We start from the raw sequence: 223,298 nt of genomic DNA, 5'->3' as shown, positions 1-223,298 counted from the left end.
GCTTCGGCCGGGCCAGTGCGGACAGATCCATGAAACCCTCAAGGGATCGGCACCGCCAAGCTCTGCAATTACAGATCCTGAGCCTAGGGCCGAAGATCAGGGTCTGCATCCGTCGCCAGATCGTCGATCGGTGTGACACCCGCATGAAGTCCATGTGACAGCCGTATGAAGATTTCGTCACGCGACTGTCGCCGAGACGCGGTAGCGATGCAAGATCGCATTGGATAACCGCCGGAAAAATGTCCACGATGACAAGTACCGCCTTCCTTCCCGCACTGCTCGCTTCGGGCGGAGACAGCCGGATTTCGGTTCCACGAGGCGCGAACGTCAACCGTTACGGCGCTTCGCCCTTTCCGCGCGCGACTCTCGGCTATGCCTCCTCCACCGCCAACGACATCTCGCTCGACGCTTTCCGGCACCTCGAACGCGTCGCCGCCGCGCTGCCCGCCGGCGCGCTTCAGGACGCCGATCACTATGCCGCCGCGCTCGAGGGCCTGCGCGCGAGATTGCGCGCGCAATGGGCGCTCGACCCGGCCACCGATATGGTCTTCGCGCCCTCGGGCACCGATCTCGAATATGTCGCGCTGGCGCTGGCGGCGGCGCATTCGGCCCGGCCCGTTACCAATCTCCTGCTCGGCGCGGACGAAGTCGGCAGCGGCTGCATCCTCTCGGCGGCGGGGCGTCACTTCGCGAACGAGAACGCGCTCGGCCTGCCGATCGTCAAGGGCGATCCGGTCGAAGGGCTGGGCGACACCCGGCTTGCCGGCATCCCCGTGCGCGAGGCGGGCGAGGCGCTCACGTGTTCCGCGGTGCGCGACGCGATCGACGCCGCCGCGCGCGAGGCGAAGGCGCAAGGCCGGCACTTGCTGGCGCATGTCGTCCACGGCTCGAAGACCGGTCTCGTCCTGCCCGATCTCGGCGCGATCGACGAACTGCTCGACCGCCACGGTCCGGATCTTTCGTTCGTGGTCGACGCCTGCCAGGCGCGGCTCGAAGGGAGCGAACTCCAGGCCTATCTCGACAGGGGCTGCGTGGTGCTCGTCACCGGATCGAAGTTCATGGGCGGCCCGCCCTTCTCGGGCTTCGCGCTCGTTCCACCCGCGCTTGCGCCGCGCGCGCCGCTGCCCGAGGGCCTTGCGCGCGTCTTCCGGCGCGGCGAGTGGCCCGTGGGCTGGCGCGCCTGCACGGCGCTGCCGGTCGACGCCAATCCCGGCCTGCTCTTGCGGCTAGAGGCCTCATTGTTCGAGCTCGAGGCTTTCAACGCCGTTGCCGCCGATGCGCGCGCGCGGGTGATCGGCGCATTCGGCGCGGCGGTGCGGGCGCTCGGCGAGCGGCTCGGCGCGCGGCTTGTGCCGCCGTCGCTGGGCGGCGCCGGACTGCATCTCGCAACGCTCGCCACGCTGGACCTTTCCGCGCTTGCGGGCTCGCCCGACATCGTCGTCGCGCAGCGCTGGCACCGGGTGCTCGCCGCGCGCGGCCTGCGACTGGGCCAGCCGGTCAAGTGCGTGGCGCGCGCGGATGGCGGCTGGGCGGGTACCTTGCGCATCAGCCTGTCGATGCCGCTGATCCGCGAGTTCGCCGCGCTCGCCGCGGACGCCCTTCCCGCGCGCCTCGCCAGCGACATGCGCCGCGTTGCCGAGGTGATCGAGGCAGCGCAGCGCCCCGTCGTCGCTTGAGCGGGCCGGAGCCGAGGTCTATTCGCGCCTGGATGCCCCGGCTTTTTCGCAATATCGGGTGGCTGCTCGGCTCGCGCGGGGTCAACGCGCTGTTCAGCCTCGTCTACCTCGCGCTCGCGACGCGCACGCTCGGGCTCGACGACTTCGGCCGCTTCTCGCTGATCGTTGTGCTCGCGCAGGCGGTGACCGGCTTCGCCACGTTCCAGACCTGGCAGGCGGTGGTGCGCTGGGGCACCGCCGAACGCGAGGTCGACGACGCCCTCGGCTTCGCACTCGCGCTCGATGCGCTGAGCGTGGTCTGCGGCACCGTGATCGCCGCCCTCGTATGCTGGAGCGCGCCGCTCTGGCTGCCGCTCCCGCCCGACCTGCGGCTGCCGGCCTTCGCGCTGTGCCTCGCCGCCCTCCTCGCCATCCGCTCGACGCCGACCGGATTGCTGCGGCTCCACGACCGCTACGGCAAGGCAGCGCTCGCCGAGACCGCGCTGCCCGCCACGCGCGCGGCGGGCGCGGGGATCGCGGCGCTTTTCGCGCCGGGCATCGCCGGCTTCGTCGCGGTCTGGGCACTCGCCGAGATCGCCTGCGCCGCGGCCTTCTGGATCATCGCGCTGCGCGTCCACGGCAAACGGGTGCCGCTGCCGAGCCTGACGCGCCTGCCCGCCCGCCATGCCGACGCCTGGCGCTTCGTGTGGGCGACCAACCTCTCGCGCAGCCTCGCGGTCACCGCCAAGCAAGTGCTGCTGCTGCTCGTCGGGGCGCTGGGCGGCGCGGCGCTCGCGGGCGGCTACCGGGTCGCCTCGCAGCTCGGGCAGGCGCTCGTCCAGCTCGCCGAAGCGGTGGGGCGCGCGCTCTATCCCGAACTCGTGCGCGCGGGCGGCGAGGCGGCGGCGATCACGGCGCGAATGGCGCGGCTGAGCCTTCTGACCGGCGCGCTCGCCGTCGGGTTCGCGTGGCTGCTCGGCGGTGTCGCGCTCGTCTGGCTGGCGGGACCGGGATTCGGCTTCGCGCACGGCGCGATGGTGATTCTCGCGCTCGCCGGCGCGGCCGAGCTCTTCGCCGCGAACTGGGATGCGCTGCTCGTCTCGCAGGCGCGTGCCGGGCTTGCCTTCGCGATTCGTGCGGTGCCGCTGGGACTGGCGCTGGCGGCGATGCCGGGGGCCATGGCGGCCTGGGGGCTCGAAGGCGTGGCGCTCTGCGTGCTGGCCGCGAGCGCGCTGACCGCGGCGGGCTTCGCCTATGTCGTCGGCGCTCGCCCCGGCATGCGCGGCGCGATGCGGTAGCGCACGGTGTACCCCATGTGATCGGAGAGCATTGTACCGTCGGGTTCGGTGCCGAAGGGAATCTGCACGCCGACGGGCCGCACCTTCAGCGTTTCCCCGTCGAGAGCATATTGCAGGTCGCGCCCCCGCTTGCGAATCCAGGCCGCGTCGCGCGACCGGACATGGCCCGAAGCATCGTTTGCCACGCTCTGCGTCAGCGCATCTCGCGGCGCGTCATGCCCCCCCAGGGTACCAAGGGCGCGCGACAGCATCGCGATCCGCGCCGGGCGGTCGCCCCGGTTGAAATCGCCCGCCAGGACCAGCGGCATGCCGCTTTCGCGCACCCGGGCGAGATAGTCGGCGAGGAAGCGCGACTGTCGGGCATAGGCATCGGCGGTGCGCGAGCGCGGCGCGGCCGAGGCGCCGCGGCTGTTGAAATGCGTCGTCGCCACCGCGAGGGTCCTGCCGCCGGGCAGCTCGAGTTCTACGACGAGCACGCCCTTCGCGGCCAGGCAATCGTAGCCCGCGCAGGCGGCGGCGGGGAACGCCGCGCGCGAGACCCGGCGCACCGGGTAGTCGGACAGGACGATCAGCCCGCTGTCGAGCATCGCCGGGACGGTCTCGCCCAGCCGCCAGCTCCGCCCGGCCATCTCGCCATCCCCGGGCGCGCCGCGCACATAGGCACCTTCGACGACGTAACGATATCCCGCCAGCCGGCCGATTGCCTTGGCTTCGGGCGTGAACGCCTCCTGCAGCAGCACGACTTGCGGCTGGCGCCGCTCGGCTCGCATGCGTGCGAGACGGCCGGCGATCGCGCCGAGCGCCGCCGGGCGTCCCTGCGCCAGGGGCCAGGGCATGCCCTTGACGTTGTAGGTGAGCACGTCGAATTCGCCGGACGCGCGCGGAGCGCCTTTGCCGAGCGCCACCGTCAGGTTCGGCGCGGTCGGCTGCGCCACCAGCGCGCCGCCCATCAGCACGCTGAGCCCCATCAGATAGCGCAGACGCGGCCGGCGAGGCCGAGCCGCGACAACTGCTGTCCCTTGTCGCATGCGCCCCCGAAGCCTGGCGATCAAACGGTAGGTTCGCGGCTAGCCGCGAACTGCGACACCGCGATGATGGAACCGCGTCAGTCCTGTGAAATCGACGCGACCGCGACCTCGGGGAGACGGCTGCGCACGACGTCGCGGGTCTTGCGCTCGATCGACCAGAGCACGTCCGGCTCGTCCTGATCGATCGCGATCGCTTGTCCGCCCGTCGGCGTCGCGATCGTGGCGACGTGCTCGAGCACCTTGCCGTTTTCGGGCACGCGCATCGCGTAAAGTTCGCGGGCATCGTGACCGCTGACGTAGAGCAGCCCGTCCGCGCCCCACGAGCCGCCCGAGGAACTCCTCGGCGCAAAGCGCGCGAGCACCGTGTCGGGGAAGGTCCAGATGCCCGTCTCGCGCAAGTGATCGTCCATCCGGACCAGCGTCGTGGCGCGATGATCGCGGCCCTTTTCGCCGCCCTTGCCGTCGTAGTTCGCATAGCAGGCCCACGAGGCGCCGTCGTGGCGCGCGAACCAGGTGAGCGAGCCGTGACCGTGTCCCAGCGGGTCGATCCGCTCGAGCGTCAGCGTCGCCGCATCGAACCAGACGAGTTCGCTCGCCATCGGCGTCGCCGGATAGTTCGAGGAGGCGCAAACCAGCTTCTCGCCCGCCAGCTCGCAGCTATTGAGGTGCGGGAAGCGCTCGGGATCGCCCTGCCAGTGCGCGAGGCGCTCGCCGGTCCGGGCATCGTACTTGCCGATCTCCTGATTGCCGATCGCCCAGAACACGCGCTCGCCGCTCGCGACGCCCTGGTTGGCTTCCTCGGCGGGAAAGCGCGCCTCTTCCTCCGCCGTGAGCTGCAACGGTGCGGCGGCCAGGAGCAGCGGAGCGACAAGAGCGAGCGGGAGGCGCGAGGCGCGAAGACGGGAAGCCATGCGCGCGCCCTGCATCGCGAGTATGACATCCGTGCGACGCAGAAGGCGAAGCCTCAACCGGCCATTTCGGTCTCGCACTCGACCACGGTCGCCATGCGCATGGTCGCGCGGTCGAACAGGTTCGCTTCGTCGGCCACGATCTCGTCGGGCATGACATTGTTGGCGATGTAATCGACCGTGCCGCGCCAGGTCGCCTCGTCATCGAACCACAATTCGGTGACGACGTCGTAGGGAAGTTCCTCGCAAGTCCCGCTTTCGGCGTGCCGCTGGGGTTCCAGATAGCGGCGCAAGTAGCGTGAAACCCCTCGCGAATACTTGAGCGCGAGCGGAACGTGCCTGTTCTCGTAGTAGTCGCGAAAAGCCGCGACGCTCATGCCCGGCTTGCGCTTCATGAACAGCAGGATCTTGTAGACAGGCATCGGCTTCTCCCGGTTGGCGTCACCCCACCTTTTCATGGGTCTTCGACCAGGGCAGCAGCAGGAACAGCAAGCTGCCCACGGCGATCGAAGCGGCGACGAAGTAGAGATAGGGCGAGAAGCTGTCGAACAGCGCCAGCGAGCGGCTGATCCCCAGCGCCCCCAGCGCCGAGGCAAGGAAGGAAACGCAGTACACGAGGCCGAGCGTCGAATTGTAGATCCGCAGCTTGAAATAGCGCGCCACGAGGTAGGAGATGAGATCGCTCTCGGCCCCGACCGAAAGGCCGACGAGGAACATCGCGAAGCTGATCACCGCGACGGTATCGAGATCCGATCCCAAGAGGAAAAACCCCAGTGAAGGCAATACCATGGAGAGCGTCGTCACGATCGGCGTGGCGAAGCGGTCCAGTGCGAGCCCGCAGGCGATCCGCCCGACCACCGTGCCGGCGGCATAGAGCGTGACGATGTTGGCGGCGGTCTGTGCGCTGATCCGCTGGTCGACCAGCATCAGGTTCATCTGCGAGGCATGGAGCGGGGTCTGCAACAGGCACAGGAACATGCCGAGAAACACGATCCAGAACACCCCGCTGGTCAGGATCGCGCGATAGTCCTCACGTGCGGGGCGGTGGACTTCGGCTGTCGCGGGATAATCCGGCACGTTCGCGCCCGGTTCGGGCTCGTGCCCCGCGCCCGACCCCGCCGGGATCAGCGCGATGGCGACGATCCCCGCGATCAGCGTGAGCAGGCCAAGGCCGAGATAGGCCGGCCGCCAGCCGTAGTGCTCGATGAACCAGTTCGTCGCGGGGACCAGCAGGATCGCCAGCACCGCCGGAACGCAATTGACGATGGTCAGCGCCAGTCCCGTCGCCCGTTCGAAATTCTCGGCGATGAGGCGGGTGTAGACCAGAGGGCTGGTCAGGCTTCCGACCGCCAGCACCAGTGTCGAAACGGTGGCGAAGAACGCGAAAGCGCCGGTCTGGAACGCGTATCCGACAAAGCAGAGCGGCACCAGGATCGTGCCGAGGATCGCGATGCGCCGCACGCCGAACTTGTCGGTGAAGCGGCCGATGAAGGGCAGCACCAGCAACGTCGAGAGCATCGTCAGCCCGATCAGCGCGAACTGCGAGCGCGACCAGCCGAACTCGGCGACGAGGTGCGGCGCGAAAACCGAATTCGTATAGGCGAACAGCGGCAGGCTGGTGCCCGCCCCGATGCTCGCCGCCGCCAGGGGACGGGCGTTGCGGCGTAATTCGCCGATATAGCTCACGCGGCTTTCTCCCTCTTGCAGCCGCGCATTTTCGCCGCTTGCCCCAGACGCCTACCACTGACCGGCGCGAACCGCCTTGTCGATATCCGACTTGCGCGGCTTTTTCTAAAGTTTGTCGAGCACGCCGATGCGGCCCGCCTCGCCCTCGCCCCGGATCGAAACGAGATCGAGCTGGAACGCGATGTCGTCCATCGGCGTCTGCACTTTCGGGTTGCCGGTCCAGAACACCACGCGGCACACGCGCTTGGCGATACGCCAGCCCGCATCCGTGCGCACCCAGGTATCGTCATACGTACCGCTGCCGTCCCACACCGGCGGATTGCCCGCCGCATGGCGGATCAGCCGCCACATGCCGTAAGTATGCGAGTTCGCGCGGTCGCCCTCGACCGCGACAAGGTGGTTGGTCATCACGTGCTGGGTCGCGTCGAACAGCTCGTGAAAGCTGCCGAAGTCGCGCTTGAAGCTGGCGCGATCGGTCCAGTGCGACGTGGCGCCGTAGTCCACGTCGCAATCCGCGGTGAAGACGCGATCGAACAGGTCCCAGCGCCGCGTATCCATCGCGAGGCCATAGAGATTGATCCGCTCGATGATGTCCTCGCGGTCGGCCATGTCCTGCTCCCGTTCCGTCCGGCCGGTCAGCGCGGCAGCGAGACTTGCGCCGTCCCCTTGAGGATGGTCGAACCCTCCTGCGTCGTCATCTTGGTCTGCACCGTGACGACGGGCATGCCGTATGGCGAGGTCTCCTGCTTGTCGATCACCTCGCCGTCGATGTAGGTCACGTCACCCTCGAACGCGGGCGAGCGGAACTGCGTCTTGGAATGCCAGATGTAGCCCTCGTGCCCGGCCCAGTAGGCGACCGTATCGAGGTGCCAGGCGTTCATCGACGAGCCGTAACCGTAGACACCGCCCATGCCGACCTTCTCACCCTTCTCGGCATTGATATGGCCCGAACTCGGCCCATGGAACAGGCCGTCGCCGTGGCGCGGGTCGATCTTGCGCGCCTCGAAGTCGTAGCTCATGTCCGAACCGAAACCCGCGTCCTCGGTCGCCGGATCATGGATGCCCTCGGGCGGATTCCAGCGCCAGGTGCCCCAGATGTTCTGCTTGTGCGCCCGGCATTCGAGCGCGAAGGTCACGCGGCTGTGCGGGCCGATCACGCGGGTCGGCAGCGTATCGCCGACCTTCACGTCGGCAAAGCGCGGCGAAATCCCGTCGCGGTTCGACTTGATCCACTGGAGGCGCAACGCGTTCACTTCCTCCAGCTCGGCGCGGGTCCACAGCTTGGGCGGCGCGTTGCCCTTGTCGTAGACCTTGCGCTTGGCGGCTTCTTCCACGAGGTAGCGGATCGAGGTCGCCCGCTCCTTGGCGACGAGCGCGCCGTGCTGATTGCGGTGGACGGTATCGCCGTCCGCGAACATCGTCGGGCCGGCAAAGGCCGTGTCGGTGACCTTGTAGCCGGCGAACATGCGTTCCTGCGTCAGCTTGTCGCCGGGGCGGATCGGATTGCCGTAGAACCACCACTCCTCGCCCGCAAAGATCAGGTGCGAGCCCGGAATCTTGCCGACGCACGAAGGATGGCAGCCGTGCCCGTAGTCCATCGCCACGGTGAAGCTCTGCGGCGCGACGATCCCGCCGAACTTCGAATCGCGGGCGAAGACCTCATCCCAGTGGAGCGGATTGGCGTAGTCCATCGCCTGGACCCAGCGGCGGATGTCGGTGGCGCTGCAAGGGTCCCAGAACTCGGCGAATACGATCGGCTTGCCGATCCACTTGTCGACATCGCTGGTATCGAGGGTGACGTCGCCTTCAGCCATTGCAGTTCTCTCCCGGTCATCGGATGACCATGCCATTGTCGAAAGCCATCCAAGGCGCTCTCGTCCGGATGCGCAAGGCGCTCGGCAGGAGGTGCAAGCCCGATTGCGCGTGCAGTACAGCAGTCCGCTCGGGCGATACTTGCATGGCGCGGACCACCAGCGTTTCGACATGCAGGGCCGGTTTGGCTAGCCAGACCCGGCAAACGCGAATCGCGAAATGGCCGGAGGATGCCCATGAAGATCGACAACACCATCGCAGCCGTCGTGACCGGCGGCGCCTCGGGCCTCGGCCGCGCCAGCGCAAAGGCGCTCGCCGACGCGGGCGTCAAGGTCGCCATCTTCGATATCAGCGAGGAGGCCGGAGAGGCCTTCGCCAAGGAAATCGGCGGCGTCTTCTGCAACGTCAACATCCTCGACGAGGAAAGCTGCGAGGCCGGCTTCGCCAAGGCGCGCGAGGCGCATGGACAGGAACGCATCGTCGTTCACTGCGCGGTGGTCGCGGGCGGCGGCAAGACCGTCTCGTTCGATAAGAAGACCGGCGCCTACAAGCGCACCGCGACCGAGCAGATCGCGCGTTCGGCCGAAGGCATCTTCACCGCCAGCTATCGCATCGCCTCGATCGCCGCGCTCGGCATGGCGAATGCCGATCCGCTCAACGAGGACGGCGAGCGCGGTTGCATCATCTTCACTTCCTCGGCCGCCTCGCAGGACGGCCAGATCGGGCAGGTCGCCTACGGCGGCGGCAAGGGCGCGGTGAACGCCATGGTCCTGCCGATGGCGCGCGACCTCATGGACCTCGGCATCCGCGTCAACGCGATCCTGCCGGGCACTTTCGCGACACCGCCGATGCTCAAGGTCAAGGAAATGAACGAGGCCGTGTTCGAGGGTCTGGGCAAGGCCGTGCCCTTCCCCAAGCGCCTCGGCAATCCCGAGGAATTCGCCTCGCTGGTCATGGAGCTGTCGCGCAACACCTATTTCAACGGCCAGTGCATCCGCCTAGACGGTGCGATCCGGATGCCGCCGAAATAGTTTTTCAAAACCCGATGGAACCGCTGGAGGGCCGTACCGCGAGGTGCGGCCCTTTTCGCGTCCGATCACGCCGCCTCAGGTGACGGTGAAGCCACCGTCGACGCAAAGCGCCTGGTTGGTCACCAGCCGCGCGGCAGGACTGGCGAAATAGAGCACGGCGCCGGCAATGTCGCGCGGCGTGCAATAGCCGAGCGGCGGCTTGCGGTTTCCCGGCCCCTCGGGCGGCGGTCCATTCGCGCCGATCGCGCCCGGCGTGCCGACCCCGCCCGGCAGCACGGTGTTGACCGTGATGCCGTGCGCGGCCAGCTCGAAGGCGGCGGCCGTGGTCATCGCCGCGAGCCCACCCTTGCTCGCCATATAGGCGGTGAGCCCGCCGACGAACTGTCCGGCAAGGCTCGAGGAGGCGCAGTTGACGATGCGCCCGCCCTGGCCGCCCTCGACCATGGCCCGTCCAATCTCGCGCATCGTGAGGAACGGCCCGCGCGCGTTGACCGCGGCGATCCGATCCCAGTGCGCGACGGTGCCTTCGAGCAACATCTCGCGGTCCTGCAACCCGGCGTTGTTGACCAGCAGCCAGGGTACGCCATGGCGCGCGACCGCCTGCGCGCAGGCCGAGACGACCGACGCCTCGTCGGCGAGGTCCATGGCGACGAAGTCGTGAGCGGCCCCCGCCTCGATCCGCGCGCGCGCGCCGCCCTCGTCGCGGTCGGCGATGACGACTTTCGCGCCCGCCTCGCTCAACACCTCGCAGATGCCCGCGCCGATACCGCTCGCACCGCCGGTCACCAGCGCGACGCGGCCCGCGAGATCGAACGCATCGCTCATGGCCGTGCCCGCGCGATGCTGCCGTCCGTGTCCATGTCCGCCTCGCTCCCCGCCAAGTCCTCTCGTTCGGGACATCGCGGCCGAGGCGCGCGGCGGTCAAGCGATCAGGGCGTGATCGCCGTCTCTATCGCCCGGGCGAGGACGACCATGAAGCGATTGTCGCGATCGCTGTAGAAATGGGTCGGCTCCCAGCCGCCGGCGAGGAGCAGCGTGCGGGCGCCCGCCTCATCGTACTTGTGGCTGTTCTCTGTATGGATCGTCTCGCCCGCGAGCAGGGTGAAATAGCGCGCGCAGACATGGAAACTGATGTCGCGCGTGGCTTCAAGGTGCATTTCGATCCGCGCCCGATCCTCGTTCCACACCGCGCGATGAACGAGCGCGTCGAGCGGAATCGTCCCGTCGAGTTCGTCGTTGATCCGCCGCGCGAGGTTGAGGTTGAACCGAGCGGTGACCCCGGCGGCGTCGTCGTAGGCGGCCAGCAGCGTTCCGGGCGCCTTGATCCGGTCCATGCCGATCAGCAGCAGGCTGCCGTCGCCGAGCGTCGCGCGCATTTCGCGCAGGAGATCGACCGCGGCGCGCGGTTCGAGGTTGCCGATGGTCGATCCCGGAAAGAAGCCGAGGCGCTCGTGGCCGAGCAGTTCGGACGGGATCGGCGTCGCGCGGGTAAAATCCGCCTCGATCGGAAAGATCGGCAGATCGGGATAGCTCTCTGCCAGCGCGGCGCAGGATTGCCGCAGGAACTCGCCCGCGATGTCGATCGGAACATAGGCGCTGGGGGCGATGCGATCGAGCAGTAGCGGCGTCTTGGTGGCGCTTCCCGCGCCGAACTCGACGACGATCCGATCCGGCCCGATCGCCTCGCCCAGTTCACCGCCGTGCTGTTCGAGCGTCGCCACTTCGGCGCGCGTGGGATAGTACTCGGGAAGCTGCGTGATCTCCTCGAAAATCTCGCTGCCGCGCGTGTCGTAGAACCAGCGCGCCGGGATCGCCTTGCGCTCCTGCCCGAGCCCGGCGAGCACGTCGTCGCGGAAGCGGCATTCGAGGCTGTTCGCGCGAAATTCGAAATCGCGGCGGCTTGCGGCCGTGGCCATGATCAAAGATCCCTTGCGAGCCGCAGGCCGGTGAACTGCCAGCGCTGTTGCGGATAGAAGAAGTTGCGATACGACGCGCGCGAGTGGCCGCGCGGCGTGGCGCAGCTCGCGCCCTTGAGCACCGACTGGCCGCTCATGAACTTGCCGTTGTATTCGCCGACCGCGCCGTCGGCCGCGCGAAAGCGCGGGTACGGCAGGTACGCTGAGCGGGTCCATTGCCAGCAATCGCCGAACAGTCCGGCAGAGCCGCGCGGATGCGCGAAGCTGTCCGCCTCTTCGGGATCGTCGAGCTGGCACCCCTCGTCGGCATCTTCGCCCTGCGCCATCACCTCCCACTCGTGCTCGGTGGGCAGGCGATACCCGGCCCAGGTCGCGTAGGCATCGGCCTCGTAGTACGAGATGTGGGTCACGGGCGCGTCATCGTCGCGGCTGCGCCAGCCGCCCAGCGTGAATTCCTCGTCATCGCGCCAGTATAGCGGCGCTTCGCGAGAGTCCTGCTTGACCCAGCTCCATCCGTCCGAAAGCCACAACGATGCAGCCCGATATCCGCCGTCCTCGACGAAGTCGGCCCATTCGCGATTGGTCACGAGTCGGTCGGCGAGCGCGAAGGGTTCGAACAGCACGCGGTGGCGCGGGCCTTCGTTGTCGAAAGCGAAGCCGTTGCCGCCGTGGCCGACCTGCGCGATCCCGCCCGGATGCTCGCGCCAGCCGATCCCGTCGGCGGAAGGGGCCGCGCCGCCCCCGGCCTCGCGATAGGCCGGGCCCAGCGGATTGCGCGAGAAGGCGTGCTTGATGTCCGTGAGCAGCAGCTCCTGGTGCTGCTGTTCGTGATTGAGGCCCAGTTCGATCAGGCCGACGAGTTCGGGTCTGCCGAACAGCGGTTCCATCGCCGCGTCGACGCGGGCGCGATAGTCGCGCACTTCGTCCAGCGAGGGCCGCGAGAGCATGCCGCGCTCGGGCCGCGCATGGCGCGGTCCCTCGGCCTCGTAATAGGAATTGAACAGAAACGGCCAGTCATCACTAAACAATTGATAATCGTCGCGATGATCACGCAACAAAAATGTCTCGAAAAACCAGGTCGTATGCGCGAGGTGCCACTTGGCGGGCGAAGCATCGGTCATTGACTGGATTGTCGCATCGGCATCGGAAAGGGGCGCAACAAGCGCCTCGCTTAGCCTTCGGACTTCGTGGAACTGCTCCCGCAAGCCCGCCCCCACCACCGGTTCGATACGCATTGTCGCCAAGTTCATGCGCAGGGTAACGCATGGCCCGCGGCAATGCTCCCCCCGAAATGCGACTTATGCCCGAATATGCCCCGAGAGGCATATTCGGGAGATCGGCGCAGGCAACCGCGTCAGGCCGCCTGCTTGTGCCGCTGAGTCGCTTCCAGGTTGAGCATGTCGGCAATCAGGAACGCCAGCTCGATCGACTGCGCCGCGTTGAGACGCGGGTCGCAGTGCGTATGATAGCGGTCCGCGAGCGCCTCGTCGGTAATGGCGATGGCGCCGCCGGTGCATTCGGTCACGTCCTGGCCGGTCATCTCGAGATGGATGCCGCCCGCGTGCGTGCCTTCCGCCCGGTGCACCGCGAAGAAGCCCTCGATCTCGGCGCGGATACGGTCGAACGGACGCGTCTTGAGGCCGCTTTCGGTCTTGATGACGTTGCCATGCATCGGATCGCACGACCAGACCACCGGGTGCCCCTCGCGCTTCACCGCGCGAACCAGCTTGGGCAAGCCCTCCTCGACCTTCTCATGGCCGAAGCGGCTGATCAGCGTCATCCGCCCCGCCTCGCGGCGCGGATTGAGCGTATCGAGCAGGCGCAGCAGCGCATCGGGCTCGAGGCTCGGACCGCACTTCATCCCGATCGGGTTCTCGACTCCGCGCAGGAACTCGACGTGCGCCGATCCGTCGAAGCGGGTGCGGTCGCCGATCCACAGCATGTGCGCCGAGCAGTCGTACCAGTCGCCGGTGAGCGAATCGCGGCGGGTGAGCGCCTGCTCGTAGGGCAGCAGCAGCGCCTCGTGGCTGGTGTAGAAATCGGTGCCCTCGAGCTGGGGCACGGTCTCGGGATCGATCCCGCAGGCGGCCATGAAGTCGAGCGCCTCGCTGATCCGGTCGGCCAGCACGGAGAACTTCTCGCCCCAGGGGCTCTTGCCGATGTGGTCGAGCGTCCACTGGTGCACCTGGCGCAGGTTGGCATAGCCGCCGCCCGCGAAGGCGCGCAGCAGGTTGAGCGTCGCCGAAGACTGGGTGTAGGCGCGCACCATCCGCTCGGGATCGTTGCGCCGCGTCTCGGGCTCGAACTCGATACCGTTGATGATGTCGCCGAAGTAGCTCGGCAGTTCCATGCCCTGCGCGCTCTCGGTCGGCGCCGAGCGCGGCTTGGCGAACTGGCCGGCCATGCGCCCGACCTTCACCACCGGCTGCTTGCTGGCGAAAGTGAGGACCACGGCCATCTGCAGCAGCACGCGGAAGGTATCGCGAATGTTGTCCGCGCTGAATTCGGCGAAGCTCTCGGCGCAGTCGCCGCCCTGGAGCAGAAAGCCGCGCCCCTCGGCGACGTCGCCCAGCGTCTTCTTGAGATCGCGCGCCTCGCCGGCAAACACCAGCGGCGGGAACTTCGCGAGCGTGACCTCAACCTCGCTCAGCTTCGCCGCATCGCCATAGGAGGGCAGGTGCCGCGCTTCATGCGTCTTCCAGCTCTCCGGTGTCCAGTTCGTCGCCACGTTCATTCACTCCAAAGCGCGCGCCTCTTTGATCCGCCGGCGCGCAAAGCAAGGCGCGCCCCTTACCGCCCCGGAGCAAGAATTGCAAAGCCGCTGGGGTGATGAGTGTAATCGGGCGCGGCTCCCCGGCGAGCCGAGGCCTATTCCCTTCGCCATCCGGGGCCGGGTCCGGGCCGGGATGACCTGGACCTATCTTCCTCCGCCGCAAGGCTCAGCGCAGCGAAACCTTCGACGCCTTCTGGCTGTCCGACGCCGCCGCCTCGCGCGTCTCTTCCGGCAGGACTTCCAGCCGCCAGGAGTTGTCCTTGCCGAGATAGCGCGCCGCGAGAGCCTGCATCTTCTCGGGCGTGGTCTCGGTGTAGTCGATCAGCACCGAGCGCACCGAGGCGATGCGCGCCGGATCGTAGGTGGCGCCCTCGATCTGGCCCATGAAGAAGGCGGAGCTCGAGGCGGCGCGCGTCACCTGCTGGCGCAGCGGTTCGGTCACGAGCGCGAGTTCGTCGGCGGTCGGAGGGTTGGTGATGAGGTCCTGCGCGATCTCGTCGGCGGTCTGGAAGAAGACTTTCACGCTCTTGGGATCGACCTGGGCCATCGCGGTGATCGCGCCGCCCGCCTGCAGGTCCACCGGCCAGGTCGAATAGACATAGGGCGCGTAGCTCACGCCCAGCTTCTCGCGCACCGCATCAAGCAGCCGGTTGGTGAAGAGTTGGGTCAGGATCTCGAGCTGGCGCGATTCGGTGATACCCATCGACCCGCCGCCGGTCGGCCACGAGATGATGGCCGCCGCCTGGTCCGGATCGCCGCGATGGCGCAGCACGACAGGCGAATCCGAGGGCTTGGGCTGGCTGATCTCGGCAAGCTGCGTCGGCGTCACGCCAGGCTGGCGCGGCGCGAGCGCGCCGAAGGTCTTCTGCAGCGCCGCGACCGTCGAGGGCAAGTCGAAGTCGCCGAAGATCTGCACTTCCACAGGGCCGCTCGAAAGCGCCTTTTCCCACACCCGCTTGAAGCCTTCGGGCGTGGTCTTCTCGATCTCGGCCGGAGTCGGCGTCTCGAAGCGCGGGTCCCTGCCGCGCTGGTAGTATTGCAGGTCGCGATTGAGCACGCCCTGCGGCGACGTGGAATAGGCCTCGTACTGGATCTTGGCCGCCGCCTTGGCCCGCAGGAACGGGTTCTCGTCCCAGCGCGGCAAGGCGAGCTTGGCGGCGAAGAGGTAGAGCTGGTCGGCCAGATCGGCCGGGCGCGTCTCCGCAGAGAACTGGAACGCGGCATCCTCGACGTCGAACTTGAAGCCCATCTTCCGGCCGGTCGAAATCCGGTCGAGATCTTCCTGGCCGAGCGTGGCGACGCCCGAGCTGACCAGCGCCATCTCGCCGAGCGTGACGTAAGGCGCATCCTTGGGATCGATCGAGCGATAGCCGCCGCCGAAGCGGACCTTCACGGTCACGCGGCCCGGTTCTTCCTGGACCGGCCAGAGCAGCGCCTTGACGCCGTTGGCAAACTCGATCTGCTGGATGTCGAGCAGGCCGGTGGGCGTCGCGGCGAGAACTTGCCCCGGCGCGCCGACCGCGGGAAGATTATCGAACGAGACCGGCTCGGACGAAGCGAGGCGCACCGAATCGTCGGGCGCGACGGGTTCGATCAACGCCGTGCGCAACGCCGCGTCGCTGGCGACGCCTTGCTGCGGCGTGACGAAGACCGCGCGCGTCACCGTGCCTTCGAACAGGCCGCGGGTATGCTGAAGGATCGCCTCGGGCGTGAACAGCGGAATCGACTCGCGGAAAATGCGCAGCACCGCGTCGGGAGCGGCGACCGTCTCGCGAATGTCGAGCGCATTGACGAGATCGTCGGCGAGCTTCGAGCCGGGCAGCAGTCGCCGCTGCTCGACCGGAACCTGGAAGGCGACATCGAGTTCGGCCACCTCGCGGTCGATCTCGGCCTGCGTCGGCGGGTTGGCGAGCGCGTCGGCGATCACCGCGCGGACATGTTCGAGCGCGGATTGCCAGTCGTCGGTCAGCGGCGTGACCTGCACGAAGGTGGCGTCGGCCGAGCGCGCGACGTCGTCCTGGTTGACTTGCGCGGTAAGGAAGCTGCCGCCCATCCGCGCCTTCGATTCGAGCCGGCGGTTGATGATCGCCTGCGCGAGCGCGTCCGTCATGAGCCCCTGGTTGTAGACGATCGTATCGTCCACCTGCCGCCAGGGCCGCAGGATCGCGTAAGTGACCGAAGCGGGAAGATCGGGCTCGACCAGAACCTTGGTCTCGCCGACGGGGGTCTGGGCAAAGGCGTTGGCCGCACCATCGTCCGTCGTTGCGGCGGCGACTTCATCGGGCGCGACGGGATCGCCGAAGCTCGGGGCGGGGACCGGCTCGCCCGGCGGCGACCACTCGCCGAACCACTTCGCGACTTCGGCTTCGAGGAATGCGGGCTCGGCGTCGCCGGCGACGATGATCACCACGTTCTGCGGGCGATACCAGCGGTTGTAGAAGGCGCGGACAGACTCCGGCGTCGCCGCGTCTAGCGTCTCGATCGTCCCGATCGGCGAACGCACCGCGAGCGGCTGTCCCGCGTAGAACGTCGATTGCATCGCATCCTGCACGCGCTTGGCCGCGCCGCCGCGCTCGCGCATTTCGGAAAGCACGATGGGCAAGTCGGACTTGAGGTTGGCCGCGCTCAGCTTGGGCGCGGTGATCATGCCCGAAACGAGCTTCATCACCTCGTCGACCGACTGCGGCGTCGCATCGGGAAGGTCGAGCTTGAACACCGTCTGCGTCGTCGTCGTCTCGGCGTTGGTGTCGCTGCCGAAGGACGCACCGAGCCGCTGGAAGGTGGCGATCGCGGCACCTTCGGGGATGTACTTCGACTGGCGGAACACGAGGTGCTCGAGGAAGTGCGCGTAGCCCCGCTCGGCGTCCTTTTCGTAGAGCGATCCGGCATCCACGCGGATGCGGATCGAGACCTGCCCGGGGGGCACGCCGTTCTTGCGAACCGCATAGCGCAATCCGTTGTCCAGCTCGCCGAACTGCCATTCGCGGTCGGGCGGAACGTCGCTGTTGCGGTAGAGCCAGGGTACCTCGGCGCTGTCATCCGGGCCGGTAGCGACCGGGACGGCGGAAGGTACGGGACTGGACTCGACAACGGGATCGATACCCCGGTCCGAATCCTGCGCATGCGCAGGAACCGAGAGGGCGAGGATCGTGGCAAGCGCTACGGCGACGCGCGGATACTTCGACATCGGGCGTCTATAAGGTGCCCACGCCTTAAGGACCAGTGAATAGCTTTGTTATCAGCCGTGCAAGACGTTCTGGCCCTTGACCCCAAGGGGTTCGCGCCTAAATCGCGCCTATGTTCATAGAAACCGAAACGACGCCCAATCCCGCGACGTTCAAATTCCTGCCCGGTCGCGAAGTCATGGCATCGGGCACTCGCGAATTCGCGTCTCCCGAGAGCGCCGAGGCATCGCCGCTGGCCGATACCCTTTTCAGTCTGGGCGACGTGACCGGCGTCTTCTTCGGACGCGACTTCGTTTCGGTTACCGCCGGGCCCGGCGCCGACTGGGCCGCGCTGAAGCCGCAAGTCGTGGCCGTGCTGCTCGACCATTTCGTCAGTGACGCGCCGCTGTTCGCGGGCGCCGACGCCGCCGCGATCGCCGTCCCGGCGGAAGAAGAGCTGGCCGGGGACGATCCGGCCGACGCCGACGTCGTCGCGCAGATCAAGGACCTGATCGAAACGCGCGTGCGCCCCGCGGTCGCCAACGACGGCGGCGACATCATCTATCGCGGCTACCGCGAAGGCGTGGTCTATCTCGCGATGCAGGGCGCCTGTTCGGGCTGCCCGTCCTCGACGGCGACGCTGAAACAAGGGATCGAGGGCCTGCTGAAGCACTACGTCCCCGAAGTCACCGAAGTCCGCGCGGCCTGACGGCGCTGCTGTCGAGGGGCTGATGCGGACACTGGTGATCGACAGCGCGAGCGAGGCCTGTTCGGTTGCCTTGTTCGAAGACCGCACACTGATCGCCGGAGAGTGTCTCGTTCTGGGACGCGGCCATGCCGAACGGCTGGTGCCGATGATCGCCGCCCTGCCCGATCGCGGCAGGGCCGGGCGCATCGCGGTATCGCTCGGCCCCGGAAGCTTCACCGGCCTGCGGGTCGGGCTTGCCGCGGCGCAGGCACTCGCGCTTGCCTGGCAGGCCGAGGTTCTGGGCTTTCCGACGCTGGCGCTCGTCGCCGCCGCAGCCCGCCAGGATGCCGGCGCGCAACCGATCGGTGTCGCCATGACCGGCGGCCACGGCGAGTGGTTCGTCGCCGGGTTCGGCGCCGATGGCGCGCCGTCGCGGCCGCTCGCCTCGATGCGACCGGACGCCGCCGCCGCCGACACGACCGAAGCGCTCGTCGCGGGCTCACAGGCCGAGGCGCTGGTCGCCGCGCGCGGCTCGGGCCGAGCCTTGCCGCTCCTGCCCGACGCGCGCCGCTTCGCATTGCTCGACGAGGCGTTCCTGACAGCCACGCTTGCCCCCATCTACGGCCGCGCGCCCGATGCGCGCCTGCCTGCCGCGGCGCAATGATCGTCCCGTTTCATCCGGTCCCCGAAGACGTCGACCGAATCATGCTGGTCATGACCGAAGCCTTCGATCCGCAGTTCGGAGAAGCCTGGAATCGCCGACAAGTCGAAGATGCCTTGCGGATAGGCAATTGCCACTATCTGTTGAGCGAAGTCGAGGGCGACTGTTCCGGTTTCGCGCTATCGCGGCATGCATTCGACGAGGAGGAACTTCTCCTCTTCGCAGTTCGCCCTAAGTATAGGCTAAGGGGAATCGGTCGAGATCTTCTTGGATCGTTCATAGAATCCGCGTCGCGACGTAAAGTTAACCGTGTTTTTCTGGAGATGCGCAAAGGAAACCCTGCTTCGCGGCTATACGAGTCGAGCGGCTTCACGATAGTCGGCCAGCGCCGAGATTATTATCGAATGTTCACCGGCGAGCGGATAGACGCGGTTACCTATGCGCGTGAAATCAGAGGCGATTTCTAAGTACTCTATCTTCATGAATTTGGGCATAACCCGGGCAGTTCTTCCCGATTAGCTATTAGACGCTTGAAATCAGTGCGTGATGGCGTAAAGGATGCACCCCATGCATCGCCCCCCCCCGCGATTCATAAAGACGGTCGCATCAAAAACGATACACCAAGATAAGGTCGAAAAATGGAAAACATCGCCCCCGACATGAGTGAAACCCTGATCACACTGACTTCGGACATTGTCGCAGCCCATGTCAGCAACAACAGCGTTACGGTCGAGGATCTCCCCTCGCTCATCACGAACGTGTACGGCGCGCTCTCCGGTCTCGGCAGTCCCGAAGCCGTCGAACAGCCCAAGCCGGAGCCTGCGGTTTCGATCCGCGCCTCGGTGAAGCCGGATTACATCGTGTGTCTTGAGGACGGCAAGAAGCTCAAGATGCTCAAGCGCCACCTGATGACGCATTACAACATGACGCCCGAAGAGTATCGCCAGCGCTGGAACCTTCCCGCCGACTATCCCATGGTCGCTCCCAACTACGCCGAAAAGCGTCGTGAGCTGGCCAAGAAGATCGGCCTTGGCCGCAAGCCCAACGCGCGCCGCGGCCGCAAGCCCAAGTCGGCCTCGTCGGCGGCCTGAGCCGCCGCGAAACGAGCCAAGAGCTTGTAGAAAATGCCGTGTCTGCCTAATTGGCGGGCGCGGCAATTTCTTCTATGAGTACCGACGTGCATCAGTCCATTGATATAGAGGCGCTCTGCGCCGAGCGCGGTCTTCGGATCACCGAACAACGCCGCGTGATCGCGCGGGTTCTGTCCGAAAGCGACGATCACCCCGACGTCGAGAAACTGCATGAGCGCGCGGCGGCGATCGATCCGGGCATCTCGATCGCGACGGTCTATCGCACGGTCCGCCTCTTCGAGGAGGCGGGTATCCTCGACCGTCACGACTTCGGTGACGGTCGCGCGCGCTACGAAGCCGCGCCCGAAGCGCACCACGATCACATGATCGACGTGGAAACCGGCAATGTCATCGAGTTCGTCGATCCCGAACTGGAAGCGCTCCAGCGGCAGATCGCGGAAAGGCTCGGATTCCGGCTTGTCGACCATCGCATGGAACTGTTCGGCGTTCGCCTCGAGAAGAAGGGCGAAGCGGGCAGCGAGTGAACGCGAATCGCAGCGCGCGGGGAATTTCGCCGGAGCGCTGGCCGATCGTCGCGTTTCGTATCGCGCTATTCCTCATCTGGCTGTCGCTGGCGCTGGCGGCCTATTTCGCCTTGCGGCCTTTCACGCGCCCCAACCCCGTCCCCTCGCGCTTTCTCGGCGGAACGGCGCGGATTGCCGGGGCGCGGGTGAAGACGACCGGCACGCTGCCTGCGGGACCGGCGTTCTTCATCGCCAATCACGTAAGCTGGATCGACATCCTCGCGATCGCCGGCGCGACCGGATCGGCCTTCGTCGCGCACGACGGACTGGCCGCGTTCGGTCCGCTGCGCTGGCTTTGCCGGATGAACGACACCGTGTTCGTCTCCCGCCATGACCGCCGCGGCGTTTCGGGCCAGATCGACGACGTGCGGGCAGCGCTCGCCGACACGGGTGCGCTCACGCTGTTTCCCGAAGGGACGACGGGTCCGGGCGAGCCGCTGCTCCCGTTCAAGTCGTCGCTGGTCTCGGCGCTCACTCCGCTGCCCGAAGGCGTGAGCGTCGTGCCGCTGTGGATCGACTATGGCACGGAACGGGCCGACATCGCCTGGGTCGGCGAGGAGCCGGGTCTCGCGAACGTCCTGCGGATTCTGGCGCGCCGTCGGCGTCTCGACGTCACCTTGCATGTGCTCCCGCCGATCGCGCCCGAGGCGCTGGCGACGCGCAAGTCGATCACGATCGCCGCGCGGCAAGCCATAGAGGCCGCGCAATCCGCCTCGGAGCGACCCTAGCGCGTGGCGTTGTACGTGAGCTGCGCGTCGTCGAGCTGGAAGCCGACCAGAACTTCGAAAGACGCCCGCGCCACGGCGGCCTTCACTTCCGGGTCGGCCAGCGGATCGATGGCGGCGTCGAAATCGCCCGCCCTGCGACGGCGGGTAATGCGGTCGCGCACGTCATCGGGCAGCGTCGCCGCGTTCCGGTCGATATAGGCTCCGCCCTCGCCGCGCGCCTGCGCGCGAACCGCGCCGTCGGCGAAGTCGAGCGTGATCGAGCCGACGCGCTTGCTGACCACCGACGTGCCGCCCTGAAGCACCGTCACGAAGTAGGGCAGCGTCACCTGGCGGGCGCCGCTCGGATCGGTGCGCCGCGCCAGAACGTCGAAACTGACGTTGGCGAAGACCTTGTCCGAATCCTCGGAACAGGTCGAACGCACATTGGTCATCGCGGCGACGACGTCGATGTTGCCGGCGGTCTTTTCGGCCCCACGGAACAACGTGACGTCGCCGGTATAGTCCGGGATGCCGACCGCCGGGCAACGCGACCGCACGGCGGTGATGCCCACGCCCTGATCGACGACGATGTCGCCCTTGGAGCGGCAGCCGCCGAGCGTGGCCAGCCCGGCAGCGGCGCAAAGGGCGGTTGCGGCAAGGCGGCGGCGTGCATTCATCATGAGATCCTCGGCAATTCCTCGGCCCGCCCTAGCGAGGCGGGCGGCAAAGCGCTAGATGCCTCGACATGAATGCGCCCTTTCCCGCCCGTTCGCGCCCGCTGCGGCTGCTGATCGCCGCGCCGCGCGGCTTCTGCGCCGGCGTCGACCGCGCCATCGAAATCGTCGAGCGCGCGCTCGAGCGCTACGGCGCGCCCGTCTACGTGCGGCACGAGATCGTCCACAACCGCTATGTGGTGGAGGGTCTGCGCGCCAAGGGCGCCGTCTTCGTCGAGGAGCTGAACGAGGTTCCCGACGGAGTGCCCGTGATCTTCTCGGCGCACGGCGTGCCCAAGTCGGTGCCCGCGGAGGCGACCGGGCGCGGGCTCGACTGGCTCGATGCGACTTGTCCGCTGGTGAGCAAGGTCCACCGCCAGGCCGAGCGCCAGATCGAGGCGGGGCGGCATATCCTGTTCATCGGACACAAGGGCCATCCCGAGGTTATCGGCACCTTCGGCCAGGTCCCCGAGGGCACGATGACGCTGGTCGAGACGGTCGACGACGTCGCCCGGCTGGACTTTCCGGCCGACGCTCTTCTCGCCTATCTCTCGCAGACCACGCTTTCGGTCGACGACACCGCCGCGATCATCGAGGCGATCCGCGCGCGCTTTCCCAATGTCACCGCGCCGAAGGCCGAGGACATCTGCTATGCGACGTCCAACCGGCAGGCGGCGATCAAGGAGATCGCGCCGCAGTGCCAGCTCGTCCTCGTGATCGGCGCGCCGAACAGTTCGAACTCGCTGCGGCTGGTCGAAGTTGCCGAACGCTCGGGGGCGACGGCGAAGATGATCCAGCGCGCCACGGATATCGATTCCGCCTGGCTCGACGGCGTGGAAACGCTCGGCATCACCGCCGGCGCCTCGGCGCCCGAGGCGCTGGTCGAGGAAGTCCTGGCGCGGCTGCGCGAGGTGCGCGAGGTGCGGGCGGAGGAAGTGGTGACCGCCCGCGAACGAATCACCTTCAAGCTGCCCCGCCAGCTCGTCGACTGACCGACCGCGAATGGCCGTCTATACCAAGCTTGGCGCCGAGGCTCTCGCGGCGATCATCGGCGCCTTCGACGTGGGCGCCCTGCTGTCCGCGAAGGGCATCGCCGAGGGTGTTTCGAACAGCAACTGGCTGGTCGAGACCGCCGGCGAGAACGGCGCGACGCGGCGGTTCATCCTCACGATCTACGAAGACCGCACCGACGTTTCCGACCTGCCGTTCTTCCTCGGCCTGCTCGACCATCTCGCCGCGCGCGAGTGCCCGGTGCCGCGCACGATCCACGACCGGCAGGACCGCAAGTTCCGCGAGCACGAAGGCAAGATGCTCGCCCTGATCGAGTTTCTCCCCGGCGTTTCGGTTAGCGCGCCCACGCCCGCTCAGGCGCGCGCGGTCGGCGCGGCGCTGGCGCGGGTTCACCGTGCGGTCGCCGATTTCCCGATGGAGCGCGAGAACTCGATGGGCCTCGCCACCTGGCGCAAGCTGCTGTCGGCCTGCGGGCGCGAGGGGCTCGAAACGATCCATCCCGAACTCGCGGGGCTGGTCGAGCGCGAGCTCGCCGTGCTCGAGCGGCACTGGCCCGCGGAACTGCCGCGCTCCGTGATCCATGCCGACTTGTTCCCCGACAACGTGCTCATGCTCGGCAATGAAGTTTCCGGGCTGATCGACTTCTACTTCGCCTGCACCGATCTCACCGCGTTCGATGTCGCGGTCACGCACGCGGCATGGTGCTTCACCGACGAGGGCAGCCGCTTCGAGCCGGAGATCTCGCGCGCGCTGCTCGAGGGCTACGAAGCTGTGCGGCCGCTCTCGGACGCCGAGCGTGCGGCGCTGCCGCTGCTCGGGCGCGCGGCGGCAATGCGCTTTCTCGCCACCCGCGCCTACGACTGGATGAACACGCCCGCCGACGCACTGGTCACGCCCAAGGACCCGATGACCTTCGCGCGCAGGCTTGAGTTCTATGCCGAGCCCGGCCATGCGGACGTCTTCAGGGTCTGAGCGGCCGCTGCGGGGCGAAGCATTGAAGAAAGTAGACATTTTCACTGACGGCGCATGCAAGGGCAATCCCGGCCCCGGCGGCTGGGGCGTGCTGTTGCGGATGGGCCAGCACGAGAAGGAACTCTCGGGCTCGGAACCCGATACCACCAACAACCGCATGGAAATGACCGCGGTGGTCAAGGCGCTGCGCGCGCTGATCGAGCCGTGCGAGGTGACCATCCACACCGACAGCAAGTATGTGATCGACGGCATGACCAAGTGGATTCACGGCTGGCAGAAGAAGGGCTGGGTCAACGCCAGCAAGCAGCCGGTGCGCAACGCGGACCTGTGGCACGACCTGATCGAGGCGGTGAAGCGCCATGAGGTCCACTGGCAATGGGTCCGCGGCCACGACGGCCACGTCGAAAACGAACGCGTCGACAAACTGGCGAGCGACGCGGCCGACGCGGCGAGATCCTGACACCCCCGCGACACTGACACCCCCAGGGCGCTGATCCGCGCTTCCTGCCCGGGATTCCGGGCGGGACGGCGAAGCCGTGCCCTCGCGCACCGATCCGCTGCCTGCCGCGGCATGGCCCGGGATAGGGGGATATTAAGGATATAAACCTAGATGCCCGTGAACCTATTCTCAACTTTGCCGAAGGGCCGCGAGCGCGGCGCCGGAGCAGTCGAACGCGGAGCGCCATGCCAGTCGCGCAGATCCAGACCGTCGGCGAGCGGCATCAGACCGCGTGGCGCTGGCGTCCCGAAAAGTCGCTGCTGACGGGCGACGCATCGCTCGTGGCGACCTGGACCGCGCTGGTCCTGCTGATCTACCTGCGCCCGGTTTCGGACTCCGACATCTTCTGGCAGCTCAGACTGGGTGAATTGATCGTGTCGCGCGGCGGACTCGTCGATCGTGAGCCCTTCTCCCAGCTTCACCTCGGCGAGCCGCTCTCGCACGTGGCCTGGGGGGGCCAGGTGATCATGGCAAGCGTACGCGGCCTGTTCGGATGGAGCGGCCTCAAGCTGTTCGACGCGCTGTGCTGGACGGGCGGCTTCGCGGCCGTCGGCCTTGCCTGTCGGCGGCTCGGGGCACCTGCGCCGTCAATCGCCTTCGCCTGGCTTGCGGGCATGGTCGCGGCGCTGCCGATGGCGATGCTGCGGCCGCAGAGCCTGGCCGCGCTGTGCTTCGGCCTGCTGCTCGCGCTGCGAATGCTGCCGCTGCGCACCGGGCCGAAAATCACGCTCGGGTGCCTGCTCCTCGCCATCTGGCAGAACCTGCATCCCTCGGTGGCGGTCGCCGCCATCGCGATGGGGGCGGCTGCGGCGACGGGGTGGCTCGTCTTCTGGCGCGACCGGACGCGGGCGGCTCCGTTGGCGGAAACCGCATTCGCGCTGTTCGCCGCCGCCAGTGTCCTGCTTACGCCGGACGGCCTCGCGATCTTCGCGACCTCGGCGAAAAACGCCGAGCTGGCGGTGATGGTCGGCGTGAGCGAGTGGCTGCCCGCGATCGCTCCGTTGAACCGCCTGGTCGCGGTGCCCGTTCTGCTGATCACGGCGCTCGCCGCGCGGCTGCTGTGGCCACGGCGACGGGCGCTCGATCTCACCTCGCTCGCGATCGCCGCCGCGCTTCTGCTGATGACGGTCGCCGCTTATCGCTTCGTGCTCTTCTACGCGATCGCGCTGGTCCCGCCGCTGGCGGCGACGCGGCTTTTCGCCGAACAGCCCGCCGCCGGGCCCGAGGCCGCCACGCAACCGCGCGACAAGCGCGCCGTCGCTCTGGCGGGTATCGCATGCGCCATCGTCGCGGCCCTCGCCGTCGCCCTCTTTCCGCCCTCCTTCTCGAACCACATCCCCTTCAAGGCGATGGAGAAGCTGCGCGAGACGGGCGCCAGCGGCACGATCTTCGCCGATTCCGCGCAGGGCGGCGCGCTGATCGACACCGGCTATCCCGAATGGCGCGTCGCCATGGACGGCCGCTTCTACCGCTACTCGCGCGCGGAGTGGAAGGACATGATGGCGATCCGCGCCGGCCGGCTTGGCCTCGCCTATGTCGAGCAGCGCTATCGTCCTTCGGCGCTGGTGCTGTGGCGCGCCCGTCAGGCGCCGCTTATCGCGGAGATCAGCCGCAAGCCCGGCCACTGGCGGCAGATCTGGTCAGACGCGGGCTTCGTGGTCTTCGCGCGCGAACAGGATCGCGAGCAGCAGGGCGACCACCGGAAACACGATCGCGTAGCCCAGGATGCCGACGTTGCGCAGGTCCATGTCGCCGCGCGCGACGCCGGCAAGGCCCGCAAGCGACAGCAGCCCGCTCGCGATCATCCCTGACCGGATCGCGCGTGGCGGTCCCCCGCCCTCGAAGGTGAACGCGGCAAACAGCATGGCGAGCGCGAAGAACAGATCCCAGGCCAGCACGTCGAGCACGTAGACCAACGATGGCCAGCGAAACGAGAGCAGCACCGACGACCACGGCGCCTCGGCGATCTGCGGCGAACGGCCGAGCACGAGGATCGCCATGTGCACGGCGCTGGTCAGCGCCGCGACGATGCCAATGAAGACCAGCGCGCAAAGGCTGAGAACCCGCCTCGCCTCGCGCGCCCTCACGTGCACCGCCGCCATCAGCACGACCATGGTCGGCGCCAGCGCCAGGATCAGCAGTTCGAGCAGCGTGAACCACGGATCGCCGATCGGCTGACCGGGCTCATCGAGCGAGAGGAGACCCGCCGCGAGCACCACGGCATAGCTCGCACTCAGGATGAACGCGGCGACCGCCGATATCGTCCCGATTCGCCGCGCCATGTCAGGGCCGCGTCAACGGGTCAGTCCGTGGTGTCGACGACCTGCGCTTCGGGACCGTTCTTGCGGATCGATTCGATCGCGTTCTTGGCGTTGGCCTTGGTGGTGTAGCCCTCGGTCCAGAACATCGTCTCGGCGTTGTAGCAGAAATAGGCGACGTACTCGCCCTTCTTGTTCTGACGAATCTCGAAACGATGGGCCATCGCTGTTCCCCTTGAGCGTGGTTAAGGATCGCCTGCCTTGCTAACGCCCGGCCCGGCGCAAGGGAACCGGCAATGTGCGAAAGTGCACTTGCGCGGCGCGCATCAGGCGAAGCGCGCCGGATCGTACGGCGCGGGATCGACCGCCCCTGCGGGCTCGCCCAGCAGCAGGCGCGCGGCAAGATCGGCTCCGGCCGGCGCCGTCTGGATGCCGAATCCGCCCTGCCCCGCGCACCAGAAGAAGCGCGGCTCGGCCGGATCGAAGCCGTAGACCGGCAGCCGGTCGGGCGCGAAGCTGCGCAAGCCCGCCCAGCGATGCTCGACACGCCGCACCGACCAGTCGACCACTTGCTCGAGCCGGTCGATCGCGAGGGCCACGTCCATTTCCTCGGGCGCGGCGTCGCAGGGGGGGCTCGGCGTCTCGTCGTGCGGGCTGAGCCAGAGGCGGCCGCGCTCGGGCTTGAAGTAGAACTTCTCGGACACGTCGAGCACCAGCGGCAGATCCGCGGGCGCCGCCGGCGCGACCTCGAGCTGCGCGACCGTGCGGCGAAAGGGCGTGATCCCGACCGGCCGCACCCCGGCGATCCCGGCGACCGGATCGGCCCACGCGCCCGCGGCATTGACCAGCACCTCGCACGACAGTGCCGATCCGTCGGCGAGATCGAGCCGCCAGCCACCGCCTTCGCGCCGGGCCGCGCGCAGGCCCGCGCGGCAGCGCACATGCGCGCCCGCCTTGCGCGCCGCGACGAGGTAGTGCTGGTGGAGCGCGGCGACATCGATGTCGCAGCAACTCGGTTCGAAAGCACCAAGCGTCCATTCGCCGCGCAGTCCGGGGATATGATCGGCGAGCCGCGCATGGTCGAGCAATTCGACCACGACGCCGAGATCGGCGAACTTGCGCGCGAAGTCCGCCACCTCGCGTTCCTGTCCGCTGCGCCCGATGGTCAGCGCCGCGCGCGCGCTCAGCATGCCGAGGTCGCGCAGCGCCGGGCCCGAAGCGCTGGTCAGCGGCTGGACGCCCGGACCGCCATAGCTCTCGGTCCAGAACGCGGCGGAGCGGCCGGTGGCGTGGTAGCCCGGAGCCTCCTCGCTCTCGATCAGCACCACGCGCGCGCGGCCCTCCAGCGCGGCGGCAAGCGACGCGCCCGCCATGCCGGCGCCGACAATCGCGATATCGCAGGCCTGGGTCATGGAGTCAGTCGATCACCGGCGCAAAGCGTTCGAGAAATTCGTCGATCCGCCCCAGAGCGGCATCGCGCACCGGATCGGCCTCGCGCAGGATCTCGTGACGCGCCTCGCCGCCGTAATTGACGAGTTCGGCGCGCGGGATGCGCCGCGCCGCGCGCGCGATCGCGGGATAGGAGACCAGCCGGTCCTCGGTGGTTGCCAGGATCAGCACCGGCGTGTCGATCTCTTCGAGCACGCCCGGCTTCTCCAACTCGCGGATCGAAGCGAGCGCGGCCACGATCCAGCCCCAGCTTGCCGGACCCATCGCGAGTTCGGGTCGATGTTCGCGCCACCACAGTTCGTCAGCATAGCGATCCTCGTCCCACGTCAGCAACCCGTCGCGCTCGGCGGGAAGCGCACCGGGCTTCTCGCTCGACTTCCAGGCCGGACGGCGGGGATCGCCGAAGCGCGCGATGATGCGCGCCGCCAGATGCAGCAACCAGGCGGGAATACCCGAGGGCTGGACGCCGAGCATCGGCGCCGAAAGCACCAGCGCGGCCGGATCGATCCGCTTCTCGGCGAGCGCGCGCAAGGCGAGATGGCCGCCCATCGAATGCGCGACCAGCACGTGCGGCCCCGGCGTGCCCGCCTTCCACTTCGCCCAGAACGCTTCGAGATCCGCGACCCACTGCGCGAAATCATCGATATGACCGGTGGTATCGTCGGTGCCGGCGCGGCCCGAGCCCGCTTGCCAGCGCCAGTCGATCGAGGTGACCCGCCAGCCCTGGCAATTCCACTGGTCGAGCGCCTCCAGGTACTTCTCGTAGCAATCGCCACGCCCGGGCAGGAACAGCAGCGAGCCCCGGCAGGCGCCCGAGGGCATGAGCCAGTCGATCCGGCGGATCGCATGACCGTCCGCCGCCTGCCAGCGCCCTTCGAGCGCGCCTTCCGGAATCGCCCGGCGATCGAACGCGCGCGGAACCGGGCTTAGGGCTTGATCCATTTGGCTAATCGCGGGCTCAAGGGCTTGGTTACTGTTTGGTAAGGCATAATCGCTAGATCGTCCCGGGTTCAAAGGGACTTTATTCGGACCATGCTCGGCGGCCTGATCTCGTACGCACTGCTTGCGGCCTTGGCAATGGCACTGGTCTTCGCGGCGTTCACCGACATCAAGCGGCGCGAGATCGACAACTGGCTCAATCTCGCCATCGCACTGGGCGCGCCGCTGTACTGGCTTGCGAGCGGCCTCGGCTGGGTCGAGATCGCCTTCCAGCTCGGCCTGGCCCTGGCGACCTTCGTGGTCGCCTGCGTGCTGTTCGCGACCCGCCAGATGGGCGGCGGCGACGTCAAGCTGATCACCGCGCTGGCGCTATGGTTCGTGCCGTCCAACTTTCTCCAGCTCGTGGTGCTGATGGCGATGATCGGCGGCGGTGCCTCGATCGCGATGGCGTTGTTCAACATGAAGCGGCGCCCGGGCGAGGCGATGCGCGATCTGACCGCGCTGGTCGCCGCGATCGCCTGGGTCGGCTTCGCGCTGGCCGTCACCTTCGGCCTCGCGACCGGCCGTCCGCTGCTCGGCGAAACCGCGACGCGATCCATCGCCGCCTGGCTTCCCGCGGGCTGGGGCCTCCTACTGGTGGCGCTCGCGCTGTCCGCGATCCTCGGGCTCGGCCTCACGCACATCATGCGGCGCCAGAAGTCGCGGTTGCCGATTCCCTACGGCGTCGCGATCGCGGCCGCGGGCCTCCTCGTCCTTACCGATCAGCATCTTGCCGCGGGAATATTGAGCACAACCGCAGGATGAACCCGATTTTAACCAATTTGTCCGATCTTCACCAAGATAACTCAGGGTTTTCAGGGGGCTTATTTTAGCCATGGATAGAAAGAAGCTGCTGCTGCTGGTCGTGGCGCTGCTCGTCGCAGCGGGGACCGCCTTCGCGGCGCGTACCTTGTTCCTCGGCGCCTCGGCGCCGAAGGCCGAGGCTGTACCGGTCGTGCCGCAGGGGCCGAAGGTCCTCGTGGCGCAAAGGGCGCTGCCGACCGGCACGATCATCACCGCCGATGCGATTTCTTTCCAGGACTGGCCCAAGGAACTCGTCAAGGACGCCTACTTCATCGACGGCGAAGCCGACATGAGCAAGCTGCTCGGCACCGTCGTGCGCTTCCCGATCACCGCGGGCCAGCCGATCACGCAGGGCGCGCTCGTCGCGCCGGGCGACCGCGGCTTCCTCGCCGCCGCGCTCGCGCCCGGCATGCGCGCCGTGACCATTCCGGTATCCGCCAAGACCGGCGTCGGCGGCTTCGTCTTCCCGGGCGACCACGTCGACCTCGTGCTGACCCAGGCGGTCAAGGGCACCGAGGGCGAGCCGCTCAAGGCCTCCGAAACGATCCTGCGCAACCTGCGCGTGCTCGCGACCGACCAGTCGACCGAGAGCGAGACGATCGACGGCAAGACCGTGGTGCGCGCCTTCCGCACCGTCACGCTCGAAGTGACGCCCCGAATCGCGGAGAAGGTCGCCGTGGCGCAGACGATCGGCACGCTCAGCCTGTCGCTGCGCTCGCTCGCCGACAATCAGGCCCAGTTCGAACGCATCCTTGCCAGCGGTGACGTCAAGGTCCCCGAGGGCGCCTCGCCCGAAGAGGAAGAGCGCCTGATGCGCGAGGCGATGAACCGCCCGATCGAGGGTTCGACGACTTATGTCACCGGCGGAGACGTCTCGCGCTTCCAGCGCTCGACCCGGCCGATGACGCAGGAAGAGAAGGTCAACCGCGCGATGACCGCGATGGCCTCGAGCGCCGGCGTCCCGATGCCCCGTGGCGGCGTGAACGGCCCGACGATCCCCACCGGCCCGGTCGTCAACGTGACTCGCGGCAAGGTCACCACCGCAGAACCGGCGGGCAAGTGACCATGGCCCGCATTTCCAGCATGCCTTCCAAGCCGACGAAGGGCACGACCATGAAGACCCGTCTCGCAAAATCCATGATGATCGGCGCCGCCTGCGCGATCGCCCCGCTCGCGGTGTTCTCGGCCGCGCCGGCCGCCGCGCAATCGGTGATCCGCCCGGCCTCCGACATCTCGCTGTCGATCGGCAACGGCCAGCTCGTCAACGTGCCCGGCACGATGTCCGACGTGTTCGTGGCCAACGACGCGATCGCCGACGTGCAGATCAAGTCGACGCGCCAGCTCTACGTCTTCGGCAAGGCCGGCGGCACGACGACGGTCTATGCCAGCAACGCCTCGGGCGACGTGATCTGGTCGGCCAACGTGCGCGTCGGCTCGAACCTCGACAGCGTCGATTCGATGCTGCGCCTCGCCATGCCCGAAGCGCAGATCAGCGTTTCGACGATGGGCAGCAACACCTTCCTGCTCACCGGCACGGTCAAGTCCCCCGAAGACGCCGCCGAAGCCGAGCGCCTCGTCGCGGCCTATGTCGGCGACGGCTCCAACGTGATCAGCCGCCTCCGCATGGCAACGCCGCTTCAGGTCAACCTGCAGGTGCGCTTCGCCGAGGTCAGCCGCTCGCTGGTCCGCGAGATCGGCTCCAATGTCCTGACGCGCGACACGACCGGCGGCTTCCAGTTCGGCTTCTCGCGCGGTCGCGAACTCGGTACGATCGGCAACATCGACACCTCGTCGCTGCCAAAGCTCGACGCGTCCTCGCTCTACGGCCTGCCCGCGGGCACGCTGTCGCTACCGTTCAATCCCGTGACCGGCCAGTTCGTCGTCGGCGGCACCCAGTACGCCTTCACGCCCGTGGAGGGGCAGTCGGTGCTCAACTTCGCGGGCAAGCTCGCCGGGCTCGACATCTCCTCGGCACTCGACCTTGCCGAGCGCGTCGGCCTCGTGACCACGATCTCGCAGCCGAACCTGACCGCGCTTTCGGGAGAAACCGCAGAGTTTCTAGCCGGCGGCGAGTTCCCGGTTCCGATCAGCCAGGGCCTGGGCGCGACGGCGGTCGAATACCGCAAGTACGGGGTCAGCCTCGCCTATACGCCGACCGTGCTCGCCAACGGGCGGATCTCGATCCGGGTGCGTCCCGAAGTGTCCGAACTCTCCAGCCAGGGCGCGGTGACGCTCGACGGCTTCCAGATCCCGGCGCTGACGATCCGGCGCGCCGAGACGACGGTCGAACTCGGTTCGGGCCAGAGCTTCATGATCGCGGGCCTGATGGGCAACAACTCGCAGAACCAGATCGACAAGACCCCGGGCGCCGGCGACCTTCCCATCCTCGGCTCGCTGTTCCGCTCGACGAGCTACCGGCGCGGCGAGACAGAGCTGGTCATCATCGTCACGCCCTATCTGGTGAACCCGGTCAACGCGAAGGACATCAGGCTTCCGACCGACGGCTTCAACGCGCCGAACGAACTGCAGCGCCTGCTCGGCAACATGGACTCGAGCAAGGGCGAGCCCGGGCGGCCCGGCCCGACCATCGCGCCCGAGCCCACCGCGCCGGCTCCCAGTGTGGGTGCCGCCGAGCCGACCGGCAAGTCCGACCGCAATTCCGGCGCCGCGGCGCCCGGCTTCAACCTGTAACGAGTGAGGTGACGATGTTTAACACCCGCAAGCCGGGCCTGTCGGTCCGCACCGCAGCCGCCGCCCTCGCCCTCTCGACCGGCCTCACGCTCGCGGGCTGCGGCGGGATGCCGAGCAACCGCTCGCTCTATTCGGTGCATCAGCCGGTGGTCGAGCGGGTCAACTACACGCTCGACGTCGCCAGCGGCTCGGGCGGCCTCTCCTATTCCGAGCAGCGCCGCCTCGACGGCTGGTTCGACGCGATGGACCTGAAATACGGCGACAAGGTCTACATCGACGATCCGCTCAATGCGGGTTCGACCCGCGACGCCGTGGAGACGCTCGCCTCGCGCCACGGCATCCTCGTCGAGAGCGGCCCCGCGCCGACCACGGCCGGCTACGTCGCAGCCGGAACCAGCCGCGTCGTCATCACCCGCCACAAGGCGAGCGTGCCGAGCTGCCCGGACTGGTCCGCCCGGTCCGACGTCAATCTCGGCAATGCGACCAGCTCGAACTACGGCTGCGCCAACAACAGCAATCTCGCGGCCATGGTCGCCAATCCCGAGCACCTCATCAACGGAGCCGAAGGAACCGGCGAGACGGTCGTCATGAGTTCGACCAAGGCAATCGACAGCTATCGCAAGCAAGCGCCCAGCGGCAGCGGCGGCCTGACGGCAAACAACACCGGCGGCGGAGGTAACTGATCCCATGAACGCACCCTGGAAGTCCGGATCGCAAGGCGGACGTGACCAGTTTGCCGCCTATCTGTGCGACGAGGCCTCGCTCGAAGTGCTGCGTCCGGTGGCGATCGAACTCGGCTGGCAGCCCGAGAAATGCAACAAGGGCGGCCTGCGCAACGCCGTCCAGTCGCTCTCGATCACCGCCAGCCCGAATATCCTGATGGTCGACCTGTCCGAGAGCGGCGATCCGCTCAACGACATCAACGCGCTTGCCGAAGTCTGCGAGCCCGGGACGATCGTCGTCGCGGTCGGGCAGGTCAACGACGTGCGCCTCTATCGCGACCTGATCGCGAGCGGCATCCATGACTACTTGCTCAAGCCGCTCTCGCCCGGCCAGCTACGCGAAGCGCTGCAGCAGGCACAAGCTGTCTTCGCCTCGCCCAAGAACACCGACGGAAGCCTCGCCAAGACGCACGTCTCGACCGCAGTGATCGGTACGCGCGGCGGCGTCGGCGCGTCCACCATCGCATCGTCGCTGGCTTGGCTGTTCAGCTCCGACAGCAAGCTGCCGACCGCGCTGCTCGACCTCGACATCCACTTCGGCACCGGCGCCCTTTCGCTCGATCTCGAGCCGGGGCGCGGCCTGACCGACGCGATCGAGAACCCGAGCCGCATCGACGGCCTGTTCATCGAGCGCGCCATGATCCGGGCGAACGACAACCTCGCGATCCTTTCGGCAGAAGCGCCGATCAACTCGCCGCTTATGACCGATGGCGCGGCGTTCATGCAGCTCGAGGAAGAGTTCCGCCAGGCGTTCGAGATGACCGTCATCGACATGCCGCGCAACATGCTGATCAATTTCCCGCAGCTTCTCGCCGACGTGAACGTGGTGGTGCTCGTCACCGAACTGACGCTCGCTTCGGCGCGCGACACGATCCGGCTGGTCTCCTGGCTCAAGGCCAACGCGCCGCACACCCAGATCATCGTCGCGGTGAACAAGCTCCAGCTCAACATGGCCGAGATCAGCAAGGCCGATTTCGAGGCCTCGATAGAGACCGCGATCGACGTCATGATCCCCTATGACATCAAGGCCGCGAGCAACGCCGCTAAGCTCGGCCAGACCTTCGCCGACGCCAACCGCTCGACCCGCGCCGCCGCGGCGATGCGCGACCTGGCGAGGTTGGTGCAGGGCTCGGGCGAAGCGAGCGCGCACGAAGGCGCGGGCCCTGCCAAGTCCTCGCTGCTCGGCAAGTTCGATCTCAAGTCGCTCATGGCCAAGAAGTCCAAGGCCGGGTCGAACGAAGTCCCGCAAGGCGCCGAATGAGCGAGCGGGCATTGACGGCGGCCGCGGCCTAGGCGCCACGGTCGGCAGAATACTGGGAAGGCAGACGGAAACGCGATGAATATTGTGCAGCTCCTGCTGGTGGCGATGGGCCTGATGGGCGCGATGGTCCTGGGTTACATGCTCCTGGCCGGCCCCTCGCCGGCCAAGGAATCGGCACGCCGCCTGCAAGCCGTCCGCTTCCGCCACTCGAACAGCACCAAGGACAAGGTCGAGGCGCAGATGCGCAAGGCCGTCGCCGCGCGCAAGCCGACGATCCGTTCGATCGCCGGATCGAGTTCGCGCGCCGAGGCGCTGATGCTGCGCCTTCACCGCACCGGCAAGGACTGGACCATCACCCAGTACCTCTATGCCTCGGCCGGGATCGGCGCGGTGCTCACCGTGATCGTCTATCTCAAGAGCGGCGCGCCGCTGCTCGCGCTTGGCGTCGGCATCGCCGGCGGCGCGGGCATTCCCCACTTCCTCGTCGGCTTCTTCATCTCCAAGCGCGCCAATGCCTTCACCGTGAAGTTTCCCGACGCGATCGAACTGCTCGTGCGCGGCCTGCGCTCGGGCCTGCCGGTCACCGAGACGCTGGGCGTGGTCGCGACCGAGGTTCCCGGTCCGGTGGGCGAGGAATTCAAGCTCGTCACCGAACGGATCAAGATCGGCAAGACCATGGAAGACGCGCTTCAGGAAACCGCCGATCGCCTGGCGATGCCCGAGTTCAACTTCTTCTGCATCACGCTGGCGATCCAGCGCGAGACCGGCGGCAACCTCGCCGAGACGCTCGCCAACCTCGCCGACGTGCTGCGCAAGCGCTCGCAGATGAAGCTCAAGATCAAGGCGATGAGTTCGGAATCGAAAGCGTCGGCCTATATCGTCGGCGCCCTGCCGTTCATCGTCTTCGCCATGATCTGGTGGATCAACCCCGGCTATCTCGAAGGCTTCTTCACCGACGACCGTCTCGTCGTGACCGGCCTCGCGGGCCTCACCTGGATGAGCATCGGCGCCTTCATCATGGCCAAGATGGTCAGCTTCGAGATCTGAGCGGGAAACGGCAGTCATCATGGATCAACCCACCGGCCCGACGCTTCTCGGCTTCGACGTCATCTTCGTCGGCACGATCCTGGTCGGCGTCGCCGCGCTCGCGGTGATGCTGGCGATCTATGCCGCGATCACCGTCAAGGACCCGATGGCCAAGCGCGTAAAGGCGCTCAACCAGCGCCGCGAGCAGCTCAAGGCGGGCATCAGCACGGGCGCGCGCAAGCGTGCCAGCCTGGTTCGCAAGAACGAGGCGACCGACAAGATGGGCGAGTGGCTCTCCGCCCTGAAAGTGCTGCAGGACAGCCAGATCAAGCAGATCGAGCAGAAGCTGGCGCAAGCCGGCATCCGCAAGAAGGAATGGGCCGTCGCCGTCGTGTTCGGCCGGCTCGTGCTGCCGATCATCCTCGGCGTCACCGCGCTCATCGTGATCTACGGCATCAACTTCTTCCCCGACTGGGGCTCGATGAAGAAGTTCGGCGCCTTCGCGCTGGCGCTCGGCATGGGCTACAAGCTGCCCGACATCTTCATCACCAACCTCATCTCCAAGCGCACCGACGCGATCCGCAAGGGGCTGCCCGACGCGCTCGACCTGCTGGTGATCTGCGCCGAGGCCGGCCTGACCGTCGATGCCGCCTTCGAGCGTGTCGCCAAGGAACTCGGCCGCGCCTATCCCGAACTGGGCGACGAATTCTCGCTCACCTCGATCGAACTGTCGTTCCTCACCGAGCGCCGCCTCGCCTTCGAGAACCTGGCCTGGCGCGTCGATCTCGATTCGGTGAAGGGCGTGGTCACGACGATGATCCAGACCGAGCGTTACGGCACGCCGCTCGCTTCCGCGCTGCGCGTGCTCTCGGCCGAATTCCGCAACGAACGCATGATGCGCGCCGAGGAAAAGGCCGCACGTCTTCCGGCGATCATGACCGTTCCGCTGATCCTGTTCATCCTGCCGGTGCTGTTCATCGTCATTCTCGGCCCGGCGGCCTGCTCGATCGCCGACGCCTTCTCGAGCGGCGGCCCGGTCAACAACTAGACCGCTTTTTTCCCGGACGAATCCTCGTCCATCACCAGAGAAAGGCCTCGTCCCTCAGGGGACGGGGCCTTTTTGGTTGCAGGCGATTGGCGCCAGGACCTGCGTCGCGAACCGTCGCGCGCACGCCTCAGTCCGCGCCCTCTTCCTTCGCATACAGGCGTCCGGCCACGGCATCGAGGCGGGCGAGGACCTTGGGATCGAGCACGTCGGGCGCGCTCATGATCGCGCCGTCGAGCGCGGTGTCGATCGGGCTCGGCTCGCGCCTGGCCGGCAGCAGGCCCGCCAGCGCGACCAGTCCCTCTCGCGCAGTCGCGGCGTTGGCGTGCATCACCGCGAGGATATCGGCGACGGCGACGCCCTCTTCCTCGTCGCGCCACGCATCGTAGTCGGTGACCATGCCGAGCAGCGCGTAGGGCAGCTCGGCCTCGCGCGCGAGGCGCGCTTCGGGCATCGCCGTCATGCCGATCACGTCGGCGCCCCATTGCCGGTACATCCGGCTTTCCGCCCGCGTCGAGAATTGCGGCCCTTCCATCGCGAGATAGCAGCCGCCCTTGTGCAGGGCGCCGCCGGCCCTGGTCACGGCATCTCCCACCAGAGCCGAAAGGCGAGGACATACCGGATCGGCCAGTGAGACGTGCGCCACGCAGCCCGTGCCGAAGAACGAGCCCTCGCGGCCCACTGTCCGGTCGATGAACTGATCGACCGCGACGAAGGTGCCGGGCGCAAGCTCTTCACGCAGCGATCCGATCGCCGAGACCGCGACGATGTCGGTCACGCCGCAGCGCTTGAGCACGTCGATGTTGGCGCGGTAGTTGATCGCGTGGGGCGGAATACGGTGGCCCGCGCCGTGGCGGGCGATGAAGGTGAAGCGCACCGGGCCGATCCGCCCCGTGGAGACCGGCCCCGAGGGCTCTCCGAACGCGCTCGCGACGGGAATTTCCTGCATGTCCTCGATCGCGATGCCTCCGGCGAGGCCGGAGCCGCCGATCACGCCGATGTGCCACTTCGCGGGTTTGTCAGCGTGCAAGGATGCCTGCCATGATGATGTCGATGGTGTGTTCGCGGTAACGGTCGCGCAGTTCCTCGGTGAGCGTGTCGGTGTCGAAGCAATACTTCATCACCAGCCGCGTCGAGAAGAAGCGGTCCACCGCGCCGGTAACGGTGAAGTAGAACAGTTGCGGGTCGATGTCGCGGAACACGCCGTCGCGCACGCCCTCGCCGATCAGTTCCTCGTAGGCGCGGTAGATCGGCGAGAGATAGCAGTCGGCGATGCGCCGCGCCTCGGCATCGTCGCTTTCGCGGACCATGCGCATCGTCAGGCGGTTGAGATAGGGCACCGCGTAGAAGGTATCGATCACCTTCGAGATGTGGCGCCGCAGCTTGGCCTCGGCGTCCCATTCGTCCTTGGCGACGAGCGCGTCGACGCTGGTGACGATCGCCTGCCAGTCGCGGTCGAGCAGCGCCTTGAGCAGCCCCGCCTTGTTGCCGAAGTAGTACTTCACCAGCGCCGAGTTGAGGCCCGAGCGAAGCGACAGTTCTGACAGCGAGATGTCGACGATGTCGCCGTCGCGCATGATCGCGCTGGCCGTCTCCAGCAGAAGGTCGCGGGCGCCCGGCGGCGCGCTCAGCTCGGCGACGGGCATCGTCTCGGCGCTCTCCCTATCGCGGCGGCATCCGGATCGCGCCGTCGAGGCGCACCGATTCACCGTTCATGTACGAAGTCTCAATCATGAAGAGCGCGAGCTTGGCGTATTCCTCCGCCTTGCCGAGCCGCTTGGGGAACGGCACCGAAGCGGCGAGCGCGTCCTGCACGTTTTGCGGCATGCCCGCCATCATCGGCGTCTCGAAAATGCCGGGCAGGATCGTGTTGACGCGGATACCCTCGCTCATCAGGTCGCGCGCGACCGGCAGCGTCATCGCCAGCACGCCGCCCTTCGAGGCGGCATAGGCGGCCTGGCCGATCTGCCCGTCCTGCGCCGCGACCGACGCGGTGTTGACGATCGCCCCGCGCTCACCGTTGTCGTCGAGCGGGTCGAGCGTGGCCATGCCCGCCGCCGACTTGGCAATGCAGCGGAAGGTGCCGACCAGATTGATCGCGATCGCCTTTTCGAAATAGGCCATGTCGTGCGGCTTGCGCGCACCCGTCTCGCGATCCTTGCCTACGGTCTTCATCGCCGGCGCGATTCCGGCGCAGTTTACCAGGATGCGCTCCTGCCCGTGCGCCTTGCGCGCCTTGGCGAAGCCGGCGTCGGTGCTGGCTTCGTCCGTCACGTTGACTTCGCAGAATACGCCGCCGATTTCCTTGGCGAGTGCCTCGCCCGCCTCGGCATTGAGGTCGAAGATCGCCACTTTCACTCCCGACGCGGCCAGCGCCTTCGCGGTGGCCGCGCCAAGGCCGGACGCGGCGCCGGTGACCACGGCGGCGATCGAACTGTCTAGCTTCATTCAGGAGTCCCTCTTCTCTCCGGCGCCCCGCGCCAACCCGATTTAAGCATCCGGTTAAATCGCACGCGCAGCCCGGTCAATCGCTCTATGTCCGTGCGATAGCCTGTGACGTGACCGCCGAGGCCTGTTGCAGTTTTACCACGAGCGCGAACAACTGCGGAACCGCGTGGCGTTCCCGCTTGCCAGTCCATGCCAAGAAGGAACATCTTAACTATCCCGGCGGAAAGGGAAGAACTGGCATTTCTTCGGGGCATGAACGGAACCGGCCAAACATGGCGGGTCCAGTTGTCACGTTTCGTACTGGGGAAAAGATGATGAGTAATCCTGAACTTCGGGCCGCGCTGCGCGGCCCAAGCCTGTTCGCATTGGCGGCTTTGCTCATGCCGGCCGCCGCATTCGCGCAGTCCGCGCCCGATGGTCAGGCGGCCGAAGCGGAGAACGCCGACGCCATCGTCGTCACCGGCACCCGACTGCGCCTGCCCAACCTCGAATCGCCGGTCCCGGTCACGACCGTCTCGGGCGAGGAATTCTTCCAGACCGGGCAGATCTCGGTGGGCGACGTGCTCAACGAACTGCCCCAATTGCGTTCGACCTTCTCACAGCAGAACTCGACGCGGGCGCTCGGCACCGGCGGGCTCAACCTGCTCGACCTGCGCGGACTCGGCACGGTGCGCACGCTGGTGCTGGTCAACGGCCGCCGCCACGTCGGCTCGGACGTTCTCGGCAACTCGACCCCGGTCGACGTCAACACCATCCCGACCGACCTGATCGAGCGAGTCGACGTCGTCACCGGCGGCAGCTCGGCGGTCTATGGTTCGGACGCAATTGCGGGCGTCGTCAACTTCGTGCTCAAGGACGACTTCGAAGGATTGCAGCTTCGCGCCCAGAACGGCATCAGCAAGTACGGCGACGCCAACAGCTATTACGTGAGCGGCCTTGCCGGCACCAACTTCGCCGACGGACGCGGCAACGTCGCGGTCAATGTCGAATACGCGCACTCCGACGCCTTCTATGCACCCTCGCGTCCGCACACGGCGAAGCTGAGCGGCTACATCGTGCAGGATCTCGACGAGGTCGACGCGCCCAATGGCAGCGACGGGGTTCCCGACCGCCTCTTCTTCGAGGACCTGCGCTACGGTTACTATTCGGACGGGGGCACGGTATTCGACTTCGGCCCCCAGGGCATCGTCCCCTACCTGTTCCAGCCCGATGGCAGTCTGGTGCTGCAAACGGGCCAGCGCGTTGACGACCCCACCTTTCCAGTTCCCTACTTCCTTGGCGGCAACGGCGACAACTTCCGCAGCGGCGAGCAATCGGGCCTGCGACCGGGTTACGACCGCTTCAGCGTCAACCTGATCGGCCACTTCGAGGTTTCGCCCGCCTTCGTGCCCTTCGTCGAGGCGACTTACGTTCGCACCAAGTCGCTGAGCAACAACGCCGGGCCCTTCTTCGTTCCCGCCTACGGGATCGAGACGTTCCGCACGGACAATCCCTATCTCAATCCCCAGGCCGAGTCACTGATCCGGCAGATCTACGGCCTGCCCGATCCGGGCCTTGATTTCGATTTCGACATGTACCGCTCTATCACCGATCTCGGGAACCGCGAGGAGGACGCCAAGCGCGAGACCTATCGCATCGTCGCCGGCGCGCGCGGCGCGATCTCGGACAACTGGGGCTACGAGGCTTCGGTCAATTACGGCGAGTTCCGCGAGAAGACCACGATCCTGGGCAACGTCAATTACCAGCGCTACCTGCTCTCGGCCGACGCGGTGACCGATCCGGCGACCGGGCAGATCGTGTGCCGCTCGCAGATCGATCCTTCGGCGGCCTTTCCCAACCCCTTCGCGATCGATCAGGACTTCGCCGCCGCCGCGCTGGCGGCCGACGTCGCCGCCTGCGTTCCGGGCAACTATTTCGGCGTGGGCGCGCTGTCCCAGGCGGCGCGCGACTACGTCGTTCAGGACACCGTCGCGACCGGCAAGATCACCCAGTTCGTCGCCAACGCGTTCCTGACCGGCAACACCGAGGGCTTCTTCGAGCTGCCCGGCGGCCCGGTCGGACTAGTGCTCGGCGCCGAGTACCGCCGCGAGACCGCGTTCTACGAGCAGGACCCGCTCGTCGTGGCGGGGCAGACGTTCTACAACTCGATTCCCACCTTCGATCCGCCGTCGTTCGAAGTGAAGGAGCTGTTCGGCGAGGTGCGCATCCCGGTGCTCGCCGACATGCCGCTGGCGCACGAGCTGACCGTCAACCTCGCGGGCCGCATGGCCGACTACAAGGGCGCGACCGGCACGGTCTACGCCTACAACGGCAGCATCCAGTACGCGCCGATCCCCGACGTCACGCTGCGCGCGAACTACTCGCGTGCGGTGCGCGCACCGAACGTCTCGGACCTCTACACGCCGCTCGGGACGAACTTCGCCTCGAATTTCGAGGACCCGTGCTCCCAAGTCTTCCTGGCACAAGGGTCGGCGAACCGCGTCGCCAACTGCCGCGCCGACGGCGTGCCCGAGGGCTACAACTATATCTACACATCGTCGCTCCAGTACCGCAGCGGCGGCAATACCGAACTGCGCGAAGAAACTTCGGACTCGATCACTGTCGGCGCGCTGCTGCGGCCGCGCTTCCTGCCCGGCCTCTCGCTTTCGGTGGACTACTTCGACATCGAGGTGGACGACGTGATCACCTCGCCGACCGCGCAGCAGATCGTCGACGCCTGCTATGACGCATCGGATCTCGACAACCAGTTCTGCGACCTGTTCCAGCGTCAGGGAGCGGGAACCGGACCGCAAGGCGAGATCGAGGGGCGAATCCTCGAAGGCAGCCTGCAGGCCTCGCTGCTCAATTACGCCCAGCTCAAGGTGCGCGGCATCGATGCCGACCTGCAGTATTCGCATCTCGTCGAATCGCTGAACACGACCTTCAGTGCACGTGTTTCGTACACGCACATGCTGCAAAACGACGAGTTCCTCGACCCGACCGATCCGGGCCGCGCGAACCAGTTGCTGCTCGAACTGAACTATCCCGAGGATGCGGTGAACCTGAACCTCGGGTTCGACACCGGCAAGTTCAGCTTCGGCTACCAGATGCGCTACATCGGCAAGGCCGTGCTCAACGAGTACGAGGACCTGTTCTCGAAGCAGGGCCGTCCGCCCGAGAACGCCGACTACGCCGAGGACCGGTACTACACCGACGTGTTCTATCACGACATCCGTCTGGCCTATGCGTTCAACGAGGACAGCAACTTCTACCTCGGCGTCGACAATGTCGGCAATCGCCTGCCCCCGCAGGGCCTTTCGGGCACCGGCGCGGGAAGCGGCATCTACGACGTCGTCGGCCGCTACTTCTACGCCGGCGTGAAAGTGAACTTCGCCGGGCTCGGGCTCTAGGCGGCGTCAGGCGTGGGCGGATTGGCCCGCGCCCGGCCGGGCCACCGGGTTTGAAAGCGCGGCGCGCGTCCTTCGGGACGTGCGCCGCCTTTCGGAAGATGCGAAAAAAGCGCGGCCCGGACATACGAAAGGCCCGCCCGGAGAGCCGGGCGGGCCAATCATGCTTTTACGTCTGGGAACGGATCAGAAGCTGACGGACAGCGTTCCGACCACCGCGCCATCGGTGAAGTCGTAGTCACCCGGCGCATAGTCGCCTTCGGCTTCGACGTACGACACGCCGACGGAGAGATTGTCGTTGACCGCGAATTCGGCGCCGACCGACCAGTCGAACGCGTCGCCCGAGTTGGTGTAGGTCAGGAACCCGTCGGTATAGCCGAGGTGCGCCGAGACCGAGACCGGGGTGTTCGGGATACCGACGCCGAGATCGGCGTAGAGGTAGAGGTTGTCATCGCCGCCCAGCGAGTCCTGCTCGAACGCATAAGCCACGCCGAGCGTGGTCTCCGCGGGGCCGACGGTGAAACCGACCGAGCCGTAGACCTCGAAATAGTCGAAGTCGCCCGGGCCCGCGTTGGGGTAGAGGTAGGCGATCACGCCGACGTCGGCGGACACACCGCTCGCCAAGTCACCCGACCAGCCGCCGTAGATATCGAGTTCGGTGTGACCGTAGCCCACCGTGTCCTCGTCGAGCGAGGAGCCCCAGGTGCCGACGTAGAAGCCGCTCGAGTGGCTGAGGTCGATCCCACCCTGGATGGCGATGTCGCCGCCCGAAAGGTCGACGCCGCGGAACCTGTATTCGGTGACCAGCGCCGCGTTGCCGGAAATCGAGATACCCGAATCGTCCTGGGCGAGCGCGGGCGTGGCCGCGAAAGCCGCTCCCGCAAGAAGACTGGCGGCGACGAGGCCGCGTACGGACGTAAGCATGTTATGTTCCCTCACTGTGTTTTTGCCTAGTCCCACCTGCACGACGGTTCGGCCTCTTTATTGCGGGTCCTGACGCCGTCGTGGAATGTTGCTGCCATGTTTCTGCCGCAACGCACAAGAAAAAAATCCCGTATAGGAGGGAGGCCCGCCACAGGTGTTGATTTTATGCCACGCGGGGCAAGCGCCTCCGCCCGTAACCTACGGGTTGTTGACTGCCGATCGCGGCCTTATCTTCTGCGTTGCACCAATTAGGCCCATGACCATACTCAACCTGTTCCGAAAAAGCCGTCCGTCATCGGATGTTTGCTCGTCTCCGACCCGTCCCGGGAGTATTCCGACCGGTGAGCGCGTCTATGCGATCGGCGATGTACACGGGCGCCTCGACCTCCTGCTCGAACTGTCCAAGGCGATCCAGGACGACGACTCCGCACGCGGGCCGGCGGCCACGACGGTCATCTTCCTCGGCGACCTGATCGACCGCGGACCGCACAGCGCCCATGTGATCGAGTTCGTGCGCGAATGGTCGAAGATGCGCGCGGTGCGTACGCTGATGGGCAACCACGAGGACATGCTTCTGGCGAGCTTCGACAATCTGGAGGTTTTCGCCAATTTCCTGCGTTACGGCGGACGCGAGACGATCCTGTCCTACCCGATCGACGCCGAGGCCTTCGCCGCTGCCGACCTGATCGAGGCGCAGGCGATGATGGACGCGGCGATCCCGCAGGCCGACCGCGACTTCATCGCCGGCTTCGAGAGTCGGATCGTAGTGGGCGACTATGCCTTCGTGCATGCCGGCGTGCGTCCGGATTGCCCGCTTCCGATGCAGCTCTCGCAGGACCTGCGCTGGATCCGCGAGCCGTTCCTCAGCTACAGCGGCACGTTCGACTACATCGTCGTGCACGGGCATACGATCACCAAGCAGCCCGACCACCGCCTCAGCCGGATCGGGATCGACACCGGCGCCTTCGCCACCGGCCGCCTCACAGCGCTCGGCCTCGAGGGCACCGATCGCTGGATCATCCAGGCGAACGTCGACGAGGATGACACGATCTCGGTGAGCCAGCGCGCAGCCTGAGCGCGAACGCGTTGCCTGGGCGCCCCATCGTCGCCATGGCAAGGGCGCGGACGCATCCGCGACGAGCGCACCGGACGGAAGGCATGCCGGGGAGCCTGTAAGCCGGGTTCTGTCAGGCGAGCGGTATCGCGATGCGACCGGCCCCGCCTGGGCAGCCATTCCTCTTACGCGGCGCATCGCTGCGCCGCTCCAGCGACCAACCCGGTCCGCCTCGGTCCGAAACAGACCTGCCTCGGAACATAAGTCCTCGGCGCGCGGACCCTATTCGGTCTTGCTCCGGGTGGGGTTTGCCGTGCCGCTCGCCGTTGCCGGGAGCGCGGTGCGCTCTTGCCGCACCCTTTCACCCTTGCCTGCCCGCGAACGGGCATCGGCGGTTTGCTTTCTGTGGCACTTTCCCTGAGCTTCGCGGACCTCGCGGCCCACTCGCCCGGCGGGCGTTACCCGCCACCCTCGTTTCGTGGAGCCCGGACTTTCCTCGGCATGCCTTGCGGCATGACGCGGCTGCCCGGCTCCCCGGCGAGGCGGCGCCTAGCACGAAATGACGGAATTGCGAACGTTTACCGCGCGCGGCCGGTGTCGCGTTCGAGCAACAGTTCGAACAGGATACCGCCGATCTCGCCGTCGATCTCGCCGTCGATGATCATCGGCCGGAAGCGGCGCTGAAAGGCACGCACCGCCGCGCGGCCGTCGGTGATGTCATAACCGAAGCGTTCGAGCGCGAGGTAGAACGCGCCCGGGTTGTCGTAAAACAGGTTCATTTTCGCCGGCGGCGCATCGAGCGCCAGGCCGAGCTGGGCGAGGCGGTGCCAGTCGAAGTATTCGCCGGGGTCCATCTTGCGCTGCGGCGCGACGTCCGAATGACCGACGACATTGGCGCGCGGGATGTCGTGGCGGTCCATGATGTCGCCGAGCAGCGGAAGCAGCGCGTCCATCTGCGGCTCGGGAAACGGCCGGTAGCCGAATTCGTGGCCAGGATTGGCAAGCTCGATGCCGATGCTGGCGGAGTTCACGTCGCTCTCTCCGCGCCAGTACGCCTTGCCCGCGTGCCAGGCGCGCTTTTCCTCGGGGACGAGGCTCGTAACAACGCCCTCCTCGTCGATCAGGTAGTGCGCAGAGACTTGCGCCTCGGGATCGCACAAGCGTTCGAGCGCCTCGGCCGCGCTGCGCATGCCGGTATAGTGGAGCACGATCATCGAGACCGGCGCCGCGCGCTCGTTGAAATTGGGAGATTCGACGATGCGGTTGACCAGCCAGCGGTTGACCACCCTCCTCGCCCTCCCGCCTCAGGCGTCCGGTAGCACGGCGCCGAGCACAAGCGCGTCGTCGGCCAGCGCGAATTGCAACTCGCCGCCGAGCACGCCCGCGAGTTCGGCGAGCATCGCGGCGGGCGCGGTGCGGCTCGAAAGCTCCGAGCGGTCGAGCTTGTTCGAAAGCGCGCGGCCGATATCGCCGTCGAAGGCGATGCGCGGCCCCGCGGCCCGCACCACGATCTCGCTGACGCGATCCCGCTGCTCGGCCGCGAGATCGAGCGTACCGCCACGCGGCAGCGCGTCGATGCCGATCAGCGCGAAGTTGAGCAGCGTCTTGATGGCATGCTTGGGCAGCGACGAACTGCCCAGCTCCCAGTTCAGCGTCAGCCGGTCGTTCTCGGCAACGAGCGCGTCGACCAGCAGCCGCGCTTCGGTTACCGGCACCAGATCGCCGAACCCGCCCGCCGCGCCGAACGCGAGCCGGAAGAACTTGAGCTTGTCGGCCGAGATCCGCGCGCTTTGCTCGAGCAGCTCGAAGCAGCGCTTGCGCATCTCGGGATCTTTCTCGTCCGCGAGCAGTTCCAGCCCGTTCGAGAGCGCGCCGACCGGGCTCAGCATGTCGTGGCAGAGCCGCGAGCACAGCAGGCTGGCTAGTTCGAGCGAACTCGTCGTGGTCATGGTCTTGACAGTTCCGTTCGTCATCGGGCCCTTCGGCTCAGTCTTGTGTGGCGCGAGCAGGCGCCGTTCCCCCACTGCGCGCCCGGCGGCGCGTTCAATCCCCGCTCGCGCGGCAATCGACAGGCTCGAATCCATTTACCGTATCGCGCCAGAAAGCAACCTGTCGTCCCGCGATGATTGCCCAAATCCGCAAATCACCAGTGGAATGTTCGCGATCGGTGGCGGACGGTGCCGGGTTCGCGGTGGGATGCGAATGATAATAGCCGATCACCTCGGGGCCGCCCGCGCGGGCTTCGCGATGCGCGGCGAGCAGCACCGCGGGTTCGACCTCGAAAGTCCGCCCGGGCTCGGCGGCGACATTGGCGGCCGGCCGCAGGGCGTCGATCCGCGCGCCCGTGCCGAGCAGCAGGCCGCAGCATTCCGCCGGGTGCGCGCGCGCGGCCTCGTCGAGCATGCGCTGAATCACCGCCAATTTGACCTCAATGCTTGAACCAGCCTTCGCCATGTCCGAAAGCCTAGCGATGAACGCGCGGCGCGAACAGGTCATCGAGGGGACGATCCGCGAGGACGGCCAGCGCCTCGACAAGGCGCTCGCCGACGCATCGGGGCTCTCGCGCGAGCGGATCAAGGCCTTGATATCGGAAGGGCGCGTTACCATATCCGGGGAGCGCGTAGCGCAACCCTCCTTGAAGCCGCCCGCCGGCGTCCCTTTTGCCATTGCCGTGCCCGAGGCCGCGCCCGCCGAGGCCGTCGCCCAGGACATACCGCTGGAGATCGTCCACGAAGACGAGCATCTCATCGTCGTCGACAAGCCTGCCGGGCTGGTCGTGCATCCCGCAGCGGGAAACCGCGACGGGACACTCGTCAATGCCCTGCTGCATCATTGCCGCGGGCAGCTTTCTGGGATCGGCGGCGTCGCGCGGCCGGGGATCGTTCACCGCATCGACAAGGACACCTCGGGGCTTCTCGTCGTCGCCAAGACCGACACCGCGCACGAAGGTCTCGCGCGACAGTTCGCAGACCATTCGATCGAGCGCGCCTATCGTGCGGTGGTGGCGGGAAGGCCGGTCCCGGCGGCGGGCACCGTCACCGGCGCGATCGCCCGTTCGAGCCACGATCGCAAGAAGATGGCGATCGTTGCCGATGGTCGCGGCAAGCATGCCGTCACCCATTACCGCACGCTCGAACCGCTGTCGGACGCGACCCTCGTCGAGTGCCGTCTGGAGACCGGAAGGACGCATCAGGTCCGCGTTCACATGTCGTCAATCGGCCATGTGCTATTGGGGGACCCTGTCTATGGACGCATGCCTCCCATATTGCGACCGGTCCTCAAACGACTCGAATTTCGTCGCCAGGCGCTTCACGCCGCGGAACTCGGCTTCGTCCATCCCGTTTATGAAGAAAGGGTCCGTTTTGTCAGCCCGATTCCGCACGATATGGCGGAACTGATTGGCGAATTGCGACACTGAAATCGGAAATATGTGCTACAATGGGCACGTGGCCACAAGCTAAGACGCCTAGGAAGGGTCTTCAACCGTCGGCCGACGAAGAAAGGATCAGGTACAGTGAGCGATATGCAACGCAAGCTTCCGGCGGTGCCTGCTCTCGGTGGAGAGCAGAGCCTCAACCGCTATCTCTCGGAAATCAAGAAGTTTCCCATTCTCACGCCCGAGCAGGAATACATGCTCGCGAAGCGTTATGCCGAGCATGAGGACCCGGCGGCGGCGGCCCAGCTCGTCACCAGCCACCTGCGACTCGTCGCGAAGATCGCGATGGGTTACCGCGGCTACGGCCTGCCCGTTTCGGAGCTGATCTCCGAAGGCAACATCGGCCTGATGCAGGGCGTGAAGAAGTTCGATCCCGATCGCGGCTTCCGCCTCGCGACTTATGCGATGTGGTGGATCAAGGCCTCGATCCAGGAGTTCATCCTGCGCTCGTGGAGCCTCGTGAAGATGGGCACCACCGCCGCGCAGAAGAAGCTTTTCTTCAACTTGCGCCGGATGAAGAAAAACCTCGACGCCTACGAGGATACCGACCTGCACCCCGAGGACGTCGCCAAGATCGCGACCCAGTTGGGTGTGTCGGAACTCGAGGTGGTCAACATGAACCGCCGCATGATGATGGGCGGCGACGCCTCGCTCAACGTCTCGCTGCGCGAGGAAGGCGAAGGCCAGTGGATGGACATCCTGCAGGACGACAATCCGCTGCAGGACGAGATCGTCGCCGAGGCCGAGGAAAAGACGGTGCGTCACGACATGCTCGTGGAAGCGATGGACTCGCTCAACGAGCGTGAACGCGACATCCTGACCGAACGCCGCCTGACCGAGGACCCCAAGACGCTCGAGGAACTGAGCCAGGTCTATCACGTCAGCCGCGAGCGCGTGCGCCAGATCGAGGTGCGCGCCTTCGAAAAGCTGCAGAAGGCGATGAACCGCATCGCGACCGACAAGAAGCTCATGCCCGCCGCGGCCTGACCGGCGCGCGCACCCCGTTGAACAGCGAAGCCGGGCCGTCCGCAAGGGCGGCCCGGCTTTCGTTTGCGCCGCTGCCCCGTCCGTGTCGCCGCGCAAGAAGGCCCATGGCCTTCGCCCGCCACGCGCGCTAGCCTTTCGCCATGGGCTTCGACTACAAGCCGCGGCGAACGAAAGTGGGGATCGGGGCGCGAATGATGCGGTTGATCGCAAGGGTGGTGATCTGGTTCGTGCTGCTGAGCGTGGGCTTCACCCTGCTCTACCGCTTCGTGCCGCCGCCGGTGACGCTGACGATGCTCACCGACGGCAACGGCATCACCAAGGACTGGACCCCGCTCTCGCGGATCGACCGCAACATGGTCTCGGCCGCGATCGCCGCCGAGGACAGCAAGTTCTGCAGCCATTCCGGCTTCGACGAGGACGCGATCCGCAACGCGATGCAACGCAACGCCGAGGGCGGGCGGTTGCGCGGCGGCTCGACGATCAGCCAGCAGACCGCCAAGAACGTGTTCCTCTGGCAGGGCGAAGGCTGGACCCGCTACGCGCGCAAGGGCTTCGAGGTCTGGTTCACCTTCCTGATCGAGACGCTGTGGGACAAGCGGCGGATCATGGAAGTCTACCTCAACGTCGCCGAGACCGGAATCGGCACTTACGGCGTGGAGGCGGGCGCGCAGCGCTATTTCGGCAAGTCGGCCGCCAGCCTCACCCGCACCGAGGCCGCGCGCATGGCCGCCGCCCTGCCCAGCCCGAAGACCCGCTCGGTGAAGAACCCCGGCGGCTTCACCCGCCGCTACGGCAACACCATCGCCGCGCGCATCGGTGTGGTCCGCCGCGACGGCCTCGACGCCTGCGTGTACGAATAAGGGGCGGGGTCGGGGTGCCGGCCCCCTTTCTCTCTCTTCAGCGCATGACAAAGGGGAGGAGGCCTGCGCCCCCTCCCCCGAGATTTCGTCGCGATTGCTCGTTCGATCAGAACGAGAAGCGCACACCCAGACGGACCTGGTAGAGCGACTGACGCGAATAGGTCGTCAGCGTCGGCTCGCGGACCGCCGAGTAGGAATACTGCGTGCAAGCCGGAGCATTGGCGCAGCGCACCTCGACAGTGGCCGACTGGTACGGGAAGCCGACCTGCTTGAGCACACCTTCGCCGTCGTCGATCAGGTTGAGGAAGTTCTCGATATCGGCGAACAGGGTGAACCGCGAAGAGCCGACGAAGGTCGGGATTTCCTGTTCGATGTGGATGTCGATCTTGGTGTAGTCGGGCGAGCGGCCGATGTTCTTCGGCGCGGTCTTGCCCTTGTACTTCTTCAGCTCCGAATTGTTGATAAGATCGCTGAGCGCCTCGAAGGTCGCCTGATCGGCATAGACCACATTGGGATCGCCGTTGAAGCCGGCATCGATGTTGGGCACGTAGAGCAGGTAGCGCGCGGCGTTACGCTGCACGCCGAAGATCTGCGAGACCGAACCGGTGCGATCGTTCATCACGTAGCTGTACGGACGTCCCGACCGCGCTTCGCCGAAGATCTGGATGCGGGTCTTGTAGTCGCCGAAGAAGGCGTGCTCGTAGCCCACGTAGCCCTTGATCTGCCACTTCACCTCGTCGTTGGCGGTGCCGTACGCCGGGTAGTTCGGATCGACGTAGAAGGCGTTGCCGTAGTTCGAGGTTGCGGTCGAGGAGGTGAGCGGGTTGAGCTCGGTCACGTCCTGGCCGGTGTAGCTGGCGCCGAACGACAAGCCGTTGTCGAACGCCTTGTCGAAGTGCGCGGTCCAGATCCAGCTACGACCCTTGGTGCCGTTGGTGAGGATGAGGTCGTAGTTGGTGTCGCTCGGCGACGTGACCGGCGCGTATTGCGGGCGCCCGTCGAGCGTGAAGGTGCCCGTCGGCTGGACGCGGCCATTGACCAGCAGGAACTGGTTGCGGACCTTGCTGTAGAGAATGTCCGCGCCGAGTTGCCAGCCGTCGCCGAGCGGGCCGAGATCGGCCTCGTAGCTCGCCGAGAGGCTCGCCTTCCACTGGCTGGGCAGCTTCAGGTCGGGATCGATCGCGTTGACCGGCGCGGTGGCGCCGACCGAGGCATTGGCGATCGCGTTGAGCACCGACTGCGGGATCGTGGTGCCGTTGACGCTTTCGAGACCATCGGCGGGACCGCCCGAAACCGTACCGTCGACAAGCCGGCGGATCGTGATCGCGTTGGTCGCGACGCCGGTGTTCGAATAGCTGTTCGAGATCCAGACGTCCGGCGAACCGCCCGAGAAGATGCCGCCGCCGCCGCGGATCGAGAGACGGTCGTTGACCTGCCAGTCGAAGCCGAGGCGAGGCTGAAACACCCCGCGGCCCTTGAGGTTGTAGTTGTTCGGGAAGCCCAGGCGATCGAGGAAATTCGTGTTGAGGACGATCCCCGTGTCCATGTCGTAGAAGTCATACCGCATGCCGTAGCTGACGGTCAGGTTCGGCATGATCTCCCAGTCGTCCTGGATGCCCGCCGTGAACATGGTGTACTTGAAGTTCGCCGCCGCGTCGTCGAGGTCGAGCGAGGGTGAGTTGCTGTACTGAAGCTGGCTCGCGATCCCGTTCTGGAAATCCTCGATCGAGTCGAAGTAGTAGCTGCCCAGCGCGTTCGGCACGAACGCGTTGAACGTCTTCACGTGCTCGAGACCGAACAGGGTACGGACCTGGTGGTTGTTGAGCGACAGGGTGCCAACGACCTGGCCCGAGAAGTTCTCGTTTTCCAGCGCATTGAACTGACGGAAGGTATCGGGTCCGAAGTTGAGGACGGGAACGCCGGTCGAGCAGGTGTAGGGCGACGACGCGGTTGCCGAGTCGACCTGCGAGGTGGGATCGGCGCAGACCGAGAACTGCGCGCTGTTACGGCCGAGCACGGGGTCCTGGCCGCGCTTGTACTTGCGATAGGACCCGCGAACTTCGGTCGAGAAGGTGTCCGACCAGTCGCTGTTGAGCTGGATCACGCCCGAATGAACGCGCTCGGTCAGCAGGTAGTTGTTCGACGCGAGGCCGTAGGACGGCGTCGTCGGACTGGTGCTCGACCCCGTCTGCGAGAAGTTCGAGCTGTCGTTGTAGATATAGGTAAGCGCGAGACGCTGCGTGTCGCTGATGTTCGCGTCGAGCTTGGCGACCAGCTTGTCGTCCTTCTCGGTGCTGCTCGAAAGGACGCCGCCGGCATCGATTCCGTAGACACCCTGCGCGATCGAACCGATCTGGTCGACCAGGCCCTGCGTCACGCCCGGAACCTCGTTGGTAAAGCCCAGACCCGACGGACCGAGATCGATCGGCGTGGTTTCACGGGTCCGCTCGCCGGCGACCATGAAGAACAGCTTGTCCTTGATGATCGGGCCGCGCAGCAGCGCGCCATAGATCTCGCTCTTGAAGTCGAGATCGATGTCCGAACCCTCAACGCTGTCGCCGGTCAGGCTGTCATTCGAATAGGAATAGAAGCCGGTGCCGTGGAACTCGTTGGTGCCCGAAAGGAGCACCACGTCGATCGCGCCGCCCTGAAGGTCGCCCGCGGTGATGTCATAAGGCGCCACCTTGACCGAAATCTGGCCGACGGCATCGAGCGGAACCGGGCCGCGCGCGGTCGGGAGGCCGCCGTTGTTCAGGCCGAAGTCGTCCGAGAACTGCACGCCGTCGACCGAGAAGCGGTTGAAGCGCGGGTTCTGTCCGGCGATCGAGATGGCGCGGCTGTTGGTAAGATCGATCGTCGCGAACGGATCGCGGCGGACGACGTCGCGAATGTCGCGGTTGATCGAGGCCGCGCCCTCGATGTCGTTGCGGCTGAACGCGCTCGACGGACCCTGGCTGTTCGAGCCTGCACCGCTGATCGACGCCGCGCTGACGATGATTGCGTTATCCTCGAGCGAGATCGGCAGGCGATACGATTCGCCGGCGGTCAGATAGATGTCGCTGACGGTGGCTTCGGGATAACCCTCGGCGTCGACGACGACTTCGAAGGGGCCGCCGATGCGCAGGCCGCTCGCGTTGAACGAACCATCGGAACTCGTGGTCGTGCGCGAGACGGTGCCGCTGGGTACGTGCCTGATCGTCACACTGGCCCCGGCGACCGGCTCATTCGGCGCGACGGTGACGGTGCCGCGCATGGCGGACGTGGTTTCCTGCGCGACGACAGGCGTCGAAAGCGCGCACGAGATGCTGAGCGATGCTGCCCCCGCGGCAAGCAGATACCGAAGATGCATGTCACAAACCCCCTTAACAAGCGGGAGCAAGGCTCCCCGCCGCTGATTGCTGCGGCTGCTAAGAGCAGCGATCTATGACAACTTCCTGACAAGCGGGACCCAAAAGCTTCGGACCTGGTGCGATTTTCCGTCACCAACGGTCAAGGTTTCGCCACTTAAGGATATTACCGTTTTAAATCAAAGTATTGGTCGGAAAAAGCCTGGCGCCTGTAGCGGCAAATTTGCAACGGTTGGCGCATTTTCGTGCGGGGCGCTGCGGTGAGAGCGCGATCTGACCCTTTCCTGTCATGTTATCCCATAGCTTGATCCCGCCTGCCGCACCTGCGAGACCATACGCCATGGGCGCCGGACACGATCACCACCACCATCACCACGCCCCGGAAGGCGGCGCCAATCGCAGCTTCGCGGTCGCGATCGGGCTGAATGTCATCTTCGTCATCGCCGAAGTCGCGGCGGGATTCGCCAGCGGCTCGATGGCGCTGCTCGCCGATGCCGGTCACAACTTGTCCGACGTGCTATCGCTGGTCCTGGCCTGGGGGGCGAGCGTGCTGGCCAAGCGCCCGCCCTCGCAGCGCTTCACCTACGGTTTCAAGAGTTCCTCGATTCTCGCCGCGATCGCCAACGCCGCGCTGCTGTGGGTGGCGATCGGGGCGATCTTGGTCGAGACCATCCGCCGCTTCAGCGATCCCGCGCCGGTCACGGGGGTGACGATGATCGTGGTCGCCGCAATCGGCATCGCGATCAACGCGCTTTCGGCGCTGCTTTTCGCCAAGGGCAGCAAGAGCGACCTCAACCTGCGCGCCGCTTTCGTCCACCTCATGGCCGACGCTGCGGTCTCTGCGGGCGTGGTGGTGGCCGGCCTCGTCATTCTCTGGACCGGCGCGACCGTGATCGACCCGCTGACGTCGCTGGTGATCACCGCGGTCATCGCCTGGTCGAGCTGGGGCCTGCTGCGCGACTCGCTCAGGATGGGCATGCTCGGCGTGCCCGAGACGATCGACATTGCCGAAGTGCGGCTCTTTCTCGAGTCGCAGCCGGGCATCATCGGCGTGCACGATCTTCACGTGTGGCCGATGAGCACCACCGAGACCGCGCTGACAGTTCATCTCGTCGCGCGCGGGAGTCATCCCGGAAACGCGTTCCTGCACGAGCTTGCGCACGAACTGCATCACCGCTTCGCGATCGGGCATCCGACGATGCAGGTCGAGACCGACACCAGCAGCGCCTGCGCGCTCGAAAGCGAAGCGATCGTCTAGAGTGCCTCGCTTCAGCCGGGCACGAATTCGTGCCGGGCGCCGAGGAAGTCCTCGGGTTCGATGGCGAAGCCCGCCGATGCGCAGTCGGCATCGGTGGTGCGCAGGTCGAGCTTGGCGAAATGGGCGCGCGCTCGATCGCGATCGGCGATCGTCCAGACAAGCGCGTAGATGCCGTTCTGCTCCTTGGCGAGGAACGCGCCGAGCGGCCCCGCCGTCGCATCGTCCGGCTGAAGGAAGGCGACCCGCGTGTCGCCGATGCGCACGAGCACGCGGCGCGCCGGCTGCGGCGTCGAGACGCGCGCATCGGCGATCACCTCGCCGTCGACCAACTCGGTGAAAAAGCGCAAGGCGGCCGCGATATCGGCGGTCACGCAGGCGATGTGATCGAGCCCGGTGACGGTGCACGCGTGCCCCACGCCGACCGACGGCGTCCAGTTGCCGCGATCGTAGGGGTCGTTGGGCATCGGTAGTTCGCAGACTTCGAGCAGGACGCCGCCGGTCGATTCGGGCTTCACTAAGAAGAACACGCCATAGTCGCTCGCGACCGTGCAGCCGGCATCGCGGAACGCCTGGCTCGCCGCCTTGCCGTCGGCGACTTTCAGCTCGAACGAATGGAACGCCTGTCCGATCTTGGCGGTCATGCGCGCGAAGGGCTTGGAAAGATCGTCCGGAGTGCGCGGCGCCATCGGCTCGACCATGTGGTCGGTGACATAGAGCAAGGCCGCGTCGCGATCCTCGGCCGGGAAATAGTTCTCCGCGAAGACCAGCCCGCCCAGCGCGTCCTGATAGAGCCGGCGGCACTGGTGTATGTCGGTGATCGCGTGGATCGTGTGAATGATCCGCGAAACGGGTATCCGGTTCGTCATCGCCTGCCCTCTCCCTCTTTTCGGCAAGCTAGGCACGCGGTCGCTTCGGGGGCAAACCGCGCGGGCGATCGTTTCGAGACCGCACCCCGCCCAGCATGACCATGAGCAGCGACAGGGCGCGACGCGGCAAACCATCGGCACGGGACACCGCTTCGCCGAGCAGGGGCCTGCCGCTCACACGCGGCCGGCCGACACACGAAGGCCGCCCGCTTCGCAGCGGACGGCCTCCGAATGCCTCTCGGCTAGTCTCAGTCAGGCCGCTTCTTCGGCCTTGTCGCCCTTGTGCACGCGAATCGGTTCCTTGCGTCCCTCGACGACGTCCTTATCGATCACGACTTCGGCGATGTCGCTTTCGGTCGGCAGGTCGAACATGGTGTCAAGCAGCAAGCCTTCCACGATCGAGCGGAGGCCGCGCGCGCCGGTCTTGCGCTCGATGGCCTTCTGCGCGATCGCCTCGAGCGCTTCCTCGGTGAAGGTCAGTTCGACGTCTTCCAGCTCGAACAGCTTGGAATATTGCTTGACCAGTGCGTTCTTGGGCTCGCGAAGGATCATGACCAGCGCGCCGATATCGAGATCCTCGAGCGTCGCGATCACCGGCAGGCGGCCGACGAACTCGGGGATCAGCCCGAACTTGAGCAGATCCTCGGGCTCGGCCTTCTGCAGCAGCTCGCCGACGCGGCGCTTGTCGGGATCGGCGACATGCGCACCGAAGCCGATCGAACGCTTCTGCAGGCGATCGGCGATGATCTTTTCCAGACCCGCGAAGGCGCCGCCGCAGATGAACAGGATATTGGTCGTATCGACCTGGAGGAATTCCTGCTGCGGATGCTTGCGGCCGCCCTGCGGCGGAACCGAAGCGGTGGTGCCTTCCATCAGCTTGAGCAGCGCCTGCTGCACACCCTCGCCCGAGACGTCGCGCGTGATCGAGGGATTCTCGGCCTTGCGGCTGATCTTGTCGATCTCGTCGATGTAGACGATGCCGTGCTGCGCCTTCTCCACGTTGTAGTCGGACGCCTGGAGCAGCTTGAGGATGATGTTCTCGACATCCTCGCCGACGTAGCCGGCTTCGGTCAGCGTCGTCGCATCGGCCATGGTGAACGGCACGTCGAAGGTCTTGGCGAGCGTCTGCGCGAGCAGCGTCTTGCCTGAACCGGTCGGCCCGACCAGGAGGATGTTCGACTTCGAAAGTTCGACGTCGCCCGCCTTGCCCGAGTGCTTCAGCCGCTTGTAGTGATTGTGAACGGCGACCGAGAGCACGCGCTTGGCGCGGTTCTGGCCGATCACGTAATCGTTCAGCGTCTCGCAGATTTCGAGCGGCGTGGGCACGCCGCCGTCTTTCTTGCCGGCAATCCCCGCCTTGGTCTCTTCACGGATGATGTCGTTGCACAGCTCTACGCACTCGTCGCATATGAAGACCGTCGGCCCGGCGATGAGCTTGCGTACCTCGTGCTGCGACTTGCCGCAGAAACTGCAGTACAGGGTGCTTTTGGAGTCAGATCCGCTCAATTTCGTCATTTTCCGTCACTATGCCTCAAGCGAGGCGACTCGCCGACCTTACTATCTCGTCGACCTGTTGATCAATCCTGCCACAACAAGCTTGCCCAAGACTGAAGGCGCACGTAGGTCCGTCATTCCTTGCCGTCCGCCTGCTTCTCGGCATCGGGCCTGCTCTCGAAGACCTTGTCGACCACGCCAAAGGCCAGGGCTTCGTCGGCTTCGAGGAAGGTGTCGCGGTCCATTGCCTTCTCGATCTCGTCGAGCGTCTTGCCCGTGTACTTCACGTACATATCGTTGAGGCGCTTGCGCATGCGAAGGATCTCGCGCGCTTGAATCTCGATGTCGGCCGCCATGCCGCGCGCACCGCCGGAAGGCTGGTGGACCATGATCCGCGCGTTCGGCAGCGCGATGCGCATGCCCGGCTCGCCGGAGGCAAGCAGGAAGCTGCCCATCGAGGCGGCCTGGCCTATGCACACGGTCGAAACGCGCGGGCGGATGTATTGCATGGTGTCGTGGATCGCCATGCCCGCCGTCACCACGCCGCCCGGCGAGTTGATGTACATCGAGATGTCCTTCGAGGGATTCTCGGATTCGAGGAACAGGAGCTGCGCGACGATCAGCGACGCCATCCCGTCCTCGACCTGACCGGTCACGAAGACGATGCGCTCGCGCAGGAGGCGCGAGAAGATGTCGAAGCTGCGCTCGCCGCGGCTGGTCTGTTCAACGACCATCGGGACCAGCGCCCCGGTCATCGGATCGGTGGTGAATTTACCCTGTGCACCGGCATTGCCGAAAAGGTCGATCATGGGGGTCCTCTTGTTCCTGGCTGGCATATGTCGCGTCCATCCAGCCGATGTTCAAGAGGATTAACCCATTATCGTGCAGGCGGCTGTGGACTTTGGCTCCGGGCCGGCCGGGTAAGTCGCTGATCGGGCGAGCATTGTCCCATACCGGGCCACCTGCCTCGCAGTCGGTAGCGAGCTTCGGACCCGCCTGTCCGGCGCGAAAGAGGGAGGCTCCGCTGTCCCGGACCGGGACGGCGGACGCGGTCTCCCGTCCGCTCCAATAAAGACGAGAGCCCGGCACGCATCCGCGCGGCGGGCTCTCGTCATTCGCATCGCATCCGGCGCGAGCGCGCCGCAAGCTGCTTATTCGCCGTCGGAGGCGGCCTTCTTCGCCGGAGCCTTCTTCGCGGCCGGCTTCTTGGCAGGTGCCTTCTTGGCCGGAGCCTCGCCCTCGTCGGCAACCTTGGCGGCAGGCTTCTTCGCTGCGGGCTTCTTGGCCGGAGCCTTCTTCGCGGCGGGCTTCGCCTCTGCCGCGTCCTCGGTCTTGGCCTCGGCGGCGGGCGCATCGTCCTTGTCGGCCGCCTTCTTCGCCGACGCCTTCTTCGCCGCCGGCTTCTTGGCGGCCGGCTTGGCCTCGGCCTTGTCCTCGCCCTCGTCGGTGTCCGCCTCGATCGCGGCCTGCAGTTCCTCGCGGCTGACCTCGCGTTCGGTCACCTCGGCCTTCTCGATGAGGAAATCGACGACCTTGTCCTCATAGAGCGGCGCGCGAAGCTGGGCGGCGGCCATGGGATCGTTGCGGACATATTCGACGAACCGCTCGCGATCCTCGGGGCGGTACTGCTGTGCCGCCTGCTGGATCAGCATCTGCATTTCCTGGCCCGAAACCTCGACGCCGTTGCCCTGGCCGATTTCCGAAAGCAGCAGGCCAAGGCGCACGCGGCGCTCGGCGATCTTGCGGTAATCGTCCTTCTCGTCCTCGATTTCCTTGAGGGCGGCTTCGGGATCTTCCTCGCCGCGCGCCTCGTTCTCGAGTTGCGACCAGATCTGCGCGAACTCGGCCTCGACCATCGAGGGCGGGACGTCGAAGTCATGCCCGGCGGCGAGCTGGTCGAGAAGCTGGCGCTTCATCTGCGTGCGGGTGAGACCGGCGGTCTCCTGCTCGAGCTGGCCCTTGAGCAGGTCGCGAAGCTGCTGCAGCCCTTCGAGACCGAGGCCCTTGGCGAACTCGTCGTCGATCTTGGTCTCGGCGGGGGCCTTCACTTCGTGGACCGTGATGTCGAAGGTCGTTTCCTTCCCCTTGAGGTTCTCGGCCGGATAGTCCTCGGGGAAGGTCACGGTGATCGTACGCTCCTCGCCAGCCTTGGCGCCGACGATCTGCTCCTCGAAGCCGGGGATGAGGCGTCCCGAACCGATGACGATCGCCTGGTTCTCGGCCTTGCCGCCCTCGAACTCGACGCCGTCGAGCTTGCCGACGAAGTCGCAGATCACCTGATCGCCGTCCTCGGCGGCGCGATCGACCGTCTCGTAGCTCTGCTGCTGGCTGGCGAAGCGCTCGATCGCCTCGTCGATCTGCGCGTCGGTGACGGGAACGGTCAGCTTCTCGAGCGCGAGGCCTTCGAGCGAGGGCGCCTCGATCGCGGGCAGCACTTCGAGGTTCACCGAAAGCTCGGCGTCCTTGCCCTGCGCGTAACCCTCACCCAGCGCGACCTGCGGCTGCATCGCCGGGCGCAGCGCCTTTTCCGAAACGAGCTGGTCCATCGCTTCGCGGATCGAGGTGTTCAGCGCATCCTGGTGGAGCGCGTCGCCGTGCATCTTCCTGATGAGGTTGGCCGGCACCTTACCGGGCCGGAAACCGGGCATGCGCACCTGCGGTGCGAGCCGCTCGACCTCGCCTTCGATACGAGCGGTGATGTCCTTCGCCGGTATCGTGACGGTGTAGGCGCGCTTCAGTCCCTCATTGGACGTTTCGACGATCTGCATGCTTCGAAGCCTTCCTGTTTTCCCTGTCGCCTTGCCCGGAGCGCGGGAAACTGGTGCGGGCGAAGGGACTCGAACCCCCACATCTTGCGATACTGGAACCTAAATCCAGCGCGTCTACCAATTCCGCCACGCCCGCTCGGACAAAGCCTGAAACTTAAGCGTGGAGCCCTTATAAGGCCAACGCGAAAAGGGCAAGCGCTGCTGCTTGCGCAGGCGCCACGCGATCCCCAAGTGCCCAAAAGTGCAACGCAAAGGTACCACCATGGCCACTCAGCCAGACCCGCCGCCCGACCGGGACTTTCCCGCCGCTCCGCCGGAAACGCCGCCGATGCCGCCCGAAACCGATCCCAGCGGCCCGCCGAGCGAGACGCCGCCGCTCTCGCCCGACACCGATTTTCCCGAAACCGGGCCCGACGAGCTGCCTAGCTCGCTTTGAGGCGCCCGGCGCGCTCGGTGAGATCGCGCAGCAGCCCCGATAGTCCGGTGGGCAGGTTCGAGACCCGTCCGCGTCCCGAAGGAACCTGCGGACACTCGATGCAATAGGCGCGGGCTCCGAACGAGGCGAAGACCTCGCCGAAACGGTTCACCGCGTCGAGCGCGGCTTGTTGGCGCTGCCACGCGAGCAGCGAAGCGAGATCGCCACCGGTCCCGTCCGCCGCCCCGCTCTCGGCATTGCGGAACTGCGTGAGCATGGCGCTCAGCGTATCCTCTTCTTCGCCGAGATACTGCGCGTGCCAGGGCTTGTTGCCCAGCCCGCCGGCCTTCGCGGCATAGGCGAGCGCCGCATCGAGGTCGCCGAATTCATCGACCAGCCCCAGCCGCTTGGCATCGCGTCCCGACCAAGGGCGCCCCTGCGCGACCGCGTCGATCTGCGCCGGCGTCCGCCCGCGCGCCTTGGCGACATGCCCGAGAAACTGCGCATAGGTATTCTCGACCGAGGCCTGGAACAGCTCGGAGACTTCGGGCGAGAGGCCGAACAGGATGTCGGGTTGCCCCGAAAGCGGCGTCGTCTTCACGCCGCCGCCGGTCACGCCGACATCGTTGAGCAGGTCCTCGAACGTGGCGAGCACCGCGAAGACGCCGATCGAGCCGGTCACCGTCGCCGGATCGGCGAAGATCCGCTGCGCCGGGGTCGAGACCCAGTAGCCGCCGCTGGCGGCGAGGTTGCCCATCGAGACGATGACGGGGATCTTCCTGTCGCGATAAGCCGCGATCGCGCGGCGGATGCGTTCGGAGGCCGTCGTCGAGCCACCGGGCGAATCGACCCTGACGACAAGCGCCGCCAGATCGTCGTCGATCGCCTTGTCGAGGATGCCCGCGATCCGCTCGCCGCCCGCCGTGCCGGGCCCCGCCTCGCCGTCGACGATCGTGCCCGCGATGGTCACCACCCCGATCGCCGCGCCCGAGGTGCTTTCCGGCGTGGCCGCGAGGTAGGTATCGTAATCGGTCGCGGCGAAGGCGCCGCGGCCGGTCTCGGTGGTCGAGGCGCCCGCGATCCCGGCAAGACGCTCGCCGAACTCGGTCTTGCTGCCGATCTTGTCGACCAGCCCCGCCGATTTCGCCGCCTGCGCCGTGTTCCCCCCCGCGCCGCGCACCCATTCGGCGGGTGTCCGGGTGACAAGATCGAAGCGGATCTTCGGACGCGCCTTCAGCACGTCGGCGCGATAGGCATCGAACAGGCCGTCATAGACCGCCGAGACGGCTTCGGTGGCGGCGGGCGAAGGGCCCTCGCGAAAATAGGGCTCGACCGCGCTCTTGTAGGTGCCGACGCGGAAGATTCGCGCCTTGACGCCATACTTCTCGAACAGCTTGCCGAAATAGAGCCCGTTGCCGCCGGGGCCCGCGATCACCGCACCGCCCATCGGGTCGACCCAGGCCTCGCTGGCATGCGCGGCGAGCTGGACCCCGTCGTCGGTATAGGCGACCGCGAAGGTCAGCACGGGCTTTCCGGCCGCGCGCACTTCGTCCATCGCTTCGCCGATCTCGCGCATGTGGACAAAGCCGCCGCCGAGGAACCGCGAGAGGTCGAGCGCCACCGCCTTGATCCGCTGGTCCTTCGCCGCCGCCCGGATCGCGCGCGCGACGTTGCGGGCGCGATACTCGCGCGTCGGCCCCTGCGTCGAGGTGAGCAGCGAGAAGGGATCGACGCGGCTCGGCTCCTCGACGACGACGCCGTCGAGCGCGATCAGCAGCGCGCCCTTGATCACCTTGCCCGGCGTCGGCCGGACGGAGAGCAGCGCATAGAGCGCCGCGAAGAACAGCAGCATGAAGACGAGCACGAGCCCGTCCTTTACCGCAACCAGCAGTTTCCAGACCTTGCCGGCGAATTCCATCGTGCAACCTGCCTTTCCGGCGACGTGCCTTAGAGGCTTCTCCCGGCGCTTGGAAGCCGCCAGCCGCGAGGGGCGGGAATGGACTTGAGCAGACCGGGCGGCTCGCCTAAGGCCCTGTTCCCGATGCCCTCACCCGCGTTCTCCTATCCCGAAGGCTCCGCGGCATTCCCGCACCGCGGCCTCGTCGGCATCGCCGGCCTCGAACCGCATGAAATCATGTTCCTGCTCGACGAGGCGGAGCAGTGGGTGGACCTCAACCGCCATGCCCAGAAGCACCGCGACCTGCTGTCGGGCCTCACCATCATCAATGCCTTCTTCGAGAACTCGACGCGCACGCTGCTGAGCTTCGAGATCGCCGGCAAGCGGCTCGGCGCCGATGTCGTCAACATGCACGCCGCGCAATCGAGCGTGAAGAAGGGCGAGACGCTGATCGACACCGCGACCACGCTCAACGCGATGCGCGCCGACGCGATCGTGATCCGCCATGCGAGTTCGGGCGCGGTTCAGCTCATCGGCGACAAGGTCGATTGCCCGGTGCTCAACGCGGGCGACGGACAGCACGAGCACCCGACCCAGGCGCTGCTCGACGCGCTGACCATCCGCAACGCCAAGCGCGCCTTTTCGGGCCTGCGCGTCGCGATTTGCGGCGACATCCTGCACAGCCGGGTCGCCCGTTCGAACATCCTGTGCCTCAGCTCGCTAGGCGCCGAGATCCGCGTCTGTGCCCCGCCCGCGCTGATGCCCGCCGCGATCGAGGCGATGAACGTCGAGCCCTTCCACGATTTCGACGCCGCCATCGCGGGGGCCGACGTCGTCATGATGCTGCGCCTCCAGCTCGAGCGGATGCAAGGCCAGTACATCGCCTCGCCGCGCGAATACCGCCACTTCTACGGTCTCACACTCGAACGCCTGGCACGCGCGCAGCCCGATGCGCTGGTCATGCACCCGGGACCGATGAACCGGGGTATCGAGATCGACAGCAACGTCGCCGACATGGTGGAGCGTTCGCTGATCACCCGGCAGGTCGAGATGGGCGTCGCGATCCGCATGGCCTGCCTCGACGTGCTGACGCGGCGCGGACGCGGCGTGGAGGGCTGGGCATGAGCGTGGCCGCTCCGCTCGCGATCACCGGCGGCCGGTTGCTGCTGCCCGATGGCTCGCTCGTCACGGGCACGCTGCGCTGCGAGCGCGGACATATCGCGGCACTCGGGGCCGACGTCACGCCGCAACCGGGCGACGTGGTGCACGACGCGGGCGGGCAGATCGTCGCGCCGGGCCTCGTCGACATGGGCGTCTTCGCGGTCGACAAGCCCGCGTTCCACTATGGCGGCATCACCCGGGTCGCGCTGATGCCCGACCAGACGCCGCCGCTCGATGTGCCCTCGCGCGTGCGCTATGTCGCACTATCGGGAAAGCCGGACTTCTGGGTCCATCCGCTCGCCGCCGCGACGCAGGGCCTTGCGGGCGAGGCGCTCGCCGAACTCGGGCTGATGCGCGAGGCGGGCGCGCGCGGCATCGCCACCGGGCGGCGCTGGATCGCCGATTCGGGCATGATGATGCGAATCATGCAGTACGCGGCGATGCTCGATCTGGTGGTCTTCACCCACGCCGAGGACGCAGGGCTGGTCGGCAAGGCGGTGGCCACGGCGGGCGAGATGGCAACCCGGCTCGGCCTGCCGTCGGCGCCCTCCGAGGCCGAGGCGCTGGCGATCGCGCGCGACATCACGCTGGCCGAAGCGACGGGCGCGCGGCTACACCTGCGCAAGGTGACGACCGCGCGCGGGCTCGATCTGGTGCGCGCCGCCAAGGACAAGGGTCTCAAGGTTACGGCCGGGGTCAGCCCCGCCTACTTCATGCTCTCGGACAACGCGCTGGCCGACTACCGTTCGTTCATGCACCTCTCGCCCCCGCTACGTTCGGAAGACGACCGCAAGGCGGTGATCGCGGCGGTGAAGGACGGCACGATCGACACCGTCGTCTCGGGCCACGATCCGCGCGGGTCCGAGGACAAGCGGCTGCCCTTCGCCGATTCGGCCGCGGGGATGGCGGGCGCGGAAACGCTGCTCGCGCTCACGCTCAACCTGGTGCGCGACGAGGCGATCGGCCTGGGCCGCGCGTTCGAACTGCTCGCGGCCAATCCGGCGAGGCTGCTCGGCGCCGACGCGGGCCGGCTCGCGGTCGGGGCCGAGGCCGACATCGCGGTGATCGATCCCGACCGCCCGTGGATCGTCGATTCGGACCAGATGGCCGCGAGCGCGGGCAACACGCCGTTCGACAAGCAGCCCGTGCAGGGCCGCGTCCTCGCGCTATTCAAGGGCGGCACGCGTGTCGGCGTCAAGAAGAAGCCCGCCTGACGCGCAATCGTCCCGCTCCGTGCACCACGCGCGGCTCCGTCCAGAAAAAACCCCCGCCGCAAGCGACGGGGGTTGCAAGGATACGCAAAAGGGGATGCGTGAGGAAAAGGGGCGCTCAGTTGCGCGCGAGCATCGCTGACGAGCCCTTGCGGGCGGGCAGTGCGCCGGGCAGCGGGCGGCTCGCGGCATAGGCGATGCAGCCGTGGCTGCCACCGCCGACGCCGGAACACAGAGCCCGGGCCGAACCGAGGTCGAAGCCGGCGGCGGAGACGCGCCAATAATGCTTGCCGCGCACCACCGCCTCGGTGAGCACGAGCTTGTGATCGCGCAGCGCCGGATTGCGCTCGAGATAGATGTTCCAGGCCTGCCGCGCGCGCTCGGGCGACGAGAAGGAGCCGAGCTGGACGAGATGCGTCGCCTCGCCGGGACTCGGCTCGGCCACGGCGCGCGGTGCCGCAGCGGGCTCGCTGACGGCGCGCGCCAGCGGTCCTTCGTAGCGCGGCGTCGCCTGGACCAGCGGCTCCGAAACATAGCTGACCGCGCCCGCGATCTCGCGCGGCTGCGTCGTCGGTCGGAAATCATCGTCATGCGCGACAACCGGCTCGCTCTCGGCGGGGCGCATCGCGGCGACGGGCTTGCGATCGGTCGCGGGTCCCGCATCGGCGCCCCAGAAGCTCTCGCCGGTGCGGACCGGCGGCAGCTCGTCCTGCGGCGCCCGGCCGGGCTGCGGAAGCGTTTCATCCACCGGCACGGCATCGGCGGCGGCGAATTGCGGCGCCGCCTCACTTGCGGGCACGGCACTGTCGCCCAGCGCGAGCATCGCGGGCTGTCCGGGATCGGAGCGGACCGGCGCGCCGAGCAGGCTCGCGACGCGGCGGCTGTAGTCCTCCGGGCGTCCCTGACGGGCCCATTCGCTGATCCGCGCATCGAGCTGGTCGGCCGGAACGTCCTGCGCGGCCATGATCCGCGCCTCGCGCCAGCGTCCGTCGAGGGCATAGGCATAGGCGAGGTTCTGGCGCAGCTTCGGCGTGTCCTGGCCACCGCGCAGCGCATCGGAAAGTATGGAGACACCCTCACCCGTCGAACCGGCGAGCGCGAGCGCCAGGCCGAGATCGCCAGCGGGGATCGTATCGCGCCATTGGGTGAGCAGCGCGACCGCCTCGGACTGACGGCCCGAGCCGATGTAGGCGAGCGACATGCCAAGCGCGGCACGGCCCGAGACTTCGCCGAGCGCGATCGCGTCCTCGAAGGTGGTGGCAGCCGAAGCGAAGCGGCCGACCGAGAGATAGGTCTGAGCGAGCGTGACGCGCGCGGCGGCATCGTTCGGCGCCTTGAGGACCTGCTTTTCCGCCTGCGCCACCTGCTTTTCGGTGACGAGATCGGCGCGCGGGGATGCCGCGCCGCGGCCAGCGCTGGCGACGTGGCCGGTTCCGGCACAACCGCTCACGAGAGCCGCCGCGAGCGCCGTGCACAGCGCGAATCGAAGCGGCATCGTCGAGGTTCGGTCTTGCATCGTTGTCATCCCTCGTAGGAGCTAACTGCGCCCGCGGACCGTGCCGGCGAGCATGGCGATATCGGGCATCGCGGCGAGATGGCGGTCGAGCGCTTCGGTCACGATCGCCTGCGCACTCTCGCCCAGCAGCGTGCTGGCAAGCCGCAGCGCGAGATGCCGGTCGGGATCGAGGCGCAACGTAAAGGCAACACGGCGGTGCTGGTCGCACGCCGCGTCGTGTCGGGGCCCTCCGAGCTTGGCGACGATCGGTGAACGGGCGCGCAAGGCCTCGGGCGACAGCGGCTCGTCGTTCGCGGGCCGCTTGCCGGGCGTCCGCACGTCACATTTCACGATCCGCGCGATCGGCTCGGGGACGGCATCGGGCTCGCGGGGGTCGGTCCAGCCCATGTCGTTCCAGCCGAGATCATCCTCGGAGCCGCACAGCATGTTGCGCTGGAAAGGGTCGAGCGGAATGATCTGCGCGCGCATGGCCGGGCGAGCCGCCCCCTTGCGCGCGAGCAGAGTGGGCGAGAGCGACGAGAATCCGGCGTGATGGGCCATTTCGGTGCTTTCGCTCAGGAGCCGGCGATACGGCGGCCGAAACCTCCGACGGGACGGTTGACGCCCGCAGCCATCGGCTGGCTGGCCGATCCGGAAAAGATGGTCCGCCGGAAGTTCTTTTCGAGCCGGTCGGCAAGATAGTTCCACAGCGCGGTGACTTCCTGCGCCGAACGGCCCTGCGGATCGACTTCCATCACGGTGCGTCCGTCGATCATCGACGCCGCGAAATCGGTGCGGTGATGCATCGTGATCGGCGCAACCGTGCCATGCTGCGACAGCGCGACCGCGGCCTCGGCGGTGATCCGGGCCTTGGGCGTGGCGGCGTTGACGACGAAGATCAGCGGCTTGCCCGCGCGCTCGCACAGATCGACCGTGGCGCCCACCGCGCGCAGGTCATGCGGGCTGGGGCGGGTCGGCACGACGATCAGTTCGGCGACCGAAATGACGCTCTGGATCGCCATCGTGATCGCGGGCGGGGTGTCGATCACGGCGAGCTTGAAGCCCTGCTGGCGCAGGATCTGCAAGTCGCCCGCGAGCCGCGCCACGGTGGTCTGCGCGAAGGCCGGCAGTTCGGCTTCGCGCTCGTTCCACCAGTCGGCGAGCGAGCCTTGCGGGTCGATGTCGATCAGGACGACCGGCCCGGCACCCGCACGCTGCGCCTGCACGGCCAGGTGACCGGACAAGGTGGTCTTGCCGGAGCCACCCTTCTGTGATGCCAATGCCAGAACTCGCAATGTGTAGCCCCCTAACGATGCGAAAACCGATTAAAAATGCATGTCTTCGCAAAGGGGAATCGCAGATCGTTCCTAATTTAGAGTTAAGGCAACACGCGGCGATGGCAAAGGCTTCGACACTCCAAGGCGCAGAATTGGTTTGCTAACAGCTTCTTCACCATGTCAGTTTATCGAAAGATGGGCGTTGGGCCGTCATTCTGCCTTAGCCTGATATCCGGGGCAGCGGGCCTGCGGTAACCACGTCGGCGGGAACTAGGTATTTTTTCGTATGAAGCGATTCGAATCTGCGCTCTTCCCTATGCTCGCCGGATTGTTTGCCATGACGGTCGCGACGTCCGCCATGGCCGACGTCAAGCAAGGAGTCGATGCCTGGAGCGCGGGCGATTACCCGCGTGCGGTGAAGGAGTGGGAGCGGCCCGCGCGCGAAGGTGACGCCGATGCGATGTTCAATCTCGCCCAGGCCTACAAGCTCGGACGCGGGGTGCCGCGCGACCTGACCAAGGCGGAATCGCTCTATGAGCAGGCCGCGGCGAAGGGCCATCTCGGCGCGGCGGACAATTACGGATTGCTGCTCTTCCAGCGCGGCGAGCGCGCCAAGGCGATGCCGTTCATCATCGCCGCCGCCGATCGCGGCGATCCGCGCTCGCAGTATCTGCTCGGCCTCGCCTATTTCAACGGCGACAACGTGCCGCGCGACTGGGTGCGCGCCTACGCGCTGGTCAGCCTCGCGCAGCAGGCCGGGCTCGACCAGGCACGCGGCGCGCTCATCCAGATGGACGAGCACATCTCGCTGCAGGACCGGCAGTTGAGCGTGCCGCTCGCCGCCGAGCTCGCGGCGCGGGCCGAGGCCAACCGCGCCCGGCAAGTCGCCGCCGCCGATCTCGGCGGAGCCCCCTCCGCGTCCGCGGCCGCCGCGCCGCCGCCCGACAAGGGTCCGAGCATCGCCAGCGCAGAGCGCGCGGTCGCGCAGGCCGAACAGGTCGCCAGCGGCGCGAGCCCCGCCCAGGCGGGCGCAGACTATACCCGCACGCCGCAAACCACGACCATTCGCGAGCCCGCGCCCAAGCCCACCCAGTCGGTTCCGCGCGTCGCCTCGATCGTGGACGAGAACGCGAAACCTGCCGCGGCGGCGCCCAAACCCTCCGCGCAGCCGGCAGCCCCCGCCCGCACCGGCCCCTGGCGCGTCCAGCTCGGCGCCTTCGGCGTCGCGGGCAATGCCGAGAAGCTGTGGAGCAGGGTCCGCTCGCGCCCCGAACTGGCGGGTCACGAACGCCTGCTCGTCCCCGCCGGACGGCTGACCAAGCTGCAGGCGGGGGGCTTCGCCAGTTCCGCCGATGCCGAGGCCGCCTGTTCGCGGCTCAAGGCGGGCGGATTCACCTGTATCGCCACGCGGAACTAGGCCCTTGCCCGGCGGCGAGCGGGAGCGCATCGCCGCGCTGGACCTGATCCGGGGCGTCGCGGTTCTCGGCATCCTCGCGATCAACGTGATCGGCTTCGCGGGCCCCTCGCCCGCGACCTACGCGCTCGATATCATGCAACCCGCGACGCCATCCGACCGAGCGGTGTTCGCGCTCAACCTGCTGGTCTTCGACGGCAAGATGCGCGCCCTGTTCACCTTGCTGTTCGGCGCCAGCATGGCGCTGTTTCTCGAACAGAGGGAAGAGGCCCGAGGCGAGGGCGAGGCCCAGCAACTCCGCCGCCTCGCCTGGCTGATGGTCTTCGGCCAGCTCCACTATTTCCTGTTCTGGTGGGGCGACATCCTGTTCCTCTATGGCGCTTGCGGGCTGCTCCTGCTCGCGCTCAGCCCGCTGTCGCCGCGCGCGATGACGCTCACCGCGCTTGCCTGCTTCGCGCTCTGGCACGGCTGGGACGCGCTCGCCTCGTGGCCGGGCATCGAGGCCGAAGAAGCGTTCCGCCAGGGACGCGCGACCGCCGGGCAAGCCGCCGAATACAGGCGCCAGATCGACTGGATCGCCGACCAGACCGAGCGCGAGAACGCGCTCTATCGATCAGGTTACCTGGCAATCCTGCGCTACAAGCTGGCAGAGAGCCCGTTCTGGCTGTTCGCGATGCTTCGCCAGAATCTCGGCGAGACCTTGCCGCTGATGATGATCGGCATGGCGCTGGGACGTTCCGGATTTTTCCGCGGCGCATGGCCGAGGCGCAGGCTCTGGGCCTTCGCGATCGGCACCACGGCGGCGGGCCTCGCGGCGAGCGTGCCGGTGCTCGCCTGGCTGGCCGAGCGCGGCTTTCCGCCGATCGCGAACGGGGCAATGCTCGGGGGGCTGCTCGCGCCGACGCAGATGCTGATCGCGCTGGGTTACGCCGCGCTGCTGGTCCTGGCCGTGCCCGCCCTCGTGCGCACGAGGCCCGGACGGCGGCTCGTCGCGGCCGGGCGCATGGCCTTGAGCAACTACGTCGGCACCACCGTGGTCATGACCGCGATCTTCTACGGCTGGGGCCTCGGTCTGTTCGGTCGCTTCGGCAACCTCGAGCTATGGGCCTTCGTCCTGCTCGGATGGGCGCTGATGCTCGCCTGGAGCGAGCCGTGGCTGCGCCGATTCCGCCAGGGACCGCTCGAATGGGCCTGGCGCTCGCTCACGCTCGCGCGGTTCGTCGCAATGCGCTGACAAATGCTATTGCGATCCATTCGCAAAGCGCTATATTGCGAGTCGAGAGGAAACTCGCATGTACGTATGCATCTGTAACGCCATCAGAATCACCGAGCTTCGCGACGCCGCGCAGCGGTGCCATGGCGATGCGGAAGCCATCTACGCTTCGCTCGGTCGCCCGCCGCAATGCCGCCAATGCATCGAAGAGGCCGAAGACATCATCGAAGAGGAACGCATCGCCGCAAAACTGCCCGTCGCCCTATCCCATTGACTTGCCTCAGAGCGCTGGGGACCCCATAGTCGTCGTTGCGGCGATAAAGGAGTATGGGCGATGCAAGGTGACGCACAGGTCATCGATTTTCTCAACAAGGCGCTTTTGAACGAGCTGACGGCGGTCAACCAGTACTGGCTCCATTACCGGATGCTCGACAACTGGGGCGTGTCGCGCCTGGCCGCCTACGAGCGGCACGAATCGATCGACGAGATGAAACATGCCGATACGCTGGCCGAGCGCATCCTGTTCCTCGACGGTCTTCCCAATTTCCAGGCACTCGGCAAGCTCAAGATCGGCGAGGACGTCGAAGAGATCCTCAAGGCCGACCTCGCGCTCGAGCACGAGGCGTGCCCGCTGCTCAAGGAAGCGATCGCGCATTGCGAGCACGTGCGCGACTACGTCAGCCGCGAGATCTTCGAGCGCATTCTCGAAAGCGAGGAAGAGCACATCGACTTCCTCGAAAAGCAGTTCGATCTGATCAAGCGCATGGGCCTGCAGAACTACGTGCAGCTCCAGAGCAAGCCCGCCGAGGACTGATCGCGCCCGCGGGCCGAGGCCCCGGCGCTGCCGGGGCCCCTTTCCTCAATCCTCGCCGGGGCTCGCCGGTGCCGACTGCTTGTCGGTCCGGTACTTGTCGAACCACGCCAGAATCGCGGAGGCCTTGGCCGCCGATTGCGACGGTCGGGCAGCGATGCCGCCGTGGCTCGCGCCGGGGACCTTGACCAGCGCGGTCGGCACGCCGCGGATCTGCAGCGCGGTGTAGTACTGCTCGGATTCGCTCACCGGCGTGCGGTAGTCCTCGCTGCCGACGACGACCAGTGTGGGCGTCTTGACGTTGCCCACGAGGCTGAGCGGCGAGCGCTTCCAGTAGACCATCGGCTCTTCCCACACGGGCTTGTCGAACCAGTGGTCGTGATAGATCGCGGCGCCGTCCGAGGTCAGACTGAAGCTGCCCCAGCCGATGACCGGCTTTTGCGTGGCGGCGGCCTTGAAGCGGTCGGTCTTGCCCACGATCCAGGCCGTCAGCACGCCCCCGCCCGAACCGCCGGTGACGAACAGATTGTTCGGATCGGCCACGCCATCCGCGATCGCGGCGTCGACCGCGGCCATCAGGTCGTCGTAGTCGGGGCCGGGATAGTCCCGGTCGATCAGCCGCGCGAACTCCTCGCCGTACGAGGTCGAGCCGCGCGGATTGGTATAGAGCACCGCATAGCCGTGCGCGGCGTAGAGCTGATCGTCGGTCGAGAATGCCGGGCCGTAGGCGGCCATCGGCCCTCCATGGATCTCAAGAATCAGCGGCGCGCGCTGGTCGGGCTGAAGCCCCGGCGGCGTCACCAGCCAGGCGTCGATCGGCCTGCCGTCGGGTGCGGTGACCGCCAGCTTGCGCACCGGCGCCATCGCCTTGCCCGCCATCCAGGTGGCGTTGAGATCGGTGAGCCGGCGCCCGGTTCCGCCGGTGGTCACGTAGAGGTCCGCCGGCGCGCTCGTATCGCCGCCGGTATAGGCGACCTTGCCGCCTTTCGAGACGCTGAACTCGCCGCCAGTATAGGGCCGGTCGTAGTGCGATCCGGCGGTCAGGCCGTCGACGACGGTGCTGATCGACCCGCCCGTCGAGACTTTCGCCACGCGCTTCTTGCCGTGATCGTCATACGAGACGTAGATCGTGTTGCCCGCCCACTGCGCGGTGTCGATGCTGCGGTCGAGCCCGGCGGTCAGCGAGCGCGCGCCGCTGCCGTCGGCGTTCATCACGTAGAGCTCGGTGTTCTCGTAGCTCTTGTTGACATCGTCGAAGCCGAGAAAGGCGATCGAGCGGCCATCGGGCGAATAGACCGGCGCGTAGTCCGGCCCTGCGCGGCTCGTCAGGGCCGTGACCGCGCCGCTCGCGACATCGACCGAATAGATCTCGGAGTTATAGGCGTCGCGCTCCCAATCGGCGGTGCGATTGGCGCTGAACAGGATCTTGCGGCCATCGGCGCTCCAGCTCAGCGGCCCGCCATCGTCCCAGTCGCCGAATGTGAGCTGGCGCGGCGCGCCGCCGGTGGCGGAGACGACGAAGACGTGGTCGTATCCCGGCTTGCGGTAGCCGCCGCCGTCGAAGCGGTAGGTCACCTTGTCGATGATCTCCAGCGGCTCGGCCCAATTCGCGCCTTCGGGCTTGGCCGGCGCCTTGCCGAGACTCATGCCGGTGCCGGGAACGCGCATGGTATAGGCGATCTGCGAACCGTCGGGCGACCACGAGATCGCGCCCGGGCTGTCAGGCAGGCCGGTGATCCGGGCGCTCTCGCCGCTTTCGAGCCACAGTACGTAGAGCTGCGGGCCGCTCTCGCCGTCGGTCGAGACATAGGCGATTCGCCTGCCGTCCGGCGACCAGTGTGGCGAGAAATGCGCCCCCTTGCCCGCCACCAACGGGTACTCCCGCCCGGACGCGGCATCGACCAGCCAGAGCGAGGGGATCTCCTTGTCAGTCATGATGTCCGCGGTCTTGCGCACGTAGACGATCTTCGAACCGTCCGGGCTTATCTGCGGGTCTGTCGCGCCGGAAAGCTTGAACAGGTCTGCCCCGGTAAAGGCGCGCTCGGGCCCATCGGCGGCCTGCACGGGCACGATCGGAACGGCGAGCCAGACCGCCGCGGCAGCGGCGAGCAGAACGGGATGCGATTTACGCAAGGGACGGTCTCCACATGATGAGCTTGATCGTCTGATCTAGCAATATTTCGCCCGGCGAATCCAGTTGTGCAAAGAGGCTCGTCGATCGGTGATGGATCTGGTCGAAATGCTGGTATGAGGCTTGGCCATGGCAACCGAAGACAAGACGGGAATCAGGCTCGAGGACGGCGGCTTCCTGGCCGTGGTCCTCATCGTCACCATGCTGTTCGGGTGGCTCATCGCCCCCTTCTTCGGCGCCATCCTGTGGAGCCTGGTCGCCGCGATCCTGTTCGAGCCGCTGACGCGCCGGCTTTCCGTCCGGATCGGCAACCATCCCAACACGGCGGCGCTGCTGATGCTGCTGGCGCTGCTGGCGCTGATCATCGTTCCTGCCTTCCTGCTGGGCATAGCGCTGGTGAACGAGGCGGCGAACCTCTACCTGCGGCTGCGCGAGGGCCACCTCGATGTCGGGCAGATGATCAGCGACGTGCGCGAGGCACTGCCGACGCGTCTGCGGGTGCTCATCGACCAGTACGGCAACACCGATGTCGACACGCTGCGCGAAATGTTCGGTTCGGGCCTGGCGACGGGCCTGAAGGAAATCGCCTCGCGTGCGCTGCTCTTCGGGCAGGGCGCGCTCTCGCTCCTCGCGACGCTGGGCGTGATGCTGTACCTCACGTTCTTCCTGCTGCGCGACGGCCAGCGCATGGGCGACCTCATCAAGGCCGCCGTTCCGCTGCGTCCGAACTTGCGCGACGCGCTGATCCACCACTTCGTCATCGTCGTGCGCGCGACGATGAAGGGCACCGTCGCGGTCGCGCTGGCGCAAGGCACCATCGGCGGCCTCATCTTCTGGATGCTGGGGATCGAGGGCGCGCTGCTGTGGGGCGTGTTCATGGGCTTCTTCTCGCTGCTGCCCGCGATCGGCAGCGGCATCGTCTGGGTGCCGGTGGCGATCTATCTGTTCGTGACCGGCTCGATCCAACAGTCGGTGATCCTCGTCCTGTGCGGCGTGTTCGTGATCAGCGTGGTCGACAACATCCTGCGCCCGATCCTCGTCGGCCGCGACACGCGCATGCCGGATTTCGTGGTGCTGATCGCGACGCTGGCCGGCCTGCAACTGTTCGGCCTCAACGGCTTCATCGTCGGCCCGGTGATCGCCGCGCTGTTCATCGCGGTGTGGAAAATGGTCGCCGAATTGCGCGCGCCCCAGCCCGAGCCGGGCGCGGAACTCGCGCTGGAGGACCAGCCCCCGCGCGATCCGGCCTGACTATTTCCTGGCGAAAGGGTTTTTCGGACTGCGCAGGTTGAGCCGGATCGGCACCGCCTCGAAGCCCAGCTCGCGCCGGATGCCGTTGACCAGATAGCGCTTGTAGCTTTCGGGGAGTTCATCGAGCCGCGTGCCGAACAGCACGAAACCCGGCGGCCGGGTCTTGGCCTGCGTGATGTAGCGCAGCTTGATCCGCCTGCCGCCCGGCGCGGGCGGCGGATTGGCCGCGAGCGCATCGTCGAACCAGCGGTTGAGCGCCGAAGTCGGCACGCGCCGGCTCCACGCCTCGCGAATCCCGAAGGCGGCGCCGAGCAGCTCGTCGATGCCCTTTCCGGTCACCGCCGAGACCGCCAGCAGCGGCACCCCGCGCACTTGCGCGAGCCCTTCGTCGAGCGCGGCGCGGATGCCGTTGAACAGCTTGCTGGCGTCCTCGGCGATGTCCCACTTGTTGATCGCGATCATCAGCGCGCGGCCTTCCTCGAGCGCCATCGAGGCGATCTTGAGGTCCTGGTGCTCGAGCCCCTTGGTCGCGTCGAGCAGCAGCACCACGACTTCGGCGAAGTCGACCGCGTGGCGCGCGTCGGCCACGGCCATGCGCTCCAGCTTTTCGACCACGCGCGCCTTCTTGCGCATGCCGGCGGTGTCGATCAGCCGCACCTGGCGGGCCTCGCCCGATTTGGGATCGGTCCATTCCCAGTCGATCGCGATCGAGTCGCGCGTGATCCCCGCCTCGGGCCCGGTCAGCAGCCGGTTCTCGCCGAGGATGCGGTTGATCAGCGTCGACTTGCCCGCGTTGGGCCGGCCGACGATCGCGAGCTTGAGCGGTGCCTTGAGCAGCGCTTCCTCGTCGAATTCGCCTTCCTCGTCGGCTTCGGGCGGCTGCAGCGGTTCGAGATGCGGCAGCAACGCCTCGAACAGGTCGCCCATGCCCTCGCCGTGCTCGGCCGAGATCGCCACCGGATCGCCGAGGCCCAGCGCATAGGCTTCGAGCAGCCCGCCCTCGCCCGCGCGCCCCTCGGCCTTGTTGGCGAGCAGCACCACCGGCACCGGCGATCCGCGCAGCCAGCGCGCCACTTCCTCGTCGAGCGGCGTAAGCCCGGCGCGCGCGTCGATCACGAACAGCGCGACGTCCGCCGTGGCGAGCGAGGCCTCGGTCTGCGCGCGCATCCGGCCGGGCAGCGATTCGGCGTCCTCGTCTTCCCAGCCGGCGGTATCGACGATCTGGAACTTGAGCCCCAGCAGCTCGGCATCGCCGAAGCGCCGGTCGCGCGTGACGCCGGGCTGGTCGTCGACGAGCGCGAGCTTCTTGCCCACGAGCCGGTTGAACAGCGTGGACTTGCCCACGTTGGGCCGGCCGATGATGATGACCTGAGGGAGCATGATCCGCGCGGACTTGGGCGCAGCGCGTGGTCTTTGCAAGCAAAAGCCATTTTCTTGGCCGCGCGTTTACCATTTCCGGCAGGATCACCCTAACCGGACCCGGCCGATCATGGTTGCATGAGGGTTTACCAGAAACTTGCCGCGATCGCTTTGGGCGCGAGCCTGGCGATGCCGCTTCACGCCGCGACGAGCAGCGACGACGGCGCGGCCTCGAACACCATGCGCAACGTGCTGCAATGCGTGCCCTACGCGCGCAAACTCACCGGGATTTCGATCTTCGGCGATGCCTACACCTGGTGGCAGCAGGCGCAGGGCCGTTATGCGCGCGGCCACGAGCCGCGCGAGGGCGCGGTCCTGGCGATCAAGCCCTATCGCAATTCCAAGCTCGGCCATGTCGCGGCGGTGAGCCGGGTGGTCGATTCGCGCACGATCCTGATCAGCCACGCCAACTGGTCCGCGCCGGGCAAGATCGAGAACAACGTCACCGCGCTGGACGTGTCGCAAGCCAACGACTGGAGCGTAGTGCGCGTCTGGTACGGCCAGACGCAAAGGCTCGGCACGACGCACTGGCCGGTGGCGGGCTTCATCTACGCGGCGAAACCGGGCGAGACTCCGAAGCCCGGGCCCCGCAAGCGCGGCAGGCGCCACGAGGACCCGATCGGCGAGATCATCGCCGGGATCTACTGACAGCGCTCTCGCGGCAAGCGAACCGCGTCAACGGTCCGCCCATACGCAGGACCTCAGGCCTTCTTCGCGACCGGAGCGTCCGCGCCAAGGTCCTCGAACCAGGCTTCGACCGGGCCGGTGAGCTTGATCGTCAGCGGATTGCCCTTGCGGTCCATGGTCTTGCCCGCCTGCACGCGCACCCAGCCTTCGGAAATGCAGTATTCCTCTACATTGGTGCGCACCGTGCCCTTGAAGCGGATGCCGACGCCGCGCTGCAACGTATCGGCGTCGAAATGCGGGCTGCGCGGATTGATCGCGAGCCTATCGGGCGGAACGTCTGAGCCGCTGGCGATGGGAGTCTCTGGGCCGCTGCCCGGTTCGTCTGGCGTCTCTTCGGTCATGGCCAGCGGCTTTAGGCCGTGATGCCCGCTTGTCAATTCGCGCGGCTTCGCCTAAAGGGCGCGCCTTCCGCATCGATGCGGGCGCGTAGCTCAGTGGTAGAGCACACCCTTCACACGGGTGGGGTCGCAAGTTCAATCCTTGCCGCGCCCACCATTGTCTCCCTCAGCTTTGGAACAATGGCGCAGCAGGCGCGACGGCCGCCTTGCGCGCCCAACGGCGAGGCGGCATAGCGCGCGGGCCATGCATGACATACGCCTGATCCGGAACGATCCCGAAGCCTTCGACGCCGCGCTTGCCCGGCGCGGTGTGGAGCCCGTCGCGCGCGGGCTCATCGTCATCGACGAGGAGCGCCGCGCCGTCGCAACCAGGATGCAGGAACTGCAAAGCCGCCGCAACGAGGCTTCGAAGGCGATCGGCAAGGCCATGGGCCAGGGCGACACGGCCGCCGCCGAGGCGCTCAAGGCCGAAGTCGCCGAGATCAAGGAAACCCTGCCCACGCTGGAGGGGCAGGACCGCGATCTGGCCGCGCAACTCGAGGACGAGCTTTCGCGCCTGCCCAACCTGCCCGCCGACGACGTCCCCAACGGTCCCGACGAGGACTCCAACGTCGAGGTCTCGCGCTGGGGCAGCCCGCGCGAATTCGCCTTCGCGCCCAAGGAGCACGCCGACCTCGGCCCGGCGCTGGGGCTCGACTTCGAGACCGGCGCGGCGATCGCGGGCGCGCGCTTCACCTTCCTCAAGGGCACGATGGCGCGGCTCCACCGCGCGCTCGGCCAGTTCATGCTCGACCGCCAGACGGGCGAGAACGGCTATCTCGAATGCGCGCCGCCGCTGCTGGTGCGCGACGAGGCGGTCTACGGCACCGGCCAGTTGCCGAAGTTCGCCGAAGACCTGTTCCGCACCACCGACGGGCGCTGGCTGATCCCCACCGCCGAAGTCTCGCTCACCAACGCGGTGCGCGAGCAGATCCTCGAGCCTGCCGCCCTGCCGCTGCGCATGACCGCGCTGACCCCGTGCTTCCGCTCCGAGGCGGGCGCGGCGGGGCGCGACACGCGCGGCTTCATTCGCCAGCACCAGTTCGAGAAGGTCGAACTCGTCACGGTCTGCGCGCCCGAGCAGTCGGCGGCCGAGCACGAAAGGATGATCGCCGCGGCCGAATCGATCCTGCAGGCGCTGGAGCTGCCCTATCGCAAGATGCTGCTGTGCGCGGGCGACATGGGCGCGAGCGCGCGCAAGACCTTCGACCTCGAGGTCTGGCTGCCCGGACAAGGCGCCTACCGCGAGATCAGCTCGGTCTCGAACTGCGGCGATTTTCAGGCGCGGCGAATGAACGCGCGCTACAAGCCCGAGGGCGCGAAGAAGACCGAGTTCGTCCACACCCTCAACGGCTCGGGCCTCGCGGTGGGCCGCACGCTCGTCGCGGTGCTGGAGAACTACCAGCACGAGGACGGTACCGTCGCCGTGCCCGCCGCCCTCGCCCCCTACATGGACGGCATCGACAAGCTGGAGCCGATCGCCTGATGCGCATTCTTCTGACCAACGACGACGGCATCAACGCGCCCGGGCTCTATGTCCTAGAGAAGATAGCGGCCAAGCTTTCCGACGATATCTGGATCTGCGCGCCGGCCGAAGAACAGTCGGGCGCGGGCCACTCGCTCACGCTGACCCGGCCGGTGCGGCTGCGCGAACATGCACCGCGCCGCTTTTCGGTCTCGGGCACGCCGACCGACGCGGTCAACATGGCGCTCAAGAAGGTCCTGCCCGAGCCGCCGGACCTCATCCTCTCGGGCGTCAATCGCGGTGCCAACCTGGGTGACGACGTGACCTATTCGGGCACGGTCTCGGCGGCGATGGAAGGCGCGCTCGCGGGGGTGCGCTCGATCGCGCTGAGCCAGGTCTACGGCAAGGAAGGCGTCGGCAACGCGGTCTCCTTCGACGCCGCCGAAGCCTGGGGCGAAAAGGTGCTGCGCCCGCTTGTGGATATCGAATTTGCCTCGCGAAGCTTGGTTAATATAAACTTTCCCCCAATGGCAGGTGGGGACGTGAGGGGCATTCGCGTGGTTAGGCAGGGTTTTCATGACTATGCCCGCGGTTCGGTGGTGGAAAGCATCGACCCGCGTGGTTTCCCGTATTTCTGGTTCGGCCTTCACGGGATCGAGCATACGCCCGGTTCGGACACCGATCTCGAGGCGATCGCGGACGGCTATATCTCGGTCACGCCGCTCCATCTCGACCTGACGCACGGCGCCGAGCTGGAGCGCATGGCGGATCAATACCAGCCGTGAGGCGGCTGGTCTTCCTCGCCGCCGCCCCGCTCCTGATCCTGTCCGAAGCATCGGCCGCGACGCCCAGGGAAGAAAGCGAACACGTCGTCCTCGAAGGCGAGACGCTCAACGGGATCGCCAATCGCGCCGGAGTGCCGCGCGAGCGCATCATCGAGGCCAACGGGCTTGAGCCGCCCTATGTGGTGCGCATCGGCGAGACATTGGCGATCCCGCGCGGCGGCGGCGCCTCGCGCACCATCGCCGCACGCGGCCCGTCCAACCCGGACCTCTCGCAAGCGAGCAGCTACGTCGTGGCGCCAGGCGATTCGCTGGGCGGCGTCGCGCTGCGCGCCGGAGTGCCGCGCGTGCTGATCGCCGAGGCCAACGGCCTGGAACCGCCCTACGTCATCCGCATCGGCCAGACGCTGAAGATCCCGCGCACCGGCGCGCATACCGTCGCCGCGGGGGAGACCGGCTTCGCGATCGCCATGGCGCGCGGCGTGCCGTGGTCCGACATCGCGGTGGCCAATGGTCTCGATCCGGACGCGCCGCTGCGCCCCGGCGCGCGCCTGCTCATCCCCACAGTGGTCGATGCGCCGATGAAAGGCGCCTCCTCCCCGCTTCCCCCGGGCACGCCCGAGACCCGGTTCGCCTGGCCGCTTTCGGGCGACGTGCGACGCAGTTTCACGGAGCGCGGCACCTCGGCCTATCACGACGGGCTCGACATCCGGGCTGCGCGCGGTACTGCTGTGCGGGCCGCAGCGGCAGGCGAGGTCCTGTTCGCCGGCAAGGAAGAGAAGGACTTCGGCAACCTCGTGGTGATCGATCACGGCAACGGGTGGCACACCGCCTACGGCTTTCTCAGCCGCATCACCGTGAAGCAGGGCCACAAGGTCGCGCGCGGCGAACGGATCGGCCTCGTCGGCAGTTCCGGCCGCGCGAGGGGAGACGAGCTGCACTTCGAAGTGCGGCATGACGGCGCGCCCGTCGATCCCATGCCGGAGCTGCCCGAAACCCCGTGAAGCAGCGACGCGCGCAGGCCCTGTTCCGGCCCTTGCGGCGCGCCATCGCCGTCCCCGTCTGGGCCGATGCCGCACTGCGGCTGTTCGCCGCGCTGGGGCTCGTGTTCGTCGTCGTCATGGTTCACTGGGCCGACCGGGGCGGGCTCAAGGACGCGCACGACGGCCACGTCAGCTTTCTCGACGTCGTCTATTTCACCATGATTTCGATCACCACCACCGGCTTCGGCGACATCGCCCCGGTCAGCGACCGGGCGCGGCTCGTCGAGGCGGCGATCGTCACGCCGATCCGGCTGGCGGTGATCTATCTCTTTGTCGGCACCGCCTATAATTTCATCATCAAGCGCAGCTGGGAGAAGTGGCGCATGAAGCGCATTCAGGAACGGCTCGAGAACCACATCGTCGTGCTCGGCTATGGCGTGAGCGGTTCCGAAGCGGTCAACGAGCTTATCGAGCGCGGCACCGACCCGGCCTGCATCGTCGTCATCGACCAGGGCGAGGCGCGCCTCGCCCAGGCCGAGCGCGTCGGCTGCAACGTCATGGAAGGCGACGCCACCCGCGACGAGGTTCTCGCGGCGGTGCGCATCGCCAAATCGCGCGCGGTGCTCGTTTCGGCGGGGCGCGACGACACGACGATCCTGATCATCCTCACCGCGCGCCACCTAGCGCCCGGCGTGCCGATCACCGCCGTTGTGCGCGCCGACGACAACGAACTGCTCGCGCGCCAGGCGGGCGCGGACAACGTCATCAACCCGGTGCGCTTCACCGGGCTGCTGCTGGCGGGTTCGGCGGAGGGCAAGCACATCTCCGACTACCTCGCCGATCTCGCTTCGGTAACGGGCCGGGTCCAGCTCGTCGAGCGCAAGGTGCTCGCCTCCGAGGTCGGCAAGGGCATCGACGCGCTCGCCAGCGGCGGCAAGGGCCTGCGGGTCTATCGCGGCGGCGAGGCGATCGGGTTCTGGGAGGACGCCGCGCGCGAACTGCGGGCAGGCGACATCGTCGTCGAGATCACGCCGGTCTGCGAGAGCGAAGACTAACGCCGAGCGAAGTTCACCAAGACGCGAGCGGTCCGGGTCCGCGCTCCCTCAGGCCTTCAGCCGCTCTGCGTGCCACGCGATGTGCTCGGCCATGAAGGTCGAGATGAAGTAGTACGAGTGGTCGTACCCCTCCTGCATGCGGATCGTCGCCGGCTGGCCCGCCTTGTCGCACGCCTCGCGCAGCAGATGCGTCTTGAGCTGCTCTTCGAGGAAGCCATCGGCGGTGCCCTGATCGACGAGCAGGTCGGGCAGGCGCGCGCCGTCCTCGATCAGCGCGCAGGCGTCGTATTCGCGCCAGGCGGCACGATCGGGGCCGAGATAGCCGCCCAGCGCCTTATCGCCCCAAGGGCAGGCGAGCGGCGCGACGATCGGCGAAAAGGCGCTCACCGAACGGAAGCGGGCCGAATTGCGCAAGCCGATCGTCAGCGCGCCGTGGCCGCCCATGGAGTGGCCGGTGATGCCCTGGCGCTCCATGTCGACCGGGAACCGCTCGGCGACGAGCGCGGGCAATTCGCGCTCGATGTAGCTGCGCATGCGGTAGTTCTTCGCCCAGGGCTCCTGCGTCGCATCGACGTAGAAGCCCGCGCCCTTGCCGAAGTCGTAGCCCTCGTCATCGGGCACCTCGTCGCCGCGCGGACTGGTATCGGGCGCGATGAAGATCACCCCGTGCTCGGCGCAGGCAGCGCGGAACTCCCCCTTCTCGGTGACGTTGGCGTGGGTGCAGGTCAGGCCCGAGAGATACCAGAGCACCGGCAGCTTCGCGCCCGGGGCATGCTCGGGCACGAAGACCGAGATGGTCATTCCGGTCCCGGTTTCGCGCGACTGGTGGGTGTAGACGCCCTGCGTGCCGCCGTGGCTCTTGTTCGTTGAAACCGTCTCCATCAATAGACCACGACCGAGCGGATCGACTTGCCCTCGTGCATCAGGTCGAAGGCGGTGTTGATTTCCTCAAGGCCCATGACGTGGGTGATCATCGGGTCGATCTCGATCTTGCCGGTCATGTACATGTCGACGATCTTGGGCACGTCGGTGCGGCCCTTGGCGCCGCCGAAGGCGGTGCCGCGCCAGTTGCGTCCGGTCACGAGCTGGAACGGGCGCGTGGCGATTTCCTTGCCCGCCTCCGCCACGCCGATGATGATCGAGGTGCCCCAGCCGCGATGGCAGGCCTCGAGCGCGGTGCGCATGACTTCGGTGTTGCCGGTGGCGTCGAATGTGTAGTCGGCGCCGCCGTCGGTCATCAGCACGATCTTGGCGACCACGTCCTCGCGGCTCATGCCCTTGGTGTTGAGGAAGTCGGTCATGCCGAACTTGCGGCCCCATTCCTCGCGGTCGGGGTTGATGTCGACGCCGATGATCTTGTTCGCGCCGGCGAGCCGCGCGCCCTGGATCACGTTGAGGCCGATGCCGCCGAGGCCGAAGACGACGACGTTGTCGCCCACCTGCACCTTGGCCGTGTTCACCACCGCGCCGACGCCGGTGGTGACGCCGCAGCCGATGTAGCAGCTCGTCTTGAACGGCGCGTCCTCGCGGATCTTGGCGACGGCGATCTCGGGCAGGACGGTGAAGTTCGAGAAGGTCGAACAGCCCATGTAGTGAAAGATCGTCTCGCCCTTGTACGAGAAGCGGCTGGTGCCGTCGGGCATCAGCCCCTGCCCCTGCGTCGCGCGGATCGCGGTGCACAGGTTGGTCTTGCCCGAAAGGCACGACTTACACTGGCGGCACTCGGGCGTGTAGAGCGGGATGACGTGGTCGTCGGGCTTCACGCTGGTCACCCCCGGCCCCACCTCGCGCACGATGCCCGCGCCCTCGTGGCCGAGGATCGAGGGGAAGATGCCCTCCGAATCGAGCCCGTCGAGCGTGTAGGCGTCGGTATGGCAGATACCCGTCGCCTTGATCTCGACGAGAACCTCGCCCTGCTTGGGCCCTTCGAGATCGACCTCGACGATCTCGAGCGGCTTCTTGGCTTCGAAGGCGACGGCGGCACGGGTTTTCATCGATTCTGGTCTCGCTTGAAGGGATCGGAACGCAGGGCCTAGCATTGCCGCGCGTGGCGGATAAAGGGGCTTGGACGTAATGCTTTATTTCCGCAGAGGGACAATCCGCGCACCATGCCGCCATGGGAAGGCCTTGAAGAAGCCGTTGCGATCGCCGACGCCGGCTCGTTCGTGGGCGCCGCCGCCCTGCTCGACGTCTCGACCTCCCACGTCAGCCGGGTGGTCGCGCGGCTCGAGGACCGGGTTGGCGTCGCGCTGTTCAACCGCACGACGCGGCGCGTCAGCCCAACCGATGCCGGCCGCAACTTCATCGAGCACGCGCGCCGCCTGATCCAGGAGCGCGACGAACTGCTCGCGCTGACGCGCGGTGACGACGAGCCGCAAGGCGAGCTGCGCCTAACCTGCTCGATCGTGATGGGCGAGCGCTTCATTGCCCCGATCGTGGGCGACTATGCCGATCGCCATCCCCGCCTTTCGGTCTCGATCGACCTGACCAACCGCGTGACCGACATTCTCGCCGAGGGCTACGACCTCGCGATCCGCACCGGCGAGGGCGATGACCGGCGCCTCGTCAGCCGAGAGATCGCGCGCCGCCGCCTCGCCACCGTCGCCTCGCCCGCCTACCTGGAGAGAGCCGGAGCACCGCACTCGGTCGACGATCTCGCCCGCCACGAATGTCTCGTCGGCACCGCGGGCAACTGGCACTTTCTCGAAGGCGGGCGCCCGCGTGTCATCACGCCGCGCGGGCGCTGGCGCTGCAACAGCGGCGCCGCGGTGGTCGGCTTCGCGCTCGCCGGGCGCGGGATCTGCCAGTTGCCCGAGTTCTATGTGCGCCGCCCGATCGCCGAGGGGCTCCTCCTCCCGGTGCTCGAGCATTGCCTTGCGGAGCCCGAGAAGGTCTGGCTGGTCTCGCCGCAGCGCCGCCACCTGCTGCCCAAGGTGCGCCGGCTGATCCGTGAATTCGAGGAGCGGCTGCAACCCGCGCTCGACGCGGCGTGATCGCGGTTCAGGGCTTGTCCTGCTGCGCGTAGAGCGCGTTTTCGGCATTGATCAGGATCTCGGCGAGATACCAGTAGGCCTCGCCCCAGGCTTCGAGCAGTTCGTCGCTCGCCTCATCGCCCAGCACGTCTCGGATCGCGGGCAAGAGCGCTTGCGCGACGAGCGGATAGTGCTCGGCCCTGACACCGGCCTCCACGTGGCGTGCCGCCATGCGCTCGACCGCGCCGCCGAGGTTCTCGAGCTTGTCGGCGTTCTGCGCATAGGCGAGGATCGCCCCGGCGAGCCGGCGCGGCTGCTCGCCCGATTCTTGTGCCGCTCGGTCGAACATCGCCTCTATCTCGGGGTTGATGAAAAGCCGCTCGTACATGCGGGTGGTGATCGCGACGCCGTGCTGCTGGAGCGCGGGAGCGCTTGCCTTGATGGTTGCGATCGTTTTCGCGGAAAGCGGCTTGGCCATGCTTTGTCCTCGGCTGCTGCCCTGCCATCGACATGTCGGGCCGAGGGCAGGATAGCGCTGCTCGGGATGAACGACCCGAAAAATCCGCTCCGGATCGGGGTGTTACCATCGCCTCGGCTTCCCATATGAGTAGGAGGCAGAAGCGACTCGCCATGAAGCGAGCGCCCAGAACAGGAGAGAACACCATGGAAAACATCGGCAACGAAATTCCCTATCGACGCGCCCACGATCCGCAGCGCACCGGCTCGCTGGTGCTCGACCGGCATCGTGAGGAAGCGGTCAAGGAAATGCGCGAGGAAGAAGCGACCACCGCCGCCCGGCGTCGCCGCTGAGCGGTCAGGCTTGGCCGAGGTTCGCGGGGCCGAAGGCGTGGGGCAGCAGCGCCGAGAGGCGCGTCTCGAACACGCCCTCGCCCCCCGCGCACCAGATCACGGGATCGGTATCGCCGCTCTGCGCCAGTTCGTTGAGAACCTGGCGGCAGCGCCCGCAGGGCGTGACGGTTTCGCCGAATACGCCCCCGATCCCGCCGATCACCGCAACGGCGACAAGACCGCCGCGCCGTCCTGCGGCCATGGCTGCCGAAACCGCGACGGTCTCGGCGCAAAGCGACAAGCCGTAGCTCGCATTCTCGACATTGGCGCCGGTCACGACCGAACCGTCGGCGAAGAGCAGCGCCGCGCCGACATGGAAGCGCGAATAGGGCGCATAGGCTCCGGTCGCGGCCTCGCGTGCCATGCCGATGAGCCGGTCGCGCTCGGCGGAAGTCTGCACGGACGCGCTCACGGGCGGACCACCACCCAGCGCAAGTCGCCGTCGGCGATCTCGTTCGAAAGCCGCGTGTTGGCGGTCCACATCGTCCAGGGACGGCCCGCGTAGTCGGGCTCGAAGCGGTCGCGCACCAGCCACAGGTTGCGGTCGATCCGGGCTGCGATGCCGTATTCGGCCTCGAAGCGATCGCTCACCTTGAGGATCGTGGCGCGTCCGGTGTGCGTTTCGACCTGGTTGAGAAAGGTCATGAGTTCGCTTTCCACCTTCGCTTCGTTGACCCTCATCAGACAGTGCTCGGCCGTCATGTCGAGTTCGACGGCCGGCGGCAGCATATCGGCGTCGCGCGGCACCGTGGTGACGAAATTGGCTGCCTGCTTCTCCGCGGGCTGACACGGATCGTAGCGATGGACCGCGCCCACCTGCAAGCCGGCGAGCCGCGCGCCCTCGAGGTTGGTCACGAAGTTCGGATCGCGCGCCGAGGCACTGGCGCTCGCGTCGATATAGGCGAAGTCGGCGCCGATGCCTTTCACCGTGCTCCAGTCGAGCGCGCCGTCCTCCGCGCCGATCTCGACGCCCTGCACCGGGTAGTCCGCGCGCGGCGGCAGCCAGTGGTGGAGATGCCACCAGCCCCATGCGCCGCCGACCAGCGCCACAAGCGCCAAGGCGCCCAACAGGCGCAGCAAGGCGCGGCTGCTCCGCTTCCTGGCCATGTCAGCTTTGGTGCCCCCGAACCCTGATGCAACGCCCGGGCCGCCCCCGCGCCCGATTCTTCCTCAGGCCCTGATATGCAGCACGCAGATCAGGGTAAAGAGCCTGCGCGCGGTATCGAAGTCGGTCTCGACCTTTCCTTCGAGCCGCTCGATCAGCATTTCCGCCGCACCGTTGTGAACCCCGCGCCGGGCCATGTCGATCGTCTCGATTTCCTGCGCGGTGGCCTTGCGCACCGCCTGATAGTAGCTCTCGCAGATCGCGAAGTATTCGCGGATCGAGCGCCGGAAGCGGCCCATGCCGAGCCCAAGCGTCTCGAGGGCATTTCCCTGCTCGTCGGCGACGCTCATGATCAGCCGCCCGTCGCGCACCGATAGGTGCAGGCGATAAGGCCCGTGATGTCCCGCCTCGTAGGAGCGCACCGGCTTGAAGGTGTTGTCCTCGATCAGATCGAACATCGCCACACGCCGTTCCTGCTCGATATCGGCATTGCGCGAGAGGATCGTGGCCTCGTCGAGTTCGATGTGCGAGATGCGCGGATCGGGCATGCCCCATGCGCCTTACGCAATTGCAGCATGCCGGGGCAAGTCCGGAGCGCTCTTCCACACGCTGTGGATTACTTTCCATCGTTTGTCGGGTTGCCGGGACGCGGGGCCGGGAGCAAGGTGCCGCGCTTATGGCCGAGCCCGAACTCCTCTTCCGAAACGCGCCGCCCGAACCGCGCGCGCTGCCCTCCAACGTCGAGGCGGAAGCCGCGTTTCTCGGGGCGGTGCTGATCGACAACCGCGTGATCGAGGAACTGCAGACGCAGCTCGCGCCGACGCATTTCTACGAGCCGGTGCACGCGCGAATCTACGAACGAATCATCCAGTTGCTCGATCGCAAGGCGGTGGTCACGCCAGTAACGCTGCGGCCCTATTTCGAATCGGACGAGGCGCTCAAGGAGCTGGGCGGCGTCGCCTACCTCGCGCGGCTCACCGCCGACGGTCAGGGCCTGCTCGCCCCGCGCGAACTGGCCGAGCAGATCTACGACCTCGCCTTGCTGCGCGAACTCGTCTCGGTCGGGCGCGGGCTGGTCGAGGGGGCGATGGACACCTCCGAGGCGGTCGAGCCGATGGAGCAGATCCAGCAGGCCGAAGCCGCGCTCTACAAGGTCGCCGAAGGCGCGGGCAGCGCCAGCGAGGCGCAAAGCTTCGGGGTCGCCACGCGCACCGCGATCGCCGCGATCGAGAAGGCGTTCAATTCGGGCGGCCATATCTCGGGCAAGACCACGGGGCTCGATTCGGTCAATTCCAAGATCGGCGGCCTGCACGATTCCGACCTCATCATCCTCGCCGGGCGTCCCGGCATGGGCAAGACCTCGCTTGCGACCAACATCGCCTTCAACGCCGCCAACCGCCTCAAGCGCGACATCGAGGACGGCATCGCAGAGGACAAGTCGGTGGGTGCGGCGACCGCATTCTTCAGCCTCGAAATGAGCGCCGACCAGCTCGCCACGCGTATTCTCGCCGAACAGTCGGGGATCAGTTCCGAAGCGCTGCGCATGGGCAAGATCAGCCGCGAGGACTTCCAGCAGCTCGCCTTCGCCAGCCAGCGGCTCGCCGAACTGCCGCTCTACATCGATGACACCCCCGGCCTCACCATCGCCGCGCTGCGCGCGCGGGCGCGGCGGCTCAAGCGGCGCCACAACGTCGGCCTCATCGTGATCGACTACCTGCAGCTTCTCCAGGGCACGGGCCGCGCGCAGGACAACCGCGTGAACGAGATTTCCGAGATCAGCCGCGGCCTCAAGACGCTCGCCAAGGAACTCAACGTGCCGGTGATCGCGCTCTCGCAGCTCAGCCGCGCGGTCGAAAGCCGCGAGGACAAGCGCCCGATGCTCTCGGACCTGCGCGAATCGGGCTCGATCGAGCAGGACGCCGACATGGTCTGGTTCGTCTACCGCGAGGATTACTACCACAAGGCGACCGAGCCGAAGTTCCCGACCGACACCGATCCGCCCGAAGTCGTCGCCAAGTTCGAGGCCTGGCGCGAGAAGATGGAGCAGATCATGGGGCTGTCCGAACTGATCGTCGCCAAGCAGCGGCACGGCGCGACCGGCAAGGTGCGGCTCAAGTTCGAGGCGCGGATCACCAAGTTCTCCGACCTCGCGCCCGACGACATGCGCGCCGCGATGTACGACAGCGACTGATCGCGCCCGCGATTCCGCATCGATGAAACGCGTCATGCTCATCGCCGGAGGTAGCGGCTCGATCGGGTCCGCGATCGCGCGCGAGGCGGTGGCGTACGGCTGGACCGTGGCGATCCACGGGCGCAGCGAGGACAAGGTGCACGCGCTCGTCGCGGACTTGTCGGGCGAAGCCTCGGGCGAGGCGGAAGGCTTCGTCGTCGACGTCCGCTCGAGCGATGCGGCCGAACTGCTCGTCGCCGACGTGGCCGAGCAGTTCGGACGGCTCGACGCGGTGATCGATTGCACCGCGACCGGTCCCGCCGGAATCGTCGGGCCGTTTTCCGACACCGATCCCGACGCCTACGGCACCTTCCTCGATCTGTCGGTGGGCTGGCTGCAGCGACTCGCCCATGCGGCCTGGCCTTTCCTCGAGCAGGACGGCGGGACGCTGATCTCCTTCGTTTCGGACGCGGGCGTCTTCGCCGCGCCGCGCCAGGCCATGATCGGCGCCGCGCGCGCGGGCGCGATCGGCTTCATCCGCAACTTCGCCATGGAAGCGGCGCGCAGCGGCGTGCGCGCGCACTGCATCTCGCCGAGCTTCGTCGAGGATAGCGAGAGCGCGCGGCGGATGGGCTCGGCACGCATGGAGAAGGCGGCGCGCCGCGCCGGGCTCGGCCTGCCCACCGCGCGCGACATCGCCCCGCTCGCGGTCTTCCTGTGTTCGGACGACGCGGCCCGGATCACCGGACAAGTGATCAGCGTGAACGGTGGTCTGAACTGCTGAAGCAAGGAGACGGCGTCAATCGAACTCCGGGACGTGCGGCAAGGTCTCGACGACCGGCGTCTCCTTGTAATAGTCGAGATCGAGCCGGCGCGCCTCGCCCTGGCGCGAGAAGACCATGCTCTTCGCGTCGCGCAAGAGCACCTCGAGGCTCATCGCGAAGGCGAGCCGCTCGCGAACGCGGTGCCCTAACGCTTCCATGACGTCGATCGTGACCGGCAGGACGAACTCGCCCTTGTCCTTGTAGCCCGTCATCAACTCGCGATCGAAGAGGGTCTCGGACCAGTGCGAATAGATCGTGCCGGGACCGCCGCCGCGCTCGACCTCCATCGCCGAAAGACCCGCGACCTGCTCGACGGCGGGCTCCAGGAACTTGCCCGTATCGCGGTCGTAGAGCGTGTCCCAGACCTTCCAGCCGATGCCGAGGGTATGGCCGATCTCGTGAATGATGGTCCCGGCGATCTCCTCGTCCGAGTAGTCCATCAGGAACTTGGTGTTGAAGCGAACCTCGCCGTAGTGGACTCCGTCACCGTTGTCGTAGGGCTGCCTGGCATAGGCGATGGTATTGCTTTCCTCGGTGAACACGCCAAGCCGGATGACGATCGAATAGACCGGCTCGACGAAGCGGTTCCAGAAGTTGCAGGCGCTGCGTGCGCCCATCTTGAGCCGATCGCCGAGGTCGCTGATGATCTTGTAGGTCACCAGGTTGGCGGCGGGCTCGCCCTCGGCGGGCCTCGCCGGTTCGGCAGCGCCGGCGATCTCCTGCGCGCGCAATAGCCACGAGATCGTATGCTGGATCGTCTCGATCCGCACCCGCTCTTCCTCGGTGACCGCGCGCCCCTGCTGGCTGACTTGCGCGTTGATCGCGTCGGCCTCCGCCTTGAGGCTGTCGATCAGCCCGGCGATGGTCTCGGCATCGGGCTGCGCCTTGGCGGCGAGGCCGAAACCGGCGGCCCATTCGTCCTTCTTCGCCGCGATCGCGCGCATCAGGCGGCTTTGCGGCTGCGCGTCCTCCCGCGCCTGCTGGCCAAGCGCATAAGTCCGGCCCCAGGACGCGAAGAACCTGAGCCGCGTGCGCCGTTCTATCTCCTCCAGCGTCGCGGGATAGGCGTCGGGCGTCGAGCCGCGCGGCGCGGTCTGCGGGATCAGGAAACAGTCGATCCGCACCTTCGACGGGGTGTCGTAGGGATAGGTATGCGGATCGACGATGATCGCGAAATAGGTCTCGGGCACGGGCACGAGCTTGCCTCCGTCACGCGTCACGAACGCCGGTTCCTCGCCGAAGACCGGCCCGACGGTGGCCCAGACGTGGTCCTTGCCCGGCTCGTCCTCGATCGCGCGGATCGCATCCTCGAGCTTGAGCCAGACGCCGCTGTTGAGCGCGCCGTACTGCGGGCTCATGTTCGACATCAGGAAGGTCTCGAGCTGCGCGAGCCGCCCGAACTGACGGTTGATCACCTCGTTGGGCGTCATGTGCCCGACATTGAGCGGAATGCCGCCGAGCTTGCCGAAGGTCGCCTTGCTCAGCCGGTGCGCCTCGTCGAGCCGCAAGTCGGCGTAATAGTGCATCGGCCGCGCGTAATCGACGTGCGCGTCGGCATGCGCGACGCGATAGGCGGACCAGGCGGGCTGGAGCGTCGTGGGCGAGAAGCCGACGACGTAGCCCTGATTGACGAGGATCTGCACCGGCCTGTCGGGATCGAGGTTCTGCGGCGCCCCGCGCCAGAGATGCAGGTCGATATGATGCGCCTGGCTCGCCGAAAGCGGATGAACCGTCGTATAGTCCATGGTTGCCCCTCCCCGAGCTTGCCCGCGCCGTCACGGCAACGTCATCGCAAAGTTATCGGATCTCAAAGTAAACCTTGGAGTCAGCGCTTTACTTTTCGGTCGCCTTTTCCGAATCGCCGATTTTCGAATCCCTTTTCGAATGAATACGTCTAGATCGCAATTCTTACAACTTGAACACGATCCGAAATGCCAGCTTTGACTGCGCGCCGGATGCCCCTCGCCTTTCGCCTCCTGCATGCCGCTTGGCGCGGTTTGTCGAGAAGCGGCCCGGCCGCTGTCCTAGTCCGGGATGACAAGAAGGACCGCCCGGAGAGGAACGCCCATGTCCTACGAACTCAACCGCAGGCTCGCCGCGCGGCGCGATCCGCTGCCGACCTCGGTGAACATCGACCAGGTCACCGCCGACATCATTCGCGGCGCGTTCGAGACGGTGTGCTTCGAGTCCGCCACTTTCCTCGGCCGCGCTGCCTCGAGCCCGATCATCAACCAGTCGAACGAGCGCAACGCCGCGATCGTCGATGCCAACGGCCGACTGGCGATGGGCGCGGTCGGCACGCCGCATCTCACCTTCGTCAACCAGATGGAGACGCGTTGGGGGCTGATGAACCAGGAGCGCTACGACTGGGGCCCGGGCGACGTCTTTCTCGCCAACGACCCCGATCACGGCGGCGGCCACTTGCCCGACTACAACGTCTACGGCCCTGTCTATGACGAAAAGGGCGAACTGATCTGCATCCAGACGCTGCAGGCGCACCAGGGCGATACCGGCGGCAAGGACCCGGGGGGCTTTTCGCTCGACGCTACCGACGTGTTCACCGAAGGCGTGATCTACCCCTGCCTCAAGCTCGTCCACCGCGGCGAGCTGCGCAAGGACGTGTTCGATTTCGTGGTGCGCAACAACCGCTTCGCCACGTTCGCCGGCGACATCGCGGCGATGATCGGCGGCGTCCAGCACGCCAACCGCATGCTGGAAAAGCTGATCGCCAAGTGGGGCGCCGAAACGGTCAAGGCGGCGATCAACCAGTCGATCGAGCACACCGAGCGCCGCGTGCGCGAGGAAGTGGCCAAGTGGCCCGATGGCACGCACGAGGCGACCGTGCTGATCGACCACGACACCGCGGGCACCAAGGACATCAAGGTCCACGTCACCTGCACGATCAAGGGCGACCAGCTCACCGTCGATCTCACCGGCACCGACGACCGGCCCGAACTCGTCGGCGTGTGGAACACCTTCGCCAATTCGCGCAGCTACGTGATGACCCAGGTCGTCGCCGCGATGGACCCGACGATCGTCAAGAACGAGGGCTTCTTCAACGCGGTCGACATCGTCATTCCCGAAGGCTGCATCGCCCAGCCCCCGGCGAACAAGCCCGCCGCGCTCGGCTCGTTCCACCCGGCCTGCGAGATCACCGAGGCGGTCTGCCTCGCCCTGAGCGCGGTCGCGCCCGAGCGCAGTCAGCCGCAGCTCTACAAGATCGGCATGCCCAACATGGTGGTCGGCTTCGACGAGAACGGCATGATGTGGATGGACCAGGGCGTCGACTGCCGCTCGATGGACACCAGCGCGGTGCAGGGCATCGACGGCTGGGGCTCGTGCCCCAATGCGCTCGGCTCGCTGATCCTGTCCGAAGCCGAGGATGCCGAGAGCCGCTTCCCGATCCTCAACATCAGCCGCGAGATGACCACAGACGGCGGCGGCGCGGGGCAGTGGCGCGGCGCGCCGGGCTCGCTCAACGTCAAACAGGTGCTCAAGCCCACCTCGGCGGTGGCGTGGATGGTCTCTGCCGACCACCCCTTGCGCGGGATGTGCGGCGGCGAGGATGCGATTCCCTATTCGAACCACTTCGAGGTGGGCTCCGAGAACGAGCGCAAGATCGAGCACACCGCGCAGGACCTCCTGCCCGAAGAAGCGGTGATCGCCTACCAGCACGGCGGCGGCGCCGGGTTCGGCTTTCCGCTGCTGCGCGATCCGGAGGCGGTGAAGGACGACGTGCTCGACGAGTACGTCAGCGTGGAAGCCGCACGCGCCAAGTACGGCGTCGTCTTCACCGGGAGCCTCGAGGACTATACCCTCGCGGTGGATGTGGAGGCGACCGAAGCGCTGCGCACGAAGATGGGCCGCGACACGCTGCTGGAAGAGGCGGCCGAATAGGAACCGGCCTGCCGATGCGGTTCGTTTCATCCGATCATCCGGACAGCAAACGCGAGGCGGCGGTTCGGCGGGGTTCCGTCATGCCGATCGGATTTCGCGGCCATTGCGCCTCCCGGCGCGGTGGCGCGCAAGGAAACAGACCCTGAAACACTTTCAGGGCGACGAATGAGAGATGAGGGCGGCGGGCCAAGGCTTGCCGCGAGGGGGACTGGATATGACTTATCGCGTCGGCATCGACATCGGCGGCACCTTCACCGACTTCGCCTTGCTCAAGGGTGAGCAGGTGATACTGCACAAGAACCTCTCGACGCCCGAGGATCGGTCGGTCGGCGTGATGGAGGGCGTGGGCGTACTGGCCGAAAAGGAAGGCCTCTCGCTCGGCGACTTTCTCGGACAGTGCGAAGCGATCGTCCACGGCACGACGGTGGCCGACAATACCCTGATCGAGATGAACGGGGCACTCACCGGCCTCATCACCACCGAGGGCTTCCGCGACGAGATCGAGTACCGCCGCGGCTTCAAGGAAGACATCTGGGACGTCCGTCTTGCTCCCCCGCCGCAGATCACGCCGCGCCGCCGCCGCCTGACCGTGCCCGAGCGCATCCTGCACGACGGCAGCGTGCACAAGCCGCTCGACGAGGACGCGCTGCGCGAGGCCTGCCGCAAGCTGCGCCTCCAGAACGTGGAGGCCGTGGCGATCAGCTTCCTGTTCTCGTTCGTCAATCCCGAGCACGAGCGGCGCGCCAAGGAGATCGTCACGCAGGAGATCCAGAACGCCTATATCTCGGCGAGCCACGAAGTCCTGCCCCGCGCGCCCGAATACGACCGCACGTCGACGACGATCGTCAACGCCTACGTCGGCCCGCGCGTGATCGCCTATCTCGAGCGGCTCGTGCACAGTCTGGTCGAAGGCGGCTACAAGAACCAGCTCATGGTCATGCAGGCCTCCGGCGGGGTCATGACAAAGGAATACATCGACGGCGCACCGATCCGCGTGCTCGCCTCGGGGCCGGCGGGCGGCGTCATCGGCTCGGCGCACACCGGCACCGCCAAGGGCCATCCCAACCTGCTGTGCGTCGACATGGGCGGCACCAGCTACGACATGAGCCTCGTGGTCGACGGCGAGGCGCCGGCCGAAGCCGGCTGGAACATGCACCACCGCTACCTGATCGGCGTGCCGATGGTGAAGGTGGAAACGCTGGGCGCGGGCGGCGGCTCGATCTGCCACGTCAACGCGGGCGCGCTCGAGGTCGGCCCGCGCTCGGCGGGTTCGGAGCCGGGCCCGATCTGCTACGGCCGCGGCGGCACCGAGCCGACCGTGACCGACGCGCTCGTCATGCTCGGCATCCTTTCGACCGACGAGGGGTTCGCCGGCGGATCGTTCACGCTCACCAAGGCGGGCGTCACCGAGGCCTTCCAGGCGATCGGCGACGAGATGGGCTACGGCGCCGAGGATGCCGCGTTCGACTGCTGGCGCGTGGTCAACGCCAACATGAGCCAGGGCGTGCGCCGCACGACGGCGGGCAAGGGCATCGATCCCAAGGATCTCGTGATGCTGGCCTACGGCGGCAACGGCCCTGCCTTCGCCGCCATCCAGGCCGAGGATCTGGGCATCACAAAGGTGCTCGTGCCCAAGGCGAGCCCGACCTTTTCCGCGCTCGGCACGCTCGTCGCCGATCCCACGATCGACGAGGAGCGCAGCTACATCGCCTCGGCCCATGCGCTCGATCTCGAGCGAATCCGCCAGCTCTGGGGTGATCTGTCGACGCGCGCGCGCAAGTACTTCACCGATGCCCGCTTCGACGCCGACACGATCCGGGTGAACTATCAGCTCAACATGCGCTATCCGGGGCAGAACTTCTCGCTCTCGTTCGACTTCAAGTCCGAAGTGAAGCTGGGCGATCTTTCCTTCGTCGACGACGGCTTCGGCGAGAGGGCGATAGAGCTGTTCAACCAGCGTCACATGGCCGAATACAACCATATCCGCGAGCACGAGGTGCCCGAAATCTCGGGCGTGCGCCTCGCCGCGCACGTCGCCACTCCCTCGCCGAGCGTCGTCGCGGGCTTCTCCGCCTCGGGCGTGGAGCCGAAGCCCGCCAAGAGCCGCCGCGCGAACCTCGGCGACGGCTTCAAGGACACCCCCGTCTATCTCGGCAAGGACCTTGCACCCGGCATGGAAGTGATGAGCCCGGCGATCATCGAGGAGACCTTCACCACGATCGTCGTCTATCCCGGCTGGAAGGCACAGGTCGACGCGGCGGGCGACTACCAGCTAGTGAAGGCTTGAACGCCGCTCGAATCGGACGGCGCGAGAGGAGAGAGACGATGCCCCTTCCCGACGCCGTCCACGAGCAGGATCGCCTGCTCTCGGTGAACATTCACGACGAGCCGGGAATCGATTTCGGCGCCTATTTCCCGGGGATGATGCTCTGGCCGCTCTACATGGACGCGGGCGCCGGGGTCTGGGTGCTCTATGCGCGCTACGGCGGCGGAACGCGCCTGCCCCGCCATTTCCACACCGGCCAAGTGCATTTCTTCACCACCAAGGGCCGCTGGCACTACGCCGAGTATCCCGACGACGTGCAGCGTGAAGGCAGCTACCTCTACGAACCGCCCGGCTCGGTCCACGCGCTGGTCATTCCCGAAGGCGAGGAGGCGGTCGAGGGCTTCATGGTGGTGAGCGGGGTCAACATCAACTTCGACGACGAGGGCAACTACATCGACACCAGCCACGCCGGCTCGATGGAGGCGACGATCCTCGAGGTCGCGAAGGCGCAGGGTATCGCCATGCCGCGCTACATCCGCCCCTCCGGCCCCGCCGCGTTCACGCGCTGAGGCCATGGACGAGGACGTCAGGGCCCGGCTGGTCCCGCTCGAGGGCGGCATAAACTTTCGTGACATGGGCGGCTACGCGACGCGGGACGGTCGCCGGCTGAAGTGGCGGCACCTCTACCGCTCGGGCTCGATGGCGCGGCTGACGCAGGCCGACTACGATCACCTCGCGGCGCTCGGCATTCGCGCCGTGGTCGATTTCCGCTCGGCGCGCGAGCAGCGGCGCGATCCCAACGCATGGTGCCGCGTGGCCGGAATCACCTACTGGTGCCGCGACCACAACGAAGTCTTCGGGCGGCTGCACGAAATGGTCGAGCAGGGCATCGAAAGCGAGGCCCATGCCGAGGAAGTGATGGCCGGCGGCTTTCGCGAACTGCCTTTCCAGCAGGCGCCCGCCTATGTCCAGCTCGTCAAGATGATCGCTGCGGGCGAAGTGCCGATCGCGTTCAACTGCACGGCGGGCAAGGATCGCACCGGCGGCGCCGCCGCGCTCGTCCTGGCGGTACTGGGCGTGCCACGCGAGACGATCGTCGCCGATTTCACCATGACCGAGCGCGCCGTCGACCTCACCACCGCCTTCGGCGAGCGGCCGGGCGCCGCCTCGCCTTATGCGAAACTGTCGCCCGAGGTGATGAACGCGCTGCGCGCCGCGCGTGCGCCGTACATCTCGGCCTTCCTCGACAGCATCGAGGCGCGCTGCGGCTCGGCCGAAGGCTATCTCACCGAACGCGGCGTCGCGCCCGGCGAGATCGCGGCGTTGCGCGAGATCCTGCTCGAGCGCGCCTAGGCCTGCGGCCATTCGTCGCGGGGGCGGCCGAGCAGCAGCATGCCGGTCGCGCCCACGGCCATGACGCCCATCAGGATCATCAGCACGAGGTCGTAGTTGCCGGTCGTGTCGTAGAGCCCGCCCGCGACCACCGGCGCGAAGATGCCGCCCACCGCGCCCGCCATCAGCATCGCGCCGAGCAGCGCGCCGAAGTGGCGCAGTCCCATGTGGCGCGAGACGAGGTAGAAAACGACGTCGTACTCGGCCCCGATCGTCGCGCCGAACCCGGCGACCGCGAGGCCCAGCACCACCGGTCCGGGCGCATCGAGCAGCATCAGCGCCCCGCTCGCCACCGGCAGCAGGAAGATCGCGGTGGCGACGAGATGCGCGGGCAGGCGGTCGAGCAGGAAGCCGGCCGAAAGGCGCGCGACGAGGCTCACCACGCCGACGAGCGAGGCGGTCGCGGCGGCGGCCTCGAACGAAAGGCCCTTGGTGCCGAGCAGCGCGACGAGATTGGGGGCGATCGACATCGAATAGAACACGAAGGCGAGATTGCCGAAGGCGATGATCCAGAACGCGGGCAAGCGCAGGCTCTCGCGCACCGAGAGGCCGGGCAGCGCCGCCGCGGCCGGCTCGCCGCGCTCCGCCGTTGAGCGGCGCGCCGCGATTTCCTCTTCCTGACGCCCGCGAAACAGCGCGAGCACCACCGGCAAGGTCAGCGCCAGCCAGATCAGACCCAGCCCGGCGATGCCGAAGCGCCAGCCGCGATCGGCCATGAGCCACGAGGCGATCAGCGGCGCGAGGATCGCGCAGACCGAGGACCCGGCCAGCGTCACCGCGATGGCGAATCCGCGCCCCGCGTCGAACCGGCTCGCGACAGCGCTCGTCCAAGCGTTGGCCTGAACGAAGATCATGCCCACCGCGATGCCCAGCCACAGCAGCGTCCAGTTGAGCCGCGTCCCGGTCGCGGTCGAGAGCAGCGAGAACGCGCCGCACATCAGGATGACGCCGACAATGCCGACCCGGCGCGGGCCGAACCGGTCGATCGCCAGCCCCGCGAACACGCTGAACACGATCGCGAAAAGCGAGGTGACCGTAATGCCCGACATCGAAACGGCGCGCGACCAACCGAACTCCGCTTCAATCGCCGCCACGAAGGGGCCGAAGCCGTAGCTCATCAGCGAGGCGCAGGAATAGCCCATCGCTCCCGCCAGCGGCACCGTTCCATAGCGCCGCCATTCCGTCGCGGCTCCCGGCCGTGCCCCCATCGCTCTCTCCCGTGATTTTTTTCGCGCCAGGCAGGGCGCCGATTTTTGGCGTGGTCCGCCATCCGCCGCGAAAACCTTCGCGCGAGGGCCGGGCCCGATGCGCAGGCGACGTTTGCTAATGCCTGTGCTAACTTGCCATTCAGCCACCCGCGCCTACATATTCGGCAGCAATAGGACGGTTTAGCCACACGATGAACGACGATCAGCCGAACGGCAATCCCTGGATGAAGAGCCTGCTGGTGTGGGGAGGGATCTTCCTCGCCCTGCTCATGGTGGTTTCGATGTTCGGATCGCGCACCGACGCGGGCCAGTCGATCCGCTATTCCGACTTCCGCGACAAGGTTGCCGAAGGCAGCGTGCAGGAAGTGCAGATCGGCGAGGATCGCATCGTCGGCAAGTACAAGAACGGCGACACCTTCAGCACGGTGCCTATCCCCAACGACACCAGCCTGCCGCAACTGCTGCAGACCAACGGCGTCGACTATGCCGGCAAGCCCGCCGAGGAACCGAACTGGATCGCCTATGTGCTGATCCAGGCACTGCCGTTCATGCTGATCCTGGGCATCGCCTTCTTCGCGCTGCGCCAGGTCCAGAAGGGCGGCGGTTCGGGCGCGATGGGCTTCGGCAAGTCCAAGGCCAAGATGCTCACCGAGCGCCAGGGACGAGTCACGTTCGACGATGTCGCGGGCATCGACGAGGCGCGCGAGGAACTGCAGGAGATCGTCGAGTTCCTGCGCGATCCACAGCGCTTCTCCAAGCTCGGCGGCCAGATCCCCAAGGGCGCGCTGCTGGTCGGCTCGCCCGGCACCGGCAAGACCCTGCTCGCGCGCGCCATCGCCGGCGAGGCGGGCGTGCCGTTCTTCACCATCTCGGGTTCCGACTTCGTCGAGATGTTCGTCGGCGTCGGCGCGTCGCGCGTGCGCGACATGTTCGAGCAGGCCAAGAAGAACGCGCCGTGCATCGTCTTCATCGACGAGATCGACGCGGTCGGCCGCCATCGCGGCCACGGCCTCGGCAACTCGAACGACGAGCGCGAACAGACGCTCAACCAGCTTCTGGTCGAGATGGACGGCTTCGAGGCAAACGAAGGCATCATCATCATCGCCGCGACCAACCGGCCCGACGTGCTCGATCCGGCGCTGCTGCGCCCGGGCCGCTTCGACCGCCAGGTCGTCGTCCCCGTCCCCGACATCGACGGCCGGGAAAAGATCCTCGCGGTGCACATGAAGAAGGTGCCGCTCGCGCCGGACGTCAATCCGCGTGTCATCGCGCGCGGCACGCCGGGCTTCTCGGGCGCGGACCTGGCCAACCTCGTCAACGAAGCCGCCCTGCTCGCGGCACGGCGCAACAAGCGCCTCGTCGCGATGCAGGAGTTCGAGGACGCCAAGGACAAGGTGATGATGGGCGCCGAGCGCCGCTCGATGGTCATGACCGACGACGAGAAGAAGATGACCGCCTATCACGAGGCGGGCCACGCGATCGTCAGCCTCAACGAGGAAGCGTCCGACCCGATCCACAAGGCGACGATCATACCGCGCGGCCGCGCGCTGGGCATGGTCATGCGCCTGCCCGAGCGGGACAGCTATTCCTACCACCGCAACAAGATGCTTGCGAACCTCTCGGTGGCGATGGGCGGCCGGGTCGCCGAAGAGCTGATCTTCGGTCACGACAAGGTGTCCTCGGGCGCCTCGTCCGACATCCAGTACGCGACGAGCCTCGCGCGCAACATGGTCACCAAGTGGGGCATGTCCGACAAGCTCGGCCCGCTCCAGTACGAGGAGCAGCAGGAAGGCTACCTCGGCATGGGCGGCTCGCAGCGGCTGATGGCCTCGGACGAGACCAACAAGCTGATCGATTCTGAGATCCGCGTGCTGGTGGAAGACGCGCACCGCCGCGCGACCCAGATCCTCACCACGCAGAACGACAAGCTCGAGGCGCTCGCCAAGGCGCTGCTCGAATACGAGACGCTTACCGGCGATGAGATCAAGGCGCTGATGGACGGCGGCAAGATCGACCGCCCCGACGAGCCGAGCGGTCCGGCGCGACCCGCCGCGCAATCGGGCTCTTCGATCCCGAAAGCCGGCAAGCGCTTCTCCGGCGGTGGCGCGACGCCCCAGGGCGCCTGAGCGCCTCTCGCCGCGCACGTGACAAGAAGGGCCGTGGCTGGAATGCCGCGGCCCTTTTCGCATGGTCGAGGCGCGGTCGATGATCGGATGCCGCCTTGAAAATCTCCGCGGAGGGCCTGGGCAAGTTTACTACGTATTGATCCTTATTCCGCATGAGGGTCGCCAACTTTCGACCGGACGATCATGTTGCAATTCAAACTGGAAGACGAAGAAGGCCGGCAGGCGGCGCTCGAGCGCTATGATATCTCCGAGCCGCGCATCGAGCCCTTCGAGCGGATCACTTCGCTGGTGAAGGCCGTGCTCGGGGTTCCGATGTGTGCCGTCACCTTCATCGACGGGGATCGCCAGCGAATTCACACCCGTCAGGGCTTCGACGTCGCCGAGACACCGCGATCCGCTTCGTTCTGCCAGCATACCATCGCCTCGACCGGGCCGCTGGTCGTCCCCGACGCCAGGCGCGACCTGCGCTTCAGCGACAACCCGTTCGTGACGGAGGGCACCCTGTCGAGCTATCTCGGCGTGCCGCTGACCACGCCCGACGGCTATAATCTCGGCGCGCTCTGCGCGATGGACACCGTCGCGCGACAATTCGACCCCGCCGAGATCGAACTGCTCGCGCGCTTCGCCGCGCTGGTCGTCGAGGAACTCGAACTGCGCACCATCGCGCGCTACGACGCACTGACCGGCGCGGTCACCCGGCGCACCTTCGTCGAGGAATCGAAGCGCGTGATCGACCGTTTCGCGCGCTATGCCCGGCCCGGCGCGCTGCTGCTGTTTGATATCGACCACTTCAAGTCGATTAACGACACTTTCGGCCATCCGGCTGGCGACGACGTTCTGCGCCGGGTGGCACAAGTGGCCGAAGAGACGCTGCGTCCCTCCGACATGCTCGGCCGGATCGGCGGCGAGGAATTCGGGATTCTTTTGCCAGAGACCGAGCGCGCGGACGCCCGAGCCTGCGCCGAGCGCCTGCGGCAGGCGATCGCGTCGCTCCACATGCCCGAGCTATCCGGCCGCGGCATCTCGGCGAGCTTCGGCCTCTCGTGCCTTTCGGGCTTCGTTGGCAGCCCGGAGGGATGGATCGCGGAGGCCGACGCGGCGCTCTACATGGCCAAGCGGTCCGGCAGGAACCGTTGCGTCGATGCCGGAGCGCTCGACGAGGCGCCCGGCCCCGTAGCGCAGGAATTGTCCTGGGAAATCTGAGCGTTCCGTCGGCTCAGCCGACCAGTCCGAGCATGATCAGTGCGATCACGAAGATCAGCAGAATAAAGGTGGTGATCGCCATCATGAGATAGATGGTGCGCCACAGGGCCGAGAAATGCGAAAGTTCGTAAGTGCCCTTGAGGTGCCGGTAGATGTGCACGAAAGCGATGATCGAATAGGTCGACAGCACGTAGTTCGGATGCACTCCGAAGCTGCCGACGATCGTGGCCAGGATGCCCATCAGCGACATGAACGCGATCGAATAGGTCACGAACACCGCGTGGTCGTAGAAGCCGAAGCGCCGGCGCCACGCGAACACCAGCGCCACGAACGGCACCGATATCGGAATCAGCAACCAGGAAAACTTGTAGGCGTTCGTCTGTAGCTTGTAGAGCATTAGCCCTGGGTTGTGGCGCCACTTCTCGATGCCCTTGTCGAGCCGCTTCCAGCCCGAGTGCCAGCCCTGCGTTTCCCGTCCGGCGCCCTCCTGGAAAATGGGCAGCGTGCGCAGCGCCGCGATATCGGCGTCCAGTTTCTCCACCCTCTCGGCGATCCTCGCCCGCTCCTCGCCGGAAAGGTCCTGGTCCTCGAGTTCCTCGGCCAGGTCCTTGCGCTGATCGACAAGCTTCTTCTCGGCCTCCTGAACCTGCTCCGCGCCGGAGATGCTGGCCATGTTGCTCGTCGCCGAGATACCCATGATCTGGAACACCGCGAACATCACGAAGACCGAGAACAGGAACATGGCCATCGGCGAGACGAACTTCTGGCGTTCGCCGTCGATATAGCGCCGCGTCAGTTCTCCCGGCTTCCACGCGAGGATCGGCAGCGTGTTGAAGGTGCGTCCCTCGAAATGCAGCACGCCGTGCAGCAGGTCGTGGAAGATCGCGCCGATGCTGCGATGCAGGTGCGCCCCCTGGCCGCAGCGGTGGCAATAGGGGCCCGCCAGCGGCGTTCCGCAATTGAGGCAGGCCGTCTCGTGAGTGTGCCCCGCATCGCCGGCTCCGTCGCGCTCACGCTCGACCGCGCCGCCCAGAAGCGCCCCCTCGATGACCCCGCCGACTCCCTCACCGATATCGCTCATCGTGACAGCACGCTAGCGTCAAGCGACACCCCTGAACAGCCGCCTGAACGGCCATTGTGCGGCGCAATGTGAATTTACCGCCCCGCCCGGCGACGATCGCCTATTTCCCGAGTTGGGCGAGCTTGCGTTCGATCGCGCGCCACAGCGCGTTGAAACCGCCGGCCGCCGAACTGCGCGCGGCGATCTCGCCGACCGGCCGCTGCTGCGCGGCGCATTGCTCGACCGCGCTGGCATAGGGAATGGCGGGCCAGTCCGGATTCTGCGCGCGCGCTTCGCGGTGCAGACCACGCCGCAGGTCGAGCATCGAGAACACCGGCAGGATCGGCGGATGGCGCTTGCCGGTGCCCGCGACCTCGCGCACGACGATGTCGAACGCCCGCTTCGACAGCGGTGACGGCGGCAGAGGCACGATGATGAGATCGGCGGCGCGGATGACCTGCGAGCTCAGCTCGTTCATCACCGGCGGGCAATCGAGAATGATACGCGTATAGCGTTCGGCGAGCCCCTCGGTCAGCTTGGCCAGGCGCTTGCGCTTGCCGATCTGCATGAGCTGCGCGTCGAGCGCGCGGATCGATTCGTCGGCGGGCAGGATGTCGAGCATGTCATACGACGTCTCTCGGATCAGCGCCTCGGCCGGGCGCTCCTTGGAGAAGACATCCTCGGCCAGCTTCGATCCCTTGGGCTCAAGCCCGTAGAGGAACCCCGAACCTCCCGCGGCATCGAGATCCCACAGCAGCGTGGGATGTCCCGAAAGTTCGGCCGAGCACCATGCAAGGTTGGCTGCGATGGTCGTTTTGCCGACCCCGCCTTTCACGCTGTAGACAGCAATAGTCGCACTCGAGCCCGCTGCGCCGGCAGTGGACTTGGGTGTCTTGCGTCCTGCTATGCGAGGGAGCGTTCGGGCCTTTTTCGCCACGCCGGATCGCCCCGCGCCGGATCAGCCGTCGTAGTCGGCACCGATCGACGTGTTGCGGGTCGGGGCCGACGCGGTGATGCGCAGCGCCTCGGCCGACTGGCTGAGCGAACCGATCTCGTCCATCTCGTCGTCGTCCTCGGGAAGAACGCGCTGCATCGACGTGACCAGCGATTCCTTCAGCTCGGCGGGGACCACGGTCTGTTCGGCGATCTCGCGCAAGGCGACGACCGGGTTCTTGTCACGGTCGCGATCGATCGTGAGTTCGGCACCCCCCGAGATCTCACGCGCGCGCTGGGCGGCCAGCAGGACGAGATCGAAACGGTTGGGAACCTTGTCGACGCAATCTTCGACAGTAACGCGCGCCATGGGCACTCCGGTAAACTTGTGTTTTCGGGAAACCCGTCAACTAGCCGGACGTCCCTAGAAAGTCAAGGATTGCGGAGTCGCAGGGGCCGGCGATCCGCCGCGGGTTCGCCAAGACTAGCGCACCGCGCCGGCCTGGCGCAATGCGGCGATTTCGTCGGGCCCGTAGCCGACCGAGGCGAGCATGTCCTCGGTGTGCCGTCCCAGGGCCGGTGCTGCGCGGGGCGAGCCGTGGATCGCTTCGCCGTCGAACGCGGTGGGCGGGGCAACCACGCGCAGTGCGGTTCCCTCGACGTGGAGATCTTGCATCATCGCGTTGGCCTCGACCTGCGGGTCGGCTACGAGGTCCTCGATCGTCGCGATCGGCTCCCAGGGGATGTCGATCGCCTCGAGTTGCGGCTTCCACTCCGCGAAATCGCGCTGGGCGAAGGCCTGGGCGAACAGCGCGATGAGCGCGTCCGCGTTGGCATTGCGCGCATCGTCGGCGGCGAAGCGCGGATCGTCGATGATCGCCTCGAGCCCCAGGACGCGGCACAGCGCCTCCCAGCGCGGGGCCGGATTGAGGATCATGAGCTGGATGCGGCGCCCGTCGCGCGTCGCGTAAGTGTAAGTGAGGGGCCGGCGGACCGGCGTCGCGGGATGCGTCGCATAGCCGGGCATCTGCGTCATGGTGAGGTCGCCCGAGAGCACCCAGCAGGCGGTTGCGAGCAGCGAGTTCTCGACAACCGAGGGCTCGCCGGTCATCGCCCGCTTGTAGAGCGCGCCCGCCACCCCGTAAGCGAGCGCCAGCGAGCCGGTGTGATCGCCGAAGGCGGGCCTCGGGCTGGTCGGCTGTTCGCCGGGGCGGGTGAAGGCGTGGCACGCACCGCCGCGCGCCCAGAACGCCGAGGCATCATAGCCCGGACGGTCGGCCTCGGCGCCGCGAAAGCCCACGCCGTTGCCGCGCACGTAGATGATCGCGGGATTGCGCGCGCGAAGGTCCCCGACATCGAGCCCGAGCGCGCTGATCGCCTTGGGCCGCAGACTGGTGAGGAAAACGTCCGCCGTCTCGACGAGCCGCAGGAGCGCCTCTCGGCCTTCGCGGGACTTGAGATCGAGCGCGACGCTCTTCTTGTTGCGGTTGTTCTGCTCCATCGAGATGTTGATCCCGCCGAGTTCGCGTCTCATTCCGATCTTGAGCGAGCGATAGGGATCGCCTTCAAGCGTTTCGATCTTGATGACCTCGGCCCCCTGGTCCGCGAGCATCACCCCTGCCCCCGGCACGTAGACGTACTGCGCCAGTTCGATCACGCGCACGCCCGCGAAAACGCCTTTCGTGCTCATCCGCATCCTTCCCTATCGTTACGTTCGCGGCCTGCGCCACCACACTCGAAAGGCTAAGCGGCTACGCGCGCGGTGTCACCGCGGCGCGGGCGGGCGCGCGGACGATCTGGACGATCAGGCAAGCGCGGCGGTGCCGATGCATCCGGCCGCGGTTCGACGATCCGGACGGCCGCGATGCGCCATCGCTTGCACGCCATGACTACGCAACACTACTTAGTGAACCGATCCGATCGGAAGAGACCACGATGAGCAACACCCACCGCGCCGCGCTGGCCGCGCAGGAATTCGCGCGCCTCGCGCTCGACAGCCTCGACCATGGCCCCTCGCAGGAGCTCCTGATCTCGTATCTCGCCCTGCGCGATGCGCTCGCGGCCCTGCGGCTCGTCGAAAAGGCGCGGCTCGATGCGGTCGGCTTGCCGAGGTCCGAACTGTCCGACCTCGCGACATTCCAGATCGATCTCAACGAGGAATGACGCGGGCCGGGGGCCGCGCGAGGCGTCGTATCCGCCGAACCGGACCTATCCTCGTCATGAACCTCGCGGTCGGGGCGCAAGTGCTTCTCGAACATACAATATCGCCGCCATGGGGATGACGTCTGGCGGAGTATGGAAGTAGCGAAGCGGCGAGGCAGGCATAGATGCGCGAGGTGAAGCCCTGGTCCTGCGCACTCATATATTCGCCGGTCGCGGCAATCCTTCCGGCGGCGCCGAATCAGGCATTGGGAACTTTGCAACTACTGAGACTTGTCGCAGAATTTCGAATTGCTAGGATGGCCCCATCGGCGCCGCAGTTGCCACTCAGGCCACAAGGTTGGAAAGCATTCACCCGCTCATGCGCATCGCGGAAACTGACAAGGGGCCTGTGGTCGCGTTCGACGGAACTGTCTCCGTTTCTGAACGGTGCTCCCGGCAGGGTCGCGGTGCCGCATCGGCCTGGCCGGTTGTGACGGTGATCCGAATGACGGCTCCCCTGCGCTGGCGGCAAACGCAAGCGCTCGCCGTGTCATGACGGGAAAGCAGCCGCAGGACGGGCCCGGCGAGGAAGAGCGCAAGGCAGAAACCTCCCGCCCGCTGACGGCTGAGGACAGGCAGACTGCAGCGGAGGACAAGGACGCGACGCGGTTCTCGGCGCCGCCGAAAGCGGATGTCTCTCCCACCGATGCGCAGAGTCCGGCGCAAGATGGCAGGTCCGTGGCTGGCGGTTCCGAGACCTCAAGCGGTCCGGCGCCGCCGGACCGCACGGTATTTGCCGGGACGCAGGGCGGGCACTCCCTGCGTTCGACCGGCGATCCGGAGTCGAAGCCGAACCCTGACCGGACGGTCTTCGTGGATGCCGAGACGCCGGAGCAAGCGCCCGAATTCCCGGCGGTCGAGCCCCCCGCGGCGGATACGAAGCGAAGTTCCATCCAGCCGGGCGACGTGCTCAATCACATCTACGAAGTGAAGCGCCTGATCGCCCGGGGGGGGATGGGGGAAGTCTATGAAGGGCTCAACGCCAATCTCGACGAGCGCGTGGCCATCAAGGTCATCCTGCCGGAACTCGCCGCCGATCCTCTCGTGGTCGAGATGTTTCGCAAGGAAGCGCGCATCCTCACGGGACTGAACCACGAAGCGATCGTTCCCTATCGCGTGCTCGCCGTGGATCCCGAACTCAATGTCCTTTATTTCGTCACGGACTTCATCGATGGCGACAATCTCGGCGACGTGCTGCGCGCGATGCGGCCCAGCACCCGCGAAATCCTGGACTTCGCCCAGCGCCTCGCCGCCGGACTCGAGGTCGCCCATGACGGCGGCGCGATCCACCGCGACCTTACGCCGGACAATATCCTCCTTCCGGGCGGCCAGCTGCAGAAGGCCCGCATCATCGATTTCGGAATCGCCAAGGACATCAATCCGGGCGCCCGCACGATCGTCGGCGACGGCTTTGCCGGCAAGCTCGCCTACGTTTCGCCCGAGCAACTCGGCGAGTACGGCCGCAATGTCGGTCCATGGTCCGATGTCTACAGCCTGGGGCTTTGCCTGCTGGCGCTGGCTCGCGGCCGAAACGTGAATATGGGCGCCACGCCCGTCGAAGCCATTGAAATGCGCCGCCGGGTTCCGGATCTCGATGATCTGGCGCCCGCTCTTCAGTCGCTGCTGTTCCGCATGCTCCAGCCCGATCCGCAGGACAGACCGCGATCGATGGCCGCGGTGCTGGAGGCTATCGACGAGGCGCGCGGCATGGCAGGCGCCGCGACCACGCCGGATCCCGGCAAGGCAACGCCCACCCCGCCTCCGCCTCCCCTTCCCCCGGCATCCGGCCCCGTGGCGGTGGCGGCGCCGGCACCGGCGCAGATCACGCCGCCGCCTGCACCACCACCGCCGCCGACCTCACCGCCGCCACCGCCGGCGACGCCAACGCCCGAGCCCCCCGCCCCCCGGGTATCCGGCCATTCAAAAAATCGATCGGGGACGAGCGGACCGCGCGGCAAGGCGATTCCGGTTGCGCTGGGCGCAATCGTCCTGTTGGGCCTGGGCACTGCTGCCTGGTGGTATGCTTCGAACGGGTCGGAGGGGCCGGAGGTCGCATCCGCCGAACGAGCGCCTGCCTCATCCCCGGGCGCAGGCACGAAATCACTCGTCCAGAGAGCCGGTACGGCGGTCGAGGCCGCGCTTCCGGCAACACGATGCACATGGCTGTCGGTCGAGGACCTGCGCGAGCGATCGGGCGCCGTGTCGGTCGCCTTCACCGGCATTTCGGGCAAGCCGGCCGACGCCCAGGACGGCATAGCCCGACGTCTCGCCCAAGCCGGCATCGAGCGCGCCAACCTCAACTTTGAGGATGTCGCCCCGATCTCGCAGGCGGGGTGCACCGCGCTCGATACGTTCCGGCAAGTGCGCGACCGGGGCAGCCGCAGGCTGACCGTGCCGCAAAGGCAGTTCGAAATGAGAATCCAGCCTGAAGGATCGAATTTCGCCGGCAAGCTGGCCGCCAACGCGGTCGTGAATCTCAGTGCCGACCTGGGCGACAGGGATTTCGCGCTCCTGTCGATGGGGCCGACCGGCGAACTCATCATGCTGGCAAGGGACAAGGCGCAATTTCGCGAGATATTCGAGCAGAAGCTCGCCCTGATCGAGCAGGTCGGACCCGACCGATACCGGATGGGGATCGATCTTGATCGCGAAGGCTGGTCGGGACTGCTGCTGATCACGGGAGACGGACCCTTCCCCGAAGCCGTCGTGGCACCGCCGCTTGGCCAGCGCGGCGCCAAGTGGCAGGCCGAATTCGCCGCTCGCGCCGCGCGCAACGACTGGCAAACCCAGACCGTGTGGTTCAAGGCGGCGAAGGAACCCGCCGCTTCCGGCACGAATTCCGCGCCATCGGAATGATTTCGTCTTGCGTGTCCAGCGGACTTTTGTGTTCGGGTTTCCCCAATCGGGACTAAAACAGGTTTACCGGCAAAACGAATCCGGCCGGAAAGGAAGCAATGCGCGCCAGGATTTGTTAAGCCGGTCACGACTCCGCCAAGACAAGTCCGAGCGATGCCGTGAATCTGGAGGCGACCCCCATGAGCAGGCCCTGGCGTTTTCGAAATCTGATCTTGATCATGATCGTGACCCTGACCGGGACTCTGGCCCTGGGATTTGCATCGCCCCCGTCGGCGCTGGCGCAGATCTTTTCCCGCCCCAAAGTCGAGCCCAAGCAGACGCCCTCGAGGAGAGAGACGACGCAGAGGCGCGAAAGAAAGTCCAGTTCGCGAAAAGAGGCAGCCGCCAAGGAGCCGGAGCCGGCTCCAGTCCGCGCGAGCTTCGATAATCCGGTCGACTATTGCGCCTATTACCTCGACGTCGACGCACTCGACGACGCGTATGTCGGCGAGCCGACGCCGGAATGGATTCGCACAGCGATGCCGCCCATGTCGGAGGCGCAGCAGATATTCTGGCGTTGCGGTTCGGGACGGATCATGGCCTGCCAGGGTCCGATGGGCTCCGACAGCGAAGGCGGGCGTTGCGCGAAAGCGTCAGACCCCAAACTCGCCGATGCTCGCGGATACGTCGGCGCGAACTGGAACGACATTACCGGCTATGAGGCGCGCTTCAAGACCGGCGATGTGGCGGGCCAGTATCTCGGAGAGAGACAGAGCCTGGCCGAGGGCAAGGACTTTTCCGAGGACGATTACATCGTGTCGCTCAATATCACCGGCGGTGCGTTGAACGAGATCGTCGGCGAGGTGTCCTATGCGACTCCGTCCGAGGGCGGGGAGAACGGCGAGCGCGTCTGCACCAGCCGGTTACGGCTCGTCGCGGTGTCGGACACGGCGATCTCGCTGAATCAGGAAAGTGAAAGCCGCCGTAAGGACCCGTGTCGCGCGTCGCGGCAGTTGATCCTTCAAGCGGTGGGTTCGTCGGCCCGCCTCCAGTCTTTCGAGGTTCGCGGCTCGCGGCGCGAACGCAAGATGGAGGTCTGGTTTTACTAGCGACAGCCCGGCGCTATTTTCCGATGCCGCTTGTATCGCAATCGGTCTTTGATCAGAGTCAGGATCAGCGAAGAAGAAGAGCGTTAATTGATGACCTGAATAGGGGGATAAACCAATGATGAACATCGGCAACGCAGCGGCGGTCGGCAAAGTCCTGGCCGATCTGGCATTGACGGGGCCCGGCCCTGCCGCTCCCGCAAAGGGCGGCATACAGATTTCGCAGTCGGATCTCGCGAAACTGGCTCCGATGCTCCAGAAGGCGGCCTACATCCTCGCGCTGCACAATGCGATTGCCAAGGCGTCTTCGTCGCAGTCGTTCAACCTCGAAACGCAAAAGAACGACTTGTGGCTCAAGTTGAACAATCTCACGCCGCAGAAAATCCGGTCGGCCGATCTTAGCGAAATGATGAATCAGCAGCAGCAGATGATGACCATGCTAACCCAGGTGGTTCAGAAGATGAGCGAATCCAGCAAGGGCGTGATCCGCGCGATCGGCCGCTAGCTTTCGGCCGAAAAGTCATATTCGAACCCGTCACCGCCGGGGCGAACCTTGATCGCCGCGACATGCTCCCCGTCCATCTGGCGGCTGAGCAATTCGACTGACATCTCGGGCAACATGGTGTTGGTGAGAATCGCGTCGATCATGCGCCCCCCGCTGTCGACCTCGGTGCACCGCGAAACGATGAGGTCGATCACGTCTTCGGAATAGGAGAACGCGATCTCGTGGTTTTCGCGAATGCGGCGGCCGATGCGATCAAGCTGAATGCGCACGATCTGCGATAGCATGGTCGGCGTGAGCGGATAGTACGGCAACAGGATCAGACGCCCCAGCAGGGCCGGCGGAAAGACCTTGAGCAACTCGGGGCGCAGCGCTTCGGCCAGCGCGTCCGCCTCGGGTTTCAGTTCCTCGTCCTCCGCCATGGACATGATGAGGTCCGTGCCGACATTAGACGTGAGCAGGATCACGGTGTTCTTGAAATCGATCAGACGCCCTTCGCTGTCATTCATGAAGCCCTTGTCGAAAACCTGGAAGAACATCTCGTGTACGTCCGGGTGCGCCTTTTCGACCTCGTCGAGGAGCACCACCGAATAGGGTCGGCGCCGCACCGCCTCGGTCAGGACACCGCCTTGTCCGTATCCCACATAACCCGCGGGCGCGCCCTTCAGAGTGGAGACCGTATGGGCTTCCTGAAATTCGCTCATGTTGATGACGATCATCGAATCGTCCCCGGAGAACAGCAGCTCCGAAAGGGCATGCGCCGTTTCCGTCTTGCCGACGCCCGACGGGCCGCAAAGCATGAAGACGCCGACGGGCTTGTTCGGATTGTCCAGTTTGGCCCGCGTGGTCTGAATCCGCTTGGCGATCGCGTCCATGGCATGGTCCTGACCGATCACGCGCGTCTTGAGTGCATCGGCGATCGTCAGCACGCTTTCGATCTCGTTCTTGACCATCCGTCCGACGGGGATGCCGGTCCAGTCCCCGACCACGGCGGCGACCGCATCTTCATCGACGACGCCGAAGATCATCGGCTCGTCTCCCTGTGCTTCCTTCATCGCCTCAACGGCCGACGCAAGGTTTGCCTTCAGCTCTTCGAGCGAGGGCGCTGGCGCTTCGGTCGCGGGTTCAGGAACATCTGGCGTATCCCCTGCCTTGCCGTTGCTTGAAGCCTGCAGCTTGCGCAAGGCATCGCGGGCCTCGATGACCTTGGCGAAGAGGGCTTTTTCTTCCTCCCACCGCGCGTCGATGGCATCATACTCGCCGCTGACTTCCACCAGTTGGCGTTCGAGGTCCTCGAGCGCATCGGCTGAACGATACTCGTCGTTCACCTCGCGGCGGGCGATGTCGCGCTCCATCTCCAGCATCTGCTTGTTACGCAACTTCTCCTCGACACGGGCCGGCATGGCGTATTGCGATACGGCCACTCTGGCGCAGGCCGTATCGAGCAGGCTCACCGCCTTGTCGGGAAGCTGGCGCGCGGGAACATATCGCTGCGAGAGCGTGACCGCCGCGCGCACCGCCTCATCGAGCACGACGATGTTGTGATGCTCTTCCATCAGCGGCGCCACCGAGCGGATCATGGCGATGGCCTTGTCGGTTTCGGGCTCGCGCACGTCGACCGACTGGAAGCGGCGCGTGAGCGCGGGGTCCTTCTCGAAATACTGACGATATTCGGCATAAGTCGTGGCGGCGATGGTGCGCAGGCGTCCGCGTGCCAGCGCGGGCTTGAGCAGGTTCGCCGCGTCTCCCGTCCCGGCCTGCCCCCCCGCGCCGACGAGCGTATGCGCTTCGTCGATGAACAGGATGATCGGCTGCGGCGAGGACTCGACTTCGTCGATGACCGACCGCAGCCGCTTCTCGAACTCCCCCTTCACGCTGGCGCCGGCCTGCATGAGGCCGATGTCGAGCGAGCACAAACGGACCTTTTCTAACGCGGGCGGAACGTCTCCGTCCGCGAGCCGCCTGGCGAAGCCTTCGACGACGGCGGTCTTGCCCACCCCCGCTTCGCCGATGAGGATCGGGTTGTTCTGACGGCGGCGCAGCAGAATATCGACACATTGCCGGATTTCCCGGTCCCTGCCGACGATTGCATCGATCTCGCCGTCTCGGGCCTTCTGGGTGAGATCGACGGCGTATTTGGCAAGCGCGCTTTCGCCTCCCGGCGCAGGCACCTCGCCGGACCCAAGCTCGCCACCCGCGATGTTCGCCGGGGCGGCCGTGATTTCGCTCGTTTCCTGCGAGCCGGACACGATCTCCTCGAACCGGTCGCCAAGCGTGTCCGCGCTGACCTTGCGCCATTCGCCGCTCATGCCGACCAGCGCGTTCTCCAGCGTCGGCGTCTTGAGCATGGCGTAGAGCAGATGTCCCGTTCGCACGCGAGCAGCGGAAAACTGCAGGGAGGCGTAGAGCCAGCCTTTCTCGATCGCCTCTTCGATCTGCGGAGAGAAGTCGGAAATCGACGTCGCACCGCGCGGCAGCGAATCGAGCCGCGCCACGACGTCGCGCGACAGCCGCGCGTCGTCGAGCCCGAAGTGATTGCAAATCGCCGCGACGTCGTTTTGCGGGTCCTGAAGGAGAACATGGACCCAGTGAACCAGCTCGACATAGGGATTGCCGCGCATCTTGCAGAAGCTGGTTGCGGTCTCGATGGCCTTCAGCGCGATCTGGTCCAGCCGCCCGAACAGGCTGGTCCGGCTAATCTTGCTCATTGCTTGCCCTCCATCATCGCGATTCAGTGAGGCCGTTTGCCCTTGCGGCTGTGCGACTGGCCCTTTCGCAGTTTCACGTCCCGGCGGATTTCACCCGGACGGCCATCGCCCAGCCAGCTTGTCCAGCCGAGCTGTGCAGTGCCGTCCGCCCTCGCGTTGCCGACAAGCGCGCCCTCCAGTTCGACCACCAGCTCCCAGTTGAGGTGGCTGGGCGTAAAGGCGTTGAGCGCTTCGCGCGCCATGGCGAACCGTGGCCCCGAGGGCATGAGGCTGCGATAGTCGGAAAGCGACCCGGCGCGAATGATGACCTGGAACGCCTCGGACGAGGTGCGAATGCGTTGTCCAATCAGGGTATCCTGCCCGAGCGTGCAGAAGTTCGTGCCCAGGCGGCTCTGTTCCGATGGCTCGACCGGATACCAGGCTGACTGGTATTCCTCGATGGAAACATCCTGCTCGAGCAGATGCGACAGCGCATCCTCGATCGCCACCGCGCTTCGCGGCGATGCCAGCAGGGCGGCATATTGCAGCCTTGCCGCCGAAGGCAGCACCCCGCTTTCGTCCGACCCGTCGAGCGCGCCGCACAGACATGCGACGAACCAGGCGAAAGGATCGTCGCCCGGTCGATCGGCGCTGGCGGCAGGCTGGGTGTCGGCCCAGGCTCGATAGAAAAACTGAAGCATGCGGTTGGAAATGAGATCCAGCCAACTGCCGAAGGGCCGCTGCCCCGCATATCGCCGTTCATAGACCGCGAACTCGGTCAGATGCGTCGGCAAAGGCCCCATCGGTCCGAGCAGGCCCAGCCACAGGCCCTGGATGTCGGCCTTCCCGTCCTTGAATTCGATCGTCTCGATCGTCGGCGCAGGAAAGGCGAGACTGGGAAATTGGGAAAGCTTCAGGACATCGCGCGAAGGCCCGTTGGACGTGCCCACGCGCGGCAGATCCCTCGCCAGCGCTTCGGCGTTGCGAACCACCGGGAACAATCCGAAGCCGCGCACATCCTCGGCAATGGCGCGCAGATACGTCAGATGCTCTTGCGGCGACCGATCCTGGGAGGCCATGACGCGAACTTTCCTTCCAACGGACTTTCGAAATGGCACTCGGTGAAGGAATTGATGCTCGCGAATTCCGCGAGGAACCGTTCCAGCACCGAGGCGAACAGGAACATGCGGGAGTTGGCGAAGGCGGCATCGTCCAGCTTGATGCTGATCCGGTGCCCGCGCGCGATCGACATCGAGCGCGCGCCGGGCACGCGCCGGGTTATCGGTTCGGCCCGGACTTCCAGAAGACTGTCGATATGGCGTTGCGACGCGGCGTCGTCGCGGCGGCCGTACAAGGCGAGATGATCGCGCAGGGTCGACGGGTCGCCGTTCTCATCCTCCACCAGCGAAAGATAGTTGGGAGTAAGGTGGCCGATGATGCGCCAGGCGGCATCGCCGCGATAGCGTTCGACGAACGGATTGCCGCGCGACGGGCGTTGATCGAGCGTGCCGATGGCCATGGGGGGCCGCGGCGTGCTCGGAGAGCGAAGGATGCTGACTCGCCGGGCCGGGATGCCGGTGGCAACGAAATGATTGCTGCCGCTGAAGCGCAGCAAGGTAGGCAGCTCGCGGTTGGTGACCCAGCCCTTGACCGACAGTTCCGCGACTTCTTCCAGCAGGGCCGGATTACCCGGCGCCGTCAAGGTCATCCAGCATTCGGTGCCAATGTAGTCATTGCGGCGCCGCAGTCTTTGCTCCTTGGTCGAAAGTCGGCGCTGCTTGAACTGCACCTTGTGGTACAAGGCATCCTTCTGGTCGTAGAGTTGCGAACCGATCTCGAAAAGCGGCGTCACTTGCCGATGGAGTATGTTGTCCTTGGTGTAGGCATTCACTTCACCGATCCGAAAGACTTCGAAATCCAGCGGCTTGGCCCGATCGGGCACGACATGGAATTCATGCTGGCGGGTCGTGTACTGGAGCCGCCCAAGCTGCTTTTCGAACAGGTTGATGGCCGGCGTGGAAAACAGCCTGAAATTGGCCGGTTCCAGCGCATTGATGAGCGGCGTCGAGGAGCGGGAGAGCAATACGACGATATCGATGCTCTTGCCGCCGATCGCCGCAAGTTTGGCGAGCCCCGTCAGCCGGACGAACAGGAAGCGTTCGGGGCACGCGAAGAATTCGGAAAGGATGCGATACCCCCGAAAGCTGCGACGCTCGGCGGGCAGCAGGCTCTCCTCGTTGTCGAACCCGACCTGCTCGATCGCGCCCAGCCGGTGCCAGCCGCCGTCGCCGGAAGCGGAATCCGGCGAGCCGGCAAGCACCGCGATCTGGTCTCCGATCAACTGGCGATAGAGTTCGCCGGGCAAATGCTCGCTTCCCGCGAGATAGATGGGCAGCGCGTCGAGCGCGAGATCGGCGAAATCGACATCGCCTTGCGTTTCGATCCGTATCCTGAGCGCCGCCTCGGGCCGCTGCTTGGCGATCTGGCCGAAAGCGGCCGCCGAGGCCCTGCTGGACAGATACTCGACTTGCGCGACCTTGATCGGCCAGAGCGTTATGGCGTGCCCCGACCGAAAGCGGACCGGCGTATGTTCACCCTCGATCGCTTCGGCGACGAGTTCGGTCCCGGTGGGAACCGCAAAGCCCTGCTCGAGCGCGGGATCACCTTCCAGCGGCTCGAAACCGGCGATGCAGATCGATGGCATCGGCGCGAGATAGTGCGGCTGGATGGCCTGGAGCAGATGATGCGTGAACTCGGGAAACTGGTCTTCCATCTTGAGCTGCACGCGCGCGCCCAGATAGGCTACGCCTTCCAGCAGCCGTTCGACGTAAGGGTCGGGTTCCTGGGGCGATTTCAGTCCGAGGTAGCCCGCCGCGTTTTCGTATTCCTTGCCGAATTCGACGGCCGCATCGCGCAGATACGACAATTCGCGTTCGTAGAGACGCAACAGACGGGGATCGATCATGGCTACTCGCGGACCTCGACCGAAGCGATCTCGGCATCGACATCCGTCTTGTATTTCACCGGCAGCGCCTGCGACGCCGTCTCGACATCACCCGAGATGAGGAAGGTCACGGCGTGGATTCTCTCTACCGCATCAAGCGGCTCGACCCGCAAGGTCGATTCCTCGAGCCGAGGCTCGAAATCGAGGATCGATTGCCGCATTTCCCGGGCGCGGCGGCGGATCATGGTCTTGGTCATCGCCTGGCCCGACAGATCGGGCACTCCGTAGTTCAGGACCGAACTGCGGACCTGCGGATAGTCTTCGAGATCGATGCTGGAGGCGAGATTGGTCGTGTTGAGCAGCCATGAAAGCTCGCGCTTCACAGTCGCGCGCAAGGCCCTCTCGTTGAAGCGACGCAGGTCCGGGATTGCGAAGTTGACGAACTGCTCGCGCGAGAACTTGGCTTCCGCGGTTTCTTCCTGCCCGGTGAGCCCCGCGACCTTCAGGCCGCCCGCCAGCTTGTCGAAGATCGTTGGAGTGAAACGGTCCTGAACCATCGCTCTATCTATGTGAACACCAGTTCACGCACCGACAGCAGGCCGACGTCCTCGCCTCCCGATAGCGTCCACAAGCGTTGCCCCAGACCCTCCTGCCCCCAATCGCGATCGACCCAGTCGGTCGATCGGCACAGCCGCAGTGAATCGTCCTGTGCGCTGTCGGTGCCGGGGTAGCGGGCCGGAATGAACCCGGCGACCGACTGCCCGCTGCGCAGGGCGATCTCGACCGGATACCACAGCACGTCACGCAGATCGCCGGGCCCCTCGCTGGTGATGCTCGCCACGCTGTCGAAGGCGACGAGGCCGTATTGCCCGCGCATGATGACTTCGAAGGCCGGCCCGAAGCGGCTGTCGGCATCGGCAATCCATTCGAACGCCTGCCCGTCCAGCGACCCGGCGGTGTCCGGCGCCTGATCGAAGGCCTTGTCGCGACAGGCCTCTCCCTCGGCGGTCCGGCCCGCGATGAAATGATTGAGGGCGTCCACGAGGTCGCCCGCCCAGGCCGACGGCACGAGCAGGCTTGCCGGACATTCCCCGGCGAAGACCTTCGCGCGCTGCTCTTCCGCCTCGATCGCCTGGCCATAGGCAACCGCAAGCATCTGCGCCTCCGGCGAAAGCTGTGCCAGCATCTCGAGCTGCTTGCGCGCCTTCGCGCGCTCCCCGCACAGGGCGAGAAGCTGGAACAGGAACATGCGCGCGCGCGTGTCCGCAGGATTTTGCCGAACGACATCGACAAGGGCGGCGCGCGCCCCGTCGATGTCACCCTGGTCCAATAGCGCGTCCGCCTGGTCCATGGGACTCGGTCAGCCGCCCTCCTGCTTACGGAGATTGAACTGCGCGTCGACCATCGCGATGCGATTGCCGTCGTTGGAGCGACGCTCGAACTCGATCTTGAAGCTCGTGTAGCCGAAGGTGACGCTTTCGGGAATGAAGGCGCCCTGGCCGGCGCCGCCCGACGTCATGTAGGACGTGACGATCACATGCTCGAACACTACGTCGAAGATGATCCTGTTCTGCCCGTTGGCCATGGCCGTCTGGACCAGCCGGATCTTGTCGAAATGCGTGCCCGTCGCCATTTTCTCGATGATGATGCCGGTGGAGGCATCGACGAATTTCTCGACCGAGAGATCCTGGAAAGCGACCTTGCCTTCGGTGCCGGCGCGGCCGCCGGTCTGAAAGGACCCGGGCTGGCTGCCTCCCCAGGCGTAGGAGGTAAGCTCGATCCAGTCTTCGAAGCCAGCGATCTCGATCTCACCTTTGACGGCGCCGTCGTTGATTTTAAGCATGATATTCGGTTTTTCAGCAAACATAGCCATCTCGTACTCCTAAGTCTGACGTAGCCGCAGGCTACGTGATCCAATCAATGGCTTCTGATTCTTGCGATCACGATTTCGGCAAGCGCGACACCATGCTCAGTGAGACATCCATGCCTTCGAACTGGTAGTGCGGGCGGAGCATGAACTTGCCTTTGTAGTACCCGGGGTTTTCCTCGTCCGCGACGACCTCGATCTTGGCGCCCCGCAAGGGTCTTTTCGCTTTTGTCGTCTCGCTTGAGGAATCCGGGTTGCCGTCCACGAAAAGCGCGATCCAGTTGGAGAGATCGCTCTGCAACTGGGCCCGTTCGCGCGTTCCGCCGACCCAGTCGCGAACCATGCATTTGAGGTAGTGCGCGAAGCGGCAACTGGCGAAGATATACGGCAGCCGCGCCGACAGGTTCGCGTTGGCGGTTGCCGCGGGATCGTCGTACTTCTTGGGCCGATGCACGGTCTGCGCGCCAATGAACGTCGCCTGGTCGGTGTTCTTGCGATGGATGAGCGGCATCATTCCGGCGTTCGCGAGTTCCGCCTCGCGGCGATCCGAGATCGCGATCTCGGTGGGGCACTTCATGTCGATCCCGCCGTCATCGGTCGGGAAGGAGGATGTCGGAAGGTCTTCCAGCGTACCGCCGGATTCGACGCCGCGAATGCGGGTGCACCAGCCATAAGTGTTGAACGCCTCGGTGATGCGCGTGGCCATGCCGTAGGCGGCGTTCAGCCACAGGTGCTTGTCGTGATCGCCGCCGGTATCTTCCTCGAAATCGAACTCGTCGACGGGTTCGGTTTTCGCGCCGTATATGCGCCGGCCGAGGAAGCGCGGCATGGTGAGCGCCATGTAGCGGCTGTCTTCGGAATTGCGGAACGTGCGCCACGCCATGTATTCCTGCGCCTCGAAGATCTTGCCGAGATCGCGCGGATTGGAAAGCTCGGTCCAGCTTTCCATGCCGAACAGCGACGACTTGGCGGCGGCGATGACGGGGGCGTGCGCGGCGGCACCGATCTTCGAGAGGCCTTTCATGACCTCGAGGTCGGGACCGCTGTGATCGAAGTTGTAGTCGCAGACGAACGCGCCGTAGGGTTGCCCGCCCAGTTGGCCGAACTCGGATTCGTAGACTTTCTTGAAGAGCGGGCTCTGGTCCCAGGCGGCATCGCGGAACTGCCGGAACATCCGGCGGCATTCCTCCTTGCTGATGTTCATCACCCGGATCTTCATGTCCTTGCCGGTCGATGTGTTCATCACAAGGTAGTGCAGCCCACGCCAGGCCGATTCGAGCTGCTGAAACTCCGGGTGGTGAAGGATCAGGTTCATCTGATCGGACAGCTTGCGGTCGATCGCGGCCCGCATGGCGTCGATGGTCTCGTAGACGTCGTTGCCCAGTATGGTGGAATCGCTCAGCGCCTGCTGGGCCATGGTCTGGACGGCCTGCTGAATGCGATTGCTGCGCTCGTCCGAGGAAGGCTTGAATTCCTTCTTGATCAGCGACGCGAAATCATCGAGTTCAATGGCTTCGCTGGCTGGGGCCCCTTCGGCACCCTGCTCAAGTGACCGGTCCGCCATAAAAGTGGTATCTCCTAATCCAAGATCGAATCCCTCGGCGCGAAGGCCGCGATGTCAGCCCTCTTCGACTTCTCCCGAGCCCGAATCCTGATCGTCTTCTTCACTGGCCCGCCTTGCTGCCGACAGCGACTTGAGCAGGTCGGGATCCTTCAGGATCCTGTCGAGCAGATCCTGCGCGCCCGCCTTGCCGTCCACGAACGAAAGCAGATCGTTGAGTTCCTGCCGGGCCTCCAGCAGCTTCACCATGGCCGGTACGCGGCGGGCGATTTCGCCTGGGTCGAAATCCTTCATGCTCTTGAACGTCAGATCGACGCCGAGCTTCCCTTCTCCGGTCAGGGCATTGTCGACCATGAACGCGGCGCGCGGCGCGATCCGCTCCATGCGCTGGTCGAAGTTGTCCATGTCGATTTCCATGAAGTCACGATCGGGAAGAGCCTTTTTCTCGACCTCGCTCTTGCCCGAAAGGTCGGACAGCACGCCCATCACGAAAGGAAGTTCGACGGTCTGCTTCGCGCCGTAGGTCTCCACTTCATATTCGATGTGGACTCGTGGAGCGCGGTTTTCTCGGATAAAACGCTGGCCGCTCTTCGCCATTTCGCACCTCTTCGGCAGTTAACTGGCGCGGCTCGGGTACGATTCCTTTCCCCAGCCCCCGCGGCAGTCTACGTCTTGGCCATCGATTTACAACAATTAACCGTCGGCAAGACCAAAATCGGCCAGCGAAACACGTACCTAGCACCTTTAGTCATTTTGTTTTGACGCGAGCACAGCCCTGGCATCCTCGAGACTGCGCGGCACAATGTCCTCTATCAGCCTGAGGAAATCGAGATTGACCCAGCCGCGCACGCGCATCAGCGACACCGGTATCGGACTGCCCGGTTCATAGTTGCGGTAGTAATCTATGATCAGATCGAGCGCCTTGATGACTTCATCGCGATTGGCGATCTTTCCGGCCAGCCCCTGCCGGGGAGCGACGGCATCGCCGTTCGCCGTTGGAGCGGCCTCCTGCGCGGTCTCCGCGGGCGTTTCCTCTTCGACCCCGAGACCGGCAAAGTGCACCAGCGCCTTACGGGTCTCGCTCAGTTGCAGATAGAGCCTGTCGAATGCGGTACCCGATTCAGAGCTGCCGGCCCGTTCGACGAGGATCGCGTCCACCTGTTCTACGAGCTGGCGAAGACCATCGAGCCGCGCGACCAGTTCCTCGAAGTACGGCTTGCCCAGATCCTCCACGGCACTTCGGAATTGCCCGATGTCGGCCGCCCCGCCGCCGCTCTCGAGGAAGTTCTCGATATCCTCGGAACTGAAGGACCCCAGCCTTTCGTGCGTGACCAGCGGCATGCGTTTGAGGGGGAGCAGGAATTCCCGGTAGCCGACCAGAGAGTCGCACGGCGCCTTGCGCCCCTGGAATCCGTATTCCGCGATGGTGGGGTGAACGCTGTCCCAAAGGCTGTCGAGAAGCGCATGAAGTAGCTGCGCACCGAGCACGATATTCTCGAAATTGCCCTGCTGCGCGCTGGCGCGCATGAAGTAGACGGCCAGCCAGACATCCCGGGTCTTGCCGGCTTCGGCCTCGATCAAATTGATGATGTCGCGCCAGGCGACAGGTTCCGCGTTCTCGTCCGAGGCCGTATCGAACGCCTGCTCGATCAGCGCGCGTTCGGCACTGTAGCTCAGGTCCTCTCCGGCGGGGTTGTCTTCGGAAAGCGGAGCAGTGAGTGCGGCGATATCCAAGACAATCCCTTCCAGTTTCGGCCTGGCGCACGAAGGGTAAGGCCGGGCATGGGCACAGGTTTCCCGCGTGGCACCGCCGCTAAAGCGGAGTGCCCGCGTCGAGATACTATGCATATCGGCTTAAGCTAGCAAATATTCCGGGTTCGCGCAGTTGGAGTGCCGGGCAGTCGATTGCGATGGGGATTGCGCGCAATGGCAGAATTTGGTTGTCTGCCTTTACAGGGATTCCAGGAAGAGCGTCGTGATAGGCATTTCCCTGATGGCGTCCCGATCGCAACTCCTGCCGAACGGAGAGCTTCAGCATGGTAGAATCCAAGCAGCGCCAACTGCGCTTGAAGATCGACCTCGGCGGCGAGCAGGTGGATATCGTCAGGATCAGGGGGACCGAGGAAATCGCCCGGCCCTTTCACCTGACGGTCGAGATCGTCGCGCCTCTGGGCGAGGTCGACATGCTGCCCCATCTATCCAAGGCCGTCGTCGTGAGCTGCTACGAGGACGAGAAGTTTCTTCGGCATTTCCACGGACTTATGGTCGACGCGCGCATGACCAAGGAAACCGAGGCGGGCCACAACTATGCGCTCACTCTCGTTCCGTGGACGGCTCTTCTCGATCAGAACGTCGACTATGCGATCTATCAGGACAAGAGCGCCGTCGAGATCATCCGCGAAACGTTCGAGCGGGCCGGCATCTCGGACTTCGACCTCGACGGCCTGACCAAGACCTATGACAAGCGCGTCTATTGCGTCCAGTACGCGGAAAGCGATTTCGCTTTCGCTACGCGGCTGATGGAAGAAGAGGGAATCTACTACTACTTCGATCACCGCGAGGATCGTCACATAATGAAGCTGTGCGATTCCCAATCGACGCATCCCACGGCCGATCCAGAATATCTGGAATACAACCCTACGTCGGAATCCATCGTGTTGGTGACTTCGGACATGCGCGCGTCCGAGGGAATCGGCTATCATATGGTGACCAATTGGCACGAGCACGTGACCAGCAACCTGCGCAGCAAGGTGACGGTGCGCGACTATGATTTCGAAAAGGCCGACAGGCCCGTTGAGGCCCTTTCCAGCTCGGACGCGGACCATCCCAACGATGACCGCGAAGTCTACGTCTATCCCGGCAATCTCGTCGAGGAGGCGCGCGCCCGGCATCTGGGCGAGGTCCAGTTGGAAAGCCACCGCAAGGCGCGGCAGGTCTTCAGCGGCGAAAGCCAGTCGACCACATTGACCGTGGGCAGCCATGTCGAGGTGGGCAATCACCCCCACGCCCGGATGAACACCAAGTATCTCCTGACAAAGACCTATCACAGTCTCGTCGCAGAGACCTACCGTTCGTCATTGACGGAAAAGGACGAAGACCTCTTTCACGTCCGGTTCGAGGCGATTCCCGCCAGTCGGCCGTACCGGCCCGATCGCACCGTGCCTCGCCCGATCGTCCGCGGGCTGGAATCCGCTGTCGTCACCGGCCCGGAAGCCGAGGAAATCTTCACCGACGAATGGGGGCGGGTCAAGGTCCGCTTCCACTGGGACAGGTCCGGTTCTCCGGGCGAAACCTCGACATGCTGGATACGCGTTTCCCAGACGGGCGGCCTCGGCAACCTCATCCTGCCGCGCGTCTCGCACGAGGTTCTGGTCGATTTCATCAACGGCGATCCCGACCGGCCGATCGTGGTGGGGCGTGTCTTCAATAGCCAGCACAAGCCGATCTACCCATTGCCGGAACACAAGACCCGGGCGCTCTGGCGAACCAAGCGCTACGGCAATACCGGACAATATCCCGAGACCCGCGAGCTGGACACCGGAAAGCCCGGGGTCAACGAACTGCGCTTCGAGGACAAGGGCGGGAGCGAGGAGGTCTTCATCCACGCCGAGCGCGACATGAACACGCGCATCCGCTTCAACGAGACGCTCCATGTCGGACACGATCAGGAAATCATGGTCGGGCACGATCGCAAGCTGGAAGTCGGCAACGACGAGACGATCGATATCCAGAACGACCAGCAGCGGAAGGTCGCCAACGACCAGACGCTGGAGGTCGGACGGGACCAGAAGGAGGATATCGGCTCGACCCGGGAAGTCGGAGTGGGCCGATCCGATACGCTCGAGGTCGGCCAGGACCTTACGATCAAGGCGGGGACCACGATCAAGATGGAAGCCGGCACCTCGATCGAGTTCAAGGTCGGCATGACGACGATCAAGATCGACAACATGGGCATCCAGTTCAAGGGTCCCAAGCTGACCCTGAAAGCGGATGCAATGCTGTCCGCCTCGTCGATGATGACCGAAGTCAAAGGAAGCGCGATGCTGACCGAATCGGGCGGCATCGTCATGATCAACTGACGTGCCCGGCTCGGAATTCCGGACACCGCCCGTGTCGCGCTGGACAACCGTCCAATGGACCGAGAGCCGGCAGATTCTCGATCTGCTGGAATGGGATGCGCTCGAAGCCGGACTGGCGTCCGGTTCGGTCGAGGACGGCTTCGCGCAATTGCGGGAGCGGGGAAGCAGCAACGAGGCGGTCTTCTACCTTGCCGCGGCGCTCCCGCGCTTCGAGGCCGTGCGCTGGGGATGCCGTTTTCTCGACGAACTCTCGCGGACCGACCGTCTGTCGGCTCCCGACCAGCAGGCACTCGATTCCGTGCAGCGCTGGATCGGAGAACCCGTCGAGGAATTTCGCAGGGCCGCTCTGGCCGCTTCGCAACGGGCGAGCGAAGACAGTCCCGAGCGTCTCATCGCTCTGGCTGCGTTCTTTTCCGGAGGCAACGTATCCGCGCCCGACCTCCATCCCGTCGAGCCGCCCCACCATGCCGCCGGTCGCTTCGCCGGTGCGGCGATCCTGGGAGGCGTCTATCGCAACGGCCCCGATCCGGTACGGCTCCAGCGCGCCTTGCAGTTGGGCGAGGAACATGCACTATAGAGCCATCCTGCACCCGCCTGCGGCCCGGACGGCGCATTTGGCATGACGCTCACACTCAACATCCGGAACGTAGATCAGCTCAGCAACGGGCTGCCCGGCGAGTTCGTCCTGTCGCGGCGAGGCGCGAAGATCGGCCGCTCTCCGACGAGCGACTGGTGCCTGCCTGATCCCAACAAGTACATTTCCTCGACGCACTGCCAGCTTCATTTCGCGGACGGTTTCTACTGGCTTGAGGATCTGAGCACCAACGGGACCTTCCTCAATGGCGCGGCCACCCGGATGAATGGGCGCCGACGGCTGGAACACGGCGACCAGATCCTCATCGGTCAGTACGAGATAGAAGCCTTGCTGACGGGGGAAGCCGCCGCGGCATTCGACTCCGAGCAGGCCGAGCAGGTCGCCCGCGCCGAAAACGAGCGCTGGGGAGGATGGTCGAGCCTCTACGAGGAGACGCAATCCGCCGGCGGCCCAAGCGGCCCGCCGCCGGGCGGCGATCCGGGGCCAGCCATGCCCGGTTCGGTTTCCGCCCCGTCCTTCGGAGAAGACTGGACACCCTCGCAGCGCGCCCCGGACCCGCTGAAACAGTCGGTCTGGGCCGGTCAGGCGCCAGACCGCATGGCCGCGTCCGACTGGTCGGGCGAAGCCGGGGCATCGCGTGCCAGCCGTCCAAGCGACGCCTGGGGCGAACTGGCGGAAAGCTACGTGGTCGACTGGGCCCGGGGGGGCTTCAACCAGCCGAACACGCGAAACGCCGATCCGCTTGGCCTCGCCAAGCCCGATCCGGGCCGCGATCCGCTAAGCATCCCGCTTGGGCCGGCGCGGGACGAGGTGGGCAGGGCCGCACCCGCCCCCGATCCGCGCAGCTTCGGCATCGCCGAGCAATCGCCCGATACACCCGCTTCGCCGCCGCGGAACCACGTCCAATCCGCCACGCCCGAAACCCAGGACAAGCGCGTGGCCGAAGCCCTGCTCGGCGGGCTCGGACTCGACAGCGAGGCATTGGGTCTGGAGCCGGACGTTCTGGCGGAACGCGCAGGCATCCTGATGCATCGCATGGTCTCGGGCCTGAAGATGATGATCGAAGCCCGAGCCCGGGCCAAGCAGCAACTGGGCGCGGAGGGCACGAGCTTTTCCTACGACGACAACAATCCGTTGAAATTCGCGCGCAATGTCGAGGATGGCCTGGCCCAGTTGCTCAAGGACCCCGAGCGCGGTTTCATGGACGGCATGCGCGCCGTGGAAGACGCCTTCCAGGATCTCCAGGCCCACCAGATGGCGACGCTCAAGGCCATGCAAGGGGCCCTGGCAGCCACGCTGGAGCGGTTCTCTCCCGAAGCGATCCGCGAACGGGCAAGTGGAAGCGGCATCCTGCACAAACTCCCCGGAACGCGCGAGGCGGCGCTGTGGAAAGCCTACGAGCGCGAGTTCTCCGGGGTGGCGCACGGTTCCGACGAAGCCTTCATGGACGTGTTCGCCAAGGAATTCCGCAAGGCCTACATGGACAACAGCTAACGGCCTCGCGAGGTCAAAGTGAACGGCTCGGGCCGCTCAAGCCGCCCCGGGATCTTGCGCCGCGTCGGCTTCACCAAGAACACCATCGACTTCGGTGATCATGAGCTGCGTGGGCTCTCCCACATCGACGGCGACGATCGAGACATTGTCGGGCGCCCCGCGTTCGAGCACCTGTTCAAGCAGGGTCTCGACCGCCTTCCGGGTATCCTGACTTGCGAGGACGGCGGCGATTTCCTCGTCGGAAAGCTGGCCGGTGAGGCCGTCGCTGCACAGCAGGAAGACATCTTCGGGAAGAGCCTGATCGACCACGATGTCAACCTGCACGTCGTCCATCACGCCCACGGCCCGCGAAAGCATGTTGCGCATCTCGTGTCGCGCGGCCTCGGCCGGGTCGAGCGCGCCTCGCTCGATCATTTCCTGGACCAGCGAATGGTCGGTGGTGAGCCGAATGAGCTGTCCGTCGCGAAGAAGATAGGCGCGGCTGTCCCCGATCCAGAGAATGGCGAAACGATCGTCGGAGATATGCAGCGCCACGACCGTGCTGCCCATCTGCTCGCCGCGCTCGCGGGATTCCGTGAAGATCACGCGGTTCGCCTCATGGATGCTGTCCGCGAGGGCGTGGCAGGCCTGATCGAAATCATCGGGCACCGCGACGTCTGAAAGGAACTCGGAGATCTTGGCCGAAGCCCATTCACCCCGCGAATGGCCGCCCATGCCGTCGGCGACGGCCCAGATGTTCGCGAGGGGGCGTTCGCAGACCGCGTCCTCGTTGACCTGACGCACGTTCCCGCAGTGCGTGACGACGGCTCCTGCCAGCTTAAGTTGCTGCATCTTCGTCCTCGTCCTGTGTCAGCTCCAGCATCAGGGTGAAGAGTTCGGAAGGATGCCCTCCCTCTATCCGCTCGACAAGTGCGCCATCGACATCGACCACCCACCATTGCGGCGCATCGAGTTGCGCGGGCGCCTCGATCGCCGGAGCCAGGCCGGCATCGGGCCCCCGCTCGAGTTGCGCCATGAGTTCGTCCGATCCGTGCCCTTGCGCGATGGCGGAATAGAGGCATGACAGCACATGGACGGCGGCGGGCACGGCGCTCTCGCAAGTGGGCACGATGATCGAGGCGAAGACCGGGAACCGCCTGCCGGCCCGGTCGATCGACGGACTGATCGCCCCCGCCTCGAAGCCATCGGCCGCCGGTGCGACGAAATACCACGGCGCGGCCCGGTCGAACCGCTCGCTCCAGTCGGCGGGAAAGCGTTCCTGCGCCCGGGCGAGCGAGGATGCCATCCAGCCGTCGAGCAACGCCTTTCTGCTCGCGCTCATGCCCCGGGCGATGAAATCCCCGTGCGCGGGGAGCTTGCCGAACAGGCAAGCCGCGGTCACAGCGCGGTCGGGCAGCGGAACGACCACAGTCCGCCGCGGCTGAAGGGGTTGCTGGAACCGGGCAGCCCGACCGCGAACTTGGCCGATTGGCCCGCGCGCGTGAACGTGACGGTGATCGAGGTCTCGCCGGTGTTGGCCATTTCGCCCGCGTCCATCAGCCGGAACAAGGCCCAGGGACCTTCCGTCTCGATGCGCCCCACTTCCTCCGGTTCGGGACGCGGACTCTGCGCTTCGCCTCCCTCGCCCGAGGCCGGAGGCGCTGCGAAGAACGCCACATGCGCTTCCGGCAGGCTGCCCGCGCCGGCCCAGGCGACGTTGCGAGCGCCGCCGCCGGGCTGGGCGAAACGATAGGTGGTGCCGCCGGTCGAAAACTCCACCGCGCTGGTTTCGGGAGACTTGGAGACCAGGCTTATCTTGAGAGGGACCCCCGAGATGAGCAGATCGCGTATCTTCTCGGCCTTGGCGAAGCTCTGCGGGCTGGCAGGGTCCAGCGTCGCCGTGAGCGGGTCGTCGCGAACCCAGCGCCACACCGGACCTTCGCGGTCTATCAGGCGATCGAGCCGCTCGGTGACGAAGCCGTCGATCACGCCCCCGACGCCGAACACCCGCTGGATATCGGCGAGCGAGGCATCCTCGTCCGCCTTTCCGAAAAAGGGTATTTGTCCATGGCGACCTCCCGGCACGCCGGCATCACGGATTGGGTGTAGGCGTCCGTGATCGCGCCCGTGGCGGCGCTGATCCGCGCGGTGCTGCCGCGCTGCGTCGCTTGCTTTACGAATTCCTGAAGCTGCGGAGGCGCGCCTGCCGCCGCCGCCTGCACTTCGGCGATCGCCGTGGCTGCGTTTGCCTGGGTCGCGTCGGCGCCCCCTCCCCCGCCGATCGAACGCGCGGCGATGATGGCCTTGCCTGCGTCCTTGAGCGCGGCGACGAATTCATCGATTTCACCGCGACTCTCCCCGTCGCCCACATAGTCGTGGACCGGTTTGAAATAGTTGGTGATCTCGCTGGCGGCATCGAGGCCGCTGGGGCCGTCGCCTGCGACATCCTGCGCAAACCGTCCGATCCGCGTGCGGCTGAGATTCCTTTCCAGCACCCGCTCTCCGGCCTGCTGGACCCCGCCTTCGAAGGTCGTGTTCTTGCGCAGTTCGGACAAGACTTTCTTGAGTGGCGACGGGCTCTTCGTGATCGCCCCGAACGCCACCGGATCGCTGAAATAGCTACCCGGCTCGAGCACCGCGATCGCGTTGTCCCAGGCCGCGATATAATCGCTTGCATAGAGGTTGGCGATGCCCGGGCGAAGATCGCCAATCTCTGACAGGAGCCCTTCGTTGTTGGCGTCGGGACCGAACATCCACAAGTCATTGCGCAAGTCCGCCGCGACCGTCGCAAGACCGACCAGATAGGATCGCTGGTAGCCGGTACGCGTGAAGAAGAAGGGGATCTGTGTCGACATCACCCGTTCGGGGTCGGCGAAGGCCAGGGCATCACCCTGGGACAGGACATTCGCCATGCGCCACGGCGACTTTCCGGCATTCGCCTTCTGGCGCATCAGCGCATAACCGCGCTCCGCCGCCGACAGCGTGAGAATGCTGGCTCGCGAGGCGGCAACCAGTTCACCGTCGAGCGGCGCCTTGCGACCGGCCCACACGGTGGTGATGTTCGGGTCGGTCAACAAGGCCTTGAGATGCGCGTTGAGCTGCTGGCGTTCGCGCGCCCGGTCGGCCCCCGGGTAGACCTGGGTCGCCCAGTCGCGCGTCACCCAGGCTTCCACCGCGTCCTTGTCCATGGGGCCGCGCCCGCCGAGCATCAGGTACGCCTTGAGTGGTTCGTAAAGCGCGAGGGCATCCTGGCGATTGGTGCGCATGTAGTCCTCGAGGCGCAGCAGCAGGCGCGGCAGCACCACGCGGCGAAGGGCGTCGCGATAGCTTTCGGCCGCCTGGTCGGCGAGGCCCTGCTGGAAGAGCCCGAAACGCATGCTCCATGGCGGGCCGCCCTCGAGCTGGCGAGCATAGCCGTAGGGCAGGTTGCGCAGCGCATTGAGCAGCGGAAGCGTGTCGGCGAGATCGGCATCGCTTCCGCGGACCTGGCGCAAGTCTATGCTGCGTTCCGCCTTGATGGCCTCGGCGGCGGAAGCCTCGCGGACCAGATCGTCCTGAAACCCGCGATTGCCGAAAAAGCTGACGCCCCACGCCACCAGAATCAGCGCGCTCGCGAGACCGATCGCGCCGAGTATCGACGCCAGCACGGCGCGCTTGCGGGCCTGCGCCCTGGGATCGGTGACGACGAGGCCGGCCTCGGGAATCATCACCTCGCGCAGCAGGCGGCTCAGGAAGTAGGCGCGGCCCTGTTGCGGATTGGAGACGTTCTGATCGACATCGTAGACCTCGGCCATGCTCGACATGATGCGATCGAGCGGTGTCCCTTCCTGCACGCCGCTGGTGAAATAGAAACCACGCAACCTGCCGGTCTGGCTCTCGGGAGCGGACAGCACGGCGCCGTCGATGAACCGCATCACGCGGGCGCGGATCGACTGGAGCTGCGAGGGAAAGCCCAAAATGAGGCTCCGCCGGGCCTGATCGGGCTCTTCCAGCAGTCGCTTCGCCTGTCTGTCGACGGCGGCTTGCGTCATCTCGTCGAACGCGCGCGCGATCTGGTCGGCGCCATAGCGGCCGGCGGCATAGTCGAAGGTCGATCCCAGGACGGCGCGGCGACCCTCGACGTCGAGGTCGGCGAAGTATTCCGTCATGCCCGCGAGCAGGTCTGACTTGGTGATCATGACGTAGACCGGCGGAGCGACCTCCAGGGTGCGGCGCAACTCGGCCAGCCGGCGGCGTACCGCGGCGGCGTGGTAGTCGATGCGGGCGCAATCGGCGGCGACGAGTTCGTCGACGCCGATCGCCACGATGATACCGTTGACCGGCTGCAGCGGCCGATGCTTCCTCAGCAGCGAAAGAAAGCGCCCCCAGCCCCGCCGGTCGACTTCCTCGTCGGAGTCCTGGGAGGTGTACCGGCCCGCGGTGTCGACCAGCACCGCCTCGTCGGCGAACCAGAAATCGAGGTTGCGGGTCCCGCCCAGCCCCTTTGCCGATTGCTCGGCGAAGGGAAAGCGCAGCCCGGAGTTGAGCAGCGCCGTGGTCTTGCCAGCGCCCGGCGGCCCGATGATCACGTACCATGGGCGCGTGTAGAGATAATTGCGCCGCTTGCCCGTCGCCTCGCGCAAGGACGCGAGCGCCTTGCCCATGCGCTCGGCAAGCAGCTTTTCCTCCTCGTCGGCGGCGGACGGCGGATTGAGTTCCTCTTCCAGCGCCCGCGCCGCCTTGCGGGCCTTGCGCAAGCGCAGGAAGACGAAGATCAGCCAGACGAAGATCACCGCGCCCGACAGGCTCAGCCGGATCCATAGCGGCTGCATCCGGGCCACGACCATCGGCAGGCCCACCGACAGGACCAGGCACGAGATCACGACCAGGGTGATCGTGAGAACCCACCAGTTCCTGAATATCCGCCTGAAGAAAGAGCGGATCATTGAACGCCCTCGTTCGAACGGCGCGGGACGACCACTTCGACCCGGCGGTTGAGCGATTTGCCTTCCTCGGTGTCGTTCGACGCGACCGGACGCGACTCTCCGAAGCCCTTGGGCTCGATCCGCTGGGCGTCGGTGATTTCCTCGCGAAGAATGCGCGAGACCGTTTCCGCGCGGGCCTCGGACAGCGCCATGTTGTCCGGGAACGCAAGGTTGCCCGAGATCTTGTCGCTGTCGGAGTGGCCCTCCACCGTCACGAAGCCGCTCTTGTCGCGCTCGATGGCCTGGCCGATGCGCCGGAAAAGCGCCTCGCGCCCCGGTTCGAGCTGGTCCGACCCGGACCTGAACAACTGGCCCACGGTCGTGCGCACGCGAACCGTCTGGGCATCCTCCTCGACCGTCACCAGCCCCTGGTCGATTTCGGGCTTGAGGAAGCGGCGCAGCCCCTGCGCCTGCGCGCTCGGCCCTTCGTCGGGCAGCGCCGAGGCCTCGCGCGACATCGTCAGCGGAGCGCCTTCGTTGATGCCGGTGAGCCGGTCCCACGGGGCTTCGCCGGAAAGCAGCAGGATCAGCCGCAGGACGATATAGACAAACAGCAGCAGTCCGGCCGCCGCCGCCAGCGCGAGCAGCACGTAGTTCCAGAAATTGACCTGCGTGGCCGGCGCGTTCTCGCCACGCCAGCGCGGCGAAAGCTCGGACATCGAGATCGAGCGGACATGCTCGAGAGCGCCGTTCAGGCGCGTCATGATCTCCAGCAAGCGCTGGCGGCCGTCGGGCATGCGCCGGAAGCGGCCTTCGAACCCGGCCGCGATGCAGGCGTGAAACAGCTCGATCAGATCGTAGTTCTCGCGCGGACTGCGCAGCAGGTCGTCGACAAGCTGCCAGAACCGGTCGCCGCCGATGTTCTCGCGGAAGAACTGCACCACCATCGAACGGCGCGCCCATTCGCCGCCGTCGGTCTGCGAATAGGCAAGGTTCTGCGCGATATCGTCGATCGTGGCGCAGACCGCGTACTTGGCGCGCTGCTTCTGCTCCTCGGTGTGGCGGGGCGAAGCGAGGATCGCCCTTTCGAAACGGGCGATGGCGGCCGTCACCTCGCGATGGAACTGCTGCATCGGCGCCCGCACCCGCCCGGCGCGGATCGAAGCGGCGAGCGACAGCGCGGGAAGCGCTTCGTCGAGGATGAGGTTGCGAACCGCGCGCGGCTCATCAGGCAGGGGAACGTCATCGTCCGCGAGCCGCGATGGCGCCATTCCCGGCGGCGGGAGGTCGACGGGGCCGGAACGACCGCCAACGGTGGCCGGGCCCGGCGGCGCGTTCCAGGGATTCGTCTGCGGCGGCGCCTGCTGGCCGAAGCTCGCCGGATCGGGGCGCGCATCGAGCCCGGCCCGTTGCGAGCTGTTGCCCCATTTGTTGTCGGCCGGCGACGGCTGCGGCGCGCCCCATCCCCCGCCTTCGGCCGGCGGCGGGGGCGGAGCACCCCACGCGTTGCGCTCTGGCCCGGCCTGCGGCGTGGCCGGCGCCGGAGACGGGTTGCCCCAGCCGCCACGCCCCTGCCCGGGCTGCGGCGGAGGCGGTGCTTGCGGCGGTGCACCCCACCCGCCCGCGTCGGGGGGCGGCGGGGCAGGCTGGGGGCCGCGTGCGTTTTGCAGCGGCGATGGCCGGAAGACGGTCTTGTTCCGGTCGCCCTGCCCTTTATCGCCCTTGCCGTCGCTCATCGGTCACCACGGCCCTGCACCCAGCGGCGCAAGCGGCCGCTTCAGCTCCTTTCGCTTTTGACGCACCAAAGCTCGAGTTTGAGGTCGTGCCAGTCTCCCGCGACATGCATGCACAAGGCCGGGGTCGACTGAAACTCGTCCCATTCGGGCACGCCGCGATCCAGCTCGAAATAGACATACCCCGGTAGCACCCGGATCTGCGGCGGCGGCGTGGGTGTATGGCGGATGGGAACGCCGACGAGCGAGGAATCCACCATCGACTGGATCTTCTGCAGCGTCGCGATCTTGACCACCGAGGGAAAGGCGGCGCGGATTTCCTCGACGTTGGCGAGCGCTGAGACGGCCAGGAAAAAATAGCCGGTGCGAAACTGGCTGTGGTCAGTGATCGTGGCGGCGTAGGCACCCGGACCGACCTGCTTGAGCGGGAGTTGCACGGCCGAGCGCTCGAAGACCGCGGAGAGCATCGACTGCAACAGGCTGTAGACGACCGAGAAGCACGTTTCCGGGTTTTCATGATCGTAGCGCGGCAGCGCCGGCGGCTTGCGGTCGGACCGGATCAGCGTCGCCAGTTCGCCGGCGAAGGACCCCAGCGACTGGTAGAGCCGCTCGGGATGGATCATCGGCATGGCCTCGAGGTGCTGCAGGTGCGGTATCCATCGGTTGAGCGCCTGGAGCAGCAGAAAGCTCGCGAAGGTTTCCGCGCCGCCCTCGGTCGCCTCGACGGCGCGCAGGGCGAGTTCGCCGGCCCGCTGCTCGGCGCGGCCGATGATGTCGACGAGGCCGCCCTGCAGCGCATGCGACGAAGCGATGTCGAGCGTGGGCGGAATATAGCGGCCATCGAAGCGCACCGCCTTGTTCTCGACTTCGCGTATTCGGGCGAGGCCCAGCGTGATGCGACCGTAAAGCTGCTCTCTGGAAACGCCGAAGCGCAGATTGGGCCGCCCGAATTCGAGCTGCTCGACAATGCGCTCGTCGGCGAAGCTGTCGAGCACGTCATCCTCGTCGACCACGAAGCGGGCGTCGACGGCGCGGGGCTCGCGCGCCTCGCAGAATTCGAGCGCGCCGTCCTGCTGCGCGGGAATCGTCAGGCTGACCAGCGCGTCGCGAGCATCGGCGGGAATGTCGATCGGTTCGGGCGGGGGCATGGAGCCGGGGATGGAGAACGGCGTGCCGTCGGGCATGATGCCCGAGCAGCGCGAGACGGCGAACTTACCGATCGATGCCAGATCCTCGTCGATGACGAGTTCGGTCACGCCCCAGTTCCAGGGCTGCGCGGCGTTCAACCGCATGTTCAGTAACGCGGTGAAGTGCCGATCCTGGGCCTGAAAGTGATGCGGACGCAGGAACATGCCTTCCCGCCACGCAACTCGATTGCTTTGCGACAAACGTCCACCCCCAGTGTGGTCCTGCGCAAGGAGCATAGCACCTTCGACTGTATGCGAAAGTGCTGAATCCCACGAAGAATAAGCTTTACAAGGATTAGACTCGCCTGAATTCGATGGTAGTTGTCCCGCTCATGGTGAAGAGACCTGGCAACGACGGGAATTTCGATCCGCGTACCTGGCTGAAGCCGGGAAACGACGCTGACGAACTCCCGGCGAGACCTTCTTCCCTTTCCGACGAAAATTCGTTCGACCCCAGGACCTGGCATCCACGTCAGACCGGATCGAAATCCTCATTGGATCACGAGTCGCGAAGTGGCGAAGCGGACCCGCCGTCTCGCGGCAAGCGGGTGCTCACGAACCCTGTCCCGCTGGTCGCCGTCGCGGCCTTGGTTGGCGCTTGCCTGTGGTGGTGGACGGTATCGGGAGGGTCCCGCGCGGACCCGGCCCCGCCGTCAGCCGGCGATCCGGCGCTATCCGGCGAGACCCGCGCCCCGTCCCTGGCCGCGAACGACCAGGTTCCGGCGGGGCAAGGCAATCGCCGCAGGCTCAGGCTGCTTTCGCGATCGGACGTCGCCGCCTCGCTGACGCGAGCCGGCATCGACGGCGAGACCGCGGCGCGAGCGGCCGACCTCGTTTCGCGCACCATCCCCGGCGGCGAGGAGATCGATCTGACCATCTCGCTGGCGAATGCCGCGCCAGAGGACAAGCCGGCGCTCGAATGGCTCGAGGCGAGCGTAACCGATGGGTCGGGGGTGCGCATAGAGCCGGGACCGGACGGGCTGACCGCTGCGATGATCAAACCCTCGCTGACGCGAAAGGTGACGGCCGTGCGCGGCGAACTCGATACCGACAGCTTCTATACTTCGGCGGTTTCGGCCGGCGTCGTCGACAGCCTCATCAGCGATTTCGCGAATGCCTTCAGCTTCGACTTCAATCTCCAGTTCGAGGTGGAACCGGGCGACGTCTTCGAAGTGGCCTATGCCGAAACCGTCAATCCGCGCGGGGAACGCGTCGGCAAGCCCGGCCTGCTCTACGTCTCGCTCACCACGGCGGACAAATCGAAGGAACTCTACCGCTTCAAGCCTCCCGGCGAGAAGGAAGCGGGATGGTACGATGCGAACGGCACGAGCACGGTGAAGGCACTGATGCGCACGCCGGTCGACGGCGCGCGAATTTCATCCAAGTTCGGCTACCGCAAACATCCCATCCTGGGATACAACAAGCTCCACGGCGGGACCGATTTCGCCGCACCGAGCGGCACGCCCATTTTCGCGGCGGGCGACGGCGTCGTCGAGTTTGCCGCGATGAAGGGGGCGAACGGAAACCTCACGGTGCTGCGACACGATACGGGCTGGCGCACCTTGTACCTGCACCAGTCACGGTTCGCGCCCGGAATGGGACCCGGTATCCGGGTCAAGCAGGGCCAGGTGATCGGCTACGTCGGCACGACCGGACGATCGACGGGCCCGCACCTTCATTTCGAGGTGCACATCGACGGCAAAAAGGTCGATCCGATGAGCATCAATACGGGCAAGAGCAAGCGGCTCGACGGCGCGGCCCTAGCAGCGTTCCTGAAGACGCGCGACGAAATCGACAAGGCGCGCGCCGCCGCCGCGAGCTGACCGACCGGGACGCTCGCCCGGCCAGCCGACCTATCCTCCCGACATGCCGATCAGCACCGTCGGGTATCCGGTTATGATCGTCCCGCCCGCTCCGGTGAGGTCGGTGATCCGGGCTGCTGGCATCTTGCCGACGATCACGGTCCAGGCGCCAGTCACGATCGGATCGGTGCCCGCCGTGCAGGTGCACACATCGGTGATGCGCGCCTGCGGGAGCTTGCCGGTAAGGACCGTGAAGCACCCGGTGGCGATCGGCCCGGACGGGCAGATCGGGCATGCGTGCAGATCTGTTATGCGCGCGGCGGGCATGCCTACCATTGGCGGCGCCCGCGATCCGCGCCTGACAGACCGGCTTCAGCTTTTGTCTGCATCAGGCGGGCCCCTCTCGCTCTTGCGCACCGTCGCTGCCGGCACTGATACGCCACCAGAAGACCAGCGCAACATCGTTTTGCGACCGACACGGCCCAAGTCGCCGAAATCGACAGGTATATTACTCTCCTTTCCCCGAGAATAAAATGCGCGAGACACTCGCGCCGCGACAAGGCCGGACAATTACGACTTCGCAACTTCGATTCGATTTGATTGGGACTCCCTTTGGAGTATGCTTCTCTTTCGCGGGATGGATGGGATGGAGCAGGCCATGGATATTTATGGTTATATCACAGGCAAATACGCCATCGACGACGCGAAGGCCTTGAAGGCGGCCTGCGATCAGACCGTAGAGAAGATCGAAAAGGCGAAGTGGGTCTGGAATCAGGCTAACTCGGGGAACGACACGGTCGCCATTGCCACGTTGGAGAAGGCTTCAAAGGCACTGAAGGGAACTTCCAGCGCAATCGGCAAGGGAGAAAGCCTTTATGGCGCCTATGGGACGCTCAAGCGTATTCGGGCGGCCCACAAGGTCTTGAGCGACCCGCACGCGATCCGGTTCAATCGCGAGGCGGCCATTCCCGCGATGGCGACACTGATCAACGAATTCGGGATCGTCGCGAGCAACTTTCCTCCGCCGGCGAACCAGTATGGCAGGGCGCTGCAGGCAGTCGCCAAAGCCCTGGGACCCACGGTGAACATGCTGGTCCCGCAACTCCGCAAGAACCAGGCGCATATCTGGAGCCAGCTCGGCTTCAGTATTGCCGCCCAGTAGGAGCGGGTCTCCGGCCTGTCAGACGCATTTCGATATCGTGGCGCGCGCCGATATCCTATGCAATATCGAACCAGACGCAGGACTGCGCAAATGCCGTAGCGGCGCAAAGAGGCTCACGGTCCGGCAACAGGATGCGCGTCGTCGCCCACCATTGCGCCGGGACCCGCGCTTCCTCGCCGGCGACGAGCGCGGCACCGAGCCGGATTGCCACCGCGACGACGAGGCGTTCGTCTCCATGCCGGCGTTCGAACGCGAGGACATGGTCCGCGCGTTCGCCCTCGACTTCGAGCGGGCGGTAAACGCCCTCGGCAAACAGCGCCGGATGATCGCGCCTCAGGTTCAGAAGCCCGGCGATCAAGTGCAGTTTTTCCGTGCTTGCGACGTCCGCGCCGTTTTCGAGTGCGGCGCGGCGGCGCTCGTAATCGACCGCGCGGCGATTGTCGGGATCGACCAGGCTGTAGTCGAGCAATTCGCAACCTTGATAGGTGTCGGACACGCCGGGCGCGGTGAGTTGCAAGGCGACTTGCGCAAGGCCGTTGGCCCGCGCGGCGGGTTCGATCCGGCGGACGAACGCGGCGATGTCATCGCGCGTCGCGCGCAATTCCGGCGACGTCAGCAAGGCGGCGGCGAGATCCTTGCAGCGCGCTTCATAGTCCTCATCGGGCGCGACCCAGGAGGAACGCAGCTTCGCCTCGCGTAGCGCCTTCTCCTGCCAGGCGTGGATCCGCGCGCAGAAGCTCTCGGGGTCCGCTGGCGCGCTCTCGTCCCAGGCGCCGACCAGCGTTTGCAGCAGCATGGCGGCATCCCCCCGATCGATCTCCTCGGCAAGTCCGGCAAGGCTCGCCAGCCACCGCGTGCAGGTCGCGGTCCAGAGATCCGGGACCGCACTCAGCACCGCCAGCCGCGCGCGGGCATCCGGGCCGCGCTTGTGGTCGTGGGTCGCAAGCGAGAGCAGCGCGGCCGGCTCCACTCGCGCGCGCCGCTCCATCGCCGCGTGGAAGGCCTCGACGCTCATGACCGGGTGCGCGGGATCGGCCCCCACTTCGTTGAGCGAAAGCAGCGCGCCGTAGCGGTAGAACGCGGTATCCTCGACCGCCTTGGCGGCGATCGGCGCCGAGAGCTGCTGGAACCGGCGCACGGCGTCCGCTGCCCGCACCGGATCGCCCGGGCCGCGTCCCGCCAGCCAGTCGAGCACGAGATCGGTCACCGCCGCCTCGCCGGGGGGCGTAAGCGCACGCGCCGCCTCGCGCGCCGCCGCACGGATCGGGCCATCCTCGGGAGGTGCGTCGCTGCCCGTTCCATAAGTCCGGTAGACCGGAAATACCGATACGAGCCGCTCGATCGCCCGCGTCAGCATGCCGCGCGTCACCCAGCCCAGCGAGGGCGTGTCCGCGGCGAGAGTAACGAAACTGTCGGCGCAGGAGGCAAGCTGTCCCGAAAATTGCCAGGCGAGAAGCTGCGGCCTGGCAAGCGCCTCCTCGGCGGTAAAATCGCCCCATCTGCCGCTCAGGTCCTGCCAGAAGCGGCGGAGTGGGACGATCCCCGCCGGATCGTGGAGCACTCCGCCGGCCTGCGTCATGAAGTCGTAGCCGCTGGTGCCGGCGATGCCCCAATCACCGGGCAGCGTCTCGTCGGAGGCGAGAATCTTCTCGACGACGACATAGGGGGTACGCGTTGGATCGGCCTCGCGCATTGCAGCGTCGAGGCGGCGGCAATACCCGGCGGGGTCGGTCAGCCCGTCGATGTGGTCGATGCGCAGGCCGTCGATTAGGCCCTCGGCGTAAAGGCGCAGGATCAGGGCATGCGTAAGGGCGAAGACGGCCTCGTCCTCGACGCGCACGCCGGCAAGCTCGTTGATCGAGAAGAAGCGGCGCCAGTTGAGTTCGTCGTTCGCGGTGCGCCAGTGCGCAAGGCGATAGTGCTGGCGCGCCGCGAGCGCGGCAAGCGCCCTGCGGCCCTGCGCGCTTGCCGGATCGTGCGCGGCGATAGCCTCGCTTGGCTCGGACTGCCGGATCGGATCGTCCGGGCGGACGGGAAGCGGCGTCTCGCCATAGAGTTCGAGCGTCAAACCCGCGTCGGACGCGATCAGGCGCAACTGCTCGTGCGCGATAACTTGGTCGAGCCCATCGCCGAGGATGGGCAGCAGTATCGGCGCGCGCCAGTCGATATCGAAGACGCGGGCGTATTCGCTCTCCTCGCCCTTTTCGAGCACGTCCTGCCACCAGGGGTTCTGTCCAAGAGCGATCCCCATGTGGTTGGGGACGATATCGAGGATCAGGCCCATCCCCCGCGCGTGGAGCGAATTGACGAGCGAGCGCAGCCCCGCTTCTCCGCCGAGTTCGGGATTGACCCGGGTCGGGTCGACGACGTCGTAGCCGTGGCGCGAGCCGCGAACCGCGGTCGTGATCGGCGAGGCGTAGAGATGACTGATGCCCAGCGCGTCGAGGTAGGGAACGATCCGCTCGGCATCGGCGAACGTGAAGTCCTCGTGCAGTTGCACGCGGTAGGTGGCGCGGATGGTCATGGCTTTCGCTCCCGCCCGATCGCGGCGATACCATCGACGGCGGCACAAGCAGGTTCGCGAGCGATCACGGGTCCTGCCTCCATACCGTGATGCTGGCGGGCTCCCTCGGCGATCCCGAGGCGAAGATCGGCTGGCCCGGGGCACCCACGAACGAGGCAGGTCCGTCGCCGAAATTGATCGCGATTGTCAGGATGCTCGCATCGCCAAGCCGCCAGCGTGCCTCGACGGCGCCTGCCGCCACGACCCGCGCGCCAAGCGATACCGTCCCGGCAAGCCGGGGAACGACGTGCTCGAAACGCAGCGACAGCAGGCCCCGGACAAAGTCTTCCCAAGCATCGGCATCGGGTCCAGGCCGGGGCTGCGATGCAATGAAGGTCGCCTGTGCATTGGGATCGGGAATGGCGGTTCTAGCCGCTTCGTCGGCGAAATCCGCGAAGCCCGAGAACTCGCGGCGGCGGCCCTCGCGCACGGCCTCGGCCAGCTCGTCGTGAAAATCGGTGAAGAACAGGAACGGCGTGCGCGATCCCGATTCCTCGCCCATGAACAGCAGCGGGATCTGCGGTGACAGGAGCAGCAGTGCCATCGCGGCGCGCAGGGGCTCGGGCGCGACGAGCGTCGTCAGCCTTTCGCCGAAGGCACGGTTGCCGATCTGGTCATGGTTCTGAAGGAAATTGACGAACGCGCTGGGCGGCAAATGCGCGCTCGGCGTGCCACGGGGCGCGCCCACGCCGTTTCGGGTCGGCTCACCCTGATAGACGAATCCTTCGGCCAGCGAACGCGCCAGCCGCTCGGTCGTCTCCTGTGCGAAATCGGCGTAATAGGATTCGCGTTCGCCGGTCAGCAGCACGTGGAGCGTGTTATGGAAATCATCGTTCCACTGCGCATCGTAGAGGCCGGCGCAAAGGCGCGCCGCGTCGTTCGCCTCGTTTTCGAGGACCAAATGCACGTGCCGCTCGGGCGGAAGGGCTGCCCGCACGCGCTGCGCGAGTGTATCGAGGAAGCCGGGGTTGCCGATCGCGTGAACGGCATCGAGGCGCAGCCCGTCGAAGCCGTAGTGCTCGATCCACATGCGCGCATTCTCGCAGAAGAAGTCCGCGACCGCCGGCTCGTCGACCGCGACCGCCCCACCCCATGGGGTATCGATCTCGGAATGGAAGAACCGTGGCGCGTAAAGGCCGAGGTAGTTCCCGTCGGGGCCGAAGTGATTGTAGACCACATCGAGCAGCACCATCAGGCCGAGTGCATGCGCGCGGTCGATCAGGTGGACGAGTTCGCCCGGCGTCCCGTAGGCTTCGAGCGGTGCGAACGGAAGCACGCCGTCGTACCCCCATCCCCTTGAACCGGAAAACGCGGCGATCGGCATAAGCTCGATCGCCGTCACCCCGATGCGGGCGAGCCGTTCGAGTTCGGCCTCGACACCGGCGAAACCGCCCAGCGCGCCGACATGGACTTCCATGATCACCGTGTCCTCCCAGGGACGTCCGGCCCACGCCATGGGGGCGGGCCTCGCGGTTTCGGTGACCACGCTCCACCCGTGCACCCCGCCCGACTGCGCGCGCGAGGCGGGATCGGGAACCTCACGTCCGTCGGCCAGCGCGAAGCGATAGCGCGTGCCGGGCCCGGCGGGCGCCTCGATCGCATACCAGCCGTCACCCACGACCGGCATCGCGACAGGCGCGCGGTCCTCGACGAGGAGGGACACGCTCTCGGCACCCGGGGCCCAGAGCCGGAAACACCAGCGGTCCGGAGCGACGCGCTGCGGACCCCACCGCATCACGTCGGCACGGCCTTCATCCGCGAGCGCACCAGCGCCGCACTGTGCGCGGCGAGCGTGTAGCTGTCCTCCAACGGCGCGTCCTCCAAATCCGGCTGCGCGCTGTCGATGAGCAGCATGAGTTCATCGTAATCGCCCGGGAAACTGAACGCGATCTCGTCGTCGCTGGCGTTGAGCAGAAGGTTCACCGATTCGATGCTGCCGTCCTCAAGCGCGATGGTCCGGCGCATCAACAGCGCCCGGCCATGGGGATTGTCCCAGTCCTCGGGCGAAAGCGCCTGCTCGCGCTCGTCCCACCATTCGATGTCGTTGACGCCATGGCCGGGCGAATCCTGCCCGTAGAGAAAGACCGGCGCGCGCAGCACTTCATACTGCCGCCGCAGGGCAATGAGCCGCGCGGTGAAATCGAACAGCGAGGCTCCCGCGGCGCTGTCGAGCAGTGACCAGTCGATCCAGCTCAACTCGCTGTCCTGGCAATAGGCGTTGTTGTTGCCGTGCTGAGTGCGGCCGAATTCGTCTCCCGCCACCAGCATCGGCGTGCCGAGCGAGGCAAACAGGGTGAGCAGCATGGAGCGGCTGACGCGCGCGCGGGTTTCGAGGATGTCGGGATCGTCGGTCGGACCTTCGACGCCCCAGTTGCGCGACAGGTTGTTCTCGTGCCCGTCGCGATTGTCTTCCTTGTTGGCCTCGTTGTGGCGCTCCTCGTAGGCGACGAGATCGGCCAAAGTGAAACCGTCATGGCTCGTCACGAAGTTGAGCGAGGCCCACGGGCGCCGCGCCCGGCGATCGAAAATGTCGCCTGAACCCGAAACCCGCGAGGCGAGTTCGGCGCGCCTGCCTTCGTCGCCGCGCCAGTAGCCGCGCACGGTGTCGCGGTACTTGTCGTTCCATTCGGCGAACCCGGGCGGAAAGTTGCCGAGCTGATAGCCTCCCATTCCCACGTCCCAAGGTTCGGTGATGAGCTTGAGGCGCCCGAGAACGGGGTCCTGGCGCAGCACGTCGAAGAACCCGGCGCTTGGATCGAAGCCGTGCGGCGTGCGTCCGAGCGTGAGGCCAAGGTCGAAGCGGAAGCCGTCGATGCCATAACTGGTTGCCCAGTAGCGAAGCGAATCCGCCACCATCTGAATGACGCGCGCGTGATTGAGATTGAAGGTGTTGCCGGTGCCCGTCTCGTTCAGGCAGTAGCGCGGATTGTCGGGCATCAGGCTGTAGTATGTGGCGTTGTCGAGCCCGCGCCAGCAGAGTGTCTGGCCGAGTTCGCTGCCCTCGCAGCTATGGTTGTAGACGACGTCGAGTATGACTTCGATCCCGGCCGCGTGGAGACGGCGGACCGCGATGCGCAGTTCGTCGTGCGTCTCTCCCGCGAAATACGAGGGCTCGGGCGTGAAGAAGTTCAGCGAGTTGTAGCCCCAGTAATTGCGCAAGCCGCGTTCCTGCAGGAAGCGGTCCTGAACGAAGGCATGGATCGGCAAAAGCTCGATCGCCGTCACGCCAAGCTTGTGCAAGTGATCGATCACTTTGGGATGCGCCAGCGCGGCGAAGGTGCCGCGCTCCTGCGGCGGCGCCTGCTCCAGCAGTTTCGTCAGCCCCTTGGCGTGGGCTTCGTAGATGACGGTCTTCGACCAAGGCGTGGCGGGCCGTACGTCCCGCGACCAGTCATAATGATCATGGGTGACCACGCATTTGGGCATGGCGGGCGCGCTGTCGCGCCTGTCGAAACCGAGATCGGCGCGCCGCCCTCGAACCGGATAGCCATGGAGAACGTCACTTTGCCGGAGCGTGCCCACCATGCGGCGCGCGTAGGGGTCGAGCAGCAGCTTGTTGGGATTGAAACGGTGCCCCTCGGCTGGCTTGTAGGGGCCGTGCGCGCGCAAGCCATAGACAAGCCCGGGACGCGCATCGGGGAGATATCCGTGCCAAACCTCGTCGGTGCAATCGGGAAGCCGATACCGCTTGACCTCACGCTTCCCGCGCGGGTCAAACAGGCAGATCTCGATCGCTTCGGCATTGGCCGAAAAGACCGCGAAGTTTACGCCGAGCCCGTCGAAATTCGCGCCAAGGGGATAAGGCAGGCCACTTTCAAGTTGCTCGGGCAGGTTGCCCGCAAGCAGATCCATCGCGGTATTCAGGCCTTCGATTTGGGCGGGGACTTGGGCGTACGCACTGGCTTGGTGGCGGAGCCGGGCTCGGCTTTGGCCGGCGCCTTCGCCGCCGGTTTCGGCTTGGCGGATTTCGCCTTGGGTCCTGTGGATTCGATCGCGGCCTTGGCAGGCTTGGCGGCAGCTTTCGCTGGCGCCTTGCGCTTGGGCTTGGCGCCCGAGGCGTCCTCGGCCTCGATCTGCTTGCTCGCCTCGGCCCAATGGTCTTCGTGGCGACCGTCGGGCTTGCCTTCGCGCTCCCAGATCTCGTGTGCCCTTTGGCGAATGCGGTCGGTCTTGTCACTCATGACGGCCCCCTCAGCTGACCAGTCGCGCCCTTGCGCCCAATGCGCATGCCGCGCGGGTCTTTGATGAACTCGGCAAGAAAACGCATCGACCCGGCACATGGTTGCATGGCGTCCGTTCGCGTCGAACGGCCAGGGTCGGCGCCAGGATCGGCGAGAGCCAGCAAAAAAGGCCGCGCCCCCGGAACGTCACCGCGAAGGAGGCGTTGCAAACCGTAAGCGCCAAGCCGCCGGGAGCAAGCCTTGTCTTTATCGAAGCCAGAACCGCCGACGATCCGTGCCGTAAGCATCGAGCAGGAAACCGGCCAGCTCGGTGAAACACTCTCCGCCCAGTTGCCGCTGGCAGCCGGCGCCGGGTTCGGTGCTCTGCTGTGGAAGCAGAAAGGATCGCCGTTCGGACGCGAAAGGCTCGCCCCCGAATTCGTTGCGCGGCAGGCTCGGGACGCGGGCCTCGCGCTGTGGTGCGAAGTCGACATCACCCACTTCCCGCTCGACCACCCGCTCGTCGAGGCATATCCCGCGCTCTTCGCGATCCGCCACTCGGGCAGCGGCGATGCCCCGGTCGATCCGCGCCGCACCCGCAGGGCGAGCGGCATGGCGCGCGCGCGGCTGCGCCAGAGCGAGGCGGACGTGCTCGTCGAGCCGATCGCGGAGGCGCTCGGCGCCGTGCTGGCAGAAGGTGTCGCGGGCCTGCGCATCCTCGGGATCGACAAAGTGCGCCCCGACCATCTGGAGCGGCTGCTGCAATCGCTGCGCGAGGCGCGCCCGGACCTCGTGCTGTTCGCCGATGTCGCCGATATGGCCCGCGAAGACGCGCTCGCACGTCGTGGCTGCGGATTCGATTTCCTCGTCTCCTCGTTCGCATGGTGGGACTTTCGCGCGCCCTGGCTGGTTGAGGAGGCCGAGGCGCTGCGCGGTTCTCTTCCGATCATCGCGGAGACCGGCCCCGGCCAGGTGCGCGGCGACAATCCCGCCGCGGTCGCGCGCGCCATGCAGGCCGCGGCCGCACTGAGCGGCGGGGTGATCACTCCGCTGAGCGCCGTGCGCGCCGCGCCCGAGGCCGCTGCCCGCGCGTGCGAACTGGCAAACGCCGGCGCGCGGCACTCGGGCGAACTGCGGCGTCTGACCGGCTCCGCCGCGCCCGTGGGGGCGTGGCTGCGCGGCACCGGCGGAGACTTGCGCACGGCCGAAGGTGCGCACCTCGTGCTCATCAACACGAGCGAGGCGCCGCAGCCCGCGCCGTTGCGCGAAACGCTGCTGCCCGCGCTTGGCGGCCGGTTCGCCATGCCCGAAGACGTCTTCGCGCCAATGACCGGATGCGAAGTGCGCTCCTGCCTGCTCGAACCTGCCGCGCCGATCCTGGTTCAGCCCGACGATGATGCCGCCGCCGCCGCGCGCGAGCCCCGTCTCGTCGTCGAGGAGATCGACCCGCGCGTCGATGGCGGTGATTTTCCCGTCAAGCGTGTCGTGGGCGAAAGCGTGGCCGTCAGCGCGAAGGTCTTCGCGGACGGGCACGAGCAGCTTGCCGCTGAGATCGAATGGCGCGCTATTGGCGAGGAACGCTGGAACCGCGTGCGCATGGCGCAGCATCCCAACGACCTGTGGACCGGCACCTTTCCGCTCGAACGCATGGGCCGCCACGAGTTCCGCGTCTCGGGCTGGCTCGACCGCTTCGGCGGCTTCCAGCGGGATTTCCGCAAGAAGCTTGCGGCAGGCGTCGCGCAGACCGTCGATCACGCCGAAGGCCGCCTCCTTGTCGAGCGCGCCGCCGCGCGCAGCGACAAGGGTCTGCGCGAAAGGCTGGAAAGCTGGGTGAAGCGGCTCACGGGCGACACCGACAGCGAAGCGCTGCTGTCGATCGATCTCGCGGACCTTATGGACGAGGCCGACGAGCGCCCTCACCTCGTTTCCTCACCCGTCCAACTCGTCGACGCCGAAAGGCTGCAAGCGCGTTTTTCGAGCTGGTACGAGCTTTTTCCGCGCTCCGAGACACGCGACCCGGACCGCCACGGCACCTTCCGCGACGTGATCGACCGTCTGCCCGCGATCCAGGCGATGGGCTTCGACACGCTCTATTTCCCGCCGATCCACCCGATCGGGCGCGCCAACCGCAAGGGTCCGAACAACAGCCTCGAGGCGGGCGAGAGCGATCCGGGCAGCCCGTACGCGATCGGCAGCAGTGAGGGCGGGCACACCGCGCTTCACCCCGAGCTTGGAAGCTTCGACGACTTCAAGGCGCTGATCGACGCGGCGCACGAGCATGCTCTGGAAATCGCGCTCGACTTCGCGATCCAGTGCTCGCCCGATCACCCGTGGCTCAAGGAGCATCCCGACTGGTTCGACTGGCGGCCCGACGGCAGCATCAAGTACGCCGAAAATCCGCCCAAGAAGTATCAGGACATCGTCAACGTCGATTTCTACCAGGACGGCGCGATTCCCGGGCTGTGGCTGTGCCTGCGCGACGCGGTGCTGTTCTGGATCGATCACGGCGTGAAGACGTTCCGCGTCGACAATCCGCACACAAAGCCGCTGCCGTTCTGGGAATGGATGATCGCCGACGTTCGCGGCAGGCACCCCGATGCGATCTTCCTCGCCGAAGCCTTCACACGGCCGGCAATGATGTATCGCCTCGCGAAGATCGGCTTCTCGCAGAGCTATACCTATTTCACCTGGCGCGACCACAAGGCGGAACTGACGGACTACATCGTCGAACTGACCCAGACGGCCCCGCGCGAGTTCTACCGGCCGCACTTCTTCGTCAACACGCCCGACATCAACCCGCCCTTCCTCCAGACATCGGGCCGTGCGGGGTTTCGCATCCGCGCCGCGCTCGCGGCGACGCTGTCGGGACTGATGGGCGTCTATTCGGGCTTCGAGCTGTGCGAGGCCGCGCCGGTTCCGGGCAAGGAAGAATACCTCGATTCCGAAAAGTATCAGATCCGCGTGCGCGACTGGAACCAGCCCGGAAACATCGTGGCCGACATCACCTTGTTCAATCGCCTGCGCCGCAGCCATCCGGCGCTGCAAACGCACCTCAACACCCGGTTTCTCACCGCCACCAACGACACCGTGCTCTATTATGCCAAGCCCAGCCCCGACGGCAGCGACATGATCCTCGTCATGGTCAATCTCGATCCGCACCATCACCAGGCAACCGGCTTCGAAGTGCCCTTGTGGGACTTTGGTATCGGTGACGACGGCTCGATCGGAGTCGAGGATCTGGCGAGCGGCGCCAGATTCCGCTGGTGGGGCAAATGGCAACAGGTGGGGCTAGACCCGTCCGAACCCTATCGCATCTGGCGCATCGCGCCGGGAGCGGACGCATGAGCGATATCCTCGCGGGCGAGACCGACTGGTACAAGGACGCCGTCATCTATCAGCTCCACGTGAAGTCGTTCTTCGACGCCAACGACGACGGCATCGGCGACTTTGCCGGGCTGATGCAAAAGCTCGACTACGTCGCCGAACTCGGCGTCACCGCCGTCTGGCTCCTGCCGTTCTACCCCAGCCCGCGCCGCGACGACGGCTATGACATCGCCGAATACCGCGACGTGAGCCCCGACTATGGCACGCTCGAGGAGGCACGCGCGTTCGTCGACGCGGCGCACGCGCGCGGCCTGCGCGTGATCACCGAACTCGTCATCAACCACACCTCGGACCAGCACCCGTGGTTCCAGGCCGCGCGCAAGGCGCCGCCCGGAAGCCCCGAGCGCGACTTTTACGTCTGGTCGGACGACGACAAGCTCTATTCGGGCACCCGGATCATCTTCTGCGACACCGAGAAGTCGAACTGGACCTGGGACGAGGAGGCACAGGCCTATTACTGGCACCGCTTCTATTCGCACCAGCCCGACCTCAACTTCGACAATCCCAAGGTGCTCGAGGAAGTGCTCTCGGTCATGCACTTCTGGCTGGAAGCCGGAATCGACGGGCTGCGGCTGGATGCGATCCCCTACCTGATCGAGCGCGACGGAACCTCGAACGAAAATCTGCCCGAGACTCACGAACTGCTCAAGAAGATCCGCGCCGATCTCGATGCGCACTATCCGGGACGGATGCTGCTTGCCGAGGCGAACATGTGGCCCGAGGACACGCAGCAGTATTTCGGCGACGACGACGAATGCCACATGGCGTTCCACTTCCCGCTGATGCCGCGCATGTACATGGCGCTGGCGCAGGAAGACCGCTTTCCGATCACCGACATCATGCGCCAGACCCCCGATATTCCGGCGGACTGCCAGTGGGCCATCTTCCTCAGGAACCACGACGAGCTGACGCTCGAGATGGTCACGGATGCCGAGCGGGATTACTTGTGGGATACCTACGCCGCCGACAAGCGCGCGCGCATCAATCTGGGAATCCGCCGCCGCCTCGCCCCGCTCCTCCAGCGCGATCGCCGCCGGATCGAGTTGATGCACGCCTTGCTGCTGACGATGCCAGGCACGCCCGTGCTTTACTACGGCGACGAGATCGGCATGGGCGACAACGTGTTCCTCGGCGACCGCGACGGCGTGCGCACGCCGATGCAGTGGTCGTCCGACCGCAACGGCGGCTTCAGCCGCGCCGACCCCGCCGGGCTGACGCTGCCGCCGATCATGGACCCGCTCTACGGCTATCAGGCGATCAACGTCGAGGCGCAGCAGCGCGACCAGCACTCTTTGCTCAACTGGCTCAAGGGATTCCTCGCGGTGCGCGGCGAGCACCGCGCCTTCGGCCGCGGCACCCAGCGTTTCCTGCGGCCAGCCAACCGCAAGGTCCTCGCCTATCTGCGCGAGCACGAGGGCGAGACGCTGCTGTGCGTCGCCAACCTGTCGCGCACGCCGCAGGCTGTCGAACTCGATCTCGCCGAATTCGAGGGCCGCACCCCGGTCGAGTTGTCTGGCGGCACGAGCTTCCCCAAGCTCGGGCAATTGCCCTATCTGCTGACGCTGCAGCCTTACGGCTTTTTGAGCTTCCAGCTTTCCGAAGCCGCCGAACCGCCCGAATGGTCCAGCAGCGCGCCCGGCGCCCAGGTCGAGGAGTTCACTTTCGTCCTGCGTCCCCAGCTTTCCGACGTGCTCAGCGGAGAGAACCTGCGCCTTTTGGAAACCGAGATTCTGCCCGCCTACGTCGCGTCCCGCCGCTGGTTCGGAGCCAAGGACGAGGCGATCGAGTCGGTGCGGATCAAGAACGCGTCGCGACAGCCCGGCAGCGAGGACCTGCTGCTCGTCCTGATCGAGGTGACGACGCCCTCGGGCACGGCGACCTACACCCTGCCGCTCGGAATCGCCTGGGAAGGGGTCCCGCAGGGCCAGTTCGCGTCCAACCTCGCGATCGCGCGCGTACGTCGCGGGCGCCACGTCGGGCTGCTGACCGACGGCTTCGCGGTCATGGCGTTCGCCCGTTCGGTTCTGACCGGACTTGCCGAGGGCGCCGTGATCGAGGCGGACGGCGGCGCGATCCACTTCGAGGCGAAGCCGGACTTCGATCTCGATCCCGGGGCGGAGCCGGAATGGATCGCGGCGGAGCAATCGAACAGCACGCTTATCCTCTCGCACACGGCCGTGCTCAAGCTCCTGCGCAAGCTTCAGCCCGGTATCCATCCCGATGCCGAGATGACCGGCTACCTCAGCGACAACGGCTTCGCCAACGTGCCTCCGGTGCTCGCGACGGTCACCCAGGATAGCCCCGAAGGCCCCGTGCTCCTGATGATCGTGCAGGGCTTCGTGTTCAACCAGGGCGACGGCTGGCAGTGGACGTTGGGCGCGCTCGAACGTCTCGGCAGCGAACACGAGGGCGACTGGAGTTTCGCCAATTACAACAATTTCGCCGAAAACCTCGGGCGGCGGCTTGCCGAGATGCACGAGATCCTCGCCCAGCCCTGCGACAATCCCGCCTTCGCGCCCGAATCGATGAACGAAAGCCAAGCCGAAGCACTTGGCGAACGGGTGACCGCGCAGCTCGACAAGGCGCTCGACCTGCTGGCGGACCGCGAAGCGCTGGCCCCCGACGCCCGCGCCGCGTCCGACCACCTGTGCGCGATGCGTGACGATGTCGCCGCCAGGATCGCGCAGATCGCCAGGAGCGGACAGGGCCGCGCGTTGACCAGAATCCACGGCGATCTTCATCTCGGCCAGGTCCTCGTGACCGGCAGCGACGTCATGATCATCGACTTCGAAGGCGAACCCACGCGTCCGCTGGCCGAACGTCGCGCGAAGGATGTGCCTCTGCGCGACGTCGCGGGGATGCTGCGATCGTTCGACTACGCGGGGGCGGTCGCCGAGCGCAGCCGCCCGGCCGCCGGCGAGATGCAGGAGCAGCGGGCCGAACTGGGAAGCGCGCAATTCCGCGAGAACGCCGAGGCCGCGTTCCTTGCCGGCTATTTCGGCGAAGACGTCGGCCCCGACCCGATGCTGGACCTCTTCGTCCTCGAGAAGGCCGCCTACGAAGTGGCTTACGAGGCCGCCAACCGCCCCGATTGGCTGGCCGTGCCCGCACTGGGCCTCGCGCGCTGCGCGGAAAGAATGCTTGCCGGAGACAACTCATGACCGAACGCGACCAGGCCGCCGCCACCGCGCTCGAACACGGAACGCTCGACGATCCTTTCAGCTACCTCGGCCGCCACGAAGCCGAGGGCAGAGCGGTGGTGCGCACCTATCAGCCGGGCGCCGAGGCGGTCACCCTCGTTCCCGCGAAAGGTGACCCCAAGCCCATGACGATGATCGCCGCGGGACTGTTCGTCGCGCCCGCGCCCGATGCATCAGGTTACCGCCTGCGCACGCGCTGGCCCGGCGGCGGCGAGCACGAAGCCGAAGACCCCTACGCCTTCGGCACGGTGCTGGGCGACTTGGACCTCTACCTGTTCGGCGAGGGCCGCCACTGGGATCTCGCGCGCGCCATGGGCGCGCAACCGCGCGAGATGGACGGCGTACCCGGAGTCGCCTTCTCGGTCTGGGCGCCCAACGCGCGCCGTGTCTCCGTGATCGGCGATTTCAATGGCTGGGACGGCCGCCGCCACCCGATGCGGGTTCGCCACGGCGCCGGTATCTGGGAAATCTTCATCCCGCGCATCGGCGCTGGCGCGCACTACAAGTTCGAGATCCTGGGCGCGGGCGGGCAGATCGCGCAGAAGGCCGATCCGCTGGCCCGCCAGACCGAAGCGCCCCCGGCAACCGCCTCGGTCGTCGCCGCGGCTCCGGATTTCGCCTGGACCGACGCCGACTGGATGGCCGAGCGCGCGCGTTTGCAGGCCAGCGACGCGCCCATGGCGATCTACGAGATCCACGCCAGCTCCTGGCTGCGCCCCGAGGGCGATCCCCAGGGCCACTTCGGATGGCGCGCGCTCGCCGACCGCCTGATCCCCTACGTCGCCGAGATGGGCTTCACCCATGTCGAACTGCTGCCGATCACCGAGCATCCCTTCGGCGGATCGTGGGGCTATCAGCCGCTGTCGCAGTTCGCGCCCTCGGCGCGCTACGGCACCCCGGAAGGCTTCGCCGCCTTCGTCGATGCCTGCCACCGGGCTGGTATCGGCGTCATCCTCGACTGGGTGCCCGCGCACTTCCCGACCGACGCGCACGGCCTTGCGCAGTTCGACGGCACTCACTTGTACGAACACGCCGATCCGCGCGAAGGCTATCATCAGGACTGGAACACGCTGATCTACAACCTCGGGCGGCGCGAGGTCTCCGGCTTTCTGCTCGCCTCGGCCCTGTGGTGGACCGAAACCTTCCACATCGACGGACTGCGCGTCGATGCCGTGGCCTCGATGCTCTACCGCGATTACAGCCGCAAGCACGACGAGTGGGTCCCAAACGTTCACGGCGGCCGCGAGAACCTGGAATCGGTCGAGTTTCTCAAGCGAATGAACCAGCTCGTGGCCGAGCGCGCGCCGGGCGCGGTCACGATCGCCGAGGAATCCACCGCGTGGCCCGGCGTGACCGCGCCGGTCGATCATGACGGCCTCGGGTTCTCGTACAAGTGGAACATGGGCTGGATGCACGACACGCTGCAGTACGTCGAGCGGGACCCGATGTATCGCTCATGGCACCATGGCGAACTCACTTTCGGGCTGGTCTACGCCTATTCCGAGCGCTTCGTGCTGCCGATAAGCCACGACGAGGTCGTGCACGGCAAGGGCTCGCTGATCGGCAAGATGCCGGGCGACCGCTGGCAGGCCTTCGCCAACTTGCGGGCCTACTTGTCGTTCATGTGGACGCACCCGGGCAAGAAGCTGCTCTTCATGGGCAGCGAGATCGCGCAGGAGCGCGAATGGAATCACGATGCGCAAATCTCGTGGGACCTGCTCGACAGGCCAGAGCACGCCGCGATCCAGCGGCTCGTGCGCGACCTCAACCGGCTCTATGCGAGCGAGGCCGCGCTACACGCCCGCGATGCCGACCCGGCCGGCTTCGACTGGCTGGTCGGCGACGACAGCGCGAACAGCGTCTTCGCCTACGCGCGTTACGGCAGGGAGGGCGACCGGCCGGTCGCGGTGATCCTCAACATGACGCCGAACCCGCACCATGGGTACGAGGTCCCCCTGCCGATCGCCGGAAATTGGCGCGAGCTGCTCAACAGCGATGCATCGGTCTACGGCGGCGCCAACATCGGCAACGGCGGCACGATCCACGCCCAACCCGACGAGACCGGACGCCCGCGCGCGCATGTCGTCATCCCGCCGCTCGGCGCGGTGCTGCTCGGCTTCGAGGACCCGAGCGACTAATGCCGATGGCTGAGGCATGAGGCGGCCCGCCTTGTTGGACAGGACCTTGGCCAGAGAAGCGCTGATCCCGGTGTGATTGCCGCCGTAACCCGAGGGCTACCGTCGCCAGTTCAGGATCGGCCAAATGCGCCCCGCGGCGCGTCTTCCTCTCTTGCCGAAGTCTCCAGGCTCACGCCGAGATCTCAGTAAGTCCCTGATTTCATGGTGGGCGGTGACGGGTTCGAACCGCCGACCCTCTCGGTGTAAACGAGATGCTCTACCAACTGAGCTAACCGCCCGCGTGCCGGATGGCCGGGTGGATAGGCGATTTTGCGCCGACGTCAACATGCACGTCACCGTGCCGGTCGTCGCGCCGAAGCCGCTCCCGCACGTCCAATCGTCACCGCCATTGTCGCTACCTGTTCAATTGCGCCTCGCGAATCCGCCGGAACATGAATCAGCAAGCCGAGCCTCGTCCATCAAGAAACGGCCATCGAAAACATACCCATCCTTTCCCGGATGAATGATCTTTATCTAATCATCAAAACGGACATTGATTGCTTTGCTCGCCGTCGAGAGGAATCATATAAACTATAAAGCTCTCTATTTTTAAGAGTGTCGGGGGACAGATGGACAGCGATCCAATTCTGATTGCGCTCACCATACTGGCGTTGCTTGCTGTCTTCGTCCTGGGCCTTACGGATATCGAGGCGCACAAGAAGCGGGCCGAGTATGCCCAAGCCCTTTTCACGATATTTGCCTTTGCGATCACCGCGTATTGGTTCTTCGTCGAGCGCAAAGGCATGCCGCACGCGAACGTATCGCAGTCGATAGTACTCGTGCCACTGGGCAAAGGTCTCGTTGCCGTGGAAGCGCATCTGACTGTGGAGAACCTTGGCCAGAGGCTCCTCAAGATCGGTCACGTCGACATCCGCCTGCAACTGCTCGATGCGGAACGATACGACTATGGAGCACTAAACGGCAAACGCGGCGATGAATACTGGAAAGCACGCAGGCCCACCGAAGGCCATAAAAGTCAATTTCAGGGATCGGAACTGCAGTGGCCCATCTTCCGTCGATACGACCATGACGTCGACTACAGAATAGAGCCGGGCGAGAAGGACTTGATCGTCGCCACGTTCCTTATGAAATGCCGTTACGCTGATCATATTCGCGTTGCCAGCGACATCTACAATCCCGCCGCACAAGACGATTTCGACCCGGCCGACGCCGCGGCGGGAGGGCCGCGTCGCAGCGGCGGATGGAAAGCCCGCAGCTTTGCAGATTTGAAGGAAGTTTGTTCCGGAGAGGGAATGGGAGACCCGTAAATGAAACTGAGCAACACCAAACCAAGAAACACGTCGGCCGCGCTCGGATTGCTTGCCTGTCTTCTGTCGGGGTGCTCCGACGACCCCCAGCGAAGTCTGGATGCGGCCGAGACCGACGAAATGATGGATAGCACCGCGAATGCCATGAGCGAGGACGCCTCAGACACGATGGACGCCATGGAGGACGCGGCTGAGGCTGGCGCCGACGACCTTCAAACATATTCGGAAGTGAACGGCGACGAGGAGACCTACGATCCTGATAAGGACATCAAAGAGGACGAGCCGGAATAGACTGGCAAGAATACCCCGTGGCACCTCCATTCAGGATGAAGCATCCGATAGCAGGGATCGGAAATTCTATGGTTAATTTCGATGCAATGACGCTTTGAAATGCAAGGTTAACCAGATCGCGCCATCGTCGTGGGTACGCAGGGCAGCTCCCTTGGTTGTCAGTCCCCCCGCGTGGGCCCGGTTCCCTGTGGCCGGGCCCGATACGCGCCCCAGAGCGGGCCCGGGCCCGGGCCCGGGCCCGGGAAACGCCGGTCTCAGGTGCGCTGCAAGACGGCCTTGTCGCCCGCACGGACGGCGAAGCGCGCGACGGTCTTGGCCTCGTATTCACGCTGCTCGATCGTCGACATCGCGACGTAGTCGGCAACGGCCCGCTCCTTGGTGAGTTCGAGCAGGATATAGCCCTTCGATTTCTGGTCGCAGAACAGCACTTCGGGGCTGACCCCCGCGAGCAGTTCGCCAAGCGCGAGTTGCGGGATCGAATCGCCCGGCGAGGGACTGGTGATCCCCGTCGTTCCCAGCTCGACCGCGACCGCCTTGCCGCTATCGTCGGCAAGCTGGTTGGCCCAGAAGGCATGGCTGTCGCCGGCCAGGACGATCGGTGTCGCGCCGGCACGCCCGAATGCGGCGTAGAGCCGCTCGCGCGCGGCGGGATAGCCGTCCCAGCTATCGAGATTGAACGGCAGGCCGGCGCGGTAGGCGAGCACCGACCGCTCCACCTGCTGGCGCACGCCTTCAGGCAATTGCGCCAGCATGGCCGCCGCCTTCTCCGCGCCGAACAGCTTTTCCAGATCGGGTCCGTTGACGCGTGCCATGACCACCTGGTTGCCGATGACCTGCCAAGGCTTGCCCTGCGCGACCGAGGCCGCGAGCACCGTTTCGAGCCATTCGCTCTGCGGCTTGCCGAGCAGTTCGCGCTCGGGCCGTGCGCGCACCTCGAGCATCTTGCGCACGGCTTGGGCGCCGCCGGTCTCGCCGAACAGGTCGGCGCCCTTGTCGCGCGCGAGGAGCCGCGTCTCCACCATCGCCAGCGTCATCAGATCGCCGAACTCGAAGCTGCGGTTGATCGACTCCCAAGGCTTGCCCGCTTCGGGATCGCGGATCGGCAGCCATTCGAAATAGGCCTGGAGCGCGGCCGCCTTGCGCACTTTCCACGCGCCCTCGGTCTCGGGCTGGTGATTCTGCGCGCCGCCCAGCCATGAATTGTTCGCGGTCTCGTGATCATCCCATACGCAAATGAAGGCAGCGCGAGCGTGCGCGGCCTGGAGCATCGGGTCCGCGCGATAGGAGGCGTGGCGCGCGCGATAGTCGGCCAGCGTCACGATCTCGCCGTCCGGCTCGACGAGGCGGCCCAGGCGCTTGCCGGTCGCGCCGCCATAGCCGTCGTTGGCGTATTCGTAGATGTAGTCGCCGAGATGGATCACGGCATCGAGCCGCTCGCGCTTGGCGATGTGATCGTAGGCGTTGTAGAAGCCGTTCTGGAAAAGCTGGCAGGTCGCGACCGCCACCACGACGTCGTTCGTCCCCGCTTCGGGCAGGGTCCGGAAACGGCCTTCGGGCGAGCGGGTGCCATCGGCGAGTTCGAACCAATAGACGTAGTCGCTGCCGGGTTCGAGCGTGGTCGCCTCGACCTTCACCGTGAAATCCCTTGCCGCGCGGGCCTCCGCCGAGCCGCTTTCGATCGGCCTGGCGCCCGGAGCGACGGCGACATGCCAGCGCAGCGCGATCGCGGCGTCCGAACCGTTCTCGGCCGGCGTCACGCGCGTCCACAGGATCGCGCCGCGGCAAGTCGGATCGCCGCTGGCGACGCCGTATTCGAAACTTCCGGTCGAGGCCGGGGAAGCATGGCCGATCGCCGGCAGCGCGGCGCCCGAGCCGAGCAGGCCGAGAACGGAACGGCGAGCAAGTTTCACTGGTCGCCTCCAAAGCGGAAACTGGCGGAGATGCCGTAGAAACGCGGCCGTCCGGCAATGAACGTGGGCAGCCCCAGACTGTCCCCCGTGTTGCCGGCATCGATGATGTATTTCTTGTCGAACGCGTTCTCGATGAAAGCCTCGACCCGCAGGCTCCGGTCGAACTCATAGCCGAGGCGGGCATTGACGAGAACGTAGCCGTTCTGGAACTCATCCCGGATATTGTCGGCGACGAGCGCGGCGGGCGGCTGCTGCAAGTCGGGCCGATCGTTGTCGTCATCGAAGAAAATCCGCGACTGCCAGGTCACGGTCGGCGCGAAGGTGACGCGGCCCGGTCCGGCCGGAACCGAGGCGATCGCGCCGACCGAGGCGCTGTGGTCGGGCGTCAGGCGGAAGCGATTGCCGTCGCGCGCGCCGGTGGTGAAGCGGCTGTGGTTCCAGGCATAATTCGCGAACAGCGCGAACGCCTCGCTCGGCACGTAGCGGACCTGCGCCTCGAGGCCGTAGCCCTCCGCCTCGCCGGCATTGGTGACGATGAACCGCGTGCCGTCCTGCACCGTGGTCTGGAAGTTGTCGTAGCCGTAGTAGAACGCGCCGGCATCAAGGAATAGCGTGCGGTTCATCAGCGCGGTCTTGGCGCCGATCTCGAAGCTGTCGACGGTTTCCGAGGGGAGCGTGGCAAAGGCAGCGGGAGCGAACGGCGCTGAAGGTCCCGGCGTGGTCAGCACTTCGGGACGTCGCCCGCGCGCATAAGTGGCGTAGAAGCTGGCGTCTTCGCTCGGCAGGTAGCGCGCGGTCAGGCGCCAGGAAAAGCCGCCGTCCTTCAGCCCGGCGGTGTCGGCGTCGCCATTGTTCGCGGTCGGCTGCGCGCCGAGGCCGAACAGCGGCACCGGATAGGCCTGCGAGGGCGGGATCGCCGCCGCGCCGGGAACCGCGAGCCCCTGAAGCAGGCCGGTCCGCAGCGGCTCGGCGAGGCCCAGCGCACCGATGAAGCCGCCGAGGATCGAGCGACCGTTGAGCACCGAGGCGGAGTAGCTGCTGCGTTTGTCGTCGTGCGAATAGCGGATGCCGGCGCCCAGTTCGAAGGTCTCGCTGACCCGCAGGGTGACGTCGCCGAACACGTCGATCGCGCGCGTGCGGCTGCCGTTGGTCGAGGTTTCGAGATGACCCGGCCTGAGGTTCGCGGCGATGCCCTGCGCCAGCGCGGGATCGAGCGCATAGCCATAGGCGCCGGCGACGCCCTGCAGCAGCGCGGCGGTAAAGGTGGGATTGCCGAACAGCGCGGCGGGCGCGGGATCGCTCGCGGGACGGCCGGGGATCAGCCCGCCGCCCGCCAGGGCGCCCGCGAGCTGCGCCAGCGTCATGCGCTCGTCGAAACCGGCCGGAGCGCGTTGCGTGCCCTTTTCCCAGAAGTAGCTTGCGCCCACGAAGGCGTTGAGCGGGCCGTTGTCGTAGGCGAGGCGCAGTTCCTGGCTGAACTGCTTGCCGCGCGCGTCCTCGGCGGCGGTCAGGATCGGCAGCGAGATGCCATCGGCATCGAACACTTCGAGCGAGTTGAACTTGCGATAGGCGGTGATCGAGGTCAGCGTGAAGCGGTCGGAAAGCTCGGCCTTGCCCAGTCCGCTGACGCCCCAAACCTCGCGATCAAGGCCGAGCGCGCCGTCGGGAAACCCCTGTGCCGCCACGAGCGCCGCCCCGCTGTTGCGACCGGCATCGCCGATGACGGCGCCGGTCAGCGGATCGGTCGGGTTATAAGCGATCGACTTGAAGGCAGTGCCCGCGGGCGCGTCCTTCTGATAGTTGCCGATCAGGTCGAAGCTCAGCCCGCCGGTTCCCAGGTGAAGCGAGGCGCGCACGGCCTTGGTATCGACCGAATTGTAGTCGTCGCCGCCGAGCAGGTTCTCGACGTAGCCGTCCCGCTCGCGCAGGCGGCCGGCGATGCGGATCGCCGCCTCGTCGCCGAGCGGGGCGTTGACCATGCCTTCGAGGAGCCAGTAGTCGTAGTTGCCGTAGGCGGCCTGCGCGGAGGCCTCGAATGCGTCGGGATCGGCCTTGTTCTGGATAAGGTTGACCGCGCCGATGAGCGCGCCCCGGCCATAGAGCGTCGATTGCGGCCCCTTAGCGACTTCGACCCGCTCGATGTCGAACAGTTCGACATAGGAACCGCGCGACTTCGAAATGGAGACCCCGTCCTGGTAGATCGAGACGCGCGGTTCGGCCGTGGCGGCGCCGCTGTCCGACGTAATGCCGCGAATGACGAAGCCGGGATTGTTCGGCGACTGGTTCTGCACCACGAAACCCGGGACGAAACGCGAAAGCTCGTCGAACTCGCGCAGTCCGAAGCGATCGAGTTCTTCGCCTCCGAGAACGCTGAGCGTGATCGGCACGTCGATCGGGTCCTGCCGGCGCAACTGCGCCGTCACCACGATCTCCTCGGTGCGATAAGAGGCGGAATCGTCCGCCTCCTGAGCATGAACGGATTGGGCGACCAGCGCCGAAGCGCCGACAGCCGCCAGCAGAACGAAGCGATTTGTCATGAGACACCCCTTTCCATGCGCCGCTATTCCCCGATCATGAAACTGCGGTGACAGACCGGCGGCTCGTCCGACGCGGAACATCGCGGAGGCGCATTACGTCGGTGGCGCGCCCCGTCCCCGCCCTTCAGTCGCCCCGATCCGTGGCCAAGCGCCGCGCGCGCGGTGCCGTCAAGGCGCATCCAGGTCAATGCCGGCAAACAGCAGGTGCTCGTCTGTCTTTCGCCATACCGCCATAGGGCCGCGCTGCTAGTCGCTTGGTAGTTCCACTTCGATGTGCGTCCCCGCGCTGGAAGAATGGATCGTCATGCTTCCGCCGAGATCGGCGACGCGCTGGGCGATCATCCGGGGCCGTTGGGTTCCGCTGTCGAAGCCTTGGCCGTTGTCGCGCAGTTCGAGGCGGATACCGCGTTTCCGCCGTTCGAGACTGACCTCGACGAGATCGGCGCCGCCGTGCCGCACCGCATTGGAAACCGCTTCCCGGATGATCTGTCGCACCTCGAAGTCGAGCGCCGGCGCGTCGTCGAGCGTATCGAAGCCCGGGGCGGGGCGGACCTTGATGCGCCATTTCGCCGCGAGCGTCTCGAGCAGCACATGAAGCGAATCCGCGCCGCGGAGCGGTTCGGCATCGTCGCGCAACCGGTCGATCACCGCCCGCAGCGCGCGCGATTCCTCGCTCAGCACTTCGTCGATGCGCGCCAGTTCGAGGTCAAGCTCCGCCCTCGACAAGGGCCGTCCGCGCAGCGAGCGCAGCCAGAAGCGCATCCCCGCCAGCGTCTGCGCGACACTGTCGTGGAGATCACGCGCCAGGGTCTGGCGAATACGCGCGAGCGCCTTCTCGCGCGAAAGCAGGCTGGCCTGCTGGCGATCGAGGGCAACGACGACCTCGCTGACCGCCGTGGAGAGAAAGGTCAGCATATCCGCGCTCGGCGCCCTGAGGTCCGAGAGAACGATCCGCCCCTGGCCGCTGGCGCCGGCGATCGGAATGTCGACACCCTCGTGCGCGCCCTGGCGCATCATCGCCGCGGGCGGATCTTCCCTGAGCCGGGCGGCAACGACCTTGCCCTGCTTCGTCAGTTCGAGCGCGCGCCGGTGCTCCACGTCGAACAGCCACGCGACCGCGATGTCCTCCTCATCGAGGCCACATTCGATCTCGGCCCCGTCTATCGAGCGCGGCAGCGCTCCGGTGGTCACCAGCGTGCAGGCTGAACGGTCGCGGCGTTGCCAGCAGAAGGCCCCCGTCCTCGCACCGATACCGTCCGCCAGGAATTGCAGTCCCAGTTCCAGCAGTTTTTCGGCGCTGAGGCCGGACGCAGGCTGGAACCGTGCCGACCGCAAGGCCGTGATGCGTCTGCCGAGCCAGACGACGAGCAGAGAAATCAGGAGGAAATAGAAAAGGTTGCGCACGTACTCGTGCTGGGGCGATTCGTCGATCGCCAGCCTGACCGGCAGGAACGTCGAAACCGGCTGCAGCGTCGAGAGCAGCAGGTTGAGAAGGTTGAGAGCGATCGCAACCTGCGCCGCGGACTTCCAGTCCCAGCGGATCGACACCGAAAGGATAATGAACGTCGCGGTCGTCAGTGACGCGATGCGAAATCCGCTGAACGCAGGCTCGATCAGAGAAGGCAAGGCAATGAAGACCAGGATATCGACAGCCAGGATCGCGGGTTGCCACAGGTGATCGAGCCACCAGTTCGTCCAGGCCACGAGCGCGATGCAGAACGCACCGACGAGGAACGACAACGCGACGACGTCGTCGGGCTCCAGTCGGAAGCCGATATGGCCCGGATCTGTCGTGGTCAGCAGCAACAACGACAAAGCCAGCGCAAGCCGACCGCCAGCGACGACACGTGCCGAATTGAAAGCCCAATATATGGTTATCGTTTGATCCCGACGTGCTCTGTTTCGACATCCTCTATGACTTGTTACCATTTGGCAAACAGCGGGCAAGGTCAAGCGCTGGCGGCCGGTTTGCCCCTTCGATCACGTCCGGTTTGCGGCGGCGATCCTCAGGCCGCCAGCAAGGCGTCGGGGCCGATCTCATCGAAATAGCGGGCCATCGCGCCTGCTGCGCCGTCGCTGAGCGCGATGAAAGCGCGACGCCGGTCGGTATCGTCGCACCGCCTCTCGAAAAGCCCGGACTCTACCATCTGGCTGATCCAGCGCAGCGCCGTCGTCGCGGGAACGGCGGCGGCGATGCACAGCGAAGTGACCGAGACCCGCGCATGCTCGGCGCGCGCGGCGGTCAGATCGAGCAGCATGTCCCAGGCCGGATCGGCGAAGAGGTCTTCGTCGAAGAACCTGGCGCGCAACCGCCGGTGTTTGATCACCATACGCACGAGCCGCGGATCGGGCAGTGCGGGGCGGATCGATCGCAGCCCGTTTCGATCCGCTGGCAGGAACGGCGATGCCGACGCTTCCGGCGATGGCTGTCCTGCCTCTCCTGCCCCGACGGACGCCTGCGGGTTGGCGAGCCGGTCGATCCGCCCCGCGATCTTGCCGACCTGTTCGGTGAGACGCAGCAGCATCAGCCGGTCTTCCTCGGACAATTCGCGCAGCCGTGCGGAGGGAAACCGCGCCATGATCTGGCCGAGCGCAATCACCCGCTCGGCGCGATCGGGATCAACCAGAATCTGCGGGCGCGACTGATCCATGCACGCGAAGACGTCCTCTAGCGCCGCGATCGAGGTCGAGATCACGATCCGGGCGCCGCTGTTCGCCGCGCGCATGTCAAGCCGCGAAAGCGAGGCGAGACAGGCCGCATCGACGCGGGGACAATCGACCAGCACGACGTCGCCGAGCGCACGCGCCTCGCCGCCGCGAAGCCCGCCGAGATCGCCGATGTTGGTGATCCGCACGCCGGCGGCTTCCGCGTCCTCGCGGATGGTCTCGCGCACATGCGCCCGGTCGGCGAAGATCGACAGCGAAACGGGCAGCCCCCCCTGCGTATCGCCCGTCGCGGCATAATCCAGTTCGGGCCCAGTCCCGACAGCGAATGCGTCTTGCAGCATCGAATCGACTCCTCGCTCTATTTCGAACAGGAGTAGAACAAAACGGGTCTATGTCAAGAATATCACCCGTCGCGCTCCTGGGACCAACCCGCAAGTTCGCGCCGGACCAGCGTCTCGAGCATGGCCATGCCCGCCTCGCCGTCGTTGAGGCAGGCAAGCGCCGCGAAGTCTTCTCCGCCCGCTTCGACGAAACTTTCCCGCCCGCGGATCGCCAGTTCCTCAAGCGTTTCCAGGCAGTCGGCGGAAAAACCGGGCGCAGCGATCACGAGCCGCCGGGTGCCCGCTCGCGCCTCGGCCTCGAGCACGGCGTCGGTTGCCGGTTCGAGCCACTTGGCTCGCCCGAAACGCGACTGGAACGCGATCTCGACCCGCAGGCCGGGATAGCGCCCGCGCATCCGCTCGGCCAGTAGGCGCGCGGTCTTGCGGCATTGGCAGTGGTAGGGATCGCCCAGGTGCAGGGTGCGCTCCGGCATGCCGTGGAACGAAAGCAGCAAAACTTCGGGCGCGAAGCCGAGCGCGTCGATCTGGCGCGAGAGATCGGACGCGAGTGCCTCGATATAGGCCGGGTCGTCGTAGTAGGGCGGCAAGGTCCGCAGCGCGGGATGCCAGCGCATCGCGCCAAGCGCCACGCCGAGCGCGTCGATCGCCGAAGCCGTCGTCGCGGCCGAGTACTGCGGATAGAGCGGCGCGACAAGGATGCGGTCGCAACCCGCCTGCTTGAGCCTTGCCAGCCGCTCGCCCATCGCCGGCGCGCCATAGCGCATCGCCCAGTCGACCCGCACGCCCTCCCCCAGCCGCTGCCGGAGCCCGTCCGCCTGCGCGGCGGTGATAGCGGCGAGCGGCGAGCCCTGCTCGGTCCAGACTTGCCGGTAGGCGTGCGCCGATTTGGCCGGCCGCGTGCGCAGGATGATGCCATGCAGGATCGGCTTCCACACGAGCGCCGGAATCTCGACGACGCGCGGGTCGGACAGGAACTCGGCAAGGTAGCGGCGCACCGCGGCGGGCGTCGGCGCATCGGGCGTCCCAAGGTTGACGAGCAGGACGCCGATATCGCCGGTCAGCGCATCGGGGTGATCACCGGGACGCGGCACGGTCAATATTCCTCCGACAGCAGCGGCAGGCGTCGGAACCGCAACCCGGTCGCCGAAAACAGGGCATTGGCGACGGCCGGCGCGACGGCGGCGACGCCGAGTTCGCCCGGATCTTCGGGGTCCTCGTCGCTGGTGACGAATTCGACGTCGATGGCGGGACAGTCCGCCAGGACCGGCAGGTTGAGCGCGGAGAGCCGTCCCTGCGCGGGCAGGCCCTCTTCGTAGGAGAGGCTCGAGCCGAGCGCGAGGCCGAGGCCGAAGACGATCCCGCCTTCCACCTGCTGGCGGGCGATGTCGAGATTGACGATGCGGCCGATGTCCGCGACGGCGCTGATCCTGTTCACGCGCACGCCCATCTCACTTCGGCGCGCGCTTGCCACTACGGCAATCCGGCCGTGTCCGATGCGGTGGCAGGCGATGCCCTGCCCGCTGGAATCGCCGCCGCCGCCCCACTCGGAGAGCGCCGCGACACGCTGCAGGCATTCGGCAAGGCGCGGGTCCTTGCCCAGCATGGCCATGCGGTAGGCAAGCGGCTCGCGGCCCGCGAGGTGGGCAAGCTCATCGACGAAGCTCTCGTTGAAGAAGGCGGTGTAGCCGTGGGCATTGCCGCGCATCCGCGCGGTGGGCAACGGGATCGCTGCCGGGACATGATCGAGCGCGAGATGGGCGATGTCGTAGGGGGGCACCGCGCCTTCGGTAACGAGCGGGTCCGCTTCGTCTGCCACGTCGCGGCGGGCGGAGAGCGGGTCCTGCCGCCCGAACAGCCGCCGGCCGAACTCGCGCGCGCTGGCGGGCGCGGCAATGCGGCTGCGCCAGCCGGCGATCCTTCCCGCGTCGTCGGTGCGCGCGGCGAGCACGGCGACCGCAGGCGTGCGCGGCCAGCCCGCGACGTGTTCCTGCCAGCGCGACCAGACGAGCTGGACGGGCCGCCCGCACTCCCGCGCGATGATCGCCGCCTCGACCGCGTGATCGTGTTCCAGCCGGCGGTCGAAGCTGCCGCCCGCGGGCATCGGATAGAGCACGATCTGGCTGGCGCCGAGGCCAAGCGCGTCGGCCACGGCACGGCGAGCCGATTCGGGCGCCTGGGTCGCGACCCAAAGTTCGAGCTGACCGTCCGAAAAGCGCGCCGTGGCGCTTGCCGTCTCGATCGTCGCGTGAATGGCGGGCAGCGCCTCGTAGCGCAACTGGTGCGACAGGCGCCCCACGAGCAAGGCCGCGGCATCGCCGCTTTCGTGGAGCCGGCGCGCCTCGCCGGTATTGAGCGCGACCGCCAGCGCCTGTTCGATGTCCGCGCTTTCCGCAGCGGCATGCGTCTCGAAACGCGGCGCGATGCGCGCAAGCGCCTGCTCGGCCGCCCACCAGGTGGTCCCGACCGCCGCGAGCCAGCGCTTGTGGCGCACCAGCGTGATCAGGCCCCGCACCCGGTCGGCGCGATCCTTGTCGTAATCGAGCAGGGCGCTCTCGCCGATCGGGCCGTGGCGGATCGCCGCGTAGACGAGATCGGGCAGGCGCACGTCGCCCGCGAATACGTGGCTGCCGTCCACCTTGGAGGGCAGATCGAGCCGGGGGTAGCGTGGCGCCGCGCCGATGGGGAAATCCTCCGGGCGTTCAGCCGGCGGCTCGGCGCGCAACGGCGGTGGGTCGGGGGGATCAAAGCGCACCGCCTCGGCGGCGAGCGCGGCGAGCGGCAGGCGCTTGTCCTCGTGCGCGACGACGCCTTCCGCGACCTGGCACTCCTCCCAGGCGACCCCCCAGCGCGCGGCCGCGGCCTGCGCGATCATCGCCCGCGCCGAAGCGGCGGCGGCGCGCGCGGGCGCCTCGTAGGCGGCGAGCGACGTGCCGTCGGCGGTGGCATCGAAGCGATAGTCCTGTGCCCAGCGACGGGCAATCAGACCCTCGGGGTCTTCGGCGAGGTCGGGCAGCAGCGGCATCCACAATTCGCGCCATCGCGCCGCGAGCACGAGGTTGGCGTAGTGCGCGCTGACCGGCGCGGGCTCGACCGCGATCTGCCGCCAGTCGGCGCCGAGTTCCATCGCGACGATCTGAGGGATCAGCGTGGTCACCCCTTGCCCCATCTCGAGCTGCGGCACCGCGACAGTGACGACGCCGTCGCCCGCGATCTTGATCCAGGCATCGAAGGCGACTTCGCCGCGCAGCGGAGTCAGCGGAAGCGGATAGTCGCGCGGCCGCAGCATGTAGCCGACGGCGAGCCCGCCGCCTGCCAGCGCTCCGATCAGAATTCCGCGCCGCGTGGCCATTCAGGCCGGTCTCCGTCTCACCGGCGCCTCACGGCGCGCCGCCGTCAAGCCAGGTGGAAATGCGCGCGGCGATCGCGCGGAACGCCTCGCCCTGCTCGCCCTCGCCCGCAGCGGGCGGACAACCCGCGTCGCTATCCTGCCGGATCTCGAGCGCAAGCGGGATGCGACCCAGGAACGGGTGCTCCATCCCGCCCGCGACCGCTTGCGCGCCGCCCGAGCCGAACGGATCGCTCACCTCGCCGCAATGCGGGCAGACATAGCCCGACATGTTCTCGACCAGACCGATGATCGGCACGTCGCCCTTGTCGAACAGCTCGATGGCGCGAGTCGCGTCCATCAGCGCGAGGTCCTGCGGGGTCGAGACGATCACCGCCCCGTCGGGCTTGAAGCGCTGGATCATGGTGAGCTGGATATCGCCGGTGCCGGGCGGCATGTCGACGATCAGGACTTCGGCCGGTCCCCAGGCCGCCTCGAGCATCTGCACCAGCGCGTTGCCCGCCATCGGCCCGCGCCAGGCGATCGCCTGCCCGGGATCGGCGAGATGCGCCATCGAGAGCATCGGCAGGCCCCAGGGGCTGAACACCGGGATGAGCTGGTTCTCGCTCGCCTTGGGCCGCTCCCCCTCGGTCGAGAGCAGGCGCGCCTGTGAAGGCCCGTAAATGTCGGCATCGACCAGCCCGACCTTGCGCCCCTCGCGCGACAGCGCGACCGCGATATTGGCGGCGACGGTCGACTTGCCGACCCCGCCCTTCCCCGAGGCCACCGCGATGATCCGGCGGCGCACCTTGTCCGCGGTCATCGCCACGCGCACCTCGGAAACGCCCTTGGCGCCGCGCAAGGAGTCCTTCGCTGCGATCTCCAGCTTGTCGCGGTCGAGCGCGGAAAGGCCGCTGGCGTCGCACACGAGAACGGCGCGGCCTTCGGTCAGCCGCAACGACTGGAGTCGCTCGGCGACGTGCGGCGGCAGCAGCGCCTTGAGGGATTCGGTCTGGTCCTCGCTCATGCCGGTGCGGTCCGATTGGGTGTCATGCTGGGCCTCCTAGAGCATCGCGGCAACCGGTGGGAACCGAAAAAGGCGCACCGCGATGGAGCGACTCCTGCGGCCCCTCCGCAGGAAAATGCAGGGGCGACCACTGTTTTTTGCGCCGGTCATGCCTATAGATGGGGGCATGAGGAGTTTTGGTGGAGATCTGGCGCGCGGCGTGCTCGCGATGGCGGGACGACGCAGCCCCTGGGGTGACCGGGGCGGTGCCGACGATGACAACGGCGACGAGCAGGGCGGAACCGGCGAGGCCGATCCGCCGCGCAAGGGTCGCGGAGCGAGCCCGTGGCTGCCGCCTTCGGACGGCCAGCGGCGCTCGCCCAACATTCACGACATCTTCGGTGCCGAGCGGCGCCGGGGCGGTGGAGGTTCCGGCGGCGGTGGCGGAGGCATGCCGCGCATTCCGCTTCGCCCCGACGGCAAGAGCTGGCTGCCGCTGATCATCGGCGCGATCGTGCTCGTCTGGCTAGGGCTGACCACGGTGCACATGGTCGGACCCAAGGAAGAAGGCATCGTCACGACCTTCGGAAAGTACTCGCACACGATCCAGCCGGGCGTATCGCTGTCTCTGCCCTGGCCGATCCAGACGGTCGAAGTCACCGACGTCACTTCGATCAAGGTCTATACGATCCCCGAGGGCGAAGCCGAAAAGCTGATGCTCACCAGCGACCAGAACCTGGTCGACCTGAGCTATCTGGTCCGCTGGAACATCAAGAACCTGAAGAATTTCCGCCTGCGCCTCGCCGATCCGGAAGAGACCGTGCGCGAGGTCGCCGAGGCGGCGATGCGCTCGTCGATCGCCGAAGTCTCGCTCGACGGCGCGCTTTCGGGCGCTGGCCGCGGCGAAGTGGAGCAGAGCGTGCGCGAACGCATGCAGCGCATTCTCGACTTCTACCACGCCGGCGTCGCCGTGCAGGGCGTCGAGATCAAGAAAGCCGATCCGCCCTCCAAGGTCATCGCCGCGTTCCAGCAGGTTACCGCCGCGCAGCAGGATGCCGAGCGCGACCGCTCGAACGCGCGCGCCTGGGCGCAACAGCTTCTCGCCCGCGCGCAAGGCGACGCGCAGGCTTTCGACAAGGTCTACGAGCAGTATCGCCTCGCCCCCGAGGTGACGAAACGGCGCATGTACTACGAGACGATGGAACGCGTGCTGAGCAACAACGACAAGGTGATCGTCGAAGCCGACGGGGTCGCGCCCTACCTGCCGCTTCCGGCGATGCGCAATCGCGGCGGCGAAACGGTGACCGCGCCAAGCCCGCAGGCCCAGCCGCAGGGAGGCCAGTGATGGGCATTCTGCAGGAATACAAGGTCGCGATCGCGGCCGCGGTGGTGATCATCGCCGCGCTGCTCGCCAGCCTGATCGTGGTCCCCGAGACCGAGCAGGCCGTCGTCGTGCGCTTCGGCGAGCCGATCAAGGTGATCAACGCCTACAAGGAAGGCGCCGACTTCGGACAGACGGGCGCGGGCGTGATCGCGCGGATTCCCTTCGTCGACCGGGTGGAGCGGATCGACAAGCGCCTGCTCGCGGTCGACATGCAGCCGCAGCAGGTTCTCTCGACCGACCAGCTTCGCCTCAACGTCGATGCCTATGCGCGCTTCCGTGTGATCAATCCGGTGCGCATGGTGCGCACCGCCGGCACGACCGAGCGCGTCAAGGAGCAGCTCGAGCCGATCCTGACCTCGGTGCTGCGCCAGGAACTCGGACGGCGGACCTTCCAGTCGCTGCTCACCGCCGAGCGCGGCCGGGCGATGGAGAACATCCGCGCCGGTCTCGACAAGGAGGCGCGCGAATACGGGGTCCAGATCGTCGACGTGCGGATCAAGCGGGCCGACTTGCCCGAAGGCGCGCTGGAAAGCGCCTTCTCGCGGATGCAGGCCGCGCGCGAACAGGAAGCGGCGACGATTCGCGCGCAGGGCCAGAAGCAGGCGCAGTTCATCCGCGCCGACGCCGAGGCGGAAGCCGCCAAGACCTATGCCGACAGCTTCGGCAAGGACGCGGACTTCTACAATTTCTACCGGGCGATGCAGAGCTACGACTTTGCCTTCTCGGACGACAACGGCGCGACGACGATCCTGCTTTCGCCCGAGAACAGCTACCTCAAGCAGTTCAAGGGCCCTTGAATCCGGCCGGATGCCGACGAAATTTCATGTGCCGACGCGCTATTCAATCCCGGTTAAGCCGCCGGGGCGTCAATCCGCGGCGAAGCTGGCAAGGGAGGGGCGCAATGACCGTGAAACGGAGGACTAAGAGGACGTGAAGCCCGTGCGATATGCTTATGGATTGACCACCGCGCTCCTGCTCGGGGGCGCCACACTCTCGCTCGTCACCGGCCTTCCCGCCGGAGCGCAAGTGGCCCAGAACGAAACCAGCGAAATGAGCCGCGTCGTGCCTCGAACCGGCGCGCCTGCCAGCTTCGCGGACCTGACCGAACAGCTCGCACCCGCGGTCGTGAACATCTCGACCCGGCAGCGCGTGCAGGTTCAGCAGAACAACCCCTTCGCCGGCACGCCCTTCGCCGACCTGTTCGGCGGACAGGGCCAAGGCGGGCCGCAGACGCGCCAGGCGCAGTCGCTCGGCTCGGGCTTCATCGTCTCGGCCGACGGCTATGTCGTGACCAACAATCACGTGATCTCGGCGGGCTCGCGCAACGCGGAAGTCGAATCGATCACCGTCACCATGCCCGACGGCACCGAGTATCCGGCAAAGCTGGTCGGCAAGGACGCGCAGTCCGACCTCGCGGTGCTCAAGGTCAACGCCAACAAGTCGCTGCCCTTCGTCAAGTTCGGCGATTCGGGCAATGCGCGCGTGGGGGACTGGATCGTCGCGATCGGCAACCCGTTCGGCCTCGGCGGCACCGTGACCTCGGGCATCATTTCGGCGGTCTACCGCAACACCGGCGCGGGCGGCGCCTACGATCGCTACCTGCAGACCGACGCGGCGATCAATCGCGGCAACTCGGGCGGCCCGATGTTCGACATGAACGGGCAGGTGATCGGCATCAACAACGCGATCTTTTCGCCTTCGGGCGGCAGCGTCGGCATCGGTTTCGCGATTCCGGCCGAGACCGCGGCGCCGATCGTGCAGAAGCTGATCAAGGGCGAGACGATCGAGCGCGGTTATCTCGGCGTGCGCATCCAGCCGATCAACGAGGATCTCGCCGATTCGCTCGGCATCGCCCACAACAAGGGTGAGTTCATCCAGTCGGTCGAGCCCGGCGGCGCGGCGGCCAAGGCCGGCATTCAGGCTGGCGACGTGGTCACCAAGGTCGACGGCAAGGAAGTGACGCGCGAGCAGTCGCTCTCGTTCCTCGTCGCCAATACGGCACCGGGCACGCGCATCCCGATCGAGCTGATCCGCAATGGCAAGCGCCTTTCGGTCAATGCCACGGTCGAGCAGCGCCCGAGCGAGGACGAACTGGCGGACCAGTTCTTCGATCCCGACGCGGAGCAGGACGAGGACCAGTTCTCCAATCCTCAACCGCAGGGCGAAGGCCTCGCCGAGGAAGCGCTCGGCGTCTCGGTGATCCCGCTGACGCCGCAGATCGCGCGCCAGCTCGGCGCTTCCGATGCCACCAAGGGCGTGGTCGTCTCGGCGGTCGACCCCTCGTCCGACGCGGGCCAGAAGGGCCTGCGCCGGGGCGACATCATCCTGTCTGCGAACTATCAGGACGTGGACACGCCCGATGGCCTCGAGAACGCGGTGAAGTCGGCGCGCAGCGCCGGCCGCGACGCCGTGCTGCTGCGCGTCCAGCGCCGCGGCCAGCCCGCCATCTACGTGCCCGTCCGCCTGCGCTGAGGCCGACCGTCACCGAAAAAAGCGAAGGCCCGCCGGATCGGATCCGGCGGGCCTTTTCGTCTGTTCAGCGGCAATCGCCCTTCTCGTCGGGAACCGATTTGCAGGGGCGCAGTGAAAGGACGACGAAGTACCTTGCCGCCGGTCTTCCCCGATCTGATCTTTCCACGAAATACCCGTTCGCACGGTTCAAATGGTAGCCCTTCGGCTGAGGCAGGTTTTCCGAGTAGTTAGTCTTCCGAACAAACACGCCGGATCGAAGCTTTTCCCAGTCGACGACGTTCGGACGAAAGAAGCTATACCACTGACACGTCCCCCTGCCTTGTTGGTAGCTGTAGCCCCGCCGCACTGGGCCCGCGTCACTGGCGAACTGGACTGGCGCCTCCGAGGCAAATTCGGGTTTCCAATCTCGCAACGGCACATAGAGCGTCGTGAGGAAGGGTGCCGGAGCCGCCATGAGGATGACATCGATCACATCGGCATCGAGGCGCTCCTGCCTGTCCCGCTCCGCTACTGCCCCCAGTTCTTCGGCCGTGGGCGGCCGCTCTGAGTAGGGACAAGCCCAAGCCGGCACCGCAATCGGCGCCGCGATCGAAACCGCCAGTAAAAGACGCATCGGCTTGCCCCGGCTTTCCGACCACATCGCACGAGTGGCCCCGTCGAGCGTACCGCCAGAATATAGCGAAAGCTAGTACAGCCCCGGCCGGTACTCGCGCCCGTCGCCGCCCTGCCCCTGGGGCATCAAGGGCTGCGGCGGCGGTGGTTGCTGACGCTCGGCGGGGCTGCTGCCGCGGCGGACGGTCGGGAGCGGCTGGGTGCCGGTGCCCTGACCCGGTCTTAGCCCCGGATCGCCCTGGTTGCGCCCGAGCGCGCGGTCGAGAAAGTCGTCGCTGGCGGCGGCCGGCGGCGCTTCGCCGGGGCCGGGGCCCGGGCCGACCGTGCCGTCGTCGTAGCGCGGCATGCCGTCGCCCGGTCCGCGTCCGCCGGTCCCCGGCTCGATCATGTTGCCGCTTTCGTCGCCGTAATAGTAGTCGTCCGGATCGCCGTAGAAGTACTCATCGTCGGGCTCGAGCTGCCATTCGGGTAGCTGGAGTTCGGTGTCGAACTGCTCGACGGGCCGGTTCTTCACCGCCGCGCGCATGAACTGCGCGAAGGCCGCGGCCGGAGCGCGCCCGCCCGAAAGCCCGGGGACCGGCTTGGCGTCGTCGCGGCCCATCCACACGCCCGTCGTCACACCGCTCGAGAAGCCGAGGAACCAGCCATCCTTGTTCGACGAGGTGGTGCCGGTCTTGCCCGCGACAGGCCGCCCGATCTGCGCGGCGCGTCCGGTGCCGGTGGCGACGGCGGACTGCAGCAGGTCGGTGATCCCGGCCGCGACGTATTGCGGCACAAGCAACTGCCCGCGCTTGTGCTCATGCTGGTAGAGCACACGCCCGCTGCTCGTTTCCACCTTGGTGATACCGTAGGGCTCGATCGCGCTGCCACCGGCCGAGACCGCGGCGAAAGCGCGCGTCATGTCGATCAGGCGGACCTCGGACGTGCCCAGCACCATCGAGGGCAGCGTCGTGATCGGCGTGGTGATGCCGAACCGGCGCGCCATGCTGGCGACCGTGCCGAAACCGACTTCGTTTCCGAGGCTCGCCGCGACGGTGTTCTTCGAATAGGCGAAGGCGGTGCGCACGTCGATCGGCCCGGCGTAATTGCGGCCCGAATTGTGCGGGCTCCAGCCGTCGATCGTCACCGGCTCGTCGACCACGCGGTCGGCGGGAGTGTACCCCGCCTCGAGCGCGGCGAGATAGACGAACAGCTTCCACGCCGAGCCCGGCTGGCGCACCGCGTTGACGGCGCGGTTGTAGTTCGAGGTGACGTAGTCGGTGCCGCCGACCAGCGCGAGCACGGCGCCGTCGCGGTCCATGGCGACGAGCGCGCCCTGGGTGCCGCTGGGCACGTTGTTCTTGATCGCATCGGTCGCGCTCGCCTGCATCTTGGGATCGAGCGTCGTCCACACCTCGATCGGCTCGGTGGTCGAGGGGATCAGCATGTCGAGCTGCGGCAGCGCCCAGTCGGTGAAATAGCGCACCGAGTTCTGCCCGGCCTCCTTGGCGATCCGCACCGTGTCGAGATCGATGGCCTGCGCATCGCCGTAGCCGATCTTGCCCTGTTCGGCCATGAGCCGCAGCACCACCTGGCCGCGCGTGACAGCGGCGTTGACGTCGGCGGTCGGCGAATAGTGCGAGGGCGCCTTGACCAGCCCTGCGATGATCGCCGCTTCGGGCAGCGACAGCTCGTTCGCGGGATGGCCGAAGAACTTCCGGCTGGCCGCGTCGATCCCGTAGGCACCGCCGCCGAAGTAGACCTTGTTGAGATAGAGTTCGAGGATCTGCTCCTTCGAGAACTTCTGCTCGAGCGCCAGCGCCAGCACGCCCTCGCGCACCTTGCGGGCATAGCTGCGATTGTTGTTGAGGAAGACGTTGCGCGCGAGCTGCTGGGTGATCGTCGATGTCGCCGAGATGCGCCTGTCTCCGGTCAAGCCCATGTAGACCGCGCGCGCGAGGCCGAGCGGATCGACGCCCCAGTGCGAATAGAAGCGGCGATCCTCGACCGAGACCATGGCGTCGCGCATGACCGGCGGGATCTCGTCATAGGGAATCCAGCGCCCGTAGCTCGGCCCCAGCGTTACCAGCTCGGAACCGTCGCGCGCGCGCACCACGACCATCTGGCCGTTCTGGCTGGTCTTGAGCGTGGTGTAGCCGGGCAGCTCGCGCGCGGTCATCATCACCGCCGTGGCGAGGAAGATGACGCCGAGAATTGCCAGCCCGCCGCCCCACAGCACGAGCGCGCGCAGAGCGCGGCGCCAGAAGGGCTTGCGTGGCGGCGAGGAATTGGGTGACGACCGCCGGCGCCGGCCTGACTTCGAGGGCATCCCTGGATTCGAACCCCTATCGCGGACGACTTTGTCCGGTTGCTAGCTACACTTTGCACACGACAAATGTAACCCGAGCTTAACGGCGCCGCGACGGAAGCTGTGGAAGGGTTCGCGCGCCTCGTCAGCCATCCTTGGGTTCGAAATCGAGCGCGGCCGAATTGATGCAGTAGCGCAATCCCTCCGGTCCCGGACCATCGGGAAAGACGTGCCCGAGATGGCCCTCGCACTTGGCGCAGCGCACTTCGGTGCGCACCATGCCGTGCGACATGTCGGAATGCTCGTCGACCGCCTCGCCGCTGACCGGCGCGGTGTAGCTGGGCCAGCCCGAACCCGAATTGTACTTGGTGTCCGACGAGAACAGCGGCGCGCCGCACCCGGCGCAGAAGTACATGCCGTCCTGCTTGTTCTTCTCGTACTTGCCGGTGAAGGCCCGCTCGGTCCCCGCCTCGCGCAGGACGTGGTACTGCTCGGGGGTCAGCTTCTGGCGCCATTCGGCATCGGTGTGCTCGACTTTGTCGGTCATGGCGATGATCTCCTTTCGCGCGATATGGCGTGATCGCCGGGCGCTTTCCAGAGGGCCGCAAGGGCGGCATCGCGCCGTTCGGATTCGATTTAACCTTTCGTTAGAGGAATCGGCTCACCTTCCCGCCGTTCCGTCATGGGGGGAGGAGAGGCCATGAAGGATTTCCTGCCGTGGGCGCTGCCCGCGGCCTTGGCTTACGTGCTTGCCAGGGGCTTCGAGGCGATGGGCGATGCCGTCCAGCCAGGCGAAGCGGCGACCCGGCTCGCGTTCCATCTGATCGCGCTCGGCCTCATCATCATCTCGCTCATCGGCTGGATCAAGGCGTTCCGGCGACTGTTCGGCTGGAAACAGGCGCCCCAGTCGGAGAAATCCGGCGATACCGAGAGCCCCTACCACTACGAATTCGATCCCGACGCCGCGATCGAGCGCCACTTGCAGCGGCGCCAGCAGGAGCAGGCCGAGGCGAGCCCGCTCAGCAGCAAGGCGCCCAGGACCGGATTCGGTCGCCGCAAGTTCTGAACGCGCGTCAGGCGAAGGGTTCGACCACCAGCACCACGCCATCGTGGCCCGCCACCTTGAGGCGCGTTCCGGGCGGCGCATCGGCGCCCTTGGCCAGCCATTCGCTGTCGCCCAGCCGGACACGTCCCGAGCCGCCTTCGATCGCCTGCGTCACCACCACCGTCTCGCCGACGACCCGGTCGCCGCGCATGTTCATCAGCGGATCGGCCGCTTCGATGGGGTTGTCGCGCAGGTACCGCCGGCCGAGGAAGACCGCGAGGATCGAGATCAGCGCGAAGAGCACGATCTGCACCGGAATGCCGATCGGCACGACCCACGAGAGCAAGCCGACGAAAACCGCCGCCCCCGCCATCCAGATCAGAAACACTCCGGGTATCGCCATTTCCCCGACGGCGAGCACCAGCCCGATCGCGAGCCAGGCGTAGTGCGGTTCGAGATCGAACAGCGTGTCCACCTCACTGGCCTCCCGAAGGCGGCACCGTCGGCTGCGGCGTGACCGGACGGCGTGATGCCTGGGGCGCCCGTGGCGGGCTTTGCGGCCCGTCCGGCCCCAGCGCATCCTTGACCAGTTCGCCGATGCCGCCGAGCGAGCCGATGAGCTGTGTCGCCTCGACCGGGAAAAGGATCGTCTTGGCATTGGGCGAGGTCGCGAACTTGCCGACCGCCTTGGTGTATTCCTGGGCGATGAAGTAGTTGATCGCCTGGTTGCCCGAGGCGGCGATGGCATCGGAGACCATCTGCGTCGCCTTGGCCTCGGCCTCGGCCTCGCGCTCGCGCGCCTCGGCGTCGCGGTAGGCGGCCTCGCGCCGCCCCTCCGCCGAGAGGATCTGCGCCTGCTTCTCGCCCTCGGCGCGCAGGATTTCGGAGGCGCGGCGGCCCTCCGCCTCGAGGATCTCGGCGCGCTTCTCGCGCTCGGCCTTCATCTGCCGCGCCATGGCGTTGGAGATGTCGAGCGGCGGGCGGATGTCCTTAATCTCGATCCGGGTGATCTTCACGCCCCAGGGCGATGTCGCGTGGTCGATCACCGAGAGCAGCCGAGCGTTGATCTCGTCGCGCTTCGACAGCGTCTCGTCGAGGTCCATAGAGCCCATCACCGTGCGCAGGTTGGTGGTGGTGAGCGCCATGATCGCGTTGTACAGGTTCGCCACTTCGTACGCGGCCTTGCCCGCGTCGAGCACCTGGAAGAACACCACCGCGTCGACGCCGACCATGGCGTTGTCCTTGGTGATGATTTCCTGGCCCGGAATGTCGAGCACCTGCTCCATCATGTTTACCTTCTGGCCCACTCGGTCGACGAAGGGGATGATGAGGTGGAGGCCCGGAGTCGCCGCGAGCGTGTACTTGCCGAGACGCTCGATGGTGTAGACGTACCCCTGCCGGACGACGCGCACGCCCATCATCAGGAACACGACCACGACCACGATCAGCGCGATCAGGAAACCACCCATGCCAAACGCTCCCTCCAACTCCGGCGGGAAGTCTAGCGAGCGGCCGGTCGCGGGCAAGTAAATCCGGCAGGGCGCGCGCCGGGGGTCAGAGCCCCGAGAACAGCGCCAGCATCCGCTCCCACGCGCGATCGGCCGCGTTGGGATCATAGGAGGGCGAATCGGGCACGCACCAGCCGTGATCGGCGTCGTAGACCTCGATCTCGGCCTTCACCCCCGCAGCGTCCGCCGCCTGGCGCAAGGCCTCCTTGTCGCCGGGCGATCGGGCATCGTCATTGCGCGCGATCGCGAAGAGATAGGCCGCTTTGGTCTTGGCGAGCAGCCGGTGCGGGCTGTCGGGCGCATCGGTGACGAGCCCGCCGCCGTGCAGCGAGGCGGCCGCGCCCACGCGATCGGGCCTCGCGGCCGCGGTGCGCACGGTGAAGGGCCCGCCCATGCAATAGCCGTTGCTGCCGATCCCGCGCGCCTTGTCGACCGCCTTGCTGCTGTCGAGGAACGTGACGTAGGCCTTGGCGTCGCGCACGATCGCCTCGGGTGTGAGCGCCTCGCGCAGCGGCTTGATCCTGGCCTGCCCCTCGGGCGTGCGATACTCTGAGAAGCTTTCCATCGGCGGCGGGCCGCCGCGATAGTACTGGTTGACGCAGAGCACCGAATAGCCGGCGGCGGCGAGGCGGCGCGCCATGATCCTCTTCGCATCGCGCAGGCCCGCGATGTCCGGCCACATCACGATGCCGGGATGTGCACCTTCGGCGGGATGCACGAAGAAGGCGTCGGCGATCCCGTCCTCGGTGGTGATCTGCACCGTCTGTTCGGTCAGTTCGCCGCCCTGCGCCGCGCTGGTTGCCGTGCCCGCGCAGCCCGCAATGGCGGCGCCCGCGCCCAGCGCGGCGAAATCGCGCCGCGAGAGTCCGCGCCGGGCCAGCGCCGCATCCTCGGCCTGCTTGGTGTAGTCGTCGCACATATCGGCCTCCCGGGGTTGCCAGTTCGCGGATTGAGGTTAGCGAAGGACCGACGCGGCAACCACCCCATGGTTCGCGTGACATCGGGAGGACGGGATGGCGGATCCGCAGGACATTTTCGCGTGGCAGCGGCTCGATGCGCGCACGACCACGTCGGGCCACCTGACTGTCGCCGATCTGGACAGGCTTGCCGCGCTCGGGGTCGGACACGTCATCAACCTCGCGCTCGATTCCGCGCCGCGCGCGCTGGCCGACGAAGGCGCGCTGCTGGCCGAGCGCGGCATTGCCTATACGCACATCCCGGTGCCTTTCGAGGCGCCCGACGAGACGCACTTCGCGGCGTTTCGCGAGGCGCTGGACGCCTATCCCGACGCGCCGCTTCATGTGCACTGCATGATGAACTGGCGCGTCTCGGCGTTCTTCTACCGCTACCACCGCGACGTGGCCGGCATGCCCGAGCCCGAGGCCCGCGCACTGATGGAAACGCAATGGTCGCCCACCGCCAGCGATGACCCACGCGCGCCGGCCTGGGCGGCGTTCATCGAAAGGAGAGGTTGATGGACTTCACCGGCAAGCACGTCGTCATCACCGGCGCATCGAGCGGAATCGGCCGCGCCACGGCGGAGCGGATCGCGGAGCTCGGCGGCACGGTGACGCTGATCGCGCGCCGCGAGGCGGTGCTGGCCGAGGTCTGCGCCGGGATCGGGCCGCTGGCGCGCGCGGTGCCGGCCGACATAGGCGACAAGGCGCAGGTCCTGGCCGCGCTCGACCGCGCGGTCGAGAGAAGCGGACCGATCGACGGCCTGTTCCTCAACGCCGCCTGGGAGGGCCAGTTCGCGCTGACCCCCGACTATAGCGACGAGGCGTTCGAGCAGGTCATGCGGATCAACGTCTTCTCACTGTTCTGGGCGGTGCGCCACATCCTGCCCGCGATGCAGGCGCGCGGGCGCGGCGCGATCCTCGTCACCAGCAGCCTCGGCGGCGAGACCGGCATGGTCGGCAATATCGGCTACTGCACCTCCAAGCACGCCGCGCTCGGCATCGCTCGCACCGTCGCGATGGAAGGCGCTCCGCACGGCATCCGCTGCAACGCGATCACGCCCGGCTTCATCGACACGCCGATGCTGGCCGACGTGCCCGAGGCCTTCAAGGCGCAGATGGCGCGCCGCGTGCCACAGCAGCGGATCGGCACGCCGCGAGAGGCCGCCGCCGTCGCCGCCTTCCTGCTTTCCGACGAGGCCAGCCACGTCACCGCGCAGGAACTGGCGGTCGACGGCGGCCTGCTGGGCACGCTGATGATCGAGAGCTGAGCGCCCGCGCCCGGTCAGACGGCGAAGTTGAACTCAAGATTCACCGCATTGGGATCGGTGACGAAGATCTGCTTCAATCCCAGGTGGCTGAGGTCGTTGACGCGATAGGGCAGGCCCATGTCATCGAGCCGCGCCCGCATCGCCTCGAAACCGTCGCACTGGAAGGCGACGTGATGCACCGCGTTGGTCGATAGCCCCGGCTCGTAGCCTTCGTAGCGATCGGCCTCGGGGTCCTTCCAGACCAGATGGACGATCGCATGGCCCTGTGCATCGCGCATCCAGGCGCCCCTGAGGCTCGTCCCGACCGCCGGGTTATCGGCGCGTTCCAGCCCCATCACCCGTTCGTAGAAGCGCGCCGTCTCGTCGAGGTCGCGCGCCAGCACGTTGACGTGATCGATTCCCTTGACCTGCATCGGCCCTCTCCCGTTTCGGGCAGGCCGCGCTCCGAGGGGCGGATCAGCTCCGGAAGACGACGGTACGCGCGCCGTTGAGCAGGACCCGGTCCTCGAGGTGCAGCCGCACCGCTTCGGCGAGCACGCGCCGCTCGATGTCGCGGCCCTTGCGGACCAGATCCTCGGGCGAATCCGAATGCGTGATCGCCTCGACATTCTGGTGGATGATCGGCCCCTCGTCGAGATCCGCCGTCACGTAGTGCGCGGTCGCGCCGATCATCTTCACGCCGCGCGCATGCGCCTGGTGATAAGGCTTGGCGCCCTTGAAGCCGGGGAGGAACGAGTGATGGATGTTGATGCAGCGCCCCGAAAGGAACGCGGCCATCTCGTCCGAGAGGATCTGCATGTAGCGCGCGAGCACGACGAGCTCGGCCTTGGTATCGCCCACCAGCTTGCGGACCTCGGCCTCCTGCGCGGACTTGGTGTCCCTGCTCACCGGCAAGTGATGGAAGGGGATGTCGCCCAGCGCGAGGTCGCCGAGCGCCTCGCGCGGGTGGTTGCTCACCACGCCGACCACGTCCATCGCGATCTCGCCGATCCGGCGGCGGTAGAGCAGATCGGCAAGGCAGTGGTCGAACTTGCTGACCATGAGCAGCACCCGGCGCGGACGGTCGCGCCGGCGTAGCGTCCAGTCCATCGCGTAGTTGTGCGCCACCTCGGTGAAGCCCGCGCGCACCGCCTCGCGGTCGGCAAGGCCGGGATCGAAGGCGACGCGCATGAAGAACTTGTCCTCGGCCAAGTCGTTGAACTGCTGCGCCTCGATGATGTTACCGCCCTGTTCGAACAGGAAGCCGGTCACGCGCGCGACGATGCCGGGGCGGTCGCGGCACGACAGCGCGAGGATCAGGGGCTCGGCCATGCCCGGCTCAGGCGGCGGCGCGGGTGGTGAGCGCCGCCTCGCATTCGTGCAGCAGCTTGGCGATGATCTCTGCCACCGGCTCTTCTTCCGTCACCATGCCGACCGACTGCCCGGCCATGAGCGAGCCGTTCTCGACATCGCCGTCGATCACCGCGCGGCGCAGCGCCCCCGCCCAGTAGTGCTCGATCTGGAGCTGGGCCTCGCCCATCGCCAGTTGCTCTTCGTCGAGCAGCCGCGCGACTTCGACCTGCTTGGCCGAAAACGCCTCGGTGCCCTTGTTCTTGAGCGCGCGCACCGGGATCACCGGCAGGCGAGGGTCGACCTGAACCGAGGTGACGGCATCGCGCGCCGACGCGCGGAAGAAGGCCTTCTTGAAATCGGGATGCGCGATCGATTCGGTGGCACAGGCGAAGCGCGTGCCGAGCTGGACGCCGCAGGCCCCCATCTCGAGATAGCCCGCGATCGCCTCGCCGCGCCCGATCCCGCCGGCGACGAAGATCAGGTTCTCGGCCGCGAGACTCGGCAGGATCTCCTGCGCCAGCACCGAGGTCGAGACCGGGCCGACGTGACCGCCTGCCTCCATGCCCTCGATCACGAGCGCGTCGGCGCCCGAGCGCAACAGCTTCTTGCCCAGCGCCAGCGTCGGCGCGAAGCAGATCACCCTGGCGCCGCCCTGCTTGATCGCCTCGACGCTGCCCTTGGGCGGAATGCCGCCCGCGAGCACGACGTGGCCGACCCCGTGCTTGGCGCAGACAGCGATCAGGTCGAAGAGCTGCGGGTGCATGGTGATGAGGTTAACGCCAAAGGGCTTGTCGGTCATCGCCCGGGTCGCGGCGATCTCGGCATCGAGCAGCTCGGGCGTCATCGCGCCGCAGGCGATCACGCCGAAGCCGCCGGCATTGCTGATCGCCGACACGAGATTGCGTTCGGAGACCCACGACATCGCCCCGCACAGGATCGCGTATTCACTGCCGAGAAACTCGACACCGCGCGCCATCAGGCTCGAAGTCTTGTTGAATGCGCTCATCAGGGTCTCTGTCCGAATTGTCTGTTACCTGCGCGGTGGGCCTTAGTTTGCCCCTTCGCGACGGGCAAGCAGCATGGTAGATCCGTGGCGGACGGAGGGCGCCCGTGCCGGGATCTCGAAACACCAGTCGTCGACGCGGCAAGCCCCGCCGCGCCCCCCTGCTGCTGGTCGCGGCGATGGTGCCGACCCTGCTCCTGGCGACGAACGTCCCGCGCTGGCTGGAGCTTCGGCTCGACCCGCCCGAGCCGATCGGCGGCAAGGCCTCTGCGCAAGTCATCGCGCAGCGCGCGGCGGACGCGCGCGCGGGTCTGCTCCAGGTCGAGTTTCGCGCCGCGCGGCTCGTCGACGATCTCGCGCTTCCGCATGGCCGCCCCATGAGCGACGCGGCCATGCTGGGGCGCTTCGCCGCGCTTTACCGCGCTTACGCCAATGCCAGCGGCACGCTGCCGCCAGAGCCGCGGCTGCGGCTCTGGCGCACGCTCGAGCGTGCCGGAAAGGCCGCGCGGGCGCACCAGCGCGAGGCGAGCGCGACAGTGCTTCGCAACTTCGTGATCGCCATGGCGGTCAACCGGCAAGCGTCACGTCACTGATTGCTTCAGGCGATCAGTGTGACAGGTTTAATCGCTTTTCCTGAAAGGATTGGAACTCCTATCTGGGGGCGACCAGAGCGGCGATGCCCCCCTCCTGTCGCCGCCAATGTCAAGCCGCCGGAGCACCTGAGCATACCCTCAGCAACTCCCTCCCGCTTCGGCCACCTCGTTCCCCGCGCACTTTCTTCCATCGTGCGCGGGGACCCTTTGCCGGGAACAGCGCGCCGCGTACTTCGTATTGTCATACGAACCGAGGGAGCAACGGCATGACGAGCAAGACGCGCGCGAAATCGACGGGCTCCAAGGGCGAGGCATCGGCGCGCAAGAGCGGCGGGAACAAGAGTTCCGCGAGCAAGAGCCGCGCGCCGGAGATGAAAGGCAAGCAGACCAAGCTCGGCTCGCGCCACGCCGCCTACCAGGAGCTTGCCGAGCGCTTCGCATCGGGCGCCGCCATCGCGCTGCCGACGATGCTCGACGGCCATGCGCGCCGACTCCACGTGCGCGCCTGCGTGCTCGACGACCATGCCGAGCGGATCGACAGCAACGCGCAGGGCACGCAGGACAAGTTCGCGGCGCTGGCCGACGATCTCTATTCCTTCTTCCGCGGCACGGCGTTGCTCTTCTACCGCGACATTGCCGGGCGCGACGCGGCGCGGCCCAAGGTGCTGCTGCTGGGCGACGTCCATCCCGGCAACTTCGGCGTCATGCCCAATGGCGACAACATCCCGATCTTCTCGGTCAACGACTTCGACGAAGTGACCTACGGCCCATACGCGTGGGACCTCAAGCGCGGCGCCACCGGCTTCATGCTCGCCACCAAGTGCGAGAGCGGGATGAAGCGCAAGAAGCGGCGCAAGGTCACCCGCGCGTTCGTCAAGGGCTATATCAAGGGTCTGAAGCACTTCGCCCGCCACGGCACCGAGACGCAGGACGTGTTCCGGATGGACAACGCACCCGCGATCATCCGCAGCCTGTTCGAGGAGGCGCTCACCCCGCGCAGCGAATGGCTGGCCGACAAGCACCACGACGAGGCGCGCAAGGGATTTCGTTCCGACGCGACGCTGCAGCCCGTCTCGAGCCGCGTCGAGGAGTTCCAGGCGCTGATCGATACGCTGGCACAGCGCAACGGCATCGAGAAAGGCGGCCGCTTCGGCGAACTCAAGGTCAAGGACGTGGCGATGCGTCACGGCGCGGGCTGCGCCTCGCTCGGTCTCGCCCGCTTCTACGTGATGGTCGAAGGGCCCGAGGCCGACGGCAGCGACGACCTGATCATCGAGATGAAGCGCGCGCGGCGCAGTGCGCTCGACGGGGTCGTACCCACCGGCGACCTCGATCCGGGCGAGCGCGCCGACCGCATCGCCAACGGCCAGCGCATCCACCTGCCCCACGGCGACGTGTTCTTCGGCGCGGTCGAGATCGAGGGCGAGAGCTTCATGACGCGCGAGCGCGCACCGTTCCGCGAAGACATGGACCTCGACGATCTCGATTTCGACGAATGGCGCGAATACGCCGACGCCTGCGGCCGCTCGCTCGCGCTCGCGCATGCCCGCAGCGACGATGCCGGGGCGATCGACCACGATATCGAACCCGCGATCCTCAAGGACATGGAGCCGCATGGCCTGTTCGTCGACGACATCGTCTGCTTCGCTGACGAGGCGGCCAAGCGGATCAAGTCGGACTGGAAGGCCTATCGCCGCGACTTCCGCAAGGGCGCCTTCGCGCGCGAGTATACCCGTTACGCCCCGCAGGACTGATCAGGTGCACTGCCACGACTGGTAGACGATCGGGATGCGCGCCACACCAGCCGGCGCGGTGACGATCAGCGTGCCCACGCCCCACTTGCCCTCCGAGACGCGGGTGTAGCTCGTGTCGAGATCGATCACGACCTCGATGCCCGAGCCGCGATAGCGCTTCACGTCCTTGCGCCAGTCGAACCCGGCTTCCTCGACGCGCAGGAACGTGCCGTCGAGCAGGATGCCGCCACGCCAGTCATCGCCGCCGAGCGGGCCGCCATGGGCGAAGATGCGCTCGGGCGAGCGCTTCACCAGCGCTTGATAATCCTCGAAATAGCTCGGTTCGCCCGCCTCGCCGGCCAGTCGGAACGCCTCGGCCACACAATCGGTGCCTGCCGCGAAGTGCGGTGGCTCTAGCTCGATGCCGCCGATCCGGGCGGCGATGTCAGGCGCAACCTTTCCGCTCGGCGCGCCGAACACGCCGCGATATTCAGGCGCTGCGGCCGCGACGAGGTCCGGCGTCGGCGCCAGCTCGATGAGATAGTCTCCTTCGGCATAGGAGCCCGCGACGTAGGGCGGCGCGTGAAACAGCCATTTGCCGTCCTTGTAGGTGATCGCGAGCTTCGAGAACGGCGGGCAGCGCACGTTGAAATACCGCTCTTCGGGCTGCTGCCCGGTGCGGCGGACGCGTTCGTCCTCCAGCGCGTTGCAGTACGGGCCGCGCATCTGCGCGGCGAAGGCCCCGCCCGGAAAGATCTCGTCGAGCGTCACCGGCTTGCCCGCCTCGGCGTCCCACAGCAGCGAACTGGAATCGCGATTGGGATGCGCCCCGCCCTCGTTGGCCGCGACCGCGCGGGTGAGGCTGACGAGCCGGCCGGCGCGGCCGGTCACGACCCACCAGACATCGTGCTCCTGCTTGTCGAGGTGGCTGGTCAGGCGAAAGCCCCGCGCGTCGCTGCTCGCCCGCGCGAAGGCGGCGATGCGATCCTTGTCGAGATAGGCGCCCATGCCGGGCAGCGCGGCGACCTCGTCGGGAAAGTCGTAGGTGAAGCGCAGCTTGGCGGTCTCCTGCGCGAAGCGGACCTTGCGCTGCGGCGCGGTCGGAGCCGAAGGACGCGGGTCCGGCGCCACGGCGGCCGCCGCCGGGGCTGGAGCGCGCGGCGCGGACGCGCCGGGCAGCGGATTGCCCGGCGTGATGCCCAGCCCGGCAAGCCCGGCCTCGCCGATGCACTGCGTCTTGATCATCCAGAAGCGCGAGTAGGTCGCCTGATCGACACCCGCGCTCGCGCCGTCGTCCTTGAACAGCGCGGCGAGCTGCTCCGCCCCGACCCCGGCCTCCTGCGCCTTGCGCACGGTACAGCCGCAACTAGCCGGAACCGCCACCTCGGTACTGCGGCACTGGTCTTCAAGGCTGCCCTGCGAGCCCGCCGAGCCGGTCAGCGCGGTGAGCCCGAGCAACGCCATCTTCGCAAATCGCATGCCCTGCCCCCGTGCCGCCGACGATTCGATCCGGCACGCATGGAAGCATGGCTTTGCCCTACTGCAAAGGGTACGGACCCCGATCGTCAGGCGATCGTCGTGCTATCGATCAGATAGAGGTCGCGCCGAGTTCGTCGACCCATGCCGCGTGGCGCTTCTTCAGCTCGCGATCGAAAGCGAGCGCGAGTTCGGCCCGGTCGAGCACTTCGAGCACCTCGAAGGCGAATGCCTCGGGGCCGTGCGCGTTCCAGGCCTCCTGCAGCGCGCGGTGGGTATTCGAGCCCTGGCGCAAGGTGAACCACACGCGATTCCGGATCGTCGCGATGTCGGGCGCGCGACCGACCCAGACCGCCCCGGTGGGCGCGCAGCGCACCGCGTAGACGCCGCCTTCGACCTTGCGCTCCTTGTAGGCGTCGATCTGCGCCTTGCGGTCAGCGGCGGACATGGCTGCGCTCAGGCCGCCGCGTCGAGCCCGTAGGCGCTGTGCAGCACGCGCACCGCGAGTTCGGTCGCGTCGGCATCGATCAGCACCGAGACCTTGATCTCGCTGGTGCTGATCGCGAGGATGTTGATGCCGCGGTCGGCCAGCGTCTTGAACATCGTGCTGGCCACGCCAGCGTGGCTGCGCATGCCCACGCCGACGACGCTGATCTTGGCGACGTTGGCATCCGAGATCATCCGGAAGAAGCCGATCTGGTCCTTGCGCTCCTCGAGCATCGCCAGCGTGCGGGCGAGATCCGCTTGCGGCGCGGTGAAGGTGACGTCGGTCTCGCCCTTGTCCTTGGCGACGTTCTGGATGATCATGTCGACGTTGATGTTCGCCTCGGCGAGCGGCGCGAAGATCGCTGCGACAGCGCCCGGCTTGTCGGGCACGCGGGTGAGCGTGACCTTGGCCTCGTTCTTGTCGGCGGCGATGCCGGTGATGAGCTGGCGTTCCATCTGGCTTTCCTCAAGTTCCTCGTCGCTGACGATCAGCGTTCCGGGCAGGGTATCGGCGGCGGGCGCGGTCTCGTCGATGAAGCTGGAGAGCACCTGGACGCGCACGCCCTCCTTCATCGCCAGGCTGACCGAGCGGGTCTGCAGCACTTTCGAGCCGACCGAGGCGAGTTCGAGCATTTCCTCGTAAGTCACCAGCGGCAGCTTGCGCGCCTTGGCCACGATGCGCGGGTCGGTGGTGTAGACGCCGTCGACATCGGTGTAGATGTCGCAGCGGTCGGCCTTCACCGCCGCCGCCACCGCCACCGCCGAGGTATCCGAACCGCCACGGCCGAGCGTGGTCACCCGTCCCGAAGGCGCCACACCCTGGAAGCCGGGGATCACCGCGATCTCGCCCGAGGCCATCGAGGCGAGCAGCCCCTGCGAATCGAATTCCTCGATACGCGCCTTGGCGTGCGCCCCGTCGGTGTGGATCGGCAATTGCCAGCCGAGCCACGAGCGCGCCTTGCACCCCATCGCCTGTAGAGTCAGCGCGAGCAGTCCCGAGGTTACCTGCTCACCCGAGGAGACGACCACGTCGTATTCGGCCGGATCATAGAGCGCGTTCGCCTCGCGGCAGAAGTTCACCAGCCGGTCGGTCTCGCCCGCCATCGCGGAAACCACGACGGCCACTTCGTGCCCGGCTTCCTGCTGGCGTTTGACGATCCCCGCCACACGCCGGATTCGCTCGGTCCCGGCCATCGAGGTGCCGCCGAATTTCATCACGATGCGTGCCAAGTCTGACGGCCCCTTCGTGCCAGTGGATAAGTGTCGGGCGCGCTGTTAGGGACAGGCAATGACGAATGCAACTGCCACGCAGCCACGGCGCGCGACGATCCGCCCGGACGAGGCCGCGCATTTCGGTGCGCTCGCGGCCGACTGGTGGGACCCCTTCGGGTCCTCGGCGATGCTGCACCGGCTCAATCCGGTGCGCCTCGGCTTCATCCGCGACTCGATCGACCGGCACTTCGGCTGCGACCCGGACGCGCTGCGGCCGCTGGCAGGCAGGCGCGCGCTCGACGTCGGCTGCGGCGCCGGGCTGCTGTGCGAACCGCTCGCGCGCCTCGGCGCCGAAGTGACGGGCGTGGACGCCGCCGAAGAGAACGTCGCGGCGGCGCAGGCGCACGCCGAGGCCTCGGGCCTCGCGATCGACTATCGCCAGGGCGAGATCGGCGAGATGGGCCCGTCCGGGTTCGATCTCGTCTGCGCGATGGAAGTGATCGAGCACGTCGCCGACAAGGGCGCCTTCGTCGCGGCGCTCGCGGGGGCCCTCGCTCCGGGCGGGCTGCTGGTGCTTTCGACCCCCAACCGGACCGCGCGATCCAAGCTGCTGCTGGTCGAGGCGGCGGAGCGGCTGGGCAAGGTCCCGCGCGGCACCCACACCTGGAGCGACTTCATCACGCCCGACGAACTGGACGACCTGCTCGCGGGCGCCGGGCTGACGATGGGCAAGCCGCGCGGCATCGCCTGGTCGCCCCTCAAGGGCCTGCACCTCTCAGACGATCTCGCGCTCAATTATATCGTGGGCGTCACACGCGACTGACGACGCATGGCGGAAATCTGGATCGAGATCGCGGTTGTCGTCGGCGGCCTGCTGACGGCGGGCGTGCTCGCGTGGCCCGCCTTGCGCGACCTGCCGATCTGGCGCGCGACGATCACGCCGCTCGCCTCGATCATCGGCAGCGGATTCCTCATTCTCGGCCCGATCCTCGTCGACACCTTCGGCAGCTACGGGGTGCTGGCGATGATCGTGCTGTGCCTCGCGGGCTACGCCTTCGGCGCGGCGATCCGCTACAACATCGCACGGATCGGCAACCACGGCGGCGACGCCGAAGGCGATGGCGCCCCCGATGACGGCCATCTGGTCCGAACCCTTGAAAAGCATTCGAGCTGGGCGCTCGCCTTCGCCTACTCCATTTCGGTCGCCTACTATCTCAACCTGTTCGGGGCATTCTCCGCGCGCATCTTTCCCGATTCGAGCGAGTTCGTCGCGCGTCTGATCACCACCGGCGCCTATGCGCTGATTCTCGGCGCGGGGCTGACGAAAGGATTCTCGCTGCTCGAGCGGATGGAGCAGGTGACGGTCAGCCTCAAGCTCGCGATCATTGCCGCGCTGATCGCCGCGCTCGTCGTCCATGCCGGGTTCGAGGCGAGGCACGACGCGATCGACCGGAGCGGGACGACGATCGGCGCCCTCGCCGCGGTGCAGATGATGTTCGGCCTGATCGTCACCGTGCAGGGCTTCGAGACGTCGCGCTATCTCGGCAACCACTACGACGTCGCTACGCGGCGCCGCTCGATGCGGCTTTCGCAATGGCTCGCGAGCGGAATCTACGTCGCCTACGTGGCGCTGCTCTCGGTGAGTTTCGAGGCGGGATCGTTCGTGCTCAGGGAGACCGCGATCATCGACATGATGGCCGGAGTCTCGGTGATCCTGGGCCCGCTGCTGATCGTGGCCGCGCTTGCCGCGCAGTTCAGCGCGGCGGTGGCCGACACCAACGGCTCGGGCGGGCTGGTCGACGAGTTGACCGCGCACGCGGTCCGCGCGCGCCACACCTACCTCGCGCTCGCGGCGATCGGGCTGGCGCTGACATGGATCGCCGACGTCTTCGAGATCGTCAGCTACGCCTCGCGCGCCTTCGCGCTCTATTACGCCCTGCAATCGGCGATCGCCAGCGGCCGCGCCTATCGCGACGAGGCCGAAACCCGGGGGCGGCGAATCGTGCGGGTCTTCGGCTTCGGCGCGCTCGCGCTGCTCGGACTGGCGGCCGCGATCTTCGGGACGAGCGTCGAAGGGTGACCCGTCGATCGCTGTGGGACCTTGATCGAGCCGCCCTCGCGCCAGTGGCGGCGCCGCACCTAGTCTGCCGGCAACGACAGCAACACCAAAACGACAGCAACACCAAGAGGCAGACAATGACCCTTTCCACCGCTCAACTCTCGCTCGTCGAACAGCGCGTCGCCAACGATGCGCCCAGCCCGGTCGTCGCCTACGGCCTGTGGGCGCTCCTGTGGTTCGTCAGCGCGCACCGTTTCTATCTCGGACGGCCCGGCTCGGCGATTCTCCAGATCATCTCGTACTTCTTCGTGATCGGCTTCTTCTGGGCGATCGTCGACGCCTTCCTGATTCCCGGCATGATCCGCGAGGCGAAGGACGATATCCGCGACGATTTCACGTACCGGCACTACGGCCTCGCCGCCTGACGCCTGTTCCCAAGAGGGAACTACCGAAGCTCTCCCGATCACGCGAGGATCGCGGCGAACGGGAGAGAGACATGGACAAGCTGCGCGTCATCCAGTGGACCACGGGCAAGGTCGGCAAGCTTACGATGCGCGGCGTGCTGGACGACCCGCGGCTCGAACTGGTCGGCGTCTACGCGTGGTCTGAGGACAAGGCGGGAACCGACGCGGGGGCGCTGTGCGGCCGGCCGGAAACCGGCGTGCTTGCCACCAACGATGTCGACGCGCTGCTCGCACGGGGCGCTGACACGGTGCTCTATACTCCCTTCGAGGCTAACCTCGACCAGGCGATCCGGTTGCTCGAAAGCGGGCTCGACGTGGTCAGCACCAATCTGTTCCTCAACCTCGGCGGCATCGTCGGCGAGGTTAGGGACAAGCTCGAAGCCGCCTGCGCCAAGGGCGGCAGCTCGCTGTACATCACCGGCATCAGCCCGGGCTGGATCAACTCGGTGGCGACCTCGCTCACCGCGATCTGCCGCGACGTCGAGTTTCTGGGCATCACCGAAAGCGCCGACTGCTCGGTCTACGAATCGGTCGAGACCTGGGGCTTCCTCGGCATGGGCGAGCCCGGCGGCGAGAAGGAGGCCGAACTGATGGAGCGCGCCCGCGCCTGGCTGATCCTGTTTCGAGACGTGGTCGTGCGGATCGGAGCTGCGCTCGAACTCGACTACGACGATATCGAATTCTTCTGCGAATACGCGACCGCCGCCGAGGACATCGACCTCGGCTGGTTCAAGATGCCCAAGGGCACCAACGCGGCGCTGAACGGCGGCTGGAACGGCATCGTCGGCGGCAAGACGGTCGTGCAGATGAAGGTGATCTGGTATCTGACGAAGAATCTCGCCGAAGGCTGGGACATCGACGACGACCAGTATCACCTGCAGGTGAAGGGCGATCCCAACATCGACACCAAGATGCGCTTCACGCCGCCGCCGCACTGGACCAATCACGACTGGGACACGATGACCGCGATGCCCGCGGTCAACGCGCTGTTCCAGATCAAGGCGGCGCCCCCGGGAATCCTCGGGCTGCGCGACGTCGGCCTGCCCCATGCGCCTGTGGGCGTGTGGCTGCGCGATCGGGGTTAGCGGGCGGCGTAAGCACGCAATGACCATGATCCGCGATCATCGACGGCGCGCCAGGGGCGCGGGACCAGCCCCAAGCGAACGATCGACCGCTATCGGAATAAGTAAGCGCCGCCGTGAAATGAGTGGAAAGTCGTGGTCAGCGGACACAAGTCTCTCGCACCTCAACCCACCAAATCCGTCCAGTGACACCCCCACTGAATGCGCCGAGAACCGATAGCAACAGTGACCAAACTCCATTGGAGCCAATCCACTCGAGAACGGCTATCGGAAATGCGGCACCAGCCACAATCCCAACGATAATGTAAGCAGCGGAACTTTCTATCTGAAGTCTCGAAAGGATGGCAGTTGTTGGCAGCCCAACGAGGACGCTAGCTGTCAGAACAAAGCATAAAACAATTAAAAATGGAGATAGGGCAAACGCTATCGCGGGGAAAATTTCGCCGCTCCCGTCAAATCCATCGGGAATATAACTTAAAATGCCCATCACAGTAAATATCAGCGGAGCCCAAGATCCAGCAAGGGACCCAACGAAAACCGCCTTTACGAACGCGCGCATCATATCTCGATAGACCAGACTATAAAGCGGTCAACGGGCATCCACATTGCGACCGCGTCCGCAACGTCGTCGTAACCAGAATGTCCGCTTTTTTGGCTAACGAGAGCTCAAAGCGGACGGATCGGTCGTCGCTGCTTATGCCGCCCTCAGAGCAGATGCCCTGTCCGGTCACGCTTGGTGGACAGATAGCGTTCGTTGTGCGGGTTGGCGGGCAGCGCGTGGGGTACGCGCTCGGTCACGTCGACCCCCTCGGCCGCCAGCGCCTCGACCTTGGCCGGATTGTTGGTCATTAGCCGGATCGCCCGTACCCCGAGCAGGTCGAGCATGCGCGCGGCGACCGGGAAGTCACGCGCCTCGGTCGGCAGGCCGAGGCGATTGTTGGCGTCGACCGTGTCGAAGCCCTGGTCCTGCAGGCGATAGGCGCGCAGCTTGTTGACGAGGCCGATGCCGCGCCCTTCCTGGCGCATGTAGAGCAGCACGCCCCAGCCGCCCCGGCCTGCCTCCTCGGCCATCGCCCGCAGCGCCGCGTCGAGCTGCGGGCCGCAATCGCACTTGAGACTGCCGAGGATGTCGCCGGTGAGGCATTCCGAGTGGAGCCGCACCAGCGGCTGGCGATCGCCCGTCTGGCGGCCTATCACCAGCGCGACATGCTCGCGCAGGTCGTCGAACGAGCGGAAAGCGACGATCTCGGCATCCTCGCAGGCCGCGACCGGCAGCCGCGCGCGCGCCGCGATGGCAAGCCGCGCCGTGTCCTTCCAGGCGGCAAGGTCGGCGGCCTCGAGCGCCTGCGGCTCGCCAAGGCCCGTCGGATCGACGAGGAACGCGGGCAGCACGCCCGCGATCCGCGCCAGTTCCATCGCCGCCCTGGCCGCTTCGGCATCGGCGATCGCCTCGGCCGCGAAGGGCCCCTTCATCGGATGGAGCAGGTCGAGCGCGGGATCGGCGACGGCGCGCGCCGCTTCGAGATCGAACGGCTCGGCGCCGCGAATCAGCACCGGCGCCTCGGGCACCGCCGCCTCGCGCTGGTTGGCGAGCTTGAGCGTCACCGCGCGCGCCGCCGAGATGAGCATGCGCCCAGCGCTCGCACCGGGCGCGAAGCCGGTCTCGGCGGGCAACAGCGTGAACGCCGCGCCGACGCGAATCGGCCAGCCGTGGCGCAAGGCGTCGATCGCCAGCGCGACTCGCCGCGACGCGGCATCGGACGAAGGCGGGACCGGATCGTTCAGAGCGACAATTCCGTGATCAGCGGCACGTGGTCGCTGGGCTTTTCCCAGCGGCGCGTTTCCTCGACGAAGCGATGCGCCTTCGCCTGCGCCGCCAGTTCGGGCGAGGCCCACATGTGGTCGAGCCGCCGCCCCTGGTCCTTCTGGCGCCAATAGCTGCGGTAGGACCACCAGGAATAGTTGCGCTCGGGCGCGGGAATGAACTCACGGCCCAGATCGACCCATCCGTGCGAATCCCGGAAGCGGCCCAGCGTCTCGACCTCGATCGGCGTGTGGCTGACCACCTTGAGCAGCGCCTTGTGATCGTAGACGTCGCATTCGAGCGGGGCGATGTTGAAATCGCCGGTGATCATCGTCGGCCGGTCGATCGCCTCGGCCCAGCGCGTCATGCGCTCGAGAAAATCGAGCTTCTGGCCGAACTTGGGATTGACCTCGCGGTCGGCGACGTCACCCCCCGCCGGGATATAGACGTTCTCGAGAATCATCCCCTGCCCGGCCCCGAGCATTTCGACGCCGATGTGGCGGGCTTCGCCGTTGTCCTGCCAGTCGTGCTTCGAGAAGTCGCGAAACGGAATGCGGCTGACGGTCGCCACGCCATGGTAGCCCTTCTGCCCGTGGATCGCGCGGTGCGTGTAACCCAGCCGCTCGAACATCTCGTGCGGGAAGAGATGCTCCGCGACCTTGATTTCCTGCAGGCACAGCACGTCGGGCGCGTGCTCGGTGAGAAAGCGTTCGACCTGATCGATGCGCAGGCGGACCGAGTTGATGTTCCAGGTGGCGATTGTGACCATGGGTGGGCTTTAGGCACGCCTCCGTGCGATTTCCAGTGCCGCAAAGCACGCCATTCCGCGATCGCCAGCGTCCGGCCCGTCCGCCATGGCCCTCGCCCCGGATACGACAGGCAAAAGAAAACCCTCGTCCCGGGGGCAGAGGGACGAGGGTTCCTTTGTGCGTTCGTCACGCTTGTCAGGACGTCCTATCAGGAGGCGCGGGCAACAGGGGGGAAACCCGCCTCAGTCCGTCTTGACCATCCCTAGATAGTGCCGGACTGCTTTCTGGCAAGTGAACGGATTCGTCAGACTTGCCGTTCTTCGTCGCAGGACCGAAACAGCCTGCGCCAGGCCGTTGTCCGTCATCGACGAACGCGCGGCCGCGGGTCCTTCCAGCGGAAAGTCGAATCGGGCACCGCGATGCCATATTTCTGATTGGAGAGTTGCACCGTCGTCCGCTTGTTCTGCGAATCGAGCGCGACCCAGTAGGTCAGCTCGAGACCGCCCGGCGCGGCGGCGTTGCGCGTGAAGATCAGCGTGATCACGCCGTATTCGGGATGATCGCGGTCGCGCACCTCGATGCTGGTGACATCGGGATCGCCGGTCGGCTTGAGCGTGCCGAACCTGGAAACGTCGCGGCCCGGATCGAGCAGCGCGCCGAGCGGGCTGTTGCTGATCGGCCAGCGCTGGACCTGGTTGACCTCGTAGTCGATCAGCGTGAGCGCCTTGCCGTCGCCGACGATCAGCATCGGCACGCTTTTTTCGTACTGGAAGCGGATCCGGCCCGGACGCTTGAGCGTGAGCACGCCCGAGACGCTTTGCCCGCTGCGGTCGGTCTGGACGAAGTCTGCGCGCATCGTCGAGATGCCGCGCAGCGCGCGGACTGCCTGATCGAGCTTCGCCTGCGAGGACGAAGCCGCGGCGGCGGGCTCCGAGGGCAGCACGGCAGGAACGGCAAGCGCGGCCAAAGCGGCCGCGCCGGTCAATTTCGAAACGATCTTAAGGGTACGGTTCATGGGGCTCCTCTTAGGGCCACACCCTTGAACCGGCTGTGAACCCTACTTGATCTTGGCTTCCTTGAACTCGACGTGCTTGCGCGCGATCGGGTCGTACTTGCGGAAGCTCATCTTCTCGGTCTGGTTCCGCGGATTCTTCTTCGTGACGTAGAAAAAACCGGTATCGGCGGTCGAGACCAGCCGGATCTTCACGGTTGCGGGCTTCGCCATGGCGCTATCCTGTAATATCTAGTTCGTGCCGAGCAAGGCGCCGGCGTTGTCCAAACACAAGCAGGGCGGCCATGCCGCCGCCCTTCAAGGCAGCGGCCCTTGGGCCAAAGCGCCGCCGAAGTCAAGCACCCACCCCCGCCGACCGCCGATTCAGTCGAGCGGAAAGTCCGCGATGGGCCGGACGATGTCGAACTCCTCGCGCGCCGGCTTCCCGTCGAGCTTGGGAAGATCGATCTTCGGCGGATCGACGGGATGGTCGGGAATCCGGTCGAGAAAATCGCGGATGAGCGTGAGCCGTCCGCGCTTCTGGTCATTGAAGTCGACCAGCGTCCAGGGCGCGTGCGGCGTGTGCGTGGCCGCCAGCATCGCCTCGCGCGCCTTGGTGTATTCGCGATACTTCTCTCGCGCGGCGATATCCATGGGCGAGAGCTTCCACCGCTTCAACGGGTCCTCGCGCCGCTCGGCAAAGCGCTTTTCCTGCTGCTCCTGGTCGCAGGTCAGCCAGTACTTGAACAGGAGAATTCCGTCGTCGGTGAGTTGGCGCTCGAACTGCGGCGTCTGCGAGAGGAACGACTGCACCTCCTCGTCGCCGGCGAAGCCCATGACCTTCTCAACCCCGGCGCGATTATACCAGCTCCGGTCGAACAGGACGATCTCGCCAGCGGTCGGCAAGTGCTCGATGTAGCGCTGGAAATACCACTGGCCGCGTTCGCGGTCGTTGGGCGTGCCGAGAGCGACCGACCGGCACATGCGCGGATTGAGATATTGCGCAAAGGTCTTGATGACGCCGCCCTTGCCCGCGGTATCGCGCCCCTCGAACACGACCACGACACGGGCGCCGGCTGAAACCACCCAGCGCGCCATGGCCACCAGTTCGTACTGCAGCTTCGCGATCGCCGCGTCGTAGTCCTTGCTCTTCATCGCCCGCGACCCTGCGCCGATCCGCCGCCGCGCGCAACGCTCAGCGCGAGAGCAGGAAGATCGCGAGTACGCCCGCGACGATCCGGTACCAGGCAAAGGGCGCGAAGCCCGAGCGGCTGACGAAGGCGACGAAGGCACGGATGACGACGATCGCGACGACGAATGACACGAGGAAGCCGATCGCGATCTCGCCCCAGCCCACCGGCCCCGCGCCCGACATCAGCGCCTCGCGGTTGTCGAGCAATTCGAGCGTGGTCGCCCCGACCATTGTCGGCACCGCGAGAAAGAAGCTGAATTCGGCCGCGGTACGCCGTTCGATGCCCATCGCCAGCGCGCCCATGATCGTCGCGCCCGAACGGCTTACGCCCGGCACCATCGCAAGACACTGCGCGAACCCGACCCCCAGGCACTGGCGCGCCGGCAACTCGCCGACGCCCGTCAGCTCGCCCGGCTTGGCGACCTTCTCGATCCCGAGGATGGCGATGCCGCCCAGCACCAGAGCCCAGGCCACCACCATCGGGCTGCCGAGGAGGATGTCGATGTAGTCCTTGAGCGCGAGGCCGAGCACCGCCGACGGCAGGAACCCCAGAAGCACGTTGCGCACGAAGCGCACGCTCATCGGGTTCCAGTCCAGCAGTCCCATGCCGACCGCCCAGAAGGTGCGCCAGTACTGCACCACGACGGCCAGGATCGCGCCGAGCTGGATGACGACGTTGAACACCTTCCACTGTTCGGCGTCGTAGCCGAACACCTCCGAAGCCAGGATCAGGTGTCCGGTCGAGGAGACGGGAATGAATTCGGTGAGCCCCTCGACGATGCCGAGCAGGAAGGCGGTGAGTGTCAGGTCCATCGCGCGACAGCCATGACGCGACGGCTCGACAAGTCAACCCGGGGCGTTGTGCGGTGCGGCAAGATCGCCGTGCACAACCCAGCCAGGCCGGGGATTCCGCGTGATTGCCCTCAGGAAATGCCCCTAAGACCGGCTAAGCCAGCGGCACGACCTTGGGGTCGTCGAACTGCAGCGCCGCGAGCCGGGCGTAGAGACCCCCGCCCGCGCTGAGGTCCGCATGGGTGCCCTGCTCGACGATCCGGCCCTGCTCCATCACCACGATCCGCCCCGCCTTGCGCACCGTCGCGAGGCGATGGGCGATGACCAGCGTGGTGCGCGATTGCATCAGCGTTTCGAGCGCGTCCTGGACCAGCCGCTCGCTTTCGGCATCGAGCGCGCTCGTCGCCTCGTCCAGCAGCAGGATCGGGGCATCGCGCAGCAACGCGCGGGCGATCGCCATGCGCTGACGCTGCCCGCCCGAAAGCCGCGAGCCGTCCTCGCCGAGGAACGTGTCGAGCCCCTCCGGCAGTTCGCGCAGGAATCGCTCGGCATTGGCTGCGGCGGCGGCTTCCCAGATCTGCTCGTCGGTGGCGGCCCAGTTGCCGTAGCGCAGGTTGTCGCGCGCGCTCGCCGCGAACAGCACGCCTTCCTGCGGAACGAGCGCGATGCGCGCGCGGATCTCGGCGGGATCGGCTGAAGCGAGGTTCACCCCGTCGATCTTAACCGCGCCTTGTTGCGGGTCGTAGAAGCGCTCGGCGAGCTGGAAGATGGTCGACTTGCCCGCGCCCGAAGGTCCGACGATCGCGACCGTCTCGCCCGGCTCGACCATGAGCGTGAAGTCGTCGAGCGTGGCGATGTCGGGCCGGGATGGATAGCGGAAGGTCACGCGTTCGAAGGCGATCTGACCGCGCGGCGGCATCGGCAGGGTCTGCGGGCGGGCGGGCGGTGCAATCGAGGGGTGCGCCTGGAGCAGCTCGGCGAGCCGGCTCGCCGCGCCCGCGCCGCGCACGAGATCACCGTAGACCTCGGTCAGCGAGCCGAAAGCGCCCGCGACCAGCCCGCCGGTGACGACGAAGGCCGCGATCGTGCCGCCGGTGATCGTGCCTTCTGCGACGCCGATCGCGCCGCGCCACATCAGCAGCGTGATCGAACCGAAGATCATTAGCATGACGAGCGCGGTCATCACCGCGCGGATCATGATCCGCCGCTTGGCGGTCGCAAAGGTGCTTTCCACAGCCGTGCCGAAGCGGTCGCGCTCGCGCGGCTCCATGTTGAAGGCCTGGACGACCCGCAGCGCGCCGAGCACCTCGGTGGTCAGCGCGCCGATGTCGGCGACGCGATCCTGGCTGGTGCGCGAGACATTGCGCAGCCGCCGCCCGAACCAGGTGATCGGCAGCACCACGCAGGGAATTGCGATGACCAGGCCCAGCGTCAGCGTCGGCGCCAGCGCGAAGAGATAGATCACGCCGCCGATCGCCATGATCGCGTTGCGCAGCGCGACCGAGACGGTCGTTCCCACGATCTGCTCGATGATCGCCGTGTCGGCGGTCATCCGCGAGGAAATTTCCTTCGGGCTGTTTTCCTCGAAGAAGCTCGGCGAAAGCCGCAGGAGATTGCGCTGCACTGCGAGACGGATGTCGGCGACCACGCGCTCGCCAATCCACGAGACGGTATAGAACCGCACCGCGGTCCCCGCCGCGAGCACGCAGATGATCATCAGCAGGTACTGGAACCAGCGGGCGATATCGGCCGGGTTTCCGCCCTCGCCGAAACCGCGATCGATGATCAAGCGGAAGCCCGCCGGTATCGCCAGCGTCGCCAGCGCGGTGACGACCAGCGCGACGCCCGCCGTGGCGACTCGCCCGGGATAGGCAAGCGCGGCGCGCATCACCATGCGCAGCGGCCCGAGGCTGCGGCTCCTCGGAGCGGGCTCCTGGCTCTGCGCGGCCTCTTCCCGCACCCCGTCCTCACTGACCCTGGTGGCGCTCATCGCCAGCGCCTTACAGCCTCGCCGCGCAAAGAAAAAGGGTCATGGCGCGCCCTTGAGAAGTCGCGGCGCGATCCGTCCTCCTGACAATTGTCGCATTGCACAAAAATCGATTCGCCCTCATCTATGACGGCAAGATATGGGCCGCATGGCGCCCGTCAGGAGGTACAGGCCAGTGCTTTACAACGCGTATGAATTGCAGCGGGCAATGCTTAGCAGCGCAGCGGCGATGGCATCCGTCGGGGCGGAACTCCTTTCCAACCCCGTGCTGCCGCTCGGTTATTTCGGAATGGCCCCGGTGCTGAGTTCGGCTCTCGACGTCTTCGCGCATGCAGCCTCGCCGCGCGGCAAGCCCGACTTCGACATCGAGTCGGTCACCGTCGACGGCAAGACGCACAATGTCACCGAGGCGATCGTCCTCCATCGCCCCTTCGGCAACCTGCTGCGCTTCTCGCACGACGGTCTGCCTTCCGATGCACCCAGGCTATTGATCGTGGCGCCGATGAGCGGCCACTATGCCACGCTGCTGCGCGGCACCGTCGCACGCATGCTCGAATCGTGCGTGGTCTATATCACCGACTGGGCGGACGCGAAGCTGGTGCCGCTCAGCGCCGGCCGCTTCGACCTCGACGATTACATCGACTACCTCGTCGAGTACCTCGAGTTCATCGGCCCTGGCGCGCACGTGCTGGCGGTGTGCCAGCCTTCGGTGCCCGCTTATGCCGCGACCGCGATCATGGGCGCCAACGAGCATCCCTGCCGGCCCGCGACGCTGACGATGATGGGCGGCCCGATCGATACGCGCGAGGCTCCGACATCGGTCAACGACCTCGCCATGCAACGCCCGCTCGAGTGGTTCGAGCACTCCGTGATAGCGACCGTGCCGCTCGCCTACCCGGGTGCGGGACGCCGAGTCTATCCGGGCTTTCTCCAGCTCGCAGGGTTCTTCTCGATGAACCTGGGCAACCACATCATGAGCCATTACGGGATGTTCAAGCATCTCGTGGAGGGCGACGGCGAAAGCGCCGACGCGACCAAGGCCTTCTACGACGAGTACCGCTCGGTCTGCGATATGTCCGCCGACTTCTACCTCCAGACGATCGAGCACGTCTTCCAGAAGCACTCGCTGCCGAACAACGAGTTCGTCCACCGTGGCCAGAGGATCGACCTCAGGGCGATCCGCGAAACCGCCTTGCTCGCGATCGAGGGCGAGAAGGACGACATTTCGGGCATCGGCCAGACCAAGGCCTCGCTGCATCTTGCGACGAAGCTCCCCGATTCGAAGAAGAAATACTACCTTGCCGAGAACGTCGGCCACTACGGCATCTTCAACGGCAGCAAGTGGCGCGACCGCATCGCGCCGGTGGTCGAGGAGTGGATCGCGACGCATACCAAGACGCCGCTCAAGATCGTCGCCTGACCGCTCGGCAGGCGCGGCCGCACTGGCGCGACTCGCGGCGAAGTGCTAGATTGCAACGAATGAAAGACGTGGTCGGGAATCGGGGTATCAGGCGGCGTGACGTCCTTACCGGCGGCATGCTCGGCGCGGCCGCGCTCAGCCTGCCCAACCGCGTCTTCGCCGCCGCCTCGGCGCTCACGCCCTACGAGCGGCGCGTGTTCGAAGTGGCGAAGAGCCAGCAGGAGCGCGTCGCGCAGCACTTGTGGCGCAACGACCTCGTGGGCATCGCCGACTACGGCGTACCCTCCTGGAAGCCGCGGCTGCATTTCGCCGACCTCGAGAAAGGCACGCTGCGTTCGTTTCTGATCGCGCACGGACGCGGTTCGGACCCCGAACACAGCGGCTGGCTACAGTCTTTCTCGAAAGAGCCCGGCTCTGAAGCGACCTCGCGCGGGGCCTACCTCACCTGCGAATGGTACACCGGCAAGTACGGCACCTCGATCCGCCTCGTTGGGCTCGACGACGACAACTCGACCGCGCTCGACCGGCTGATCGTCATGCACCCCGCATGGTACGTCGAGCAGTCGATGATCGAAAAGTGGGGCAAGATCGGTCGCTCCGAAGGTTGTTTCGCCATGGGCCAGGCCGATTTCAACGAAGCTCTCTGGCACCTGTCGGGCGGACGCCTGCTGTTCGCCGATCGCATCGGCGAGGTTTGAGGGCGCGATTGGACACCCGACTCGCGCGGTGTTAGGCAATCCCGATGGCGGGGCAGATCACGGACACGAAACTCGAGGCGCCGACCGACGCGCGGCAGGTGCGCTCGCGCAAGGCGCTGAACGCGGCGCTGCTCGCGCTGCTCGAGGAACGCTCGTTCGACCAGCTTACGATCCGCGAGATCACCGCTCGCGCGGGCACCGGCTATGCCACCTTCTTCCGCCACTACCCCGACAAGGAAGCGCTGCTCAACGACGTCGCGTCCGAACAGATCGCCGAACTGCTCGCGATGGCCGTTCCGATCCTCCAGGTCGAGGCAGACAGCTACCGCTCGACGCTGGCGCTGTGCGCCTATGTCGAGGAACACCGCAAGCTGTGGACCGCCCTGCTGACCGGCGGCGCGGCAGCGATCGTGCGAGCCGAATTCATCCGGCTGGCGCGCAAGCTGGACACCTCGCTCGTCATGCAGCACGAATGGCTGCCTTCCGACCTCGGTGTCGTTTATGGCACAGGCGGCACGGTGGACGTCCTCGCCTGGTGGCTCACGCAGGACGAGGCCATCCCGGCGGAGCGGATCGCCGACATCCTTCACCGGCTGGTGATCGACCCGCTGGTGGGCAATCCGGCGCGGCTTTCCGGAACGCCCGGCTAGCCAGACCCCGCCGCGCGACCTATCTCCCCCGTCAGGACCGGACGGACGCCAAGGTCACACCCGGGAAAGTCAGCGAATGGACATCAAGACCCAGCCAGAAACCCTCGCGCCCGACACGCTTGCGCCCGACACGCTAGCGGACGCCGACTGGCCGACCTTCGGCTGGATCGAGGACGTGCGCCCCGCGCTGGCGCGAGCGATCGAGGCGGGCCGCCCCGCCGTGCTCGCAACGCTGTTCAAGGTGCAGGGCAGCGCCCCGCGCGGCCCGGGCGCGCAGATGCTGTTCGACGGCGCGCAGGCCACCGGCTACTTTTCGGGCGACTGCATCGAAGGCGACGTCGCCGCCCATGCCCGCGACGTGCTGGCCAGCGGCGAGCCGCGCGTGCTGCACTACGGCAAGGGTAGCCCCTGGATCGACATTCGCCTGCGTTGCGGCGGCGCGCTCCATCTCCTGGTCGAGCGCATCGACGCGGCGAGCGAGGCGGCCCGCTCGCTCCTAGACCATGCGCGCGAGCGGCGGACCTGCCTCTGGTCCAGCGACGGCGTGCGCCAGGATGTCGTCTCCGGCGAGGGCCCGCTGCTGGGGCTCGAAGAGGGGCCCTTGCGCATCGCGCGGCGCTACGATCCGCCGCGCCGGCTGATCGTCACCGGCGGCGATCCGGGCGCTCTGGCGGTGGCCAAGCTGGGCCACGAGGCGCAGTTCGAGACGATCCTCGTGCGGCCCTCCGGTCCCGAGACACCCCCACCCTTCCCGGTTTCGCGCTATCTGCGGCTCGAGCCCGCCGAAGCGGTCGCGCAACTCGGCATCGACGCGCTCACCGCCTATGTCGGCGCGACCCACGAAGACCATCACGATCTCGGCGGCATTCTCGCCGCGCTGCTCGGACGGGCCGGCTATGTCGGGATGATCGGCGCCAAGTCGCGCGCGGGCGAACGGATCGGCGCGCTCAAGGCGGCGGGCGCGAGCGAGGACGACCTTGCCCGCCTGCACCTCTCGCCAGGCATAACCGGGCTGGGCAAGGCGCCGTGGGAAGTCGCGACCGGCATCCTTGCCGAAGTGATGCAGGCGCTCAATCCGGCTCGCGAACGGGCATGACGCTCGCCGCGATCGTCCTCGCGGCCGGCTCCTCCACCCGCTTCGGCGGCGACAAGCTCAGCGCCGATTTCAATGGCGAGCCGCTCGTGCGCCATGCAATCCGCGCGGCGCGGGCGGCACCGGTCGCGCGCGTGGCGGTGGTCGCCCATCCCAGCCTCGATTGCGGCGTCTGGGCTGGGGCGCCGCCGGTCGAAGTCCTCCGCCTGACGAGCGCCGCGCTGTCCGAATCGCTCAAGGCGGGCATCGCGCGGGTTTCGGGCGACCCGATTGCCGGTGTCTTCGTCTTCCTTGGCGACATGCCGCTGATCCCGCACGAAACCGCCCGGCGGCTCGCGGACATGCTCGGCGAAGCCTACGCGGTCGTGCCGCGTCACGAGGGCAAGTCGGGCCATCCAGTGCTGCTCTCCGCGCGCGCCTTTCCGGATATCGCCGGTCTCGGCGCCGACGAAGGCGCGGGGCGGCTGCTGCGCTCGCGCGACGACGTCGTCTTCGTCGACTGCGACAGTCCGCTCGTGCGCCTCGATATCGATCGCCCGCGCGACCTGGCACAAGCGCGGCGCCCGGTCCGTTCCGGGATCGAAACGATCACTTCCACGGATCGAGACTCGTACTGAGAGCCTCGAGCTGCCGGGCCGCCTCGGCGAGCTTGCCGCGCAACCGCTCGTTTTCCGCCACGGCTTCGGCGGCGTCACCGTCGAGCACGCCGTGCAGGAAGAGGTGGACGGAAAAGCGGGTGTGCCGCGCCACCGCTTCGCGATCGATATGCATGCCCCAGGCGGCGTTGCTCGCCGCCCCGCTGACGACGATGTCGAGAAAGGCTCTCGCCGCGTCCTCGGCTTCGGCGAAACCGCCGTCGCGCGTGCCGAGCCGGCGAGAGAACAGATCGGCGAGATAGCGCAAGGTCGGCTCGGTGCCGCGCATGACGTTGTCCGTCGCGATCTCGGGCATGCGCACCGATTCCGCATTGGTGAGGCGCAGCAGGCGCAGTCCGGCTGGGCTCAGCACGTTTTCGACCAGCATCCGGCCGATGCGCAGGAGGGTTTCCTCCAGATCGTCGGTTTCCGCCGCGCGCAGGCTCTCGATCGGGACGATCCAATCCTCGATCGCGCGGTCGAGCGCGGCCTTGAAGAGGCTGGTCTTGTCTCCGTAGCGGGCATAGATCGTGCGCTTGGCCATGGAGGCCGTGGCGGCGATGGCGTCGATGCTCGTGCCGTCGAAGCCGTTTTCGAGAAAGAGATCGAGCGCCTTGTCGAGCAGTTCCTCATTGCTCAGCGTCGGCCGCCCCGGCTTGCGCTTCGTTGCGCGCGATCGGGCGCCCGCCTCGCCGCCGCGATTCGTGTCCGAAGCCATCGCCAGAACCGTTCTCCCCATCGCGAAGCCGCGCCGTGCCGGTCGTAGCGCAGCCGAGTCGCCACCGCAACGCAGGTTTGAAACGAATAAGGTGTCAAAAATAGGTCGGACTCGGTATTTTCGAGATGACGCGCCCCCGGAGTATTGGTATTGAAACGCACGGAGTGACAATAAAGCCCCGCGAACGGGGCCTGCACCGGGAGACGCAGATGGCGCTCGAGACCATCGACCTGACGCCGCGAATCGCATCGCAAGTCCGCATCGCCAAGCGCGATCTGCTTGCTGGAAGCCACGCGGGCGAAATCCGCGACCTGCTGGTGGCCCGCGGCGCGATCGTGATTCGCGACCTGTTCCTCGATGACGAGGAGCTGCGCACCGTCGCCCGCTCGCTAGGCGATCTCAGGGTCGGCACCGCGCGACGCGGGTCGGACGGCAAAGTCCTGGCCGAAGGCGACGGCGGCGTGCTCAAGGTCAGCCTCGATCCCAAGGTAAATCCGGACTACGCGCGCTTTCTGTTCGGCAACCAGCTCTGGCACATGGACGGAACCTACCTGGAAACGATCCCGCCCTTCGCGACCATGCTGACGCCTTTCGCGCTCTCGAAGGAAGGCGGCGACACGCAATTCGCGAATACCTATGCCGCCTTCGAGGATCTGCCGCGACCCATGCAGCGGCGTCTGGAGACGCTGACCGTCCGCCACTCGCTCCCGGCCGCGCTGTTTCCAGCCAAGCGCGACTGCACCGCCGAGGAATTCGCGGTCTGGGCGAGTTATCCCACGCAGGTCCATCCGCTCGTCTGGCAGCATCGCTCGGGGCGCAAAAGCTTGGTGCTGTCGACCGCCTGCGCGCGGATTCTCGAACTCGACGCGACCGCCAGCCACGACCTGCTGCTGGAACTGATGGCGCACGCGACGCAGGAGCAGTACGTCTATTCGCACAAGTGGCGGATGGGCGACCTCGCGATCTGGGACAACACCGGCACGATGCACCGCGTCCTCCCCTTCGAGGAAGGCAGCGCGCGCGAGATGCATCGCTGCACGCTCAACGGCGAGGAACCGATCGCCGCGGTCCGCGACGTCGAGGTCGTGGCCTGACGGCGCTGGCCCGGAACGCAATCGGCCCGCGCGGATCGGGCGGGCGGAAGAGGAGAGAGGGATGACTGAAATCAAGGGCCGCACCGCGCTCGTCACGGGAGGCGGCAGCGGGATCGGCAAGGGCCTTGCGCTGGAGCTGGCCCGGCAGGGCGCCAGGGTCGCGGTCGCCGACATCAACCTTGCCGCCGCGCAGAAGGTTGCCGAGCGGATCGAGGCCGAAGGCGGCACCGCGATCGCGCTCGAGTGCGACGTGTGCGAGCGCGATTCGATCGCGGCGATGAAGGACGCCGTCCACGCCGGACTCGGCCCGGTTCACCTGCTCTTCGCCAATGCCGGAGCGACATCGTTCGATCCGCTTGCGGAGATGTCCGACGCCGACGTCGACTGGATCGTCACGGTCAACCTCCACGGCGTCATGAACACCACGCGCGCCTTCCTGCCGGACATGATCGCGGCGGGTGAAGGCCACGTCTGCGCCACCGCCTCGATGGCAGGGCTGCTGCCCGGCTGGATTCCGGAACATGCGCCCTATTCGGCCGCGAAAATGGGAATCATCGGGCTGATGATGAACCTGTCGCTCGAACTGGCACCGCTCGGCATCCACACGACCTCCTATTGCCCGGGCGGCGTGGCGAGCGGGATGAAGGCGAACAACGCCAGCTATCGCCCGGCACGGTTCGGCGGCCCGGGCGAAGGCGCGGTCCACCTGAGCGACGATTCCGCCGCCGCTGCCACCTCGCATGCCTTCTACGCGCCGGAGGCGGTCGCGCCGATGGTTCTCCAGGCAGTCCGCCGCAACCGCCCCTTCGTGTTCGATCACCCCGACCAGCGCGAGCACTTCCGCAAGACCTATTCGCAAGTGGTAGAGGCATGTTACGATGACTGCGACGAATGGCATTGCGAACACGGGACACCGGAAACCAACCCGCATGGCGTGATGCTGGTGGAGAGCTGAAGGACGATAACCATGAGCCAGATTGAAATCCTCCCCCTCATCGAAGGCCGCGGCTTCGGCGTCCGGATCAAGGGCGTGACGCGCACCAACAGCACCGAGCCGGGCGTACGCGACGCGGTCAACGCCGCCTTCGAAAAGCACGGCATGATCGTGTTCGAGGACGTCGAGCCGAGCGGAGAGATGCATGTCGCGCTCAGCGATATCTTCGGTCCTCTCAAGGACCATCCCAGCAAGGCGGTGCCCCGCGTCGACCAGGACACCATGCCCGGGGTGATCGACATGACTTGCGAACCCAATCCACCGGGACGCATCCGGATCGGCGGGCGCGAGATCACGCAGTGGCTGCCCTGGCACTTCGACCATGCCTACAACGACGAGCTGAACCGCGCCGGGGTGCTGCGCGCGCTCGACATTCCGCCCGAGGACGGTCTCACCGGCTTTCTCGACGGGGTCGAGCTCTACCAGCGGCTTTCGCCCGAGCTGCGCTCGCGCATCGAGGATCACAATATCCTCTACCGCATGAACGTGGTGATGAAGGACTTCCACTTCGGCGCGCCCGAGGACTACGAATGCCTGGCCGAAAATCCCTATTCCGCCGCAGTGATGGACGCCGCCAAGGACGTGCCGCGCTCGGTCCATCCGGCGGTCTGGACGCGCGAGAGCGGCGAGAAGGTGCTGCATGTCTCGCCCTGGATGGCCGAGGGCATCGAGGGCGACGAAACCGCCGAAGGCAATGCGCTGCTGGATGCGGTCAGTCGCGAGATCTTCGCGCTTGGCGAGGAACTGGCCTACTGGCACCACTGGAAGCCGACCGACATGCTGATCTGGGACAACTGGCGCGTGCTTCATGCGGTCAGCGGCCACAAGCCGCAGTACGCGCGGCGCATGCAGCGCACCACGATCAAGGGCGACTACGGCCTCGGCTACTTCGAGGGCGGCGCGAAGAGCGACAACAAGATCCTCGAACGCACCTACTGACCGCTCGCTTTCGGGGCCCAAGGCCCTCGATCACCGCCCTCGCCGCCATCGGGGCGCGAGAAGGCGGGATCTTGTCGAGCAGATCTGCGTCCGCCGGTGCGACGACCCGCACCGGTCCGGACGGGCGCGCTCAGGCGTGGCCGGTCTCGTTGGCGAGCAGCGAGGGGTCGATGCCCTCCGCGCGCCAGGCCGAAGCCCAGCGGCCCTCGGCCGGCGTATCGAAGATGAGCGATTCGGCGCCGGCGGCGACGAACCAACCGTGGTGCTTCAGTTCCTCTTCGAGCTGGCCCGCTCCCCATCCGGCATAGCCCAGCGCGACCAACCAGCGTTTGGGGCCTTCACCGCCCGCGATCGCGCGCAGGATCTCCATCGAGGCGGAGAGCGCGCAATAGGGCGCGAATTCGATGGTGTCCTCGCTCATCCAGTCGGTCGAGTGAAGAACGAAGCCGCGCCCGGGTTCGACCGGCCCGCCATGATGAACGTCGCAGTCGGGCGCGTCCTGCGGATCGATACCGACTTCTTCGAGCAGCTTGCGAAAACCGATGCCGTCGCGAATGTGTCCGATGCCGATACCCAGCGCGCCGTTGTCGTCGTGAACACACATGACGTTGACCGAGCGATCGAAGCGGGGATCGAACATCCCCGGCATCGCCAGAAGCAGCCGGCCGGTAAGGAATTTGTCTTCGGACATGCGCATAGTCTACGTCAAATGCCGTGAGCGTAAAGCCGCCCCGCGACGCTTCGGGCGCCTGATGGGTCGGGATCGGCGCAAGACGCCTTTCCTGCGGAGATGCGAAGGCCTATGTCGCGCGCCATGAAGCAGCTCTTCGATGTTCCCGCCGCCCCGATGATTCCCCTTCTCGGCGAGGACGCGGGCGTGCCCGTGCGCCGGATCTTCTGCGTCGGACGCAACTACGAGGCCCACGCCCGCGAGCTGGGCAACACGGTCCAGCGCGACGCGCCGATATGGTTCACCAAGACCCCCTCGGCCTATTGCCCGTCGGGCGCCGCGATCCCCTATCCACCAGGCACGGCGAACTGCCACTACGAGATGGAGCTGGTCGTCGCGCTCGGCACTCCGGGCTTCCGGGTCGAACCACAAGACGCGCTCGACCTCGTGCTCGGCTATGCCTGCGGCCTCGACATGACGCGGCGCGATCTTCAGGGCGCAGCGCGCGAGAAGGGTCTGCCATGGGATACCGGCAAGGATTTCGAGAATTCCGCGGTGATCGGCCCGTTCACACGCGCAGCGCGGTTCGGCGAGCCCGGAGCGCAGCGGATCACGCTCGCGCTCGACGGCGAGACGCGTCAGGACGCAGTGCTTTCGGACATGATCTGGCCGGTCCGCGACCTCATCGCGCACATCTCGACCCTCTATCACCTCGAACCCGGGGATCTGATCTTCACCGGAACCCCGGCGGGCGTCGGCCCGGTCGCGCCCGGAAACCGCCTCTCCGGCGCGATCGACGGCCTCGCGCCGGTAACGCTGGAGATCACCGCGCCCGAGTAAGCGTACGCCCACGAGGAAAAGGGCGCCGGATCTGCGCGATCCGACGCCCTTGGCTTTTGCCTTGCCCCGCGATCAGTAGCGCAGCGTCGCCTGCACCGACACGCTGCGCGGCGTCGCCGGCGTGCCGATGATGTCGGCGAGCGCGACGCAGCCGGTCTGTCCGGCCGCGGTGCAGCTCGGCTGGTCGACGCCCTTGGCGCCGCCGGTTCCGGTACGGTCGATGCCGTTGATGAGGTTACGCTTGTTGGTCAGGTTGCGACCGATCAGCGCCAGCTCCCAGGACTTGTCCTCGGCAAAGATGCGCAGGCTGGCATCGAGCTTGGCATAGGCGCTCTGCTCGGCGAGCGGCTGGAGCTGCGTGCCCGCGTTGTACTTGCCCGAATAGCTCACGTCGGCCGAAAGGCTGGCCCAGGTCGAACCCGTGACCGGCGTCTCGTAGTAAGTGCCGAAGTTGCCGGTGACGACGGGCGCCTTGCGCAGCCGGCGCCCGGACAGATCCTGCGCCGTATAGCGATCCAGCACGGGATCGAACTGCCGGTCGCAGCCCAGCGCGACAGTCTGTCCGGCGTAGCAGTCGGCCAGGTAGTCGCGGAACTCCGAATCGTTGATCGACAGCGCGCCGTGGACATTGAAACCGGGCAGGCCGTTCGGGCTGAAGCTCGATTCGAGCTCGACACCGCGAATCCGGGCCTTGGCCGCGTTCTGCAGGCGGAAGGCGCGCGAGTTCGTATCGAACACCGAAACCTGCAGGCCGTCATAGTCGTACCAGTAGCCGGTGACGTTGAAGGTGAGCTGGCGATCGAGCAGCCGCGACTTGAGGCCCACTTCGCCGCCGGTCACCTTCTCGGGATCGAAGGTCTGGCCGCGCGCCGGATTGGCGAGGATCGCGCCGTTCGTGAAGCCCGCGTCGAAGCCGCCCGACTTGAAGCCCTTCTTGAACGAGGCGAAGACCATGAAATCGGGGCTGGCCTCGTACTTCACCGTCACTTCGGGGGAGAAGTTGTTGAAGCTCAGCCGCGTATCCGGATAGCGCGGGTCCTCGGTCACGTCGGTCGGGACGCCGCCCGTCGGGGTGACGGTGAAATCGAGCAAGTCCTTGGTCTCGTGCGTATAGCGGCCACCCGCGGTCAGTTCGAGGGATTCGGTGGGCCTGAAGATGACCTGCCCGAAGCCCGAATAGGACTTCTGGTTCTGGTTCGTCGATTCGAGCGGCAACGGGAAGTTGATCCCCGGCACGCCGATGAACGTCAGCGTGAACAGATCGCGGTTCTCGTAGAACCCGCCCACGAGGAAATCGAACTGGCCGCCGAAGTCGGAAGCGAGGCGCAGTTCCTGCGAGAACTGCTTGTTCTTGAAGCGCACGGCGAAGGCATTCGAACTGGTCGGACCATAGCCGCCGTTCGAGGTGATCCGCTCGTTGACGAAGTAGTACCCGGTGACCGAGGAGAGCTTGAGGTGGTCGGTCATCTCCCAGTCGACCTGCCCCGAGGTGAGCAACTGGGTGTTGTTGCGGCCGCCGTAGGGGCCTTCGAGATATTTCGAGAGCGCGAGGAAGCTCGGGTCGAGCTGCGAGGTGAAGATCACGCCGTCGTTCTGGCAGTTGCTCGCATCCTCGAACCGGCCCTGGCCGACGCCGTAGGGACAAGCGGTGATGTCCGAATAGAACGAGGGACCGCCGACGATATCGGTGTCGGTGTAGGTTTCCTTGAGGCGGATCGTCAGGCGGTCGGTCGGCGTGAATTTGGCCGAAGCGCGAATGAAGATCTCTTCCTTGTCCGGAAAGCGCCCGAGGTCGCTGGGGATCACGCCCGGCGGCGGCGCGTTGGTGCCCGGCGCGTTGGGGGTGACGACCTTGATATAGCCCTTCTGCGTGGAATAGTGTGTCGCGAGGCGCACGCCCGCATCGTCACCGAGCGGGCCGGAAATCACGCTGTCGACGTAGAATTCGTCCGCCTTGAACTCGTAGCCCACGCGGCCGAGCAATTCGAGCGTCGGACCCGGATCCTCGGTCGTGATCGAGATGATGCCGCCCGGGCTGTTCTTGCCGAAGAACAGCGCCTGCGGGCCGCGCAGGACCTCGATCTGGCGCAAGTCCATCTGCGCCGCGCGCAGGATCTGCGCGCTCGAGATCGGCACGCCATCGACGTTGACCGAAACCGCCTGGTCGACGAACGCCATGCTCTCGCCCGAGCCGATGCCGCGCAGCGAGATCGAGCCGCCCATCGAGCCTGACGATTCGCCGGTCAGCAGGCCGGGGGTGAATTGCGCGATCGAATCGACACCGGTCACGTTGTAGCGATCGAGCAGCTCGTCGCTGAGCACGGTCATCGCGACCGGCGTGTCCTGCGCGGTCTCGTCGCGGCGACGCGCCGTAACGATGATGTCGCCCTCATAGACGCCCTGCGGCGCCCGCGCCTCTTCGCGATCGGCATCTTGCGCGTAGGCGGGAACAGCGGTGAACGCCAGCGGCGCGCACGCCGTCAATACAAACCTTGAGATCCTCATGATACCTCTCTTCTCGATCCCATCCCTATTCGCCTGGGCCGCCTCTCGCCGTCGTTGTTCTTTTTGCGCATGATGCGTGCCGCGTCTGCAACATACGGTCGCTCACGGCGCCGCGCCGGTAACACAATGCTTTGACGCTTGTACAGGACATCTTTGCGCGGGAGTCCGGACAGGTTTTCCGCGCCCTTGGCGCGCGGCAAATCCGGGCAATGCCAGCCGCGCATCGCGGCGCGCGGCTTGCCTCTGGCGCAGCACCGATCGACCGCCTAAGGATTGCCGGGTGCCGAGCATGACCGTCAACCAGCGCCCTGTCGCGATCGCCCTCGATCCCCAGACTCCGCTCTTGTGGGGCCTGCGTGACGCGATGAACCTGACCGGCACGAAATACGGCTGCGGCGTCGGCGATTGCGGCGCGTGCACCGTGCTCGTCGACGGCGAAGCCCTGCGCTCGTGCCTGATCACGCTGGGCGAATGCGAAGGACGCGAGATCACGACGATCGAGGGGTTGTCGCGCGACCGCTCGCACCCCGTGCAGCAGGCGATGGTGGCCGAGCAGGCGATCCAGTGCGGCTTTTGCACCCCCGGTATCGTCATGGCGGCGGCCTCGCTGCTGTCGCACAATGCCAATCCAGGCGAAGCGGAGATCAAGGAAGCGATCCCCAACCTGTGCCGTTGCGGGGTCTACCCGCGGCTGGTCCGCGCGATCGGGCTCGCAAGCCGCGTCGCGCGGCGGCGCGAAACGCTGAGTGCGGCGCCCGCGCCCGGCATCGATCCACGCGACGCGGCCGCGTCGCTCCCGGCGATGCGCCCCGCGCCACCGCCGCCAAGCCAAACCAACGGAGACGGACGATGAAAGCCACCATCTGGCACAACCCCAAATGCGGCACCTCGCGCAAGACCCTGGCGATTCTCGAAGAGACGCCGGGTCTCGAAGTGACCGTGATCGAGTATCTCAAGGACCCGCCGAGCGCCGAAAAGCTCGCCCAGCTTTACGCCGACGCGGGCATCACGCCGCAGCAGGGCCTGCGGATGCGCGGCACCGATGCGGCCGAGCGCGGGCTGCCCGAGGCCGACGACGCGACCGTGCTCGCGGCCATGACCGCCGAGCCGATCCTGATCGAGCGGCCGCTGGTCGAAACCGACAAGGGCGTGCGGCTCTGCCGACCGCAGGAAGCGGTGCACGAGATCCTGTGAGGCGGGGATGGACCGGATTGGGACGGGCCTGTCGCTTGCAATGGCGGGCCCGATCTGCCACCGCGTTGTTGCATAACTGACCCAAAACTGACGCGAGAGCCTCCGCCAGCATGTCCAGTAACGAGCTTGCCCGAGAGGCATTGCCGCAGAAAATCAAGAAGAAGGTGAAGCGGGCGCTCGGCCCCTGGGGGGTCTTCTTCGAAGGTTTCATCCGTCACCCGGTGATGGTCGGCTCGATCATTCCCTCCTCGCGATTCACCATCTCGCGCATGCTCGCGCCCGTAAAATGGGACGAGTGCAAGCTGTTCGTCGAGTACGGGCCAGGGATCGGCACTTTCTGCCAGCCGGTGCTCGACCGGTTGGGCCGCGACGGCCGGCTGATCGTGATCGACACCAACGAGCAGTTCATCGACTATCTGCGCAAGACCTTTACCGACAGCCGCTTCACCGCCGTCCTCGGTTCTGCCGCCGACGTCGAGGATATCGTGCGCGCGCATGGCCACGAACATGCCGACTACGTGCTGTCAGGCCTGCCCTTCTCGACGCTGCCCGCGGGCGTCGGCCCGGCCATCGCCGAGGCGACCCACCGCGTGCTGCGTCCGGGCGGCGCCTTCCTCGTCTACCAGTTCTCGACCCGCGCGCGCGACTACATGGCGCGGCACTTCAAGCGCATCGACAAGGACTTCGTCCCGCTCAACGTACTGCCCTGCTTCCTGTTCTGGGGCTGGAAGACCGACGCCGACGACTGATCGCGCTGGGCCGGCGAACGCGCGGCCCGGGCCAAGACGGGTTCAGGCGAAGGTGTCGAGCGAATCGATGCGGGCAAACTGGTTGTGCACCGCGGCGATGATCGACACGAAGTAGAGCGCCATCGTCGCGTTGATCATCGCCGAGACCACCGAATTGACGATGTGCGCGACCTCGACCGGCGCAAGCAGGCTGAGCGGCATGCCCACGATCAGGGTGACCAGCATCGAGAGCACGAGAAAGCCCAGCAGGATCAGCACGTAGAAGGCAAGCACCCGCATGGTGTTGCCCTGGGTCAGGGCGATCGAGCGGCGCAGCGCCTCGATCGGATTGCGCACCGCCTCGACCGCGATCACCGCCGCGGTCAGCGAGGTGCGCGTCGCCGCCACCGCGATCAGTGCGACGACGAGCCCCATGCCGAGCCCGACGAGCACGGGCACGCCGCTCGCCGAAAACGCCGCGAGCACTATTCCGCCGCCCAGCCCGACAGCGATACCCAGAAGCAGTTGCGCCAGAAGATAGGCAATCACGCAGCGCGTGCCGGCGCGCAGTGCCTCGCCCACGGTCGGACGCGAGCGGTCGGTCAGAAGCAGGATCAACGACAAGGTCCCCACCGCCTGCAGCAGCACCATCGGAATCAGCACCGGGAGGAGCGAGACGTAGTAGTCGCTGGCGAGTTGCATGATCGCCTGCTCGTCCATCCCGGCGGTCGGTTCGGGCTGCGGAAAGAACAGCGCGAGCACCAGCGAGGGCAGGAAGAAGCATACGCCGGCAATCGCCAGGAGCACGTCACGGTTGGCCGCGATCGCCGCGGAAGCCTGTCGCCACGCGAGCATGCTGTCGAATTTCATTGGGAGTGCTCCATTGTAACGGCCCCCTTGATAACCGCAGCAAATGCCGCCACGCAACGCGGCATGCAGCTTCCCGGCGACATCGAACTGCGGATCGACAGCGAGCGCGTGCCCTATCGCGAGGCGCTCGAGGCGATGACCGCGCGCAACGCCGCGATCGCTCAGGGCGATGCGCGCGAGCTGCTATGGCTGCTCGAACACCCGCCCGTCTACACCGCGGGCACCAGCGCCGCGGCGGACGAGCTGCTCGACCCGCGCTTCGAGGTCGTCGCCGCCGGGCGCGGCGGGCGCTATACCTATCACGGCCCCGGCCAGCGGGTCGGCTACGTCCTGCTCGATCTCCGGCGCCGTGCACGCGACGCGCGCGGCTTCGTCCATGCGCTGGAAGGCTGGGTGATCGACACGCTCGCCGATTTCGGTGTCGAGGGTTTCCGCGCGGAGGGCCGGATCGGCATCTGGACGCGCGACATCGACGGCAGCGAGGCCAAGATCGGCGCGATCGGCGTGCGCATCCGCAAATGGGTGACGATGCACGGGTTTGCCGTGAACCTTGCGCCCGACTTGTCGCATTTCAGCGGCATCGTCCCTTGCGGCATCGAGGAATTCGGCGTTACCAGCCTCGCAAGGCTCGGGCGCGACGTCGATTTCGCCACCTGGGACGACGCGCTGATCCGCCACGCGCCCAAGTTCCTCGCGGCGCTCGAAACACCATGCCCCAAGGAGACCGCATCTTGACCAGTCCGCGCGCAGGCCTCGTGCTGGGAGCCTCGCTGGCGCTGCTCGCGTCCTGCGGCGGCGACAAGAAGGCGAGCGAGGGCGGCGCCGCTGCGGGAGGACAGATCCTCGACCGCTCGGTCACCGACGACATGCTGCCATACGACACCGTGCGCTCGCGGCGGCCCTTGCTCGCGCCGGAAGCCGGCCAGACCGGCTCGGGCGCCGCGATAGCGGCCGGCGGCACCGCGGCGGACGCCGAAGGCGAAGCCGCCGGGGCGCAAGGCGCGGCCGAGGCGCCCGCAGAGGAAGCGGATACGGTTACGCCGGGCGCAGAATAGGCGTCTTGCGCAGTTCTTCGGCGCCGCTGGTCTTAAGGATACCTCGCGCGCGGGCGAGATGCGCGCCTTCGATGACGCGCCCGTGAAAGGGCAAGGCGCCGACGCCGGGCTGGGCCTCGAAAGCATCGACGATCTCGCGCGCTTCGGCGATCTGCGCGCTGTTGGTGGCGAAGGCCTCGTTGATCGCCGGGACCTGCGCCGGATGGACCGCGAACATGCCGCTGAAACCATCGGCGGCGGCATCGCGCGCGGCCCGCGCGACGACGGCCTCGTCCTCGACCACCTGATGCGCGGCGTCGAGCGAAAGGATGCCGCAGGCATGCGCCGTCAGCAACGCCTGCGAGCGGACGAACCGGAACGTGTCGGACCATGCGCCCGCCGCGTCTTCGGTGCGGCGCGCAGAGATCGCGTTGGCCAGTTCGTTCGCCCCCCAGGTCAGACCGGCGAGCCGCTGGTGGTCGGTGTCGATGTATTGGGCAATGGTCATCGCCGCGCACGGGGTTTCGCCGACGACGGGAATGATCCGCGTCGAGTTGGCGAGAATTCCGTTACGCTGCTCAAGCTCGTAGACCTCGGCGGCGAGCTGGCGCACCGCGTCCGGCCCGGTCGCGCGCGGCAGGATGATGCCGTCGGGGGCGGATGCCATGATCGCCCCCAGATCGTCGCGGGCGAGACCCGAGTCGAGCGGATTAATGCGAACCCAGCGACCCATGCGGCGCTGCTCGATGACGCTGCGGCGATGCACCTCAAGCCACTCGGCGGCGAGATGGCGCGCATGCCCCTTGCGGTCCGCCGGTACGGTTCCGGCAAGGTCCACGACGATCACGTCCGCGCCGGTGCCGATCGCCGATGCGAGCCGCGTCTCGTCGTTGCCCGGCGCGAGCAACCAGGATCGAAATCTCATGTCGCCTGCTTTCCGCTCGTCTGCCGTCCTCCATCGACGGCAGTTCCCCAGTCGGACCGTCCTACCGCAAGGCCGATTAAGAAACTCTGGACGGCAGGCCAGCGCTTTCGGTCACATGCGTCTAGAGCGTCTTTTGATAGACCGCGTATTCACGGTTGATCTTGCTGTCGATGGCGTCGGCAATCGCCACCATTCCCTTGTTGTCCTCGAGAATCCAGCCGATCTCGCCGCGCTGCGCGCCGAACTCGGAGACGGCGGAGCGGCGGATGTACTCGATCATCATGAAAGCAAGCTGGCTGGCGAGCCGCGAGGACTGCAAGCGCTTGCGCACGCCCATCAGCGGAACCCGCATGTTCGCCGGATAGGGCTTGCGCAACCAGAGGGCGAGCTTGAGCCAGCCCAGCGGCGAAGGCTTGCCGTTGCGCCCGTTGATCCGCATCTGCGGTCCGTTGAGATCGGGCAAGGTCATCATGAAGGCGACCGGCTCTCCCTCCACCTCGGCGATCCGGATCAGCTCGGGATGGACGAGCGGTTTTAGCTTCTTGCCCGTATGGGCGATTTCCTCGGGGGTGAAAGGCACGAATCCCCAGTTGTCGGACCACGCGTCGTTGAGGATGTCGCAGATGATCGCGGCTTCCTTGTCGAAATCCTTGAGCACGACTTCGCGAATACGGATCTTCGGATTCTTCTCGCCAGAGGCGACGATCCGCTGGATGATGGCGGGAAACTGCCGGGTCACATCGAGTTCGTAGGTGTAAAGCGTCTTGGCCCGTTCGTAGCCCAGCCCCTCGACCCAGCCGCGATACTCCGGCTTGTGATGCGCCATCATCACCATCGGCGGATGATCGAAGCCCAGCACCTGCAGCCCGGGCTCTTCCCAGACCGAGAGGTTCATCGGCGCCAGCACCCGGCTCATCCCTTCCGCGCGCAGCCAGTCCTCGGCCACGGCGATCAGCGTCTGGGCGACTTCGCCGTCGGCCGCCTCGAGCGCGCCCCAATTGCCGGTGCCCGGCCCCATGCCCTGCTCGACCGGCTGGCCGAGCGCGAGTTCGTCGATATGCGCGGAGATCCGGCCGACCGCCTTGCCGCCACGCCTGGCGAGGAACAACTGGCAGCGCGCATGCTCGAAGAAGGGGTTCTTGCCCGGCGTGAACTTCTCGACTTCCTCCATCCGCAGATTCGCCACCCAGTTCGGGTCGGCGGCATTGAGGCGATAGGCCAGATCGACGAATTCGGCCCGGTCGGCCTTGCTGGAAACGGGAACGATGCTTAGCTCGGCCACGATATTGCCTTTGTTCGGAGTTAGTTCAGGACACGCAGGCGAAGTGCGAGCGCACGGTGCGTCTTGTCAAGCAATGCCCGTCACGGCCGGTGCGAATCAGGACGAGAAGTCGCACCGCGCCGAGCCAGGACCTTTGGATATTCGAACGATGACTGCCCACGACTCTCTGCTTTCACCCACTCCGGGGAAGACGGCGGCGCGCGCCGAGGCCCGCACGCGTCTCAAGCCCATTGCCGACGACAAGGAGATGCTCCGCGCCGCAGTCGAACTGACGCGCGACATCGCCCAGGCGCGGCCCGGCTATTACTGGCCGGACATGCTGGTCTCCGCGCTGGTCGGCTATGCCGGGCTCGCCGGAGCGATCCTGCTCGCCAGTCCGGCGCTGGCGGTGCTCTGCGCGGTGATCTCGGTGCTCGCGCTCTACCGCGCGCTGCTGTTCATCCACGAACTGACGCACATCCACCGCGACGCCCTGCCCGGCTTCCGCTTCGCCTGGAACCTGCTCGTCGGCATCCCGTTGCTCACGCCCTCGTTCATGTACGAGAACGTCCACACGCTCCACCACGCGCGCACGCGCTACGGCACGATCGAGGACCCCGAGTACCTGCCGCTCGCGCTGATGAAACCCTGGTCGCTGCCGGTGTTCCTGCTGACCGCGATCCTGCTGCCGCCCGCGCTGCTGCTGCGCTCTGCCGTGCTCGTGCCGCTCGGCGCGGTCGTGCCGCCAGTGCGCAAGATCGTCTGGGAGCGAGTCTCCGCGCTCTCGATCAACCCGGCCTTCCGCCGGCGTCCGCCCGAGGGTGAGTTCCGCAAGATGGTGTTCTGGCAGGAACTGGGCGCGAGCCTGTGGGCCTTCGCGCTCGTCGCCAGCGTCTTCGCATTCGGCTGGCGACCGCTGCTGATCGCGCTCGGCGTGGTCGCGGTGGTGGCGGTGCTCAACCAGATCCGCACGCTCGTCGCCCATCTGTGGGAGAACGAGGGGGAACAGATGACGGTGACCGCGCAGTACCTCGATTCGGTCAATGTCCCGCCGCCGGGCTTTGTCGCCGAGCTCTGGGCGCCGGTCGGTCTGCGCTACCACGCGCTGCACCACCTGCTGCCGAGCATGCCCTATCATTCGCTCCCCGAATGCCACCGTCGCATTTCGGCGCAGCTCGGCGCGGACTGCACCTATTCGCGTGCGAGCTACCCGGGTCTGCTGCCGCTCGTCGGCCGACTGGCGCGCAGCACCATGCGGCTGCGCTGAAAGCCCGCACGGCCCGGACAGGCAACCGCGAACCCCGGCCGCGCCCGACGACCACCTGGTCTCACGCCAGAAGCGCCGCCCTGCGCCGGCGCCACGGGTCCGCCAGCACCGCCACTTCGCCCAGCGCCTCGAGCCCGGCGCGGTCGCGCTTGTGGTCGCCGGCTATGAGCAGGCCGAAAGTGCGCGCCACGCTCCATTGCGGCCAGGGCCGCTCGACCAATGCGAGATCGTCGCCCGCCGCGACCGCGCCCTCCTCCAGCACGCGATAGTACCAGCCGGTGCGGCGCGACACGACCACACCCGAAGTGACGTCGCGCCGCTCGAAGCGGTGGTCCAGCTTCCAGCACGGCTGCCGGCCCTGGCTCACTTCGACCAGAGCGGAACCGAGGCGGAAGCGGTCGCCGATGCAGACCGTCTGCTCGTCGAGCCCTTCGGTCGCGATGTTCTCGCCGAAGGCGCCGGGCGCGTCGAGCAGCGGGTGCGCGCCGATCGTCCCGCGCCACCAGGCATAGTGGTCATGCGGGTAGTGATGGACCGCCTTGTCGGGCCCTCCATGGACGGTCAGGTCGGCCTGCTCGTCACCGGCGAGGCCGAGCCGGGTCACGCGCACCGGGCCCATCGCCGCGCTCTTGCCGATCGCGCTTTGCTCTTCACCGCGAAAAGCGCGCGCCCTTCCGACCTGTATCGAGAGAATGAGAGTCGCCATTGCCGCTCCACGTTCCTACATAGGATACGGAAAAGGCAAGGCGGCAGCGTCTTGTGATTATCATTTGTCAATAGCCGTACGGACTCAGCTCGCCGCGTAAGTCGTTCTATTCAACCACTATTCAGGGCCGATCCTGTAGAGCGGAATGATATGGAAAAGGGCAGCGCCGAAGCAGGCGGGACGAGCCCCCTCGCGCTCGTGGAGAAAACGACGATGAAACCGAACGATAACCAGGCATTGCGGCGGCTTCGCATCGGCGCGGTGGCGATTCTCATGATGGCGGTCGCGGCTTGCGCCTCGCCTTTCAAGGCCGATGTCTCGCGCTTCCAGTCGCAGCTTCCGCCGCCGCAGGGCCAGACCTTCGCGGTCGTCGCCGAGGACCCGAGCCTCGCGGGCGGCATCGAGTTCGGTCAGTACGCGAGCCTCGTGACCGACCAGATGGCGAGCCTGGGCTACACCCCCGCCGCCAGCCCCGAGCAGGCGCAGCTCATCGTCCGTTTCGACTACGGCGTCGACAACGGACGCGAGCGGGTCCGCTCCACCGGAATCGGTCGTTCGCCCTACTGGGACCCGTGGTACGGTTATGGCCGGATCGGCTTCTATGGCCGCGGCGGACCGTGGGCCTATGGCTGGTACGATCCGTTCTTCGACAATTCGGTGACTAGCTACACCGTCTACACCAGCGGTATCGAACTCAAGATTGATCGCAAGGCCGACGGCAAGCGGCTGTTCGAAGGGCAGGCCGAAGCGGTGTCGACGTCGAACCATCTCCAATATCTGGTGCCCAACCTCGTCGAAGCCATGTTCACCGGCTTCCCCGGGAACTCCGGAGAGACCACGCGCATTACGGTCGCGCCGGAGAAATCACGCAACTGACGACGCGGGCTCCCCGAAAGGGAGACACCGAGGGGCGGGTTCGCCGAAAGGCGGGCTCGCCCTTTTTGCGTGCGATCCTGACGCAGTTGGTAGGGAGCGGGCTCAGCCCGCGACGGCGACACCCTCGGCTTGCGCTTCGCGCTGCGCCCGCGCGCGGAACCAGGCACGCAGCGCCAGATGCACCAGCACCGCGCTCGCGCCGCCGACCAGGCCGTCGAGTGCATAATGCCAGCCCAGCGCGATCGACATCAGGAAGATGAGGAAGCTGAGCGCCGCGATCGGCGCGAAGTAGCGCCGGGCCAGAACCCAGAAAGCGATCGCCATCCAGCTTGCAGTGGCGACATGGAGCGATGGCATTGCCGAGATGCCGCTGCCCGCGCCGAACAGCTTCGCGTCGTAGACCGCCCAGAGATAGTCGGCCATCGCCCGCGTCTCGACGCCCGGCACCAGCCCCGCGAACTGGTCGCCATAGCCCATGCGCGCATAGAAGATCGGCCCGACGGCAGGCATCAGCGTGTGAATGGCGGGGCCGACGAGGCTCCACAGCACGAAATAGCCGAGCATCACCGCCGATTTGTCGGGAGACGGGGGACGCGTCGCGATCACCAGCAAGGTGAGGATCATCATCGCGGTCCAGACTTTGTGGTATACGAGCTCGGCACCCGGAAAGTCGAGCCAAGTGAGGAAGACATAGGGGTCGTGACCGAAGAACAGCAGGTTGTCGGCGCGCGCCAGAAAGGGATCGGCGCGGAACGGCACGAGAGCGTTGAGCAGCGGCTTGAACCAGAGGAACGCCATCATGTTGGCCCCGGCGAGACCGACGAGAAGCACCGTGCCGAGCAGCCACTTGCGGTCCTCACGCACGACGCGGACAAACTCGGCGATCGGGCTCTTCACCCCCAGCGCCATCATCCGCAGCAACGCATAGACGCTGCCGACGACCGCCGAGGCAAGCATCCACGACGGCAGGATCACGAGGTTGGGCAGCATGCCGGCCGGATCGGGCGTCACCACCAGCGCGGCCAGCGCGAGCCCGAGCGTCAGCGCGATCGCGGGATAGATCCAGTCCTTCTCGGCCATCGTGCGCAGATCCTCGAGCCGGGGCGGCGGAACGGGCCGCGTCCTCGGCTGACGGACTAGGCGAGAATGGTTAACGCGCGGTTGCGCATGGGCTTCTATGCCCGCGTGCTCAGTTGCCGAGCGAAACCACGCCGCCGGTCGAACCGAAGCCGCCCTCGCCGCGCACGGTCTCGTCGAGTTCCTCGACCTCGAGCCACGAGGCGCGCACCACCGGGGCCAGGACCAGTTGCGCGATGCGGTCGCCCCGCTTGATGGCGAAGGCTTCGGTGCCGTGGTTGATCAGGATCACCTTCAGTTCGCCGCGATAGTCCGAATCGATGGTGCCCGGCGTGTTGGGCACGGTCACCCCGTGCTTGAGCGCGAGGCCCGAGCGCGGGCGGACCTGAATCTCGAAACCGGCCGGAATCGCCAGCGCGAGGCCCGTTGCGACCGCGTGGCGCGCACCGGGCGCGACCGTTACGTCCTCGGCCGAGACCACGTCCATGCCCGCCGCGCCGTCGGTGGCATAGGCGGGCAGATCGAGTCCCTCGGCGGCCGGCAGGCGCTTGACGGGAACCGGGACGTTATTTTGCGAGTGCATCGGCCATTCTTTCGACGAGGATCGTAGCGACCTCTTCCTTGGGCATTTCGGGCAGGCTCGTCACCCCAGTGCCGGTGACGATATGCACCGAATTCGCATCGCCCCCCATAACGCCGTTCGAAACGTCGTTGGCGATAATCCAGTCGACGCCCTTACGCTTGCGCTTTTCCTTGGCGTACTTGATCACGTCGTCGGTCTCGGCGGCGAAACCGATCAGCAGCGGCGGCCGGTCCGGCCGCGCGGCGACTCCGGCGAGGATGTCCGGGTTTTCGGTGAGGAGCAGCGCGGGCGGAGCCGAACCGCGTTTCTTGATCTTGGCCTTGGCGACGTCCGCGGTGCGCCAGTCGGCGACGGCGGCGACCATCACCGCGATATCGGCGGGCAGCGCCTTCTTCACCGCGTCGGCCATCTCGCGCGCGCTCTCCACGTCGATGCGGTCGACGCCCGGCGGCGTCTCGAGATGCACCGGGCCCGCCACCAGCGTGACCCGCGCGCCCGCGGCGGCGGCGGCGGCGGCGATCGCGAAGCCCTGTTTGCCCGACGAGCGATTGGCGATGTAGCGCACCGGATCAATCGGCTCCCAGGTAGGGCCGGCGGTGACCAGAACGTGACGGCCATAGAGCGGGCGATGCTCTGGCGCGACGTCGAAATCGCCCTGGCCCGCGAGCGGATCGGGCGCATCCGCCAGCGAATTGCGCGGGAACGCGCCTGCGTCCTCTCCCTCGATCGGCTCCGGCGGGGCCGACCGGTCGGCCTGGATCAGATGGTTGATCGCTTCGGGATCGGTCGGCGGCGCGGCGCGCGCGGCGCCCTTCTTCGACAGCAGCGAACCCGCGCGCTCGTGCATTTCCGGAGTCATCTCCGGCAGGCCCAGCTCCTGCGTCACGACAGCCTGGTCGAAGCCCGCCGAGTCTTCCCTGGCCTTGCCGATGCCGCGCGTGATCAGCGAGCCGGAAAGCCCGCCCCCGGCGAAGATCGAGCCTTCGTCCTCGTCCGCCTCTTCGGACCCGGGACCGGTGAACTCGGGCGGGCCGGGATAGAACTCGGGCGGCATCCCGCTGTGCGCGAGCGCGGGCGTGCTGCCCGGCAGCGGTGCCACTTCGATCGGATCGAGGCCCAGGGCCCAGGCCATGCGCTGCCACACGGCGATCGGCTCGGGCAGGCGGCCCGGGCCCCATTCGCCGCACGCCATCGCGCCCTCGTCGGGCTCCATCACGTCGACCCCGGCATCGCGCAGGATATGGACGTTGCGCATGGTCGCGGCATGCTGCCACATGCGCACGTTCATCGCCGGCACCGCCATCACCGGCTTGTCGGTGGCGAGCAGCAGCGTGGTCGCCAGATCGTCGGCGATACCCGCCGCCATCTTCGCCAGCAGGTCCGCCGTCGCCGGGCAGACGACGATGAGGTCGGCTTGCCGCGAAAGCTGGATATGCCCCATCTCGGTCTCGTTCTTGAGATCCCAGAGCGTGGTGTAGACGGGGTTTTCCGAAAGCGCGGCAAGCGCCATCGGCGTGACGAAGTGCGAGCCGCCCTCGGTCAGCACGCACGTCACTTCGCCGCCGTCCTTGCGGATGGTGCGGACGAGTTCACAGGCCTTGTAGGCGGCGATACCACCGCCCACGATCAGGAGAATGCGCGGGCCGCTCATGCTTGGGGCTTCTGCAACAGCATTAACTTACGCGCAATCAGTTTGCCGCCCGAGGCGCCCGCCCGCACGCAACTCCGCCGCCGCGAGCAGCCTGGCAAAGCCGGCGGGCGCGAAGGCGAGACCGGCGAACATCGAAGGCGCGACCACCGCACCCCAGTAGAAATTGTCGGCGCGCCCAGCGATCGCGAAGGCGAGACCGTAGCCCAGCGCGAACAGCGCGAGGACAGGTCCGCCCCGGCTGCGCCAGCCGAGCCACCCGAACGCCATGAGGATCACCAGCGGGCCCGAGACGAAGCGCGGCAGGACGTGCAGGTTGCTCGCCTCGACGACGTTGCCGAGCCATCCGGCAAGCCCGCGCAGCGCTAGCCAGGAGGCCGACGACGGATCGCTCGGCAGGACATGCCCGGCCACCAGCGCAAGGTGCCAGACAAGACCGGAGAGGAACACCGCAACGAGCGCGCTCCACGCCGCCGCCTCGCGCCAGTTGCGCTGCCACGCCGCGACCGCCGCCATCAGCAGCACGAAAGGCAGCGCGTGCTCGCGGATCGCCAGCGCGACCGCACCGGCGCACAACGCCGCGACCCAGCGCCCGCCTTCGCCCCGCGCGCCGACCCTGTGCAGACCGAAGGCAAGCGCGATCAGGCAGCCCGCCCAAAGCTCGTGCATCGTCAGGTAATGCGGATTGAGCGCCAGCGAGCAGCCGACGAAGACCAGCGCGGTGGCGATGCGCCGCTGCCTCGGCGAAACACCCTCCTCGCCAAAGCGCCGCCACCAGGCCGCGACAACCGCCGCGACCAGCGCGAATCCCGCCGCGATCATCCCCGGTTCGCCCAGCAAGGCGCGCAGCCAGGCGAGCGTCGGCAGCCGCACGGTGAGGCCGGGCCGCACCGGATAATCGCGCGCGCGCTGCTCGGCGACGATGAAATCGTAGTAGTTCTCGCCCGCCGCGATCCGCTCGCTGGCGCGGGCATAGAGATCGAGGTCCGCATCGCCGATAGCCGAGGGCCCCGGCGCTTCGGCCGCTGGCGGTTCGGCGCCAGTGGGAACGAGCCCGCCTCTCGCGACCATCGCGGCGAACAGCAAGAGCGCCAGCACGACGAGCATCACCCGCGCGAGATGGCGCGGGACACGCGCGAAGACATCCGGGCGCGCGCCATCGCGTTCCGACGCGCGGTTTGCCGCGTCGACGCGTTTCGCTAGCTCAGAAAGCTCCAGTACGTGATCGCCCATGCGGCGGCGCCCCCAAGGATTGCCGCAAGAGCATAACGCGCCCCATGGTTAACATCGGGTTTGCGATCCCAGACCAGCTCGACCTCGGGCAAGGGCGCCTGCTCGGGCGCGCCGCCCTTGGGCGGATAACGCTCCTCGATCCGCCGCACGACGTCAGGCAGCCGCAAGAGCGTCGCCACGTCCTCGCGCAGCCGGTCGGCGATCGCCGCCTCGGGGCCGAGCTCATCGCGAATCCAGCCGCGCACGAAGGGCGCGGCGACGTCCCACATGTTGATCTTGGGGTCGAGCGCGGTCGCCAGCCCCTCGACCATGACCATGGTCTTTTGCAGCAGCAGCAGGTGCGGCTGGGTCTGCATGTCGAAGTCGCGGGTGATCGCGAACAGGCTGTCGAGCATCTGCCCGACCGAAAGCTCGCTCACCGGCTTGCCGCGCATCGGCTCGCCGACGGCGCGCAGGGCGGTCGCGAATTCCTCGACCGAGTGATAGCTCGGCACATATTGCGCCTCGAAATGGATCTCCGCGACGCGGCGGTAGTCGCCGGTGGTGAGGCCGTAGAGGATCTCGGCCAGCCATTGCCGCGCGCGCCGGTTGATCCGCCCCATGATGCCGAAATCGATCGCGACGATGGTGCCGTCGCCCTGCACGAACAGGTTGCCCTGGTGCATGTCGGCGTGGAAGTGCCCGGCGCTGATCGCCTGGGTGAGGAAGGTCAGAACCAGACGCCGCGCGAGCACCGGCATGTCCACGCCCGAGGCGCGCAGGGCCTCCATGTTGCTGATCTTGATGCCCTCGATCCACTCGAGCGTCATCACCCGGCCGTTGGTACGGTCCCAGTCGATCTCGGGGACCTTGTAGCCCTCGTGTCCGCGCATCGCCTCGGCGAGTTCGGAAGCCGAAGCCGCCTCGCGCCGCAAGTCGAGCTCGCGCAGGGTCCAGCGCTTGAGGTTGGCGATCACCGCGCGCGGACGCAACCGCGAGGCCTCGCCGCCCAGCGCCTCGAGATGCGCGGCGGCCCACTCATAGGTCTCGATGTCCTGCGCGAAGCGCTCGCGGATGCCGGGGCGCAGCACCTTGACCGCGACCTTGCGGCCCTCGGTGGTGGTCGCACGATAGACCTGCGCGATCGAGGCCGATCCCACCGGCTCGGTCTCGAAATGCGAGAACAGCGCCTCGAGCGGCTGGTCGAAGCCCAGCTCGATCTCGCGCCGCACGCTCTCGAACGGCGCGGGGGGCAGCTGGTCCTGCAACGAGAGCAGGTTGCGCGCGGCTTCCTCGCCGACGATGTCGGGACGCGTCGCGAGCGTCTGGCCCAGCTTGATCGCGGCGGGACCGACAGCCTGGAAGGCGCCCGCATAGTCGGGCTCCTTCGGCTGAATGGTGCCGATGCGCGCGATGCGGCACAGCCGCCGGACCTGAGGGGGCGTGTTGCGTCCGTCCTCGATGATGCGCAGCGCCCCATGGCGCGCGAGGACGCGGCCCCACTTGAGCAGCCGCAGGACATGGGTCGAGGGGCGGGTCATGCGCGGCCTCTTCCTCCCGCGCGCGGGAGGCCCTGCTCGCTTGCTGCGATCACGCCTTCCAGCCCGAATGGATCGCGACGAGGCCGCCCATGATCGGCTCGACCCGCGTGCCGGTGAAGCCCGCCGCCGCGATCATCGCCTGGAATTCGGGCATCGGCGGGAAACGCCGGATCGACTCGATCAGATAGCGATACGAGTCCGCATCGCCCGCGACCATCTTGCCGATCTTCGGCACCAGCCGGTGCGAATAGGCGTCATAGGCTTCCTTGAAGCCCGGCCATTCCGTCGTCGAGAATTCGAGGCAGAAGAAGCGTCCGCCGAACTTGAGCACGCGGTAGGCCTCGGCGAGTGCCTGGTCGATCCTGGTCACATTGCGGATACCGAAGGCGATCGTATAGGCATCGAAGGTGCGGTCGGGATAGTCGAGTTTCTCGGCGTTCTGGCACGACCAGACCAAGCTCCCCGTTCCCTCTGCCATGCCGCGCTCCATCGCGCGCGCCACGCCGACGTCAAGCATGTCCTGGTTGATGTCGGCGACGGTCACGTCCGCGCCCTTGGCCGCCATGCGGAAGGCGATGTCGCCGGTGCCGCCCGCCATGTCGAGGATCGCCTCGCCCGGGCACGGCTTGACGCGGCGCACGAAGCGGTCCTTCCACAAGCGGTGCATCCCGCCCGACATGGCGTCGTTCATCACGTCGTACTTGGCGGCGACGCTGGAAAAGACGCCGCCCACGCGCGCGGTCTTTTCCTCGGGGCTGACGTCTTCGTAGCCGAAGGAAACCTTCTCGTTCATGGCGACCCTCTAACCTGCGCGCGGCGGCGAGGCTACCGAAACTCGTGGTGTTTGTTCGCGAACATCGACCGCCTGCCCGCCGCGAAAATCGGCCGATGCGGTTTGCCTCCCTCCGAGACTCACCCTAAGCGCTGGCGATGCCCGAGCTTCCCGAAGTCGAGACCACCGTGCGCGGACTGGCCCGCCAGCTCTTGGGCGAGCGGCTGGCGCGCGTCGTGGTCAATCGGCCGGACCTGAGGCGCCCCTTCCCGCCCGACCTCGTCCAGGCGCTGACCGGGGCGACGGTGACCGGACTTTCGCGCCGGGCAAAGTACGGGCTGATCGCCACCGACCGCGAACGCACCATGGTCTTTCATCTGGGGATGTCGGGCCGCTGGCGGATCGAGCCCGAGACGCTTGGCAAGCATGACCATCTCGTGATCGAGACCGGCTCGGGCCGCGTCCTCGCGCTAAACGACGCGCGCCGTTTCGGCTCCGTCGACCTCGTCGCGACCAAGGACCTCGAGGTTTGGGGCCCCTTCGCCGGGATGGGGCCCGAGCCGCTCGGCGAGATGCTGACGCCCGCCTACCTGCATCGCGCCTTCACGGACCGCATCGCGCCGATCAAGCAGCTTCTGCTCGATCAGCGAATCGTCGCCGGGCTCGGCAACATCTACGTGTGCGAGGCGCTCCACCGCGCGCACATTCGGCCCGACAAGGCGGCGGGCGCGGTCTCGCTGCCCGCGTTGAAGCGGCTGGTGCCCGCGATCCGCGACGTGCTCGGCGAATCGATCGCCGCGGGGGGATCGACGATTCGCGACTACGCGCAGCCCTCTGGCGAGCTGGGCTATTTCGCCGCTTCCTGGCGCGTCTACGGCCGCGAGGGCGACGCGTGCGAATGCGGTGGTCTCGTAGCGCGCTTCGCGCAGGGTGGCCGCAGCACGTTCTGGTGCCCGAAATGCCAGAAATAGGCGGTTTTCGCCGCACCGTTCGGGTTGACGCGAGCCCCCTTCACGGCTAAGGGCCGCGCTTTCCGGCGACTCCGCTCGCCGTCACCGATTTCGTTTTTTGCAATTTAGGCCGCACCGGCGGCCATGACAGAG

At 66.7% G+C, this 223,298-nt stretch carries 197 protein-coding genes, 3 tRNA genes and 1 other RNA gene; 93 read left to right on the top strand and 108 right to left on the bottom strand.

Features of this window, described 5'->3' with window-relative positions; translation table 11 throughout:
• Positions 1–248 precede the first annotated feature (248 nt).
• Positions 249–1,676 carry a hypothetical protein gene (locus B2G71_RS24015; protein ID WP_168176236.1) on the top strand — a complete coding sequence of 476 codons (1,428 nt, stop codon included), beginning with the start codon at positions 249–251 and terminating at the stop codon, positions 1,674–1,676.
• 32 nt (positions 1,677–1,708) lie between these two features.
• Complete coding sequence (locus B2G71_RS24010; protein ID WP_168176235.1) at positions 1,709–2,953, top strand: lipopolysaccharide biosynthesis protein; 1,245 nt, start codon at positions 1,709–1,711, stop codon at positions 2,951–2,953.
• Here B2G71_RS24010 and B2G71_RS03670 read toward each other — a convergent pair.
• From B2G71_RS03670 to B2G71_RS03645, 6 genes are all read right to left on the bottom strand, one after another.
• On the bottom strand, positions 2,908–3,921 hold the full coding sequence (locus B2G71_RS03670; RefSeq protein WP_098104359.1) for an endonuclease/exonuclease/phosphatase family protein: 1,014 nt from the start codon (positions 3,919–3,921) through the stop codon (positions 2,908–2,910). The genes B2G71_RS24010 and B2G71_RS03670 overlap by 46 nt on opposite strands.
• Before the next feature lie 137 nt (positions 3,922–4,058).
• Complete coding sequence (locus B2G71_RS03665) at positions 4,059–4,892, bottom strand: hypothetical protein (RefSeq protein ID WP_098104446.1); 834 nt, start codon at positions 4,890–4,892, stop codon at positions 4,059–4,061.
• Between the two features lie 53 nt (positions 4,893–4,945).
• Entirely contained in the window at positions 4,946–5,311 is a 366-nt protein-coding gene (locus B2G71_RS03660; RefSeq protein WP_098104358.1) for an EthD domain-containing protein, read from the bottom strand.
• Positions 5,312–5,330: 19 nt separating this feature from the next.
• Positions 5,331–6,575: an MFS transporter gene (locus B2G71_RS03655; RefSeq protein WP_168176234.1), complete on the bottom strand. Its 1,245-nt coding sequence runs from the start codon at positions 6,573–6,575 to the stop codon at positions 5,331–5,333.
• A 105-nt stretch (positions 6,576–6,680) separates the two neighbouring features.
• Positions 6,681–7,184, bottom strand: coding sequence for a nuclear transport factor 2 family protein (locus B2G71_RS03650; protein WP_098104356.1), 504 nt, complete (start codon positions 7,182–7,184; stop codon positions 6,681–6,683).
• 26 nt (positions 7,185–7,210) lie between these two features.
• Complete coding sequence (locus B2G71_RS03645; protein ID WP_098104355.1) at positions 7,211–8,389, bottom strand: MaoC family dehydratase N-terminal domain-containing protein; 1,179 nt, start codon at positions 8,387–8,389, stop codon at positions 7,211–7,213.
• A 234-nt stretch (positions 8,390–8,623) separates the two neighbouring features.
• On the opposite strand from B2G71_RS03645, the gene B2G71_RS03640 reads away from it, so the two are divergent.
• Positions 8,624–9,418 carry an SDR family oxidoreductase gene (locus tag B2G71_RS03640; protein ID WP_098104354.1) on the top strand — a complete coding sequence of 265 codons (795 nt, stop codon included), beginning with the start codon at positions 8,624–8,626 and terminating at the stop codon, positions 9,416–9,418.
• A gap of 75 nt (positions 9,419–9,493) precedes the next feature.
• Here the strand turns inward: B2G71_RS03640 and B2G71_RS03635 are convergent, their stop codons facing one another.
• The 5 genes from B2G71_RS03635 to B2G71_RS03615 form a co-directional block, all read right to left on the bottom strand.
• Positions 9,494–10,243 carry an SDR family oxidoreductase gene (locus tag B2G71_RS03635; protein ID WP_098104353.1) on the bottom strand — a complete coding sequence of 250 codons (750 nt, stop codon included), beginning with the start codon at positions 10,241–10,243 and terminating at the stop codon, positions 9,494–9,496.
• 104 nt (positions 10,244–10,347) lie between these two features.
• A complete protein-coding gene (gene egtD / locus B2G71_RS03630; RefSeq protein ID WP_098104352.1) occupies positions 10,348–11,334 on the bottom strand; it encodes an L-histidine N(alpha)-methyltransferase in 987 nt (328 codons plus the stop codon).
• Between the two features lie 2 nt (positions 11,335–11,336).
• Positions 11,337–12,569, bottom strand: a complete 1,233-nt coding sequence (gene egtB, locus B2G71_RS03625) for an ergothioneine biosynthesis protein EgtB (RefSeq protein WP_240529987.1) — start codon at positions 12,567–12,569, stop codon at positions 11,337–11,339.
• Positions 12,570–12,688: 119 nt separating this feature from the next.
• On the bottom strand, positions 12,689–14,062 hold the full coding sequence (locus B2G71_RS03620) for a 3-deoxy-7-phosphoheptulonate synthase class II (RefSeq protein ID WP_098104445.1): 1,374 nt from the start codon (positions 14,060–14,062) through the stop codon (positions 12,689–12,691).
• A 211-nt stretch (positions 14,063–14,273) separates the two neighbouring features.
• The gene (locus B2G71_RS03615; protein WP_098104350.1) at positions 14,274–17,294 is read right to left on the bottom strand and encodes an insulinase family protein; all 3,021 of its coding nucleotides are present in this window, start codon (positions 17,292–17,294) and stop codon (positions 14,274–14,276) included.
• Positions 17,295–17,404: 110 nt separating this feature from the next.
• On the opposite strand from B2G71_RS03615, the gene B2G71_RS03610 reads away from it, so the two are divergent.
• From B2G71_RS03610 to B2G71_RS03585, 6 genes are all read left to right on the top strand, one after another.
• Complete coding sequence (locus B2G71_RS03610) at positions 17,405–17,980, top strand: NifU family protein (protein ID WP_098104349.1); 576 nt, start codon at positions 17,405–17,407, stop codon at positions 17,978–17,980.
• A 22-nt stretch (positions 17,981–18,002) separates the two neighbouring features.
• Positions 18,003–18,623 (top strand): tRNA (adenosine(37)-N6)-threonylcarbamoyltransferase complex dimerization subunit type 1 TsaB, encoded by a 621-nt coding sequence (tsaB, locus tag B2G71_RS03605; RefSeq protein ID WP_098104348.1) that lies wholly within the window; start codon positions 18,003–18,005, stop codon positions 18,621–18,623.
• A 41-nt stretch (positions 18,624–18,664) separates the two neighbouring features.
• Positions 18,665–19,087: a GNAT family N-acetyltransferase gene (locus B2G71_RS03600; RefSeq protein WP_098104444.1), complete on the top strand. Its 423-nt coding sequence runs from the start codon at positions 18,665–18,667 to the stop codon at positions 19,085–19,087.
• Between the two features lie 171 nt (positions 19,088–19,258).
• Positions 19,259–19,711, top strand: a complete 453-nt coding sequence (locus tag B2G71_RS03595) for a MucR family transcriptional regulator (RefSeq protein WP_098104347.1) — start codon at positions 19,259–19,261, stop codon at positions 19,709–19,711.
• Between the two features lie 86 nt (positions 19,712–19,797).
• On the top strand, positions 19,798–20,235 hold the full coding sequence (locus B2G71_RS03590; protein ID WP_098104443.1) for a Fur family transcriptional regulator: 438 nt from the start codon (positions 19,798–19,800) through the stop codon (positions 20,233–20,235).
• Positions 20,232–21,002 carry a lysophospholipid acyltransferase family protein gene (locus B2G71_RS03585; RefSeq protein WP_098104346.1) on the top strand — a complete coding sequence of 257 codons (771 nt, stop codon included), beginning with the start codon at positions 20,232–20,234 and terminating at the stop codon, positions 21,000–21,002. The genes B2G71_RS03590 and B2G71_RS03585 overlap by 4 nt, the downstream gene beginning before the upstream one ends.
• Here the strand turns inward: B2G71_RS03585 and B2G71_RS03580 are convergent.
• Complete coding sequence (locus B2G71_RS03580; RefSeq protein WP_098104442.1) at positions 20,999–21,658, bottom strand: hypothetical protein; 660 nt, start codon at positions 21,656–21,658, stop codon at positions 20,999–21,001. The genes B2G71_RS03585 and B2G71_RS03580 overlap by 4 nt on opposite strands.
• Before the next feature lie 68 nt (positions 21,659–21,726).
• On the opposite strand from B2G71_RS03580, the gene ispH reads away from it, so the two are divergent.
• From ispH to B2G71_RS24325, 4 genes are all read left to right on the top strand, one after another.
• Positions 21,727–22,686, top strand: a complete 960-nt coding sequence (gene ispH, locus B2G71_RS03575) for a 4-hydroxy-3-methylbut-2-enyl diphosphate reductase (protein WP_098104345.1) — start codon at positions 21,727–21,729, stop codon at positions 22,684–22,686.
• Positions 22,687–22,696: 10 nt separating this feature from the next.
• Positions 22,697–23,677 (top strand): homoserine kinase, encoded by a 981-nt coding sequence (gene thrB / locus B2G71_RS03570; RefSeq protein WP_098104344.1) that lies wholly within the window; start codon positions 22,697–22,699, stop codon positions 23,675–23,677.
• Positions 23,678–23,699: 22 nt separating this feature from the next.
• Entirely contained in the window at positions 23,700–24,137 is a 438-nt protein-coding gene (gene rnhA, locus B2G71_RS03565) for a ribonuclease HI (RefSeq protein WP_098104343.1), read from the top strand.
• 224 nt (positions 24,138–24,361) lie between these two features.
• On the top strand, positions 24,362–25,987 hold the full coding sequence (locus B2G71_RS24325) for a hypothetical protein (protein ID WP_206049268.1): 1,626 nt from the start codon (positions 24,362–24,364) through the stop codon (positions 25,985–25,987).
• Positions 25,988–26,478: 491 nt separating this feature from the next.
• Here B2G71_RS24325 and B2G71_RS03545 read toward each other — a convergent pair whose 3' ends face one another.
• From B2G71_RS03545 to B2G71_RS03535, 3 genes are all read right to left on the bottom strand, one after another.
• On the bottom strand, positions 26,479–26,658 hold the full coding sequence (locus tag B2G71_RS03545) for a DUF1508 domain-containing protein (RefSeq protein WP_098104339.1): 180 nt from the start codon (positions 26,656–26,658) through the stop codon (positions 26,479–26,481).
• 102 nt (positions 26,659–26,760) lie between these two features.
• Positions 26,761–27,846, bottom strand: coding sequence for an FAD-dependent oxidoreductase (locus B2G71_RS03540; protein ID WP_098104338.1), 1,086 nt, complete (start codon positions 27,844–27,846; stop codon positions 26,761–26,763).
• A 4-nt stretch (positions 27,847–27,850) separates the two neighbouring features.
• Positions 27,851–28,825, bottom strand: a complete 975-nt coding sequence (locus tag B2G71_RS03535; protein WP_098104337.1) for an alpha/beta hydrolase — start codon at positions 28,823–28,825, stop codon at positions 27,851–27,853.
• Positions 28,826–28,915: 90 nt separating this feature from the next.
• Between B2G71_RS03535 and B2G71_RS03530 the strand changes: the two genes are divergently transcribed.
• The 7 genes from B2G71_RS03530 to B2G71_RS03500 all read left to right on the top strand — a co-directional run bounded on the left by B2G71_RS03530 (position 28,916) and on the right by B2G71_RS03500 (position 36,413).
• Entirely contained in the window at positions 28,916–29,626 is a 711-nt protein-coding gene (locus B2G71_RS03530; RefSeq protein ID WP_098104336.1) for a prepilin peptidase, read from the top strand.
• 70 nt (positions 29,627–29,696) lie between these two features.
• Positions 29,697–30,728 (top strand): Flp pilus assembly protein CpaB, encoded by a 1,032-nt coding sequence (gene cpaB, locus B2G71_RS03525; RefSeq protein ID WP_098104335.1) that lies wholly within the window; start codon positions 29,697–29,699, stop codon positions 30,726–30,728.
• Between the two features lie 50 nt (positions 30,729–30,778).
• Positions 30,779–32,356: a type II and III secretion system protein family protein gene (locus tag B2G71_RS03520; protein WP_240529986.1), complete on the top strand. Its 1,578-nt coding sequence runs from the start codon at positions 30,779–30,781 to the stop codon at positions 32,354–32,356.
• 14 nt (positions 32,357–32,370) lie between these two features.
• Complete coding sequence (locus B2G71_RS03515; protein ID WP_098104334.1) at positions 32,371–33,039, top strand: CpaD family pilus assembly protein; 669 nt, start codon at positions 32,371–32,373, stop codon at positions 33,037–33,039.
• Between the two features lie 4 nt (positions 33,040–33,043).
• The gene (locus B2G71_RS03510; RefSeq protein ID WP_098104333.1) at positions 33,044–34,339 is read left to right on the top strand and encodes a pilus assembly protein CpaE; all 1,296 of its coding nucleotides are present in this window, start codon (positions 33,044–33,046) and stop codon (positions 34,337–34,339) included.
• Positions 34,340–34,414: 75 nt separating this feature from the next.
• Positions 34,415–35,386: a type II secretion system F family protein gene (locus tag B2G71_RS03505; RefSeq protein WP_098104332.1), complete on the top strand. Its 972-nt coding sequence runs from the start codon at positions 34,415–34,417 to the stop codon at positions 35,384–35,386.
• Between the two features lie 16 nt (positions 35,387–35,402).
• The gene (locus B2G71_RS03500) at positions 35,403–36,413 is read left to right on the top strand and encodes a type II secretion system F family protein (protein WP_098104331.1); all 1,011 of its coding nucleotides are present in this window, start codon (positions 35,403–35,405) and stop codon (positions 36,411–36,413) included.
• A gap of 127 nt (positions 36,414–36,540) precedes the next feature.
• Here B2G71_RS03500 and B2G71_RS03495 read toward each other — a convergent pair whose 3' ends face one another.
• Genes B2G71_RS03495 through B2G71_RS03485 form a run of 3 tightly spaced genes read right to left on the bottom strand, consistent with a single transcriptional unit; the run spans position 36,541 to position 38,858 of the window.
• Entirely contained in the window at positions 36,541–37,440 is a 900-nt protein-coding gene (locus tag B2G71_RS03495; protein WP_098104330.1) for a 5'-methylthioadenosine phosphorylase, read from the bottom strand.
• Positions 37,430–38,056 carry a TetR family transcriptional regulator gene (locus B2G71_RS03490; protein ID WP_098104329.1) on the bottom strand — a complete coding sequence of 209 codons (627 nt, stop codon included), beginning with the start codon at positions 38,054–38,056 and terminating at the stop codon, positions 37,430–37,432. The genes B2G71_RS03495 and B2G71_RS03490 overlap by 11 nt, the downstream gene beginning before the upstream one ends.
• 16 nt (positions 38,057–38,072) lie before the next feature.
• A complete protein-coding gene (locus B2G71_RS03485) occupies positions 38,073–38,858 on the bottom strand; it encodes an SDR family oxidoreductase (protein ID WP_098104328.1) in 786 nt (261 codons plus the stop codon).
• Between the two features lie 314 nt (positions 38,859–39,172).
• Between B2G71_RS03485 and B2G71_RS03480 the strand changes: the two genes are divergently transcribed.
• On the top strand, positions 39,173–42,247 hold the full coding sequence (locus B2G71_RS03480) for a TonB-dependent receptor (RefSeq protein WP_098104440.1): 3,075 nt from the start codon (positions 39,173–39,175) through the stop codon (positions 42,245–42,247).
• Positions 42,248–42,430: 183 nt separating this feature from the next.
• Here the strand turns inward: B2G71_RS03480 and B2G71_RS03475 are convergent, their stop codons facing one another.
• A complete protein-coding gene (locus tag B2G71_RS03475) occupies positions 42,431–43,168 on the bottom strand; it encodes a TorF family putative porin (RefSeq protein WP_098104327.1) in 738 nt (245 codons plus the stop codon).
• Positions 43,169–43,424: 256 nt separating this feature from the next.
• Here B2G71_RS03475 and B2G71_RS03470 point away from each other — a divergent pair, with 256 nt between their 5' ends.
• Positions 43,425–44,243 (top strand): metallophosphoesterase family protein, encoded by an 819-nt coding sequence (locus B2G71_RS03470; protein WP_098104326.1) that lies wholly within the window; start codon positions 43,425–43,427, stop codon positions 44,241–44,243.
• An 82-nt stretch (positions 44,244–44,325) separates the two neighbouring features.
• On the opposite strand, the gene rnpB is transcribed toward B2G71_RS03470, so the two are convergent.
• The 4 genes from rnpB to B2G71_RS03450 form a co-directional block, all read right to left on the bottom strand.
• An RNA gene (gene rnpB, locus B2G71_RS03465) (RNase P RNA component class A) lies at positions 44,326–44,760 on the bottom strand.
• A gap of 40 nt (positions 44,761–44,800) precedes the next feature.
• Complete coding sequence (locus B2G71_RS03460) at positions 44,801–45,436, bottom strand: N-acetylmuramoyl-L-alanine amidase (RefSeq protein WP_240529998.1); 636 nt, start codon at positions 45,434–45,436, stop codon at positions 44,801–44,803.
• 90 nt (positions 45,437–45,526) lie between these two features.
• The gene (locus tag B2G71_RS03455; protein WP_240529985.1) at positions 45,527–46,195 is read right to left on the bottom strand and encodes a histidine phosphotransferase family protein; all 669 of its coding nucleotides are present in this window, start codon (positions 46,193–46,195) and stop codon (positions 45,527–45,529) included.
• A gap of 70 nt (positions 46,196–46,265) precedes the next feature.
• Entirely contained in the window at positions 46,266–46,637 is a 372-nt protein-coding gene (locus B2G71_RS03450; RefSeq protein ID WP_240529997.1) for a M67 family metallopeptidase, read from the bottom strand.
• 37 nt (positions 46,638–46,674) lie between these two features.
• On the opposite strand from B2G71_RS03450, the gene B2G71_RS03445 reads away from it, so the two are divergent.
• The 3 genes from B2G71_RS03445 to mtgA all read left to right on the top strand — a co-directional run bounded on the left by B2G71_RS03445 (position 46,675) and on the right by mtgA (position 49,505).
• Positions 46,675–47,640: an RluA family pseudouridine synthase gene (locus tag B2G71_RS03445; RefSeq protein WP_240529984.1), complete on the top strand. Its 966-nt coding sequence runs from the start codon at positions 46,675–46,677 to the stop codon at positions 47,638–47,640.
• 105 nt (positions 47,641–47,745) lie between these two features.
• Positions 47,746–48,645 carry an RNA polymerase sigma factor RpoH gene (gene rpoH, locus B2G71_RS03440; RefSeq protein ID WP_098104323.1) on the top strand — a complete coding sequence of 300 codons (900 nt, stop codon included), beginning with the start codon at positions 47,746–47,748 and terminating at the stop codon, positions 48,643–48,645.
• 194 nt (positions 48,646–48,839) lie between these two features.
• Positions 48,840–49,505: a monofunctional biosynthetic peptidoglycan transglycosylase gene (gene mtgA / locus B2G71_RS03435; protein ID WP_098104437.1), complete on the top strand. Its 666-nt coding sequence runs from the start codon at positions 48,840–48,842 to the stop codon at positions 49,503–49,505.
• A gap of 106 nt (positions 49,506–49,611) precedes the next feature.
• Here the strand turns inward: mtgA and B2G71_RS03430 are convergent, their stop codons facing one another.
• A complete protein-coding gene (locus B2G71_RS03430) occupies positions 49,612–52,854 on the bottom strand; it encodes a TonB-dependent receptor (protein WP_098104322.1) in 3,243 nt (1,080 codons plus the stop codon).
• 338 nt (positions 52,855–53,192) lie between these two features.
• Here B2G71_RS03430 and B2G71_RS03425 point away from each other — a divergent pair, with 338 nt between their 5' ends.
• The gene (locus tag B2G71_RS03425) at positions 53,193–54,110 is read left to right on the top strand and encodes a cation diffusion facilitator family transporter (protein ID WP_240529983.1); all 918 of its coding nucleotides are present in this window, start codon (positions 53,193–53,195) and stop codon (positions 54,108–54,110) included.
• 11 nt (positions 54,111–54,121) lie between these two features.
• Here the strand turns inward: B2G71_RS03425 and B2G71_RS03420 are convergent, their stop codons facing one another.
• The 5 genes from B2G71_RS03420 to B2G71_RS03400 form a co-directional block, all read right to left on the bottom strand.
• Positions 54,122–54,976, bottom strand: coding sequence for a VOC family protein (locus tag B2G71_RS03420; protein WP_098104320.1), 855 nt, complete (start codon positions 54,974–54,976; stop codon positions 54,122–54,124).
• Positions 54,977–55,228: 252 nt separating this feature from the next.
• Positions 55,229–56,491 (bottom strand): ATP-dependent Clp protease ATP-binding subunit ClpX, encoded by a 1,263-nt coding sequence (gene clpX / locus B2G71_RS03415; RefSeq protein WP_098104319.1) that lies wholly within the window; start codon positions 56,489–56,491, stop codon positions 55,229–55,231.
• 113 nt (positions 56,492–56,604) lie between these two features.
• Positions 56,605–57,279: an ATP-dependent Clp protease proteolytic subunit gene (locus B2G71_RS03410; protein WP_098104318.1), complete on the bottom strand. Its 675-nt coding sequence runs from the start codon at positions 57,277–57,279 to the stop codon at positions 56,605–56,607.
• Between the two features lie 342 nt (positions 57,280–57,621).
• On the bottom strand, positions 57,622–59,238 hold the full coding sequence (tig, locus tag B2G71_RS03405) for a trigger factor (protein ID WP_098104317.1): 1,617 nt from the start codon (positions 59,236–59,238) through the stop codon (positions 57,622–57,624).
• 51 nt (positions 59,239–59,289) lie between these two features.
• A tRNA-Leu gene (locus tag B2G71_RS03400) sits at positions 59,290–59,374 on the bottom strand.
• 126 nt (positions 59,375–59,500) lie between these two features.
• On the opposite strand from B2G71_RS03400, the gene B2G71_RS24005 reads away from it, so the two are divergent.
• Entirely contained in the window at positions 59,501–59,674 is a 174-nt protein-coding gene (locus B2G71_RS24005; protein ID WP_168176232.1) for a hypothetical protein, read from the top strand.
• Here B2G71_RS24005 and sppA read toward each other — a convergent pair.
• Entirely contained in the window at positions 59,661–61,571 is a 1,911-nt protein-coding gene (sppA, locus tag B2G71_RS03395; protein ID WP_098104316.1) for a signal peptide peptidase SppA, read from the bottom strand. The two genes, B2G71_RS24005 and sppA, sit on opposite strands and share 14 nt — an antisense overlap.
• A gap of 123 nt (positions 61,572–61,694) precedes the next feature.
• Here sppA and B2G71_RS03390 point away from each other — a divergent pair, with 123 nt between their 5' ends.
• The gene (locus B2G71_RS03390) at positions 61,695–62,675 is read left to right on the top strand and encodes an aspartate carbamoyltransferase catalytic subunit (RefSeq protein WP_098104315.1); all 981 of its coding nucleotides are present in this window, start codon (positions 61,695–61,697) and stop codon (positions 62,673–62,675) included.
• On the top strand, positions 62,672–63,925 hold the full coding sequence (locus B2G71_RS03385; RefSeq protein ID WP_098104314.1) for a dihydroorotase: 1,254 nt from the start codon (positions 62,672–62,674) through the stop codon (positions 63,923–63,925). Before B2G71_RS03390 ends, B2G71_RS03385 begins: the two co-directional genes overlap by 4 nt.
• A 115-nt stretch (positions 63,926–64,040) precedes the next feature.
• Here the strand turns inward: B2G71_RS03385 and B2G71_RS03380 are convergent, their stop codons facing one another.
• Genes B2G71_RS03380 through B2G71_RS03370 form a run of 3 tightly spaced genes read right to left on the bottom strand, consistent with a single transcriptional unit; the run spans position 64,041 to position 66,712 of the window.
• Positions 64,041–65,438: an SPOR domain-containing protein gene (locus B2G71_RS03380; RefSeq protein WP_098104436.1), complete on the bottom strand. Its 1,398-nt coding sequence runs from the start codon at positions 65,436–65,438 to the stop codon at positions 64,041–64,043.
• Positions 65,439–65,459: 21 nt separating this feature from the next.
• A complete protein-coding gene (locus tag B2G71_RS03375) occupies positions 65,460–65,978 on the bottom strand; it encodes a hypothetical protein (protein ID WP_098104313.1) in 519 nt (172 codons plus the stop codon).
• A 14-nt stretch (positions 65,979–65,992) separates the two neighbouring features.
• On the bottom strand, positions 65,993–66,712 hold the full coding sequence (locus B2G71_RS03370) for a ParA family protein (protein ID WP_098104312.1): 720 nt from the start codon (positions 66,710–66,712) through the stop codon (positions 65,993–65,995).
• Positions 66,713–67,031: 319 nt separating this feature from the next.
• Between B2G71_RS03370 and B2G71_RS03365 the strand changes: the two genes are divergently transcribed.
• From B2G71_RS03365 to bfr, 4 genes are read left to right on the top strand one after another with little or no spacing between them, the layout of a single operon-like run.
• Positions 67,032–68,111 (top strand): SPOR domain-containing protein, encoded by a 1,080-nt coding sequence (locus B2G71_RS03365; RefSeq protein WP_240529982.1) that lies wholly within the window; start codon positions 67,032–67,034, stop codon positions 68,109–68,111.
• Between the two features lie 4 nt (positions 68,112–68,115).
• A complete protein-coding gene (locus B2G71_RS03360; protein ID WP_240529981.1) occupies positions 68,116–69,342 on the top strand; it encodes a DUF418 domain-containing protein in 1,227 nt (408 codons plus the stop codon).
• A gap of 58 nt (positions 69,343–69,400) precedes the next feature.
• Positions 69,401–69,595, top strand: a complete 195-nt coding sequence (locus B2G71_RS03355; protein WP_098104309.1) for a (2Fe-2S)-binding protein — start codon at positions 69,401–69,403, stop codon at positions 69,593–69,595.
• A 60-nt stretch (positions 69,596–69,655) separates the two neighbouring features.
• Positions 69,656–70,135, top strand: a complete 480-nt coding sequence (bfr, locus tag B2G71_RS03350) for a bacterioferritin (protein ID WP_098104308.1) — start codon at positions 69,656–69,658, stop codon at positions 70,133–70,135.
• Positions 70,136–70,180: 45 nt separating this feature from the next.
• Here the strand turns inward: bfr and B2G71_RS03345 are convergent, their stop codons facing one another.
• Entirely contained in the window at positions 70,181–72,202 is a 2,022-nt protein-coding gene (locus B2G71_RS03345; RefSeq protein ID WP_240529995.1) for a S9 family peptidase, read from the bottom strand.
• A gap of 190 nt (positions 72,203–72,392) precedes the next feature.
• Here B2G71_RS03345 and B2G71_RS03340 point away from each other — a divergent pair, with 190 nt between their 5' ends.
• The gene (locus tag B2G71_RS03340; RefSeq protein ID WP_098104307.1) at positions 72,393–73,514 is read left to right on the top strand and encodes an AI-2E family transporter; all 1,122 of its coding nucleotides are present in this window, start codon (positions 72,393–72,395) and stop codon (positions 73,512–73,514) included.
• Here B2G71_RS03340 and der read toward each other — a convergent pair whose 3' ends face one another.
• A complete protein-coding gene (der, locus tag B2G71_RS03335) occupies positions 73,515–74,894 on the bottom strand; it encodes a ribosome biogenesis GTPase Der (RefSeq protein ID WP_098104306.1) in 1,380 nt (459 codons plus the stop codon).
• A gap of 117 nt (positions 74,895–75,011) precedes the next feature.
• On the opposite strand from der, the gene B2G71_RS03330 reads away from it, so the two are divergent.
• Positions 75,012–75,581, top strand: a complete 570-nt coding sequence (locus B2G71_RS03330) for a CHAP domain-containing protein (RefSeq protein WP_098104305.1) — start codon at positions 75,012–75,014, stop codon at positions 75,579–75,581.
• Between the two features lie 53 nt (positions 75,582–75,634).
• Here B2G71_RS03330 and B2G71_RS03325 read toward each other — a convergent pair whose 3' ends face one another.
• Positions 75,635–75,961: a DUF3297 family protein gene (locus B2G71_RS03325; protein WP_098104304.1), complete on the bottom strand. Its 327-nt coding sequence runs from the start codon at positions 75,959–75,961 to the stop codon at positions 75,635–75,637.
• A gap of 79 nt (positions 75,962–76,040) precedes the next feature.
• On the opposite strand from B2G71_RS03325, the gene B2G71_RS03320 reads away from it, so the two are divergent.
• The 5 genes from B2G71_RS03320 to B2G71_RS03300 all read left to right on the top strand — a co-directional run bounded on the left by B2G71_RS03320 (position 76,041) and on the right by B2G71_RS03300 (position 80,282).
• Positions 76,041–76,115: transfer RNA gene (locus tag B2G71_RS03320), tRNA-Val, on the top strand.
• Between the two features lie 87 nt (positions 76,116–76,202).
• Complete coding sequence (serS, locus tag B2G71_RS03315; protein WP_098104303.1) at positions 76,203–77,483, top strand: serine--tRNA ligase; 1,281 nt, start codon at positions 76,203–76,205, stop codon at positions 77,481–77,483.
• Complete coding sequence (surE, locus tag B2G71_RS03310; protein WP_098104302.1) at positions 77,483–78,247, top strand: 5'/3'-nucleotidase SurE; 765 nt, start codon at positions 77,483–77,485, stop codon at positions 78,245–78,247. The genes serS and surE overlap by 1 nt, the downstream gene beginning before the upstream one ends.
• The gene (locus B2G71_RS03305) at positions 78,244–79,248 is read left to right on the top strand and encodes a LysM peptidoglycan-binding domain-containing M23 family metallopeptidase (RefSeq protein WP_098104301.1); all 1,005 of its coding nucleotides are present in this window, start codon (positions 78,244–78,246) and stop codon (positions 79,246–79,248) included. The genes surE and B2G71_RS03305 overlap by 4 nt, the downstream gene beginning before the upstream one ends.
• Positions 79,245–80,282, top strand: coding sequence for a potassium channel family protein (locus B2G71_RS03300; RefSeq protein ID WP_098104300.1), 1,038 nt, complete (start codon positions 79,245–79,247; stop codon positions 80,280–80,282). Before B2G71_RS03305 ends, B2G71_RS03300 begins: the two co-directional genes overlap by 4 nt.
• Before the next feature lie 48 nt (positions 80,283–80,330).
• Here the strand turns inward: B2G71_RS03300 and fghA are convergent, their stop codons facing one another.
• Both fghA and B2G71_RS03290 read right to left on the bottom strand, forming a co-directional pair.
• Positions 80,331–81,164 carry an S-formylglutathione hydrolase gene (gene fghA, locus B2G71_RS03295; protein ID WP_098104299.1) on the bottom strand — a complete coding sequence of 278 codons (834 nt, stop codon included), beginning with the start codon at positions 81,162–81,164 and terminating at the stop codon, positions 80,331–80,333.
• Positions 81,164–82,276 carry an S-(hydroxymethyl)glutathione dehydrogenase/class III alcohol dehydrogenase gene (locus B2G71_RS03290; protein ID WP_098104298.1) on the bottom strand — a complete coding sequence of 371 codons (1,113 nt, stop codon included), beginning with the start codon at positions 82,274–82,276 and terminating at the stop codon, positions 81,164–81,166. Before B2G71_RS03290 ends, fghA begins: the two co-directional genes overlap by 1 nt.
• A gap of 114 nt (positions 82,277–82,390) precedes the next feature.
• Here B2G71_RS03290 and B2G71_RS03285 point away from each other — a divergent pair, with 114 nt between their 5' ends.
• Positions 82,391–83,275 carry a LysR family transcriptional regulator gene (locus B2G71_RS03285; protein ID WP_098104297.1) on the top strand — a complete coding sequence of 295 codons (885 nt, stop codon included), beginning with the start codon at positions 82,391–82,393 and terminating at the stop codon, positions 83,273–83,275.
• A gap of 7 nt (positions 83,276–83,282) precedes the next feature.
• Here B2G71_RS03285 and B2G71_RS03280 read toward each other — a convergent pair whose 3' ends face one another.
• Positions 83,283–83,732, bottom strand: coding sequence for a globin domain-containing protein (locus tag B2G71_RS03280; protein ID WP_098104296.1), 450 nt, complete (start codon positions 83,730–83,732; stop codon positions 83,283–83,285).
• Positions 83,733–83,917: 185 nt separating this feature from the next.
• Here B2G71_RS03280 and B2G71_RS24000 point away from each other — a divergent pair, with 185 nt between their 5' ends.
• Entirely contained in the window at positions 83,918–84,064 is a 147-nt protein-coding gene (locus tag B2G71_RS24000) for a hypothetical protein (RefSeq protein ID WP_168176231.1), read from the top strand.
• Between the two features lie 4 nt (positions 84,065–84,068).
• On the opposite strand, the gene B2G71_RS03275 is transcribed toward B2G71_RS24000, so the two are convergent.
• The 3 genes from B2G71_RS03275 to B2G71_RS03265 form a co-directional block, all read right to left on the bottom strand.
• Complete coding sequence (locus B2G71_RS03275) at positions 84,069–84,503, bottom strand: cytidine deaminase (RefSeq protein ID WP_098104434.1); 435 nt, start codon at positions 84,501–84,503, stop codon at positions 84,069–84,071.
• Between the two features lie 8 nt (positions 84,504–84,511).
• Positions 84,512–85,210 carry a glycoside hydrolase family 25 protein gene (locus tag B2G71_RS03270; RefSeq protein WP_098104295.1) on the bottom strand — a complete coding sequence of 233 codons (699 nt, stop codon included), beginning with the start codon at positions 85,208–85,210 and terminating at the stop codon, positions 84,512–84,514.
• A 63-nt stretch (positions 85,211–85,273) separates the two neighbouring features.
• On the bottom strand, positions 85,274–85,756 hold the full coding sequence (locus tag B2G71_RS03265) for a UPF0262 family protein (RefSeq protein WP_098104294.1): 483 nt from the start codon (positions 85,754–85,756) through the stop codon (positions 85,274–85,276).
• A gap of 128 nt (positions 85,757–85,884) precedes the next feature.
• Here B2G71_RS03265 and B2G71_RS03260 point away from each other — a divergent pair, with 128 nt between their 5' ends.
• Positions 85,885–87,399 carry a replicative DNA helicase gene (locus B2G71_RS03260; RefSeq protein WP_098104293.1) on the top strand — a complete coding sequence of 505 codons (1,515 nt, stop codon included), beginning with the start codon at positions 85,885–85,887 and terminating at the stop codon, positions 87,397–87,399.
• A 22-nt stretch (positions 87,400–87,421) separates the two neighbouring features.
• Positions 87,422–88,162, top strand: a complete 741-nt coding sequence (locus B2G71_RS03255; RefSeq protein ID WP_240529980.1) for an SDR family oxidoreductase — start codon at positions 87,422–87,424, stop codon at positions 88,160–88,162.
• Positions 88,163–88,177: 15 nt separating this feature from the next.
• Here the strand turns inward: B2G71_RS03255 and B2G71_RS03250 are convergent, their stop codons facing one another.
• The gene (locus B2G71_RS03250; protein ID WP_098104292.1) at positions 88,178–89,947 is read right to left on the bottom strand and encodes a DNA/RNA non-specific endonuclease; all 1,770 of its coding nucleotides are present in this window, start codon (positions 89,945–89,947) and stop codon (positions 88,178–88,180) included.
• A gap of 322 nt (positions 89,948–90,269) precedes the next feature.
• Between B2G71_RS03250 and B2G71_RS03245 the strand changes: the two genes are divergently transcribed.
• The 4 genes from B2G71_RS03245 (at position 90,270) to B2G71_RS03230 (ending at position 95,718) form a co-directional block, all read left to right on the top strand.
• Positions 90,270–92,099: a hydantoinase B/oxoprolinase family protein gene (locus B2G71_RS03245; RefSeq protein ID WP_098104291.1), complete on the top strand. Its 1,830-nt coding sequence runs from the start codon at positions 90,270–90,272 to the stop codon at positions 92,097–92,099.
• Between the two features lie 214 nt (positions 92,100–92,313).
• A complete protein-coding gene (locus tag B2G71_RS03240) occupies positions 92,314–94,386 on the top strand; it encodes a hydantoinase/oxoprolinase family protein (protein WP_098104290.1) in 2,073 nt (690 codons plus the stop codon).
• Positions 94,387–94,424: 38 nt separating this feature from the next.
• Complete coding sequence (locus B2G71_RS03235) at positions 94,425–94,934, top strand: 2,4'-dihydroxyacetophenone dioxygenase family protein (protein ID WP_098104289.1); 510 nt, start codon at positions 94,425–94,427, stop codon at positions 94,932–94,934.
• 4 nt (positions 94,935–94,938) lie between these two features.
• Entirely contained in the window at positions 94,939–95,718 is a 780-nt protein-coding gene (locus B2G71_RS03230; protein WP_098104288.1) for a tyrosine-protein phosphatase, read from the top strand.
• Here B2G71_RS03230 and B2G71_RS03225 read toward each other — a convergent pair.
• A complete protein-coding gene (locus B2G71_RS03225) occupies positions 95,715–96,965 on the bottom strand; it encodes an MFS transporter (RefSeq protein ID WP_098104287.1) in 1,251 nt (416 codons plus the stop codon). The genes B2G71_RS03230 and B2G71_RS03225 overlap by 4 nt on opposite strands.
• Positions 96,966–97,156: 191 nt before the next feature.
• On the opposite strand from B2G71_RS03225, the gene ftsH reads away from it, so the two are divergent.
• Positions 97,157–99,091: an ATP-dependent zinc metalloprotease FtsH gene (gene ftsH, locus B2G71_RS03220; RefSeq protein WP_098104286.1), complete on the top strand. Its 1,935-nt coding sequence runs from the start codon at positions 97,157–97,159 to the stop codon at positions 99,089–99,091.
• Positions 99,092–99,274: 183 nt separating this feature from the next.
• Positions 99,275–100,294 (top strand): sensor domain-containing diguanylate cyclase, encoded by a 1,020-nt coding sequence (locus B2G71_RS03215; protein WP_098104285.1) that lies wholly within the window; start codon positions 99,275–99,277, stop codon positions 100,292–100,294.
• 13 nt (positions 100,295–100,307) lie between these two features.
• On the opposite strand, the gene B2G71_RS03210 is transcribed toward B2G71_RS03215, so the two are convergent.
• The 4 genes from B2G71_RS03210 to B2G71_RS03195 form a co-directional block, all read right to left on the bottom strand.
• Positions 100,308–101,375 carry a DUF3667 domain-containing protein gene (locus B2G71_RS03210; RefSeq protein WP_098104284.1) on the bottom strand — a complete coding sequence of 356 codons (1,068 nt, stop codon included), beginning with the start codon at positions 101,373–101,375 and terminating at the stop codon, positions 100,308–100,310.
• 100 nt (positions 101,376–101,475) lie between these two features.
• Positions 101,476–102,261 (bottom strand): ParA family protein, encoded by a 786-nt coding sequence (locus B2G71_RS03205; RefSeq protein ID WP_276306901.1) that lies wholly within the window; start codon positions 102,259–102,261, stop codon positions 101,476–101,478.
• A 51-nt stretch (positions 102,262–102,312) separates the two neighbouring features.
• Complete coding sequence (rpoZ, locus tag B2G71_RS03200; RefSeq protein WP_098104282.1) at positions 102,313–102,657, bottom strand: DNA-directed RNA polymerase subunit omega; 345 nt, start codon at positions 102,655–102,657, stop codon at positions 102,313–102,315.
• Positions 102,658–102,771: 114 nt separating this feature from the next.
• Positions 102,772–103,977, bottom strand: a complete 1,206-nt coding sequence (locus tag B2G71_RS03195) for a CoA transferase (RefSeq protein ID WP_098104281.1) — start codon at positions 103,975–103,977, stop codon at positions 102,772–102,774.
• 245 nt (positions 103,978–104,222) lie between these two features.
• Here B2G71_RS03195 and B2G71_RS03190 point away from each other — a divergent pair, with 245 nt between their 5' ends.
• The 4 genes from B2G71_RS03190 to B2G71_RS03175 all read left to right on the top strand — a co-directional run bounded on the left by B2G71_RS03190 (position 104,223) and on the right by B2G71_RS03175 (position 108,935).
• Complete coding sequence (locus B2G71_RS03190; RefSeq protein ID WP_098104280.1) at positions 104,223–104,450, top strand: hypothetical protein; 228 nt, start codon at positions 104,223–104,225, stop codon at positions 104,448–104,450.
• Between the two features lie 531 nt (positions 104,451–104,981).
• Positions 104,982–107,345 carry a serine/threonine-protein kinase gene (locus B2G71_RS03185; RefSeq protein ID WP_098104279.1) on the top strand — a complete coding sequence of 788 codons (2,364 nt, stop codon included), beginning with the start codon at positions 104,982–104,984 and terminating at the stop codon, positions 107,343–107,345.
• Between the two features lie 158 nt (positions 107,346–107,503).
• A complete protein-coding gene (locus B2G71_RS03180; protein ID WP_141521484.1) occupies positions 107,504–108,433 on the top strand; it encodes a hypothetical protein in 930 nt (309 codons plus the stop codon).
• A gap of 115 nt (positions 108,434–108,548) precedes the next feature.
• Positions 108,549–108,935: a hypothetical protein gene (locus B2G71_RS03175; RefSeq protein WP_098104277.1), complete on the top strand. Its 387-nt coding sequence runs from the start codon at positions 108,549–108,551 to the stop codon at positions 108,933–108,935.
• Here the strand turns inward: B2G71_RS03175 and tssH are convergent.
• The 9 genes from tssH to B2G71_RS03130 all read right to left on the bottom strand — a co-directional run bounded on the left by tssH (position 108,932) and on the right by B2G71_RS03130 (position 119,725).
• Complete coding sequence (tssH, locus tag B2G71_RS03170) at positions 108,932–111,640, bottom strand: type VI secretion system ATPase TssH (RefSeq protein WP_098104276.1); 2,709 nt, start codon at positions 111,638–111,640, stop codon at positions 108,932–108,934. The genes B2G71_RS03175 and tssH overlap by 4 nt on opposite strands.
• 23 nt (positions 111,641–111,663) lie before the next feature.
• Positions 111,664–112,698: a type VI secretion system baseplate subunit TssG gene (gene tssG, locus B2G71_RS03165; RefSeq protein ID WP_098104275.1), complete on the bottom strand. Its 1,035-nt coding sequence runs from the start codon at positions 112,696–112,698 to the stop codon at positions 111,664–111,666.
• Entirely contained in the window at positions 112,662–114,584 is a 1,923-nt protein-coding gene (gene tssF / locus B2G71_RS03160; protein WP_098104274.1) for a type VI secretion system baseplate subunit TssF, read from the bottom strand. Before tssF ends, tssG begins: the two co-directional genes overlap by 37 nt.
• 2 nt (positions 114,585–114,586) lie before the next feature.
• The gene (gene tssE, locus B2G71_RS03155; RefSeq protein WP_098104273.1) at positions 114,587–115,120 is read right to left on the bottom strand and encodes a type VI secretion system baseplate subunit TssE; all 534 of its coding nucleotides are present in this window, start codon (positions 115,118–115,120) and stop codon (positions 114,587–114,589) included.
• An 8-nt stretch (positions 115,121–115,128) separates the two neighbouring features.
• Positions 115,129–115,914 (bottom strand): type VI secretion system accessory protein TagJ, encoded by a 786-nt coding sequence (locus tag B2G71_RS03150; protein ID WP_098104272.1) that lies wholly within the window; start codon positions 115,912–115,914, stop codon positions 115,129–115,131.
• Positions 115,915–115,923: 9 nt separating this feature from the next.
• The gene (locus B2G71_RS03145) at positions 115,924–116,406 is read right to left on the bottom strand and encodes a type VI secretion system tube protein Hcp (RefSeq protein WP_168176230.1); all 483 of its coding nucleotides are present in this window, start codon (positions 116,404–116,406) and stop codon (positions 115,924–115,926) included.
• 97 nt (positions 116,407–116,503) lie between these two features.
• Complete coding sequence (tssC, locus tag B2G71_RS03140; protein WP_098104270.1) at positions 116,504–117,994, bottom strand: type VI secretion system contractile sheath large subunit; 1,491 nt, start codon at positions 117,992–117,994, stop codon at positions 116,504–116,506.
• 54 nt (positions 117,995–118,048) lie between these two features.
• Entirely contained in the window at positions 118,049–118,588 is a 540-nt protein-coding gene (gene tssB / locus B2G71_RS03135; protein WP_098104269.1) for a type VI secretion system contractile sheath small subunit, read from the bottom strand.
• A gap of 147 nt (positions 118,589–118,735) precedes the next feature.
• Positions 118,736–119,725: a type VI secretion system ImpA family N-terminal domain-containing protein gene (locus B2G71_RS03130; RefSeq protein ID WP_168176229.1), complete on the bottom strand. Its 990-nt coding sequence runs from the start codon at positions 119,723–119,725 to the stop codon at positions 118,736–118,738.
• Positions 119,726–120,027: 302 nt separating this feature from the next.
• On the opposite strand from B2G71_RS03130, the gene tssI reads away from it, so the two are divergent.
• The 3 genes from tssI to tagH are packed head-to-tail and all read left to right on the top strand — an operon-like array spanning position 120,028 to position 124,159.
• Positions 120,028–122,070, top strand: coding sequence for a type VI secretion system tip protein TssI/VgrG (tssI, locus tag B2G71_RS03125; RefSeq protein ID WP_098104267.1), 2,043 nt, complete (start codon positions 120,028–120,030; stop codon positions 122,068–122,070).
• A gap of 31 nt (positions 122,071–122,101) precedes the next feature.
• Positions 122,102–122,647: a hypothetical protein gene (locus B2G71_RS03120; protein WP_141521482.1), complete on the top strand. Its 546-nt coding sequence runs from the start codon at positions 122,102–122,104 to the stop codon at positions 122,645–122,647.
• 42 nt (positions 122,648–122,689) lie between these two features.
• Positions 122,690–124,159: a type VI secretion system-associated FHA domain protein TagH gene (gene tagH, locus B2G71_RS03115; protein WP_098104265.1), complete on the top strand. Its 1,470-nt coding sequence runs from the start codon at positions 122,690–122,692 to the stop codon at positions 124,157–124,159.
• Positions 124,160–124,195: 36 nt separating this feature from the next.
• Here tagH and B2G71_RS03110 read toward each other — a convergent pair whose 3' ends face one another.
• Genes B2G71_RS03110 through tssK form a run of 6 tightly spaced genes read right to left on the bottom strand, consistent with a single transcriptional unit; the run spans position 124,196 to position 132,199 of the window.
• A complete protein-coding gene (locus B2G71_RS03110) occupies positions 124,196–124,990 on the bottom strand; it encodes a protein phosphatase 2C domain-containing protein (protein ID WP_098104264.1) in 795 nt (264 codons plus the stop codon).
• Positions 124,977–125,540: a type VI secretion system-associated protein TagF gene (gene tagF, locus B2G71_RS03105; RefSeq protein WP_168176228.1), complete on the bottom strand. Its 564-nt coding sequence runs from the start codon at positions 125,538–125,540 to the stop codon at positions 124,977–124,979. Before tagF ends, B2G71_RS03110 begins: the two co-directional genes overlap by 14 nt.
• A complete protein-coding gene (locus B2G71_RS24440) occupies positions 125,537–126,145 on the bottom strand; it encodes a type VI secretion IcmF C-terminal domain-containing protein (protein ID WP_240529978.1) in 609 nt (202 codons plus the stop codon). Before B2G71_RS24440 ends, tagF begins: the two co-directional genes overlap by 4 nt.
• Positions 126,124–129,063: a type VI secretion system membrane subunit TssM gene (gene tssM, locus B2G71_RS03100; protein WP_240529977.1), complete on the bottom strand. Its 2,940-nt coding sequence runs from the start codon at positions 129,061–129,063 to the stop codon at positions 126,124–126,126. Before tssM ends, B2G71_RS24440 begins: the two co-directional genes overlap by 22 nt.
• Positions 129,060–130,778, bottom strand: coding sequence for a type IVB secretion system protein IcmH/DotU (gene icmH, locus B2G71_RS03095; protein ID WP_098104262.1), 1,719 nt, complete (start codon positions 130,776–130,778; stop codon positions 129,060–129,062). Before icmH ends, tssM begins: the two co-directional genes overlap by 4 nt.
• A gap of 41 nt (positions 130,779–130,819) precedes the next feature.
• Positions 130,820–132,199 (bottom strand): type VI secretion system baseplate subunit TssK, encoded by a 1,380-nt coding sequence (gene tssK / locus B2G71_RS03090; protein WP_098104261.1) that lies wholly within the window; start codon positions 132,197–132,199, stop codon positions 130,820–130,822.
• Between the two features lie 257 nt (positions 132,200–132,456).
• On the opposite strand from tssK, the gene B2G71_RS03085 reads away from it, so the two are divergent.
• On the top strand, positions 132,457–133,785 hold the full coding sequence (locus tag B2G71_RS03085) for a M23 family metallopeptidase (protein WP_168176227.1): 1,329 nt from the start codon (positions 132,457–132,459) through the stop codon (positions 133,783–133,785).
• Positions 133,786–133,815: 30 nt separating this feature from the next.
• On the opposite strand, the gene B2G71_RS03080 is transcribed toward B2G71_RS03085, so the two are convergent.
• Positions 133,816–134,100 (bottom strand): PAAR domain-containing protein, encoded by a 285-nt coding sequence (locus tag B2G71_RS03080; protein ID WP_206049266.1) that lies wholly within the window; start codon positions 134,098–134,100, stop codon positions 133,816–133,818.
• A 310-nt stretch (positions 134,101–134,410) separates the two neighbouring features.
• On the opposite strand from B2G71_RS03080, the gene B2G71_RS03075 reads away from it, so the two are divergent.
• Positions 134,411–134,926, top strand: coding sequence for a hypothetical protein (locus B2G71_RS03075; protein ID WP_141521480.1), 516 nt, complete (start codon positions 134,411–134,413; stop codon positions 134,924–134,926).
• A 55-nt stretch (positions 134,927–134,981) separates the two neighbouring features.
• On the opposite strand, the gene treY is transcribed toward B2G71_RS03075, so the two are convergent.
• The 4 genes from treY to B2G71_RS03055 all read right to left on the bottom strand — a co-directional run bounded on the left by treY (position 134,982) and on the right by B2G71_RS03055 (position 141,670).
• Positions 134,982–137,450, bottom strand: a complete 2,469-nt coding sequence (treY, locus tag B2G71_RS03070; RefSeq protein WP_098104257.1) for a malto-oligosyltrehalose synthase — start codon at positions 137,448–137,450, stop codon at positions 134,982–134,984.
• Between the two features lie 64 nt (positions 137,451–137,514).
• Positions 137,515–139,224 (bottom strand): malto-oligosyltrehalose trehalohydrolase, encoded by a 1,710-nt coding sequence (gene treZ, locus B2G71_RS03065; protein WP_098104256.1) that lies wholly within the window; start codon positions 139,222–139,224, stop codon positions 137,515–137,517.
• Positions 139,224–141,341, bottom strand: coding sequence for a glycogen debranching protein GlgX (gene glgX, locus B2G71_RS03060; protein WP_098104255.1), 2,118 nt, complete (start codon positions 141,339–141,341; stop codon positions 139,224–139,226). Before glgX ends, treZ begins: the two co-directional genes overlap by 1 nt.
• 8 nt (positions 141,342–141,349) lie before the next feature.
• Positions 141,350–141,670, bottom strand: a complete 321-nt coding sequence (locus tag B2G71_RS03055) for a DUF2934 domain-containing protein (protein ID WP_098104254.1) — start codon at positions 141,668–141,670, stop codon at positions 141,350–141,352.
• A gap of 240 nt (positions 141,671–141,910) precedes the next feature.
• Between B2G71_RS03055 and B2G71_RS03050 the strand changes: the two genes are divergently transcribed.
• From B2G71_RS03050 to glgB, 3 genes are read left to right on the top strand one after another with little or no spacing between them, the layout of a single operon-like run.
• Positions 141,911–144,994 (top strand): alpha-1,4-glucan--maltose-1-phosphate maltosyltransferase, encoded by a 3,084-nt coding sequence (locus tag B2G71_RS03050; protein WP_141521479.1) that lies wholly within the window; start codon positions 141,911–141,913, stop codon positions 144,992–144,994.
• Positions 144,991–148,194 carry a maltose alpha-D-glucosyltransferase gene (treS, locus tag B2G71_RS03045; RefSeq protein WP_098104252.1) on the top strand — a complete coding sequence of 1,068 codons (3,204 nt, stop codon included), beginning with the start codon at positions 144,991–144,993 and terminating at the stop codon, positions 148,192–148,194. The genes B2G71_RS03050 and treS overlap by 4 nt, the downstream gene beginning before the upstream one ends.
• A complete protein-coding gene (gene glgB, locus B2G71_RS03040; protein WP_098104251.1) occupies positions 148,191–150,371 on the top strand; it encodes a 1,4-alpha-glucan branching protein GlgB in 2,181 nt (726 codons plus the stop codon). The genes treS and glgB overlap by 4 nt, the downstream gene beginning before the upstream one ends.
• Positions 150,372–150,573: 202 nt before the next feature.
• Here the strand turns inward: glgB and B2G71_RS03035 are convergent.
• Positions 150,574–150,649, bottom strand: a tRNA-Val gene (locus B2G71_RS03035).
• Between the two features lie 330 nt (positions 150,650–150,979).
• On the opposite strand from B2G71_RS03035, the gene B2G71_RS03030 reads away from it, so the two are divergent.
• Complete coding sequence (locus B2G71_RS03030; RefSeq protein ID WP_098104250.1) at positions 150,980–151,678, top strand: hypothetical protein; 699 nt, start codon at positions 150,980–150,982, stop codon at positions 151,676–151,678.
• Positions 151,679–151,969, top strand: coding sequence for a hypothetical protein (locus B2G71_RS03025; RefSeq protein WP_098104249.1), 291 nt, complete (start codon positions 151,679–151,681; stop codon positions 151,967–151,969).
• Between the two features lie 254 nt (positions 151,970–152,223).
• On the opposite strand, the gene B2G71_RS03020 is transcribed toward B2G71_RS03025, so the two are convergent.
• The 7 genes from B2G71_RS03020 to B2G71_RS02990 all read right to left on the bottom strand — a co-directional run bounded on the left by B2G71_RS03020 (position 152,224) and on the right by B2G71_RS02990 (position 163,776).
• Positions 152,224–153,879, bottom strand: coding sequence for an alkaline phosphatase D family protein (locus tag B2G71_RS03020; protein ID WP_098104248.1), 1,656 nt, complete (start codon positions 153,877–153,879; stop codon positions 152,224–152,226).
• The gene (locus B2G71_RS03015) at positions 153,876–156,416 is read right to left on the bottom strand and encodes a TonB-dependent receptor (protein ID WP_098104247.1); all 2,541 of its coding nucleotides are present in this window, start codon (positions 156,414–156,416) and stop codon (positions 153,876–153,878) included. The genes B2G71_RS03020 and B2G71_RS03015 overlap by 4 nt, the downstream gene beginning before the upstream one ends.
• Positions 156,417–156,662: 246 nt before the next feature.
• Entirely contained in the window at positions 156,663–158,222 is a 1,560-nt protein-coding gene (locus B2G71_RS03010; RefSeq protein WP_168176226.1) for an ATP-binding protein, read from the bottom strand.
• A 200-nt stretch (positions 158,223–158,422) separates the two neighbouring features.
• Positions 158,423–159,424 carry a winged helix DNA-binding protein gene (locus B2G71_RS03005; RefSeq protein ID WP_141521478.1) on the bottom strand — a complete coding sequence of 334 codons (1,002 nt, stop codon included), beginning with the start codon at positions 159,422–159,424 and terminating at the stop codon, positions 158,423–158,425.
• Positions 159,425–159,486: 62 nt separating this feature from the next.
• On the bottom strand, positions 159,487–160,524 hold the full coding sequence (gene hemH, locus B2G71_RS03000; RefSeq protein WP_098104245.1) for a ferrochelatase: 1,038 nt from the start codon (positions 160,522–160,524) through the stop codon (positions 159,487–159,489).
• Positions 160,518–162,773, bottom strand: coding sequence for a molybdopterin cofactor-binding domain-containing protein (locus B2G71_RS02995; RefSeq protein WP_098104244.1), 2,256 nt, complete (start codon positions 162,771–162,773; stop codon positions 160,518–160,520). Before B2G71_RS02995 ends, hemH begins: the two co-directional genes overlap by 7 nt.
• A 28-nt stretch (positions 162,774–162,801) precedes the next feature.
• Positions 162,802–163,776: an Mrp/NBP35 family ATP-binding protein gene (locus B2G71_RS02990; protein ID WP_098104243.1), complete on the bottom strand. Its 975-nt coding sequence runs from the start codon at positions 163,774–163,776 to the stop codon at positions 162,802–162,804.
• Between the two features lie 166 nt (positions 163,777–163,942).
• On the opposite strand from B2G71_RS02990, the gene B2G71_RS02985 reads away from it, so the two are divergent.
• From B2G71_RS02985 to B2G71_RS02975, 3 genes are all read left to right on the top strand, one after another.
• On the top strand, positions 163,943–165,100 hold the full coding sequence (locus tag B2G71_RS02985) for a protease modulator HflK (protein WP_240529974.1): 1,158 nt from the start codon (positions 163,943–163,945) through the stop codon (positions 165,098–165,100).
• On the top strand, positions 165,100–165,936 hold the full coding sequence (locus B2G71_RS02980; protein WP_098104242.1) for a protease modulator HflC: 837 nt from the start codon (positions 165,100–165,102) through the stop codon (positions 165,934–165,936). The genes B2G71_RS02985 and B2G71_RS02980 overlap by 1 nt, the downstream gene beginning before the upstream one ends.
• Positions 165,937–166,078: 142 nt before the next feature.
• Entirely contained in the window at positions 166,079–167,611 is a 1,533-nt protein-coding gene (locus B2G71_RS02975) for a Do family serine endopeptidase (RefSeq protein ID WP_206049278.1), read from the top strand.
• A gap of 64 nt (positions 167,612–167,675) precedes the next feature.
• Here B2G71_RS02975 and B2G71_RS02970 read toward each other — a convergent pair whose 3' ends face one another.
• The 3 genes from B2G71_RS02970 to msrB form a co-directional block, all read right to left on the bottom strand.
• Positions 167,676–168,251 carry a hypothetical protein gene (locus B2G71_RS02970; protein ID WP_098104241.1) on the bottom strand — a complete coding sequence of 192 codons (576 nt, stop codon included), beginning with the start codon at positions 168,249–168,251 and terminating at the stop codon, positions 167,676–167,678.
• 45 nt (positions 168,252–168,296) lie between these two features.
• Positions 168,297–170,531, bottom strand: coding sequence for a PBP1A family penicillin-binding protein (locus B2G71_RS02965; protein WP_098104240.1), 2,235 nt, complete (start codon positions 170,529–170,531; stop codon positions 168,297–168,299).
• A 124-nt stretch (positions 170,532–170,655) separates the two neighbouring features.
• A complete protein-coding gene (gene msrB / locus B2G71_RS02960) occupies positions 170,656–171,057 on the bottom strand; it encodes a peptide-methionine (R)-S-oxide reductase MsrB (protein WP_098104239.1) in 402 nt (133 codons plus the stop codon).
• Positions 171,058–171,210: 153 nt separating this feature from the next.
• On the opposite strand from msrB, the gene B2G71_RS02955 reads away from it, so the two are divergent.
• Positions 171,211–171,576 (top strand): hypothetical protein, encoded by a 366-nt coding sequence (locus B2G71_RS02955; protein ID WP_098104238.1) that lies wholly within the window; start codon positions 171,211–171,213, stop codon positions 171,574–171,576.
• 7 nt (positions 171,577–171,583) lie between these two features.
• Here B2G71_RS02955 and B2G71_RS02950 read toward each other — a convergent pair whose 3' ends face one another.
• The 3 genes from B2G71_RS02950 to B2G71_RS02940 form a co-directional block, all read right to left on the bottom strand.
• Positions 171,584–172,030: an NfeD family protein gene (locus B2G71_RS02950; protein WP_240529973.1), complete on the bottom strand. Its 447-nt coding sequence runs from the start codon at positions 172,028–172,030 to the stop codon at positions 171,584–171,586.
• 1 nt (position 172,031) lies between these two features.
• Positions 172,032–173,024, bottom strand: a complete 993-nt coding sequence (locus B2G71_RS02945) for an SPFH domain-containing protein (RefSeq protein WP_098104236.1) — start codon at positions 173,022–173,024, stop codon at positions 172,032–172,034.
• Between the two features lie 85 nt (positions 173,025–173,109).
• Positions 173,110–173,982 (bottom strand): dienelactone hydrolase family protein, encoded by an 873-nt coding sequence (locus B2G71_RS02940; RefSeq protein ID WP_098104235.1) that lies wholly within the window; start codon positions 173,980–173,982, stop codon positions 173,110–173,112.
• A 94-nt stretch (positions 173,983–174,076) separates the two neighbouring features.
• Between B2G71_RS02940 and B2G71_RS02935 the strand changes: the two genes are divergently transcribed.
• Together B2G71_RS02935 and B2G71_RS02930 are read left to right on the top strand one after the other, a co-directional pair.
• Complete coding sequence (locus B2G71_RS02935) at positions 174,077–174,538, top strand: protein tyrosine phosphatase family protein (RefSeq protein ID WP_098104234.1); 462 nt, start codon at positions 174,077–174,079, stop codon at positions 174,536–174,538.
• Entirely contained in the window at positions 174,538–175,290 is a 753-nt protein-coding gene (locus B2G71_RS02930; protein WP_098104233.1) for an SDR family NAD(P)-dependent oxidoreductase, read from the top strand. The genes B2G71_RS02935 and B2G71_RS02930 overlap by 1 nt, the downstream gene beginning before the upstream one ends.
• A 14-nt stretch (positions 175,291–175,304) precedes the next feature.
• On the opposite strand, the gene B2G71_RS02925 is transcribed toward B2G71_RS02930, so the two are convergent.
• The 3 genes from B2G71_RS02925 to B2G71_RS02915 are packed head-to-tail and all read right to left on the bottom strand — an operon-like array spanning position 175,305 to position 177,628.
• Positions 175,305–175,703, bottom strand: coding sequence for a VOC family protein (locus B2G71_RS02925; protein ID WP_098104232.1), 399 nt, complete (start codon positions 175,701–175,703; stop codon positions 175,305–175,307).
• A 43-nt stretch (positions 175,704–175,746) separates the two neighbouring features.
• Positions 175,747–176,601 (bottom strand): formyltetrahydrofolate deformylase, encoded by an 855-nt coding sequence (purU, locus tag B2G71_RS02920; protein ID WP_098104231.1) that lies wholly within the window; start codon positions 176,599–176,601, stop codon positions 175,747–175,749.
• 7 nt (positions 176,602–176,608) lie between these two features.
• Entirely contained in the window at positions 176,609–177,628 is a 1,020-nt protein-coding gene (locus tag B2G71_RS02915) for a nitronate monooxygenase (protein ID WP_098104230.1), read from the bottom strand.
• Between the two features lie 104 nt (positions 177,629–177,732).
• Between B2G71_RS02915 and B2G71_RS02910 the strand changes: the two genes are divergently transcribed.
• Both B2G71_RS02910 and B2G71_RS02905 read left to right on the top strand, forming a co-directional pair.
• Positions 177,733–178,218, top strand: coding sequence for a hypothetical protein (locus tag B2G71_RS02910; protein ID WP_141521477.1), 486 nt, complete (start codon positions 177,733–177,735; stop codon positions 178,216–178,218).
• Positions 178,219–178,484: 266 nt separating this feature from the next.
• Complete coding sequence (locus B2G71_RS02905; protein WP_098104228.1) at positions 178,485–179,972, top strand: DUF2252 family protein; 1,488 nt, start codon at positions 178,485–178,487, stop codon at positions 179,970–179,972.
• Here the strand turns inward: B2G71_RS02905 and B2G71_RS02900 are convergent, their stop codons facing one another.
• The 3 genes from B2G71_RS02900 to B2G71_RS02890 all read right to left on the bottom strand — a co-directional run bounded on the left by B2G71_RS02900 (position 179,973) and on the right by B2G71_RS02890 (position 183,128).
• The gene (locus tag B2G71_RS02900) at positions 179,973–181,430 is read right to left on the bottom strand and encodes a hypothetical protein (protein ID WP_098104227.1); all 1,458 of its coding nucleotides are present in this window, start codon (positions 181,428–181,430) and stop codon (positions 179,973–179,975) included.
• 109 nt (positions 181,431–181,539) lie between these two features.
• Positions 181,540–181,875: a GIY-YIG nuclease family protein gene (locus B2G71_RS02895; protein WP_098104226.1), complete on the bottom strand. Its 336-nt coding sequence runs from the start codon at positions 181,873–181,875 to the stop codon at positions 181,540–181,542.
• A gap of 8 nt (positions 181,876–181,883) precedes the next feature.
• Positions 181,884–183,128, bottom strand: coding sequence for an aspartate kinase (locus tag B2G71_RS02890; protein WP_206049276.1), 1,245 nt, complete (start codon positions 183,126–183,128; stop codon positions 181,884–181,886).
• A 73-nt stretch (positions 183,129–183,201) separates the two neighbouring features.
• Here B2G71_RS02890 and ubiG point away from each other — a divergent pair, with 73 nt between their 5' ends.
• From ubiG to B2G71_RS02870, 4 genes are all read left to right on the top strand, one after another.
• Positions 183,202–183,948: a bifunctional 2-polyprenyl-6-hydroxyphenol methylase/3-demethylubiquinol 3-O-methyltransferase UbiG gene (gene ubiG, locus B2G71_RS02885; protein WP_098104224.1), complete on the top strand. Its 747-nt coding sequence runs from the start codon at positions 183,202–183,204 to the stop codon at positions 183,946–183,948.
• A gap of 6 nt (positions 183,949–183,954) precedes the next feature.
• On the top strand, positions 183,955–185,205 hold the full coding sequence (locus B2G71_RS02880) for a hypothetical protein (protein ID WP_098104223.1): 1,251 nt from the start codon (positions 183,955–183,957) through the stop codon (positions 185,203–185,205).
• Positions 185,206–185,321: 116 nt separating this feature from the next.
• Complete coding sequence (locus B2G71_RS02875) at positions 185,322–185,609, top strand: TM2 domain-containing protein (RefSeq protein WP_098104222.1); 288 nt, start codon at positions 185,322–185,324, stop codon at positions 185,607–185,609.
• Positions 185,610–185,680: 71 nt separating this feature from the next.
• The gene (locus tag B2G71_RS02870) at positions 185,681–186,733 is read left to right on the top strand and encodes a hypothetical protein (RefSeq protein ID WP_098104221.1); all 1,053 of its coding nucleotides are present in this window, start codon (positions 185,681–185,683) and stop codon (positions 186,731–186,733) included.
• 702 nt (positions 186,734–187,435) lie between these two features.
• Here the strand turns inward: B2G71_RS02870 and ribA are convergent.
• The 7 genes from ribA to B2G71_RS02835 all read right to left on the bottom strand — a co-directional run bounded on the left by ribA (position 187,436) and on the right by B2G71_RS02835 (position 194,248).
• Positions 187,436–188,458, bottom strand: coding sequence for a GTP cyclohydrolase II (gene ribA / locus B2G71_RS02865; RefSeq protein ID WP_240529993.1), 1,023 nt, complete (start codon positions 188,456–188,458; stop codon positions 187,436–187,438).
• 53 nt (positions 188,459–188,511) lie between these two features.
• The gene (gene xth, locus B2G71_RS02860; protein WP_098104429.1) at positions 188,512–189,303 is read right to left on the bottom strand and encodes an exodeoxyribonuclease III; all 792 of its coding nucleotides are present in this window, start codon (positions 189,301–189,303) and stop codon (positions 188,512–188,514) included.
• A gap of 341 nt (positions 189,304–189,644) precedes the next feature.
• The gene (locus B2G71_RS02855) at positions 189,645–190,298 is read right to left on the bottom strand and encodes an outer membrane lipoprotein carrier protein LolA (RefSeq protein ID WP_098104220.1); all 654 of its coding nucleotides are present in this window, start codon (positions 190,296–190,298) and stop codon (positions 189,645–189,647) included.
• Between the two features lie 42 nt (positions 190,299–190,340).
• Entirely contained in the window at positions 190,341–190,508 is a 168-nt protein-coding gene (rpmG, locus tag B2G71_RS02850) for a 50S ribosomal protein L33 (RefSeq protein WP_098104219.1), read from the bottom strand.
• A gap of 150 nt (positions 190,509–190,658) precedes the next feature.
• The gene (ppk2, locus tag B2G71_RS02845) at positions 190,659–191,429 is read right to left on the bottom strand and encodes a polyphosphate kinase 2 (protein ID WP_098104218.1); all 771 of its coding nucleotides are present in this window, start codon (positions 191,427–191,429) and stop codon (positions 190,659–190,661) included.
• 40 nt (positions 191,430–191,469) lie between these two features.
• Positions 191,470–192,279: an undecaprenyl-diphosphate phosphatase gene (locus B2G71_RS02840; protein WP_098104217.1), complete on the bottom strand. Its 810-nt coding sequence runs from the start codon at positions 192,277–192,279 to the stop codon at positions 191,470–191,472.
• 133 nt (positions 192,280–192,412) lie between these two features.
• On the bottom strand, positions 192,413–194,248 hold the full coding sequence (locus tag B2G71_RS02835) for an ABC transporter transmembrane domain-containing protein (protein WP_098104216.1): 1,836 nt from the start codon (positions 194,246–194,248) through the stop codon (positions 192,413–192,415).
• A 172-nt stretch (positions 194,249–194,420) separates the two neighbouring features.
• On the opposite strand from B2G71_RS02835, the gene phaZ reads away from it, so the two are divergent.
• The 5 genes from phaZ (at position 194,421) to B2G71_RS02810 (ending at position 198,723) form a co-directional block, all read left to right on the top strand.
• Positions 194,421–195,665, top strand: a complete 1,245-nt coding sequence (gene phaZ / locus B2G71_RS02830) for a polyhydroxyalkanoate depolymerase (protein WP_206049264.1) — start codon at positions 194,421–194,423, stop codon at positions 195,663–195,665.
• Between the two features lie 59 nt (positions 195,666–195,724).
• Positions 195,725–196,363, top strand: a complete 639-nt coding sequence (locus B2G71_RS02825; protein ID WP_240529972.1) for a murein L,D-transpeptidase catalytic domain-containing protein — start codon at positions 195,725–195,727, stop codon at positions 196,361–196,363.
• Between the two features lie 44 nt (positions 196,364–196,407).
• Complete coding sequence (locus tag B2G71_RS02820) at positions 196,408–197,013, top strand: TetR/AcrR family transcriptional regulator (protein ID WP_098104215.1); 606 nt, start codon at positions 196,408–196,410, stop codon at positions 197,011–197,013.
• A gap of 76 nt (positions 197,014–197,089) precedes the next feature.
• Entirely contained in the window at positions 197,090–198,109 is a 1,020-nt protein-coding gene (locus tag B2G71_RS02815; protein ID WP_098104214.1) for an XdhC family protein, read from the top strand.
• Positions 198,106–198,723, top strand: coding sequence for a nucleotidyltransferase family protein (locus tag B2G71_RS02810; protein ID WP_098104213.1), 618 nt, complete (start codon positions 198,106–198,108; stop codon positions 198,721–198,723). Before B2G71_RS02815 ends, B2G71_RS02810 begins: the two co-directional genes overlap by 4 nt.
• Here the strand turns inward: B2G71_RS02810 and B2G71_RS02805 are convergent.
• Positions 198,695–199,459, bottom strand: coding sequence for a TetR/AcrR family transcriptional regulator (locus B2G71_RS02805; RefSeq protein ID WP_098104212.1), 765 nt, complete (start codon positions 199,457–199,459; stop codon positions 198,695–198,697). The genes B2G71_RS02810 and B2G71_RS02805 overlap by 29 nt on opposite strands.
• Positions 199,460–199,668: 209 nt before the next feature.
• Between B2G71_RS02805 and B2G71_RS02800 the strand changes: the two genes are divergently transcribed.
• The 3 genes from B2G71_RS02800 (at position 199,669) to B2G71_RS02790 (ending at position 202,486) form a co-directional block, all read left to right on the top strand.
• A complete protein-coding gene (locus B2G71_RS02800; RefSeq protein WP_168176225.1) occupies positions 199,669–200,553 on the top strand; it encodes a TauD/TfdA family dioxygenase in 885 nt (294 codons plus the stop codon).
• A 61-nt stretch (positions 200,554–200,614) separates the two neighbouring features.
• Positions 200,615–201,508: an SDR family oxidoreductase gene (locus B2G71_RS02795; RefSeq protein ID WP_098104210.1), complete on the top strand. Its 894-nt coding sequence runs from the start codon at positions 200,615–200,617 to the stop codon at positions 201,506–201,508.
• Between the two features lie 12 nt (positions 201,509–201,520).
• Positions 201,521–202,486, top strand: coding sequence for a TauD/TfdA family dioxygenase (locus B2G71_RS02790; protein WP_098104209.1), 966 nt, complete (start codon positions 201,521–201,523; stop codon positions 202,484–202,486).
• Positions 202,487–202,616: 130 nt separating this feature from the next.
• On the opposite strand, the gene B2G71_RS02785 is transcribed toward B2G71_RS02790, so the two are convergent.
• The gene (locus B2G71_RS02785) at positions 202,617–203,177 is read right to left on the bottom strand and encodes a YqgE/AlgH family protein (protein ID WP_098104208.1); all 561 of its coding nucleotides are present in this window, start codon (positions 203,175–203,177) and stop codon (positions 202,617–202,619) included.
• A 123-nt stretch (positions 203,178–203,300) separates the two neighbouring features.
• On the opposite strand from B2G71_RS02785, the gene B2G71_RS02780 reads away from it, so the two are divergent.
• The gene (locus B2G71_RS02780; RefSeq protein WP_098104425.1) at positions 203,301–203,996 is read left to right on the top strand and encodes a fumarylacetoacetate hydrolase family protein; all 696 of its coding nucleotides are present in this window, start codon (positions 203,301–203,303) and stop codon (positions 203,994–203,996) included.
• A gap of 72 nt (positions 203,997–204,068) precedes the next feature.
• On the opposite strand, the gene B2G71_RS02775 is transcribed toward B2G71_RS02780, so the two are convergent.
• Complete coding sequence (locus tag B2G71_RS02775; protein ID WP_098104207.1) at positions 204,069–206,501, bottom strand: TonB-dependent receptor; 2,433 nt, start codon at positions 206,499–206,501, stop codon at positions 204,069–204,071.
• A 280-nt stretch (positions 206,502–206,781) separates the two neighbouring features.
• On the opposite strand from B2G71_RS02775, the gene B2G71_RS02770 reads away from it, so the two are divergent.
• From B2G71_RS02770 to B2G71_RS02760, 3 genes are all read left to right on the top strand, one after another.
• Positions 206,782–207,354, top strand: coding sequence for a (2Fe-2S)-binding protein (locus tag B2G71_RS02770; protein WP_098104206.1), 573 nt, complete (start codon positions 206,782–206,784; stop codon positions 207,352–207,354).
• Positions 207,351–207,695 carry an arsenate reductase (glutaredoxin) gene (gene arsC / locus B2G71_RS02765; RefSeq protein WP_098104205.1) on the top strand — a complete coding sequence of 115 codons (345 nt, stop codon included), beginning with the start codon at positions 207,351–207,353 and terminating at the stop codon, positions 207,693–207,695. Before B2G71_RS02770 ends, arsC begins: the two co-directional genes overlap by 4 nt.
• Positions 207,696–207,805: 110 nt before the next feature.
• Positions 207,806–208,444, top strand: a complete 639-nt coding sequence (locus B2G71_RS02760) for a methyltransferase domain-containing protein (protein WP_098104204.1) — start codon at positions 207,806–207,808, stop codon at positions 208,442–208,444.
• A 42-nt stretch (positions 208,445–208,486) separates the two neighbouring features.
• On the opposite strand, the gene B2G71_RS02755 is transcribed toward B2G71_RS02760, so the two are convergent.
• Complete coding sequence (locus B2G71_RS02755) at positions 208,487–209,293, bottom strand: hypothetical protein (protein ID WP_098104203.1); 807 nt, start codon at positions 209,291–209,293, stop codon at positions 208,487–208,489.
• 63 nt (positions 209,294–209,356) lie between these two features.
• On the opposite strand from B2G71_RS02755, the gene lipB reads away from it, so the two are divergent.
• Entirely contained in the window at positions 209,357–210,028 is a 672-nt protein-coding gene (gene lipB, locus B2G71_RS02750) for a lipoyl(octanoyl) transferase LipB (RefSeq protein WP_098104202.1), read from the top strand.
• A complete protein-coding gene (locus tag B2G71_RS02745) occupies positions 210,025–210,348 on the top strand; it encodes a hypothetical protein (RefSeq protein WP_098104201.1) in 324 nt (107 codons plus the stop codon). Before lipB ends, B2G71_RS02745 begins: the two co-directional genes overlap by 4 nt.
• Here the strand turns inward: B2G71_RS02745 and B2G71_RS02740 are convergent.
• Positions 210,329–211,252 (bottom strand): CoA ester lyase, encoded by a 924-nt coding sequence (locus tag B2G71_RS02740; protein ID WP_098104200.1) that lies wholly within the window; start codon positions 211,250–211,252, stop codon positions 210,329–210,331. The genes B2G71_RS02745 and B2G71_RS02740 overlap by 20 nt on opposite strands.
• Before the next feature lie 121 nt (positions 211,253–211,373).
• On the bottom strand, positions 211,374–212,534 hold the full coding sequence (locus B2G71_RS02735) for an N-acetyltransferase (protein ID WP_098104199.1): 1,161 nt from the start codon (positions 212,532–212,534) through the stop codon (positions 211,374–211,376).
• 148 nt (positions 212,535–212,682) lie between these two features.
• Between B2G71_RS02735 and B2G71_RS02730 the strand changes: the two genes are divergently transcribed.
• Entirely contained in the window at positions 212,683–213,780 is a 1,098-nt protein-coding gene (locus B2G71_RS02730; protein WP_098104198.1) for a fatty acid desaturase, read from the top strand.
• Between the two features lie 61 nt (positions 213,781–213,841).
• Here the strand turns inward: B2G71_RS02730 and B2G71_RS02725 are convergent, their stop codons facing one another.
• Positions 213,842–214,486: an MOSC domain-containing protein gene (locus tag B2G71_RS02725; RefSeq protein WP_098104197.1), complete on the bottom strand. Its 645-nt coding sequence runs from the start codon at positions 214,484–214,486 to the stop codon at positions 213,842–213,844.
• A gap of 213 nt (positions 214,487–214,699) precedes the next feature.
• On the opposite strand from B2G71_RS02725, the gene B2G71_RS02720 reads away from it, so the two are divergent.
• Positions 214,700–215,362: a DUF4136 domain-containing protein gene (locus B2G71_RS02720; protein ID WP_240529971.1), complete on the top strand. Its 663-nt coding sequence runs from the start codon at positions 214,700–214,702 to the stop codon at positions 215,360–215,362.
• Between the two features lie 102 nt (positions 215,363–215,464).
• Here B2G71_RS02720 and B2G71_RS02715 read toward each other — a convergent pair whose 3' ends face one another.
• The 6 genes from B2G71_RS02715 to B2G71_RS02690 all read right to left on the bottom strand — a co-directional run bounded on the left by B2G71_RS02715 (position 215,465) and on the right by B2G71_RS02690 (position 222,216).
• Positions 215,465–216,442 carry a phosphatase PAP2 family protein gene (locus B2G71_RS02715; RefSeq protein ID WP_098104196.1) on the bottom strand — a complete coding sequence of 326 codons (978 nt, stop codon included), beginning with the start codon at positions 216,440–216,442 and terminating at the stop codon, positions 215,465–215,467.
• A gap of 109 nt (positions 216,443–216,551) precedes the next feature.
• Positions 216,552–217,022 (bottom strand): dUTP diphosphatase, encoded by a 471-nt coding sequence (gene dut / locus B2G71_RS02710; RefSeq protein ID WP_098104195.1) that lies wholly within the window; start codon positions 217,020–217,022, stop codon positions 216,552–216,554.
• Positions 217,006–218,673: a bifunctional phosphopantothenoylcysteine decarboxylase/phosphopantothenate synthase gene (locus B2G71_RS02705; RefSeq protein ID WP_098104194.1), complete on the bottom strand. Its 1,668-nt coding sequence runs from the start codon at positions 218,671–218,673 to the stop codon at positions 217,006–217,008. Before B2G71_RS02705 ends, dut begins: the two co-directional genes overlap by 17 nt.
• 27 nt (positions 218,674–218,700) lie before the next feature.
• Complete coding sequence (locus B2G71_RS02700) at positions 218,701–219,903, bottom strand: hypothetical protein (RefSeq protein WP_206049262.1); 1,203 nt, start codon at positions 219,901–219,903, stop codon at positions 218,701–218,703.
• On the bottom strand, positions 219,870–221,423 hold the full coding sequence (ubiB, locus tag B2G71_RS02695) for a 2-polyprenylphenol 6-hydroxylase (protein WP_098104192.1): 1,554 nt from the start codon (positions 221,421–221,423) through the stop codon (positions 219,870–219,872). The genes B2G71_RS02700 and ubiB overlap by 34 nt, the downstream gene beginning before the upstream one ends.
• A gap of 49 nt (positions 221,424–221,472) precedes the next feature.
• The gene (locus B2G71_RS02690; RefSeq protein ID WP_098104191.1) at positions 221,473–222,216 is read right to left on the bottom strand and encodes a class I SAM-dependent methyltransferase; all 744 of its coding nucleotides are present in this window, start codon (positions 222,214–222,216) and stop codon (positions 221,473–221,475) included.
• 137 nt (positions 222,217–222,353) lie between these two features.
• Here B2G71_RS02690 and mutM point away from each other — a divergent pair, with 137 nt between their 5' ends.
• A complete protein-coding gene (gene mutM / locus B2G71_RS02685; protein ID WP_098104190.1) occupies positions 222,354–223,166 on the top strand; it encodes a bifunctional DNA-formamidopyrimidine glycosylase/DNA-(apurinic or apyrimidinic site) lyase in 813 nt (270 codons plus the stop codon).
• Positions 223,167–223,298 lie beyond the last annotated feature (132 nt).

It is taken from the genome of Novosphingobium sp. PC22D, assembly GCF_002556635.1.
Classification (GTDB): Bacteria; Pseudomonadota; Alphaproteobacteria; order Sphingomonadales; family Sphingomonadaceae; genus Novosphingobium.
The sequence above is the reverse complement of the archived record's forward strand: the minus strand, read 5'-3'. Positions and strand labels throughout refer to the sequence as shown.

Coding starts and splice junctions, on each gene's coding strand:
- B2G71_RS24015 (WP_168176236.1), top strand. CDS start 249: ATGACAAGTACCGCCTTCCTTCCCGCACTGCTCGCTTCGGGCGGAGAC.
- B2G71_RS24010 (WP_168176235.1), top strand. CDS start 1,709: ATGCCCCGGCTTTTTCGCAATATCGGGTGGCTGCTCGGCTCGCGCGGG.
- B2G71_RS03670 (WP_098104359.1), bottom strand. CDS start 3,921: ATGGGGCTCAGCGTGCTGATGGGCGGCGCGCTGGTGGCGCAGCCGACC.
- B2G71_RS03665 (WP_098104446.1), bottom strand. CDS start 4,892: ATGGCTTCCCGTCTTCGCGCCTCGCGCCTCCCGCTCGCTCTTGTCGCT.
- B2G71_RS03660 (WP_098104358.1), bottom strand. CDS start 5,311: ATGCCTGTCTACAAGATCCTGCTGTTCATGAAGCGCAAGCCGGGCATG.
- B2G71_RS03650 (WP_098104356.1), bottom strand. CDS start 7,184: ATGGCCGACCGCGAGGACATCATCGAGCGGATCAATCTCTATGGCCTC.
- B2G71_RS03645 (WP_098104355.1), bottom strand. CDS start 8,389: ATGGCTGAAGGCGACGTCACCCTCGATACCAGCGATGTCGACAAGTGG.
- B2G71_RS03640 (WP_098104354.1), top strand. CDS start 8,624: ATGAAGATCGACAACACCATCGCAGCCGTCGTGACCGGCGGCGCCTCG.
- B2G71_RS03635 (WP_098104353.1), bottom strand. CDS start 10,243: ATGAGCGATGCGTTCGATCTCGCGGGCCGCGTCGCGCTGGTGACCGGC.
- egtD (WP_098104352.1), bottom strand. CDS start 11,334: ATGGCCACGGCCGCAAGCCGCCGCGATTTCGAATTTCGCGCGAACAGC.
- egtB (WP_240529987.1), bottom strand. CDS start 12,569: ATGCGTATCGAACCGGTGGTGGGGGCGGGCTTGCGGGAGCAGTTCCAC.
- B2G71_RS03615 (WP_098104350.1), bottom strand. CDS start 17,294: ATGTCGAAGTATCCGCGCGTCGCCGTAGCGCTTGCCACGATCCTCGCC.
- B2G71_RS03610 (WP_098104349.1), top strand. CDS start 17,405: ATGTTCATAGAAACCGAAACGACGCCCAATCCCGCGACGTTCAAATTC.
- tsaB (WP_098104348.1), top strand. CDS start 18,003: ATGCGGACACTGGTGATCGACAGCGCGAGCGAGGCCTGTTCGGTTGCC.
- B2G71_RS03600 (WP_098104444.1), top strand. CDS start 18,665: ATGCTGGTCATGACCGAAGCCTTCGATCCGCAGTTCGGAGAAGCCTGG.
- B2G71_RS03595 (WP_098104347.1), top strand. CDS start 19,259: ATGGAAAACATCGCCCCCGACATGAGTGAAACCCTGATCACACTGACT.
- B2G71_RS03580 (WP_098104442.1), bottom strand. CDS start 21,658: ATGAATGCACGCCGCCGCCTTGCCGCAACCGCCCTTTGCGCCGCTGCC.
- ispH (WP_098104345.1), top strand. CDS start 21,727: ATGAATGCGCCCTTTCCCGCCCGTTCGCGCCCGCTGCGGCTGCTGATC.
- thrB (WP_098104344.1), top strand. CDS start 22,697: ATGGCCGTCTATACCAAGCTTGGCGCCGAGGCTCTCGCGGCGATCATC.
- B2G71_RS24325 (WP_206049268.1), top strand. CDS start 24,362: ATGCCAGTCGCGCAGATCCAGACCGTCGGCGAGCGGCATCAGACCGCG.
- B2G71_RS03545 (WP_098104339.1), bottom strand. CDS start 26,658: ATGGCCCATCGTTTCGAGATTCGTCAGAACAAGAAGGGCGAGTACGTC.
- B2G71_RS03540 (WP_098104338.1), bottom strand. CDS start 27,846: ATGACCCAGGCCTGCGATATCGCGATTGTCGGCGCCGGCATGGCGGGC.
- B2G71_RS03535 (WP_098104337.1), bottom strand. CDS start 28,825: ATGGATCAAGCCCTAAGCCCGGTTCCGCGCGCGTTCGATCGCCGGGCG.
- B2G71_RS03530 (WP_098104336.1), top strand. CDS start 28,916: ATGCTCGGCGGCCTGATCTCGTACGCACTGCTTGCGGCCTTGGCAATG.
- cpaB (WP_098104335.1), top strand. CDS start 29,697: ATGGATAGAAAGAAGCTGCTGCTGCTGGTCGTGGCGCTGCTCGTCGCA.
- B2G71_RS03520 (WP_240529986.1), top strand. CDS start 30,779: ATGAAGACCCGTCTCGCAAAATCCATGATGATCGGCGCCGCCTGCGCG.
- B2G71_RS03515 (WP_098104334.1), top strand. CDS start 32,371: ATGTTTAACACCCGCAAGCCGGGCCTGTCGGTCCGCACCGCAGCCGCC.
- B2G71_RS03510 (WP_098104333.1), top strand. CDS start 33,044: ATGAACGCACCCTGGAAGTCCGGATCGCAAGGCGGACGTGACCAGTTT.
- B2G71_RS03505 (WP_098104332.1), top strand. CDS start 34,415: ATGAATATTGTGCAGCTCCTGCTGGTGGCGATGGGCCTGATGGGCGCG.
- B2G71_RS03490 (WP_098104329.1), bottom strand. CDS start 38,056: ATGCCCGTCGCCGAGCTGAGCGCGCCGCCGGGCGCCCGCGACCTTCTG.
- B2G71_RS03485 (WP_098104328.1), bottom strand. CDS start 38,858: ATGAAGCTAGACAGTTCGATCGCCGCCGTGGTCACCGGCGCCGCGTCC.
- B2G71_RS03480 (WP_098104440.1), top strand. CDS start 39,173: ATGAGTAATCCTGAACTTCGGGCCGCGCTGCGCGGCCCAAGCCTGTTC.
- B2G71_RS03475 (WP_098104327.1), bottom strand. CDS start 43,168: ATGCTTACGTCCGTACGCGGCCTCGTCGCCGCCAGTCTTCTTGCGGGA.
- B2G71_RS03470 (WP_098104326.1), top strand. CDS start 43,425: ATGACCATACTCAACCTGTTCCGAAAAAGCCGTCCGTCATCGGATGTT.
- B2G71_RS03460 (WP_240529998.1), bottom strand. CDS start 45,436: ATGATCGTGCTCCACTATACCGGCATGCGCAGCGCGGCCGAGGCGCTC.
- B2G71_RS03455 (WP_240529985.1), bottom strand. CDS start 46,195: ATGACGAACGGAACTGTCAAGACCATGACCACGACGAGTTCGCTCGAA.
- B2G71_RS03445 (WP_240529984.1), top strand. CDS start 46,675: ATGTCCGAAAGCCTAGCGATGAACGCGCGGCGCGAACAGGTCATCGAG.
- rpoH (WP_098104323.1), top strand. CDS start 47,746: ATGCAACGCAAGCTTCCGGCGGTGCCTGCTCTCGGTGGAGAGCAGAGC.
- mtgA (WP_098104437.1), top strand. CDS start 48,840: ATGCGGTTGATCGCAAGGGTGGTGATCTGGTTCGTGCTGCTGAGCGTG.
- B2G71_RS03430 (WP_098104322.1), bottom strand. CDS start 52,854: ATGCATCTTCGGTATCTGCTTGCCGCGGGGGCAGCATCGCTCAGCATC.
- B2G71_RS03425 (WP_240529983.1), top strand. CDS start 53,193: ATGGGCGCCGGACACGATCACCACCACCATCACCACGCCCCGGAAGGC.
- B2G71_RS03420 (WP_098104320.1), bottom strand. CDS start 54,976: ATGACGAACCGGATACCCGTTTCGCGGATCATTCACACGATCCACGCG.
- clpX (WP_098104319.1), bottom strand. CDS start 56,491: ATGACGAAATTGAGCGGATCTGACTCCAAAAGCACCCTGTACTGCAGT.
- B2G71_RS03410 (WP_098104318.1), bottom strand. CDS start 57,279: ATGATCGACCTTTTCGGCAATGCCGGTGCACAGGGTAAATTCACCACC.
- tig (WP_098104317.1), bottom strand. CDS start 59,238: ATGCAGATCGTCGAAACGTCCAATGAGGGACTGAAGCGCGCCTACACC.
- B2G71_RS24005 (WP_168176232.1), top strand. CDS start 59,501: ATGGCCACTCAGCCAGACCCGCCGCCCGACCGGGACTTTCCCGCCGCT.
- sppA (WP_098104316.1), bottom strand. CDS start 61,571: ATGGAATTCGCCGGCAAGGTCTGGAAACTGCTGGTTGCGGTAAAGGAC.
- B2G71_RS03390 (WP_098104315.1), top strand. CDS start 61,695: ATGCCCTCACCCGCGTTCTCCTATCCCGAAGGCTCCGCGGCATTCCCG.
- B2G71_RS03385 (WP_098104314.1), top strand. CDS start 62,672: ATGAGCGTGGCCGCTCCGCTCGCGATCACCGGCGGCCGGTTGCTGCTG.
- B2G71_RS03380 (WP_098104436.1), bottom strand. CDS start 65,438: ATGCAAGACCGAACCTCGACGATGCCGCTTCGATTCGCGCTGTGCACG.
- B2G71_RS03375 (WP_098104313.1), bottom strand. CDS start 65,978: ATGGCCCATCACGCCGGATTCTCGTCGCTCTCGCCCACTCTGCTCGCG.
- B2G71_RS03365 (WP_240529982.1), top strand. CDS start 67,032: ATGACGGTCGCGACGTCCGCCATGGCCGACGTCAAGCAAGGAGTCGAT.
- B2G71_RS03355 (WP_098104309.1), top strand. CDS start 69,401: ATGTACGTATGCATCTGTAACGCCATCAGAATCACCGAGCTTCGCGAC.
- bfr (WP_098104308.1), top strand. CDS start 69,656: ATGCAAGGTGACGCACAGGTCATCGATTTTCTCAACAAGGCGCTTTTG.
- B2G71_RS03340 (WP_098104307.1), top strand. CDS start 72,393: ATGGCAACCGAAGACAAGACGGGAATCAGGCTCGAGGACGGCGGCTTC.
- der (WP_098104306.1), bottom strand. CDS start 74,894: ATGCTCCCTCAGGTCATCATCATCGGCCGGCCCAACGTGGGCAAGTCC.
- B2G71_RS03330 (WP_098104305.1), top strand. CDS start 75,012: ATGAGGGTTTACCAGAAACTTGCCGCGATCGCTTTGGGCGCGAGCCTG.
- B2G71_RS03325 (WP_098104304.1), bottom strand. CDS start 75,961: ATGACCGAAGAGACGCCAGACGAACCGGGCAGCGGCCCAGAGACTCCC.
- serS (WP_098104303.1), top strand. CDS start 76,203: ATGCATGACATACGCCTGATCCGGAACGATCCCGAAGCCTTCGACGCC.
- surE (WP_098104302.1), top strand. CDS start 77,483: ATGCGCATTCTTCTGACCAACGACGACGGCATCAACGCGCCCGGGCTC.
- fghA (WP_098104299.1), bottom strand. CDS start 81,164: ATGGAGACGGTTTCAACGAACAAGAGCCACGGCGGCACGCAGGGCGTC.
- B2G71_RS03290 (WP_098104298.1), bottom strand. CDS start 82,276: ATGAAAACCCGTGCCGCCGTCGCCTTCGAAGCCAAGAAGCCGCTCGAG.
- B2G71_RS03285 (WP_098104297.1), top strand. CDS start 82,391: ATGCCGCCATGGGAAGGCCTTGAAGAAGCCGTTGCGATCGCCGACGCC.
- B2G71_RS03280 (WP_098104296.1), bottom strand. CDS start 83,732: ATGGCCAAGCCGCTTTCCGCGAAAACGATCGCAACCATCAAGGCAAGC.
- B2G71_RS24000 (WP_168176231.1), top strand. CDS start 83,918: ATGGAAAACATCGGCAACGAAATTCCCTATCGACGCGCCCACGATCCG.
- B2G71_RS03270 (WP_098104295.1), bottom strand. CDS start 85,210: ATGGCCAGGAAGCGGAGCAGCCGCGCCTTGCTGCGCCTGTTGGGCGCC.
- B2G71_RS03265 (WP_098104294.1), bottom strand. CDS start 85,756: ATGCCCGATCCGCGCATCTCGCACATCGAACTCGACGAGGCCACGATC.
- B2G71_RS03260 (WP_098104293.1), top strand. CDS start 85,885: ATGGCCGAGCCCGAACTCCTCTTCCGAAACGCGCCGCCCGAACCGCGC.
- B2G71_RS03255 (WP_240529980.1), top strand. CDS start 87,422: ATGAAACGCGTCATGCTCATCGCCGGAGGTAGCGGCTCGATCGGGTCC.
- B2G71_RS03250 (WP_098104292.1), bottom strand. CDS start 89,947: ATGGACTATACGACGGTTCATCCGCTTTCGGCGAGCCAGGCGCATCAT.
- B2G71_RS03245 (WP_098104291.1), top strand. CDS start 90,270: ATGTCCTACGAACTCAACCGCAGGCTCGCCGCGCGGCGCGATCCGCTG.
- B2G71_RS03240 (WP_098104290.1), top strand. CDS start 92,314: ATGACTTATCGCGTCGGCATCGACATCGGCGGCACCTTCACCGACTTC.
- B2G71_RS03235 (WP_098104289.1), top strand. CDS start 94,425: ATGCCCCTTCCCGACGCCGTCCACGAGCAGGATCGCCTGCTCTCGGTG.
- B2G71_RS03230 (WP_098104288.1), top strand. CDS start 94,939: ATGGACGAGGACGTCAGGGCCCGGCTGGTCCCGCTCGAGGGCGGCATA.
- B2G71_RS03225 (WP_098104287.1), bottom strand. CDS start 96,965: ATGGGGGCACGGCCGGGAGCCGCGACGGAATGGCGGCGCTATGGAACG.
- ftsH (WP_098104286.1), top strand. CDS start 97,157: ATGAACGACGATCAGCCGAACGGCAATCCCTGGATGAAGAGCCTGCTG.
- B2G71_RS03215 (WP_098104285.1), top strand. CDS start 99,275: ATGTTGCAATTCAAACTGGAAGACGAAGAAGGCCGGCAGGCGGCGCTC.
- B2G71_RS03210 (WP_098104284.1), bottom strand. CDS start 101,375: ATGAGCGATATCGGTGAGGGAGTCGGCGGGGTCATCGAGGGGGCGCTT.
- rpoZ (WP_098104282.1), bottom strand. CDS start 102,657: ATGGCGCGCGTTACTGTCGAAGATTGCGTCGACAAGGTTCCCAACCGT.
- B2G71_RS03195 (WP_098104281.1), bottom strand. CDS start 103,977: ATGAGCACGAAAGGCGTTTTCGCGGGCGTGCGCGTGATCGAACTGGCG.
- B2G71_RS03190 (WP_098104280.1), top strand. CDS start 104,223: ATGAGCAACACCCACCGCGCCGCGCTGGCCGCGCAGGAATTCGCGCGC.
- B2G71_RS03185 (WP_098104279.1), top strand. CDS start 104,982: ATGACGGGAAAGCAGCCGCAGGACGGGCCCGGCGAGGAAGAGCGCAAG.
- B2G71_RS03175 (WP_098104277.1), top strand. CDS start 108,549: ATGATGAACATCGGCAACGCAGCGGCGGTCGGCAAAGTCCTGGCCGAT.
- tssH (WP_098104276.1), bottom strand. CDS start 111,640: ATGAGCAAGATTAGCCGGACCAGCCTGTTCGGGCGGCTGGACCAGATC.
- tssG (WP_098104275.1), bottom strand. CDS start 112,698: ATGGCCTCCCAGGATCGGTCGCCGCAAGAGCATCTGACGTATCTGCGC.
- tssF (WP_098104274.1), bottom strand. CDS start 114,584: ATGATCGATCCCCGTCTGTTGCGTCTCTACGAACGCGAATTGTCGTAT.
- tssE (WP_098104273.1), bottom strand. CDS start 115,120: ATGGTTCAGGACCGTTTCACTCCAACGATCTTCGACAAGCTGGCGGGC.
- B2G71_RS03150 (WP_098104272.1), bottom strand. CDS start 115,914: ATGGACCAGGCGGACGCGCTATTGGACCAGGGTGACATCGACGGGGCG.
- B2G71_RS03145 (WP_168176230.1), bottom strand. CDS start 116,406: ATGCTTAAAATCAACGACGGCGCCGTCAAAGGTGAGATCGAGATCGCT.
- tssC (WP_098104270.1), bottom strand. CDS start 117,994: ATGGCGGACCGGTCACTTGAGCAGGGTGCCGAAGGGGCCCCAGCCAGC.
- tssB (WP_098104269.1), bottom strand. CDS start 118,588: ATGGCGAAGAGCGGCCAGCGTTTTATCCGAGAAAACCGCGCTCCACGA.
- tssI (WP_098104267.1), top strand. CDS start 120,028: ATGGTAGAATCCAAGCAGCGCCAACTGCGCTTGAAGATCGACCTCGGC.
- tagH (WP_098104265.1), top strand. CDS start 122,690: ATGACGCTCACACTCAACATCCGGAACGTAGATCAGCTCAGCAACGGG.
- B2G71_RS03110 (WP_098104264.1), bottom strand. CDS start 124,990: ATGCAGCAACTTAAGCTGGCAGGAGCCGTCGTCACGCACTGCGGGAAC.
- tssM (WP_240529977.1), bottom strand. CDS start 129,063: ATGATCCGCTCTTTCTTCAGGCGGATATTCAGGAACTGGTGGGTTCTC.
- icmH (WP_098104262.1), bottom strand. CDS start 130,778: ATGAGCGACGGCAAGGGCGATAAAGGGCAGGGCGACCGGAACAAGACC.
- tssK (WP_098104261.1), bottom strand. CDS start 132,199: ATGCTCCTTGCGCAGGACCACACTGGGGGTGGACGTTTGTCGCAAAGC.
- B2G71_RS03080 (WP_206049266.1), bottom strand. CDS start 134,100: ATGGTAGGCATGCCCGCCGCGCGCATAACAGATCTGCACGCATGCCCG.
- B2G71_RS03075 (WP_141521480.1), top strand. CDS start 134,411: ATGGAGCAGGCCATGGATATTTATGGTTATATCACAGGCAAATACGCC.
- treY (WP_098104257.1), bottom strand. CDS start 137,450: ATGACCATCCGCGCCACCTACCGCGTGCAACTGCACGAGGACTTCACG.
- treZ (WP_098104256.1), bottom strand. CDS start 139,224: ATGCGGTGGGGTCCGCAGCGCGTCGCTCCGGACCGCTGGTGTTTCCGG.
- glgX (WP_098104255.1), bottom strand. CDS start 141,341: ATGGATCTGCTTGCGGGCAACCTGCCCGAGCAACTTGAAAGTGGCCTG.
- B2G71_RS03055 (WP_098104254.1), bottom strand. CDS start 141,670: ATGAGTGACAAGACCGACCGCATTCGCCAAAGGGCACACGAGATCTGG.
- treS (WP_098104252.1), top strand. CDS start 144,991: ATGAGCGATATCCTCGCGGGCGAGACCGACTGGTACAAGGACGCCGTC.
- glgB (WP_098104251.1), top strand. CDS start 148,191: ATGACCGAACGCGACCAGGCCGCCGCCACCGCGCTCGAACACGGAACG.
- B2G71_RS03030 (WP_098104250.1), top strand. CDS start 150,980: ATGGACAGCGATCCAATTCTGATTGCGCTCACCATACTGGCGTTGCTT.
- B2G71_RS03025 (WP_098104249.1), top strand. CDS start 151,679: ATGAAACTGAGCAACACCAAACCAAGAAACACGTCGGCCGCGCTCGGA.
- B2G71_RS03015 (WP_098104247.1), bottom strand. CDS start 156,416: ATGACAAATCGCTTCGTTCTGCTGGCGGCTGTCGGCGCTTCGGCGCTG.
- B2G71_RS03005 (WP_141521478.1), bottom strand. CDS start 159,424: ATGCTGCAAGACGCATTCGCTGTCGGGACTGGGCCCGAACTGGATTAT.
- B2G71_RS02995 (WP_098104244.1), bottom strand. CDS start 162,773: ATGGCCACGCGGCGCGGAATTCTGATCGGAGCGCTGGCAGGCGGCGGG.
- B2G71_RS02990 (WP_098104243.1), bottom strand. CDS start 163,776: ATGAGCGAGGACCAGACCGAATCCCTCAAGGCGCTGCTGCCGCCGCAC.
- B2G71_RS02985 (WP_240529974.1), top strand. CDS start 163,943: ATGAGGAGTTTTGGTGGAGATCTGGCGCGCGGCGTGCTCGCGATGGCG.
- B2G71_RS02980 (WP_098104242.1), top strand. CDS start 165,100: ATGGGCATTCTGCAGGAATACAAGGTCGCGATCGCGGCCGCGGTGGTG.
- B2G71_RS02970 (WP_098104241.1), bottom strand. CDS start 168,251: ATGTGGTCGGAAAGCCGGGGCAAGCCGATGCGTCTTTTACTGGCGGTT.
- B2G71_RS02965 (WP_098104240.1), bottom strand. CDS start 170,531: ATGCCCTCGAAGTCAGGCCGGCGCCGGCGGTCGTCACCCAATTCCTCG.
- msrB (WP_098104239.1), bottom strand. CDS start 171,057: ATGACCGACAAAGTCGAGCACACCGATGCCGAATGGCGCCAGAAGCTG.
- B2G71_RS02955 (WP_098104238.1), top strand. CDS start 171,211: ATGAAGGATTTCCTGCCGTGGGCGCTGCCCGCGGCCTTGGCTTACGTG.
- B2G71_RS02945 (WP_098104236.1), bottom strand. CDS start 173,024: ATGGGTGGTTTCCTGATCGCGCTGATCGTGGTCGTGGTCGTGTTCCTG.
- B2G71_RS02940 (WP_098104235.1), bottom strand. CDS start 173,982: ATGTGCGACGACTACACCAAGCAGGCCGAGGATGCGGCGCTGGCCCGG.
- B2G71_RS02935 (WP_098104234.1), top strand. CDS start 174,077: ATGGCGGATCCGCAGGACATTTTCGCGTGGCAGCGGCTCGATGCGCGC.
- B2G71_RS02930 (WP_098104233.1), top strand. CDS start 174,538: ATGGACTTCACCGGCAAGCACGTCGTCATCACCGGCGCATCGAGCGGA.
- B2G71_RS02925 (WP_098104232.1), bottom strand. CDS start 175,703: ATGCAGGTCAAGGGAATCGATCACGTCAACGTGCTGGCGCGCGACCTC.
- purU (WP_098104231.1), bottom strand. CDS start 176,601: ATGGCCGAGCCCCTGATCCTCGCGCTGTCGTGCCGCGACCGCCCCGGC.
- B2G71_RS02915 (WP_098104230.1), bottom strand. CDS start 177,628: ATGAGCGCATTCAACAAGACTTCGAGCCTGATGGCGCGCGGTGTCGAG.
- B2G71_RS02905 (WP_098104228.1), top strand. CDS start 178,485: ATGACGAGCAAGACGCGCGCGAAATCGACGGGCTCCAAGGGCGAGGCA.
- B2G71_RS02900 (WP_098104227.1), bottom strand. CDS start 181,430: ATGCGATTTGCGAAGATGGCGTTGCTCGGGCTCACCGCGCTGACCGGC.
- B2G71_RS02895 (WP_098104226.1), bottom strand. CDS start 181,875: ATGTCCGCCGCTGACCGCAAGGCGCAGATCGACGCCTACAAGGAGCGC.
- B2G71_RS02890 (WP_206049276.1), bottom strand. CDS start 183,128: ATGAAATTCGGCGGCACCTCGATGGCCGGGACCGAGCGAATCCGGCGT.
- ubiG (WP_098104224.1), top strand. CDS start 183,202: ATGACGAATGCAACTGCCACGCAGCCACGGCGCGCGACGATCCGCCCG.
- B2G71_RS02880 (WP_098104223.1), top strand. CDS start 183,955: ATGGCGGAAATCTGGATCGAGATCGCGGTTGTCGTCGGCGGCCTGCTG.
- B2G71_RS02875 (WP_098104222.1), top strand. CDS start 185,322: ATGACCCTTTCCACCGCTCAACTCTCGCTCGTCGAACAGCGCGTCGCC.
- B2G71_RS02870 (WP_098104221.1), top strand. CDS start 185,681: ATGGACAAGCTGCGCGTCATCCAGTGGACCACGGGCAAGGTCGGCAAG.
- xth (WP_098104429.1), bottom strand. CDS start 189,303: ATGGTCACAATCGCCACCTGGAACATCAACTCGGTCCGCCTGCGCATC.
- B2G71_RS02855 (WP_098104220.1), bottom strand. CDS start 190,298: ATGAACCGTACCCTTAAGATCGTTTCGAAATTGACCGGCGCGGCCGCT.
- rpmG (WP_098104219.1), bottom strand. CDS start 190,508: ATGGCGAAGCCCGCAACCGTGAAGATCCGGCTGGTCTCGACCGCCGAT.
- ppk2 (WP_098104218.1), bottom strand. CDS start 191,429: ATGAAGAGCAAGGACTACGACGCGGCGATCGCGAAGCTGCAGTACGAA.
- B2G71_RS02840 (WP_098104217.1), bottom strand. CDS start 192,279: ATGGACCTGACACTCACCGCCTTCCTGCTCGGCATCGTCGAGGGGCTC.
- B2G71_RS02835 (WP_098104216.1), bottom strand. CDS start 194,248: ATGAGCGCCACCAGGGTCAGTGAGGACGGGGTGCGGGAAGAGGCCGCG.
- B2G71_RS02825 (WP_240529972.1), top strand. CDS start 195,725: ATGAAAGACGTGGTCGGGAATCGGGGTATCAGGCGGCGTGACGTCCTT.
- B2G71_RS02820 (WP_098104215.1), top strand. CDS start 196,408: ATGGCGGGGCAGATCACGGACACGAAACTCGAGGCGCCGACCGACGCG.
- B2G71_RS02815 (WP_098104214.1), top strand. CDS start 197,090: ATGGACATCAAGACCCAGCCAGAAACCCTCGCGCCCGACACGCTTGCG.
- B2G71_RS02810 (WP_098104213.1), top strand. CDS start 198,106: ATGACGCTCGCCGCGATCGTCCTCGCGGCCGGCTCCTCCACCCGCTTC.
- B2G71_RS02805 (WP_098104212.1), bottom strand. CDS start 199,459: ATGGCTTCGGACACGAATCGCGGCGGCGAGGCGGGCGCCCGATCGCGC.
- B2G71_RS02800 (WP_168176225.1), top strand. CDS start 199,669: ATGGCGCTCGAGACCATCGACCTGACGCCGCGAATCGCATCGCAAGTC.
- B2G71_RS02795 (WP_098104210.1), top strand. CDS start 200,615: ATGACTGAAATCAAGGGCCGCACCGCGCTCGTCACGGGAGGCGGCAGC.
- B2G71_RS02790 (WP_098104209.1), top strand. CDS start 201,521: ATGAGCCAGATTGAAATCCTCCCCCTCATCGAAGGCCGCGGCTTCGGC.
- B2G71_RS02785 (WP_098104208.1), bottom strand. CDS start 203,177: ATGTCCGAAGACAAATTCCTTACCGGCCGGCTGCTTCTGGCGATGCCG.
- B2G71_RS02780 (WP_098104425.1), top strand. CDS start 203,301: ATGAAGCAGCTCTTCGATGTTCCCGCCGCCCCGATGATTCCCCTTCTC.
- B2G71_RS02775 (WP_098104207.1), bottom strand. CDS start 206,501: ATGAGGATCTCAAGGTTTGTATTGACGGCGTGCGCGCCGCTGGCGTTC.
- arsC (WP_098104205.1), top strand. CDS start 207,351: ATGAAAGCCACCATCTGGCACAACCCCAAATGCGGCACCTCGCGCAAG.
- B2G71_RS02760 (WP_098104204.1), top strand. CDS start 207,806: ATGTCCAGTAACGAGCTTGCCCGAGAGGCATTGCCGCAGAAAATCAAG.
- B2G71_RS02755 (WP_098104203.1), bottom strand. CDS start 209,293: ATGAAATTCGACAGCATGCTCGCGTGGCGACAGGCTTCCGCGGCGATC.
- lipB (WP_098104202.1), top strand. CDS start 209,357: ATGCAGCTTCCCGGCGACATCGAACTGCGGATCGACAGCGAGCGCGTG.
- B2G71_RS02740 (WP_098104200.1), bottom strand. CDS start 211,252: ATGAGATTTCGATCCTGGTTGCTCGCGCCGGGCAACGACGAGACGCGG.
- B2G71_RS02730 (WP_098104198.1), top strand. CDS start 212,683: ATGACTGCCCACGACTCTCTGCTTTCACCCACTCCGGGGAAGACGGCG.
- B2G71_RS02725 (WP_098104197.1), bottom strand. CDS start 214,486: ATGGCGACTCTCATTCTCTCGATACAGGTCGGAAGGGCGCGCGCTTTT.
- B2G71_RS02720 (WP_240529971.1), top strand. CDS start 214,700: ATGAAACCGAACGATAACCAGGCATTGCGGCGGCTTCGCATCGGCGCG.
- B2G71_RS02715 (WP_098104196.1), bottom strand. CDS start 216,442: ATGGCCGAGAAGGACTGGATCTATCCCGCGATCGCGCTGACGCTCGGG.
- dut (WP_098104195.1), bottom strand. CDS start 217,022: ATGCACTCGCAAAATAACGTCCCGGTTCCCGTCAAGCGCCTGCCGGCC.
- B2G71_RS02705 (WP_098104194.1), bottom strand. CDS start 218,673: ATGAGCGGCCCGCGCATTCTCCTGATCGTGGGCGGTGGTATCGCCGCC.
- B2G71_RS02700 (WP_206049262.1), bottom strand. CDS start 219,903: ATGGGCGATCACGTACTGGAGCTTTCTGAGCTAGCGAAACGCGTCGAC.
- ubiB (WP_098104192.1), bottom strand. CDS start 221,423: ATGACCCGCCCCTCGACCCATGTCCTGCGGCTGCTCAAGTGGGGCCGC.
- B2G71_RS02690 (WP_098104191.1), bottom strand. CDS start 222,216: ATGAACGAGAAGGTTTCCTTCGGCTACGAAGACGTCAGCCCCGAGGAA.
- mutM (WP_098104190.1), top strand. CDS start 222,354: ATGCCCGAGCTTCCCGAAGTCGAGACCACCGTGCGCGGACTGGCCCGC.